Consider the following 224,523-nt stretch of genomic DNA (forward strand, 5'->3'; position numbering starts at 1 on the left):
CAGACCTGAAAAGCCAGCAAGCTCATGATGAAACCCATGCCCAAATAAAGCAGGATTTGCAGCAAAGCATTGGTGCGACGTTGCTCTGCCAGCAATTTATCCAGCTGACGAGCGTCTTGTTGACGCGGTCTTTGCAGGTACTCGTGCAACAAGCGTGGCAACTGGGGCAGCAGCTTGGCGTAATGCGGTGCTTGGTCTTTCAACTGCTCCAGCAATTTCTTGGGGCCAATCTGGTCCAGCATCCATTTTTCCAAGAAGGGCTTGGCTGTGCTCCACAAGTCTAATTCGGGGTCGAGCTGGCGACCCAGGCCCTCGATGTTGAGCAGAGTTTTTTGCAGCAAGACCAGCTGAGGCTGAATCTCGACCTGGAAACGGCGAGAAGTCTGGAACAAGCGCATCAATACCATGCCCAGTGAGATTTCTTTGAGTGGGCGATCGAAATACGGTTCGCACACCGCACGGATGGCCGACTCCAACTCATCCACACGGGTGTCTGCGGGCACCCAGCCCGATTCGATGTGCAGCTCGGCCACGCGTTTGTAATCGCGGCGGAAAAATGCCGTGAAGTTTTGCGCCAGATACTCTTTGTCGTATTCGGTGAGCGTGCCCACGATGCCGAAGTCCAAGGAGATGTAGCGGCCAAACGTCTCGGGTGCCAAGCTGACCTGGATGTTGCCCGGGTGCATATCGGCATGGAAAAAACCGTCGCGGAACACCTGGGTAAAAAACAAGGTCACGCCATCGCGGGCCAGCTTGGGAATGTCCACACCAGCGGCACGCAGGCGCTCCACATGACTGATGGGCACACCGTTCATGCGCTCCATCACGATCACCTCGGGCTGACAGAAGTCCCAGATCATCTCAGGGATCAGCACCAGATCAAGGCCCTGCATGTTGCGACGCAGCTGGGCCGCATTGGCGGCTTCGCGCACCAAATCGAGCTCATCGTTCAGGTATTTGTCGAATTCGGCCACCACTTCGCGGGGCTTGAGCCGTTTGCCGTCCGCGCTCAGGTTTTCAACCCAGCCGGCCATCATGCGCATCAGGCTCAGGTCTTTTTGAATCACCGGCAGCATGCCGGGACGCAACACCTTCACCGCCACTTCGCGAAGTTCGCCCGACTTGCTGCGCAAGGTGGCAAAGTGGACCTGCGCAATGGAGGCGCTGGCCACGGGCTGACGTTCAAAGCTTTCAAAAACTTCGTCCACCGGTTTATGAAATGCACGTTCAATGGTGGCCACAGCGATGTCGGAGCTGAAAGGCGGCACGCGATCCTGCAACTTCGCCAGCTCTTCAGCGATGTCCAAAGGCAACAAATCACGCCGGGTAGAAAGCACCTGACCGAACTTCACAAAGATGGGCCCCAGCCGCTCCAGCGCCTCGCGCAAACGCTCGGCACGGGGAGACCTCAGGTCACGGCCCAGCGACAGAATCCGGGCCAACAGTCGAATCCAGGGTTTTCGAAAACTGGAGAGCACCAGCTCATCCAGGCCGTAGCGCAGGACGATGAAGACAATGAACGCGCCGCGACCGATGCGGCTCATGCTGCAGCACCGACTGACGTGCCCGGGGCGCGCTGGGCGACAAAACCGCGCAGCGCTTGCATGGCTTTGCGTGCAGCCTGCGCAAGGGTATGGGCTGCAGCATCTCCCACCAAACGGGCCAGGTCTTCTTCGGCGTCCCAGCGCACATGGTCGATCAACCAGTTGACTTCAGCCGCCAGTTGCACATCGCCCTCGATGCGAACTTTGGGTTTGTCACCCCGCGCCAGGGCCGAGGCCAAAGAGACAGGCGACTCCTCGGTCACAGACAAGCGCAAATCAAAGCCGTCAAAACGACCCCGCTCCAACAAACCCGCCGGGGTGGGCGTGATCTGAAGCTGGATACGGTCCCAGACCAGCTCGATGCGCTGGCCTTTTTGCCGAGCCAAGCGGGCCATGGCCTCAGGTTCGCTCATCAATACGTGGTTGAGGAAAAGTACGAGACGGTTGACCGACTCATCAACCACCCAAGCCGGGGGTTGAAAATTCGCAGCCATTTGGCTGACCATATCGGGAAGAGCCTGAGTGGCCCATGAAAAAGGGGACTGTGTTGCCATAGTCCCCGATTATTCCCGAAAGCGGAGCCCCATTCGGGGCCAGGCTTTATTGGAGTGCTTGCACGCCAGCGACCAACCAGCCGCCGCCTTGTTTGGATTTGGTCATGTTCCAGACTTCACGGAATGAGCTGGGGCCTGCGGACGCGTCTTCGCGGATCATGCCGTTGAACTCGACGCTGGCCAAATAAACATCGGCCTGCTCTTCAATACCCAGCAACTGGGCTTCCAGCATGACCACTTCGGTCTTGTTGGGCTGGCCGGGGAACTGGCTTTCACGTTCGGCCAACTGGCTGCGGATCTCGGACACCATGGTGTCGGTCATCATGGAACGCAGCATGGCAATGTCCGAGCGGTCCCAGGCGTCTTGCAAAGTCACAAAATTGCGCTTGGCTGCCGTGACGAAACTGTCCACGTCAAATCCGGCGGGAATACCCCAAGCTTGATTGCCACTCAGGGCTGAGCCAATCATGGAGCCGGTGCTGGCCTCGACAGCCGAGCTCTCAAAGCGGGTGTTTTGGCCTTCCCAAGGACGAGCCGAAGCGTCGTTGCCCACTTTTTCTGGGTTGTACTGCTTGAATGATGCAGGCTGATCAGCCGAGGTACCCGCACCTTGATAAGCGAAACCGCCTTGGTTGCCCGATACCGCATTGCGCCGTGAGCGCATGAACATGCCAATCGCGGCCATCACAGCCACACCGATCAACAACGCCATCAGGACGTTGCCAAAGGCACCGCCCATCCCCAAGGAATGGGCCAGCCAAGCCAGGCCGAGGCCTGCGGCCAAGCCACCCAGCATGGCACCCCAAGGCTTCTTGGGCGCAGCGGGGGCGGGTGCAGCAGCCGGCTTGGCGGCGTTGGCAGTTGCGGCATTTTGGGCAGGTGCAGCGGGCGTTTGAGGCGCTGCATCACGTTTGGTGACCTGATTCGATTGCTGGCCAATGGACTTGCCACCCCCCATGCGGCGGGCGGCTTCGGCATTGAGGCTACCCAGGGCCAATACGCCTGCGAGCATCAGTGTCATCAACTTGTTCATGGTGTCTCCAACTTCGGTCCAAAAATTGATCAAATGAGCATCAACATTTGATACCCATGTGTAAGGCTACCACCCCGGCCGACAAATTGTGAAAATCGACATGGCCAAATCCGCTGCTTTTCATAAGGGTTTTCAGCTCATCCTGGCTGGGGTGCATCCGGATGGATTCGGCCAGATAACGGTAACTGTCGGCATCACCCGCCACCAGCTTGCCCATGTGCGGCAAGATCTTGAAGCTGTACCAGTCGTAGACCTTCTCCAGCGGCTTGGCCACTTTGGAAAACTCCAGCACCAGCAATTTGCCACCGGGCTTGAGCACGCGGCACATCTCCTTGAGTGCCACATCTTTGTGCGTCATGTTGCGCAAGCCAAAGGCCACGCTGACCACGTTGAAGTGCTTGTCGGGGAACGGTAACTTCTCGGCATCGCACACCAGCGTGGGCAGCGCAAGCCCCAGGTCAACCAGGCGGTCGCGTCCGGTGGAGAGCATGGCTTCGTTGATGTCGGTGTGGACCACACGCCCGGTGGCCCCCACTTTTTTGGCAAACGCCATCGACAAGTCGCCTGTGCCGCCCGCGATGTCCAGCACCTGATCGCCCTCTTTGAGGTTGGCCACCTGCACGGTGTAGGCCTTCCACACGCGGTGCAAGCCCATCGACATCAGGTCGTTCATCACGTCGTATTTGGACGCGACAGAGTCAAACACGCCGCGGACGTGCTGGGCTTTTTCTTTTTCGTCGACGGTCTTGAAACCGAAATGGGTGGTGCTCATGGCAACTCTTTCAACCTGAAATTCAATGGCTATGACCGCAGCTGCTGCCCGCTTTTTCGAACATGGGCGCATCACGACTGACCCCCGCAGCTTGCAGGCGGTCTTCATATTGTTGCCACAGCGCGTCTTGCTGAGAGCCCAAAAAATACAGGTATTCCCAAGTAAAAAGTCCCGACTCATGGCCGTCTGAAAAAGTGGGTTTGACCGCGTAATTGCCCACGGGCTCGATCTCAGCAATCGACACGTTGCGTTTGCCCGTTTGCAGCACTTCCTGGCCCGGGCCGTGGCCCTGTACCTCGGCCGATGGCGAGTACACGCGCATCAACTCGAACGGGATGCGGAACTGCGCCCCGTCAGAAAAGCCGATTTCCAGCACCTTGCTCTGACCATGCACCGTCAATGACTCGGGTGTGGGGGTTTCTTTTTTCAATCCGGCCATGTTCTGCTTTCAGCGGTTAAACCAACACACGTTCAATGCCACCGGCATTGGCAGCGCTCACGTACTCAGGCATCCAGTTCTCACCCAGGATGTGCTTGGCCATCTCGACCACGATGTAGTCGGCTTCAAGAAGGCCATTTTTCATGTCATCGCCAAAGCGCGACAAACCTTGCAGGCAGCTGGGGCAACTGGTCAGGATCTTGACGTTGGCTTGCGGGGCCAGGGCACCGCTCGAACGCAAAGCGGCTTCGCCCTTGAGCAACTCCTCTTCTTTGCGGAAACGAACCTGGGTCGAGATGTCGGGGCGCGTCACGCCCAGCGTGCCCGACTCGCCACAGCAACGCTTGCTTTCGATCACGTTGTCACCCATCAAGGCCTTGACGGTTTTCATGGGCTCTTGCTGCTTCATGGGGCTGTGGCAAGGGTCGTGGTACAGATAAGCACCGCCCGCATCCAGCTTCATGCCTTTTTCGAGCAGGAACTCATGGATGTCGATGATGCGGCAGCCAGGGAAAATCTTGTCAAACTCGTAACCCTGCAGCTGGTCGTAGCAGGTGCCGCAGCTGACCACCACCGTCTTGATGTCCAAGTAGTTGAGCGTGTTCGCCACCCGGTGGAACAGCACGCGGTTGTCGGTGATGATTTTTTCGGCCTTGTCGAACTGGCCCGAGCCTTTTTGCGGGTAGCCGCAGCACAGGTAGCCCGGTGGCAACACGGTCTGCACGCCCACATGCCAGAGCATGGCCTGGGTGGCCAAACCCACCTGGCTGAACAGGCGCTCGGAGCCACAGCCCGGGAAGTAAAACACCGCCTCGGATTCCGAAGAAGTGGCTTTCGGGTCGCGGATGATCGGCACGTAATCGTTGTCTTCGATGTCGAGCAAAGCACGCGCTGTTTTCTTGGGCAAGTTGCCCGGCATCTTTTTGTTGATGAAGTGGATCACCTGCTCTTTGATGGGCGCGGTGCCCACCGATGCAGGTGGCGCACTGGTTTGCTTGCGGGCCACGCCCTTGAGCAAACCGGCCACAAAGCGCTGCGCACGCATGCCGACACCCACCATGGCGGCTCGCGCCAGCTTGATGGTTTCGGGGTTGGTCGCGTTGAGCATGAACATGGCCGCGGCATTGCCAGGACGGAAGCTCTTTTGCCCCATCTTGCGCAACAGGTTGCGCATGTTCATCGACACTTCGCCAAAGTCGATGTTCACCGGGCAAGGCGTCAGGCACTTGTGGCAAACGGTGCAGTGGTCGGCCACGTCTTCAAACTCTTGCCAGTGCTTGATGGAAATGCCCCGGCGGGTTTGCTCCTCGTACAGGAAAGCCTCGACCAGCAACGAGGTCGCCAGAATTTTGTTGCGTGGGCTGTACAGCAAATTGGCACGTGGCACATGCGTGGCGCACACGGGCTTGCACTTGCCGCAACGCAAGCAGTCTTTCACGCTGGCGGCAATTTCGCCAATGTCCGACTGCTGCATGATCAGCGACTCATGGCCCATCAGGCCAAAGCTGGGGGTGTAGGCGTGCGTCAAATCGGCCGCGTGCACATCGTCACCCAGTCCGGTCAGGGCCGCGCCGCGGAGCAGCTTGCCTTTGTTGAAGCGGCCTTGCGGGTCCACCTTGGCCTTGTAAGCGGTGAAGTTGGCCAACTCGGCGTCGGTCAAAAACTCCAGTTTGGTGATGCCAATGCCGTGTTCGCCCGAAATCACGCCATCCAGGCTGCGGGCCAGCACCATGATGCGGGCCACTGCTTCGTGGGCGGTTTGCAACATCTCGTAGTTGTCACTGTTGACCGGGATGTTGGTGTGCACATTGCCGTCACCGGCATGCATGTGCAGCGCCACCCATACCCGGCCCTTGAGCACGCGCTGGTGGATGGCATTGACTTCGGTCAGGATCGGCAAAAAGGCCGAGCCGGAAAAGATGTTCTGGAAAGCTGGGCGGATTTGCGTCTTCCAGCTGGCCCGCAAAGTGTGGTCTTGCAACTGGGGGAACAAGGCATCCACTTGCGTCAGCCAGCCTTGCCACTGCGCTTGCACCTCGCGCACCACCGCCAAGGCTTGCGCCACGCGGTCTTCCAAGAGCTCGGCCGAAGCGATCTCGTTGGCGTCGTCTTGCTTTCCCAAAGGCAAGTTGCCACGCTCCAAAAAGGCTTCGAGTTCACGGCAAAAGTGCAGCTTGTTGCGCAAGCTCAATTCGATGTTGATTCGCTCGATGCCGTCGGTGTACTCGGCCATACGAGGCAGCGGGATCACCACGTCTTCGTTGACCTTGAAGGCATTGGTGTGGCGCGAGATGGCGGCCGTTTTCTTGCGGTCTAGCCAGAACTTCTTGCGAGCCTCGGGGCTGATGGCGATGAAGCCTTCGCCGCTGCGCGAATTCGCAATGCGCACGATCTCAGACGTGGCCTTGGCCACATCGTCGGCGTTGTCGCCAGCGATGTCCCCGATCAGCACCATCTTGGGAAAGCCACCGCGCTTGGACTTGGTGGAATACCCCACCGCCCGCAAATAGCGGTCGTCCAGGTGCTCCAGGCCTGCCATCACGGTGCCCGTGCGCTTTTGCTCGGCAAACATGAAGTCTTTGATCTCGACGATGCTCGGCACAGCCTCGCGGGCGTGACCAAAGAACTCCATGCACACGGTGCGGGTGTGTGTGGGCATGCGGTGCACGACCCAGCGGGCGCTGGTGATCAGGCCGTCGCAGCCTTCTTTTTGCACGCCGGGCAGCCCGCTCAAGAACTTGTCGGTCACGTCTTTGCCCAGACCTTCTTTGCGGAATGTCTTGCCCGGGATCACCAAGGTTTCGGTGCGGATCGGGGTTTTGCCATCGGCCTTGAAATAGCGCAGCTCAAAAGTGGCCACTTCGGCGTCGTGGATCTTGCCCATGTTGTGGTCCATGCGCACCACGTCCAGCCATTCCGCATCGGGGGTGACCATGCGCCAGCTGGCCAGGTTGTCGAGCGCCGTACCCCAAAGCACCGCTTTTTTGCCACCCGCGTTCATGGCGATGTTGCCGCCAATGCAGCTGGCTTCGGCCGAAGTTGGGTCCACCGCAAAGACAAAACCGCCGCGCTCGGCCGCATCGGCCACGCGCTGGGTGACCACACCGGCTTCGGTATAAATGGTCGGAATTGGGTGGGCGATACCGGGCAGGTCGATCATCTCGACCTCGGTCATGGCTTCGAGCTTTTCGGTGTTGATGACCGCGCTCTTCCAGGTCAGCGGGATCGCGCCACCGGTATAACCTGTGCCGCCGCCCCGAGGGACGATGGTCAGGCCCAGGTCGATACAGCCTTTGACCAGTCCGGCCATCTCGGTCTCGGAGTCGGGGGTCAGCACCACAAAGGGGTATTCCACGCGCCAGTCGGTCGCGTCGGTCACGTGGCTCACCCGCGAGAGGCCGTCGAACTTGATGTTGTCCTTGGCCGTCAGGCGCCCCAAGGTCTTTTGCACTTGGCTGCGCAGCTTGGCCATTCGCACGAAACGTTCGCTGAATTGCGTCACCGCCTGCGTGGCCAAATCCAGCAACTGGCCCACCAAAGCATCGCGAGAGGCATCTGCCTCGGGGGTGCGGCGCTTTTGCACCTCACCCAAGCGGTGCTGCAAGGCCTCGACCAGCAGTTTGCGGCGGCCGGGGTTGTCCAGCAGATCGTCTTGCAAATAAGGGTTGCGCTCGACCACCCAAATGTCACCCAGCACCTCGTACAACATGCGAGCCGAACGGCCTGTGCCACGCTCTTGACGCAGTTGGTTGAGCAATCCCCAGGCAGGCTCCCCCAGCAAACGCACCACGATTTCGCGGTCAGAAAAGCTCGTGTAGTTGTAGGGAATCTCGCGCAGGCGAGGCGCATCGGCATCGGCTTGCATCAAATGTTGGAGCGTGGTGGGTGCATTCATAGGGATGGGCGCGGTCAAATGCGTTCTAAAAACGCGGTCAGCCAGACCTGGACGGGGCGTCAAACCGGCTGGGGGTGAATGTTACCGCAGTGCAACAAACACACGCCGAACAGAGGGACACCAGTCGCCCAAGGCTCTGGGCGTCATGGAAACCCCGGGTTGTCACAAATTGGTCATGCTATTTAAATACTTTGGCCATGAACCAGTGCCACACTCGCGCTGGGATTTGCTTACTTTTTAAGCAAGACACTCATTTCTTCAGGAATTGCCATGAAACTCAAACTGACTCTTTCCGCTTTGGCCTTGAGCTTGGCCAGCCTTTCTGCCCAAGCCCAAACCGAAATCCAGTGGTGGCACTCCATGGGCGGCGCCTTGGGCGAGTGGGTCAACGACCTGGCCAAGGACTTCAACGCCAGCCAAAAGGACTACAAAATCGTACCCACCTTCAAAGGCAGCTACGACGAATCCATGACCGCAGCGATTGCCGCTTACCGAGCAGGCAACGCGCCGCACATCCTGCAGGTGTTTGAAGTGGGCACCGCCACCATGATGGCCAGCAAGGGTGCCATCGTGCCAGTGGGCAAGGTCATGACCGATGCCGGCCTGAAATTCGACCAAAACGCCTATGTGCCCGCCGTGGCCGGTTACTACACCGCGCCCAACGGCCAGATGCTGAGCTTCCCGTTCAACAGCTCCACCCCTGTTTTTCATTACAACAAGGACGCCTTCAAGGCCGCGGGCCTGGACCCCAACACGCCGCCCACCACCTGGCCTGAGGTGGCGCTGGCTGCTGCCAAGCTCAAGGCCAGCGGCCACAAGTGCCCCTTCACCACCAGCTGGATCAGCTGGACGCAGCTGGAAAGCTTCTCGGCCTGGCACAACACCGAATTTGCCACCAAGGGCAACGGCATGCGCGGCATGGACGCACGTCTGAGCTTCAACACCCCCTTGCATGTGCGCCACATCGACAACCTGGCCAACATGGCCAAGCAGGGCCTGTTTGTCTACAAAGGCCGCGGTAACGCAGCTGACGCCACCTTTGTCTCAGGCGAATGCGCCATGGCCACCGGCTCATCTGCGCTGTATGGCAGCGTGGTGCGCAACGGCAAATTTGGCTACGGCATCGGCACCCTGCCTTATTACCCTGACGTGAACGGCGCACCGCAAAACACCGTGATCGGCGGTGCCAGCCTGTGGGTGATGAGCGGCAAGAAAGCGCCTGAATACAAAGGTGTGGCCCAGTTCTTTGCTCACCTGTCCAAGGCCGATGTGGCCGCGGCCAGCCACCAGCGCACGGGCTACCTGCCGGTCACCACGGCCTCTTTCGAGTTGACCGAGAAGGCCGGTTTCTACAAAAAGAACCCCGGCACCGACGTTTCGGTGACGCAGATGATCCGCAAAACCACCGACAAGTCGCGTGGCGTGCGTCTGGGTAACTTTGTGCAAATCCGCACCATCATTGACGAGGAACTCGAAGGCGTGTGGAGCGGTAAAAAGGGCACCAAGGAAGCCCTGGACATGGCCATCAAACGCGGCAACGAACAACTCGAACGCTTCGAAAAAGCCAACAAGTGATGCAACGCTGATGCCCCATGCGCCCACCGGGGCGGTGGGCATGGCGCAAAAGCAGAGGCAGCGCCTCTGCTTTTGCGCATTTTGGGCGGATACTTTTGCATGGGCGTTTTTAACGCCGCCATTCTGATCTGACACTTCACACGCAGGCCTTGCAAAGCATTTATGGAAAAACGCGTCCGTTTCAAATCCCGCTGGCTACCGTGGCTGCTGATTGCGCCGCAGCTGAGCATCGTTTTGGTTTTCTTTTTCTGGCCTGCCGGGCAAGCGCTTTACCAAAGCGTGGTGCAAGAAGATGCCTTTGGCGCATCCCGGGAATTTGTGGGCATGGAGAACTTCTCCCGACTCTGGCACGACAGCGGCTATCTGGAATCGTTTAAAACCACCGCCGTGTTTTCACTTTTAGTGGCCGTGGTGGGCTTGTCGGTGTCGTTGCTGCTGGCCGTGATGGCGGACCGCGTCGGGCGTGGCGCGGGCCTGTACAAAACGCTGTTGATCTGGCCCTATGCGGTGGCCCCGGTCGTGGCTGGCGTGTTGTGGCTGTTCATGTTTGCCTCGCCCATGGGCGTGGTGGGCTATGCGCTGCGGTCCATCGGCATCGAGTGGAACCACCTGCTCAACCCCAACCACGCCATGGCACTCATCGTGATGGCTGCGGTCTGGAAGCAAATTTCCTATAACTTTCTGTTTTTTCTGGCGGGTTTGCAATCCATTCCCAAATCACTCATCGAAGCGGCGGCCATTGACGGGGCCAGCCCCTGGCGACGCTTCTGGACCATCGTGTTCCCGCTTTTGTCGCCCACCACCTTCTTTTTGCTGGTGATCAACATCGTTTACGCCTTCTTTGACACCTTTGCCATCGTGGATGCCACCACTCACGGCGGGCCGGGCAAGGACACGGCCATACTGGTTTACAAGGTGTATTACGACGGCTTCAAGGCCATGGACATGGGCAGCTCGGCGGCGCAGTCGGTGGTGCTGATGGTGATCGTGGTGGCCCTCACCGTCTTGCAGTTCAAATTTGTCGAGAAGAAAGTTCAATACTGACATGATCGAACGACGCCCCGGCCTGCAGATCCTGCGGCATATCATCTTGCTCATTGGCGTGGCCATAGTGGCCTTCCCGCTGTACCTGACTTTTGTCGGCTCGACCCAAACCGCCCAACAAATCAACCAGAGCGTGCCCATGTCGCTGCTGCCGGGTGGCCACTTTTGGGAGACTTACCGCCTAACCCTGTTTGGCGGCCCCAACTCACAAGGCAGCCCGCTGCCCGCCATGTGGCCCATGATGCAGATCAGCCTGGTCAGCGCCCTGGGCATTGCGATTGGCAAGATCGCCATCTCGCTGCTGTCGGCCTTTGCCATCGTGTATTTCCGCTTTCCGCTGCGCAATCTGGTGTTCTGGATGATCTTTGTCACCCTGATGTTGCCGGTCGAGGTGCGCATCAGCCCCACTTACGAGGTGGTGGCGGGTCTTGGCATGCTCAACAGCTTTGCTGGGCTCACGGTGCCACTGATCGCCTCGGCCACAGCCACTTTTTTATTCAGGCAATTTTTTCTGACCATTCCAGACGAGCTGGTTGAGGCCGCCCGCATGGACGGGGCCGGGCCAATGCGCTTTTTCAAGGATGTGCTGCTGCCCCTGTCGGCCACCAACATCGCGGCGCTGTTTGTCATCCAGTTCATTTATGGCTGGAACCAATACCTGTGGCCACTGCTGGTGACCACCAGCGAAGACATGTACCCAGTGGTGCTGGGCATCAAGCGCCTGATTTCGGGCGAGTCATGGACCGAATGGAACGTGGTCATGGCCGCCGCCATCCTGGCCATGCTGCCACCGGCACTGGTCGTGGTGCTGATGCAAAAATGGTTCGTCAAAGGCCTGGTTGACACGGAAAAGTAATTACACCGGGGACAGACCAATGCGAAGCGTTGCTCTGTCCCCGTCAAATTAAAAACCCGGGGACAGACCAATGCGAAGCGTTGCTCTGTCCCCGTCTGAATAAACCGAGGGACAGACCACTGCGAAGCGTTGCTCTGTCCCCGTCAAATTAGTAAAAAAATCATGGCTTCCATCACCCTCTCCCACATCCTCAAAACCTATGGCACTGGGGCCAAGGCCAACACCGTTATCCACGACCTGAGCGCCAACATCAGCGACGGTGAATTTGTGGTCATCGTCGGGCCTTCGGGCTGTGGCAAATCCACCTTGCTGCGCATGGTGGCGGGCCTCGAAGACATCTCGGGCGGCACCATCTCGATCGGCTCTCGCGTGGTCAATGATCTGGAACCCGCTGAGCGCGACATTGCCATGGTGTTCCAGAACTACGCGCTTTACCCGCACATGAGCGTGTTCGACAACATGGCCTATGGCCTGAAGATCGCCAAACGACCGATCGAAGAAATCAAGGCCCGTGTGGACAAGGCCGCCGGCATTCTGGAACTCTCGCACCTGCTGCAGCGCAAGCCCCGCGAGCTGTCAGGAGGTCAGCGCCAGCGCGTGGCCATGGGCCGAGCCATCGTGCGCCAGCCGCAGGTATTTTTGTTTGACGAGCCGCTGTCCAACCTCGACGCCAAACTGCGTGCGCAGACCCGGCTGGAGATTCAAAAACTGCACCGCGAATTGGGCATCACCAGCCTGTTCGTCACGCACGACCAGGTCGAAGCCATGACACTGGCCCAGCGCATGATCGTGATGAACGGCGGTCACATGGAGCAATTTGGCACGCCCGAGGAGGTCTACAACCGACCCGCCAGCACCTTTGTGGCCAGCTTCATCGGCTCGCCGCCCATGAACTTGCTACGGCACGCCCCGGGCACCGCCGAAAATCGCATTTTGGGCATTCGGCCCGAGCACCTGGACATCACACCCGTTCAAAACGTCGGCGGATGGTCATTGACCGCCGACACGGTGGAACTGCTCGGTGCAGAGCGCCTGGTGCACGCCCGTTTGGGTGATGAAACCCTCACCTTGCGACTGGACGAATCGGTTGCGCCACCGCAACCAGGCCAAAGCTTTTGGGCCACGCCCCGCGCCGACCGGGTGCACTGGTTTGACGCCCAGACCCAAAAACGCATCGCCTGAACTGCCCATGACACACTGGCCCTACCCGCGCTGGATCGCCCACCGAGGCGCTGGCAAACTCGCTCCCGAAAACACCCTGGCCGCGTTTGAACTGGGCGCAACACACGGCTTTCGCATGTTCGAATGCGACGCCAAGCTCAGCGCCGACGGTGTGGTCTTCCTGATGCACGATGCCACACTGGAACGCACCACCAACGGCCAAGGCATTGGGGGCGAACAAAGCTGGCAAGCGCTGTCGCAGCTTGATGCGGGCAGCTGGCATTCGCGCCGCTATGCGGGCGAACCTTTGCCCACGCTTGAAGCGCTGGCCGGGTTTTGCCTGGCCCATGGCCACCACCTGAACATCGAGATCAAACCCACCCCGGGCACCGAAGCAGCCACAGGCGAAGCCGTGGCCCGTCTGGCTACCAGGCTCTGGCAAGGGGCCAAAGTGCCGCCGCTTTTGACCTCGTTCCAACCCGAGGCCTTGGCCACGGCCAAAGCGGTCGCCCCCCTGCTGCCAAGAGGCTTGCTGGTAGACACGCTGTGGCACGGCTGGTTTGAGAAAGCCCTTGAGCTGGACTGCGTGGCCGTGGTCGCCAACTACGCCCTGTGGGACACCGTCACCGTGGCCCAAGTGCACGGCGCAGGCCTGCGCTGCCTGAGCTACACCGTCAATGACCTCGATGCCGCCCAGCACCTGCTGACCCTGGGCACCGACGGCATCATCACCGACCGGGTGGATCTGTTCAGTCCGGCTTGATGCCTCTCAAAATGACCTGCAGGATATGACTGCGGTGTTTTGAGAGCAACGATCGCTTTAACGAACTGCTGACAAGGGGTTTATGAGCGTGTCCAGCCACGCAGCATCCACCACTCGGCAGTTGCTGTCACCAACACCAGCGCCATGTAGGTGCTCATTTTTCCATCGTTGCCTTGCAGCACCAGCCCTGCAACCAGCACCAGAACGCCCACCACAGCATGAACCAGCATGCGGCGCTTGACGGGTGTGCCGCCGACACCCATCACCCAACGCCCAGCCCAAGGCATCAGCAGCGCCATGGCCAGCGCTGGCAACACAAAATTGAACAAATGCAGGGTCAATTGCCAGACGGTCATGGGTCTTGAACGGTTGATGAACAGAGTGAGTGGGCGCGAAGTGCGCCGGCAATTGTGCACCCAAAGCACCCTCGTGTTGGATGTCTAACCGTCGCCACGAGGGGGTTTCTATAATCGGCGCATGGCAGTTTGGACTCTGGGCTTGAATCACACCACTGCGCCGCTGGATCTGCGCGGCCGGTTTGCCTTCGCCTTGGACCAACTGGCCCCCACTTTGCAGGGTTTGCGGGCCAATATGGCCTTGAACCTGGACCAAACACCCGAAGCGGCGATTTTGTCTACCTGCAACCGCACCGAAATTTATTGCGCCGCCGACCACCCGGCCACCGCCGACACCTTGCGCTGGTTGGCCCAGGCCGGTGGTGTCTCGACACAAGAACTCCAATCACACACTTACTTGCTCGAAGGCAACGAGGCCGCCCGGCACGCTTTTCGGGTGGCCAGCGGGCTGGACTCGATGGTCTTGGGTGAAGCGCAAATTTTGGGCCAGCTCAAAGACGCGGTGCGCGCTGCCGAACAGGCCGGTGCCTTGGGCAGCACGCTCAACCAGTTGTTCCAGCGCAGCTTTGCCGTGGCCAAAGAGGTGCGCACAGCCACCGAAATCGGGGCTCACTCGATCAGCATGGCCGCCGCCTCGGTGCGCTTGGCCAGCCAGCTGTTTGAAGACCTCAAAGACATCAAGGTGCTGTTTGTGGGCGCGGGCGAGATGATCGAGCTGGTGGTGACCCACTTTGCCGCCAAACAGCCAAAAGCCATGGCGATTGCCAACCGCAGCCTGGAGCGCGGCGAAAAACTCGCCAGCCGCTTTGGTGCCGAAGTCATGCGCTTGGCCGACCTGCCCGACCGTTTGCACGAATTTGATGCCGTCATCAGTTGCACCGCCAGCACCCTGCCCTTGATCGGCTTGGGCGCTGTCGAGCGGGCATTGAAAAAACGCAAGCACCGCCCCATGTTCATGGTCGACTTGGCGGTGCCACGCGACATCGAGCCCGAAGTCAAGGCGCTGGAGGACGTTTACCTCTACACCGTGGACGATCTGGCCAGCGTGGTCCAAGCGGGTCAGGCGCAACGCCAAGCCGCTGTTGCCGAGGCCGAAGTCATCATTGACGCGGGTGTACAAAGCTTCAGCCACTGGCTGGGACAACGCGATTTGGTGCCCCTGATCCAGCAATTACAGACCCAGGCCGATGCTTGGCGCGAGGCCGAACTGGCCCGCGCCCGAAAACTGCTAGCCAAAGGTGACGAGCCCGAGGCGGTGCTGGACGCCCTTGCCAAAGGCCTGACCCAAAAGATGCTGCACGGCGCTTTGGCCGAACTGCGCAGCGCCGACCCCGCCCACCGCGAGCTGACCATGCAGACGGTGCAGCGGCTGTTTTTGCGTCAAGAGCGTTAGCGGCTGGCACTGATCGCCCATCCGTGATCTGCCCCCGGCTCCACGAAAACACCCCCTTTTTTGTAGGAGCCAGCCTGCTGGCGATGGAGCCTGATGGTCGCCCGACCATCGCTTGCAGGCAAGCTCCTACAAAACGCGTCCTATTCAAGTCACCGTCCCATGAAACCCTTTCTCATCCAACAACTCGAACGCTACGCCTTGCGCCTGACCGAGCTGGACTTTTTGTTGTCCCGCGAAGACATCATGGCCGACATGGCGCAGTTCCTGAAGCTCTCGCGTGAACACGCCGAGGTCAATGCCGTAGCGACCCGATTTGCCCGATTTCAGCAATGCAACGCCGACCTGGCTGCCGCACAAGCCATGCTGGCCGACGCCGAGCTGCGTGAGATGGCCGAAGAAGAAGTCAGCAGCGCTGTGGCCGAGCTGCAAACACTCGAGGCCGATTTGCAGCGCATGCTGCTGCCCAAAGACCCCGACGACGCTCGCCCAGCTTTTGTCGAAATCCGCGCCGGCACCGGGGGCGACGAGTCGGCCCTTTTCGCCGGCGACTTGCTGCGCATGTACTCGCGCTTTGCCGAGAGCCAAGGCTGGCGGTGCGAGATCGTTTCGGAATCGGTGAGTGAATTGGGCGGCTACAAAGAAGTGGTGGTCCGCATCGAAGGCGACAACGTTTATGGCGCACTCAAATTCGAGTCGGGCGGTCACCGCGTGCAGCGCGTGCCCGCCACCGAAACACAAGGCCGCATCCACACCAGCGCCTGCACCGTGGCGGTCTTGGCCGAGCCGGACGAAGCCGAAGCCATCAAGATCAACCCCTCGGATTTGCGCATTGACACCTACCGCGCCAGCGGTGCGGGCGGGCAGCACATCAACAAAACCGACTCGGCGGTGCGCATCACCCACTTGCCCACCGGCATCGTGGCCGAGTGCCAAGATGGTCGCAGCCAGCACAGCAACAAGGCCCAGGCCCTGAAAGTGCTCACCGCTCGCATTCAAGAAAAAGACCGCGCCGAACGCGCCGCAAAAGACGCCGCCGAGCGCAAAAGCCTGATTGGCAGCGGCGACCGCTCAGACCGCATCCGCACTTACAACTTCCCGCAAGGCCGCCTGACCGACCACCGCATCAACCTGACCTTGTACAAGCTGCTGAGCATCATGGAAGGCGATTTGCAAGACGTGGTTCACGCCTTGCAAAGCTACGAAGCGGCCGAGCAACTGGCCGCGCTGGAAATCGGGGCAACCGCTTAATGAACGCCGCCCCCCTCACCTTGGCCCAATGCCTGAGCCAGGCCCATGCACAGGGCATGGCCCGAGTCGACGCACAGGTGCTGCTGCTGCACAGCGTGGGCCGACCACTGCATGACCGTGCCTGGCTGCTGGCCCACGACCGCGACAGCCTGACGTCCATACAGCAAGCCACATGGCAAGACGCGCTCCAGCGCCGCCAGGGCGGCGAGCCGGTGGCCTACATCACCGGGCGAAAAGATTTTTTTGGATTGACCTTGGCTGTGGATGCCCGAGTGCTGGACCCGCGCCCCGACACCGAAACCCTGGTGGAATGGGCCTTGGCCACCCTGCCTGCACACCATGCACCGAACACCACCAGCTGGCGCATTCTCGACTTGGGCACCGGCAGCGGCGCGGTGGCTTTGGCCCTGCAACATGCACGCCCCGATGCACAGGTGTGGGCGGTGGACGCCAGTGAAGACGCTTTGGCCGTGGCCAGCGCCAATGCACAACGTCTGAATTTACCGGTGCAATTTGTGCGCAGCCACTGGATGGATGCGGTGGCAGGCCCGTTTGAGTTGATCGTCTCCAACCCCCCTTATGTGGCCGAGCATGACCCGCACCTGGCGGCCCTGACCCACGAGCCCTTGCAAGCCCTGACCAGCGGTGCCGATGGGCTCGATGACATTCGCCAGATCATTGGCCAAGCCCCCAGCCGATTGACCCCGGGCGGCTGGCTTTTGCTGGAACATGGATGGGATCAGGCCCAAGCCGTGCAGCAACTGCTGCGCGAGGCAGGGTTTGGACTGGTCCGGTCACACCAGGATCTGTCGGGTGTTGACCGTTGCACAGGTGGGTGCTTTGAATCAGAGAGATAATCCACACCATCCGAAATCGGCACCATTTGGAGCAAAGACCATGAGCGACACCCAACAACGCATCGACGAACTCGTCAAAGGCAACGACATCACCCTGTTCATGAAGGGCAGCGCCAGCTTCCCCATGTGCGGTTTTTCTGGCCGTGCCATTCAGATCCTGAAGGCCGTTGGCGTCGATACCAAGACCGTCAAGACAGTCAACGTACTGGACGATGCAGAGATTCGCCAGGGCATCAAGGAATACAGTAACTGGCCCACCATTCCCCAGCTCTACGTCAAGGGCGAGTTTATTGGCGGCTCGGACATCATGATGGAAATGTACGAATCGGGCGAATTGCAACAGGTGATCAACGGCCAAGCCTGATTAGCCTGGCGGGCACACACCCTTGGTCTCAAGGGTCTGAATTTAAAGCCCCGAAGCCATGAAAAAAGCCAGTCAATTGACTGGCTTTTTGCTTTCTACCGAGTTCAGCTCAACGGAACTTCGATTGTGGAATGACTTTCACATCGCCGTCCAGAGAACCGATGTAACCCGCAATCGCTTTCAATTCGGTATTGGAGAACTGCTTGGCGATGCCACCCATCACGCCATTGTTGCGACCCCAAGTGGCTTGGTTTTCCACTTTGTAAGATTTGAGGGCCACGAACAAGAAGTCTTTGTGCTGGCCGGCAATCTTAGGGTAGCTCGGGTCAATGGGCTTGGAGAAGTTGTCGCCGTGGCAAGAGACGCAAGCGCCCTTTTGCAGCAAAGCAGCCACTTTGGCATCGGGGGTCTTGGGCGCTGTGGCCACAGGCTCGGTTTTGCCGTGTTGCTCGTAATAAGCGGACAGGTCAGCGATGTCTTGATCGCTCAGGCTATTCGCAATGCCGCGCATGGTGGGGTGCTTGCGCTCCCCTTTTTTGTAGGCGGTAAGGGCCGAAGCGATGTATTTTGCATTTTGGCCGGAGATCATCGGCACGCGATAAACCTCAGGGAAACTGGCTTGGTAGCCCTTGATGCCGTGGCAGCCGATGCACATGGCAATCTTCTGTTCAGCGGCTTTGGCATCGCCCTTGATCTCTTGGGCATGGGCGGAAATAGCGGTCACTGAGGCGACAGCCAAGGCAAACATTGAGGTCAGGAGCTGGTTCATTTTGCTTACACAATCCAAATGATTGATAAAAATCAACTGCGGATTATATCGGGCTGGCCCTCATAATCCTGACAAGCTTCTTTCCTGTTTTTGAGAACTCTCCGATCATGAAATTCCAAGGTACCGAAAACTACGTCGCCACTCAGGACCTGATGCTGGCCGTGAACGCTGCCATCACACTCAAGCGGCCTTTGCTGGTCAAGGGTGAACCAGGCACCGGCAAGACCATGCTGGCCGAAGAAGTAGCCCAAGCCTTGGGCCTGCCGCTGCTGCAGTGGCACATCAAATCCACCACCAAAGCACAGCAAGGCTTGTACGAATACGACGCCGTCAGCCGACTGCGCGACAGCCAGCTGGGTGAGGCAAAGGTCAAGGACATCGAGAACTACATCATCAAGGGCGTGCTGTGGCAGGCCTTCACCTCGGAAACCCCGGTGGCCATCTTGATCGATGAAATCGACAAAGCCGACATCGAATTCCCCAACGACCTGTTGCGTGAAATCGACCGCATGGAGTTTTACTGCTATGAAACACGCCAACTGATCAAGGCCAAAACCCGCCCGTTGGTTTTCATCACCTCGAACAACGAAAAAGAACTGCCCGACGCCTTTTTGCGCCGCTGCTTCTTTCACTACATCAAGTTCCCCGAAGCGGACACCATGCGCCAAATTGTGGCGGTGCACTTCCCCACGCTCAAGCAAGACCTGCTGGCCTTGGCGCTCAAGACGTTTTATGACGTCCGCAACCTGCCAGGCCTGAAGAAAAAGCCCTCGACCAGCGAGCTGTTGGACTGGCTCAAGCTGTTGGTGGCCGAAGACATCCCCCTCGAAGCCCTGCAAAGCGCGGACCAAAAAGTGTCTGTCCCACCGCTGGTGGGTGCCCTGCTGAAAAACGAGCAAGACGTGACTTTGTTTGAAAAGCTGGTGTTCATGAACCAGCGCAACCGCTGAGCTGCCGCCATGACTACACCCAACCCCTTGCTCGAAGGCCTGTCTGACGCTGTCGGCTTCGTTGGCGGTGCCTTGGCTGGCTATTGGGCCGGCAAGTTGCTCGGCTGGAACATTTTCAGCGCAGGCTATGACAACGCCAGCATCGGCGGCATTTTGCTGGTCGGCCTGGGCGGCGGCGCTGGCTTACACCTGGCGCGCTTTTGGCGCGGTAAACAAAAATCCAAAGATTCCGACACACCGTCATGAGCGCCTGGATCACCCCCACAACCCTGAGCGGTCAGCATGTGGCACTGGTGCCTCTGGCTGCCACACACCACGACGATCTGGTGGAGGCCGTGTGCGATGGTGAACTCTGGCAGCTTTGGTACACCGCCATTCCCACCCCCGAGGGCATGGCCGCCGAAATCACACGCCGACTTGACTTGCAAACCAAAGGCAGCATGTGTCCGTTTGCCGTGATCGAGCCGGCATCTGGCCGCGCCGTCGGCATGACCACTTACATGAACATCGATGCGACCCACCGCCGCGTCGAAATCGGCTCGACCTGGTACCGCCAAAGCGTGCAACGCAGCCCGCTGAACACCGAGGCCAAACGCCTGTTGCTGACCCATGCATTTGAGCAACTGGGCTGCATCGCGGTGGAGTTGCGCACGCATTACTTCAACCAGCAAAGCCGACGTGCCATCGAGCGCTTGGGCGCCAAGCTCGACGGCGTGCTGCGCAGCCACCAAATCAACCCGCACCCCATGGCGGCAGGCAGCCTGCGCGACACCTGCGTGTACAGCATCATCGCCAGCGAGTGGCCGTCGGTGAAGGCGCATCTGGACTTTCAATTGAGCCGCAACGGCCTCGAGGGCAAACGGCCATGCTGATCGATTTTTTCTACACTCTGCGTGCAGCCAAGTTACCGGTTTCGGTGCGCGAGTACCTGACCCTGCTGGAAGCCTTGCAAGCCAATGTGGTCGGCCCGGCATCTGAGGCCTGCAGCATCGACGATTTTTACCACCTGGCCCGAACGGTCATGGTCAAAGACGAAAAGCATTTCGACAAGTTTGACAAAGCTTTTGGCGCCTACTTCAAGGGCGTGGAGATGCTGACCGACTTCACCAAAGAAGTGCCGCTCGACTGGCTCGAAAAAATCCTGCAAAAAGAACTCACGCCCGAACAAAAAGCGGCCATCGAGAAGATGGGCTGGGACGAGTTGATGGAGACGCTAAAAAAACGCCTCGAAGAACAAAAAGAACGCCACGAAGGCGGCAACAAGTGGATCGGAAAAGGCGGCACCTCTCCCTTTGGCAACGGTGGACACAACCCGCAGGGCATCCGCATCGGCGGCAAAGGTGGCAACAAGAGTGCTGTCAAGGTGTGGGAACAACGGGCCTACAAGGACTACGACGACCAGCAAGAGCTGGGCACGCGCAACATCAAAGTGGCTCTGCGCCGCTTGCGCCGTTTCGCCCGCGAAGGTTCACACGACGAGCTGGACTTGGACGGCACCATACGCAAGACCGCAGCCAATGCCGGTTACCTCGACATCATGATGCGGCCGGAGCGCCATAACAACGTGAAGGTGCTGCTGCTCATGGATGTGGGCGGCACCATGGACGACCACATTGCCCGCGTCGAAGAAATGTTTTCGGCCGTCAAGGCCGAGTTCAAGCACCTTGATTTTTATTACTTCCACAACTGCGTCTATGACTTCATGTGGAAGAACAACAAGCGCCGCTATGCAGAGAAGTTTCCAACCTGGGACATCCTGCGCAAATACAACAAAGACTACAAGCTGATCTTCATCGGGGACGCCACCATGAGCCCTTATGAGATTTTGCAAAAAGGCGGCAGCGTCGAATACAACAACGAAGAGGCCGGGGCCGAGTGGCTGCAACGCCTGACGCACACCTTCCCCAAGTTCGCCTGGATCAACCCCGAGCCACAAGGCGTCTGGCAGTACCGCCAAAGCATTTCGATCATTCAGCAGCTCATGAGCAACCGCATGTATCCACTGACCCTCAAGGGGTTGGAAGATGCGATGCGGATGCTCAGCAAGTGAGTCTTTGGCTGCAAGGCGGCCCTGTAAAATACTGCGCATTGCCACCGTAGTTCAATGGATAGAACTCTCCCCTCCTAAGGGAGTGATACAGGTTCGATTCCTGTCGGGGGCACCAAACTTAAAACGTCTGCACTGCCCTGCCGGTCGTTCACCCCCTGATCGGCCCTGCCGCCACCAAACGCTGAATGGCTCGTTGCAATGGGGCTGCCCGAGCTGTTTGCCCCACAGAGTTCACGCTGTAACGATGTCCCGATGGCAGCAGGTGCAACTGAACGCCCAGCATTTCAATCTGCTCAAGGCTTTCAAGTTCGTTCACATTGGATTGCATCTGCGACGGATCAATCAAGGTCACGGTGCCTTGGCCAATGACTTCAATGGCAGCGCCCCGCTCGATCACCAAAGCGGTATCTTCGTCGATACCGACCCCCAGCAAAAACGGTTCAGGTGAAAGGACTGGTGCAGTGACTGGTAGGCCGGGGTGTCCCACAAGGCATCCATAAGTTTGGACTGATCTCCACCGCTCATGAAAATGCCATTGGCTTGCAAGTTCGCGTCGGTACACGTGCAGGCATTGCCCAGGGAACTTCACAGCGCTGTGTGCGTTGGCCCCTTCAAAATGCCACTTTTTCAGCTTCGAGATAGGCCAAGCTGATGTACTTGCCGATGTTGCCTTCATAGCCCTGCATGGTCTTGGCACGCAAGGTCACACGCGGGTCTTTCAAGACGGCCAGTTTGGCCTCGGCTTCTGACTGACCGTCTTCGACCGCCTTCAGGCAAGGCGCCCATATGCCCGCCAAGAAATCACCATAAGTCTGGAGCAGGTCTTTACCGGGCTGGCCATGGCCCGGCACCCAGATCTGTTCGCCCGCTGCCGCCATCAGCGCTTTGTAGTATTTGAAGGTGCCAGGGTATGAGCCTTCGTCCATGTTGGCAATGCGGTTGGTCATGGCGATATCGCCCACTGCGGTGAGCTTGTCCTGCACTACTTCCACGCACAAATCAGAAGGGGTGTGCGCCGTGCCGTAATGGTGCATGCGCAAGCTCACGTCGCCAAACTGAATCACCTGGCCGTGCTGAACTGGCGTGTTGGGCAAGACCACCTCGGTGCCCAAGGTGGACTGGTTGGTCCAGCGCTCCATCAGACTGCGCCAAAGATTGCCCTCTGCCCCCTTGAGTTTTTCCATGGTGCTGGGCAATGCATAAATGGGCAGCTTGTCGCCGTAGGTTTTGACAAAAGCGTGGTTACCCAGCCAATGGTCGCCGTGGTAATGACTATTGAACACAGCCACCACAGGCTTGTCGGTCACCTTGCGGATCATGCGGATGGCCATTTGGCCGATTTGCAAAGAGGCACCTGAGTCGATCACCACCACACCAGCCGAGGTCACGACAAAAATCACATTGGCCATCATGCCACGGTTTTCAGGGGTGGGAAACCCATCGGTAGAGTAGATCAGCCAGACGTGCGCCGACAATTGTTTGGCAGGAATGTCTGCCACGGGCGGTCCTTCAATGAACTCCTGCGTTTGTTGTGCCAGCAAACGGGCCTCAGGCCACAAAGCGGCACTGCCCAATACGGCACTGCCCAATATCAAATGTCTTCTTTTCATTGGGATCCCCTCACGCAAAAACACAGTGCCTTTCGGCACTGTGTTTGTCCATCACGCAGCGTAGCCTTTGTTTGGCAAAGCGCCCATGATTTTTGGGGCATTGAGCTTGCGCGGCTTGACCCGGCCACCTTGAGCCTTGAGCCAGGTCTCCACCACATCCCAGACTTGTTTGTTGCCCTGGGTGCGGGCTTCTTCGGCCACAGGGGCCCAACCCGCGACCTTGTACTTTTTACCGGCATCAATGAGTTGACCTTTCAGACGCAAATCGCCGATGCGATTGCCCATGGTACCCACCGGGTTACAGCTGTATGACAAACCGCCCACGCGCACCATGTCACCACCTTGTTGGTAATAAGGATCGGGGTTAAACAAGTTGTCGGCTACGTCTTCTAGGACGGTCTTGATGGTCTCGCCCGTCATCTCGGTCACCGTGGCATACGAGTAAGTGGTGGCGGTCATGTCGAGCAACCATTCGCGTGTGATGGCCTGACCTGGCAACAGCGTGGTGCCCCAGCGGAAGCCAGGAGAGAAAGCAATTTCGGCACCTTGCACATCTAACAACGCATCGACCAGCAACTGGTCGCCAGTGCCATTGAAGTTGCCACGGCGGTACAACATGCCATCGGTTACAGCCAGCTTTTCAGACAGTTTGGACTCGTAGGGTGCACGGATCTTGGTGATCAAAGCGTCCATCTCGGGATCGGCCGGCAGCATGTTGGAGAACACAGGCAACAACTTGTAGCGGAAGTCACTGACCTTTTTGTCTTTGACATCAAAGTCGAGCACACCCAGAAACTTGCCATTAGAGCCCGCATTGGTGACCAACGTCTTGCCGCCTTTGTTGGCGATGATCGAGGCCACAGGCATGCCATCGTGCGTGTGACCGCCCATGATGGCATCGATGCCGCTCACGCGGCTGGCCATCTTCAAGTCCACGTCCATGCCGTTGTGGCTGATGACGACAACGACCTGAGCACCTTTGCCACGGGCTTCGTTGACCATCTTTTGCATGTTCTCGTCCTGGATGCCGAACTCCCAGTCGGCCACCATGTAACGCGGGTTCGCAATCGGGGTGTAGGGAAACGCCTGGCCGATGATGGCGCAAGGCACGCCATTGATTTCGCGGATCACATAAGGCTTGAAAACCGGATCGCCAAAGTCATTGGTCTTGACGTTCTGCGCCACAAAATCGACCTTGCCAGCGAAGTCTTTCTCAACGATTTCTTTCACGCGCTCCATGCCCAAGGTGAATTCCCAGTGCCCTGTCATCACGTCGACGCCCAGCAATTTACAGGCATCGACCATGTCCTGACCGTTGGTCCACAGGCTGGTGCCCGAGCCCTGCCAAGTGTCGCCACCGTCGAGCAACAAAGCGCCGGGACGGCTGGCCTTCATGCGTTTGACCAACGTGGCCAAGTGCGCAAAACCGCCGACTTTGCCGTAACGTTTGGCGGCTTTTTCGTAATCAAGGAACGTCAAGGCATGCGCCTCGGCGGTGCCCGGACGGATCTTGGCCACTTGCAACAAATACTCACCCACCAAATGCGGCAAATTGCCCTGCATGGAGCCAATGCCCATGTTGATGCTGGGCTCGCGGAAATAAATCGGCTTGAGCTGCGCATGGCAATCGGTCATGTGCAAAAACGACACATTGCCGAACTTCGGAATGTCGTACAGGCCGTTGGAAGCCGTGGCCGCACTGGCTTCGGCAAAAGAGCCCATGCTCATGCCGGCCATTGTGCCGGCACCCATGACTTGGATAAATTCGCGTTTGGAGAGATTCATATTTGCAATCACTGATATATACGGGGCTAAAAAACCCGGGCAAGCCGGGTTTTCGAGGGCTTACTGGTTAACGGGCGATTTGGGATCAAGCAACAAGCCAACGATGTGGCGCACTTGGGTCTCGTTCAAGATGCCCATGTGGCCAGCGCGTGGCATGTTGGAGCAGGCGTTGTAAGCCTTGGCGTTCCAGATCTTGCCCCAGGTGTATTCGACGATGGCTTTGCTGGCAGGATCGTTCGGATTGGACACGCCACGGATCTTTCCGTAGTTGTACAAGCTCGGACCAATCGTGCCGTAGGAAATCTCTTTGTTGTCTATTTGGTGGCAGTTGTAGCAATTGCCACCATTGACCGTATCGGCCGTATCGCTCCAAGTCAAGCCTCGGCCACTTTGGGCAATTTTTTCACCCTCTTTCCAGTCGCCAATGAATTGCCCATCCGATGGCCACTTGATGGCTTTGAAGTTGGCTTCTTCGATGGCCTTGGCCGTTTTTTCATCCAGCGGCTTGCCAGCCACATCGGCGTCGCTGCAAGCGCGATTGGTTTCGTCAGTGGCGGTGATGCGCTCTACTTTGACAGCACCTTCGTCACGGAAAGAAGTCTTGACAATTTTGTCGGTCAAAGCGTTCAGTTCGGCAAGTGATGGGCCGGATGCGCAGCCTGCAGCCACCAAAGCGGCCGCCAAGCTGGCCAATACAAGTTGGGTCTTTTTGTTCATGTGGTTCTCCTGGTCAGGTCAGCGTTTGATGGCCGGTGCGATCGAGACAGCACCCTTGGCATTCACGCCCAAATAGGTGGCCAAAGCGACAGTGGCGTCACTGGCAAAACCGGGATAAGGGAAGCGTTGCTGGCGGTAGCAATCGTTCAGGCGCAATTGCATGCTCCACATCTGGCCATTCGACACGCGGTAGGCAGGCCAGGCAGCAAAACCAACGCCGTCACCGGGGTTCTTGCTCAGAATCGGCAAGTCTTGCAAGCGAATGCGTTTGCCCTCTTCGCCGTGGCAAGACGCGCAAGAAAAATCATGGGGGCCGCCACGTTGAAAGAACAGACGCTTGCCCACTTCGTAGAACGTTTGTTCTTGCTGGTGTGACTGAGAGAGGTTGAACTTCAAGCCCTTGGATTCGGCAGCGATCCAAGTGGCCAAAGCGGTAACGTTGGCCATTTCGCCACGCCCAAAAGCAGTCTTGGAAATTTCAGCGGCATTGAAGCCTTGCAAAGTTTCCATGCAGGTGACAAGACGGGATTCCAGGTCTTGCATGCGTTGGGTGTCAGCAAAATAACGAGGCAAGGCGACAAAAGCACCTTTCACCACCCCTGGCCCTTGACCCAGATCGCACTTTTCGAGCGAGGCATTTTTGGGTCCACGCGCCATTTTCCAGAGGTCTTCGCCTTTGGCTTCAAAAAGTTCAGCTGGGTTGCCGTCTTGCAACATGGCGCGGTATTCATCAATGCCTTGGCTGGCCGTTTTTTGGGCCATTGCCGGCGCTAAAGACAGGGCCAAGGCCGCTGCCATCGAAAGGGTTGCTGCTTTTTTCATTGTCACCTCTTTGGTTTGATCAAACGCAAAAAGGGTGAAGTGCTGACTTCACCCTTTTCCAACTCAACAGAAGATCACGACACCGTGGCTTCGTCGGTGCGGCTCTCGCCCTTGTTGTCTTTCCAAGTCACTGCAATTTTGTCACCGGCCTTAGCGCCTTTGACAGCGAATTGCAGAAACGGGTTTTTGGACACTGCAGGACCCCATTCAGCGGCCAGCACTTGCTTGCCGTTGAGGTTGGCTGTGACTTCCTGGATGTACCAGGCGGGCACGGTTTTGCCAGCCGCGTCTTTGCGCTGACCGGATTCCATCTCGTGGCTCATCAGCACACGGACAGTTGCTTTGTCGCCCGAGGCTTGGGCACGAATGCGCATTGGATCTGCCATTTTTTTCTCCTAAATCTTTCAATGAATCAATGTGAGGTCGAATGTTTGCAGGGCTTAACCGCCGCAACCACCCAAGGTGACCTTGACTTCTTTTTTGGCCCACAAGGCTTTGCCGTCGTTCATGATGGCCACAGCGTAGACATCGGAAGACTGGCCCATTTTTGCGCGGGTCGTGAAATTGGTTTCCACGGCATCGGACACATGGAACATGGCCACGAGGGCTGCTGGGTTCTTCTCGACCAAAATCAGCATGTGCTTGACACCTGGCAGCGCTGTGCTGGCACCCAAAGGCACCACTGCACCGTTTTCGGCGATGTCCGGACCGGTGATGGTCACGTCTTTGCTCTCAGCCAAACTGGAAGCACCAGCGGCTTTGGCGGCGTCTTGCACCGACTTCGCGTCGAATGCGGCTTTGTTGAATGCAGCGTGGGCAAACTGAGGGAAGCCAGCAGTGGCCAAGAGGCCCGCCACAACAGCGGTTTGCTTGAGTGTCTCACGACGGTTTTGCATCTGATATCTCCTTGATGATTGAGTGATGCTATTGAAACAGGTTCAGCAGTACAACGGGTAAAGCCCGTATTACTTGCTGGCCCCCTTGGAAATCCATTCGGCAATTTTCTTGGCGTCAGCCTCAGGCAGCGATTGTGGCGGCATCGGTATTTGTCCGTAAACGCCAACACCCCCGGCCTTGATTTTGCCTGTCAAATAGTCTACTTTTCCGGCATTTTTCTTGGCAACTTCATTGAAGCCAGGTCCGACGATCTTCTTGTCGACGCCATGACATGCAGTGCAGCTGTACTTGTTCAAAAGTGCAATCGCCGCTTTAGCTTCGTTGTTTTCTGGCTTGGCTGCTGCAACAGGGGCAACTGCGGCCACGGGTGTACCGGCCTTGGGTTCAGGCTTGGTCGTGTCTGCGCCGCGCTGAGCACCCACGATTCGGTTTTGCTCGAGCAAGTTGCCATGGGCATTGCGTGCAAAGTCGGGCAAGAAAGAAGCCACTTTGGGTTCTGGCGTGCAGTCTTTCATGCAAACTTTATTGGCTGTGTCAGGTTTTTTAACGCCTGCAAACTCGTTGCCTGGCCACATCGCATGCTGGGTTTGCATGCCATTGCGGTTGGGCATGCGGGCTTGCACTTCGGCGATGTTCTTGTCTGACAGCACGTAGTTGTCAGGCACGATATTGGCCAAGTTCAGCAAAAACGCCGTCACAGCATAGACCTCTTCAGTGGTCAAGCTCTTGGGGCTGGTCCAAGGCATGGCTCGGTTGATGTAATCCCACACGGTCGAGACTGTCGCCACTTTCATGATCGTGGTCCGACCGGGGTAGTCCGAACGGTTCAAGTTGGCCACGCGCCCATTCTTGATGTCCTCAGCCGTGGTGCCGCCAATCAAAGGGCTGAACACTTCACCAGACTCACCAAACACACCATGGCAGTGAGCACACTTGCCCTCCCACACATCTTGGCCTTTGGCGACTGAACCCGAACCCGCAGGCAAGCCCTTGAAATCGGGACGCACATCGATGTCCCATTTGGCTACTTCTTTGGGCGTGGCATCACGGCCCACACCGGGAAACTTTGAACTCTGGGCAGAGGCCATACCAGCCACTGCCAGTAAGGCCACCGTCAAAACGGCATTACGAAACCTGGACATTTTTCACCTCACCGTTTTCCTGAACCAACCACGACTGGATGGCATTGTTGTGATAAATCGAACGCGTACCTCGCACACCGCGCAACTGCTGGTAGGTGGGCTGCACATGTCCTGTGTCGTCTTGCGCACGGCTTTGGATGATGGCGGGCTTACCGTCCCACACCCAGTCGAGGTTGAAACGTGACAAGGCTTTGGACAAGACCGGTGTTTCCAGTCGAGCCTGGCGCCAATTGCGACCACCGTCGGTAGACACGTCCACGCGTTTAATCTTGCCTTTGCCTGACCAAGCCAGGCCAGTGATGTTGTAAAAACCTTTGTCCAGCAACACCTGGCCACCCGATGGCGTAGTCACCACGCTTTTGACTTCCTGAATGTTGGTGTACTGGCGATGCATGCCTCCGGGTTGCAAATCGATGTAGTGAATCGCTTCGTCCTTGGCGGCATAGGGCTTGTCGCCCACTTCGACGCGGCGCAGGTACTTGACCCAGCTCACGCCCTGCACACCGGGCACCACCAAACGCAGGGGATAACCGTTTTCGGGGCGAAGCATTTCACCGTTCTGACCATAGGCCACGATGACTTCACCCGAAGTGATCAAGCTCATCGGAATGGTGCGGGTCATGGACGAACCATCACCGCCTTCAGCCAACACAAACTTGCCGTTTTTCAGGTCAGCACCCGCCAACTCCAGCAAAGTGATCAAGGGCACGCCAGTGAACTCGCTGCACGACAACATGCCGTGTGTGTATTGCACGGTGGGCACGGCCACGTTGCCCCACTCGGTCGCGCTGTTGGCGCCACACTCAATGAAGTGGAAACGCGAGACCGAAGGCAAACGCATGATCTCGTCCATGGTGAAAACCATGTTCTTTTTGACCATGCCGTTGATCATGAAACGGTGCTTGGAGGGATCGATGTCCCACCAGCCTTGGTGGTGCCGCTCGAAGTGCAAACCACTTGGCGTGACGATGCCAAACAATGACTGCAGCGGCGCGAACGACACCGAAGCCTGAGTGGTCTGTGTGAGGCCGGGGCTTTGGCGGCGCTGCAAGTTCGCTTCGAACTTGGAGGGCTTGCCGTACCCTTCGACCGCCACACCTTGACCCAAGCCCACTGCGTGCTCGGGCAAGGTCAAGATGTTGGGATCGCCGCCCTCGACGGGCACTGGGTTGCCTTGGGCCATGGCCATGGGGGCCGCGGCACCTGCAGCCGCAGCTGCAAAGGCGTTGCGAATGAAATCACGGCGGCCTTTTTTGCCTTCGGCAAAAACCTCCTTGACGCCACTTTGGGTCAGGAAGTTTTCAGGTGCTTTTTGCACTCTTCCTGAATGGATGCTGTCTTCTTTCACACAAACTCCTCGTTTTGAGTTTTCAATTTACTGCCGCATCAATGGCCACCTGTGTGCACACAGCACGGCAAACCACCACAGCAGATTCGTCTGCAATCCGATAAAACATCTGAGCCCCTTGACGACGTTTGCCCAAAATACCCGCCCTGTACATGATGTTCAGATGCTGCGACATATTGGGTTGAGCCACGTCAATGTGGTCCAGCAATTGCCCTACGTTTTTTTCCCCTTGGCACAGCTCGCTGATGATGCGTAAACGAATGGGGGTTGACAGTACGGCAAACAACTCAGCCGCCTTATCAAACACTTCATCCATTTCTTCGCTCATGCGTGCTTTGCTGTTAGGTTCGTATATTCGGATGTGCGAATATATACGATAAACGATGAATCTGATTCAGGGATTACACCAACACACCTCTGATCAAAAAAATCTCTGATCAGAGGGTTGCCATCATCAATAGCTGTAGTTCATGAGAAATTGATAATTGGTTTGTGCATGCGAAATGCTCACACCAGAACCCGAGGTAACAGACACATTCGGTGCGTGTGATACCGCTGCATCCAAGCCCAACTTATCGGTGATCCGATAGCTCATACCCGCAGTAAAGTGCTTTTTCACAATTGCAGGAAACAGTGGGTTAACGTAATTGTCTGGTATCGGATTGCTAGATTGGTTGAAGCCTGCACGCAAGACAAGAACTTCACTCGTTTTGTAAGACCCACCCAAAGACACCACGGTTTGATCTTTCCAGTTTTGAGGCATTGAAAAGTCAACCTGTCCGCCCATACCTGCACTGATGTAAGTCATATTGAAACTTTTCATCACATCGTGCCATCTAATTCTCTTGATATCTGCGACCAATGTCAAAGCAGAATTGGCTTTGAAGGCCAAGCCCAAGGCTGTGCTGCTAGGCATTTGAAAATCACGAACGATGATTTGTCCTTGGTCCATGAATCCACCTGCAGCGCTCATGCTTGCACCAGTAGAATTTGTTTTCATATCACCCACATTGGTTTTTAGGTGGTGCGTGATGCCCAGAGACAAATTAGGGCTAGCTTGGTAAACAGCACCCAACTTGCCAGTCCAGCCGGTAGATGTTGCTGCACCTGAAAAATCACTGTTGTTCGAAAAATCAATTCGTGCCCATGACGCCGCAGCAAGCTGCGGAAGAGCACTGCCCAAATTCCCAGATGGCATACCCGTAACCATACCCCCTAACTGCTGCCCACTTGCTGCCATCTTCATGTCAAGTCCCGACCATGTGTAGTCCAGAGAACCACCGACACTCAATTGCTCGTTGACTTTGAAAGACAACGGAAAAATCACACGACCTGCACCCAATTCAGAGCGCACACCACTGCCAGACCCCATAGCCAAGAAACTGTCAGCTCCGTATTCAGTCCCCATGCCACCTTGTCCAAAAATACCAACACCCCATGTCATCTGATCGCTCTTACGAACCCAGCCCAAAGCTGGCATGACGTAAGAAGTTCCACTGGATGAAGCTACAGGCATTCCTTGCACACTTGATTTAACGTTAGGCCCCAATATCCCCATAGCCACATCAAGACGGGAACCAACCACCCCCAATTGCAATGTTGCAGGATTGTTCATCATGCCGGCCGTACCGTTGTAATAAGCTGTAGATGCTCCGCCCTGTGCTAGCGACTCAGGGCCATAGCCCTCCATCAACATGCCATTGGTAGCCCAAGCTGCCGAACCCGTTGCCAAAACAGCGGCTAACACGGTGGCGCGCAAAGTGTTGATTTTTTTCATTGTTGTCTCCAGTTTTTGTCAGATCAAAACTCACCCTTGCTGCCGCGTTCCATCATTTCCCAAATGGTGTCGCGAACAGCTTTGGCTTCTTCTTTGAGGGGCGATGGCAGCTTGCGGCCCATCTTGACCATCATGTCCATGTTGAGTGTGTACAGCCACAGGCCGTCTTCTTTTTCAACCATGGACACACGGCAAGGCAAGTAAGCGGCCATGTGTGGGCTGAAATCGACCATGCGGCGTGCTGTCGCAGGCGAACAGAACGAGTAGACGGTCAGCAGTTTTTCTTTTTTGCCCGAACGTGCTTCGAGCTCTTTTGACAAAGGCAAAGTGCCCACATCGCGCATATTGCGCTCTGTCGCCACTTGTTTGAGGACTTGCTCGACCTCTTGGGCGGTCACGCCCTGCTTGACTTTGCGCTCCCAGGTGGTGGCCACAGCGATGTCGCCTTCTCCGTCAACCCAACGATCCCACATGCGACTGGCTTCTGCGCCCGCACCAGACTCCAACTTACCGAGGGTGCTGATGGTGCCGCAACCGGTCAACCAGATCGAGCTGGCCAAAACGGCCCATTTCATCCATGTGAAAGCTTTGCGCATTGATGTTCTCCTGAAGTCTTGCAATGAAGGGTGCCAAGCAGGCACACCATGTGCCTTGCTGGGTTGATATCGATCATCCTTGACGCAGAAGAAAACGGGTATTGGCAGATACCCTATACCCTATGGGGTAAGGTATTTGTCAGCTCAAATCAATTAGAGCTCTTAATGCCTCACTTGAACTTGTAGTGGTTTCGATTGAGTACCGCAGCGACCGAATTGACCTCTTCAGGGAACATGCCCAAATTCAATTCGGTGTTGCATTGCTCGACCATGCCTCGCAGCAACGCGGTACTGTTGATGCGGCCCTGGGGTTTATAGATGGCACTGCCATCACCCCCGACTTTGCCCACATGGCAAGCCACGCAATGGTTGTCAGCGATTAATTTTTCGCCCAACTTGTAATCCGCATCTTTGAAGATCGCGGGTTGTGCCTGGACACAGACCGTAAAGAAGGAAGCAGTGCAGGCCAGCAGCAAAGACGTGTGCAATTTCATGTTTTCTCCCATTAAAAAAGCCGCTCAAAGGATAACCTTTGAGCGGCAAGAAAAAAGCCACGAGTACCAATCGAGCTTTCTAAACAATCATGACTTTTGACCCGTTGAGCGGGAGGTTGAATTTACTTGGCACCCGCCAAGATCCAGGCAGCCAAAGTTTGCGCATCGGCATCGCTCAAAGCGGCTTGTGCGGGCATGGGAATTGGGCCCCATTTTCCTGAACCACCCGCCTTGATGTTCTTGGCCAAAGTGGCGACAGCGTCTTTTTGACCAGCATATTTTTTAGCGACGTCTTGGTAAGCAGGGCCAACCAGTTTTTTGTCGACCGCATGGCAGGCCATGCAAGCGTTTTTCTTGGCCATGTCCATGTTGGCAAAAGCGGGGGCAGACAACAAGGCCGACACGGCGGCAACGGCAAAAATTAATTTCATGAGAGCTCCTGAAAGAATAAATATAACTGGCGGCTAATTTAACCGAAATCGAAGCCCCTTTGGACACTTCGAGCTCATTCGCTCATCAGGGATTTCACTGAGGCAGCAAAAATAAAACGCCGATATCGACCACCAGAATCACTCGAACGATGGTTGTTCGGGTTTGACCATCAATTTACCGGCAGCAACCCAGGCATCAAAGCCGCCCGCAATCGAACTCACATTCAAGTAGCCCATGCTTTGCATGGTTTGCGCAGCAAGCGCGGCACGACCACTGGTTTTGCAATACAACACCACCTTCAGGTCGCGGCTCGACAAAGCGGGCGTGCCGCTGAGCTTGAACTCCAGTAAGCCCCGTGGCACCAACACAGCGCCCGGCAAATGGCCCGCCGCAAATTCATCGGCTTCGCGCACATCGATCAACACATCCGCTTGCTGGATGGCCGCCTCGGCTTCTTGCAGGGCAATTTCGCGGATGTCAGTTTTGGCTTGCGACACCAAGTCATGGGCTGTTTTCATGTCGGTCTTCTCCAGTTCGAAATCTGATAAATCAAGGGGCTAAATGGGCATTGAGGACTTGCAGGCTTTGCACCGACATGGCACCGGTCAAAGCATCCAGTTGCAATTGCGTGAGCAGCAAGTCAGCCTGTGCACGCAACCACGCCAGCTCGGCCTGGGCCGCATCGTTTTCGGCTTGCAGCAGTTCCAGCGTGGTGCGGTCGCCCACTTGCCGACCCAAACGGGTGGCATCGAGCCGAGCCGCACTGGCTTGCCACGATGCCTTCATGGCCGCCAAACGGGCAGGCCCGGTTTGCAAGGCCAGCCACACCGAACGGGCTTGCTGTTGCGCTTGTTGCAGAGCCAAGTCGTATTCGGCTGAGGCTTTGTCTGCCGCGCTCACCGCCTCTTGCAATTTGCCGCTGCGCCAGCCGCCTGTGTACAAAGGCACATTCAGGCTCAGGCCGAGCATCTGCTGGGTTTGGGTGTTGGAAGATGGGCCAAAATCGCCCTCCCCGCTCAGGCGGTCCCGCCCTGCAGAGGCCACAAAATCGAGCGTGATACCGCCGCTGCGCTCGTGCTTTTTAAGCTCTTGCAAGGCCACATCCCACTGGGCTTTTTGCAACAACACGCCTGTGTTGGCTTGGCGCACCTGCTCTTGAACCTGCGCCAAAGCGGGGACGGCAGTCAATGTCCATTCGGTTTTGGGCGCATGGAGATTCAGGGCATCGACGCTCAAGCGGGTGGATTCGGCCAGCACGCTGCGGGCCATTAGTACATCGCTTTCGGCGGCGAGCAACTGTGCTTGCAGGCCCGTGGCACGGGCCATGGCTTCGTGCGTATCGGTCACAGGAAAATCGCCCAGTGCAAAACGGTCTTTGACTTCGGTCAGCGAACGGCTGACGGCGGCATGCTGGTTTTTCAGCACCTGTTGCTGGCGCTCCGCCACCAGCAAGTTGAAATACCTTTGCGCAGTGAGCTGCATGAACTGCTGCTGCGCCCAATCGGCACGCAGTTCGGCCACGCTAGCAGCTTTTTGCAACTGAGCTTGCTGCGCCTGGCGCTCAGGGCTGTACAGCGCTTGCTTGGCTTGCAAAGACCAACGTGTTGAGGTGGCAGCACTGGCCGCGGTGGCAAAGCTGCCAGGCATGGCCGGCTGCCCGCCCACAGCAAACTGTGCCCCCTGCGTGCTGGTATCTGCCGACATGGCCCCCACACTGGCACTGCCCATCAGCACCGGACGCCAAAGGGCTTTGGCCTGCGCTTCATAGGCTTGCACAGATGAGCGCGTAGCCTGAACCACCTGCATCTGCGGGTCGTGCTGACGCGCCTGGTCCCAGGTTTGCAGCAAATCCAAAGCTTGCACAGAAGGGCTGGCCAGCAAGGCCGCCAGCACCCAGCCGCTCAGTGGCCGGGGTTTGAATAAGGGCGCGCTCATGTCGTGTGTACCGTCAAATCAGCTGCCAGCCTCAACACCCAGTTTGCGCAAGATGGACTCCATCAAGCACCACTTGGTCAGTGCGCTTTGCAGCAGGTTAGCGCCCACAAAAGCGGTGAAAGCCAGCCACCACGCGCTCACAAAAATGGGGCTGCCCTGCACGCCCAAAGCCAAAGACAGCAAGATGAAGGTCCCTGCGACCAACCGAACGATTTGCCAAGATTTCATGATTCAAACTCCTGTTGATGAAAAAACTCAGGCCTCGTACTTTTTCCGGTACGCGACGTAATACAAAGTCGGGATGACAACCAGCGTCAGCACCGTAGACACAAAGATGCCAAAAATCAGCGAAATAGCCAAGCCGTTGAAGATGGGGTCATCCACAATGAAAAAGGCCCCGATCATGGCCGCCAGGCCCGTGAGCATGATGGGCTGGGCGCGGGTGATGGCCGATTGCACGATGGCCCGCTTGAAATCCATGCCGGTTTGCACTTGCAAGTTGATGAAGTCCACCAACAAAATCGAGTTGCGCACGATGATGCCCGCCAGCGCGATCATGCCGATCATGCTGGTGGCTGTGTACTGCGCATTCAGCAGAGCGTGGCCCGGCATCACACCAATGATGGTCAAGGGAATAGGCGCCATGATGATCAGCGGCGTGAGGTACGACCCAAACTGTGCCACCACCAACAAATAGATCAGGATCAGACCAACGCCATAGGCTGCGCCCATGTCACGAAACGTCTCGTATGTAATCTGCCATTCGCCGTCCCACTTGATGCCGTAACCGCGCCAGGCATCGTCAGGCTGACTGATGAAATATTCTTCGACCCGCGCACCGTCGGGCCCCTGGATTTTGGCCACATCGCCGCGCATCTTGAACAAGCCGTACAAGGGGCTGTCCACCTTGCCCGCCATGTCGGCGTTGACAAAATTAACGGGCAGCATGTCCTTGTGAATGATGGGCTGCTCACGCAAGGTGTCGCTGACGGTGACCAACTCGCGCATCGCCACCACTTTGCCCGTGGCGGTTTTAACGCCCAGTTGCAACAAAGCATCCAGATCGCCATGCAGTTGCTCGGGCAACTGAATCAAGGCGGGCACCGGGTATTTGCTGCCGTCATGCAGGTAAGTGACCGATTCGCCAGCCAAACCGGCACGCAAAGTGGTCACGATGGCTTGTTGCGACACACCCAGCACAGCGGCCTTGCGGCGGTCCACCAGCAAAACCTTGCGCGGTGCATCGGCGATCGAGCTGTCGTCGATGTCCACCACGCCTTCGGTCTTTTCAAAGACCGAACGCACCGATTTGGCCACCTGACGGCGTCCCTCGGCATCAGGACCATAAATTTCAGCCACGATGGGCGACATCACAGGCGGGCCCGGCGGCACTTCGACCACCTTGACATTGGCACCGTGTTTACGGCCAATCTCTTGCAAGGCCGGACGCACACGAGTGGCGATGACATGGCTCTTGTCGCTGCGCTCGGACTTGCGCACCAAGTTGACTTGGATGTCACCCAGTTCACTGCCAGCACGCAGGTAATACTGACGCACCAAACCATTGAAATTGATGGGCGAAGCCGTACCCACGTAAGCCTGGTAGTGAGTGACCTCGGGCACCGTGGCCAAAAGGCCACCCAACTCACGCATCACGGCTGCGGTTTTCTCAAGAGGCGTGCCTGCAGGCATGTCCACCACAACCTGAAACTCCGACTTGTCGTCAAAAGGCAGCATCTTGAGCATGACCAAACCCGTCGCAGGCAGCACCAAAGACAAGGCAATCAAACCGGCAATGCCCAAGCCCAGCAACTTGCGGTTTTGACCGCCTTTTTGCGTGTCCAGCAATGGCTTGAAAATCTTTTCAAACAGGGGTTCGAGCTTGGCGCTCAGGCCAGTGTGACCGCCCCCTGAGGCGTTCTCGCCGTGTGCGTGGTCAGACGGCTTCATCCACATGCCCGACAACCAAGGCGTGATGACAAACGCAATGGCCAGCGACAGCAGCATGCCCAAGCTGGCATTGATCGGGATCGGGCTCATGTAGGGGCCCATCAGGCCACTGACAAAAGCCATAGGCAACAAAGCAGCGATCACCGTGAAGGTGGCCAAGATGGTGGGGCCACCGACTTCGTCCACCGCACCAGGAATGATTTCGCGAATGCTCTTGCCCGGATAAAGCTGCTGGTGGCGATGGATGTTCTCAACCACCACGATCGCGTCGTCGACCAAAATGCCAATGGAAAAAATCAAGGCAAACAGCGACACGCGGTTGAGCGTAAAGCCCCAGGCCCAAGACGCGAACAAGGTCGCTGTCAGCGTCAAAATCACGGCCACACCGACGATGGCGGCTTCGCGGCGACCCAGCGCCATGAACACCAAGGCCACCACAGACGCCGTGGCGAACAGCAGTTTTTGGATCAACTTTTTCGCTTTGTCGTTGGCGGTCTCGCCGTAATTACGGGTCTCCACTACGACAACGTCGTCAGGGATCACTGTGTCCCGCAGTTTCTCGACACGGGTTTTCACGCCATTCGCCACATCGATGGCGTTTTCACCCGATTTTTTGGTGATCGACAGCGTCACGGCCGCAAATTCCTCACCGCCATTTTTGACGTTGTTGCCGTGCCAAACGTATCGCTCCGCGGGCATCGGGCCATCTTTCACAGTGGCCACATCTTTCAGGAACACTGGCTTGCCCTGCACCACCTGCACCACCAAATCGGCCACTTCACTGGCCTGCGTCAAATGGGGTCCAGCCTCGATGGCCACGCTTTGGTTACCACCCAACAATTCACCCACGGGCAAGCCCAAGTTGGCAGATTGCAGGGCCATGCGCACATCGTGCACAGTGACACCAGAGCCATTCATGCGCTGCGGGTCGATTTGCACCAGCGCCGCGCGGTGCGGACCACCGAGGGTGACCACATCCCGGGTGCCTGGCACGCGCTTGATATCGGCCTCGATGCTGTGCGCCACACGCTCCAACTCAAAAGCGCTGACCTCTGGCGTACGGCCATGCAAGGTGAGTGACACGATCGGCACGTCGTCGATGCCCTTGGGCTTGATCAGGGGTTCGGGCAGGCCCAGGTTACGAGGCAACCAATCGGCGTTTTCGCGGATTGTGTCGTGCAACTTGACCAGCGCCTCGGTGCGCGGCACGCCCACCTTGAACTGCACTGTCATGACGGCCACGCCAGGGCGAGAGACCGAATAAACATGCTCAACACCGGCAATCTTGGACAGCACCTGCTCTGCCGGAATCGCCACCATTTGCTCCACATCGCGCACCGAGGCGCCGGGAAAGGGCGCGATCACATTGGCCATGGTCACATTGATTTGCGGCTCTTCCTCGCGGGGCGTCACCATCACGGCAAACACACCCAGCAAAAATGCCACCAGCGCCAAGAGAGGCGTGATCTGTGCGCTTTGGAAAGCTGCCGAGATGCGACCCGACACACCCATTTTTTGCTCGCTCATGGGGTCACTTTCCGGTTTTTTGGCCGAGGGTGGCGGGCTCTGTCACGACGTTCTCACCATCGCTCACACCCGCCAAAATTTCAACAGTCTGGCCTGCTGTGCGGCCCAAGCGAACCTGCCGCAAACGCGGCTTGCCTTGGGCATCTATCACGTATACGCCGGTCATCTCGGCACGGCGCACGATGGCGGTCAGAGGCAAAAACACACGCCCCTCTCGGGCTTCACCCGAGGTGTTGGCAGCAGGCACCCAGACTCGGGCAAACATGCCGGGCACCAAGCCCTCAGTGCCTGCAGGCAAAGCCACACGCAGCTGCGCAGTGTGTGTCACGGGGTCCACGGCGGGCAGCAACTGCACGCTGGCTGCGACCGCACTTTTGTGGCCAGCAATGTCATATCGCACCGCCTTCAACTGGGCACGCACGCCATCGATCATTGACTGTGGCACGGCCGCGCTCACGCGCAAAGCCGAAGGATCGTGCAAGGTCACCAGTGGACGGCCTGGCATGGCCATGTCACCCAAGGTAACGGTCACATCGGACACCACACCATTGAACGGGGCACGCACGCTGAAAAACCCGGTCTGGGTTTGGGCTGCTCGGGTTTGCGCTTGCTGAGCTTGCACCTGGGCCTGGGCAGCTTCGAACTGGGCTTGGGTGCGATCAAGTGCGCCCTGGCTGATGTATTGCTTTTGAAATAGTTGCTTCTGACGGTCGAGCTCTTTGCTGACCGCGCGCAAGTTAGCCTGTGCGGCTTCGAGTTGGGCGGTGCTGCCCACCACGTTTTGCTGGGCTGCACTGGCATCGATGCGCAGCAGTTCCTGCCCAGCACGCACCTGTTCACCGGCCTTGACGTTCAATATGACGATGGCCCCAGCCACTTGGCTCGACAAAGTCGCCTGGCGCACCGCCTCGACCACAGCGTCAAGGCTCAGCTCTTGCGTACTTGATGCGCTGGCTTTGGCCGCCACGCTTTTGACCCCTGCTGTGTCGTCTGCGGCCCAAACGGGGGCCGTTGGCAAGCCTGAGAATGCCATGGCCGCAGCCAAAATCAAGCGTCTGTTCATCGGTGCATCTCCATCAAACCGTTGTATTTACAAATTTAGTTGTTTGCGTACATACGCAATGATACAATCAAATTCGATAGCCGGTCAAACATTTTGCGACAGACGGCATCCCTAGAATGTGTAGTGGAGCACCCATGAAAGATTTGCCGGCCAAAGCACTTGAACAGATTGCAGCCTATTTCCAGGCGCTGTCGGAGCCCACACGTCTGCAAATTCTTAACCTGCTGCGCGACACCGAGCACAACGTGGGCGAATTGGCCCAGTTGTCGGGTTATTCGGCTGCCAACGTCTCACGCCACTTGTCTTATCTGGCGCAACACGGCATCGTGGCACGCGAAAGCCGAGGCACGAGCGTGTTTTACAAAGTGACCGACCCTTCGATTTACGCCTTGTGCGACCTGGTCTGCACCAACATTGCCCGGCAGTACCAACAGACATCCAGTGACCGGGCTTTGTTCAACTGAAACGCCGCGGACATCGCAAAAAGCTATCATGATGCCGCATTGGCCCTACCCTCTGTTCAGGGGCCCATCAGGAGACCTGCATGAGTCGCATCGTGAACGCTGAAAAAAAGAAAAACCTGTGTGCCCGCCTGGCCCGAATTGAAGGTCAGCTGCGCGGTTTGCAAAAGCTGATCGAGGCCGATGCGGATTGCGAAAAAATTGCCCAGCAAATGGCTGCAGCCCGCAAAGCGCTCGACAAATCCTTTTTCTCCATGGTCGGTTGCATGATCGAACAAGGCGACCAGTCACCCGAGCATGTGGCGGAAATGCTGACCAAATTCGCCTGAGACCCCGCGCTTCTGAATGTCTCAGGACTTCAGCAGCAGCCCATCGGCATCGAGCACACGCACCTGAATCGGGATGCCCTGACCCACACTTTGGGTGACCGTGCAAAAGCCCTCGAACTGGCCCAGCACACGCTCCAGCTGCTCCAGCTTGGCGGCGCTCACCCCCAAGTGCAAAGTGGCTACCATCTCCAGCACGCGCATGCGGCCTTCGGCATTTCGGCCCACCTGGGCTTGCACTTGGCAGCGAAGAGGTTCGGGTTCTTGCTTGAATTTGCGCAGGGCAAACAGCAGCGAATCGCTCAGGCAATTGCCCACCGACGCACACAACAACTGCACGGGCGAGGGGCCTTGGCCTGTCCCCAAAGGCGCGGGCTCGTCGCTGGTCAATACGGGCATGCTGTCGTCAAAGCGAATGTCAAAACGGTAATCTTGTTGTTGGGTCAATGTGACCGTGATCAGTTTTTCGGTCATGGCTCAGGCGTGCCCTGCTTGCAGGTCATCCCACGCCTTGACGGCTTCAGCCGCGTACATCAAGGCGGGGCCGCCGCCCATGTAGACGCACACAGCCAGCATTTCTTCGAGCTCGGCCCGGGTGGCCCCCAGCTTGATCAAGGCTTTGACGTGAAACCCGATGCAACCCGAGCAGCGCTGTGTGACCCCAATGGCCAGCGCCATCAGCTCTTTGTGCTTGGTGCTGAGCGCGCCCTCGGTCATGGCCGCCTGAGCCAGCTGGCCAAAGGCCTTCATGACATCCGGCTGGCTTTTGCGAAACGGAACCAGGCATTCGTTGATGTCTTGCATCAGGCCGGGATGGTCAAAAGTGCTCATGGGCTTCACCTTTCATGTCGTGGCTACAAACTGAACGCCGTAAAGGCAAGCTTTTGCGCGTGCCCCAAGGCTTATATATAAGTATCAGTCTATATCTACAGGGTGCACCTGGACTTGCCTTAGATCAAGGCATTCACAGGAACAGCTCGCCCTTGACCAGCCCAGATGATGGGCTGGGTTTTCGCACTCAGGGCTTGCTTGGAGCCAGAGAATCTTGCGGCTTGACCATGGGCCAGCCCCGCTTGGCCCACTCGCTCATGCCGCCATTCACATAGCGAATGTTGGTGAAGCCCTGGTCTTTCAAAGCCTCGGTCACGGCCCGCGAACGATTTTGGGTATTGCAGATGAGCAAGACCGGCTGATCGGCTCGTTTAGGGATTTCGGCCACACGTTGCGCCACCTGACTCATGGGCAGCAAGACCACGCCTTGCGCCACGCCCGTGGCGTGCTCTTGCGGCTCGCGAATGTCGATCATCAACACCTTGCCCGCCTCATGCTCGGCACGGGCTTGCTCCAGCGATACATTCGGCAGCGCCGCTTCGGGGCCGCAAGCTTGCAGGGCGAGCGCGGCGGCCATCAGAAATACGAGGGGGAAAAATCGAGACAGCATGATGGCAACATTCCAAAAAGTTTATAAGTCACGGCAAATATACTCAATTGATGACAAACCTGACTCAACCTTCTGAAAACACTTTTAAATGAGCACTTTTCAAAATCCTCGACACACATGGAATCAACGCTTTGCGGCCGCGCACTATGTATTTGGCGAAGCACCCAATGCGTATTTGCAAACTCAAGCTGCCCACTTGGTAACGGGCACCGCGCTGGCCGTGGCCGATGGCGAAGGCCGCAACGGCGTTTGGCTAGCCCAGCAAGGCTTGCAAGTTGATGCGTTTGATTTTTCCGAAAATGCGATTCGCAAGGCGAAGGCCATGGCCAGCGGCCGACATGTGAACGTGAATTTTGTCTGCAGCGACTGGCAGTCATTTGACTGGAAGCCCGCTCATTACGACAACGTCGTGGGCATCTTTTTCCAATTCGCAACGGCCGAGGAGCGGACCCAGTTGTTCGCCCGCTTGGACGCGAGCCTTAAGCCTGGCGGCACCTTGATCATTCAGGGCTACACCCCGAGTCAACTGAACTACAACACGGGCGGCCCCGGCAAGCTGGACCATCTGTACGACGAAGCCCTGATGCAGGATGCTTTTGGGCACCTGGAAATTCTGGACCTTCGCACCTACGACGCCGAAATCACTGAGGGCACAGGACACAAAGGCATGTCAGGTCTGCTGGGATTAACAGCCCGCAAAGCCATTGACTGAGCTGAGAGCTAAGCCTGCTTTTGCTTAGCGTCTTCAAGACTTTGGGCGTTTACAAGTTGCTTCAAACTGATGCTTTGAAGATCCTGCATCATTTTCTGATTCAGTTGCAGCCACAAACGATCGCTGACCGAAGAAGCCTCACCAACTTGCAAGAAGGCATCCATTGGTTCCATGGCCAACACGATATCGGCAACACTGATCTGCTCAGCCTCCATGGCCAAGCTGTAACCACCACCAGGGCCAATGGTGCTATCCACCAGATGAGATTGACGAAGCTTGCTGAAAATTTGCTCTAACCGTGTCTTGGTGATGTTGTGACGGGACTGAATGGCAACCAAAGACACAGGGCCTTCGCATTCACGAAGCGCTACCTCAACCAAGGCTGTCACAGCCAGTTGGCTGCGCTTGCTCATTCGCATAAAAAACCTTTTACCCCTTGAGCCGTTAAGCCTTGTGAATCCTCAAGCTGCGCGAACGGTAACGAAGCGCTGAGCTGCCACAGCTTCATTTCGCACGACATCAGTAAACCCCCGACTGTCTGCACATGAATGATGCCTTTGTGTCTGCTGCATTGGTGAACATGAAAAAAAGGGGGCTCCGGTGAAAGAGCCCCCCAATCAGGGTATGAGTACCAAACACACCCCATAACTCAAACTATATAAGAGTTTACTTAATTAATTTTGGCTCACTTCATTTAGCGTACCGCGTCGCCATCAAATCCAAGCTGACGGGCTTGATCTTGCTGGCGTGTCCAGCGCAACCAAACGCTTCGAAACGTGCTTTGACAATGCCTGCTGCGGCTTTTTTGGCCGCAGTCAGCGCTTTGCGCGGATCAAACTCCGAAGCTTGTTGAGCGAACAACTGGCGCATGGCCCCCGTCATGGCCAAACGAATATCGGTGTCGATGTTGACCTTGCGCACACCACTTTGGATGCCGCGCACAATCTCTTCAACGGGCACGCCATAAGTTTCTTTGATATCGCCACCGTATTGGCGAATGATTTGCAACCACTCTTGTGGCACGCTGGAGCTGCCATGCATCACCAAGTGGGTGTCAGGAATTGCTGCATGGATGGCGGCAATGCGGTCCATGGCCAGGATGTCACCTGTTGGCGGACGGGTGAATTTATAAGCACCATGGCTTGTACCGATGGCAATGGCCAAAGCATCCACACCGGTTTTCGCCACAAAGTCTTTGGCTTGGATCGGGTCGGTCAGCATCTGCTCATGGCTGAGTTTGCCCTCAGCCCCCACGCCATCTTCTTCACCGGCTTCGCCCGTCTCCAACGAACCCAAGCAGCCCAGCTCGCCTTCAACCGACACCCCCACGGCATGCGCCATGTCGCACACTTTTTGGGTCACCTCCACGTTGTACGCATAGCTTGCCGGGGTTTTGGCATCGGCCATGAGTGAGCCGTCCATCATCACGCTGGAAAAACCCGAACGGATGGACTGTTGGCACTGTGCGGGCGTCGCACCGTGATCTTGGTGCAACACCACGGGTATGTCGGGGTGTGTCTCGATCGCAGCCAGCACCAGATGCCGCAAGTACGCCTCGCCCGCGTACTTTCGAGCCCCGGCAGAAGCTTGCAAGATGACCGGGCTGTCGGTGGCCTGTGCGGCCTCCATGATGGCCTGGACCTGCTCCAGGTTGTTGACGTTAAATGCGGGGATGCCGTAGCCAAATTCGGCTGCGTGATCGAGGACTTGACGCAATGAAACCAATGCCATAAGGGTGTTCCTGAAAAAATAAATGTCGAAGAATGATGTTCAATCTGCCGCAGCGCGCTTGGCCAAGATCTCAAATGCGGGCAAGGTCTTGCCTTCGAGGATTTCGAGGAACGCGCCGCCACCTGTCGAGATGTAGCCCACCTGCTTTTCAATGCCATATTTGGCAATCGCCGCCAAGGTGTCACCACCGCCTGCGNGGCAAGGTCTTGCCTTCGAGGATTTCGAGGAACGCGCCGCCACCTGTCGAGATGTAGCCCACCTGCTTTTCAATGCCATATTTGGCAATCGCCGCCAAGGTGTCACCACCGCCTGCGATGCTGAACGCGCTGGACTCGGCAATCGCCTGCGCAATCACCTTGGTGCCGTTTTCAAAGGCCGCAAACTCAAACACGCCCACCGGCCCGTTCCACACAATCGTGCCCGCCTGCTTGAGCTGCGCCGCCAGCTTGGCCGCCGTCTCGGGGCCGATGTCCAAAATCAGGTCGTCATCAGCCACCTCGGTGGCTTTTTTCACCGTGGCCACCGCATCCGCCGCAAAGGTCTTGGCCACCACCACATCGGTTGGGATCGGCACTTCGGCCCCACGGGCTTTCATGGCCTCGATCACCGCCTTGGCTTCGTCCACCAAGTCGGCTTCGGCCAAGCTCTTGCCGATCTTCAGACCCGCCGCCAGCATGAAGGTGTTGGCAATGCCGCCACCCACAATCAGTTGGTCCACGTTTTGCGACAGGCTTTTGAGGATGGTCAGCTTGGTGCTGACTTTGCTGCCCGCCACAATGGCCGCCAGCGGGCGCTTCGGCTTGGCCAGGGCTTTGCCGATGGCGTCGATTTCGGCGGCCAACAAGGGGCCAGCGCAAGCGATGGGCGCAAACTGCGCAATGCCGTAGGTGGTGCCTTCGGCGCGGTGGGCCGCCACAATGGCCGCCAGCGGGCGCTTCGGCTTGGCCAGGGCTTTGCCGATGGCGTCGATTTCGGCGGCCAACAAGGGGCCAGCGCAAGCGATGGGCGCAAACTGCGCAATGCCGTAGGTGGTGCCTTCGGCGCGGTGGGCGGTGCCAAAAGCGTCGTTCACGTAGATGTCGCACAGCGCGGCCATCTTGCGGGCCAGCGCTTCGTTGTTTTTCTTCTCGCCCTTGTTAACGCGGCAGTTCTCGAGCAGCACGACCTGGCCGGGGGCCACCGTCACGCCATCGACCCAATCGGCCACCAGCGGCACATCACGGCCAAGCAACTGAGCCAGACGCTTGGCCACCGGGGCCAACGAGTCTTCGGGCTTGAACTCGCCTTCGGTAGGGCGACCCAAGTGGCTGGTCACCATGACGGCCGCACCAGCGGCCAGCGCCATCTGGATGCAGGGCACGCTGGCCCGCACACGCGTGTCTTCGGTGATGCTGCCGTCGTCGGCCTGCGGCACGTTCAGGTCGGCACGGATGAAAACGCGACGGTTTTCAGCAAAGCCGCTTTTTACGACATCGGATAAACGCAAGACTTTCATCGCGCACCCCCAGCAGCACCAGACACCACACGGGCCATCTCAAGGCACTTGTTTGAATAACCCCATTCGTTGTCATACCAAGCCATCAGCTTCACAAAGGTGCTGTCGAGTGCCATACCGGCTTCGGCATCGAAAACGGAGGTACATACCTCGCCCCGAAAATCAGTGGACACCACTTTGGCTTCGGTGTAACCCAATACGCGCTGAAGCGCGCCCTGACTTTGGGCCTTCATCTCTGCGCAAATCTCGGCGTAAGTGGCCGGTGTAGCCAACTCCACCGTCAAATCAACCAGCGACACATCGCTGGTAGGCACACGCACCGACACGCCCGTCAGCTTGCCCTTGATCTCAGGAATCACCACCCCAACAGCCTTGGCCGCACCAGTACTACTGGGGATGATATTTTCCAAGATACCGCGACCACCCCGCCAGTCCTTGTTGCTCGGGCCATCAACCGTTTTTTGGGTGGCGGTGGCAGCGTGCACGGTGGTCATTAATCCCCGCTTGATGCCCCATTTGTCGTTCAAAACTTTGGCCAAAGGGGCCAATGCGTTGGTGGTGCAACTGGCATTGCTGACGATGGTTTGACCGGCATAGGTCGCATGGTTCACACCGAACACAAACATAGGCGTGTCGTCTTTAGACGGAGCCGAAATGACCACCTTCTTAGCCCCTGCAGCCAGGTGCTTGCCCGCACCTTCTTTGTCTAAAAAGAGGCCAGTAGCTTCTATTACAACCTCAGCCCCCACTTCGCTCCATTGAAGGTGGGCAGGATCACGCTCTTGCGTCAGGCGAATTTTGTGACCGTTGACAATCAGGGTACTGCCCTCAACAGACACCGTGCCTTCAAAGCGACCGTGCACGCTGTCGTACTGCAACATATATGCCAAATACTCAGGCTCAAGCAGGTCGTTGATGGCAACGATCTCGACATCTTGAAAATTTTGCACCGCAGCGCGAAACACCATGCGGCCGATACGGCCAAAGCCATTGATGCCAATTTTTATAGTCATGTCAGTCACTTTCATTTTGAAAACATTGCATTTAAGAAGTCTGCGCACCACGGCTATCACGGGTGCAGCGAGAAAAAAATCACAGCAGTGCAGAAAAATCGTCGATCACACGATCAGGGGCGCAAGCGTGTACCGACTCGCCCATGTTGTAACCATAGGGCAGAAGCCAAACCGGCACGCCCGCATTGCGTGCGGTGGCTGCATCAATCGAAGAGTCACCAACAAACAAGGCTTGCGAGGCCTTCAAGTCCCAGCGACTCAAACAGTCGACCACGCTGGTGGGATCAGGTTTTTTCACCGGAAAGCTGTCACCACTGACCACCACATCAAAGGCCTCTAGCAGCCCGTGTACACGGAGCACCGTATCGGTGTAGCGGCCTTCCTTGTTGGTAACCACGGCCAGCTTGCAACCGCGTGCACGCAAAACCGCCAAAACTTCACGCACATTCGGGTACAGGTGGCTTCGTGTGCCGCAACGGGCCTGGTAGTAGCGGTCAAAAATTGGCAGTGCTTGCTTGAGGTCTGGGCCTGTGCGCACCGATGCCACAGGAGTGTGGGTGACACTGGCCAAGGCCTGAATCAAAAGTTCTTTAGTGCCATGGCCAATCCAGTCGTTCACTTGCTGCTGCGAGACCTTGGGCCAATCAAAGTAGCACAAGGTGTCGTTTACCGCATCGGCAATTTCTGGGGCAGTTTCGACCAAGGTGCCGTCGAGGTCAAAAAAATAGGCTTGCTTGTCTGCAGTCATGTGTGCCGCCTTCAATTGTCCGAAGGCACGATGTGTGCGGGCAAAGGGACCGTCTGTCGATGGGTGTGGCGGTGTACCAAGGTGCGCACCGCCTCGCAGACGCGCTCAGTGGTGATGCCAAAGTGGGCATACAAAGCCGGGGCCGGGGCCGATTCGCCGAAGCTGGCAATGCCAATCACCATGCCAGTTCGTCCAACGTATTTACGCCAAAAATCAGGGTGAGCAGCTTCGACAGCGACTGTGGGCAAGCCCAGCGGCAAGACCATTTCTTGATAGGCTTGAGTTTGGCGATCAAACACATTGGTACAAGGCATTGACACCACACGGGAGGCTAATCCTTGCAAAGCCAGTTCTGCCTGGGCCTTCATGGCCAAAGAGGTTTCTGATCCGGTAGCCACGATGATGGCTTGCGCCCCCGGCATGTCCGACAAGATGTAACCGCCCTGACGCACCTTATCGGCATCAGCTACATTGCTCAGCAATTGAGGCAGATTCTGGCGTGACAACGCCAGGACGCTCGGACCATCACAGCGCTCCACCGCACAGGCCCAAGCCACTGCAGTCTCCAGTCCGTCAGCGGGTCGCCACACGTCCAGCCCGGGAATGATGCGCAAGCTCGGCACATGCTCCACGCTTTGATGGGTCGGACCATCTTCACCCAAACCAATCGAGTCGTGCGTAAAAACATGGATCACGCGTTTCTTCATCAAGGCGGCCATGCGGATGGCGTTGCGCGAATAGTCTGAGAACGTGAGGAAGGTTCCTCCATAGGGGATGTACCCGCCATGCAACGCCATCCCGTTCATCATGGCGGCCATGCCAAACTCGCGAACACCATAAGACAGGTGGTTGCCCCAAGTGTCTCGACCAGCCTTGATGCAGGTTTTGAAATTTGTCAAATTGGAGCCTGTGAGATCGGCACTGCCGCCGAAAAATTCAGGCAACAATGGGGCTAGCAAGTCCAGCGCATTTTGGCTGGCCTTGCGTGTGGCCACCGCGTCGGGTCTGGCCACAATCGCAGCAAAAGCATTTTGTAAGCCTTGTGCGTAAGCAGCGCTCAAATCGCCTTGCATGCGTCGCATGTATTCGGCCGCTTCTTGTGGGTAAAGTACTTTATAGCTGGCAAACAGGTGGTCCCATTGCGTCTGTGCACGTACCCCACGCGCTGTCGCATCCCAAGATTGCTTCACATCCATCGGAATCTCAAATGGGGCATAAGGCCAGTTCAAGGCTTCACGAGTCGCACTCACTTCAGCTGAGCCCAATGCTGCACCATGTACATCGTGTGTACCCGCCTTGTTCGGGGAACCTTGACCAATCACGGTTTGGCAACAAATTAAGGTGGGTTTCCCATCGACGCTACCAGCTTGTGCCTTAGCCGCCTCGATCGCGGCGTTCACAGCTTGCGAGTCATGCCCATCGACCTTAGCGATGACGTTCCAGCCGTAGGCTTCAAAGCGCTTGGGCGTGTCGTCGGTGAACCAGCCTTGCACATGGCCATCGATCGAGATGCCGTTGTCGTCGTACAGCGCCACCAGCTTGGACAGGCGCAGGGTGCCCGCCAGCGAGCACGCTTCGTGGCTGATGCCTTCCATCAGGCAACCATCGCCCAGGAACACGTAGGTCATATGGTCCACGATGTCAAAACGCCGACCATCCTCTTCGCGGTTGAATTCTTGCGCCAACAATTTTTCAGCCATGGCCATACCGACGGCGTTGGTGATGCCCTGACCCAAGGGGCCGGTGGTCGTTTCCACGCCGGGCGTGATGTCGACCTCTGGATGCCCAGGTGTCTTGCTGTGGAGCTGGCGGAACTTTTTCAACTCCTCTATGGGTAAGTCGTAACCCGTGAGGTGCAGCAAGGCGTATATCAACATGGAGCCGTGGCCGTTGGACAGCACAAAACGATCGCGGTCAGGCCATTGCGGATTGAGTGGGTTGTGCTTGAGGTGGCGGTTCCATAGCACTTCGGCTATGTCTGCCATGCCCATCGGGGCACCGGGGTGACCGGATTTGGCGGCTTCGACCGCATCAACGGCCAGCATGCGTATGGCGTTGGCCATGCGACTGGCCATCTCGGGGGTGGGGTGTGCAGGGGTGATCATCTGTGTGACTCCGTTCTGATCAAGCCTGGCCCAGCGCCCGTTTGCGGCGCTCCATCATGCGCCAAACAAAGGGCGTAAAGATGAGCTGCATGGCAATCTCCATCTTGCCTCCGGGAACCACAATGGTGTTGGCACGGCTCATCCAGGAATCGTTGATCATGTTGAGCAAGTAGGGGAAGTCAATGCCCTTGGGGTTGGCAAAGCGGATCACCACCATGCTCTCGTCGGCTGACGGGATGTCACGCGAAATGAAGGGGTTGGACGTATCCACCATGGGCACCCGCTGAAAGTTGACATGCGTGTGCGCGAACTGCGGCACGATGTAGTTCACATAATCGGGCATGCGGCGCAAGATGGTGTCGGTCACAGCCTCAGTGCTGTAACCGCGCTGGTGCTTGTCGCGCCAGAGTTTCTGAATCCACTCCAGGTTGATGACCGGCACCACGCCCACGCGCAAGTCGGGGTATTGGGCAATGTTGTGCTCCGGGGTGACCACTGCGCCATGCAGGCCTTCGTAGAACAGCATGTCCGTGTCGGCAGGCAAGGTCTCCCATGGCGTAAATGTGCCAGGCTCCTGCTGATAGGGAGCGGCCTCTTCGGCGTTGTGCAGGTATTTACGCGATTGACCTTGGCCTGTCTCGCCATACGAACGAAACAGGCTTTCGATGTCGCCAAAGAGGTTGTTGTCCGAGCCAAAATGGCTGAAATTCTTGTTGCCTTCTTTTTCAGCCTGGGCTTGGCGAACCTTCATTTCCTTTCGGTCAAAGCGGTGAAAGCTGTCGCCTTCAATGATGGCTGCATGAACACCTTCTCGCCGGAAAATATTGGAAAAGGTGCGCGTCACCGTCGAGGTGCCCGCGCCAGATGAGCCGGTGATGGCGATGATGGGGTGGCGTTCAGACATGAAAGTCTCCTTGTAGTTTTGTCAATCTTGGTGAAGTCAGGCCAACACGCTCAGTCGCGGAACAGGCTGCGCTCGGCAAACAGTGGTGCAAAGCTGTCTTGCTGGGTCGGTTCAGCGTGGTAACGCTCAATGCGTTCAACCTCGTTTTTAGAGCCAAACACCAGGCCAATGCGCTGGTGCAAGCTGGTGGGCTGCACACTCAACATGGGCACCTGACCCGTGCTGGCACGGCCCCCAGCCTGCTCCATGATGAAGCCGACCGGGTTGGCCTCGTACAGCAGGCGCAGACGACCGGGCTTGCTCGGGTCTTTGGTGTCGCGCGGGTACATGAATACGCCGCCGCGCATCAAGATGCGGTGGGCTTCCGCCACCATGGAGGCGATCCAGCGCATGTTGAAGTCCTTGCCACGCGGGCCGGTTTTGCCGGCCAGGCACTCGTCCACATAGCGCTTGACCGGAGCTTCCCAAAAGCGGCTGTTGGAGGCGTTGATGGCGAACTCCTGGGTGTCTTCGGGCACGCGCAATTCCGGGTGAGTCAGCATGAACTCCCCCATCACCGGGTCGAGTGTGAAACCGGCCACGCCATTGCCCACGCTCAGCACCAGCATGGTGGTGGGGCCGTACAAGGCATAACCGGCGGCAATCTGGCAGGTCCCTGGTTGGAAGAAATCGGCCTCGGTCAAAGGTCCACCCTCAGCGGTGGCGTCGGGCGCACGCAGCACGCTGAAGATGCTGCCCACCGACACATTCACGTCGATGTTGCTGGAGCCATCCAACGGGTCAAACACCAGCAGGTATTTGCCCCGAGGGTGTTGCGGTGGAATGTCGTAGGGCAAGTCCATCTCTTCAGAAGCCATGCCGGCCAAGTGACCACCCCACTCGTTCATGCGGATGAACAACTCGTTGCTCACCACGTCCAGCTTTTTCTGGGTCTCGCCTTGCACATTGATGCTGCCACCGGCGTCTGCTGCGTGGTTGCCGTACATGTCGGCCAAAGCGCCATAGGCCACCGATTTGGCAATGGCTTTGCAGGCCATGGCTACATCCAAAATCAGGGCATTGAAGTCACCACTGGCATCGGGAAAACGACGACGCTCTTCGATCAGGTACTGTGTCAAGGTGGGCGTGGTGCGGGGGCTCAAGGACATGGGGTCAACACTCTCTGAAGTTTTAAGAATTCGGGAAATCGGAATCTGACTCAAGCCACAGCGGCTTGCTTGAGGGCTTGCATCACCCCCCTGTAGCCCCCATCAGCATCGGGCGCACCGAACACGGCGCTGCCTGCCACGCAGGTGTCGGCTCCGGCCGCCACGATCTGCGCGATGTTGTCGGTCTTCACGCCGCCATCCACCTCCAGCAAGATGGGCTGGCCACCCCGGGCCACATGGGTGTTGATGCGCTGGCGGGCCGCTTGCAACTTGGGCAAAGTCGAGGGGATGAATTTCTGGCCACCAAAACCGGGGTTCACGCTCATGAGCAAGACCACGTCCAGGCGGTCCATTACATGGTCCATCCACTCCAGCGGCGTGGCCGGGTTGAACACCAGGCCCGCTTTGCAGCCGTGGTCGCGGATCATTTGCAAGGTGCGGTCCACATGGCGGCTGGCTTCCGGGTGAAAGGTGATGATGTTGGCCCCGGCCTTGGCAAACAAAGGCACCAAGGCATCGACCGGCTCGACCATCAAATGCACATCGATCGGAATCTGGACATGTGGGCGGATCGCCTCGCACACCAGCGGGCCAATGGTCAGGTTGGGCACGTAATGGTTGTCCATCACGTCAAAGTGCACCCAGTCTGCGCCTGCGGCTTCAATGGCGCGAACCTCTTCGCCCAAACGGGCAAAGTCGGCGGACAAGATGGAGGGAGCAATGCGGACGGGGTTCATGCTTGGGCCTTGAAAGCGTTGTGGTGCCATTCACTCAACTGCGCCAAGCCCACGCCCTGCAGGCTGGGGCAGATGCGCAATGCGCCTTTGAAATCGTGCTCGGCGGTGAAGTCGTTGGGGGTGATGACCGTGGACAGACCTGCGGCCATAGCGGCGCGCAGGCCGTTCTCGGAATCCTCAAACGCCAGGCAGTGCTCGGGGGCCAAACCCAAGCGCGAGAGGGTTTGCTGGTAGACCATCGGGTCGGGTTTTTTTCGCGGCGCGGTCGAGGCATCTTCGATCACCGAAAAATTCAGCCGCCAGTCCGGGCCGATGGCTTGGCGCAGCAAGGCTGCGATGTTCACGGGCGAGGTGGTGGTGGCAATGGCTAGGCGCATCCCGGCCGCACTGGCGGCCGACAGCAGCGCCAGCACCCCCGGGCGCATGTGCACCGCACCGTCTTGAACGGCTTGCTCATATGAGGCGGTCTTGATCTCATGCAGTCGGTCAATGGTTTCCTGCATGCCCGCGCCCGTGATGTCCTTGGGCTGGGTCTCCAGCGTTTGCCAATACGCCTTGATGCGCTCTTTGCCACCCGACACCGCCAACAAGCGGGTGTACAGCGGCACATCCCAGCGCCAGTCCATCCCCATCTCGGCGAAAGCGTGGTTGAACGCTGCCAAATGGGCCATTTCGGTGTCGGCCAATGTGCCGTCTACGTCAAAGATCAATGCTTGCAGCATGGTGTGAAGGCCTTCGGAATGAGGAAGGTCTCCACTTTAAGAAAGTCAGCAGCTCAGGACAATTCAATATTGGCAACTGATTAATTAAGCAAATGCTTAACTCGGCAGCCTATCAACAGCAATACAGTGCATTAACTGCTCGATCAAGCCACACTCGGCTCAGTCCAAGTGGCTAACAAGCAGCCGATATAAAAAAGCCCCCAAAAGGCAAAAAGGCGACGATCACCCGCATCAAAAGCAGCACACTTGTGACCTTGGCCGGTGATACCAGCGCAAAGCAAGCCATACGGGCTTCAGAGTGCATCGACTGGAATTTTCAGGTAACGCTGGCCATTGTCTTCGGGCGGTGGCATTTGACCGGCACGCATGTTCACCTGCACCGAAGGCAAGATCAGCACGGGCATGGACAAAGTGGCATCGCGCTTTTCGCGCATGGCCACAAACTCGGCCTCACTCACGCCTTGGTGCACATGCACATTGGCCTTTTTCTGCTCGGCCACGGTGGTCACGCATTGGGGCTGGCGGGTCTCCGGCGGGTAGTCATGGCACAAGTACAGCTCGGTGCTGTCGGGCAAGCTGAGCACTTTCTGGATCGACTGGAACAACACGCTGGCACTGCCCCCAGGAAAGTCGCAGCGCGCCGTACCGTAGTCGGGCATGAACAAGGTGTCGCCCACAAAGGCCACCTGCCGCGAAGGATCGACACTGGCATCTGTGACCACATAGGTCATGCACGCCGGGGTGTGGCCGGGAGTGTGCAGGGCCTGCGCCTGCAAAGCGCCAATCTGAAATGTTTCGCCGTCGCCCAGCAAACGATCGAACTGACTGCCGTCGCGGGCGAATTCGGTGCCCGCATTGAAGAGCTTGCCAAAAACGTTTTGCACGGTAGTGATGTGCGAGCCAATGGCCAATTGGCCACCCAGCTGCTTTTGCAAATAGGGCGCGGCCGACAAATGGTCGGCGTGCACATGCGTCTCCAAGATCCATTGCACACGCAGGTCAAGCGCCTTCACGCGCGCCACCAACTGATCGGCGCTGGCGGTTTGGGTGCGGCCCGACTTGGGGTCGTAGTCAAGCACGCTGTCGATCAAGGCGCACTGCCGGGTGCTCAGGTCGGCCAGGATGTGGCTGAAGGTGAACGTGGCCGGATCAAAAAGCGATTCGATGTGCATAGAAACTGAACTCAGGGCAGATTTGGTAAGAGGGCATCCATCGGTTTGACAGCCTTCATGGACGCTATTCACGCTTTTCACGTGTTTAACTGTACCGCTACCAATTGGCCTCGGACATGACTTGACTCAACAAGGGCTGCGTTCAATGCTTGGCCGGTCCAGCCGCTTTGGCTGCTGCGTCAAAGCCGCCTTTGGCTTTCCACTCCTCCATGCCGCCTTGCAAAATTCGCACGTTGTCCCAGCCCGCCACGCGTAGCGCAAAACCGGCTTGTGCCGACAGCGACCCGGTGTTGCAGTAAATCAGCACCGGCTTGTTTTTGGGAATGGTGTTGCGCTTGGCCAGCACCTGACGCCAGTCCATGTTGACCGCGCCAGGGATGTGTCCCTTGGCAAATTGCGCCGAATCACGCGCATCGATCAACATCATTTTGGGCCACTCGTCTTTGGGAATTTGCTCGGCAAAAATCACACCGCCGCCGTAGTCCACAAACTCCAGATACGCCTCCATCTCGTCGGTAACAATCGCTTTGTTGTCGGCGCAAGCAGCGGTGGTCAGCAGCAAGCTGCAAGCAGTGGCGGCCACAAGGCACAGCGTTCGGACAGTCATGTCATCTCCAATTCGTCGGTTAATATCAGCAGCGATGAATATTGTCGTCGAATGAAGGTACGACTTCCAAAAAAAGCTTCGGCGACTCATGTTCAGAGACAAACACTTCTTCGCCGTTTACCTCACTCTGGCCTTGCACGCGGCCGTGTGGTTGCTGGTCAGCGACTACCGTTTCAAATACGTCAGCCCGGCTGATGCGCCCAAAGTCTCTGAAAAAGTCGTCTTGCTGGAACTCATTCCAGCACCGCGTCAGGACTTGCCCGAACCCGCTCCCCCAGTTAGCAAGCCCACTGCCGCCCTTCAGCCCCGAACAGACGCAGTTTTGGCGATGCCTTCGGCTGCATCTTTGTCTACCGCCTCGCCGGACAGCCTTCGTGCAAGCATGGCAGCACCTGCGCCGCCCACGGCCGAAGATTGGGCTTTTGCCGCCAACTACACCAACAAAAACAGCAAGGGCTACCGTTACAACTGGGGGCAGCAAGTGCGCAGCATGATGGGCACCGCCGTAGAAGGCCCCGATCAAGGCATGGTGCGCTTTCGCATCGAAATCGCGCCAGACGGCAGCTTGATGCAGGTTCAAACTCTGTGGACCACCTCGGCTATGGCGGAACAACTGGCCCGCCAAGCCATCAAAAACATGCCCCCGCTACCGCCCACCCCGACCGGCAAGTCTTTGGTGTTTGAGAAAACCATTTCCTTTTCGCCCTTTGCCAACGACGGCCCCCCTCTTTACAAAGACGACTGCCTGCCCGACCCACCCGTTTTTCGCAATCCGTTTGCTTGGGATGGCCGATCGCCCCAAGTGGTGGCTGCGCCCACCCCGGCGGCCAAACTTGACCCACAAGCGATGGAAGAGTGCCTGCGGCAATTGCCCAAAGAAAGCATCGAAGCCGAAAGTGCTCGCGACCAGCGTCTGATGGACCGATGGGGCTCCAGCCAAACAGGCCGTTGATCTTCTCGCTCCCATACCCAAGAATTCCAAGGCCTTGCTTGGCCACGCTTGAAACCCAGGTCAGTTGAAAGTCAGCGGCAGTTGTTGTGCAACTTCCATTTCGCCTCATGGCCCATGGCTTTGGCGAAATCAGGCACCTTGCAGCGCGCGATCTCGGCCGGATCCGCTGCTGAGGGCAAGCCTGGTTCGGTGGTGCCGGGCTGCGCGGCAGGCTCAGCGCGGCTCTTTTCATGGGATACCGCCAGAACCACAACCAAGGCCAGCAGCACCAAGGGCAAGACATGGCCAAGCCCCAAACGCTCTGAAGACGGAGGCATGTATTCGCAAGCCCCACCCGGGCACAAGCGGGCCTGTTCGGCATTGAATCGGTTGTAAATCCAGCAGCCGATACAGATGCCGAAAGCGCTCTCAAAGAACAAGAGCATCAGACACAAACCACACACCAGCAAGTTGATCGGGCCCACAGCGCCCTGCACCACCACCAGAAAAAACATGGTCAACGCCAGCAACAAACCAATGACCCAAGCAAAGCGCTTTTGGGGAGCGCCCGTCCATTCGGGCTGCTGGCGTCGCACCAGCCATTGACCTATCACCAAACTCGGTGCGTAAGCCGGGTTAACGAACAATCGCACCAAAAAATCGAACAAGAAAGCCAGCACAAACACACGCGTGGGCGCGAAATTACCCATCAGCCAAGCGTTCATGAAAGATGCCATGGCAAAGAAAAACAAGAGACCTGCACCCGCACGGACCGCCCGCTCATTGAGCACGGGCACCGCGTATTCAGGCTTGACCTGACCAAAAACAAACCACTGGAATGACATGCCAAGAACCCTTTTCAGAAGACTGAATTGAGATTGTCGCCTGCACTGCTTCAGAGGCTTCAGCGCGTCAACTTGAAAAACAAACTGGCCAGCCTTTCTGGCAGTTGCTGTAAGCGGTCCACCAGAGTGCAATGGTCGCCAAAAACATGGCGCACGCTAGCCTCATGCGCGGGGTGCAACTGGATGCACCACACAAAGACACCTTGCGATTGCAAGCTGTGCACCACTTGGCGGGCATCGTGCATGAGGTAGTTGGGGTCGGAGACGTCCACGTCCGACGGTTCTCCGTCGGTCAGCACAAGCAAAATCTTCTTGGCGCTTGGGCGTTGCACCAAGGTGCGCGCCGCATGCCGGATAGCCACGCCCATGCGAGTGGAATATGCGGGCTCCAAAGCGGCCAGTCGCGCCTTGACGGGGGCGGCCCAGCTTTCTTCAAAGCCTTTGATGTGCATGTAGCGCACATCATGGCGGGTGTTGGAGTGGAACCCGCCAATGGCCAGAGCGTCGCCTAGCTGGTGCAAAGCCCACGCCAACAGGGCCACCGACTCTTGGCTGATTTGCAAAACGGTTTGATCAGCACCTGGCGCTTTTTCGTTCAGCGAAGCCGACAAATCCATCACCAGTTGCACACTCACATCACGCTCAACAGGTTTGATGTGCTGCTCCAAGCGGTAGCTCGGGGTGTGGCCCGTTTTCAGGTCGATGTGCGCAGCCAAGGCCACATCCAAGTCCAACTCACTGCCATTTTCCAAATGCCGCTCGCGGGTACGGCCTTGAGGTTTGAGTTGATCGAGCAAACGTTGCAGACGTTTAGACAGTCCGGCATGACGCAGTAGCAATTGGTCAATGTCTGACGCATGGCCCTGTGGGTGCAGGTATTCAAACACTCTCACCCAGTCGGGGCGCTCACTGCCGGCCAAATAATCCCACTCGGGGTAGAGCTGCGGCGGCAAGCTGTGCAGCTCTTCATCCGCCAGACGTGTGGGGCTGGGCGCGGTGTCTTCTTCGTCACCGTCTTCAATGAATTGCCAAAGGTGGCGGTTGTCGTCACGCCAGTCCACTTGCGTGTGTTCGAAATGCACCTGCGCTTGGGCATCACTGGGGCGGCGTGTGCGGGCCACAAACTGAAGCGCCAACTGTGCCACTTGGGCCGTGCTCACCTGGCCCGTGACAACGCCCTGCTCGGTATTCGTGCCATGCCCTTTCCCATCCACCAAGGCCATGAAGCGCTCGCGCCATTCACGCAGCTGCGTGTCTTGCACCACAAAGTTGTCATTTAGCACACTGCGGCTCCACACGCTAAGGCGGTGCAGCACACAGGCATGCGTGGCCTCGTTGCAATCGCTCTCTTGCACGGGTGGGTACAGGGCCAACAGGCTGTTTCGCAGACCAGGCCAAGTGCGCATCAATAGCCAATCGATGCGCGTGTCTTCAAACCATTCAACCGCTAGCCTCTGCATCGGGCTCCAGTTGTCGGCAATGCAGGGCGTGGACCAACGGATGTGCCCGGCCATGTGCATGAGCATAAGGCGGTAACGGTCTAAGGCGCTCACGCCATGGTGCTCATCCAGTACATCAGGCAAACCCATGGCATAGCTGGGCCCTTTGTCGGTCGATTCCAGCAACAAACAAGGCAAGACCGACACACTCTGCACCCCATGCTCTGCACTCATCTGTGCAGTGGGCAAGGGAAGCACATGAGCTTCCAATTGCCACATGGCTTGCAAGCTCAGGCTGAGCGTGCGCTCGGCATCACGCAGCAAAGTGCCGTGGCGTTCACGCTGCAACACCGCAAAGCTGTCGGGGCTGCGCAAGGCAAAGTAGTCTTCTTGTTGGGGTGGGTGATGCGCATACGCACGCGCCCCAAAATCCACCCACGCTTGCCAGCCTGCCAAGGACAAGGTTTGAAGCAGTCGCGGAGCTTGAAGCAGCAACTCAGACAAACCCGCGCTGGGCAAGGTGGCTTGTCGGCCATGGATAGAGCCGGTGGTGCGATCCATGAAATGACCGACCGTCTGCAAATACGCTTGCAACACAGACAAACCACCCAAGCGCTGGGCCACAGGCCCGAGGCTGGTGAGCAAGTGAGCCATCGCGGCACTGTTGGGCGACTTGTGCATGCGCAGCAACAAGGCCATGACAGCCTCTAAGGCCTGTTCCGCAGCGCTCTCGCCCAAAGCTTCCACCACTTCAGGCCAATAGGTCAGCCATGCCAGCACGGGAGCCGCACCACGGCCGAGTTTGCCCAGCTGACGACCACCCTGCCAAAAGGCTTGCAAAGAGGCAGGGCTCAGACGCGCAATGGATTCGTGTGCGCAGGCTTCAAACACCGGGCGCACGGCGGGCAAAGCACAGTCCAGGGCTTGCCAGCCCGCCAACACTTGGGGGTCATGTGCCCAAGGCGCGTTGGAGTTGGGGTTGGGGTCAGCCCCAACAGGCATCGATGGCATGGTCCAGGCTTTGTCTGATGTCCAAGTCATCGGTGATGGGGCGCACCATGGCCATGCGGCAAGCGTCGCGTGGTGCAACGCCTTGGCGCATCAACTGTGCCGCATACACCAGCAAGCGGGTGGACACGCCTTCACTCAGGCCGTGGCCCTTGAGTGCACGCGCCGCTCCAGCGATACGCACCAGCTGCGTGGCTGTGGCTGTGTCGATGCCCGTTTCACTCGCCACGATTTGGGTTTCCAACTCGGGCAAGGGGTAATCAAAATCAAAAGCCACAAAGCGTTGTTTGGTCGAAGGCTTTAAATCCTTCATCGCGCTTTGGTAGCCGGGGTTGTACGAGATGACCAATTGAAAGTCTGGGTGGGCTTGCACAACCTCCGCTTTTTTGTCGATAGGCAAACTACGGCGGTGGTCGGTCAGTGCATGAATGACCACTGTGGTGTCTTGCCGCGCCTCTACCACTTCGTCCAAATAACAGATGGCCCCGGTGCGGGCCGCTTGTGTCAGCGGCCCGTCCACCCACCGCGTGCCCTGGCTGTCGAGCAAATAGCGGCCCACCAAATCGGAGGCCGTCATGTCCTCGTTGCAAGCCACCGTGATCAGTGGCTTGCCCAAGCGCCAAGCCATGTGCTCCACAAAGCGCGATTTACCGCAGCCCGTGGGGCCCTTGACCATGACGGGCAAACGCGCTGCATAAGCGGCTTCGTACAGAGCCAACTCATCGCCTTGCGGGTGATACAGGGGTTCGCTGGTCATAGGGGTTCCTGTTTTTGGACGTGAGGCTCGGCTTACTTGTGTGCCGACAACTTGTCACGCCAGCCTGGGAAGAGCTTGTCAGCGTCGCCGGGGAATGAAGCGAACGCACGGGCGAATTCTTTGTGTTCTTTGGCGAACTCGATCGGATCAGCACCCGACTTCCAGCACTCATACGATTGACGCAGAGAAATCGCGCCAGCAGCTGGGCTGTCGATATGGCCGTAGGAGCCGCCACCAGACGTGTTGATCACGTTGCCGTGGCCCAAGTTTTGGAAGAAGCCTGGCAGCCGCAGCGCGTTCATGCCGCCAGAGATGATGGGAGTGGTGGGCTTCATGCCGTACCACTTCTGAAAGTAGACCGGGCCTTGGCACTCGTCCCGCTCGATCATGTAGGCGATCATGCGGTCGTCGTTTTCGCCTTCCATCTTGCCGTAACCCATGGTGCCAACGTGGATGCCCGAGGCCCCCTGCAAGCGCGAAATCTTGGCCAGCACAAAGGCGGTGTAACCGCGCTTGGCACTGGGGCTGGTGACCATACCGTGGCCTGCGCGATGGTAGTGCAGGTATTGGTTCGGGTATTGACGGCGTGCGGTGGTGATCATGCCGGGGCCGCCCACAAAGCCATCCACCAGGAAAGCTACTTTGTCAGCGTCAGGGCCAAAGGCTTCCAAGATGAAATCGGCGCGAGCGCACATCTCATAGTGGTCGTCGGCGGTGATGTTGGCCGAGAACAATTTAGCTTGGCCGGTTTCGTCCATGGCGCGCTTCATGGCATCGACCACCAGCGGGATGGTTTTCTTCATGGGTGCAAACACCTGGTTGCCTTGTGGCTCATCGTTTTTGATGAAGTCACCACCCAGCCAGAATTGGTAAGCGGCTTGCGCAAAGGGCTCGGGGCGCAGGCCCAACTTGGGCTTGATGATGGTGCCGGCAATGTAGCCACCGTCTTTGATGGGGCGGCCCAAGATGCGCCACATGTCCGAGATGTCTTTGCTCGGGCCATCGAACAACTGGATGGCGCGCTCGGGGAAATAAATGTCGTGGATCTTGGCGTGCTGGATATCGCCCATGCCCTGATTGTTGCCAATGACCAAAGTCAGGATCGAGACCATCATCATGCGGCCATCGGTCACATTGCGGTCAAACAAATCCATCGGGTAGGCGATGCGCATGTCCTCAGTGGCTTCGTCGATGTAGTACACCAAGGCGTCGAGGCCTTTGGTGAAGTCGTCGGTGGTGGACACTTCCACGTTGGTGCCCGTGGAGGACTCAGCGGCAAAGTGCGCCGCCGCCTCCAGGTAGCCATAACCGGCTTTGGGCTTCATTTTGTAGGCCACCAGAATGTGGCGACCGCCTTTGATGAGGTCCTCTTCTTTGAGGCTCAGGTCGGCATATCGTGCGCTTTGGTCCATTTTCAGTCTCCAGTCAAATTTGTGGGTTGGGGCAATGACTGGACTTTAAAAATCTTCTGCAATAACGTAAATTCAATATTAATCGCAACTAAATTAAGCAAAGACTGAATGAAGAACGCCACCTTCCGCCAACTTCGCGTGTTCAACGAGGTGGCCCGTCACCTGAGCTTTGTGCGTGCGGCCGAAAACCTGCACCTCACCCCACCGGCCGTGACCATGCAGGTCAAAGAACTCGAAGGCCATGTAGGCATGCCCCTGTTTGAGCGACGCGGCAAGCAAGTGAGCCTGACCACCACCGGCGAATACATGCTGGTCTATGCACGAAAAATTCTGGCCACCGTGAAAGACGCTGAAGACGCTGCAGCTCGATTACAGCGGGCCGAAACAGGCGTCCTGACCATCGGTTTTGTCAGCACCGCCAAGTATTTTTTGATGCGCTTGCTTGCCGAATTTCGCACACTGCACCCAGGAGTGGACATTCAAATCTCGATCGGCAACCGTGACCAACTGGTCGGCATGCTGCAAAACAGCGAAGTCGACATCGCCGTGATGGGCCGCCCTCCCAAAGAGCTGAAGACCCGCGCAGAGCCTTTTGCAGCCCACCCGCATGTCTTTGTCGCAGCCGTGGACCACCCTCTGGCTCATCGCGACCACCTGCGCGTGGAAGACCTGCGACCCTTCGACTTCATCGTGCGCGAAAAAGGCGCAGGCACCCGCGCCGCAATGGAAAATTTTTTTGAAGACACACACGTCGAGCCGCGCATGAAAATCGAACTGCACAGCAACGAAATCATCAAGCAAGCTGTGATGGCGGGACTGGGCCTGGGCTTTTTGTCGCTGCACACCATTGGCCTGGAGCTCGAGCACAACCTGATCCGGATGCTCGATGTGGAAGGCGCACCCGTGGTGCGTTCATGGAACGTGGTGCACACCCAATCCAAAATGCTCTCACCTGCAGCGGAATCGTTTCGCTACTTCATGCTTGAGCAAGGCGAAAAACAATTGGCCGATCAATTTGGGCGATTCCTGCCCTTTTGACCGGCCAATTGAGCGTGTCATTGATTGAAAGGCTTACTTTTTGCCTTTGAGCTTGACGATGCCCATCATGTCCATGACCATTTTTTCGTAGAACGGCTCGGACGTGCCTTTTTGCATTTTGCGCATGAAGTACTTTTCAAACGCCACTTTGGCCAAGTGAACCCACTTGCCTTCTGCAAACCAGCTCACATTGCGTGGCGGGATCTGCGGCAAGGCCACGAAAGCAGCACCCGTGTCGCCAAAGTCAGCAAGGCACACGGTATTCCAAGTGGCTTTGTGCGTCGGTTCTTTCCCGTCCAGCATCTCGCGAATGTTGTGCGCCGTGGCCGTGACCATCGACTCGATCATGAAACCCGTTTTGGGGGTCCCCACCGGAATGGGGGTCGCTTCCACAGGCGGGATCGCCACACACACACCCACACTGAAAATGTTGGTGAACTTGGGGTTGCGCTGGTGTTCATCAATCGTGATGAAGCCGCGAGGGTTGGTCAGGCCCTCGATGCCGAAAACAGCATCGACACCCTTGAAGGCGGGCAACATCATCGAGTGTTTGAAGGGTAAAACATGCTCTTTCTTGGGCTGCCCGTTGTCGTCATGCTCAGTGACAAACATTTGGCCATCTTCGATCTTGGTGGTCTTAGCATTGCAAATCCACTTGATGTGACGATCTCGCATGGCCGACTCGAGCAAGCCTTTTGAATCGCCAACCCCACCCAAACCCAGGTGGCCAATGTAAGGCTCTGAAGTGACATAGGTCATAGGCACCTTGTCGCGAATTTTGCGGCGACGCAGATCGGTATCCATGATCATGGCGTATTCATAAGCAGGACCAAAACACGACGCGCCTTGCACCGCGCCAACCACGATGGGGCCTGGATCGGCAGTGAATCTGTCCCAGTTGAGTTTGGCTTTTTCAGCGTGCGACACATGGCATATGGACTGCGAATAGCCGTCTGGCCCCATGCCTGGGATTTCATCAAAAGCCAATTTTGGACCCGTGGCAATGACCAAATAGTCGTAATCCACCACTGAGCCATCAAGCAATTCAACTTGGTTACGCTCGGGATGCACGCGCTTGGCGCTTTGCGTGATGGCTTCAATCCCTTTGCGATTGAGCGCAGGTTGGATCTCCATCTCGATGTCTTTGCGCTTTCGCCAATCCACGGCCACCCAAGGATTGGAAGGCACAAAGTGAAACTTGGACGAATCGCTGATGACCGTCACCCGGTCTTCAGCCCGCGCCTGCTCTTTCATTTCAAATGCCATGGGCATGCCACCAATGCCTGCGCCAATAATCACGATGTGGGCCATTTATCTGTCTCCTTTGTGTTGTGTTGGACAGGATGATCCATCACATCGCCAAAACGAAATTGACATAGATCAAATCAATATTTACGCGCTTTTTTAGAATTCGGCACAGCCCAAAGGCTTGGGCTTTTTTTTTACTGTTGACGGAGACACCACATGAAACACATCGCTGCCTGGATTCTGGGCATAAGCCTCTCAAGCGTGGCCTTTGGCCAAGCCGCCACCATCGCGGTCGGCACCTCTTTGAACATCATCGACACCCAAAAATCGGTGACCGTGAACACCGTCAAAGGCCCGATCGCCATCACTCGCACCATGACAGCTTGCGCCAAAAACGCCGGCAACCTGCAACCCCTGGTGCCTGTGCCTGGCGTGCACCCGGTTGGCGAGATTGAAATCCTTGAAGCCCTGAGCGACCGCAATGCCCTGGTGGTCGATATGCGCGACACCAATGACCGTGTCAAAGGCACCATTCCCGGCTCGATCGGCATTCCTTACACAGAAGTCGCTGCCCGCATGAACGAGTTGGGCTGCAAGAAAAACGGCAGCCAGTGGAGCTGCGAATCGGCCAAAAAAGTTTACGCTTTTTGCAACGGCCCAGTCTGCCCACAAAGCCCCATGGCCATCAAAGCGATGACGCGCGATGGCTTTCCAGCTGACAAAATTTATTACTACCGTGGTGGCATGCTGGACTGGGACGCACTGGGCCTGACCAGCGTCAAAGACGAGTTTTAAGCCACTCCATGGTGCTGAAGCGTTAGCGCATTAACAGGGCTTCGTTGGTGATTTCATAGCGTCTGCCTTGTTTGTCGCAAGGCTTCAGGGCACCGTCGCGCACCAACGCGCTGATTTCGCGACTCACGGTTTCGAGTTTGATGTCGAGCATGGCGCCCATATCGTCGCGTGCAAAAAACGAAGTGATATCGGGCTGATCGGGATCACGCATCTTCAGGGCCAGGGCGGCCACGCGTTGGCGGGCCGAGCCGAAATTCAAGTCGGCCAGCCAGTCATCGGCATCTTTCAGGGCTTGCTGCCACTTTTGCATCAGGCGCTTGTGCAGGCGCGGCGAATTGGCAGACAAGTGGTGCAAGACCGCCAACGGGATTCGACAGACCTGCGCTTCAACCAGGGCGATGGCTTCACTGTCATAACGTGCATTGGCCAGCGCTTCCAGGCCGATCACATCCCCCGGGCGCAGCACGCGCACGATGCGCTCACGCCCGTCGGCGGTGGCCCGCACCAGCTTGACCATGCCTTTGCGCAGCGTGAACACGCCCAAGGCGGATTCGCCTTCGGTATAGAGAGCGTCGTCGGCAGCAAACACCATGTCGTCAATGGGTGTGTGGATTTCGCCAAAGTCTTGCTCGTTCAAGTCGGCAAACAGCACCATGTCTCGGATACCACAGTTGCGGCAGTCCGAGGTGCCTTTCCAGGCCGAGTCAATCTTGATGGGAATCATCTTTTGAATCTAGCACGTCCGCCGTGCGTTCCGCTGACGCAACGACATAACTTAAAGGGCTTTGCGCCCTTGGACGATGCGCTCTTCGAGGTACGGGCCGTAAAAGTCGGGCAAATAGGCCCCCTCCATGCGCTCGGCCACCTCGTTGCCCCCAGGTCCAAAAAACAGCAAGGTGGGCGTGATGGAGACTTTCCACTGGCGGGTGAGCTGATCGTGGGTGGTGAGCTTGCCCGCAAAGTCGAGCACGGGCTGGTTCTGACGCATGTCCACCTGAACGATGACGGTGCCCGTTTTCTGCATGGGCGAGAGGTGGCTTTGCCGGGCTTGACGGCAAAACACACACCCCTCCAAACTGACCATGACGATCAGAGGCTGTTTGTTTTTAAGGGCACGGGCCAATTCGTCGGGCAGCGACTGGGCTGCGGGCAAGGTGGCGGCACCACCAGACTGAGCCAGCGCGGGTGTTGCGCAAAGTGATACCCCCACCCGTAAAAGCCAGTCACGACGATGCCAAACAGGAGGTTGAAAGAGGCTGACAGGGTGGTTCATGGCTTGCAGAACGTGGACAATAGCGGGTTTTGCGCAGGCGGAAAAGGCTCTGCCATTCCGTTGCTTTTGAATATAAGAAACCAATGAATTATTGGAGAAATCCGTGAATCTCGCAAGCTTGCTCGAAACCTGGGGAGACTCGACTGTACTGGCGATGGCGGGTGCCTTGGTCGGTTTCATCTTTGGCCTGGCCGCCCAGCGCACCCGGTTTTGCGCCCGCGCGGCTGTGATCGAATGCTGCGACGGCCAGCCGGGTGATCGATTCAGCGTTTGGTGGCTGGCCTTTGGGGCTTGCTTGGTGGGCGTGCAGGCCCTGGTTCTGGCGGGCTGGCTCAAACCATCGGATTCGCGTTACATAGCCCCGCTCGGCAGCATTTCTGGAGCTGTTTTGGGCGGCTTGTTTTTTGGTGCGGGCATGATCCTCACGCGCGGCTGCGCCAGCCGTTTGCTGATCTTGTCGGCGAACGGCAATTTACGCGCCCTGCTCTCGGGCTTGGTGTTTGCGGTCACGGTTCAGGCCAGCATTGCCGGTTGGCTGGCCCCGGCCCGCCAAGCCATGGCTGCTTGGTGGCCCGTTAACGGCGGGCCTTCGCGCGACTTGCTGCAACTCTCGAGCATCGGCCCATCGGGTGGAATGGTGTTGGCCTTGCTGGCTTTGGCTACCGGTTTTTACTTTTTCTTCAAGACCCACCAACGCCGCTGGGGCCTGGCGCTGGGCGCGATCATCGCAGGTCTGAGCATTGCTTTGGGCTGGGGTCTGACCCAAGCCATCGCACTGCAATCTTTCGAAGCGGTTCAAATCCAGAGTCTGAGTTTCAGCAGCGGATCAGCTGAGATGCTGATGCGCGCTCTGTCCACCAGCACTTCACCCAGCGCAGGCTTTGACGCGGGCTTGCTGCCTGCAACGTTCTTGGGCTCTTTGCTGGGCGCACTGGCTGGGGGCGACTTCAAGCTCGAAGGATTCAAAACCGAGAACAAGCTGGGCCATTACCTGCTCGGAGCCGTGCTCATGGGTTTTGGTGCTGTGCTGGCCGGAGGGTGCACCGTGGGCGCGGGCATGACCGGGGGCTCACTGTTCTCGCTCACGGCTTGGCTGACCCTGATCGCTATTTGGCTGGGTGCAGGCATGGCCTGGCGCATCAACCGCCGCATGGGCTGGCCGATCTGAGTCTTGCTTGTCTTGATGCGCGTCAATTGCGAACGACCGGTTAAGGCGTACATTTCACATCAGCAACGACTGATATGAATGGAGCAACCCATGTCAATGGCGCAATGGTTAGAGGGTTACGGACAAGGCAGCGTGCTGGCCGCGGGCGGTGGTCTGATTGGTTTGTCCTTTGGATTTTTGGCTCAGCGCTCACGTTTTTGCCTGCGTGCAGCAGTCATTGAGTTTTGGCACCGCCGCTTTGGCGATAAGTTGTCGGTGTGGCTGCTGGCCTTTGCCTCGGCGGTGATTGGTGTGCAGCTCATGGTTTTGATGGGCTGGCTGGACACGGGCAGTGCACGGCAGATTTCGGCCAAAGGCAGCATCTCGGGCGCCATGATCGGGGGCTTGCTGTTTGGCGTGGGCATGGTCATGACGCGCGGCTGCGCCAGCCGTTTGTTGGTGCTATCTGCCAACGGCAATTTGCGTGCCCTGCTTTCGGGGCTGATCTTTGCCGTGACCGCGCAGGCCGCTTTGGCGGGCGCACTGTCGCCCTTGCGAACCCACATCAGCAGTTGGTGGACTGTTGACGGCGGTGCGCCACGAGACCTGCTGGCCCTGACGGGCATGGACCATTGGGCAGGTTTGTTCATGGGCGGCATCTGGCTGGCGGCGGCCTTGTTTTTTGCATTGCGCAGCCCGCAACGCAACAAATGGATGTGGTTGGGCGGTATTGGCACCGGCTTGTCGGTGGCGGCAGCCTGGGGCTTCAGCCAATGGGTGGCTGCCGAGTCGTTTGAGCCCGTGCAAATTCAGGGCCTGACTTTCAGCGGCCCCTCCGCCGAGTGGTTGATGCGGGTGTTGCATTGGCCCGCACCGGCCATCGGTTTTGACTTTGGTCTGATGCCCGGGGTCTTCATCGGTTCCTTGATCGGCGCACTGATCGGCAAAGACTGGAAGCTGGAGGGGTTTTCTGACGGCTACAGCATGCGCCGCTACATCGGCGGCGCCGTCTTGATGGGCTTTGGCTCGATGCTGGCAGGTGGCTGCGCCGTAGGCGCTGGCGTGACGGGCGGGGCTATTTTTGCCCTGACCGCCTGGTTAAGCCTGGTGGGCATGTGGGTGGGCGCAGGCCTGACCGACCGTTGGCTCGATGGTGGGGCTTCTGCCAAACCGACGTCATTGCCCGCCGAAGGTTTCAAGAGACCTTGATGAGGCGAGGCTTGGCGCAGACCCCGCGCCCTTCGCCGATTGCGGGAAATGAGAAGTGCTCAGCGAGGCACCATCGCCACAACGGGTGACGCGCATTCAAGCAGATGTGGGCCCGTCAGAGCGCTTATTTGCCACTCAGGTATTCGGCCACGGCGGCCATTTCAAGCGGCGACATTTTGCTGGCAATGGCGTGCATGACGGCATTGTCATTGGTGCGTTCGCGCAGGTTGAACTGCTTGAGCTGGGTTTCGGTGTAGCCCGAATACTGTCCTGCCAAACGCGGCAAAGCGGCCGTACCCTTGGCCTCGGCACCGTGACAGCTCGCACAAGCGGCCAAGCCACTGTATTTGTTGCCGTTGTGGAATATGTATTTACCCACAGCAGCCAGCCCGGCATCTTTGGGCGGTTCGACCTCGATGGTTTTCTTTTCAAAGAACTGGCCCAGCGCCACCATTTCATCGGGTGTCAGCTTGGCCACCATGTCGGCCATGGCTGTGCTTTTGCGTTTGCCGGTCTTGAAGTTTTCCAGCTGCTTGGCTGTGTATTCCCAGTGCTGGCCTGCCAAGCGCGGAAACACCTCACTGGACGATTCGCCCTCAGCGCCATGACAGACAAAACAAACACCGCCCACGATTTTTTTGGCACGGGCTTCGTCAGCCTGCGCCATGGCCGAGGATGAAAGCCAAGCTGCACACAACCATAAGACAGCAGAAGCCAAACGACTGGGAGTAAAACGAATGTCCATGATCCACCTCGACATCGAACGCATCAAAATGCAAAACCAAAAAAAACCATAAAAAAAACGCCGCCAGTCTCGTGACTGCGGCGCTTCTTCAAGGCCTCATCAAGCCAGCGTATCGGCCCAAATGTTGCGCGCCCAAGCCAAGGCGTAGCGGCCTTCCAGCTCGTTGGCGGCACTCGACACCCCACCAGAACCGGGCACGGCCAGCATGGTCTTTTTGTCGGCGTCGTATTTGTGCACGCTGGAAACGTGAACGACGTCTTCCGAGCTGACAAAGCTGTAGCAGGTGTTGTTGTAGATGGGCATCGGATTGACTTCTTTGCCCATCAACAAGGCGATGACCGCCGCGGCGCAGGTCTTGCCGTGCTGGTTGGCCATGTGGCCCGACTTGGGCATACCCGGCGCAATCTGAATCGAGTCGCCCAGAACGTGCACATTTTTGGCAGCCTTGGACTCAAAGGTCAGGAAATCCACTTCGCACCAGCGCTTATTGGCTGTGGCCAAGCCGGCATTGACGGCAATGTCGCCGGCACGCATGCTGGGAATCACGTTCAACACATTGGCCTTGATGTCGTCGTTAAACTCGAACTTCAAGGTGTTGGTAGCCGCATCGACATCGGTCACGTTGTGTTTGCCACGGTATTCGACGATGCCTTTGTAACGCTCGGCCCAGGCCTTTTTGAACAACGGGCCTTTAGAGGTCACGTCGTCGTTAGCGTCCAGAATCAGCACCTTGCTCTTGGGCTTGGCCTTGGTGAAGTACTCGGCCACTTGGCAAGCACGTTCATAAGGGCCGGGAGGGCAGCGGTAAGGAGCCAGCGGAATCGACATGGCAAAGACGCCGCCGTCGGGCATGGCTTCGAGTTGCTTGCGCAGCGTGACGGTTTGGGCACCCGCTTTCCAAGCGTGCATGACCTTGTCTTTGGCACCCGCCTTGTTCATGCCAGGCAATGTTTCCCACATAAAGTCGACACCTGGCGAAACGATCAAGCGGTCATAAGTCAGCTCGGTGCCACCTGCCAATTTGACGATGCGTTTGTCGGCGTCGATGCTGTTGACACGGTCTTTGACGATCGTGACACCGTGGCGCTTGGTCAGGTTGTCATAGGGCGTGGTGATCTCGGCAATGGTTTTGCTGCCGCCGATCACCAAGTTGGACATGGGGCACGAAATGAAGGACTCATTGGGCTCGACCAAGGTGACCTGGATCTTGTGTTCAGACCACAGGCGCAGGTATTTGGCTGCCGTCGCCCCCGAGTAGCCCCCACCAATGACCACCACTTTAGGGCCGCTGCCGCCACCCACGGTGGCACAACCAGAAACCAGGCCCATAGCACCCAAAGCGGAGCCGGTCTGCAAAAAATGACGACGTTGCATGGCGGTTTTCCTTATTTCTTTTGTGCAGCAAAGTAGCTGGCGATGGCAACGATTTGCTCGTCGGAATAGCCCTTGGACAGCTGGTGCATGATGGTGGCGGGCTTGCGGCCAGCTTTGAAGTCGAGCATTTTCTTGACCATGTCATCTTTGTTGCCCCCGGCCAAGGACTCCATGCCGGGCTGAGCACGGCCATCGGTACCGTGGCAAGCGGCGCAAGAAGCGGCCCAGCTGCGCACATGCAGCGGATCGACCTGGGCTTGTGCCAGGCCAGACAGGGCAAGCAAAGCAGCCGCTGTCAAAGCGTGTTGAATCTTCATGGTTTTCCTCGAAAAAGACAGACAGGACGAATGGACGTCTCAGCGCCCATCAGGGACGCAAATAGACAAATTTCTCGTTGGCCTGCAACTTGGCCACTTCAGCGACGCCCGAAGGCACCACCTTGGTTTCCATCAACAATTTATTCGGAGAAATTTTTCGGCTCACCAAGGTGTTGTTGCACACCCGAAACTCAACGCCTTTGCTGGCGAGATCACTGACGCTACCAGCGAATGGCTGGTCCATCTGGTTGGTGGCACCGTCCAACAAAAAGTCGATGCCCAAGCCATGGGTGACCACCACGATCTTGACCGTCGGGTCGGCGGCCAGGTGATTGCGGATGTTGCCGATGGCACGCGAAGCCTGCGGAATTCCTTCGCTCAAGTGATAAACCACTTTGATATCGGCCCAGGACAGGGTGAAGGCCAACAGGCCAGTGATCAAAAACAGGGAACGCTTCATTAGTAACTCCTTATGGATGGATGGTAGCGTGATCGGCAGGGCTGGTGGGCCCGTGAAAACCCGGCCCGAAACTGACGCCGTTCTTTCAATCAACTTCACTGGCGATCTGCACGCACACCGCGCGGCACAGCGTGACCACACGGTCGTTGACAATGCGGTAGTAAATTTGTACGCCATCGCGGCGCTTGCCCAGTACGCCCGCCTGGTACAGCGTATTCAGGTGCTGCGACATGTTGGGCTGGGTGGTGTCGATTTCGCTTAGCAATTCACCTACATTTTTTTCACCATTGCACAAGGCACTGATGATGCGCAGGCGCATGGGGGCAGACATGACACGAAAGACCTCGGCGGCTTTTTCAAACACCTCTTCCGATTCGGTCAGGACGTTGTCTTCTGGGGGGGCTTTTTTGGCCATATTTTCTGTTTCCATTGTTGCTCGAATGGCTGCACGATTGTCCAACAAAAAGAGCGTGCAACCGCCCTCAAAAGGACAGGGGACTGCCGCATTGTGGCCAATTTCTAGCCAAGGTCGAACCATTGATTTGTAGTTTGCTTATACAAAGAACAAGATATAGCCGCACTGATGCCGCCACCCTGCGGTAAAACACCGCGTCAAAGCCTGTTCAAAGTGGCGGCCAGGCCCCTGTTCTTGTCTAATATCGGCTCATGACTGCACACCATCCACTGAGACAACGTTTGTTCCTGATTTTGGAACTCAAGGGCCACAAAGACAAAAAGGCCGCTTGGTTATTTTCATGGGTGCTGACCTTGATGGTGCTCTTCAATGTCGCGGCCGTCATGCTTGAATCCGTTCCAGCAATTCAAGCTCAATACGGCGGCATCTTGACGGTGTTCGACATGGCGTCGGTGCTGTTTTTCAGTGTGGAATACCTGCTGCGGATCTGGACGGCCGCAGAAAAAAACAAACACGCTCAGCACACTGTGGTACGCCGACGGCTGCGTTACATGCTCAGTTTTCACGGCTTGGTTGATTTGCTCGCAGTCTTGCCCTTCTTTTTGCAATCCTTGTTGCCCGGTCTTGATTTGCGCTTTTTGCGTGTCATCCGGATCATGCGCATCTTGAAGTTGTCGCATTACTCCACCGCACTAGAAGACCTGATTGCCTCCATCTATGCAGAAAGAGACGCCTTCATCTCGGCGCTTTACCTGCTGGCCCTGTCGATCCTCATTACCTCATGCCTGATGCACTACGCCGAGCACGCCTTGCAACCTGACAAATTCGGCACGATTCCCGATGCGATGTGGTGGTCCATCGTCACCATCACCACCGTGGGGTATGGCGATGCAACGCCCATCTCGGTCTGGGGCAAAGTGATTGGGGCTTTCACGGCACTGTCCGGGGTTTTCACGGTGGCGCTGTTGACCGGCATCGTGGCATCGGCATTTGGAACTCGCGTGCGGACACAGGAAATCGAATTCACCACCGAGGTCGAAGAAATCCTCAAAGACGGTCACCTGAGTGCCAAAGAGCGACGAACCATTGAACACTTGCGCCAAGAATTCAGCCTCACAGAAGACCATGCCCGGGCCATCGTCCGGCAGATCATCGAAGAACAATCCCTGTACGAGAAGAAGTCCGTTTAAGCCAACGCGAAAGGGGTATCACGCCCCCGTCCGTTCATGCTTTCAGGATTTCGTTTGCCGCAACGTCCGGCTGAGCAGGATCACGGGGATCAAACCCACCAGCACCAGCGCCAACGAGGGCAAAGCTGCTTCTCCCAGGCGCTCATCCCGCGCCAATTGGTAGGCCACCACGGCCAGCGTGTCGCTGTTGAAAGGCCTCAACACCATGGTGGCGGGCAGCTCTTTCATCACGTCCACAAACACCAACAGCATGGCGGCCAGGGTGGTGCGTTTCAGCAAGGGCGCGTGCACACGGCGCATCAGGCCCCAACCGGTCACGCCCAGCATGCGGGCGGAATCGTCCAGGCTGGCCGGAATGCGGGCATAGCCGCTTTGCACCGACTGCAGCGCCACCGCGCAAAAGCGCACGAGATAGGCCCAGACCAGCCCCAAAGAAGTGGCCGTGATCCATGCGCCAGCCGACGATGCGGGCCAAGTCTGCTGAATCCAGCCCACGGGCAAAAGCAAGCCCACCACCACCACCGCGCCAGGAATGGCATAACCCAAACCCACCAACTGAATGGCCCCTTGGCTGATGCGGTCTGCGCGGGTGCGCACACTGAAGGCCAAAGCGAGCGCCACGCCCACGGCCAACAATGCGGTCACCGCGCCCAGACGCAAACTGGTCAGCGCCCATTGAGCAAAGCGCTCCCAAGGCAGTTCGGAGGTCTCCCCCGCCATGGCCCGCAACATGATGAAAACCGGCAAAACAAAACCCAGCATCACGGGCAAGCTGCAAACGGCCCAAGCCATGACCCGGGAAGCACCCTGCAACGCAACGGGTTGCGCCTCGGCAGAGCCCTGACGCGAGCCGCGCCCTTGGTTGAAACGCATGCGCTTTTGTGCACGCTGCTCCAGCTGAAGCAAGACCACCACCACGGCCAACAGCACGGTGGCCAATTGCGCCGCCGCAATGCGGTTGTCCATGGACAACCAGGCTTTGTAAATGCCGGCCGTGAAAGTCTGGATACCGAAATAGCTGGACACCCCAAAATCAGCCAGCGTTTCCATCAGCGCCAGCGCCACCCCAGCGGCCACTGCCGGGCGGGCCAACGGCAGGGCAATTTCGCGAATGCGGCGTGACAGCGGTGCGCCCAGCAGTCGGGCCGCTTCCATCAAGCCCGAAGCCCGCTCGACCAAGGCCGTGCGGGCCAGCAAATACACATACGGGTAAAGCGACAAGGTGAACACCAGCGCCGCGCCCCAAACGCTTCGCACATCGGGCCACAGCCGACCTTGTAAACCCAGCGCTTCGCGCAAGGCCACCTGCAGTGGCCCGCTGAACTGCAAAAAGTCGGTGTAGGCATAGGCCACCACATAAGCGGGCATGGCCAAAGGCAAAAGCAGCAGCCATTCAAAAGCGCCCCGCCCCGGAAAATCGAACAAGGTGACCAGCGCCGCCGTGGCCAGCCCGAGCACCGTCACGCCTACAGCCACCATCAGGCACAAACCTAGTGTGGTCAGCGCGTAATCGGGCAGCACGGTGCGACCCATTTCCAGCAAGATATCGGCGCTTGGCCCGCTCCATTGCAGCCACGAACCCAGCACGGCCAACACCGGTAAGGCCAAAGCCAATGCCAGCAAGGCGTAAAACAAAGAAGGGAGCCCCGATAAACGGCGGGCCAGGGTGTTTAGCATCAAGAAAGCGGGTTCAACAAGGTCATGGCTTATTGTAGGAGCCCGCCTGATGGAGATCAGCCCTCGGCCAAGAGAGGCCGACCCAACCTGCCTACAATTCAACCCATGTTTTTAGAATTGCGCCAACTGGACATTCAATACCCCGGCAACCCTACGCCCGCCGTGAGAGGGGTCAACCTGGGCTTGCATGCTGGCGACATTGGCGTATTGATCGGGCCATCTGGCTGCGGCAAAACCACGCTGCTGCGTGCGGTGGCCGGACTGGAGCCGGTCTCGGGCGGAAAAATATTGCTGTCTGACCGCGTGGTCAGCGAACCCGGTCACACCGAACCGGCCGAGCGCCGTCGCATTGGCATGGTATTTCAGGACTACGCGCTGTTTCCCCATATGGATGTGGGCCGCAACGTGGGCTTTGGACTGGCGCACCTGCCCAAAGCCGAACGCCAAAAGCGCGTGACCGAAGTACTGACCCTGGTTGGCCTGGAAGGGGCAGACAAACGCTACCCACACGAGCTGTCGGGTGGCCAACAGCAACGCGTGGCACTGGCCCGGGCTTTGGCCCCCCAACCCGACTTGCTGCTGCTGGACGAGCCTTTTTCCAACCTCGACATTGACCTGCGCGAACGCCTCGCACACGAGGTGCGCAACATCCTGAAAGCCGCCAAAGCCACCGCCCTGTTGGTGACGCACGACCAGCTCGAAGCCTTTGCAATTGGCGACGTGATTGGCGTGATGAACGAGGGCATCCTCCACCAGTGGGACGATGCCTACAGCCTGTACCACCGCCCCGCCACCCGTTTTGTCGCCGACTTCATCGGCCACGGTGTTTTCACCCCCGCGACGCTGCGCGAAGTGAATGGCCAAGTGATGGTGGACACACCGGTGGGCACATTGACCGATGTGGCCGAATGCCCCTTGCCATGCGCCTTTGAGGGCGGCCAATGTGACGTATTGCTGCGGGCCGACGACATCGTGCACGACGACCATGCCCCGGTGAAGGCCGAAATCATCCGCAAGGCCTTTCGCGGATCTGAATTTTTATACACCCTGCGGCTGCCCAGTGGCGACCTGCTGATGGCCCACGTCCCCAGCCACCACGATCACAAACTGGGTGAATGGATCGGCATACGCGCCGAGGTGGACCACGTCGTCACCTTCAACCGCGCCTGCCCGGTTTACAACCGCGAACTCTGTCAAATGCCTTGCGCCAAGGCAGAGGCCTGCGAACACACCGACCCGCAATACCAGCCGGTCAAGTTCGTTTCACAAAGTGCTTGATCGCTTTGTTTAGACCGGAAGATGTGGCCGGATAGGCACCACCACCATCACCTGACGCAGTAGTAATAGAGTTCGTTCGCACGAACTTCGATTTCCGGACGAATCGGTGAAGGGTTGGGCAAATCGGGCGCTAAGACCATTTGGTTTGCCAGAGCCCAAACACGCCCGACCGTTTTGACTCCTTGGTTCCAGTCTCCCAGATTGGAAACGAATTCGTATTCTTCTGCCGTCGGCAGTCGCGTCTGAATGCTGCGGCAGGTCCGCTCTGCTGCTGTCGCACTGCTGGTGTGACTGATCGGCACACCCGGTGCACCAATCAGCTCAAGCGTGCGATTGCCCATCTTGACTTTGGATGGGAATTGCGTGTGCTGAAACTCCGCAAACAACTGACCGCTGATGGCCTGCATGACTTGATCGGGTCGGCCCCTGGCTTGATAGTTATATGTCCGCCCCGAGATGACCTGGATATGCAAAGTCACCAACAGATCACCCTTGCAAGTCGGCGCATAAGAGTAAGTACCCCACGCCATGGCATTGAGTTTTCCCAGCATCCCTGTGTCCAGATAACCTTGTCGTTTTTCATCGCGCAAATCGCGGGCCAATGCGTAAATGGGGGCCGGATTGAAGAAGGTGATGTTGCGATTGCGTGGCTGCAGTTGGGTGTACTGGGCATCCAAGGAGGCTTTGAGACTGCCTTCGAGCAACACATCCATTCCCTTGCCCGCAGTGGCTCGCTCACGATTGAGTTGGGTGTTGCGGTCTAGTGCGTTGAGCAAATCAAGCAACTGTGCAGGGTCTGCGCCGGCATTGAGCAAATGGATGAGTTGCTGACTCAGGTTTTTGTGATTTTCTTGCGCCGTACTTGCATAAGCATCTTGGAACTGGCACAAGTCCTGCCCCTTGATGAAGGGCACGGTTTGCCAGACTGCGATGGGGCTGTAGTGGTCAGCCCAAGCAGGAAGGCAACACGCAAGCCATAACAAACCGATGAATTTCATGTGTGGGCTCAATGGAAGATTCGAATTTAAATGCTAACTGATATTACGTTTCAGGCTTTGTTTTAAATCACTCAGACGGTTGATGCAATCTGTCGATGACGCTCCCTAAAACTGAATGCTGCCGCAGGTCAATGCACCCGTTTACAAAATTCACAATGCGGCCCATGATCACCCTTTGTTTTTAATACCAAATAGTTCACGGAGGCGCCATGCTGGACAAACTCGGCAACCCGCAAAAGTTAGGGGCGATCGACGATGCGCCTGTGGTGCACTGGGTCCAGCAACTGCTGGAACAGGCGGTCACCCTCAAAGCCTCGGACTTGCACTTTGAACCGTATGAACACCATTACCGGGTCCGCATGCGCATCGACGGCGAATTGCGCGAAATTGCAACACCGCCCATGGCACTGAAAGACCGACTGTCCTCACGCATCAAGGTGCTCTCGCGGTTGGACATTGCCGAAAAACGCCTGCCTCAAGACGGTCGCATGAAGCTGCAATTGGCCAACGGCCGCGCACTGGACTTGCGTGTCAGCACCTTACCCACCTTGTTTGGCGAAAAGCTGGTAATCCGGGTGCTCGACTCCGCTCAGGCCCAACTTGACTTGAACCAACTGGGTTACGAGAGTGAAGACTTGGCTCGCCTGGTGGAAGCGATTCACCGCCCCCACGGCATGGTGCTGGTGACCGGGCCCACGGGCTCGGGCAAAACGCAATCGCTTTATGCCTGTCTGAACCGACTCAACACGCCCGAAGTGAACATCGCCACGGTGGAAGACCCTTGCGAAATTCAGCTGCAAGGCATCAACCAAGTGAATGTGCAAGACAAGCCTGGCCTGACATTTGCCATCGCTTTGCGTGCTTTTTTGCGACAGGACCCGGATGTCTTGATGGTCGGCGAGGTGCGCGACCTGGAGACGGCCAACATCGCCATCCAGGCGGCCCAGACAGGCCATCTGGTGTTGTCCACCTTGCACACCAACGACGCGCCCAGCACCTTGGTGCGCTTGCGCAACATGGGCGCAGCCTCATACAACATTGCGGCCAGCGTGACCCTGATCACGGCCCAGCGCCTGGTGCGCTGTCTGTGCCCACTTTGCAAAGAACGCGTGTCCCTGCCTGCGCAGGTGTTGCTGCAAGCAGGTCTGCCCGCCGATTTGCTGCTCGGCGATGCCGTTGAAACCTTCAAGCCTGTGGGTTGCGCACATTGCCACAAAGGGTTTGCGGGGCGCACCGGCATTTTTCAGGTCATGCCCGTGAGTGCAGACATGCAGGCCCTGATTTTGGGCGATGCGGGGAACCAGGAAATGACCCAACTGGCGCAGCGTGAGGGGGTCGCGTCATTGCGTCTGGCAGGTCTGCGAAAAGTACTCAAAGGCATCACCTCGCTCGACGAGGTTTTGGCCAACACGCGGTACGGTGCATGAGCCAACACGACACATCAACCCCGACCTCGACCCCGGTTTTTGCATGGCAGGGTCAAGATGCCCAAGGCCGCCCCGCTCAAGGACGCCTGAATGCACTCACAGCCGGTCTGGCCCGCGCCCAATTGCGCAGACAAGGCGTGCAGTCGGTGCGGCTGCAGCGTTTGTGGTGGGACAGACCGCCCCGCGTGCGCCCTGGCGACCTGTCGCTCATGACCCGGCAGTTGGCAGCACTGCTGCGGGCGGGGGTTCCCCTTTTGCAGTCGTTGGACATGTTGTCGCGCAGCCTGACGTCTGTGGCGCTTTTGAACATCGTGCAACAAGTGCACAACGACGTGGCGTCTGGCTCGGCTTTGCATGAGGCCTTGGCCAGGCATCCGGCCCATTTCACAAGGCTTTACACCAGCATGGTTCAAGCGGGCGAGTCGGCAGGCATTCTGGACACCATGATGGAGCGCCTGGCGCACACACTCGAGAAAAACGAGGCCTTGCGCTCGCGCGTGCGTTCAGCGCTGGTGTACCCCACGGCGGTGATGGGGGTGGCCATCTCCGTGCTGGTGCTGATCTTGGTGTTTGTGGTGCCCGTGTTCGAAGACGTGTTCAAGTCGTTCGGGGCCGAATTGCCCTGGGCCACACAAATGGTGGTGGCACTGAGCGACGGCTTGAGCGCATCTGGCCCTGTGGCCGTTGTGGTCGCGTTGCTGTGCATCTGGTTTTGGCAGCGCCCGCAAGCGGGTCAAGCCAGGTTCAAAGCAGCCAAAGACCGCTGGTTGCTCAAATTGCCCATTTTGGGGCCGCTGATGGGCACGGCGGTGGTGGCACGATGGGCGCAAACCTTGTCAGCCTTGGTGTCGGCAGGCGTTCCCTTGGCAGAAGCATTGGGGCCAGTGGCCCAAGCCTGCGACCACAGCGTGTATGAAGGTGTGACATTGCAATTGCAAAGGCAGGTGACACAAGGCAGCCGGTTGAGTGAAGGCATGGCCCAATGCGGCCGTTTTCCGCCCATGATCGTGCAGCTGTGCGCCACGGGCGAAGAGACCGGGGCCATGGACCAGTTGCTCGCACGCGCGGGTGGCCTGATGGAAACCGAGCTGGATGACCGGGTCAACGGCCTGTCCAGTTTGCTCGAACCCTTGATCATTGTCGTCCTAGGCGGTCTGATTGGCGGTATTCTTGTGGCCATGTATCTGCCTATTTTTCGCTTGGGTCAGGTGTTCTGAAATGGCCATTGATTTACCTTTTTGGAGTGCAGCAGCCGTGCTGGGCTTGGTGGTGGGCAGCTTCCTGAATGTGGTCATTTACCGACTGCCCCTCATGCTGGAGGCGCAATGGGCTGAGGCCATTCGTGAACAAGGCCCTGACAGCCACACGACTTTGCAGACACCCAAGTCTTTCAACATCGCCGTGCCCAGATCGCATTGCCCCCACTGCGGGCATGAGCTGTCATGGTCCGAAAACATCCCGGTGCTCAGTTACCTGGTGCTCAAGGGTCGTTGCAGCCAATGCCACTCGGCAATAGGCTGGCGCTACCCGGTCATTGAACTGTTGACCAGTGTTTTATTTGTCTGGAGCTTTTCCCGATACGGCATGAGCGGCGCCGCTTTGGCCTGGGCGGGTTTTGCAGCCGCTTTGCTGACCTTGGCGGCCATTGACGCCGACACCACCTTGCTGCCCGATGCCATCACCCAACCGTTGGTGTGGGCTGGTTTGTTGGCGGCCAGCCTGGGGCTGAGCGATGTCAGTTTGTCCACGGCCTTGTGGGGGGCCGTGGCGGGTTACCTGTTTTTGTGGTCGGTTTATTGGCTCTTTAAGCTGATAACTGGCAAAGAGGGCATGGGCCAGGGTGACTTCAAACTGCTGGCTGGGCTGGGCGCCTGGCTGGGCTGGCCCGCATTGCTGTCGCTGGTGCTGATAGCCTCCATCACAGGTGCCATCGTGGGTATCTGGCTGCGGGTGCGCCAGCGCCTGCCCGAAGACGGCTATATTCCGTTTGGACCTTTTTTGGCCTTGGCAGGTTTGTGGGTCATGGCTTTTGGTCACCTGCCGGGCTTGGCTGTTTAAACATGAAAACTCCGCGTATTTGGCGCATCGGCCTGACTGGTGGCATCGGCAGCGGCAAAAGCACCGTGGCCGCCATGTTGGCAGCCCGTGGTGCCGCAGTGATCGACGCTGACGCGATTTCACGCAGTGTGACGGCCCCGGGCGGACGGGCTATCGCTTCCATTGTTCAAGTCTTCGGACCCCAAATGATCGATGCCCATGGCGCCATGGATCGGCAAGCCATGCGTGATCAGATTTTCAAATCTGCCGATGCCAAAAAACAGCTTGAAGCCATTATTCACCCGCTGGTGAGCCAGATCACCACAGAGCAAGCACAGACTGCCTTGCAAAACGGCCAGCGCTGTTTGGTGTTTGACGTTCCCCTGCTGGTTGAATCGGGCGAACGCTGGCGCAAGCAAGTAGACCGGGTGATGGTGGTGGACTGCGATGCCGCCACACAAAGCCAACGGGTCATGGCCCGCAGTGGGCTGGCAGCCGAAGAAATCGACCGCATCATCGCCCTCCAAACCTCACGCCCACAACGCTTGGCCTGTGCCGATATGGTGGTCTTCAACCAAGGCCTGAATCTGGCTCAATTAGAGGCGCAAGTGGCTCTGCTGGCGGCTGACTTCGGGCTATGATGGCGGCACTGGAAAACGCCGCGTGATACTGTACGAATACCCCTTCAACGAACGCATCCGCACTTACCTGCGCCTGCAACAATTGTTCAACCGCTTGGGCCAATTAATGGCCCGCACGGAGGCGCTTGATCACCACTTTGCGCTGACCACTTTATTCGAAATCACCGAAGTGGCCTCGCGCTCAGAGTTGAAGTCTGATGTGCTGAAAGACCTCGAACGCCAAAAGCAGCTGTACAACGGCTACCGTGGCAATCCGGCCATCTCCGAAAAAGCCCTTGATGGACTGATTGCCCAACTGGATGACCACTTTGAAGCGCTCAACCAGGTCAGCGGCAAAATTGGCCAAAGCCTGAACGACAACGATTTCCTGATGGCTTTGCGCAGCCGCGCTGTCATCCCTGGCGGCACTTGCGAGTTTGATTTACCCGCCTATTTTGCTTGGCAACACCACGATGCGCCAAGCCGTTCCAGCGATTTGGCGCAATGGGTTGCGCCGTTCGGCCCCTTGGCCCAATCTGTCCAGTTGCTGCTGAAAATGTTGCGCGAATCCGGCAGCAGTCAAAAAGTCATGGCCACGGCAGGACAACTGCAGCAAAACCTGCCGCAGGGACGCACGTTTCAGCTGTTGCGGCTCAAAATTGACCCCTCATTGGGCATCACCCCTGAAATCAGTTGCAACCGTTTGCTGGTGGTGATCCGCATGCTGCAACAGCAAAGCGATGGCAAGTTACTGGCCACCTCCGAGGACGTGCCTTTTGAGATGTCTTTGTGCGCATGAGCAACTCGAGCACGCCTCAAGACTTCGCACCGCGCAAGGTACGCTGCCCCGCCTGTGCTGGCCTGAGCCTTTACAGCAGCACCAACCCCTATCGCCCGTTTTGCAGCGCCCGCTGCAAGGGTGTTGACTTGGGGGCTTGGGCCAGTGAAGAGTTCAAACTGCCCGACGAAACGCCGCCCGACGAGCCCTTTGGCGATCCGCGTTTGCAATAAACCAGCAACACGCCCGCGCCCAGCGAAATTCAGCTGTGCGTGGCACCGCTGAACTCACGCTCTTCGGCCAACCAGCCCAGTACCGGCACCGTACCCGGCAGCACCGGCACCACGCGCACCGGCAAACTCTGCCAGGCATGCGACTGGCCTTCGCGCATTTGCAGCTCGCCTTGCCAATGCCAGACTTTGCAAAAATGCAGCCGCACCAAGGCGTGCGGGTAATCGACCATCTGGGTTTTCCAGGCTTGCGTCTCGCCGATGGTGATGCCCAACTCTTCTTGCAACTCTCGGCGCAGGGCTTGTTCGACCGATTCACCGGCTTCCAGCTTGCCGCCAGGAAACTCCCAATAGCCTGCGTAGACCTTGCCATCAGGGCGCGAGGTCAGTAAAAACTGGCCATCGGTTTGCATCAACACGCCAACCGCCACATCGACCACCGCACGTTCGGTCTGGTCTGTTCCCACGAATTCGCGAGCGCGTTCCCCGTCGGCCACCAACAAGCCGGTGCTCATGCCTGATCCGATTGGCGACCCATCATGTCGCGTGCAAACTGGTAAGCCACACGGCCACTGCGCGAACCGCGCTCCAAGGCCCACAACAAAGCATTGGGTCGGGCCGCATCGATTTGCGCAGTTGTGGCACCCAAGGCGCAGAGCCACTGACCCGCAATGGTCAGGTACTCGTCTTGCGAGAAGGGGTAGAAACTGATCCACAAACCAAAGCGCTCGGACAGCGAGATTTTCTCTTCCACGCCTTCGCCCGGATGCACTTCGCCGTCGTCGGTGTGTTTGTAGGTGAGGTTCTCGCTCATGTACTCGGGCAGCAAATGGCGTCGGTTGCTGGTGGCGTACACCAACACATTAGGGGTCGATGCCGCCACAGTGCCGTCGAGGATGGATTTGAGCGCCTTGTAGCCCGGCTCACCATCTTCGAAACTCAGGTCGTCGCAATACACAATGAACTTTTCATCGCGTCCGGCCACCACCTCGATGATGTCGGGCAGATCGATCAGGTCTTCCTTGTCCACCTCGATCAGGCGCAAACCTTGGGGTGCATAGGTATTCAGACAGGCCTTGATGAGCGACGATTTACCAGTGCCGCGTGCGCCCGTCAGCAGCACGTTGTTGGCCGGGCGGCCCCGCACAAACTGCTCAGTATTGCGTTGCAGCTTTTCCTTTTGATCGTCGATTTCCTTCAGATCAGCCAGCGTCATGGCGGCCACATGGCGCACCGGCTCCAGCACGCCATGGCCGGACGAGCGCTTGCGGTAACGCCAGGCAATGGCCTGCGTCCAATCAGGGGCGGACAAGGGCTGAGGCAAAACCGACTCGATGCGGTCCACCAACTGGCTGACTTTGGCCAGCAGTTGGTCCAATGCAGATGGGGCGACTGAGTTCATGAACGGTAATCCGCGTTGATGGTGACGTATTCGTGGCTCAAGTCGCAGGTCCACACCGTGTCGCTGGCTGTGCCTCGGCCCAGGCCCACACGCACAGTGATCTCGCTGCCCTTCATAACGCGTTGACCGTCTTCTTCGCGGTATTCGGCACGGCGCCCGCCTTGCGACACCACATGCACATCGTCCAGGTGTAACTCGATCAAACCTTGGTCTAGATCGGTGATACCCGCATAGCCCACCGCTGCCAGAATGCGGCCCAGATTCGGGTCACTGGCGAAGAACGCGGTTTTGACCAAGGGCGAATGCGCGATGGCGTACGCCACCTGACGGCACTCTTCGCCCGTGCTACCCCCCTCGACTTGGACTGTGATGAACTTGGTGGCACCTTCGCCATCGCGCACGATGGCATGCGCCAGCTGGCGTGCCACTTGCATCAAGCCCTGCACCAAGGCCTGGCCGTCAGCACTGTCCAGCGAAGTGATGAGCGCGTTACCTGCCTTGTGCGTGGCGATCAGCATGAACGAGTCGTTGGTAGAGGTGTCGCCATCGATCGTGATGCGGTTGAACGAACCATCGGCCAATTGTTTGGCCAGTGGGGCCAACAAAGCAGGATCGATGCAGGCATCTGTGGCCACAAAGCCCAGCATGGTGGCCATGTTGGGGCGAATCATGCCTGCACCTTTGCTGATGCCGGTGATGCTGACCGTCTGGCCGCCCACTTTCACCTGCGTGCTGGCTGCTTTGGGCAGGGTGTCGGTGGTCATGATGCCTTCAGCCGCCTTGGCCCAGTGCGCGGCTTGCGCGTCGGCCAAAGCAGCGGGCAAGCCCGCCACAATGCGGTCCACCGGCAAAGGCTCCATGATCACGCCGGTCGAAAACGGCAAGATTTGCACAGGCGTGCATTGCAGCAACTTGGCCAGCGCGTCACAGGTCTGGCGGGCATGGGCCAAACCCGGTGCGCCGGTACCCGCGTTGGCGTTGCCGGTGTTGATGACCAAGGCCCGCACGTCGCTGCCCACGGCCAAGTGCTCACGGCACACTTGAACGGGCGCAGCACAAAAGCGGTTGCTGGTGAACACGCCCGCCACACTGGCACCTGGCTCCAACAAAAAAACGGTCAAGTCTTTGCGGTTGGCTTTGCGCACGCCGGCTTCGGCAATGCCAATGCGAACGCCCGCAATCGGGCTCAATTGGGCGGGGTCCAATGGTGGCAAATTCACAGGCATGGCGATCCTTCAGGAAAACAGAAAATAATTTTTCGGACGCACACAAACGAAACGGGCCGAAGCCCGTCTCATCCGCGCAGCAAACTCAGGCGAGTTTGCCGTGGCATTGCTTGAACTTCTTGCCGCTGCCACAAGGGCAAGGCTCGTTGCGTCCGACAGGGCCAAAGGCTTGCTGCAAACCCGCCAGATCAACGGCCACGGTTTGCGGCTCACCCGACTCGTCGGGAGCGCTGTAGGTCACGTTGCTGATGTGCTCGGCACGCTCCTCAATGTCTTGAGCCGCCTGTTCGATCTGGTCGCCCGAATCAATGCGCACCGTCATCAAGGTGCGGGTGACTTCGTTTTTGACCGCATCGAGCAACTGACCAAACAACTCAAACGCTTCGCGCTTGTATTCCTGCTTGGGTTGCTTTTGCGCATAACCACGCAAGTGGATACCTTGGCGCAGATAGTCCAGTGCGCTCAGGTGCTCGCGCCAGTGCGTGTCGATGCTTTGCAGCAAGACCATGCGTTCAAACGAGACGAAGTTCTCAGCACCCACGCTGTCGAGCTTGGCCTGGAAATGGGAGTTGGCCGTGGCCACCACCATCTCCAGAATTTCTTCGTCAGTGATGGCATTGGAGGCCTGGACCTTCTCGCGCAAGTTGACCTGCAACAACCACTCGTCGGCCAACGCTTTCTCAAGGCTGGCCAAGTCCCATTGCTCCTCCACCGACTCGGCAGGCACATATTGGCGCACCAAGTCGACAAAGCAGCCTTCACGCAATGAAGCGATCTGGCTGTGCAGGTCTGCGGCATCCAGAATGTCATTGCGCTGCTGGTAGATCACTTTGCGCTGGTCGTTGGACACATCGTCGTATTCCAGCAATTGCTTGCGGATGTCGAAGTTACGCGACTCCACTTTGCGCTGCGCGCTTTCAATGCTGCGCGTGACGATGCCCGCCTCGATGGCCTCGCCTTCAGGCATTTTCAAACGGTCCATGATGGCGCGCACGCGATCACCCGCAAAAATGCGCATCAGTGGATCGTCCAGGCTCAAGTAGAAACGTGAAGAACCGGGATCGCCCTGGCGACCCGAACGGCCACGCAATTGGTTGTCAATGCGGCGCGACTCATGGCGCTCGGTGGCGATGATGCGCAGACCACCCAAAGCCTTGACTTGTTCGTGCACCATTTTCCATTGCTCGCGCAGCTCTGCCACGCGAATGTGGCGGGCCTCTTCAGACAAACTTTCGCCGGTCTCAGCAGCCTGGATGTCTTTTTCGATGTTGCCACCCAGTACGATGTCGGTGCCACGACCGGCCATATTGGTCGCGATCGTGATCATGCCGGGGCGGCCTGCCTGGGCCACGATGTCGGCCTCGCGGGCGTGCTGCTTGGCATTAAGCACCTGGTGCGGCAACTTCTCTTTCGTCAGCAGCTGGGCAATCAACTCAGAGTTTTCGATCGAGGTGGTGCCCACCAGCACAGGCTGACCGCGCTCGTGGCATTCGCGAATATCGGTAATCGCGGCGTTGTACCGCTCTTGTGATGTCTTGTACACACGGTCGAGTTGGTCTTCACGCTGGCTTTTGCGGTGCGGCGGAATGACCACCGTCTCCAGGCCATAAATTTCCTGAAACTCATACGCTTCGGTATCGGCCGTTCCGGTCATGCCACCGATCTTGTTGTACAGGCGGAAATAGTTTTGGAAGGTGATGGAGGCCAGCGTCTGGTTTTCGGCCTGGATTTGCACGCCTTCTTTGGCTTCCACCGCTTGATGCAAACCATCGCTCCAGCGCCGACCGGTCATCAAGCGGCCCGTGAATTCGTCCACGATGACGATTTCGCCTTCTTGCACCACATAGTGCTGATCGCGGTGGTACAGGTGTTGTCCACGCAAAGCAGCGTTCAAGTGGTGCATCAAGGTGATGTTGGCCGGGTCGTAAAGGCTCGCGCCTTCAGGGATCAAACCCATTTGGGCCAACACCGCTTCTGCTTTTTCGTGACCTTGCTCGGTCAGGAAAATCTGGTGCGATTTTTCATCCAAGGTGAAGTCACCGGGAGTGATGATGCCTTCGCCCGTGCGAGGGTCGGCTTCGCCTTCCTGGCGGGTGAGCAAAGGCACAACCTGCTTCATTGACAAGTAGGTCGCGGTGTGGTCTTCAGCCTGGCCGCTGATGATCAAGGGCGTTCGTGCCTCATCGATCAGGATTGAGTCGACCTCATCGATGATGGCGTAGTTCAGAGGGCGCTGCACGCGGTCATGGGCTTCATAGACCATGTTGTCGCGCAAGTAGTCAAAACCGTATTCGTTGTTGGTGCCGTAAGTGATGTCCGAGTTGTAGGCGGCTTGCTTTTCTTCGCGCGACATCTGGGCGAGGTTGATACCGACCGACAAACCCAAAAAGTTGAACAGCTTGCCCATCCAACGCGCATCGCGGCTGGCCAGGTAGTCGTTCACGGTGACCACATGCACGCCTTTGCCTGCCAATGCGTTCAGGTAAGCGGGCAATGTGGAGGTCAGGGTTTTGCCCTCGCCCGTGCGCATTTCGGCAATTTTGCCGTTGTGCAAGGCAATGCCACCAGACATCTGCACATCGAAGTGCCGCATCTTCATGACGCGTTTGGAGCCTTCACGCACCACGGCAAAAGCTTCGGGCAGCAAAGCATCGAGCGTTTCGCCAGCGGCAAAGCGATCACGAAACGCCTGGGTTTTGCCACGCAGTTCGTCGTCACTCAAAGACTCCAGTCCGGCTTCCAGTGCGTTGATGCGCTCCACTGTTTTGCGGTATTGCTTGAGCAGGCGGTCGTTGCGGCTGCCGAAAATTTTAGTGAGGAATGGGATGGCCATGTCTACAAGATCCACCTTCAGCCAAGGCTGAGAGACAGACCGTCTATCCTGTCAAGTTAAAGGGTTCAGAGAAAACCGGGCCAGCGAAGTCATATCCCACTTGCCCCAGCGGGCCACCACAGGCGCCAGCTTAACCTGCTGATTTTAGCCTCTGGGACTGCCTCTTTTGGTGCTGGCTTTTAGGGGCAGGCTTTCGGCTTGACAAGCTGCCGGATAATGAGCGGCTTCAGCTTCATCCATGCAAAGACGCCACCAAGCCATTCCCCTGCAACAAGCCGCGCAAGAATCACCTACTTTTGCGCGGTTGGCTGGATTGGTGCGCGATTCCTCAGCCCGCTTGCAAGCCATTCGCACTTTGCTGCCAGCCCCCTTGCGAGCCAGTGTTCAGGCGGGACCGATTGAAGACGGATGCTGGTGCCTGTTGGTCAGCTCCAACGCTGTGGCTGCCAAACTGCGCCAACTGGTCCCGTCCCTTCAAGCCCATTTGAACCAGAAGGGCCTGCAGGTCAGCAGCATTCGCATCAAAGTGCAAAACCGCACGATGTGATCCGCCAAGGCGGTTGACTCAAGCCGCTGGTTATTTGAAAAAAAAAGGCCCTGATCTTGGATCAGGGCCTTTTCAGGTTTCTGGTGCCGCTTGTCGGATTCGAACTGACGACCTACCGCTTACAAGGCGGGTGCTCTACCAACTGAGCTAAAGCGGCACGGGCTGAATTCTAACTTGCTACAAGCCCATCTTCGCGGTCGCAGCTGTTAATTTTTTCACTTAATCCGTTTAAGGGCCGGACGAGCAGGACTTGTGCTGGGCGGTGTGGGGTCACCCTCCTCCACCGCGTTGGCATCATTAAGGCCCAAGGGCGTCAATGGGGTCAATGGGGTCAAGGACGCAGCTGAATCGTCGCTGACAGGAAACGCCATGCCTTGGCCATTCTCACGGGCATAGATCGCCATGACGCGATGGATCGGGACCATGATGTCGCGAGACTTTCCGCCAAATCGCGCTTTGAATTCGATGAACTCATTGCCTAACTTGAGCGAACTGGTGGCGTCCATGCTGACATTCAGCACAATCTCGCCCCCTTGAACATATTCGCGCGGCACCTGCACGGAGTTGTCCACCTTGACGGCCACATAAGGTGTGAAGCCGTTTTCGGAGCACCACTCGTACAAAGCCCGAATCAAATAGGGGCGTGTTGACGGCAATTCAGTGTCACTGATCATCGTAGGCTCCACCCGAACTTACTTGCGCATGACCTTTTCGGACGGCGTCAATGCCTCAATGTAGGCAGGGCGCGAAAAGATGCGCTCAGCATACTTGAGCAAAGGTGCCGCATTTTTGCTGAGCTCGATGCCGTAGTAATCCAGACGCCAAAGCAACGGCGCGATCGCCACGTCAAGCATGGAGAAGTTGTCACCCAGCATGAACTTGTTCTTCAAGAACACCGGCGCCAATTGGGTCAAGCGATCGCGAATGTGCGAGCGCGCTTTTTCCAGGGCTTTGTCGTTGCCTTTGAGGGCGCGGTTCTCCAGCGTCAACACATGAGCAAACAGCTCTTTCTCAAAGTTGAGCAAGAACAAGCGCACACGGGCACGGTCAACCGGGTCACCGGGCATCAGTTGAGGGTGCGGAAAACGCTCATCGATGTACTCGTTGATGATGTTTGATTCGTAGAGGATCAAATCACGCTCGACCAAAATCGGGACTTGGCCGTACGGATTCATCACATTGATGTCTTCGGGCTTGTTGTAGAGGTCCACGTCACGGATTTCGAAATCCATGCCTTTTTCGAACAGCACAAAGCGGCAACGATGGGAAAAAGGGCAAGTGGTTCCGGAATAAAGCACCATCATGGCAAAGGCTCCTCAAAAAATCAAAAAGAGTGGAAGGCCCAAAGACCTGCCACTCCACAAGACCCAGCAATGCTGCCGGGTGAAAAATCAATTACTTGATGTCTTTCCAATACGCGGCATTCAGACGCCAGGCGATAAAGGTGAAGAATGACAAGAAAATCAGAACCCAGACGCCTATGCGAACTCGGGTGTTCTGGGCTGGCTCTGCCATCCACTGCATGTAACCCACCAGATCACCAATGGCTTGGTCGTACTGCAAAGGCGTCATGGTGCCGGGCTTGACTTGCTTCCAGCCTTTGAAGATTTGGACCGTGTGGCCGTGTTCTTCTTTGTCTTCGTACACAGGCTCACGCTCACCCTGCAATTCCCACAAAGGATTGGGCATACCCACGTTGGGATAGGCCAAGTTGTTCCAACCTGTCAACTTGGTATCGTCGCGGTGGTAGCTGCGCAGGTAGGTGTACAGGTAATCAGCGCCCGTACCACCGTGACCTGCACGCGAACGTGCCATCAAGGTCAGATCAGGCGGGTTCTTGCCGAACCACTCTTTGGCCTGAACAGGATCAATCGCAGCCTTCATGGTGTCGCCAACCTTGGTGGTCGCAAACAACAGGTTGTCTTTGATCTGTTGCTCAGTCAAACCGATGTCTTTCAAACGGTTGTAACGCATGAACGCAGCGGAGTGGCAGTTCAGACAGTAGTTAACGAACAGTTTTGCGCCATGTTGCAAAGCAGCCAAATCGTTTGTCTTGTTAGGTGCTTTGTCCCAAGCGATGGCATTGCCGCCAGAAGCTTGGGCGCCAGACAGCAAGCCCAGGGCCATCACAAAGCCCAACGCGAGTTTCTTGATGTTTTTCATGTTCTTGAATCTCCGTGATCTCAGTGAGGCGTGAAGGTCACGCGGTCAGGAACCTGCTTGGGCGTACCCAGCTTGCTCCACCAAGGCATCAACAGGAAGAAGCCAAAATAGAACAGGGAACCGACTTGGGAAACGCGCTCACCGATAGGCGATGGCGGCTGCACACCCAAATAGCCCAAGATCAGGAAGTTGATCACAAACACGGCATACAAATACTTGTGCCAGTCAGGACGGTAGCGGATCGACTTGACCGGGCTGTTGTCGAGCCATGGCAAGAAGAACAGGATGATGACAGCGCCACCCATGACGACCACACCCCAGAATTTGGCATCAATGGCCATCATCAAGGCAGAGATCACCACGGCCGCACCAATCACGGCACCCTTGAGCAACTGGGGCAACTTACCCTTCGCCACAGCCAATACAGCGCCGATCACCACGCAGGCGATCAAGGCGTACATCATCTCACTGGTGATGGCACGCAGCATCGAGTAAAAGGGCGTGAAGTACCAGACAGGTGCAATGTGCAAAGGTGTGGTCAACGGATCAGCAGGGATGAAGTTGTTGTATTCGAGGAAGTAACCACCCAATTCAGGTGCAAAAAACACGATCGCCGTGAACACCATCAAAAAGACGCTGACACCCATGATGTCGTGCACAGAGTAATAAGGGTGGAATGGAATACCGTCCAAAGGGTGCCCTTGAGCATCTTTGGGGGCGTTCGGGCCCTTGATTTCAACGCCATCGGGGTTGTTGGAGCCGACTTCGTGCAAAGCAATGATGTGTGCCACAACCAGGCCCAACAAAACCAAGGGCACGGCAATCACGTGGAAGCTGAAGAAACGGTTCAACGTGGCATCGCCCACCACAAAGTCGCCGCGGATCAGCAGGGCCAGATCAGGACCGATGAACGGAATGGCCGAGAACAAGTTCACGATCACTTGAGCGCCCCAATAGGACATCTGACCCCATGGCAAGAGATAACCCATAAAGGCTTCTGCCATCAGGCACAAGAAAATCGCACAACCGAAGATCCAGACCAGCTCGCGCGGTTTGCGGTAGCTGCCGTACATCAGGCCACGAAACATGTGCAGATACACGACCACAAAAAACGCAGATGCGCCTGTGGAGTGCATGTAACGGATCAACCAGCCCCAAGGCACATCGCGCATGATGTATTCAACCGAGGCGAATGCCACAGCCGCATCAGGCTTGTAATGCATGACCAAGAAAATACCGGTGACGATCTGAATCACCAGCACAAGCAAAGCCAGCGAGCCAAAGAAGTACCAGAAGTTGAAGTTCTTAGGTGCGTAATACTCAGACAGATGCTCTTTGTAAAGCTTGGAAGCCGGGAAGCGGTTGTCAACCCAGTTAAGGAGCTTTTCGCCAGCGGGGGCGTTGGGGGAAATTTCTTTGAATTCAGCCATGTCGTTCTCCATCAGGCCTTCTTGTCTTCACCAATGATCAATTTGGTGTCGGACAGGTACATGTGCGGAGGCACTTCGAGGTTATCCGGTGCAGGCTTGTTCTTGAAAACGCGGCCAGCCAAATCGAATGTTGAGCCATGGCAAGCACACAAGAAACCACCCGTCCAGTCATCAGGGAGCGAGGGCTGAGGGCCCGTCGCGAACTTATCCCCTGGCGAGCAACCCAAGTGGGTACAAATACCCACCGCTACCATGATTTCGGGCTTGATGGAGCGGTGGCCATTTTTGGCGTATTCGGGGGTCGGATAGGCCGTGCGATTGGAGGCTGGATCGGCCAGTTGGCCCTCGATTTTCTTGAGAGATTCAAGCTGTTCGGGCGAACGCTTCATGATCCATACGGGCTTGCCGCGCCATTCGACGGTTAGCTTTTCGCCTGGATTCAAAGCGGAAATATCCACTTCTACGGCCGCGCCCGCCGCTTTGGCGCGTTCGGAAGGTTGAAAGCTGCTGACGAAGGGGGTGGCCACAAAGCCAGCGCCTACGGCACCTGCGCAACCGGAGGCAATCAGCCAGGTCCGTTTGCTGCTGTCGACTGGGGTGTCACTCATGGGAATCCTCTAGCGAGTCGTTATCAGGGTCAACCCGAGATTGTAGCGGAGTGAAACAGACAAATGACTTACAACCCTTATCACCTTGCTTGTCATGCTGCACAATAGCCCTCTCTTCATTATTTCAGAGGTTTTTTAAATGACTTTTTCTCAAGAATTCAAAACTTTCGTGGTCAAGGGCAATGTCATGGACCTTGCTGTGGGTGTGATTATTGGCGGCGCATTCGGAAAAATCGTGGACTCGGCTGTCAGCGACCTGATCATGCCCTTGGTCAGCAAGCTCTTTGGCGGCCTTGATTTCTCAAATTACTACGTTGCATTGGCGGGTCAAACGGCTGGCTTGACCCTGCTCGAAGCCAAAAAACTGGGGTCTGTATTTGCTTACGGTAACTTCATCACGGTGGCGCTGAATTTCGTCATCTTGGCCTTGATCATCTTTTTAATGATCCGTCAAATGAACCGCATGAGCACTGCCAAAGCGGACTCTGCAGCCCCAGAAGCGGCCCCCATCACGCCTGAGGACGTGATGTTGTTGCGTGAAATCCGCGACAGCCTGAAAACCAAAGGCTAAGGTCCCCGGTGGTCAGTGCTCGCCACTGACCATCTGGCGTGCCATGCGGATGGCCTGGATCATGCTGCTGGCATCGGCCACGCCTTTGCCTGCCAGGTCCATAGCCGTACCGTGGTCCGGGCTGGTTCTCACCAGCGGCAGCCCCAGGGTCACGTTCACTCCCTGCTCCACCCCCATGTATTTCACCGGGATCAAGCCCTGATCGTGGTACATCGCAATGACCACATCAAATTCACGCCGGCCATCGGACTGCTTGCGGGCCCGCATGAAAACAGTGTCAGGGGCATAAGGGCCATGCACATCCATCCCATGCTGCCTGGCTGCGGCGAGACAGGGCTGCAGAATGTCGATTTCTTCGCGCCCAAACAAACCTCCCTCGCCTGCATGCGGATTGACACCCGCCACAGCCATCCGAGGCCTGCGGCCCAATATTTTCGACAAAGACGCATCGGTGATGGCAAGGGTTTGCAAGACACGCTCGAACGTGATGGCGTCCAAGGCATCGCGCAGCGACACATGGATGCTCACCAGCACCGTGCGCAGCTCGTTGTTGGCCAGCATCATGCGCACCGGCATCTGCTCGATAGTCACCCCCGCATGCCGGGCCGCTTCGGCTTGCAACAACTCGGTGTGTCCAGGGTATTGGTTGTAAGGCGCACCAGCGGCGTGCAAGGCTTCTTTGTGCAAAGGTGCAGTGACCAGCCCGGCCAACTCGCCCCGCAATGCAGCCCGTGTAGCCCACAAGACGGCTTCACCCGCCAATTGCCCGGCACGGCCATCGATGCACCCCCAAGGCAATACAGGAGACACCGGCACCACCTGCAAAACAGGCAAACACCGGAGCGGAACATTCAGGGCCTCGTTCGGGGCTTGAATTTCGACCACCGGAAAGGTCTGTACCGCCTGCACCAAAGCCATGGCGCGGCGCATCAAGCCCACATCGCCCGCCACAAAACAACCTTGAGTCGACTCAGGCGCAAGGCACCACGCACGGGCAATGATTTCAGGCCCAATACCGCAAGGGTCGCCCGGCGTGAGGGCGATGGCTTGCTGGATCAAGGGCGTCGGCGGAGCGGATTCAAAAGTCATGCGTGCGCACCTCAAGCCGGGTTGTCGATGTCAATGAAACGGTGTTGTATGTCCAGGTCTTGCGCCACGAGAGCAGCCACAGCGGGGGCTCCGTAACGCTCACTCGCATGGTGCCCACAAGCCAGAAAGGCCACGCCGGTTTCTCTGGCCAGATGGGCTTGGGGCTCTGATATTTCGCCCGTGATGAAGACATCCACACCTTGAGCAATGGCGGCTTCAAAGTAGCCTTGCGCTCCACCCGTGCACCAACCCACTCGGCGAACGGGGCGATTGCTGTCACCCGCGCAAATCACCGAGCGTCCGAGAACAGCGGCCACATGGTCGGCCAAGGCCTGAGGGCTGGCCCATGTCTTGACACCAGTGCCCACAAAGCCCAAATCCTGCTCGCCAAATCGACCATCGGCTTGCAGGCCTAAAACACGGGCCAGCTGAGCGTTATTGCCCAATTCGGGGTGCGCATCCAGCGGCAGGTGGTAAGCAAACAAATGAATGCCATGGGTCAATAACAAGCGCAGCCGTTCACGCATCCAGCCAGTGACACGCCCGTCCTGGCCTTTCCAAAAAAGGCCATGGTGCACAAAAATGGCATCGGCATCGGCTTCAATCGCCGCTTCGATCAGGGCCCGACTGGCAGTGACACCACTGACCAGCAATTTCACCTCGCGGTCACCTTCGACCTGCAAGCCATTGGGGCCGTAATCGCGGAACTTATCGGGTTGGAGCAGGGCATCAAAGGCCTGGCCCAGGGTTTTGGCATTGGTCATCGGCTGCGCTTTCAGGACGGGATGGGTATTGTGGCGCAAGGCTTGTATGGTTTGGGCCACCAAGAGCGGCCCTTGTAACTGGGCGAATGCCGCGAATCAAGGACAATTGGGCCCATGAAACGTTATTGGCTCCTCTTTTCGCAATGGGTGACGGTCTTGTTGGCGGTCTGGTTTGTGGTGGCCACACTCCAGCCCGAATGGTTGCGCAGTGCGCAGCGCTCGACCGACGGGATGACTTTGCTACAGGCTCCCGCAGGTTCACCGCTGAGCCGTCCGGTGGGCAGCCTGAGCGCGCCCGCCCGCCAAGCGTCGCCAGCGGTGGTCAGCATCAACACCAGCAAAGCCAGCTCACAAAGCCCCCAGAGCCAAGACCCTTGGTTTAAATTTTTCTATGGTGAGCAGGAAGAACAAAATCCAGCCGGGCTGGGCAGTGGCGTCATTGTCAGCCCCGAAGGCCACATCCTGACCAACAACCATGTCATTGAGGATGCGGACGACATCGAAGTCGTGCTGGCCGATGGCCGCCGTGCTGCGGCCAAAGTCATCGGCACCGACCCTGACACCGATCTGGCACTGCTGAAAATCACGCTCGAAAAATTGCCCGTGATTGTGCTGGGACAAACCCAAAACCTACAGGTAGGCGATGTGGTGCTGGCCATTGGCAACCCCTTTGGCGTGGGCCAAACCGTGACATCGGGCATCGTCAGCGCCTTGGGCCGCAGCCAGCTGGGCATCAACACGTTCGAAAACTTCATACAAACCGATGCCGCCATCAACCCCGGCAACTCGGGCGGTGCATTGGTGGATGTGAATGGCCACCTGATGGGCATCAACACGGCCATTTATTCCCGTTCTGGCGGCAGCATGGGCATTGGCTTTGCCATCCCGATCTCTACGGCCAAGCAAGTCATGCAAGATTTACTGAAAAATGGCAAAGTCATCCGGGGCTGGATCGGGGTCGAGCCGCAAGACATGTCCGCCGAATTGGTCGAAAGCTTTCAACTCCCCAAGTCTGGCCAGGTCCTGCCTTCGGGGGTTGTTATCACGGGCGTGCTGAAAAACGGGCCCGCCGCCAATGCCGGCATTCGCCCCGGTGACGTGATCGTCAAGGTGGCTGGGCAGCCTGTGAGCAATGTGGCCGAGTTGTTGGTTCAGGTGGCCAGCTTGAAGCCTGGTGAACCTGCCGAGGTGAAGGTTTGGCGTCGCCAAGGCGAAGTCAATTTGCGCTTGACCCCGGCCGAACGGCCTGCAGCCAACAAAGTGCGCAAATAAATTCCCGACGCGATAATGACTTCCTGCTTCATGCAAAAGAGGCCTGTCGGCCTCTTTTGTTTTGGTAAATCCGATGCCGTCAAGAGGCGACTTCAGGATCTTGCGGCGGCTGCGTGTGTTTGATGAAAATTTGTGCGGCCCAGATGCCCAGCTCATACAACAAGCACATCGGGATGGCCAAGGCCAATTGCGACACCACATCGGGCGGGGTGACCACGGCTGCAATCACAAAAGCCAACACCACAAAATAACCCCGGAAATCCTTGAGTTTTTGCACGCTGACCACACCCATGCGGGCCAACACAACGACGGCAACAGGCACCTCAAAAGCCAATCCGAAGGCCAAGAACATGGACAACACAAAACTCAAATAAGCCTCAATGTCAGGCGCGGCCGTGATGCTTTTGGGGGCAAAGCTCTGGATGAAGCTGAACACCTGGCCGAAGACAAAGAAGTAACAAAACGCCACCCCAGTGAAAAACAACAAAGTGCTGGAGACCACCAAAGGCATGACCAATTTCTTCTCATGGCTGTAAAGACCTGGCGCAATGAACGCCCAGACTTGGTAAAGCACCACGGGCAAAGCGATCAAAAACGCGGCCATCAGCAAAATCTTGAGCGGCACCATGAACGGAGAGATGACCGAGGTGGCGATCAAGGTGGCGCCTTTGGGCAAATGCACCACCAAAGGTGCTGCCAAAATATCGTACAAATTGCCGGGGCCAGGGTATATGGCCAGCGCAGCAGCTGCCACCGCCACAGCGGCCACGGCCCAGATCAGGCGGTCGCGCAACTCGATCAGGTGCGCCACAAAAGGTTGCTCAGAACCTTTGAGTTCGTCGTCGGACTGGGAAGGGGTTTCGGACATTGGGGGAGTCGGTTGGACGTTGCGCACCCAAGGTGCGCAAGCGTCACACAGAATTGAGGGGCTTGGGCCGGTAACGGGCTACGCGTGCGGCACCCGAAAGCGCTTTGGTTCGGACCCCGGATCGGGCTTTGTACCACTGAGGCATCGCACCCCGCTTGAGACGCCAATTCTTATCAGGCCGCACGTAATAAGGCGGTGGGGGCTCAATGGCGGGCAGATCACTGTTCAGCCCGGCCGTGGTGTCGGCCCAGTCTTTTTCAAAATCAGAGGCCGTGGTTTGAACGGTTTGCTCGACTTCGCGAGCCGCCGTTTCCATGGTCTCTTTCATCTTTTTAAGCTCTTCCAGGTCCATGGACCGGTTCACCTCGGCCTTGACATCGGCGACGTAACGCTGGGCCTTGCCCAGTAAAGTGCCCATGGTGCGGGCCACTTTGGGCAGTTTTTCGGGGCCGATGACGATCAACGCCACCACCCCGATGAGCGCCATTTTCGAAAAGCTTAAGTCCAGCACAGTGCAGCGTTCGGTCGTTCAAGTATCAAGACTTGGTCTTGGCTTCGACGTCGATGGTGGTCTTTTCGGCTTGGGCCGAAGAAGTCACTTGACCCGCCACTGGCGACTCGGCTTCAGGCTTGGTGCCGCCCTCTTTCATGCCGTCTTTAAAGCCTTTGACGGCACCACCCAAGTCAGAGCCCATGTTTTTGAGCTTTTTGGTGCCAAACACCATGACCACGATCAACAGCACGATCAGCCAGTGCCAAATGGAAAAGGAACCCATGAATATCTCCTAACGTAGTTGCAAGATTCTAAGGGGTGATACCCCCCAAAACCGATCTGCCTTGCTTGAACAAGGAATTGAGGTGCGCCCGCTTGTTGACAAGCCCGCTTTAGCCCTTGAGCCAGGGGCGCGGACCGCCCATGACGTGCATGTGCAGGTGATGCACTTCCTGCCCGCCTTCGGCGCCGTTATTGACCACGATGCGGAAACCGCCCTCGGGGTAAGGCGTGCAACCCGCTTGCAGGGCCAGTTTGGGAGCCAAGGTCATCATGTGGCCCATCAAACCAGCATGCTCCGGGGCCAACTGGGCCATCGACGGGATGTGCAGCTTGGGAATGATCAGGAAATGGACAGGCGCCCAAGGGGCGATGTCGTGGAAAGCGAACACATGTTCGTCTTCGTACACTTTGCGCGACGGGATTTGACCCGCGATGATTTTGCAAAAAATACAGTTGGCGTCGGTCATGGCTTGATCGTTGTCTAAAGTCAAAATTCAGTCGGTCACTGGGCGCTGCCCATTCAAACGCACCATGCCCAGCACGATGCGGTACAAAAACCAGATGGAAATACCCACCCAGGCCAGCCAGCCCGGCAACACAAAGAAGAACCAAAGCGGGAACGTCACCAAATACAACACAGCCGCCCAAATCACGGTGCGGATGCGGTAACTGAAATGTGTGGCCTCCCAGCCTGCGGCGTCGCCTTTTTTAACCAGGTCGATGATCAGAGCCACCACCAGCAAGGCCGGGCCCATTTGCGCGCCAGGCACCACGGCACTCACCGCCACGATCAGGTGCAGGATGTAGCTGACCCAGCTGATGGTGCGGGTGCTGTCGTCCAGCGGCTGCTCATGGGGAAGCGGTTGGTTCACGGCTTATTCTCCGAGCCGCTCGCGCTCTTGCACCTTGCGCAGGGCTTTTTCCTCCAGCCCGCTCAGGCCTTCGCGGCGGGCTAGCTCATTGACCACATCAGCGGGTGTCAGGCCATAGTGCGCCAGCGCGATCATGCTGTGGAACCACAAATCGGCCACTTCATAGACCAGCTTGCTGGCATCACCGCCATGGTCCACATCCTTGGCGGCCATGACGGTTTCAGTGGCTTCTTCGCCAATCTTCTTCAAAAAGGCGTCGGGTCCTTTGTGCAGCAGTCGGGCTACGTAGCTTTTTTCAGGATCGCCGCCGTTGACCGCCTTACGGCTTTCGATGATGGCGGCCAGACGCGCCAACGTGTCTTCTGAAGACTGCGCCAACGTGTCTTCTGACGACGGGGATGGGGAATCGGTCAAGCTCATGGCAATCACTTGTAAATGGTTTCAGGGTCTTTCAAGACCGGGTCAGTAGCCTGCCAAGCGTCGGCTTGCAGGCTCTGGAAAAAGCAGCTGTGGCGGCCCGTGTGGCAGGCAATGCCAGGCTCGTGCCCCAACTGGGTGACTTTGAGCAACACCACATCGTTGTCGCAGTCGAGGCGAATGTCATGCACCGTCTGCACATGGCCGGACTCTTCGCCCTTGAACCACAGTTTGTTGCGCGAGCGGCTGAAGTACACAGCCCGCTTCAGCTCGGCCGTCTTTTGCAGCGCCTCGCGGTTCATCCACGCAAACATCAGCACATCGCCGCTGTGGTTTTCCTGAGCGATGACCGGCACCAGACCTTTGTCATCCCATTTGATTTTGTCGAGCCAATTCATGTTCACAACCTGACCTGAATGCCACGTTCCCGCATCCGCTCTTTGGCTTGCTGCACCGTGTATTCACCATAGTGAAAGATGCTGGCGGCCAGCACCGCATCCGCGCCGCCGATGCTCACGCCGTCGGCCAAGTGGTCGAGGTTGCCCACACCGCCTGATGCGATCACGGGCACGCTCACGGCGTCGCTCACGGCGCGGGTCAGCGGCAAGTCAAAGCCGCTTTTGGTGCCGTCACGGTCCATGCTGGTCAGCAAGATTTCGCCTGCGCCGTATTCGGCCATTTGCGTGGCCCAGGCCACCGCGTCTAGGCCCACGTTTTTACGGCCACCGTGGCTGTACACGTCCCAGCCCGGGCCCATGGGCAAACCATTCGTGCCGATGCGTTGCTCGTCTTCGGCGCTGCGGCGCTTGGCGTCGATGGCGACCACGATACACTGCGCCCCGTATTTGGCCGAGGCTTCGCGGATGACTTGGGGGTTGGCAATCGCGGCCGAGTTGAAGCTGGTCTTGTCGGCCCCGGCGTTGAGCAAGCGGCGCACGTCTTCCACCGTGCGCACACCGCCACCCACCGTGAGCGGGATGAAAACCTGGCTGGCCACGGCTTCGATGATGTGCAGGATCACGTCACGGCCGTCGCTGGTCGCGGTGATGTCGAGGAAAGTCAGCTCGTCTGCACCCTGCTCGTTGTAACGGGCCGCGATTTCGACCGGGTCTCCGGCATCGCGCAGTTCGACAAAGTTAACGCCTTTGACCACGCGACCGCCGGTCACGTCGAGGCAAGGAATGATGCGTTTGGCCAGCATGGGGGTCTCTTTTCAAATCTCAGTGGGCCAGCGCTTGCAAGCGCTGCCAGCCTTCCCATCGCCCGCCCGCAGACAAGGTAATGGGTTCATAAACCTGCGCGGCTTCAACGCACAACATGTGCCGCCAGCCCTCATCGGGCATGTCAGCCAAGCGCTTGCAGAGGTCTTGCGCGGGGTTCCAGACCACCGTGTTGGCCCAGCTGGGGCTTTGGCTGATGCGCAAGGTCTGGTTGAGCGTCAAGGCTTGTGCGGACGTTTTGGCATCGGCCTCGTAAACGCGGTCAAATTCGGCCACAAAACGCAGCGCATCAGCGGCTAACGCATGGGTGTCGCTGAGCGAATCCCATTCGGGCTGTCCACCCAGGCCATGCAATGTTGCAACGGTCACGTCAGGCACTGCCAAGTAAGTGTGCAATGCGCCCGAAAACGCCAACGGTTGAGTGTCGGTGTTGTGCACCCTCAGCGTCAGCTGCACTTCGGCAGAGCTCAAGTCGATTTGCAATTGCAGCTCAAACGCTTGCGGCCACCAGGCGAGGGTCTGGGCGTTGTCGCTCAAGCGCAGCGTGAGCCGCGCATGGTCTGCACGCAAGTCGGGCGCGTCAGCCTGCCAAGCCACGTTTCGTGCAAAACCGTGTTTAGGCAGCCGATCGGCCATGGGGCCGCGCTGGTTGAACTGCGGAAAGCACACAGGCACACCGCCTCGAATGGCGGCTTGGCCGTCCATCACGCTTTGAGGACTGAGGTAAAGCTGTTCTTGCCCGCCCGACACCCAGGACAGCACATGCGCGCCGTGCAGCGCGACCACCAAGCGGTCGCCCGTGGGCAAGGCCAACTCGCAAGCCGGCAGGCCTGCGAACACGGTGTCGCGACAAGTGGCCTGCCCGGTCATCTGGAATTTCCTGTGGATTTCAACCGTTGAGTTCGTCGGCGCGTTGTTGCGCCAGCGCAAAGTCGAGGTCGCCCGAATACACAGCGCGGCCGCAGATCACGCCTTCCACGCCTTCGCCTTCCACCGCGCACAGCTGCTCAATGTCGGCCATGTTGGACAGGCCGCCCGATGCGATAACGGGGATGGTGAGGGCCTGCGCCAGCTTGACGGTGGCGTCGATGTTGATGCCGCTGAGCATGCCATCACGGCCGATGTCCGTGTAGATGATGGACTCGACGCCCCAGTCTTCGAACTTTTTGGCCAAGTCCACGACTTCATGACCCGTGAGCTTGCTCCAGCCGTCTGTGGCGACTTTGCCATCCTTGGCGTCCAAACCCACAATGATATGGCCGCCAAAGGCAGTGCAGGCGTCTTTCAAAAAACCGGGGTTCTTGACGGCGGCGGTGCCGATGATGACGTAGCGCAGGCCGCTGTCGATGTATTTTTCGATCGTGTCCAGATCACGGATGCCGCCGCCCAGTTGCACCGGAATGTCATCGCCCACCGCCTTGAGGATGGATTTGATGGCCCCAAAATTTTGCGGCTTGCCGGCAAACGCGCCATTCAGATCGACCAGATGCAAGCGACGTGCGCCTTTTTCGAGCCAAGTGCGGGCCATGGCAGCAGGGTCTTCACCGAAGGTCGTGGCTTGGTCCATATCGCCCTGTTTGAGGCGAACGCAATGGCCGTCTTTGAGGTCAATGGCGGGGATCAGAATCATGGCAAATTAAAAGCAGGTGGAAGGAAAACGGCAGTAAAACCACTCAAGGCTGCCAGTGGAGGAAATTGCGGAACAAGGCCAACCCTTGGTTTGCGCTTTTTTCGGGGTGAAACTGGGTTGCGAAAATATTGTCACGGGCAATCGCACAAGCAAAACGACCGCCGTAATCGGTTTCGGCCGCACTGTGCGCAGGGTTGACCACCTGGGCATAGAAGCTGTGCACAAAATAATACCAGCTGCCATCGTCAATGCCCTGCCAAAGAGCGTGCGCGGGCTGGGCTTGCCCCACCTGGTTCCAGCCCATTTGTGGCACTTTGTAGCGGGTGCCGTCGGGTTGAATTTGCCCCGCCAAATCGAACTTAACCACCTTGCCTGGGATCAGGCCCAAGCCCGGCGTGTCGCCCTCGTTGCTGTGATCGAGCAGCATCTGCATGCCGACACACACGCCAAACAGCGGTTTGCTGACGGCCGCTTCGAGCACGGCGTCCATCAGGCCCGATTCGCGCAGCTCACGCATGCAGTCGGGCATGGCGCCCTGCCCTGGCAAAACCACACGGTGCGCATCGCGTACGACCTGTGGGTTGGAGGTCACGGTGACTTCGGCATGGTCGACGCTGGACGCGGCATGGATCACCGCTTGCGCCACAGAGCGCAAATTGCCCATGCCGTAATCGACGACGGCGACGCGGTTGACGCTCATGTCAGAGGCTGCCTTTGGTGGAGGGAATCACACCGGCCGAGCGCGGATCGAGTTCGAGCGCTGCACGCACAGCGCGGGCAAAGGCCTTGAAAATCGTCTCGCACTGATGGTGCGCGTTCACGCCCTTGAGGTTGTCGATGTGCAAGGTGCAGAGGGCGTGGTTCACAAAGCCCTGGAAAAACTCGTACACCAGCTGCGTATCCAAGGCGCCCAGCGAGCCGGACGTGAACTTCACATCCATGTGCAGGCCGGGGCGACCTGAAAAATCCACCACCACTCGGCTCAAGGCTTCGTCCAACGGCACGTATGAATGGCCGTAACGGCGAATGCCTTTTTTGTCGCCCATGGCCTGAGAAAACGCCTGGCCCAAGGTGATGCCGATGTCTTCTACGGTGTGGTGACCATCGATGTGCAAGTCGCCTTCGCAGCTGATGTCCAGATCGATCAGGCCGTGGCGCGCAATTTGGTCGAGCATGTGGTCCAGAAAACCGATGCCTGTGGCCAGCTTGGCCTGGCCGGTGCCATCCAGGTTGATGGCGACGCGGATGTTCGTCTCGGCCGTCTTGCGGGTCACGTTGGCTGTGCGGTCAGCGCTGCTGTTCATAAGGAGGCTTTCAAAGCGGCAAGGAGTTGGTCGTTTTCTGCGGCGGTGCCCACCGTCAGGCGCAGGCAATTGGCCAGCAGTGGGTGCATTTTAGAAACGTTCTTGATCAGCACACCGTGCGCCTTCAGACCTTCAAAGGTTTTGGCCGCATCGGGCACGCGGGCCAAAATCATATTGGCTTCGCTTGGGAACGGCGACACGCCGGGCAATGCAGCCAATTCACGCTGCAAACGGGCACGCTGTTCGCGCAGGTCTTTGGCCTGTGCGGCAAACACCTCGGCGTGCTCCAAGGCAAACAAGGCGCACTCGCAATTGAGCACACTGATGTTGTAGGGCGGGCGGACTTTGTCGACCTCGGCCACCAAGGCTTTGGGGCCCACCATGTAACCCAAACGCACACCGGCCAAACCGAACTTGCTGAGCGTGCGCATCAAAAGCACATGCGAGTGGCCCGTGATGCGGTCGATGTAGCTTCGGCTGGCAAAGGGCTGGTAAGCCTCGTCCATGACAACCAGCCCACCTTGGGCACCTTGCGCGAGCACGATCTTTTCGATCACATCGTCGTTCCACAAATTGCCCGTGGGGTTGTTGGGGTAAGCCAAGTAAACGATGGAAGGCTTGTGCTCGGCAATGGCGGCCAGCATGGCAGTTTCATCGAGTTCAAAATCGGCCGTGAGCGGCACACCGTGAAAGGCCAGGCCTTGCAGCTGGGCGCTCATGGCGTACATCACAAAGCCTGGCAGCGGGGCGAGGATGGCAGCGCCAGGGACGTCGCAAGCCAGCGCCAACAGCGAAATCAGCTCGTCCGAGCCGTTGCCCAACATGATGTCGAAGCCCTCGGGCATGCTCGCGTGCTGGGCCAGTGCATGGCGCAAATCGTTCACACGGCCATCGGGGTAGCGGTTCAGCGACAAGGCACCCAGCCGCTCGCCCAAAGCCTTTTGCAAATCTGCGGGCAATCTGTGCGGGTTTTCCATCGCGTCGAGCTTGACCATGCCCACCGAATCCTGGATGGCGTAGGCGTGCATGGACTGCACGTCTTGGCGAATGCGTTGCATCAATTTGGGGCTGACGTTGCTCATTTCATCTCTCGCATCGGGGGCACAGGGTTCAAACGCAACTCGGCGGCGCGGGCATGGGCTTGCAGGCCTTCGCCGTAAGCCAGTTCGGCGGCAATGCGGCCCAAGGGCTGGGCACCGGCTTCGCTAACCTCAATCAGGCTGGAGCGTTTCTGGAAGTCATAAACACCCAAAGGCGAAGAGAACCGCGCCGTTCCGCTGGTGGGCAACACGTGATTGGGGCCTGCGCAGTAGTCGCCCAAACTTTCGCTGGTGAACGCGCCCAAAAAGATCGCGCCTGCATGGCGCAGCAAAGGCTCCCAACGGTGGGGCTCACTGCTCGACACCTCCAAGTGTTCGGGCGCGATGCGGTTGCTGATGGCGCAGGCTTCTTCCATGCTGCGCGTGAGGATCAGCGCGCCTCGGTCGTTCAGGCTCTTGGCGATGATCTCTCGGCGCGGCATGGTGGGCAGCAGGCGGTCGATGGCGGCTTGCACCTCAGCGATGTAAGCCGCATCAGGGCACAGCAAAATGCTTTGCGCCAGCTCGTCGTGCTCGGCCTGGCTGAACAGGTCCATCGCCACCCATTCGGCGGGCGTGGTGCCGTCGGCCAACACCAAAATTTCACTCGGACCCGCAATCATGTCGATGCCCACGGTGCCAAACACGCGCTTTTTGGCGCTGGCCACATAGGCATTGCCCGGGCCGGTGATTTTGTCCACCTTGGGGATGGTGGCGGTGCCATAGGCCAGCGCCGCAACAGCCTGTGCACCGCCCACGGTGAAGGCGCGGCTCACACCGGCCACACAGGCAGCGGCCAGCACCAGCGGGTTGCGCACACCAGCGGGCGTGGGCACCACCATGATGATCTCTTGCACACCCGCCACATGCGCAGGGATGGCGTTCATCAACACCGAAGAGGGGTAAGCCGCTTTGCCACCGGGCACATAAATGCCCACGCGGTCGAGCGGCGTGACTTTTTGGCCCAGCAAGGTGCCGTCTTCATCGCGGTAGCTCCAGCTTTCGCCCGAAGCTTTCTTTTGTGCCTCGTGGTACTTGCGCACACGGGCCGCAGCGGCCTGCAAGGCTTCGCGCTGTGCAGCGGGCAGGCTGTCGAGCGCCGCTTGCAACTCGGCTTGGGTGATCTCCAGCGCCTTCACATCAGCCGCTTGCAGGCCGTCAAATCGCTGGGTGTAATCGAGCACGGCCGCATCGCCACGCTTTTGCACATCGGCCAGAATGTCGGCCACACGCTGCTCAATGGCGGCGTCGGTGTCTGCAGACCAATGCAGGCGGGCAGCAAAGGCCGCTTCAAAACCGGCATCAGCCGTGTTCAGTTGCAAGGGTTTGGCGAGCAGGCCCATAGCGTTCATGTCTTTCAGTCTTTTTTCACAGCGCCCGCAAAGGCGTCGATGATGGCCCGGATCGGCGCTTGCTTGAGCTTGAGTGCGGCTTGGTTAACCACCAAGCGCGAGCTGATGTCCATGATGCGTTCGACCTCGACCAGGTGGTTGGCCTTGAGCGTGTTGCCCGTCGACACCAGATCGACAATCGCATCGGCCAAGCCAGTCAACGGGGCCAACTCCATGCTGCCATAGAGTTTGATCAGGTCAACGTGCACACCCTTGGTGGCAAAAAAGTCACGGGCAATCGCGGTGTATTTGGTGGCCACTTTCAGGCGAGAGCCGGTGCGCACGGCACTGGCGTAGTCGTAGTCAGCACGCACGGCCACGCTCATGCGGCACTTGGCAATGTTCAGGTCCAGCGGCTGGTACAAGCCTTGACCGCCGTGCTCGATCAGGGTGTCGAGACCGGTCACACCCAAATCGGCACCACCGTACTCCACATAGGTGGGCACATCGCTGGCTCGCACCAGCACCACGCGCACATTGGCCTGGTTGGTGGGCAAAATCAGCTTGCGTGATTTTTCGGGGTCTTCGAGCACCTCGATGCCAGCGGCCAGCAGCAGCGGCAAGGTTTCGTCAAAGATGCGTCCTTTGGACAGGGCCAGCGTGATCATTTCACTCTTTCGATGTCGGCCCCCAGGCCGCGCAGTTTCAGTTCCATGCGGTCATAGCCGCGGTCCAGGTGGTAAATGCGGTCGACAATGGTTTCGCCTTCGGCCACCAAACCAGCAATCACCAGGCTGGCAGAGGCCCGCAAGTCAGTGGCCATGACGATGGCACCCGACAATTTATCCACCCCTTCGATCACCGAGACCTTGCCATCGATCTGGATATGAGCACCCAAGCGCACCAACTCGTTGACGTGCATGAAGCGGTTTTCAAAGATGGTTTCGGTCACTTTGCTCGTGCCTTGCGAGATGCAGTTGAGCGCCATGAACTGGGCCTGCATGTCGGTCGGGAAGCCCGGGTATTCGGTGGTGCGAAAGCTCTGAGCCTTCAGTCGGCCATCGGCCTTGACGCGGATAAAGCCTTCGCCCACTTCGATGGTGGCACCGGCGTCGCGCAGTTTTTCGATGACCACTTCGAGGTGGTCGGCACGGCCGTGGCGCAAGACCACATCACCGCCCGTGGCAGCGACAGCGCACAAAAACGTGCCCGCCTCGATGCGGTCAGCCACCACTTGGTGCTGGCAGCCATGCAAACGCTCAACCCCTTGGATGCGAATGCGGCGTGTGCCATGGCCTTCGATCTTGGCGCCCATCTTGATGAGCATCTCGGCCAGATCGCCAATTTCAGGCTCTTGTGCGGCGTTTTCAAGCACGGTCTCGCCTTCGGCCAAAGTCGCCGCCATCATGAAATTTTCAGTGCCGGTCACGGTGACCATGTCGGTGGTGATGTGCGCGCCCTTCAGGCGCGTGCGGCCTGCAGGCAAACTGGCCAGCATGTACCCATGGTCCACCGTGATCTCGGCCCCCATGGCCTGCAGGCCCTTGATGTGCTGGTCCACCGGACGCGAACCGATGGCGCAACCGCCAGGGAGCGACACCTTGGCATGGCCAAAACGGGCCAGCAAAGGCCCCAATGCCAGCACCGAAGCGCGCATGGTTTTGACCAATTCGTAAGGCGCTTCGGGGTTGTTCAGGCCACCCGCATCCAGTGTGACGCGACCGTCTTCGTGATGCTCGGCCGTCACGCCCATGTTGCGGATCAGCTTGAGCATGGTCGAAACGTCTTGCAGGCGCGGCACATTGGCCAACGTCACAGGCTCGGCGCACAACAAGGCGGCGCACAGCTCGGGCAAGGCCGCGTTTTTGGCACCCGCCACATCCAGCGTGCCTTGCAGGCGCTTGCCGCCGCGAATTTTCAGTTTGTCCATGGATCAGCTCAGTGTGCGTTTTAGCGAGGGCTCAAGTGGTGAGAAGCGATCAGTTCGCTTGCGCGGCCCACTCGGCGGGCGTGTAGGTCTTCATCGACAAAGCATGCACTTCGTCGGTGTGCATTTTTTGGCCCAGCGTTGCGTACACGCGTTGGTGGCGGGCAATGGGGCGCATACCGGCAAAGGCTTCAGACACCACCACGGCGCTCCAATGTCGGCCATCGCCCTCCACGCTGAGGTGGGTGCAAGTGAGGCCTGCGGCGATGATGGCTTGAAGTTGCTCTGCGTTCATGGGGGTTCAGCTCCGGATTTTGTAGCCGGTGCGCAAAAGGTGAAGGGTCAGGCTGCTGATGAGCACCAAGGCAGTGCCCACCACGGCCAGACTGGTCCAGGGTGAAACGTCGCTTTGGCCAAAAAAGCCATAACGAAAACCGTCAATCATGTAGAAAAACGGGTTCAAGTGGCTGATTTTTTGCCAAAACGGCGGCAAAGAATGAATGGAATAAAACACGCCCGACAAAAAGGTCATGGGCATGATGACGAAGTTCTGGAAGGCCGCCATCTGGTCAAACTTTTCAGCCCACAGACCGGCGATCACACCCAAAGCGCCCATCATGGCCGCACCCATCAAGGCGAAAGTCAAAATCCACAGCAGATTGACAAAGTGGATGTTGACCATCCAGCCGGTGATGACAAAGACACCCAGGCCCACGGCCAAACCACGCACCACCGACGAGCCCACATAGGCTACAAACCAGCTGCGGTGCGACAAAGGCGTGAGCAGCAAAAACACCAGACTGCCCATGATCTTGCTCTGCACCAAACTTGACGAACTGTTGGCGAAGGCGTTTTGCAACACGCCCATCATGATCAGGCCCGGCAGCAAAAAAGAGGTGTAAGGCACTTGGTCGTACACCTTGACGTGGTCTTCCAGCACATGGCCGAAGATCAGCATGTAGAGCACCGAGGTCAGCACGGGCGCGGCCACAGTTTGGAAAGCCACTTTCCAGAAACGCAACACTTCTTTGTATAAAAGGGTTTGCCAGCCGAGCATGAATCCGCCATGCACCGCCACCTCAAGCAGCTCACCACCGGAAACGGGAGATTCAGGGGATGGCTTTGCGGTGCTCATGCAGCAACCCCTTTGCGGTTCATGACTTCCAAAAACACGTCTTCCAGGTCGGCCTGTCGGATCTCGACGTCTTCGACCACCAAACCCGCCGTTCGCAGGGTGGCCAAGTGGTTTTCAATCTCGACCGCGTTGTGCACCGGCAATTGCACGATGCGGCCCGTCACGCGGGCCATGGCCGCCACCGCCGGTGGCAAGTCGCCATCGAGTTTGAAGCGCAGCACCTGGCTGGTGGCCGAGCGCAGCAAATCCGAGGTGCGCTCCAGCGCCAGCAACTGACCACGCTTGAGCATGGCGATGCGTCCGCACAAGGCCTCGGCCTCTTCAAGGTAATGGGTGGTCAGCAAGACGGTGTGGCCTTGCTTGTTGAGTTTGGCGATGAACTGCCACAGCGTTTGACGCAGCTCGACATCGACCCCGGCGGTCGGCTCGTCGAGCACGATCACACGTGGTTTATGCACCAAGGCTTGCGCCACCAGCACACGGCGCTTCATGCCACCCGAGAGTTGGCGCATATTGGAGCCCGCTTTGTCGGCCAGGCCCAGGCTGTCCAGCAGCTCGTCGATCCAGGCGTCGTTGTTCTTGACACCGAAATAGCCCGACTGAATGCGCAAAGACTCACGAACTGTGAAAAAAGGGTCAAACACCAGCTCTTGCGGCACCACGCCCAGCAAGCGCCGCGCTGTGGCGTAGTCGGCTTGTACATCGTGGCCATGGACCAGCACTTTGCCTTGGCTTGCACGGGTCAAGCCTGCCAAGGTGCTGATCAAAGTGGTTTTGCCTGCGCCGTTGGGACCGAGCAGGCCAAAGAACTCGCCCTCCTGAACGTCAAAGCTGACCTGGTCGAGCGCTTGGAACGCAGCTGCACCCGCCTGTTTGGCTGCGTAGGTTTTAGAGACGGATTGGAATGAGAGCGCGGGCATGGAAGGGCTGTATTTTAAGTGCTGGCCTACTGCCCCCAGAGCAATAGTGGGGGATCGGGGCAAAAAGACCCCAAAACCGGCTATTCAGACCTGCACAAGCAAGTCCAGCACACCGTACAAACTGGCCAATTCGCGCAGACGGGACGTCATTCCCCTGATCTGCAATGAACCGTCGTGCGCCAAGACCACACGGCGCAAGCCCAGCAAAACGGCCAAAACCGAAGAGTCAAACGCGACCAACTCAGAGGCGTCCACTTCAACGTCGGGCTTCGCATCCAGAGGCAATCGCGCCACCCACTCGGCCAAACAAGCGTCCGCTTGGTCATGCAACAAGGTCTGAGGCAAAGTCAATGCGCTGATCATGTTCGACTGACTCAGGAAGCTTTGGCGTTGGTTTTGTTACGCGCGGCCAAGCTGGCGATCAGCGCATCGATACCACCGGCATTGATTTCTTTGGTGAATTGGGTGCGGTAATTTTCGACCAACCAGACACCGAGAACATTCAGGTCAAAGATCATCCAGCCATCACCTTCACCGGGCGTTTTTTCAAGGCGATAGTCCAACTGGATCGGGTCACCTTTGCCTCTCACTTCGGTGTTGACCACCAGATTTTTGTCTTCTTGGCCAGCACGCAAAGGCTTGACCACCACGACCTGGTCACTGACCTGACTGAGCGCTCCGGAATAGGTGCGCACCAACAAAACCTTGAATTCATCTTGCAGGCGTTTTTGCTGTTCTGGCGTGGCTTTTCGCCAGGCTGGCCCTGTGGCCAATGCGGTCATGCGGCGAAAATTCACATGCGGCATCAGTTGGCTGTCGACCAGTTGCATGATTTTGCCGATGTCGCCATTTCGCAAAGCCTTGTCGGCCTTGATGGTGTTCAAGGTGTCGTTGGTAATGCGTTTGATGAAGGCCTCAGCGGCTTCGTCTGCAGCCCAAGCGGGCATCCCGGCGCAGCACAGCGCCAAAACACCGACGGTGGTCAAAAGATGGCGGCGATTCACAGGCAATACGGACATGTTTTTCATCAGCTAACTATACGGTCAAGAGGCAGGACTCTTGTAACAACTGTAACGAGAGGCAGGCCGTCCCGCCATGGACGCAGTTCAGGGCGCCTCTGACTCAGAGTAGTCAAAAACCGGCGGTGGATTGCCGTCGTGAATGTCATTGATCCGTTTTTGCAGATACCCATCCCGAACAAATGTGTAAGGGTCCAAGGCGGCTGCCTTGATGACATCAACAGTCTGAAGCAAATCAGCACGCACATCCAATGCACCCGTCACGGAAAGAACGTTGCGGGTCGCGGCATCGTTGAATTTCTGCACGAGATTGCCCTTCATGTCGAGCGGCATGGCAAACGTGTCTCGCAAAGTCGAGGGCCCAAACAGAGGCAACACCACATATGGCCCGGGCTTGACGCCCCAATAACCCAAGGTCTGACCAAAGTCCTCTTTGCGTTTCTCAAGTCGCATTTCTGTGGCCACATCCAGCACGCCACCCAAACCCAAAAATGTATTCACGCTGATGCGCATGAGCGTTTCAACGGTGGCTTGGCCCTTCAATTGCATAGCGCTATTGGCCATGGTCCACACATCGCCCAGATTACCCAAAAAATTGTGAATGCCGGTACGCACCGGGCTGGGCAACACAGCGGTATAGGCCTTCGCTGCAGGCTTGAGGGCCAGGTTGTCCAGCGCGTCATTGAAGTTGTAAACACTTCGGTTCATTGACTCCCAAGGGTCGCGCACGTCCGCATGCTGAACACTGGCACAGCCCTGCAAGGCCAACACCATGAAGCCAGCGCACAGCAGTAAAATTTTTCGCATGGAGTGGCTCATGGTTTTTGACTTTCTGCTGCCGGTTTTTCGGCTTGGCTAAACAAGAATTGGCTGATCAAATTTTCCAGAATGACCGCTGACTGGGTCGATCCAATTCGGTCACCGGCTACCAGATTTTTTTCATCTGCACCGGGCGACACATCCAGATATTGCTCGCCCAGCAGGCCACTGGTGAGGATTTTCAGGGCGCTGTCCTTGGGAAACGTGTGTTCCGACTGCAAAGCCAAAGTGACCTTGGCCTGAAACGACTCACCATCAAATTCGATTTTTTTGACACGGCCAACCACCACACCGGCGCTCTTGACGGCGGCGCCCGACTTGAGGCCACCAATGTTGTCAAATTTGGCGCTGACATCGTAGCTGGCATTGAAGTTCAAGGTCAGCAGGTTGGCGGCCTTGAGTGCCAGAAACAGCACGGCCACGGCACCCAACAAAACAAACAAACCAACCCACACATCATTTTTTGAACGTTGCATGCCGTCCTCCTCAAATACTGAACATCATCGCGGTCAGGATGAAATCCAGTCCCAACACCGACAAGGAAGAAACCACCACGCTGCGCGTGGTGGCACTGGCCACACCCTCGGGCGTGGGCTTGGCCACATACCCCTGGAGCAAGGCAATGAAAGTCACAGCAACGGCAAACACCACACTTTTGACGATGCCGTTGCCCACGTCTTTGAAGACATCAACGCCGCCTTGCATCTGGCTCCAGAACGACCCCGAATCGACGCCAATCAGCAGCACGCCCACCACATAGCCACCCAGGATACCGACTGCGCTGAACACGGCCGCTAACAGGGGCAAGGCAATGATGCCGCCCCAAAAGCGCGGCGCCAGGATGCGCTGAATGGGGTCCACGGCCATCATTTCCAAGGCCGTGAGTTGTTCGCCCGCACGCATCAGACCGATCTCGGCCGTGAGTGAGGCCCCTGCGCGACCAGCATAAAGCAAGGCCGCCACCACAGGCCCAAGTTCGCGCACCAGGCTCAGGGCGACCAACAAGCCCAGCGCCTCGGCGGAGCCATAGCGTTGCAAGGTGTAGTAGCCCTGCAAACTCAACACAAAGCCCACAAACAAGCCCGACACGGTGATGATGGCCAGCGAATAATTGCCCAAAAAATGCACTTGGTCACGCACCAGGCCAAAGCGCTTAAGGGCTGCGCCCGACATGCCCAACAATTTAAAGAACAGGCGAGCACCAAAGCCCCAATCCGTCAGCATCTGGCGGGTGGATGCGCCCAATGCGCCCAACACAGCGGTGATCATGCAGCCCTCCGGTCGTAGTCTTGCGCTGTCGAGGGGGCCGGGTAATGGAAAGGCACGGGGCCGTCGCTGAGCGCATGCACAAACTGGTGGATCAAGGGGTCAGTGCTGACGCGCAACTCAGCGGGCGTGCCTTGCGCTGCCACGCCGCCATTGGCCAAAATGACCACATGGTCAGCGATCTCAAAGGTCTCGGTCACATCGTGCGACACGACCACGCTGGTGATGCCCAAGCTGTCGTTCAAGCGGCGAATCAGGCGTGCTGCCGTGCCCAGCGAAATAGGATCGAGTCCGGCAAAGGGCTCGTCGTACATGATGAGATCGGGATCGAGTGCAATGGCGCGAGCCAAGGCCACACGGCGGCTCATGCCACCGGAAATTTCTGAGGGTTTCAGGTCACGTGCACCCCGCAAGCCCACCGCATCCAGCTTCATGAGCACGATGTCGCGGATCAGATCCTCAGACAAACGGGTGTGCTCTCGCAAGGGGAAGGCCACGTTGTCGAACACACTCATGTCGGTGAACAAAGCGCCAAACTGGAACAGCATGCCCATGCGGCGACGGGCTGCATACAACGCGGTCTGGCGCATGGTGGTGATGTCGTCGCCATCAAACAGCATCTGGCCTTGGCTGGCGCGAATCTGACCACCTATCAGCCTCAGCACGGTTGTTTTACCCCCACCGGACACCCCCATCAAAGCCGTGACTTGGCCACGAGGCACGTTGAAGCTCAGGTTCTTCAAGATGACTCGGTCGCCGTACCCAAAGCTCAGGTCGCGCAATTCAACAAGGTGTGGTGCAGATGTGGTGTTCATGAAAAACAAGAGCCGGATTGTCCGGCTCTTGTGATGTTATGGCCCCAAGGTCAACGCTTTGTAAACCTTGGTGTTCTAGGGATTTTACCTAGAACCGGTCAGCCTTAGCGCGGCAGGTCGCTTTTGCCCATCAAAAACTCATCCACCGAACGTGCGGCCTGACGACCTTCGCGAATGGCCCAGACCACCAACGATTGCCCACGGCGCATGTCGCCCGCAGCAAACACCTTGTCCACATTGGTGGCATAGCCGCCTGTGAAGTCGGTGCTGGCCTTGGCGTTGCCACGGGCATCTTTGTCTACGCCAAAGGCTTCGAGCACGGTCGCGACCGGGTTCACAAAGCCCATGGCCAACAAGACCAAGTCGGCTTTGTATTCTTTTTCAGAGCCTGGAATCTCGACCATCTTGCCGTCTTTGAACTCAACGTGCACCGTCTTCAAACCCGTGACCTTGCCTTTTTCGCCAATGAATTCCTTGGTCGACACCGCAAATTCGCGGGTGCAGCCTTCATCGTGCGAAGAAGAAGTGCGCAGCTTCATGGGCCAGTAAGGCCAGGTGAGCGGGCGGTTTTCTTCTTTGGGTGGCTCAGGCATCACCTCGAACTGCGTGACGCTGACGGCACCGTGGCGGTTGGATGTGCCCACGCAATCCGAGCCGGTGTCACCGCCACCGATCACGATGACGTTTTTGCCATCGGCACGCAACTGACCTTTGAGCTTGTCGCCCGCATTCACCTTGTTTTGCTGGGGCAAAAACTCCATCGCAAAGTGGATGCCGTCCAGATCGCGACCGGGCACAGGCAAGTCACGCGACTGCTCGGAACCGCCAGTCAGCAACACCGCGTCAAAGTCTTTCTTGAGCTGCTCTGCCGAGATGGTTTCCTTGGCCCAGTTGGTGACCTTGGAGTCTTTGGGCCAACTGCCGACCAGCACGCTGGTGCGGATGGTCACGCCTTCGGCTTCGAGCTGTTTAACACGGCGGTCGATGTGCGTCTTTTCCATCTTGAAGTCGGGGATACCGTAGCGCAGCAAGCCGCCCACACGGTCGTTCTTTTCGAACAAGGTCACATCGTGACCTGCACGGGCCAGCTGCTGTGCAGCAGCGAGGCCAGCGGGGCCCGCACCAATCACAGCCACTTTTTTACCGGTCTTGACTTTGGCAGGACGAGGTGTGACCCAGCCCTCGGCCCAAGCGCGGTCGATGATGGCGTGCTCGATCGACTTGATGCCCACGGCATCGTCGTTCACATTGACCACACAAGCCGCCTCGCAAGGTGCAGGGCAGATACGGCCCGTGAACTCGGGGAAGTTGTTGGTGCTGTGCAGCACTTCGATCGCGTTTTTCCAGTCGCCTTCAAACACCAGATTGTTGAAGTCTGGAATGATGTTGTTGACCGGGCAACCGTTGTTGCAAAACGGCGTGCCGCAATCCATGCAACGCGCAGCCTGTTTCTTGGCTTGCTCGTCGGTCAAACCGATCACGAACTCACCGTAGTTCTTCAAGCGCTCGGCGACGGGTTTGTAACCTTCTTCGATGCGCTCGAATTCCATGAAGCCTGTGATTTTTCCCATGATGCTATTCCTTCAATCTTGACGTTCGGCTCAGGCGGCCACAGGCTGGGTGGCCTTGGCGGCTTTGCGGGCATTGATTTCGCCGAGAGCACGCTTGTATTCGTTCGGGAAGACCTTGACAAACTTGGCGCGGGCCGTGGCCCAGTTGTCTAACAACTCGCGGGCACGCTGGCTGCCGGTCCACTTGTGGTGGTCTTCCAGCAGTTTCTTCAGCTGCGTTTCGTCGGTCTGGTCACGGTGCCACACATTGCGGTCAATTTGCGCTTCCTGCTCGGCAGTGGTCAGCACCTTTTCCATGCTGACCATGGCGGTGTTGCAACGCGAAGCAAATTGGCCGTCTTCGTCATACACGTACGCCAAACCACCGCTCATGCCTGCACCAAAGTTGCGACCTGTCTTGCCCAGCACCGCCACGGTGCCGCCAGTCATGTATTCGCAACCATGGTCGCCAGTGCCTTCGACCACGGCCGTGGCACCCGACAAACGCACGGCGAAACGCTCGCCGCCCACACCCGCAAAGAAAGCTTCACCACTGGTAGCGCCGTACATGACGGTGTTGCCCACGATGATGTTTTGCGATGCCACGCCACGGAACTCCAAACTTGGGCGCACCACCACGCGGCCGCCCGACAGGCCTTTGCCGGTGTAGTCGTTGGCTTCACCGATCAAATACAAGGTGATGCCTTTGGCCAGGAACGCACCAAAGGATTGACCGCCTGTGCCTTCCAGCTGGATGCGCAGGGTGTCGTCTGGCAGACCCTCGGGGTGCACCTTGGTCACGGCACCGGACAACATGGCACCGACGGAACGGTTCACGTTGCGGGTGACTTCCATGAACTGGACTTTTTCGCCCTTGTCGATGGCTGCGCGGCTCTTGGCGATCAACACGTTGTCGAGGGCCTTTTCAAGACCGTGGTCCTGAGTGGACACATGGCGCACTGCCACATCGGCAGGCACTTGTGGCACAGCCAGCAGACGGCTGAAGTCCAAGCCTTTGGCTTTCCAGTGTTCAACGCCTGTTTTCATGTCGAGCAGGTCGGCACGACCCACCAGATCGTCGAACTTGGCGATGCCCAACTGGGCCATGATCTGACGCGCTTCTTCAGCGATGAAGAAGAAGTAGTTCACGACGTGCTCGGGCTTGCCCGAGAATTTTTTGCGCAACTCGGGATCTTGTGTGGCCACGCCCACCGGGCAGGTGTTCAGGTGGCACTTGCGCATCATGATGCAGCCCTCAACCACCAGCGGCGCAGTGGCAAAGCCGAACTCGTCGGCGCCCAGCAAAGCACCGATGGCCACGTCACGACCGGTTTTCATCTGACCGTCAGCTTGCACACGAATGCGACCGCGCAAACCGTTAAGCACCAAGGTCTGCTGGGTTTCGGCCAAGCCGATTTCCCAAGGTGAGCCCGCATGCTTGACCGACGACCAAGGCGATGCGCCCGTGCCGCCGTCGTGACCCGCGATCACGAGGTGGTCGCTCTTGCACTTGGCCACACCGGCAGCGATGGTGCCAACGCCGATTTCAGACACCAGCTTGACGCTGATGTCGCTGTGTGGTGCCACGTTCTTGAGGTCGTGGATCAGCTGGGCCAAGTCCTCGATCGAGTAAATGTCATGGTGGGGCGGTGGCGAGATCAAACCGACGCCGGGCACAGAATGACGCAACTTGCCGATGTAATCGGACACCTTGCCACCAGGCAACTGACCGCCTTCACCGGGCTTGGCGCCCTGAGCCATCTTGATCTGGATCTGGTCAGCGCTGGACAGGTATTCGGCCGTGACGCCAAACCGGCCCGAGGCCACCTGCTTGATGCGTGAACGCAAAGAATCGCCATCGCGCAAGGGCAAGTCGACTTCGACGTTTTCGGCACCGATCACGCTCTTCAAGGAATCACCCTGCTTGATCGGGATGCCCTTGAGCTCATTGCGATAACGTGCCGAGTCTTCACCGCCTTCACCGGTGTTGCTCTTACCGCCAATGCGGTTCATGGCCACAGCCAGAGTAGCGTGCGCTTCGGTAGAAATCGAACCCAAAGACATCGCACCCGTGGCGAAGCGCTTGACGATCTCTGCCGCAGGCTCGACCTGCTCGAGCGGGATGGCTTTGGACGGATCGATCTTGAACTCGAACAAACCGCGCAAGGTCATGTGGCGCTTGCTCTGGTCGTTGATGATCTGGGCGTATTCCTTGTAGGTGCTGAAGTTGTTGGCACGGGTGGAGTGCTGCAACTTGGCAATCGCGTCAGGCGTCCACATGTGCTCTTCGCCACGGGCGCGCCAAGCGTATTCGCCGCCTGCATCCAGCATGGTGGCCAGCAACGGGTCATCACCGAACGCAGCTGTGTGCATGCGGATGGCTTCTTCGGCGATTTCGAACACGCCGATGCCGCCCACTCGGCTGGCCGTGCCGGTGAAGTACTTGTTGATGGTTTCGCTGTTGATGCCGATGGCTTCAAACAGCTGCGCACCGCAATACGACATGTAGGTGCTCACGCCCATCTTGGACATGATCTTGGACAAGCCCTTGCCAATCGCCTTGACGTAGTTGTAGATGGCCTTTTCGGCCGACAAGTCACCGGACAATTCCTTGTGCATGGCCGCCAAGGTTTCCATGGCGAGGTAAGGGTGCACGGCTTCGGCACCGTAACCGGCCAACACGGCGAAGTGGTGCACTTCGCGGGCGGTACCGGTTTCAACCACCAAGCCTGCGGTGGTGCGCAGACCTTCACTCACCAAATGCTGGTGAATGGCCGACAGCGCCAGCAAGGCTGGCACAGCCACCTGGGTGGCGTTCACACCGCGGTCGCTGATGATCAGAATGTTGTGGCCGCCCTTGATGGCGTCCACGGCTTCAGCGCACAAAGAAGCCAGCTTGGCTTCAACGCCTTCATGCCCCCACGACACAGGGTAAGTGATGTCCAGCGTGGCGCTCTTGAACTTGCCCTTGGTGGCTTGCTCGATGTTGCGCAACTTAGCCATGTCAGCAAAGTCCAGCACCGGCTGGCTGACTTCGAGGCGCATGGGCGGGTTGACCTGGTTGATGTCCAACAGGTTGGGCTTGGGGCCAATAAAGGACACCAGCGACATCACGATCGCTTCACGAATCGGGTCAATCGGCGGGTTGGTCACTTGCGCGAACAACTGCTTGAAGTAGTTGTACAGCGGCTTGTTCTTGTCGGACAAGACGGCCAGCGGGCTGTCATTGCCCATGGAGCCCAGGGCTTCTTCACCCGCTTGGGCCATGGGGGCCAGCAAGAACTTGATGTCTTCTTGCGTGGTGCCAAAGGCTTGTTGCAAGTCCAGCAATTGCACAGCAGAAGCCGCCGCCACAGGGGCTGCGGCCACATCGTCCAGCTTGACGCGCAGGTTTTCGATCCACTGCTTGTACGGTTTGCTGCTGGCCAAGCTCGACTTGAGCTCTTCGTCGTCAATCATGCGACCTTGTTCCAGATCGATCAGGAACATCTTGCCGGGCTGCAGACGCCACTTGCGCACGATCTTGCTTTCGGGGATCGGCAACACGCCGGTTTCCGAACCCATGATGACCATGTCGTCGTCGGTGATGATGTAGCGCGATGGACGCAAGCCGTTGCGGTCCAGTGTGGCGCCGATCTGACGGCCATCGGTGAACACGATCGATGCAGGACCGTCCCATGGCTCCAGCATGGCGGCGTGGTATTCATAGAAGGCCTTGCGGCGCTCGTCCATGGTGGTGTGCTGCTCCCATGGCTCTGGGATCATCATCATCACAGCCTGGCTGATGGGGTAGCCCGCCATGGTCAGCAATTCCAGGCAGTTGTCAAAAGTGGCGGTATCAGACTGACCAGCGAAGCTGATGGGATACAGCTTTTGCAGGTCGCCAGCCAACACGGGCGAGGACATCACGCCTTCGCGGGCCTTCATCCAGTTGTAGTTGCCCTTGACGGTGTTGATCTCGCCGTTGTGCGCCACATAACGGTAAGGGTGCGCCAATGGCCACTCGGGGAAAGTGTTGGTCGAGAAGCGCTGGTGCACCAAACCCAAGGCCGAGACGCAACGCTCGTCTTGCAAGTCGAGGTAATAGGTGCCCACTTGGTCAGCCAGCAGCAAGCCCTTGTACACCGCAGTGCGGCTGGACATGCTGGGGATGTAGTACTCGTTGCTGTGCGTCAGATTCAAGGCCTGGATGGCCGCGCTGGCGGTTTTGCGAATCACATACAACTTGCGCTCAAGGGCATCTTGCACGATCACATCGGCGCCACGGCCGATGAAGATCTGGCGCATGACTGGCTCTTTTTCGCGCACACGAGGCGACATGGGCATCTCGCGGTTGACCGGCACATCGCGCCAGCCCAACACCACTTGTCCCTCGGCCTTGACAGCGCGTTCAAGCTCTTGTTCGCATGCCATGCGCGAGGCGTGTTCTTTGGGCAAAAACACCATGCCCACGCCGTATTCACCGAAAGGCGGCAGCGCAATGCCCTGCTTGGCCATTTCGTCGCGGTAAAGCGCATCGGGCAGCTGAATCAAGATACCGGCACCATCGCCCATGAGCGCATCGGCACCCACAGCACCCCGGTGGTCCAGGTTTTGCAAAATCAAGAGCGCTTGCGTGACGATGGCATGGGTCTTGTGACCCTTGATGTGAGCCACAAAGCCCACACCGCATGCATCGTGCTCATTGGCCGGGTCATAGAGACCGGTGGATTGGAAATGTTCTTTTTCGGATGCCGTGGTCATGGCGCGCTCCTAAGGGTTTTTACGCAGACTGAAGAGTGTAGTGCACTGCAGCATCCATGCCAAGAAAATTAATTGGGGTCAGATCCCAATTATTTCAAGGTTAACCAAGACGGCCAATCAATTGGGGACAGGTTAAATTCACTGTCTTTTTAAAAGGTCGACCGGCCTTGCCCGGCACCAGGCGGCGCGTCGTGGATTGCTGCAACTCACTCACAAATTCGTCCGAACCCAACGCCCAACCCGATAAGGCACTGCGGCTCAGCTTGTCTTTGTCCGACAAGGCCAAACCCGCCTGAACCAGCTCGGCATAAGCGGCCTCGCGTGCAAACGGCGTGTTGCCCAAGCCCCAAAACAGGGCGTGCGGGGTCACCCATGGGGCACTCGCCTGACCAATACAGTGCCTGTGGCTGGACCACTTGAAGTCCGCCGATTGCGCCACCATGCCCGCACGAACGGGGTTCAGGTCTATGTAGACCATGCAAGCCAAAAGATAGCGCTCACTCTCAATCAAATTGCTGCGGTAACGGCCCTCCCACAATGTGCCGGTACGTTGATGGCGCAGATTGAAGTAGCGCACATAGGCCCGACCCACCGCCTGCATCATTTTTGGCAAACCCTCATCCGTTTCGGGTGTGACCAACAAATGAAAGTGGTTGTCCATGATCACCCAGGCATGAATGGCCACCTTGAAAGCCTGTGCGTGTTCTTGCCAAAGGGCCAGCAAACGCTCACGATCGGCATCGTCGCGCACGATGGGCTGACGGTCATTGCCGCGCTGGATGACATGGTGCGGGTAAGCGGCAACGGTGAGGCGGGGTTGGCGGGCCATATTGGAGTTCACTGAAAGAGAGGCCAGTTTAATTGGGATCTGACCCCGATTAAACCTATCACCACCATTACTCGCGGAAAAAAGACGCCCGATACATTGCATCGGGCGTCTTTTTGCAGAAAAAACTGAAGTCTCTTCAAGCTTTAGGCGTCAACCTAAATCAAGAGGGCAACTTGAATAAATTCACCAATATGTGCATTCACAAGTTGTTTGGTTACCTTGTTTTGTGCAGCGCACTTTTTCACCGGGTTTGCATGACTGTGCAAATGCAATTGATAAACCTGAAATCAATGCCAAGCCCAATGCGAATTTTGTAATGAGTTTCACAGTTATCCTTTCTAGAAATGACCGCCAATTGAACGGTTTGGGTATTTTATCCCGTGGTTTTATGTCCGTCAACAAAGAATTATCGCGGGCATGGCAAAGCCCTCACCAAAACATGCTGGCAACGAAGACCTTAAGGCTTTGGGGTTGGTCATTAAAAATTTGCGGCTTGAATCGGGCATTTCACAAGAAGCACTGGCACACAATGCCGAGCTTGACCGCTCTTACATGGGCGGCGTGGAACGCGGAGAACATAATCTGACTTTGATGGGCCTCAAAAAAATAGCTGAGGCTCTCCATGTCAAACCTTCGCAACTGCTCAGTTCAGCTGGACTGTAGACGGGTAGCGCAAAAAAGCTAACCCATCAATGCCAAACTCCTTGAGCAGCGCCAGCAGGCGCTCGCCCGAGGCGCGTTTTTTCTGACCGGTGTATTTGGCCAAAATCAGTTCATTCTTCATGCTGTGCTCCCAGCCCACCAGTTCGGTCACGGTGACTTGATAGCCTTGTGACTCCAGGTACAGGCAGCGCAGCACGTTGGTGAGTTGGCTGCCCACTTCGCGTGTGTGCAAGGGGTGCCGCCACAACTCAGCCAAGGGCGTGCGCTGCAAATTCAACGCCTTGTTGTGGTTCAGCGCCCGGGCCAATTCAGCCTGACAGCAAGGCACCAGCACCATGTATTTGGCCTTCTTTAGCAGGCCAAAGGCAATGGCATCGTCGGTGGCGGTGTCGCAGGCGTGCAGCGCGGTGACCACGTCGATTTGCGGTGGCAGCGCGCTGCTTTGGGCCGATTCGGCCACACTCAGGTTGAGAAACTGCATCCGCTCAAACAGCAGACGCTGGGCCAAGGCTTTGGACGATTCGACCAATTCGCTGCGCGTCTCGATGCCATAAATCGTGCCTTGGCCCAAGGCTTTGAAAAACAAGTCGTAAACGATGAAACCCAAATACGACTTGCCTGCACCGTGGTCGGCCAGTGTCGGGCCAGCCTCGCTGGCGGGCAGTTCGAGCAGCAGCTTTTCGATGAACTGGAACAGGTGGTAGACCTGTTTGAGCTTGCGACGCGAATCCTGGTTGAGCTTGCCATCGCGCGTGAGGATGTGCAGTTGCTTGAGCAATTCGACCGACTGGCCGGGGCGCACTTCGGGGGGCAATGCGGCAGGGCTGGCGGAGGGCGTCTTGGGAGCGCGTGTGGGAGTTTTCATGGTGTGGGACCGACAGCCAGCTTTTTCCAGCCCTCGGCACCCAGCTTTTCCAGGGTCGCCATATTGGTCTCGTAAATCATTTCGGCTTCAGGAAAAGCCTCCACCGCCCGGTCGATGCTTTCCTCACGCAGCAAATGCAGCGTGGGGTAGGGCGAGCGGTTGGTGAAATTGCCAATGTCATCCGGCTCGGTGTCGGCAAACTGGAACTGCGGGTGAAAACTCGCCACCTGAAATTCGCCCTCCATGTCCAGCTCTTGCAGCACCGCATCGGCTTCGTCCAGAAAATCGTTGAACTCCAGAAAATCCTGCAGCATCTGCGGCACGATCAAGAGCACGGTCTCACGCTCTTCGGCGGGCATGGCGGCCAGCGCCTGCAACTGCTCGATCAACTCGTCACGCAAACCTTCAAGGCCTTTGGCCTCGCTCACCACATAGTGGATTTGGCCCTTCACATGCGGGGCTTTGGCAAATGGGCACAGGTTCAGGCCTATCACGGCGCGTTCGAGCCAGCGAACGGTGTCGGCGATTTCGGGGGTGTTCATATCGGTCATGGGCGAGATTGTGCCTGCATCGTTTGTCGCTCCAGCTCTCGCCCAGCCGCCCAAGCCAAGGCCGCGCCGACCACACAGCACCCCACGGTGACCAGCGGCGTGAGCTGCCAGCCGCCTGCAGTTGCGGCCACGCTGGCCACCACGGGCGGCCCGACAAACTGGCCCAAGGCCGACAGTTGCTGCACCCAGCCCACGGTGGTGGCCACTTGCTGTTCACCCGGGGCCAGGCGCACAGCCAGACTGAACAAGGTACCCGGCACCAACCCGCCCACACCCGAAAACAGCAGCACTCCGGCAAAACGCAGCCAAGGGAGGCCTTCGGTGAACGAGGCAAAGGCCACCGTGCTGCCCAGCGCCATCGCACCAAAGCCCAGCCACAGCGTAGCGCGAGCTGCCCAACCGCTTTGCAGCAAACGGCCCGAGGCCATGTTGCCCACGATGTTAACCGCTGCCGCCAAGGCTGTGAGCACGCCCAGCACAGCCCCGCTCACACCCGCTGCGGCATAGATCGAGGGCAAAAACCCAACCACCGCCAACCACTGGCCCGAATACATGGCAAAAGTGAGTGCCACCAACCAGGGGCCGCGCGTGCTCAATGTGCGGTGCAAGCGGGCGCATGCGCCCTGCCCCGCCGTGACCAGCGCCGCGCTGGGATCGGCAGGGACGCTGCGCCACAGCCACACGGCCATGGCCAGCGACACGGCGGAAAACCACCACCACCATGCGCTCCAACCCCAGGCCGGAATGAACAGCGGCCCCGCCAACAAAGCCAGCGCGGTGCCCGTGGGCATGTACGCGCCCCACACCCCCAACATGCCGGACAGCTGCGCAGGCGGCACCAAGCGGCGGATCAAGGCGGGGGCAGGCAAAGCGACCAGCAAAAAGCCCAGGCCTTCGATGGCCCGCAGCGCCAGCAAAGAGGTGACCGAGGTGGCCAAACCGCCCAAACCACTGGCCAGCGCCAGCAGGCACAGGCCGCGCACCATGCTGCGTTTGAGGCCCATGCCGTCGGCCCACAAACCCATGAACACGGCCAGACTCAAACCCGCCAACTGAACGATGGACAAGAGGAAACCGGACTGCACCAGCGTCAGGCCCAGCTCAGCCTGCAGCGCGGGCAAAGCAGGTGGGAGTTTGCCGACCTGCAAGGCCGCCACGCCCCCGGCCAGCACGACCAGCCAGGCGGCGCGGTCAGAACATCGGGCAGTCATCACAAGCCTTGACTGCTCGCACATTCGCGAGCAAGGGCTCGCTCCCACAAAGACCGCTCAATAGGCTCACAGCAGCTTGCGCCCGGTCAGGCGTTCGTGTTCGCGCAGGGCAAAGCGGTCGGTCATGCCCGCAATGTAATCGGCCACGCTGCGGTGCAGATCGGCGCTGGCCGCAAAGTCGCTGGGCATTTCGCTGGGCTGGCGCACATAGGCCTCAAACAATTCGCGCACGGCTTGCTGGGCCTGGCCGGTGGTTTGCATCACTTGCGGATGGCGATACAGACTGGCAAACAAAAACTTCTTCAACTCGCCCGTGCGGGCTTTCATCTGCGGACTGAAGCCCACCAAAGGTCCGGCCAAGCGGGCTTCGTCTGCGCTTTGCACCCCTGCCAGCGCCACGGCCTGGCGGGTGGTGTCGATCACGTCATACACCTGGTCGCTCAGCATGCGACGGATGGTCTCGTACAAAAGCCGGCGGGGCTTGTGCGCCAGCGCCGGGTGTTCGCACACTGCCTGCTGGTGGTAATGCGCAAACAACTCGACCTGCAGCAATTGCTCGATGCTGATCAGGCCCGAGCGCACGCCGTCGTCGATGTCGTGCGCGTTGTACGCAATCGCGTCGGCCAAATTGCACAACTGCGCTTCCAAGCTGGGCTGGGTGCGATCGATGAAGCGGCGCCCCACCCCGCCCGGCTCGGCCAGCTCCAGTTGCTCGGCGTTGGCTCGCGAGCAATGTTTGAGCACGCCTTCGCGGGTTTCAAAACTCAGGTTCAGGCCATCAAACGCGGGGTATCGCTCTTCCAGTTGGTCCACCACGCGCAGGCTTTGCAGGTTGTGCTCAAAGCCGCCGTGCTCGGCCATGCACGCGTTCAGCGCATCTTGCCCAGCATGGCCAAACGGCGTGTGGCCCAGGTCGTGCGCCAGCGCCACGGCCTCCACCAAATCTTCGTGGAGCCCCAGCGCGCGGGCAATCGAACGGCCCAGCTGCGCCACCTCCAGCGAATGCGTCAAGCGCGTGCGGAACAAATCGCCTTCGTGGTTCAAGAACACCTGCGTCTTGTAAACCAAGCGCCGAAACGCGGTGGAATGCACGATGCGGTCGCGGTCTCTTTGGTAGGCATTGCGCGTGGGCGCGGCAGGCTCGGGGTGGCGTCGGCCTCGGCTTTGCGCTGGGTCGCAAGCCAGCGCCGACAACAGGCCGCCTGCTTGGCCCGGCAGTTCAGCCATTTCACTCAGTGGCATGGCAAGGCTTTAGGCGCAGCACGCGTTGATCACGTCGCGCACCAAGGCGTCGGGTGCGCCGCAGACGGCGGCGTGGCCGGGGCCGTCGATCACCACAAACTGGATGTCGCCGCCCACGGCTTTTTTATCGAGGCGCATGTGTTCGATGTAATGCCCCGCGTTGTCACTGGCATCGATGACCGGGCCACGCACGGGCAATCCGGCGCGTTCGATCAAGGCACGCAAACGCGCGACAAAAGCGGCATCGACTTGGCCCAAACGGTGTGACAACTCGGCCGCCATGACCATGCCACAGCCCACGGCCTCGCCGTGCAGCCAAACACCAAAGCCCAGACCGGCTTCGATGGCGTGGCCAAAGGTGTGGCCAAAGTTCAAGATGGCCCGCAGGCCCGCTTCGCGTTCGTCTTGCCCGACCACCCAGGCCTTGATCTCGCAGCTGCGTTTGACCGCATGGGCCAGCGCTTGCGGCTCTTGCGCGATGAGGGCGTCGATGTTCGCCTCGATCCAGTCCAAAAACGCCATGTCGGCAATCGGGCCGTATTTGATGACTTCGGCCAAGCCCGCGCTCAGCTCGCGTGGCGGCAAGGTTTGCAAGCTGTTCAGGTCACAGACCACACGCACCGGCTGGTAAAAAGCGCCGATCATGTTTTTGCCCAGCGGGTGGTTGATGGCGGTTTTGCCGCCCACCGACGAGTCGACCTGCGACAAAAGCGTGGTCGGCACCTGCACAAAAGGCACGCCACGCATGTAGCTGGCAGCCGCAAAGCCAGTCATGTCGCCGATCACGCCACCGCCCAAGGCAAACAACACGGTCTTGCGGTCGCAGCCTTTGGACAGCAGTGCGTCAAAAATCAGGTTCAAGGTCTGCCAGTCTTTGTGGGCCTCGCCATCGGGCAAGACCACGGTGTGCACCTGCTTGTAGTGTGCAGCGATGGCCTTGCGCAAAGCGGCTTCGTACAACGGGGCAATGGTCTCGTTGGTCACGATCATGGCCGTCTGCGCTTTGGGCAGCCCGGCCCAAGTGCCTGGGCGGCCCATCAGGCCTTGGCCAATGTGGATGTCGTAACTGCGGTCGTCCAGCGAAATGGTGACCTGTTCAAGGGTGGGGGTGTGCTCTGACATAGCCCCCAAGTGTAGGGGCTTTGGCCTGTGGTTCAGGCGCTGGCCGCGGGTTGGTTGGGGGCTGGCTTTGGCGCGGGCAAATGGCCTGCCAACTCCAGCTGCATGACGATCATGTTGACCAGCGTGGCCACCGAAGGGCGTCCGGTTTCGATGACAAAGTGGGCAGCATCGCGGTACAGCGGGTCTCGCGCTTCAAACAAAGTCCGCAAACGGCTGAGCGGGTCATCCACCTGCAACAAAGGCCGCGCAGTGTCGTGGCGCACACGGCGAAACACGTCTTCAGGCGTGGACCGCAGGTAAATCACATGGCCGCGCTCGCGCAAATGGCGGCGGTTGGCTTCGCGCAAGACAGAACCGCCCCCGGTGGCGATCACGCCCTTATGGGTTTGGGTCAGATCGTCAAGCACCTGTTGCTCGACGTCGCGGAAGCTGTCTTCACCTTCGCGGGCAAAGAATTCCCGGATCGAGCAGCCCAGACGGTGCTCGATCACATGGTCGGAATCGACAAAGGGCAGCCCCAGACGGCGTGCCAGCTGCCGGCCAATGGTGGTTTTGCCCGAGCCTGGAAGGCCCACGAAAATGATGCTCAAGGAAGTCTCACACTGGAAATATCGGCTTGACCACACAAAAAAATGGCCAGCGCTTCAGAGCCTGCAAGTGTATTCGACCGGCTTGACCCGCATGGCCCTTTAGGCAAAGGTCAGAGGGAACCCTGCTTCAGGGTGGCAGTGCGGCAGGGCCATCGGCCACCACCCGAGGCGTCAGGAAAATCAACAACTCGCTTTTGCGTCGGGTCTGATCGCGGTTTTTAAACAGCCAGCCCAAGCCAGGCACATCGCCCAAACCGGGGACTTTGGCTTCGTCGCTGCGGTTGGTTTCTTCGTAAATGCCGCCCAGCACCACGGTGCCACCGTCTTCCACCCGCACCTGGGTCTTCACATGCTTGGTGTTGATGGCATAACCCGCCGGCGTGAGTTGCCCGACGCTGTCGCGGTTCACGTCCACATCCAGCACAACAGAACCATCGGGGGTGATTTGGGGCGTCACCTCGAGCTTGAGGTTGGCCTTTCTGAAAGAAATGGCGGTCACGCCAGTGCCCACGGCGATTTGATAAGGCAGCTCGGTGCCCTGCTCGATCAAGGCCTTGGTCTGGTCGGCTGTGACCACGCGGGGCCGCGACACCACCTTGCCCAAACCTGCTGCCTCCAAAGCCGAAATTTCCACATTGATGAACCGATCGGCGGCGGCGTTGAACAGCGATACGGCAAAAGTGGCCGGGTTGTTGAGCGTTTGTCCGGCCAATCCTGCAGGCAGGTTGACCTGATTGCCAGCCACTGTGCCGGCCGCTGCGGGCTGGTTGTTGGCCCCCAGGGCCAGGGTGTTGGACCGGCCTTGCACCTTCATGGGGATCGCCAGACCTGCCCCCAGCCGCACCCCGAGCGATTGGCCAAACTGGTCATCGGCTTCAACGATGCGGGCCTCGATCAGGACCTGCCGCACCGGAACATCCAACTGAGCCAGCACTTTTTCAATATCCAGCAAACGAACGGGCAGGTCTGAAATGAAAATCTGGTTGGTCCGAGGCTCGGCCAATACACTGCCGCGAGCACTCAACCAACGCCCCCCGCTGCTGCCTGCTGCGCCGCCTTGCAAACGCTGCGCCACTTCGGTGGCGCGGGCATATTGCAAACGCAAGGACAGCATTTGCAAAGGGCTCACAGCGTCCAGTGCAGCTTGGGCGTCGAGTTGTTTTTTTTCACGCAAGGCCCATTCGCCTTGTGGTGCCACCCACAAAACACGGCCCTCCTGACGCGAAATCAGGCCTTTGGACTGCAACACAATGCCCAGGGCTTGCTGCCACGGCACATCGTTTAAACGCACGCTCACGGGCCCACTCACGCTGTCGGTCGGCACCACATTCAGGCCCGAAAAATCAGCAAAAACCTGCAACAGCGCTTTGATGTCGATATTCTGAAAGTTCAGGCTGATCGGCTTGCCGCCCGGCACAAAACCAGGCACAAGCCCGGGGACCACCGAAGTCATACCGACCACCGACGACGGCTGCGGCGCAAGCGCTTCGGGCGTTTGCGCCAATGACGACAGCGCAACACCGAAGGCGCCACAACTCAGGCACCCCCACAGGCCCCAACCTAAGCACCCACGAGCGCCAGATTTTTTGAAGGTCATCATCGCTTGATCCTGTCTTTTGTTTCGTCACGCCGTTCGTCCCAACCGAGCACCAACATAGGCCCCCGCGCCAAGCGCAAGCTCACACCGGCATCGGTGATAGCAGCGACGCGGTGCCCTTCTTGCGTGACACGTTGGCCCTGAGTCACTCGAGCCCAATGCGGCCCTGCCGACAAAATCGCCTGTCGATCCTCGCCTTGTTGCCAAAGCCCGATCAAACGCACACGCGCCAATGGCCACTGACGAGGGTCTTCGGGCACTGCATTCGCGTCTTCAATCGCGGCCCCTGATACCCCCGCAACACCCGATCCGCTTGCGTCGCTGTGATCGGCCGAAGCCGCCAAGCGCACAACCGCGCCATCAGCCAGGGGCCCTGAACCCCTGGCCTGCGCAAACAAGACCGGTTCAAGGTGGCCAGACTGGCGGTGTGCCGCCATGACGGAGGCGACCCATGTCCCCTCTGGCGGCATCAGCGAGTGCACGCCCACGGCACCTGGGCGGGTCCAGACGCGCAGCAACGCTTCGATCTGGACCTCTGCCGGGTTGGCCGTCGCCGCCACGCTGATTCGGTCGATGGAACACACGGGTCCAGCTTGCGTCAAGGTAGACCACACGCTCGACCAATCCTCAAAACGGCCCACCAAACGCACCGCCACCGCTTGGCTGGGCAAACGCCCGCCAGCCGCATCGGCCGGGGTAGGCGGCAATGGGCGCAAAGACAGCAGGCGCAATCCGTGCCCCGTCAATGCTTGTTGCAAATCGTCCCAGATTTGCGCTTGCCGAGCCTCACCCGGCAAGCTCGCCAGCATGCTCTGCTGGTCGGGCGACAAAGCCTTCGCAGGTGGGCCCGACAAACCCGCAGGCACGGCGGCCAGCTGTTGGTGTAAATGCGCTACCGCCTGCGCGACGCGTGAATGGTCCTCACTGACCTGCAACTGAGCCACCCAAACACCCCATAAGCCCAAAACCAAACCAGACAGCGCAAACCCCCATCGGCGCAAAAAGCGTTCAGCCAAGCGTTGCCAGTGGGGCCAGTTCAAGGCATCCCTTGACAACCCGTGTGCCAACGGGAGTTGAACACCATCGACTGAATCCGGGTTCATGGCTTCGGTCCCGATGCGCGTGAAAGCGGGGCGCTTGAAACCCCCTGCACTGCGGGTAAATGGGTTTGCCAGACAAAGTCCACGCTGGCATGGGGCCCGGTGGTGATGCTCACCAACCCCAAGGGATGATCGAGCTGGTCGGTCAGCCGTTGCTGGGCATCGGTCATCGCAGCCACATCGGCGGTCGTGCCATGCAATTCGATTTTTTCAGCATCTGACTGCAAGCGGCCCAATTGCAAACCGCTGCGCCCTGCTTCCATTTGCAACAGGTCGTGCAGCGATGCCCAAGCCTGCTGATGCTGCGCGATCTGCCTCAGCTGCACCAGCTGCGCAGCTTGCAAGCGCAGTTGAGTTTGGCCCTGCAAGGCTTCTTTGGCCTGCTGATGGCGCGTGGCCAAGCTCGTTTGCAGGAGACTTTGCGTTTGCTGCAGACGCAGCGTCTGAATGTCTTGCCATTGCAACCACCCCCAAGCCACAGCGCCACCCAACAACAAGCCCGCCAGGCTGCTCCACCAACGGTGGAACACCTTTTGTTGCCGAGCCAAAGTGGGGTAATGCAGCAAGTTCAGTGCGCGCATCACTGCCAGGCTTTCAGTGCAAGACCCGACGCGACCAAACGGGCCCCTGTCGGCGAGCTCAAAACTTGCCCGATGGCCTCTTCCATCGCCGCGTCTGAATCCATGAGCGCACTCGCCGGAATGGCGCTGCTCTGAATTCTCAGTCGAAATTGCCAATCTTGAGGGGCTTGGGTCAACAAACTGGACACGCCGCCCTGCAATGCGCGAACGCCACGCCATGCAGCTTGGGCTTCAGATTCGACGGCGGCCAAGCGCCAGCCTGCCGCACGCGTGCAGTTTTTAAACTCAAGCATGTGCGCCTGTGCGCAACCGATCCAGTGAACTCGCTGCACCAGTCCCTTGGTCAACGGCTCGGGTGCAAAGTCAAAACTCACCTCATCGGGTGCCAACTGGAGCGCCTGAGACACCTCCAGCTGCACCTCATAAGGCCAATCTTGTTCGGGCAACTGCGCCGGGAAATGAATGATGCCCTCTTGCAAATGGGCGGCAGGAAAAGCCATGTTCAAACGATGCATGAATCCGCCACGCAAACGCCCGTTTTGGCGCAAGGCATGGCTCAACCAAGCCAGATCCAGCAAACCTGAGTGGGCGGGTGCCTGCAATGACAAGGTGGTGTGGACCCTGGCCAGCTCATGGTTTTGTCGGGCCAGACCCACCAGGGCCCATGCCACTCCCTGCGGGGCCAAACCCCATGCTTGATGAACCGATCGGGAAGTCAATCGCTGCCACCACTGCGCCAATGCCTGCATGCCAAGCCTCCTGGGAAGTGGCCGGAATGGCCTTCCAAGAGAGGTTTTGTAACATGAATCAGCTTTGGTGACAATTTTTCTAAAACCAATTAATTCATTTTTATTTTCAAACTTCCTAGCGCTGTGCCCAGGATTTTTATAATGGCGAGCAGCCCGCACCTTGTTGGCTGCCCCAACAGCCCACCTATGCCCTACAAAGACACCGCCTCTCCAGAAAAGCAACCTCGCAAAGAGCAGGCCCCAGCGCCAAACGCTCTGTCATGGCTTGTCAAATTGGCTGCGTGGGCCATGGGCCTGGCGGCCGCTGGGTTGGTGTCCATCCTGATGGTGGTGGGTGTGGCCATGGTCATCGCTTACCCCAACTTGCCCGACATTTCAGACTTGGCCGATTACAAGCCGAAGCTGCCTTTGCGTGTCTTCACAGAAGACGGCCAACTGATGGGCGAGTTTGGTGAAGAGCGCCGCAACCTCACGCCCTTCAAGGACATCCCTCAGGTGATGAAAGACGCGGTCCTGTCCATCGAGGACAACCGCTTCTACCAGCACGGCGGCGTGGACTACCTGGGCATTTTGCGTGCAGGTGTGGCCAACATTGGCCGCGTGAAAAGCCAGGGCGCATCGACCATCACCATGCAGGTGGCCCGCAATGTGTACCTGTCATCCGAGAAAACTTACACCCGCAAAATTTATGAAATTTTGCTGACCTACAAGCTCGAACACATGTTGACCAAGGACCAGATCCTTGAGATCTACATGAACCAGATTTTCTTGGGCAACCGGGCCTATGGTTTTGCATCGGCGTGCGAAATTTATTTTGGCAAACCGCTCAAAGAGATCACCATCGCTGAAGCCGCCATGCTGGCGGGCTTGCCCAAAGCCCCATCGGCCTACAACCCGATCAGCAACCCCAAACGCGCCCGCTCGCGCCAGCTGTACATCATCGAACGGATGGAAGACAGCAAGTACATCTCTGCGGCCGAAGCCAAAGCGGCCAAAGCCGAGCCGCTCAAGCTGCGGTCTGCTGCGGACAAAAAAATCCTTCATGCCGAATATTTGGCCGAAACTGTGCGGCAAATGGTTTTTGCCCAATATGGTCAAGAAACCTACACACGCGGCCTGAACGTCTACACCACCGTCCAATCGGCCGAGCAAATAGCCGCTTACAGAGCGCTGCGCCAAGGCATCATGGATTTTGAACGCCGCCAAATTTACCGCGGCCCCGAAAAATTCATCGACCTGCCCGCCGACCCCAAAAAGATGGAAGACGCGATCGATGACGCGCTAGAAGACCATCCCGACAACGGTGATGTGCTGTCGGCAGTGGTGCTAGAAGCCTCTCCACGCAAAGTGGTGGTGGTTCGCCAAAACGGCGAACAGATCAGCATCACAGGCGATGGCCTCAAACCCGTGCAATCCGGGCTGTCTGACAAGACCCCACCGGCCAAACAGGTGCGCAAAGGCGCTTTGATCCGCGTCACTCAAACCACCAAAGGTGCATGGGAAATCACCCAACTGCCCGAAGTCGAAGGTGCTTTGGTGGCACTCACGCCGCGGAGCGGCGCCATCCGCGCCTTGGTCGGGGGCTTTGATTTTGGCAAAAACAAATTCAACCACGTCACTCAGGCCTGGCGTCAACCGGGCTCCAGCTTCAAACCCTTTATTTACTCCGCGGCACTGGAAAAAGGCTTCACCCCAGCCACCGTGGTCAACGATGCGCCCTTGTTTTTCGACAGTGGCGTGACAGGCGGGCAGCCTTGGGAGCCCAAGAACTACGACGGCAAATTTGATGGCCCGATGAGCCTGCGCACCGGTTTGGCGAAATCGAAAAACATGGTCTCGATTCGGGTATTGCAAGCGGTCGGCGCACGCCCTGCCCAAGAATGGATCACCCGTTTTGGTTTCGACGAAGACAAGCACCCGGCTTATTTGACGATGGCGCTGGGCGCGGGTTCGGTCACACCGATGCAAATGGCCACGGGCTACTCGGTGTTCGCCAACGGCGGCCATCGGGTTCAGCCGCACCTGATTACACGCATCACCGATTTCAAAGACCGGGTGCTGGTAGACAGCCCTGCCGCCGTGCAAATGGATGAAGCATCCTCGGCCATTCCCGCACGCAATGCATTTGTCATGACCAGTTTGTTGCAAGAAGTGACACGCTCAGGCACTGCCGCTCGCGCTCAGGCCACACTCAAACGCCCTGATATTTATGGCAAAACCGGCACGACCAACGACGCGATGGACGCGTGGTTTGCGGGCTACCAACCCAATCTGGCCGCGGTGGTGTGGATCGGGTACGACACCCCGCGCAAGCTGGGTGACCGCGAAACGGGTGGCGGCTTGAGCTTGCCTGTCTGGATCAATTTCATGGAAACGGCTTTGCGCAATATCCCGGTTTCAGAGCCCGCCGTTCCCGAGGGTCTGGTGAACGTCGGTGGCGACTGGATGTACGAGGAATACGCCAAAGGCGGAGCGATCAGCACATTGGGCACCGGTGGAGATGGCTCGAGCCAAAGTCGCAATGCCACACCACCTGCCGAAGAACGCAACCGGATTCTGGATTTATTCAGAAACTGAAGGCTGGCAACGCCCAACCGGATGCACGAGGCCAGCGCCTTGTGCATGGCCCCCTGCTCAGGGCTTGAAGAACAGGCTTTGACCGGCTTGTTCTGACGCGTAACGCGACAGGCTTTCCCAAAACTCACCCTGACCCTTGGTGTCCATCCAATGGGCACCGTCAAACTTGTAATGGAAACCACCGCAACGGGCTGCCAACCACACCTCGTGCAGGGGCTTTTGAAGGTTGATCACGATCTGGCTGCGGTTAGGAAAGGTGAGAGTGACCATGCCCCCGGTGCGCTGGTTGTCGATATCGGCGTCGGTGTCGTCGTTCAGGCGATCGCTGCTGATCTCCACGCCCGCGAGCAGACGTTCAGCTTGGTCCAGAAATTCAAGGTCGGTCATTACAATCGCTGCATGTTGAAGGTATTGAAGATTCTAGTCATGGCGCATGCCCTTGCAGGTGGTGCGGCGATGTTGACCGCTTGCGGTCAAAAAGGGGCCTTGGTTTTGCCCAGCACCCCGGAGTCTGCCGGTCGCGCGCCCCTGCATCAAACCTTGAAGCTCTGGCCTGCGACAGCGCCCTCCAGCGCCCCGACCACAAGCCCCGTTACCGCCCCCGAAGCAACCACTGCCGCACCCCAATGAACGCCATTGTCACCCCCACAAACTTGCCCGGCCAACCCCACATCGCCTACCTGGGCGATCAACTCATGGTGGAAGGCGTTCGCCTGTCCGATCTGGCCCGCGAACATGGCACGCCGCTTTTTGTCTATTCGAAAGCGGCCATGCTGTCGGCGCTGACCGCCTACCAGCGCGGCTTTGCCGGACGCCAAGCCCAAATTTGCTACGCCATGAAAGCCAACTCCACCTTGGCCGTGTTGCAAGTCTTTGCGCAAGCCGGTTGCGGTTTTGACACCGTCTCGGGCGGCGAACTGGCCCGCGTGCTGGCCGCTGGTGCAGACCCGGCGAAAGTCATTTTTTCGGGCGTCGGCAAAACCCGCCATGAGATGAAGCAGGCCCTGCAAGTGGGCATCGGTTGCTTCAACGTCGAAAGCGAAGCCGAACTCGACGTGCTCAACGATGTGGCGCTCCAACTGGGCAAGCAAGCCCCGGTCAGCTTGCGCGTGAACCCCAATGTAGATGCCAAGACCCATCCCTACATTTCGACGGGTCTCAAAGGCAACAAATTCGGCATTGCGCACGAAGATGCCCTGCGCGCCTACCGCCATGCGGCCCACTTACCGGGCCTGAAAGTCGTGGGCATCGACTGCCACATCGGCTCACAAATCACCGAAACCACGCCTTACCTGGATGCCATGGACCGCGTGCTGGACTTGGTGGGCGAGATCGAAGCGGCAGGCATCCCGATCGCGCACATCGACTTTGGTGGTGGTCTGGGCATCAACTACAACGGCGACACTCCGCCTGAGGCCGATGCGCTGTGGGCACAGCTGCTGGCCAAGCTGGACGCCCGCGGCTACGGCCAGCGCCCCATCATGATCGAGCCAGGCCGCTCGCTGGTGGGCAACGCTGGCGTGTGCCTGACGGAAGTGCTGTACCTCAAACCCGGCGAGCAAAAAAACTTTTGCATCGTGGACGCTGCGATGAACGACTTGCCCCGCCCGGCGATGTACCAAGCCTTTCACCAGATCGTGCCGGTCACACCCCGCGCGGGCTCTGCCAACGCCGATGGCACGCTGTACGACATCGTGGGGCCGGTGTGCGAGAGTGGCGACTGGCTCGGCCGCGACCGTCAACTGCTGGTACAAGCCGGTGATACCTTGGCCGTGTTGTCGGCGGGTGCTTATTGCATGAGCATGGCCAGCAACTACAACACGCGCGGTCGCGCGGCTGAGATTTTGGTGGACGGCACGCAGGCCCACTTGATCCGTCAGCGCGAATCAGCGTTCGACACCTTTGCGCTGGAACAACTGGTTTGATCTGTGAGTGCCAGGGGGCGATGCCCCTGGCCCATCACCCCGGCTGAGCGGCCTGACGCCAGCGACGCCAGACGCGCCAAGCCAACAGCAAGGCCAGCACTGCGGCATACACCAGCACTTCGGCAAAATTGTTTTTGCCCGCTCGCATCCACCAAAAATGCAGCACCGCCAACAGGGCCACTGCATACACACTGCGGTGCAGCGCTCGCCAACGCAGCCCACCCAGCCAGCGAATGGCCCGATTGAATGAGGTCAAGGCCATGGCCGTCAGCAGCAACCAAGCGGCAAAGCCCACCAAAATGAAGGTGCGCTTGGGGATGTCGGCCAAGATGTCGGCCAAGTCCAGCCCCATGTCAAACCAGGCATAGCAAGCCAAGTGCAGCACCGCATATAAATAAGTGAGCAAGCCCAGCATTCGGCGAAAGCGCAGCCACTCTGGCCAGCCTGACATCACCCGCAAGGGCGTCACCGCCAGCACCACGCACAAACTGCGCAAAGTCCAATCGCCCGTCGCCCGGGTCAAATATTCGGTCGGATTGGCCCCTAACTGGTCTTGCAGCGTCAAAACGACCAAGCAGAAGAACGGCAGCAAGCCGATGAGCAACAGCGCCCACCAAGCGGCCGGATGGCGGAGGGCCGCTCTCATGCCTGCAACGCTTGCGCCCGAATAGGCATCAAAAAAACTTCTTCAAGTCCATGCCCGCGTAAAGCTGCCCCACTTGCGCTTCATAACCGTTGAACATCAGCGTTTTGCGTTTTTTGGCCAACAAACCATCTTCGCCAATGCGGCGCTCGGTGGCCTGGCTCCAGCGCGGGTGGTCCACGTTCGGGTTCACATTGGAATAAAAACCATATTCTTGCGGTGCGGCCTTTTCCCACGACGACACGGGCTGCTTGTCGGTGAAGCGGATTTTGACCAGGCTTTTGCCGCTCTTGAAGCCGTATTTCCAAGGCACCACCAAACGCAGCGGAGCTCCGTTTTGCTTGGGCATGACTTCGCCATACATGCCAAAAGCCAGCAAGGTCAAGGGATGCATGGCTTCGTCCATGCGCAGGGCTTCGACATAAGGCCAATCCAGCGCGCCACCGCGCACACCGGGCATGGTCTTGGGGTCAGACTGCGTGATGAACTCCACAAATTGAGCCCCCGGCTGGGGCTCCACCTTACGGATCAATTCGGCCAGCGAATAGCCAATCCAAGGGATCACCATCGACCAGCCTTCTACACAGCGCAGACGGTAAATGCGCTCTTCCATGGCGCTGAGCTTCATCAAGTCTTCCAAGCCATAGCGGCCCGGCTTTTTGACCAAGCCCTCGATCGCCACCGTCCATGGCTGGGTGACTAAGGTATGGGCACGCTTGGCGGGGTCGGATTTATCGGTGCCAAATTCGTAGAAGTTGTTGTAACTGGTGGCGTCTTTGTAGGCCGTGAGCTTGTCCATGGTCAGGGCACCGGGCACCGCCGAGGGCTTTGAAGCGAGAGCGGCCAACTGCCCTGCATGGGGCGTTTGTGCATGCGCCTCGCGTGCGCCCCAGGCTGTCAAAGCCAAGCCCGCAGAGCCTGCGGCCAGGTTGCGGATGAGGTCGCGCCGAGTCTGGTAGTTCGATTCGGAGGTGATTTCGCTCGCAATGGGGTGCCGAAAACCTGAATTGTCTGTCTGAATGATCATGGACGGTCCTATTAAAGGCTAGAGACAGCGTCGTATTCTGGACTTTTTCAGAAACCCTCGCCAAAGCAGCGTCTGCCGGGCAAGCCCACTGCTGGCAAGCGGTGATCACAAGGGACTAAGGCATAGCTCTGCCTACAAAAGGCACAGGCCAAAGCAAGCTCTGAGCGTGACAAGATCAGAGCGTGCCGTAGCTGTGCAAGCCGCTCAAGAACATGTTGACACCCAAAAACGCAAAGGTGGTGACGGCCAAGCCCATCAAGGCCCACCAAGCGGCCACCGTGCCGCGCAGGCCCTTCATCAGGCGCATGTGCAACCAGGCTGCGTAGTTGAGCCAGACGATCAAGGCCCAAGTTTCTTTCGGGTCCCAGCTCCAGTAACCGCCCCAGGCCTCGGCCGCCCACAGGGCACCCAGCACGGTGGCGATGGTGAAAAAGGCGAAGCCCACGGCGATGGATTTGTACATCACATCGTCCAAAATTTCAAAAGACGGCAAGCGCTCGGCAATGCGGCGACGGCCGAACAAAATACTGGCCACGATCAGGGCCGAAATGCCGAAATAGACCATCCAGTAGCCACTGCCGCCTTCGGTAGGAGACTTGCGGAACACCACCGGCTCAAAGCACAAGACAATCCCCAGCAACCACAGGGGCGCGAGCTTGTACCAACGGGTCTCGCCGGCGGTTTGCTTGATCAGGTAGGCAAAGGCCACCATCGCCGCCAGTGCAAAGGTGCCATAGCCAATGAAGTTCGCAGGCACATGCAGCTTCATCCACCAACTTTTGAGGGCGGGCACCAAGGGCTGGATGGCGTGTGCCTCTCGCACCAAGGTGTACCACAGCAAAAAGCCAACCGCTGCGCTGACCACCAGCATCACAAATGCGCCCAAAGCGCGGGTGCGGTAATGGTTTTCGTAATACAGGTAAAAGCCAGCCGTCATCCAGCAAAACATGACAAACACTTCGTACAGATTGCTGACCGGAATGTGGCCCACATCGGCACCGATCAAGTAGCTCTCGTACCAGCGCACCATGGTGCCGATCAAAGCCAATGCCACGGCCACCCAGGCCATGCGGCTACCCAAGGTTTCAAGGGTGTCGCCTTGACCGCGAATGAACATGCCCGCCCAATAAAACACGGTGCTGATGAAAAACACCATGCTCATCCACAAAATGGCAGATTGGCTGGACAGGAAATACTTCAGCCAGAACACCTGCTCGGCACGCGCCAAATCGCCCTGATAGGCGTTGATGGCGAACAAGGACAAGCCCGCCACCACCAGCATCAGCGTGCGCATAGGGCGCCAAAACCAGGCCAAGGCAACAGCCGCCGGCACACTGGCCACCAAGATGCCTTGCTCGTAAACGTCCATCGCCTGGCTGTAACGGCTGAAGGCAAACAGCATGCCCAGCAGCGCCAGCACGGCAAAGCCCCAGTCAAGGGTACTGCGGCGAGAGAAGTAACCGGGGTTCAAAGTCACAGTAGTCGTCATTGGTTTTTCTCGGGACGTCCCAGCAAACGGGCACTCAGTTGGTCAAATTCACGGTCCATGTCCATGGTTTTGCGATTGGACGACAGGGCCAAGGTGGCTTGCGAGCCACCCGCTTGGGGGGCCAGCCACACCCACAGGCGGCGCTCACGCACGTAGAGCATCGCAAAAACACCCAGGATCAGAAAAAAGCAGCCCAAATAGACCACATTTTTGCCTGGGGCTCTGGCCACCTGAAACACGCTGGCCTGGACCTGCTTGAAGTCTTTCAACAAGAACGTCATGGGCGCGGGGTAAAACGGCGCGTCGCTCAGCGCCAGCACCGACTGCGACATGAAGCCTTGCACCTTGTCAGCGGGCAACGGTTTGGCGGCCGCCTGCTCACGCGCCACAGCATCCAGCTCCAGCAGGGTGCCGTTCAGGATGCGCACAAACATCTCGCCTGCTCGGGCGCGTTCAGCCTCGGGTACGTTGACTTCCAGAAAATCGGCCAACGCTTGCAAGCCTGCCACTTTTTTGCCCTGCACCGACTCAAGCCCAGCAAACAAGCCCAAAGCGCGGGCGGCCGAACCGGCCAACTGCTGCGTCAATTCTGGCCGCTGCGGGTCGACCGCCTTGCGGGCATACCGTTGCACCGCACGCTCGCGCAAGCTGGCATCGGCCAAGGCCGAACGCAAGCGGAGGAATCCGTCCAGATTGCCGTCTTCATCGGCTGGCGGGCGCAAGTAGCGATAAGGCTCACTTGGTTTCTCACGCATGCCCAGCAAAAACACCGGCACGCCGTCGCCCGCGTCCACCGGCAGCATGTAGTTGTTGTATTCACGGGCCTGGCCTGCAGCGTCGCGCAGCTTGTAGCTCACGCTCGGGCCCACGTTGCGCAGTTCTTTCGTTTGGGTGGTTTTGTGGCCCGATCCCATGCGCTGGTCAATGGCGCTGCGCAAATCGACTTTGCGCACGTCCACGCCCTGCCCTTGTGCGCCGTTGCCCGACATGTTTTCCACGTTGATGACGCGCAGGCCGGTGAACTCGAGGCTCATTTTCTCGGGCCCATTGCTCAGCTCGGTGCTGCCACCGATCGTGCCGTTGACTTCAAAAGCCCGTGTGGCTGCAGCCATGGGCACGGCCTGCAGCTTGACGCTAGAGCCACCGTCGTCAAAGCTCGACTGGTAAATTTCGATGCCTTTGTAGCTGGCAGGGTGGTTGACTTCGACGCGGGCGTCTTTTTTCTCGCCCGTGGCTTTGTCGTGGATCACGATGTCGCTGGCAAACAGCTTGGGCATGCCAGTCGAGTAATACTCGACGATGAATTTCTTGAGTTCGATCGTAAAGGGCAGGTCTTGCAACAAGATGCCGCTGGATTGGCTCAAGATGGCAGTGCTCGAAGCCGTGTCTTCGGCCACCATCAGATTGCCTCGGAAAGCCGGGTTGCGCTCAGACAAGCGGTGCTGCGCGGGCACATCGGCGATCAAGCCGCCACCGCTGTAAACCGCTTTGCCGCCAAACCACATCTGGGCACGCACCATCAAATCGCCATCGAGCAAACCGCCCACGCACACCAACACAATGGCCGAGTGCGCCGCGATGTAACCGAGTTTGTTGGCCGCGCCCGCCTTGGCCGCCAGCATCCAGCCGGTGCCTTGCGGGGTCTCGCGCGATTGCAATTTCACCTTCCAGCCGCCGGTGGCCAGCAACTCCCCCAAGCGGTGAGCAGCCGCTTCGGGCGCGTCGTGCAGACTGCCCTCAGCCTTGTGATGAAAAGCCTTCAGGCTTTGCTCACGGATGTTTTCTTTGTACGTCTTGAGATCGGCCAGGATCTTGGGCGTGTTGCGCGCAATGCACAAGCTGGTGCTGAGCACCAAGAACGCCAAAATCAGCAAAAACCACCATGCGCTGTACACCGCATTCAGTTTCAGGGTGGCAAAAAATTCGGCCCAAAAAGGCCCGAACTGGTTGACGTAATTGGTGGCAGGTTCGTTTTGTTTGAGCACCGTGCCAATGACCGACGCAATGCAAATGATGGTCAGCAGCGAAATCGCGAACCGCATCGACGACAGGAGCTCCAGCACAGCTTGCCAGCGGGGCGAGTCACGTTCAGATTCAGGGCTGGAGGCTACAGACGTCATGGTGAAAAGGTGTCCACAGACAAACAAAAGCGGACCAAGGGCCCGCCACAAACAAAAAAGGCCGGAAATCCGACCTTGATTGTCACGTCACAGCCGGGGGCCTGATTGTGGCTCAGGCAGCTGATCACGGGCTGAAGACCCCATTGACTCAGGGGAATGCCTTGGGTAGTGGCGCGGGGTGGCAGCTCAACGCAAACCGGCGATGTAATCGGACACGGCCTTGATTTCACGGTCGTTCAGCTTGGCTGCGACCTGAGTCATCTGGACGCTGTTCTTGCGAATACCGTCACGGAATTGCACCAACTGGGCTGCGGTGTAGTCGGCGTGCTGGCCAGACATGCGGGGGTACTGGGCAGGCATGCCAGCGCCGTTAGGCGAGTGGCAGCTGGCGCAAGCGGCGATCTGGCGGTCTGGAATGCCACCACGGTAAATGCGCTCACCCAAGGCCACGGTGTCTTTTTCTTTGGCAAAACCGGGCTTGGCTTGCTTGGATGCGAGCCAGTAAGCGATGTTGCGCATGTCGTCGTCGCTCAAGCCAGCCACCATGCCGCTCATCACAGCGTTGGCGCGTTTGCCTGACTTGAATTCATGCAACTGCTTGATCAGATATTCGGGGTGTTGCTGCGACAGCTTGGGGTTGACCGGCGTGGTCGAATTGCCGTCAGCGGCGTGGCAAGCCACGCACATCGCAAATGCGGCTTCGCCCTTGGCCAAATCAGGCTTGGCAGCAGCCGGGGCCGCTGCGGGATTGGCCAAAGCAGAACCTGCCACAACGGCGGACAGGGTGACGGACATCAGGAAAGAGGCAAGAGACTTCATGGGCGTCGTCCAATAGTTGGAAGAATGGGGGCGCAAAACCCAAGGATTCTACAATGAGGTCTGCGTCAGTTTCCTGACGACCCAAGGTCCCCCTGATTTATGAGCTCCAGCCCCCGCGTTTCCACCCCCTCGCCCCAAGCCGCGCCCGCCACCCCACCGGCGGTCACGCCCATGGGCTGGATGCACACCGCCCGCTTTCTGACCACCGCCGCGCAGCTGCACCATTTGCCCGAGATGGACACCCCTGAAATCGCCTTTGTGGGTCGATCTAATGCGGGCAAGTCCACTTGCATCAACACCTTGACGCAGAAAAAACAGCTGGCTTTTGCGTCCAAAAAACCCGGCCGCACCCAGCACATCAATCTGTTTGCACTGGGCAAACAGGGCATCACTGACACGGTGTTGGCCGACTTGCCCGGCTACGGCTACGCCGCCGTGGCCAAAATGGACAAGCTGCGCTGGCAGCAGGTCATGGCCAACTATTTGGTCAGCCGCGAAAACCTGACCGGCATCGTCATGATGTGCGACCCGCGCCATGGCCTGACTGAGCTGGACGACATCCTGCTCGAAGTCATCCGCCCCCGGGTCGAAGAAGGCCTGAAGTTTTTGATCATCTTGACCAAAGCCGACAAGCTGACCCGCGCCGAACAGGCCAAGGCCTTGTCGATTGCGCGACTGCAAGCGGGCGGCGGCGAGGTGAAACTCTTCTCGGCCCTGAAAAAACAAGGCGTCGACGAGGTGGCCAAGTTGCTGTGGGACTGGACTCACCCCTCCGCGGGCACAGCGCCTTCGCCTTCGCCGACCGAGCCGCCCGAAGCAGAACCCGAAGCCCTGGACGAGTGAACTCCAGCTGCTGAGCTCACTGGATCACCGCCGCACAAGGAGTGATGCCGCGTGTTCCCGATGCACCCAGACATTCAAACCTGGCAGCAAGAACTGCCCCACGGCATCACCTTGAGCTGCCGTGCTTGCGGTGAAAAAGGCCGGCCAGTGCTGATGTTCCTGCACGGCTTTCCCGAAGCGGCTTGGGTTTGGGACACTTTGCTAATCCACTTTGCAAAACCCGCAAACGGCGGCTACCGCTGCGTGGCGCCCAATCTGCGCGGCTACGAACGCTCCAGCACCCCCGAAGATGTCAAGGCCTATCGGGCCAAGTATCTGGTGCAGGATATCGTGGCATTGATCGAGGCGGAGTCTGGCCAAACCCCACTGGCCGCGTTAGTGGCCCACGACTGGGGTGGCGCTGTGGCCTGGAGCCTGGCCAACCAGCACCCCGAGCAATTGGACCAACTGGTCATCATCAACTCGCCCCATCCCGGTCCTTTGCTCAAGGCCCTGCAAAGCCATCCGGCACAACAAGCGGCCAGCGCGTACATGAATTTTCTGGTCCAAGCCGATGCCGCAACTCAGTTGGCCACTAACGACTTTGAAGGCTTGTTTGCTTTTTTGACCGGCCAACACGCCACGGCTGCATCGGCCGCAGACGGCCTTCGCGCACCGACAGATCCGGATTGGCTCACGCCCGAAGTGAAAGCCCAATACCGCCAAGTCTGGCAGCATGGTTTGCAAGGCGGCCTCAATTACTACCGCGCTTCGCCCTTGCGGCCAGCCACCGCACAAGATCCGGCGGCTTCGGCTGTGCAGATTCCGCCTGAGGCGCTGCAGATTGACGTGCCCACGCTGGTGCTGTGGGCGCAAGACGATGTGGCATTGCTGCCCTGCCTGACCGAGGGACTTGACTCGCACATCCCCGACTTGAAGTTGGTGCCCATCGCGCAGGCCACGCACTGGGTGGTGCACGAACAAGTGGCGCGGGTGCGCTCAGAAATAGCGGCCTTTCTGAAGCCACAGCCCGAGTGAAACGTGGCGCTCAATAAAAGCCTGGATCGCCCTCGGGCCGCGTCTTGAAGCGCTTGTGCACCCAGTAATACTGCTCGGGCATGGTGCGCACCCAGTCGGCCAACAGCGCGTTCATGCGGGTGGTGTCTTGCACCAGATCGGCCGTGGGAAAGTTGTCCAGTGGCGCATGCACTTCGATGTCGTAGCCCGCTGGCGTCATGCGCGTGACCACCGGCACCACACGGGCTCCGGCCACCTTGGACAAGCGCGACAGCGAGGGCACTGTGGCTGCTTTTTCAACGCCCATGAAAGGCACAAAAATCGACTCAGTGCGCCCAAAATCCATGTCGGGCGACAGGTGCAAAGGCTCGCCTTTTTTGATGCCCGCCAAAATTTGGCGCATGCCCTGATGCCGAAAATAGGGTCGTACATTGCCTGACCGCTCACGCCCCTGGCGCACCCAAGCCTCGACCGCCGGACGCGACTGCCCCACAAAAATGAAAGCCACCGGCCCGGGCACATCCAGCGATACCGCCAGGCCGCCCGCATCCAGTCCGACAAAATGCGGGGCAAACATGACCAAGGGGCCTGGCGCTTGCAAAGCGGGCAAGTCGCCCACCCAGCGCAGGCGTTGCCGCACCAAGGCCTCGGGCGCGTGCCAAAGCCAGGCACGGTCCATCACCGACTGTCCAAACAAAATAAAGTGCCGAAAGGCCAAAGCCTCGCGTTCGGCGGCAGACAACTCAGGCAGGCACTTTTGCAAATTGACCAGCACAATCCGGCGGCGCTTGCCAGCCACATGCCAGAGCAACCACCCCAGCCCATAACCAGCAGCCCTGACCCAAGACAAAGGCAGGCGCGCAAAAAGGCGCAAAAAAGCGATCAGCAAATTCACCATGTGATTTCCGCTCAGGCCTGGGGCCGGGGATTCTTGTAACGGGCATAGCCCCAGATGTACTGAGAAGGGCATTGCAAGATCATGGCCTCCATGGCCTGATTGATCTGCACCACCGCAGTGTCCAGATCGTCTGACAGGGCGTGACCCAAGGCCTGGGTGTGCAAACGGTAGCCGCGCCCCCATGGCAAGCGCTCACCCCAGATCAACACCACCCGGGCACCGGTTTGCAAAGCCAGCCGGGTGGCCAGTGTCATGGTGTATGCCGACTGGCCAAAAAACGGGGCCCACTGCCCCATGCCCTCAGGCGGCACCTGGTCAGGCAGCAAACCCACCGCACGCCCCGAACGCAGCGCCTTGATCATGCTCCGAACGCCCGCCAAAGTAGTGGGCACCGCTTCCAGCCCAGTGCGCTGGCGAGCCAAAGTCATGACTTCGCCCAAACCGGCATGGCGGGCGGGACGGTACAGCACAGTCAAAGGGCCATGTTGCGCAGAAAACCGCAAGGCCAAGGCCTGGGCCGTGATCTCGAAGCAACCCATGTGCGGGGTCAAGAACAACACGCCTTGGCCGCTGGCATACGCCTCCACTGCGGCGCGGTCTTCGGCCCAAACCACAGGCGGCGTGCTGCCCAGCCACAAACGCGGCAGTTCTGCCGACATGCGTCCGGCTTGCCCCACGGCTTGCCAAACAGCGCCCCAGCCCAGACCGGCACGGCGCGCATTGTCCAAAAACCGACGTCTGTAATGCCCCGAAAAACACCAAGCCAGCCAGCCCCCCACGCTGCCAAGAGCGTGCAGGGCCCACAAGGGCCATCGGGAAAAGAAACGGAACCAACTGAGCATGGGGGGTGATTTTGCCCTGAACTGACAACGGCATCGACAAACCGGACAAGGCAGAGGGCGGCTACCTGTTTTTGTTCATTCCGCTACTGGTTCATGCCCCACCGCAGCAGCAAAGCGCGCCATAACATTCAAAGGTCCCAAAAACTTCAAACCTCGCTTTGTACGCCTCACTTGAAGAATTCAACATGAAAAACACCCACATCAATCAAGCCTATTTCAGCACCAGCCAAGCAGCCAAAGTGCTGGGCCTGTCGGTGGGCACCGTCCAGCGCATGGTGGAAAACGGCATCTTCAAAGCCTTTATCACTCAAGGGGGACACCGCCGAATTTTGTCCTCGTCTCTCAGTCAGTATTGCAAGCAGCATGGCTGCCAGACGTCAACAACCGAGGCCGTCAGCCCTTTAATTTGCGTTTTGCACGACAGCCAACACCAACCCGTTGCTTTGAGCAAATTGGGCCAATGGGAGCAGGTCAAGGTCATCACCCACCCTTTGGATCTGTTGGGCATTCACCAGACTGTGGGGGCTTTTTTCATCGATGCCCGGATTCCGTGGTTGCACACTTCGCCGCTTGATTTACAAGAAAAACTGATGCACACCGCCCACATCGTGGTCTACAACAGCAGAGAACTGCCGCCCAGCAGCCCTTTGCACTTGTCCCCAAAAATCAGCCTGTTTGAGGGCGACATCAGCAGCGACCTCGTTTTTGGCTACCTTTTGGGCACGGCGCACGCCCACGACGCAGATTCGGATGAGCCCAACACCCTCCGTGAAAACACCCCAATGGCGGCTTAGCACTTGAAATAAGTCCAAATGCCCTTATCATTAGCACTCGATGGAGTTGAGTGCTAACAAACACCCTTCTCCTCAGATTTCAGCAGCACCCTTTTCAGGTGCTTTTGTTTTTCAACCCTTGTTTCAAATCCAGGAGATTCCATGAAACTGCGTCCTTTGGGCGATCGCGTGATCGTCAAGCGTATCGAAAGCGAAACCAAAACAGCCTCGGGCATCGTGATCCCCGATTCGGCTGCTGAAAAGCCAGACCAAGGTGAAGTCTTGGCCGTCGGCCCTGGCAAAACCAACGACAAAGGCGATCTGAAAGCCTTGACCGTGAAAGTCGGCGACCGCGTATTGTTCGGCAAATACAGCGGCCAGACCGTCAAAGTCGACGGCGACGAACTGTTGGTCATGAAAGAAGAAGACCTGTTCGCGGTAGTTGAATAACTTGCGGGACAGTCCGAACGACGCGCGAAGCGCCCGTTCGCCCTGTCCTCAACCGATTAAATAATTTCAAGCATTAGGAGCTATCAAAATGGCAGCAAAAGACGTAATTTTCGGCGGCGAAGCCCGCGCACGCATGGTTGAAGGCGTGAACATTTTGGCCAACGCGGTCAAAGTGACTCTGGGCCCTAAGGGCCGTAACGTGGTTCTGGAGCGTTCTTTCGGCGCCCCTACCGTGACCAAAGACGGTGTGTCCGTGGCCAAGGAAATCGAACTCAAAGACAAGCTGCAAAACATGGGCGCGCAGATGGTCAAGGAAGTCGCCTCCAAGACGTCTGACAACGCTGGTGACGGCACAACGACTGCGACCGTGTTGGCTCAAGCCATCGTGCGCGAAGGCATGAAGTACGTGGCTGCAGGCATGAACCCCATGGACCTGAAGCGCGGCATCGACAAAGCGGTTGCTGCTTTGATCGAAGAGTTGAAGAAAGCCACCAAGGCCACCACAACGACCAAAGAAATCGCCCAAGTCGGCTCGATCTCTGCCAACAGCGACCACAGCATCGGTGACATCATCGCCAAAGCCATGGACAAAGTGGGCAAAGAAGGCGTGATCACTGTCGAAGACGGCAAGTCTTTGGACAACGAACTCGACATCGTTGAAGGCATGCAGTTCGACCGCGGCTACCTGTCGCCTTACTTCATCAACAACCCCGAAAAGCAAGCTGCTTTGCTGGACAACCCCTTCGTGCTGTTGTTCGACAAGAAGATCAGCAACATCCGCGATCTGCTGCCAACACTGGAAGCCGTTGCCAAAGCTGGCCGTCCTTTGTTGATCATTGCTGAAGAAGTCGAAGGCGAAGCCTTGGCGACTTTGGTGGTCAACACCATCCGCGGCATCTTGAAGGTCGTGGCTGTCAAGGCCCCTGGCTTTGGTGACCGTCGCAAAGCCATGTTGGAAGACATCGCCATCTTGACCGGCGGCAAAGTGATCGCTGAAGAAGTGGGCTTGACCCTCGAAAAAGTGACTTTGGCCGATCTGGGCCAAGCCAAGCGCATCGAAGTGGGCAAAGAAAACACCATCATCATCGACGGCGCTGGTGCAGCTATTGACATCGAAGCTCGCGTCAAACAAGTGCGCGTGCAAATCGAAGAAGCCACTTCTGACTACGACCGCGAAAAGCTGCAAGAGCGCGTGGCCAAGTTGGCTGGCGGTGTGGCCGTGATCAAGGTTGGCGCTGCCACCGAAGTCGAAATGAAAGAAAAGAAAGCCCGCGTTGAAGACGCCCTGCACGCTACCCGCGCTGCTGTGGAAGAAGGCATCGTGGCTGGCGGCGGCGTGGCATTGCTGCGTGCACGTCAAACCGCTGGCGTCATCAAAGGCGACAACGCTGACCAAGAAGCTGGTATCAAACTGGTGTTGAAAGCCATCGAAGCGCCTCTGCGCGAGATCGTGTACAACGCTGGCGGCGAGCCATCGGTGGTGGTGAACGCGGTGTTGGCCGGCAAAGGCAACTACGGCTTCAACGCCGCCAACGACACCTACGGCGACATGATCGAAATGGGCATTCTGGATCCCACCAAAGTGACACGCACTGCTTTGCAAAACGCAGCGTCTGTGGCCTCTTTGATGTTGACCACCGAGTGCATGATTTCCGAAGCGCCAAAAGAAGAGTCCGGCGCTGGCGGCATGCCTGACATGGGCGGCATGGGTGGTATGGGCGGCATGGGCATGTAAATGCCCGGCTGTCCGGACTGAGGGTTTGCGCCCTCACCCGGCCAAAACAAAGCCCCGCAAGGTGAACGCCTTGCGGGGCTTTTTTTATGCCGACGGGCTGAGTCCGTCATAAACGCCACTGATTCCTGCTTCAAAAGTCGCGTCCCAAAGTCAGTCGAACCGCTTCCAGCCCTTGATTAGGCTCTTTGTAGCCACCATTGCTGATGTGCATCAGGCCAATGCCCAACTTCGTCTTGGCGTTGAGGCGGTACATCACATCAAAAGTGGTTCGGAAGTTAAAACGCCCACTCAGTGAACGAACCCGGTCATCGCCTTTGATGACCGAATAAGAGGGGTAAATGAACAGCGTCATGTCAAAGCCTTTGACGTCGATGGTTTTACCAATGCCCGGACCAAACATGTCAGTGCCTTGTGCATTCAGCATGGCAGACGCGCCATATCGCAGGCCATAAAAGCGGGTCGGCTTGGACTGGTAAGACACATCGATGGCGCTTTTGTCTTTCGTCAGGGAAAGGTCCCATTCTTTGTTGTGTACATCGGTCATGTAAGAAACGCTCACGGTTTCTTTGTTGACTGAGGTGGGTTCTGGCACAGCGGCAAACCACGCTGATCCCAAGATAACGCCAATGGCTGCAGCACTGTTCAGCACATCCATCTCCTCTGTTGGTGTTTTCAATATTGATTATCGAAAACAGCCTCAACAGAACAGTTATCAAAGCCACTGAACTCAGGCCAACCTGAAAATCAGCGTACCTTGGTGCCAAACGTCAAAGGGCCGTTGCCTCGATCTGCACCACCCAGTAAGCGCCGTTTTCCTGCACCGCCTGAAAGCGCACCTTCTGGCCGACTTGCAAGACCTCGAGTTGGGCAGGCGTTTTCACCTGAAACACCATGCTCATGGGCGGCATGTCCAGATTCGGGATCTCACCGTGCTTGAGCGCCACCTTGCCAGCCGCCTTGTCCACGCGCCGCACTTCGGCCATGACCCAGGGCAAGGTCACTGCCGAATCGCTTACGCGCTGCACGCCCCCGCGCTGCGCCATGCGGCCTTGGCCCGGGTAGCGTTGAAAACTTTGGGTGCTGCCGTCTTTTTGCACCAGCAACACGTCGTAAGCGTCTTTGCGGCCTTTGTATTCGGGGCCATCCATGCCCGGGCTGCCAATGGGCATGCCCGGAACCGCCAAGCCCAAAGCGACAGGCCGCTCTTTGAGCAGGCGGTGGATGTCGGTGGCGGGCACATGGCCCTCGATGACGTAGCCGCCCACGGTGGCGGTGTGGCACGAGCCCAGTTTCTCGGGCATGCCCAGTCGCTTGCGGGCAGCGGTGTTGCCCACGTCGCGCACCTCCACTTTGAAACCACTGGCCTGCAGGTGCTCTACCCACAAGTGGCAACAGCCGCAGTTGGGGTCTTTCCAGACCTGCACCGTGTTGGCCTGCGCCAGCGCGGTGCGCTGAAAACCGGTGATGGTCAACAAGGCGGCGGCTGCCAGCCATTGGCGTCTTGAAAGGATGGTGAATTGCGAATTTGTCATTGCTTTACACCTTATTTGACGGTGATACGGCCGACCATGCCGGCTTCAAAATGGCCTGGAATCAGGCAGGCAAATTCAAAGCTGCCTGCGCGGTTGAAGGTCCAGACGATGGCCCCTTTCTGACCTGCGTTCACATGCGCCATATAGGGTTCGTCGTGTTCCATACCCGGGTGCTTTTTCATCATCTCTGCATGCGCTTTCAGCTCTGACGGCGTGCCGATCACGATCTCGTGCAGCGTCTTGCCCGCGTTCACTGCCACCAATCGCACGGTCTCGCCCAGCTTGATCTGGATCTCTTTGGGCGCGAAACGCATGTCGTCGGTCATGCGGATCTCAATGGTGCGTGTTGCTTTTTTCGGATCACCTGCGATGCCCCAGTCTTTTTGCTCGGCAGGTGCGGCTTCCTGGGCTTTGGCATGGTGGCCTTGATGGGCAGCAGGCGAATGCGCGTGGGCTGCGGGCATGGTCAGCAGGCCAGCGCTCAACAACAAAAAGGTCAGTGATTTGTTCATGGCGATTTCTGAAGAGTGAATGTGATTGTGAATGTGAAGACCCAAGCCCCGACTTGGCGAAGGTACTCAGGCGCGTGCTCAGTGGTGTTTGTGGCTTTCGGGTTTGCGTGCATTGGCAGCAGGCACCGCAGGTTGGGCAGATGCGGCGGCGGGCGCGGGTGCATCCGGCGCACGCGGCGTGTCCATCACCGGGCCCGTGTATTCATGCGCTTGCGTGCCCACCGGTTGTTTGTAATCGCCGGGGTCACTGTAATCACCGCGCTTTTGCTCTGCCCGCACTTTGAGCGTGGTGAACATGCCGCCCATCTCCACCGGGCCATAAGGGCCGGTGCCGGTCATCATGGGGAAAGTGTTGGCGGGCAACTCCATTTCCATCGCGCCCATATCGGCCATGCCGCGCTCACCCATGACCATGTAGTCGGGAATGAGTTTGCCGATTTTTTGGACCAGCCCCCGGTGGTCCACACCGATCATGGTGGGCACATCGTGGCCCATGGCCCCCATGGTGTGGTGGCTCTTGTGGCAGTGCATGGCCCAGTCGCCGGGCTCGTCAGCGACAAACTCCAGCTGCCGCATCTGGCCCACCGCCACGTCGGTGGTCACCTCGGGCCAGCGCGCCGTTTTGGGCACGGGGCCGCCGTCGGTGCCGGTCACCTCAAACTCAATGCCATGGATGTGTACCGGGTGGTTGGTCATGGTCAGGTTGCCCACACGCACGCGCACACGGTCGTGCAAGCGTGCCACCAGCGGGCTGATGCCCGGAAACACGCGGCTGTTCCAGCTCCAAATGTTCTGGTCCAGCATGGTGTTGACGTTGGGCGTTTTGGCACCCGGCGTCACATCAAACGCGTTGAGCAAAAAGGCGTAATCGCGGTCCACCTCGGCGATCAGCGGGTGCGGGCCTTTGGGGTGGGTGATCCACAGGCCCATCATGCCCATGGCCATTTGCGTCATCTCGTCAGCGTGCGGGTGGTACATGAAGGTGCCGGGGCGGCGCGCCACAAACTCGTAAACCCAGGTTTTGCCCACGGGAATCTGCCTTTGGTTCAAGCCTCCCACGCCGTCCATGCCGTTGGGCAGGCGCTGGCCGTGCCAGTGCACGGTGGTGTGCTCGGGCAATTTGTTGGTCACATAAATGCGCACCTTGTCGCCCTCAACCACCTCGATGGTCGGGCCGGGGCTTTGGCCGTTGTAACCCCACATGTTCACGACAAAGCCCGGTGCCATTTCGCGCACCACCGGCTCGGCCACCAGGTGGAACTCTTTCACGCCGTCCTTCATGCGAAAGGGCAAAGTCCAGCCGTTCAGGGTGACCACCGGCTTGTAGGGACGCCCTGCGCCCGTCACGCCCGGGGGGGTCCAAGGCGGCGCGGTGTTGGGGCGGGTCTGAATGACGGGCTCGGGCAAGGCGGCCAATGCGCTGCGGCTGACAGCGGTGGTGGCGACAGCAGCCCCTGCCACGGTACCGGCCACGCTGCCTGCGGCGGCCATGGCTTTGTGAAAAAAATCTCGGCGTTGCATGGTCAATGTCCTGCGGTGTTGGGGTTGGTGGGTTTGGTGGGGTTGGTGGATTGGGACGCGTCAGCGGCATCGGTGCCCGGCGCATAAGGCAAGCCAGCCAGCACAGCGGCCAGATCGGCCTGAGCCAACCAAGCCTGGCGCTGCGCTTGCAAGGCCGCGTCCACGCTGTCGATGCGGGTGCGGGCACCGGCCAGCAAGTCCCACGTGCTTTTGAGCATGCCGTTGTAACGCAGCCCGGTTTCTTGCAAGAGCTCGGTGTGCAAACGCAGCACTTCGGCCTGCGTGTTGTGCGCCGTCTGCCGGGCCACCTGCAAAGCGGTCACCGCCACTTGCACATCGGCCCGAATCTGCCGTGCCAGGCGATCGGCCTGTCGGCGCGCTTGCCAAGCGGCCTCCACCTCGTGGCCCCAGCGAAGGGTGCGCGGGTTCCATAAGGGCGCATCCTGGCCAGCCTGCCCGGACTGCGCGATCAGGGCTGCTTCGGCCGCTTGCAAGTCGGCTGCGTTCAGCCCCAGGCCCGCCATCAGGCGTTGGGCCTGCAGGTCGTCCAAAGCCCAGCGCAAATTCGCCCGGAGTGCCTGCGCCTGCAAGGCCGCCACATCGGCCAGCGGGCCAAGCGCTGGCACCTCAAGCGCACCCGATGTCGCCAGATCAGGCACTTGCTGCGGCATTTGCTGAGACATGTTCTCCGACGCTCTTTCCGGCAGCTGCTTGGGCAAGTGCAAGGGCAGCTGCTGCGCCATCGCTTGCACCGTCATACCAGCACCGACGCGTTGCCACAGCGCGTGACTTGTGCGCTCAGCTTGCAGCTGGGCTTTGTCCAAGCGTGTGCGGGCCTCCCACAGCGGCAGCTCTTCCTGGATTTGGCGTGCACGACTCCAGTTGCCCACCTGCGCCATGCGTTGGCCCAACTCGGCCCCGGCTTCTGCCACTGCCACAATGTCACGGCTGAGCGCGACCGACTGGCGGCTGACCACCGCATCGACCCACAACTTTTGCACTTGCCAGCGCAAAGCCGCCGCTTGCTGGCGCACTTGGGCCTGCTCTAAGGCACTCATGCCGGGTTTGAGCCACTTCGCCTCTTCTTGCAAGGCCAAACGGATGGCACGTGCCAGCGTCAGCTGACCGGCCTCAGAAGTTGCAGGCACATCCTGTGTCTGCGGCGTGTTGTTTTTCTCCCAGCGCAGCAAATCTGCATGGCCACGCGGAAACTGGCCCACCGCCTGGTTGGCATCCTGCCAACTCAACGGGGCATTGCCTTCACGACCCGATGACGGAGCAGCAAACGGGACAGCGGGCGGTGCCGTGTGCCCATGGCTGTGGGCAGGCTCACTGTGGGTTTGCGCCATGGCTTTGGGCCCCATGACCGTCAGCAAGGCAGCGAGCAGGGTTGATGCACCCTGCATGCGTTTGATAAACATCTTCATACCGATTTCCTGAACGAAACGAACACGGCACCTGCTTGCCTCAGTGGCAAGCAGACGCAACTGTGGCGTGAAACTCAGGAAATCGGGGGTTTGATGAGCGGCGAAATTGCCTGGCCTGCAGGTTGTCGTGTCTCACCGATGGGCAGTGGGTGAGACTGAAACACGGGCAACACCAGTGGCCACCAGGCCAAGCTGGCGCTTTGATGGCACACGCCACAGAGCTGACAAGTCGCATCATGGCAATCGGCTCGGGGATGGGCGTCATCACTCGCAGCCTGAGACGGTGCCATGCTTTCATGGCAGTCGTGGGCCGCCTGCGCCTCAAGCCCAGCCTGTGGCATGGCGCTGGCATGAACCTGTGTTGGCAGGTGATGCGCGCTGCTTTCTGGCATCGTCATCCAAGCCCCGGCCCACAGCCGCAAGGGCATCAGACAAAGCAGGAAACAAAGAAAAAAGCGGCGCATCTTTTGATCATAAGCGAACACCTGCCGCCCGTGCAGACCCAAGCCACAAGGCCTTGGTGCTGGCACCCCATGAACGCCTCGAATCCTCGATTCAAACAAAGGCGTGCAGTCGGCCGTGACGCGGCAAAGATAGGGCTAAAACAGGGCGGCGGGGGTATGCCCCCCGCGCTCAAGCACGCAAGCGCTGCAACAAAGCTGCCGTCGAAGCGTCCAGCCCCGTCGCGTCACCCGACACGATGCGGGCATGGATGTCTTTGGCCAGCACTTTGCCCAGCTCCACACCCCATTGGTCAAAACTGTTGATGCCCCAGACCGAGCCGCTGACGAACACGCGGTGTTCTTGCAGGGCAATCAATGCGCCCAAGCTGGCGGGGGTCAACTCATCAAGCAACAAAAACGTGCTGGGCCGGTTGCCCGTGAAGTGCTTGTGCCCGCCCTCGTCGTCCTTGCCTAACATCAGGGCCTGCGCCTGCGCGATCACATTGGCCAGCAACAATTCGTGGTGGTCTTTCAGGCTGTGCGTGGGCTTTTTCACGGCGATGAACTCCAGCGGCACCACGTCGGTGCCCTGGTGCAGCATCTGAAAATAAGCGTGCTGCCCGTTGGTGCCCGGCTCGCCCCACAACACCGGCGAAGTGCCATAAGGCAGCGCTTGGCCATTGCGGTCCACACGCTTGCCGTTGCTCTCCATCTCGAGCTGTTGCAAATACGCAGGCACGCGTCGCAAAGCGCTGTGGTAGGGCGCAATCGAGCGGCTGGTGTAGTTCAAAAAGTTGCGGTACCAAACATCCAGCAGGCCCAAACGCACAGGCAAATTGGCCTCTGGTGGTGCGGTCTGAAAGTGCTGGTCCATCGCATGTGCGCCCGCCAGCAGTTCTTTGAAGCCCTGAGCGCCGATGGCAATGGCTACTGGCAAGCCAATGGCCGACCACATGGAATAGCGACCGCCCACCCAATCCCAAAAGCCAAAGGTGGTGCTGATGCCGAACTCGGCTGCAGCCGCCACGTTGGTGGTGAGCGCGGCAAAGTGGCGGGCCACATCGTGGCCGCCTTGTGCCCGAAACCACTGCAAAGCCGAACGGGCGTTGGTCATGGTTTCGGTGGTGGTGAAGGTTTTCGATGCGATCAAGAACAGCGTGTTCTCAGCCTTCAAGCCCTTGAGCACAGCGGCCAGTTCATGTCCGTCCACATTCGAAACAAAGTGAAAGCGCTTGCCCGGCAGCACAAAGTCCTGCAGCGCCAGCACCGCCATTTGCGGCCCCAAGTCGGAGCCCCCAATGCCGATGTTCACCACATCGGTGATCTGAGCGTCGGCGCGAATTTGCTCAGCGTAAGCCAGCATGGGCTTCAGGGTGCCGTGCACCAGCTTCAAGGGCTCGGCCAATGGGCCAGCCAAAGAGCCCTCGGGTTGCCGCAGCAACCAATGCATCACAGGCCGGTCTTCGGTGTGGTTGATGTGCTCACCCCGAAACATGGCATCGCGGTGCGCGGTCAAACCGGTTTGGCGCGCCAGCTCTTGCAGCAGCGCTTCGGTGGCGGCATCCACATGGTTTTTAGACAAATCGGCGAACACATGGGCCGCTTGCTGGCTCAGGGTATCGGCACGTTGCGCATCGGCGGCAAAAGCGCTGCGCAAATCAAAGTCGGCAAAGTGGCCCGCGTGGGCCTGCAAGGCCTTCCAAGCCGGGGTTTGGTCACAACGCATGTTCAGGCCTTCTTCATCATGTCTTCCAACTTGACCGCATCGGCACAGAAGGCTCGGATGCCTTCGGCCAGCTTCTCGGTGGCCATCGCGTCTTCGTTCAGCGCCAGGCGGAACGAAGCTTCGTCATAAGCCATCGCGGGCAAGTCCATCGTTTTCGCGGCAGCGGCATCGAGTGCCAGGCCCAAAGGCGCATCGGTGGCGGCCAGCTGGGCCAACAGCTCAGGGCTGATGGTCAGCAAATCGCAACCGGCCAAAGCCGTGATCTGGCCCACGTTGCGAAACGACGCGCCCATGACTTCGGTGGCAATGCCGTGTTTCTTGTAATGGTTGAAGATGGCCCGCACCGACTGCACACCGGGGTCGTTCGCGCCCGACTTGGCAGCCTCGTCCCAAGCAGCGCCAGCGGTCTTTTTGTACCAGTCGTAAATGCGGCCCACAAAAGGCGAGATCAGCTGCACTTTGGCTTGGCCACAGGCCACGGCCTGGCAAAACGCGAACAACAGCGTCAGGTTGCAGCGGATGCCTTCGCGCTCCAGCTCGGCTGCGGCCTGAATGCCTTCCCAAGTCGAGGCGATCTTGATCAACACGCGCTCACGCCCAATGCCTTGCGCCTCGTAAAGCGCCATGATGCGGCGGGCCCGCGCCACGGTGGCGGCGGTGTCAAAGCTCAGGCGAGCGTCCACTTCGGTCGAGACACGGCCGGGAATGGTCTTCAATATTTCGCAGCCAAAACGCACCAGCAAATGGTCCATCACCACGTCCAGCGGCTGGCCACGGTGGGCCGCCACAGACTCGGTCAACAAGGGCGCATATTCGGGCTTTTGCACCGCCTTGAGGATCAGCGACGGGTTGGTCGTCGCGTCTTGCGGCTGAAACTGGGCCAATTGCTTGAAGTCACCGGTATCGGCCACCACGGTGGTGAATTGTTTGAGAGCGTCGAGTTGGTTCATGGCGTTGCGTACAAGTTGGCAAAAAGGGGGACAAACCTCCGTCAGGGTGATTGCTGCTGCAACAGCGGCATGCCTGCAGATGAAATATTTGTCGGGTATTTGAAAGCTGGCTTGAATTATCCGTGAAACAAAGTTACATTACAAATCAATTTTTCATGTAACTCAAGAACATCATGGCTTTTGATCTTGTTTTCTTTGGCGGCACGGGCGATCTGGTCTGGCGCAAACTCATGCCTGCCTTGTTTCAGGCCTTCCGACACGACACCCTGCCCGAAGGCGGTCGCATCATCGGCGTGGGCCGCGACGACCTGACGGACGAACAATACCGCCAGCAAATCCAGTCGCGCTTTGAACAGGTCGAAGGTGACAAGCGCCCCAACCCTGAAGAATTTGCCCGCTTTGCCAGCATGCTGTGCTACGTGCGCATGGACTTGTCCAAACCAGAGGCATACGCCATGCTGTCAGCCCGCTTGGCCGAACGCGAAACCGACAACGTGGTGATGTATTTGTCCACCGCGCCCAGCTTGTTCACCACGGTGTGCGAGCAACTGGCCGCCAACGGGCTGAACACGCCCAAGACCCGCATCGTGCTCGAAAAGCCGCTGGGCCACGACCTGGCCTCCAACCGCGCCATCAACGAAGCGGTGGGCAAGGTCTTCAAAGAGCAGCAGATCTTCCGCATCGACCACTATCTGGGCAAACCTGCGGTGCAAAACCTGTTTGCCATGCGCTTTGGCAACGCCCTGTTTGAACCCCTGTGGCGGCGCGAGCACATTGCCAACATCCAGATCACCATGTCCGAAGAGCTGGGCGTAGAAAAACGCGGTGGCTTTTACGAGACCACCGGCGCACTGCGCGACATGGTGCAAAACCATGCGCTGCAACTGCTGTGCGCGATCGCCATGGAGCCGCCCATCAACGCCCATGCCGACGCGATTCGCGACGAAAAACTCAAGGTGCTTCGCGCCCTGAAACGCTGGACACCCGAAACGCTCAGCCAGCATGTGATCCGGGGCCAATACAGCGCGGGCAACGTCTTTGGCCATGCTGTGGCCGGCTACCGCGAGGAGCCCGGCGTGAACCCCAGCAGCGGCACCGAGACCTTTGTGGCGCTGCGCACCGAGATCGCCAACTGGCGATGGGCGGGCGTGCCGTTTTATATCCGTACCGGCAAGCGCATGGCCTCACGCGAGGCGCACATCGAGATCAATTTCCGCCAGACGCCGCACGAGATTTTCAAGAGCCCAGTGGGACATGCCAACAAACTCGTCATCCACCTGCAACCCAAGGACGGGCTGGAGCTGCACCTGTTTGCGCAAGGCCAAAGCAAGCGCGGCGAAGGCAGCAGCGGTGCCACCCTGAGCCCGGTGCACCTGGATCTGGACTTTGACAAGCGCTTTGGCAGCCAGCGCGTGGGCGCTTACGAACGCCTGCTGCTCGACGTGCTCGATGGCCGCCTGAACCTGTTCGTGCGCAGCGACGAACAAGAAGAAGCTTGGCGCTGGGTCGAGCCGATCCTGCAACACTGGAAAAACGACACCATCGGCCCACGCCCTTACGCCGCAGGCACCTGGGGCCCGAGCGCATCGAGCGCGATGATTGCGCGCGACGGCTTTTGCTGGTCCGAAGAAATTTAAACCGAAAGACACACCATGCTCGAACGAATCAAGGCTTCTTTGCCCTCCCTGGCCCCGGCCGAGCAACGTGTGGGCAAGCTGGTGCTGGCCGATCCTCGGGCTTTTGCCAACTTGCCGGTCACCGAACTGGCCGATCGCTCGCATGTGAGCAAACCGACTGTGGTGCGCTTTTGCCGCAGCATGGGCTACGACGGCCTGTCGGACTTCAAACTCAAACTGGCCGGCAGCGTGAGCGAAGGCGTGCCCTTCATCCACCGCAGTGTGGACGTGGACGACAAAACCAGCGACATCGCGGTCAAGGTGATCGACAACACGGTGGCGGCGTTTTTGAAGTACCGCAACGACGCCAGCTCGTTTGCTTTAGAGCACGCTGCCCAAGCCCTGGCCGCGACCCAAAAGACCAACCGACGCATCGAGTTTTATGGCGTGGGCAACTCCGGCATCGTGGCGCAAGACGCACAGCACAAATTCTTTCGCCTGGGCGTGAATGCCATTGCCTACAGCGACGGCCACATGCAAGTCATGAGCGCCTCGATGCTCAAGCCGGGCGACTGCGCTGTGATCATCTCCAACTCGGGCCGCACCCGTGACCTGATGGACGCCTGCGACATCGCCAAAAAGCAAGGTGCGACCACCATTGTCATCACCGCCAGCGGCTCACCCTTGGCCAGTGCCGGGCACATCCACCTGACAGCCGACCACCCCGAGGGCTACGACAAATACAGCCCCATGGTCTCGCGTCTGTTGCACTTGCTGATCATCGACATTTTGGCCACCACAGTGGCCCTGCGCATTGGCGAAGAACTGCAACCCAATTTGCGCGACATGAAGAACAACCTGCGCAGCAAACGCTACACCTGACCGCAAAGGGCATGGACCCCCGATCAAGTCGGGGGTGACAAATTGGTCATACCCAGCACAAGCACTTGCCATACCCAGCACAAGCACTTGTCATACCCGGCTCGACCGGGTAACCATGCGCAGCGAAGGCGTTATGCCCAGCTGAGGCGTATTGCGGTGCCGCAGCCGCCGTGCACTGGGCTGCGCACACTGACTTGGGCACCGTGCTGGCTGGCGATTTCTTTCACGATGGCCAAACCCAAACCACTGCCCGACAAGCCCGAAGGCGCGGCGCGGTAAAAGCGCTCGAACACATGTGCTTGGTGCTCTGGCGCGATGCCCGGACCATCGTCTTCCACTTCAAACCAGTGCGCGCCCACCCGCACCGTGATCTGCGTGCCCGCAGGCCCGTGGTGAATGGCGTTGTCGATCAAATTGCTCAAGGCCTCGTGCAGCAACAAGTCCACGCCGTGCACCTCGCATTGGGCCACTTGCAACTCCAGCCCCAGGTCATCGCCCAATTGGTGGGCACGCATCAAATGCTCTTGCGTCACCCGCTTGGCCAGCGCCACCACATCCACGGTTTGGGGGCTGTGCATTTCGCGGGCGTGCTCGACACGGGTCATGGCCAGCAGTTGTTCGGTCAAGCGCACCGCGTCGTCGGTGGTTTGGCGTGCGGCCGACATCAAGGCTTGCGCCTGCTCAGGCTCGGCGTTGCGCTGCGCCAATGCCAGCTGGGTTTTCAGGGCGGTCAAGGGCGTGCGCAGTTGGTGCGCCGCGTTGTCCAAAAAACGTTTGCGAATATCGATCAGCCGTCCCAGTCGCTCCAGGTAGCTGTTGAGCGTGTCGATCAGCGGACGCAACTCGCGTGGCAAATCGGGCGGCTGAATGGGCGAAAAATCGTCATCTGCTTTGTGCGCCAGTTGTTGGCGAAACGCCTCCAGTGGCCGAATCCCGCGCTGCACGCCCAACACCACCAACAGCGCAGCGGCCAAGAGCAACAAACCTTGGCTGCCCAAGGTGTCCCACAAAATATGCTGAATGAGTTGTTGCCGCGCTTCCATGGTTTCGGCCACGGTGATCTTGATGAGCGCCTCGGCCGGCCCCGTCTCTTCCATGACGTGGGTCAGCTCGGCCAGACGCACGGGCTGGTTCAGGTACACGCCATCGTCAAACTGAACCAAGGCAAAGTACTTGACCGCCGATTTGTCACGCACAGGGGCGCTGGGCAGCGCGGCATCGCCGGCCAACCACTGTCCCCCGACCGAGGTGACCTTGTAAAACAGGCGCGAACCTGTGTGATTTTCAAACAGATAGCCAGCCGCTTTGAGCACATCCAATTGCAAGCGGCCATCGCGCCACTCCAGCTCTTCGGCCAAGGTGCGGGCCGCCAAGTACAAAGAACGGTCGTAGGCTTCGTTGGCCGCTTGCACCGCATTGCCATAGCCCACCCAGGCGTTCACCCCGATCAAGCCCATCAAAGGCCACAAGATCCAACTCAGCAAGCGCCTGCGCAAAGAGGCGACCGCTTTGAATCGGCTGGCAGGCATGGGGCTCTTGCTCAAACGGCCTGCCCCGCTGGCAGGGTCAGCATGTAGCCCATGCCGCGAAACGTGGTGATGGTGACTTCGGGCTGGCCTGCCGCGCTGGCCAGCGCCGACTCGAACTTTTTGCGCAAACGGTAAATCAGCACCTCCACCGCCTCCAGCCCGGTGGCCTCGTCGGCAAACACGTCGGCATGCAGTTGCTCTTTGCTCACCGTGCGCTGCGGCGACTCCAGCAGCACCCGCAGCGCAGCGGCTTCGCGCTTGGTCAAGGCCAAGGGCTGGCCATGGAGCTGAACGGCACCGCTGTCGACCTGCATCTCAAGCGGTCCGCAGCGCAGCACAGCAGGCTTGATGCGGCCATGGCGGCGCAGCAACACCTGCAAACGCGCCTCCAACTCGCTCAAATCAAAGGGTTTGGGCAAATAGTCGTCAGCCCCCATGTTCAAACCCAACACCCGGTCGGGCACGCTGGCACGGGCCGTCAAAATCAGCACCGGCACGGCATCGCCGCGCTCGCGCAGGGCTTGCAGCACGCTCAAGCCGTCGCGTCCGGGCAGCTGCAAATCGAGCAAAACCGCGTCAAAACCATGGCCCGGCTGCAAACACTGGTCGGCTTGCAGGCCATCGGTGGCAAAACTGACCGTCATGCCGCCTTGACGCAAAGCCGTGCCCAACCACAACGAAATGTCTGGCGTGTCTTCGACCAACAAGATCTGGGGCTTTAGGGTATTCACTGAACGAAATTGACAGGTGATTGACAGCTTGGGGCCGTGCCCAAGCTCAAAATGGTGGCTGTCTGCCAGCCTGATTGGCAGTGGTGCTTTGATTTTTACACAGGAGACTGAAATGCAAATGTCCAAACGCGACTTTCTGGCCCTCAGCGCTGCCGCAGGTGCGTCCATGGCCCTGCCCGCATGGGCTCAGGCCAAACCCCTGATTGCCAACATGAACATGTTTGTGCCCGCAGCACCTGGCGGCGGCTGGGACGGCACTGCCCGTGCCATGGAGCGTGCAGCCAAGGCCGCAGGCCTGGTGGGCAATATGCAATTTGAAAACGTCGGCGGCGCTGGCGGCATGGTCGGTCTGCCCCGTTTTGTGAACCAGCGCAAAGGCCAGGGCAACACCCTCATGGTCGGCGGCTCGGTCATGATCGGCGCAGGCATCGCCAACAAGAGCCCCGTCACCATCAAAGACGTCACAGCCATCGCCCGCCTGACCGAAGAAGCCGGCGTGATCGTGGTGCCTGCCAACGGCAAGATCAAGTCCTGGAAAGACTTGGAAGCGGCCATCAAGGCCAACCCCAAGGCCGTGTCGGTCGCAGGCGGCAGCGCTGGCGGCACCGACCACCTGATCTTGGGCATGCTCATCAAAGCCTTGGGCAAAAACCCCCGCGAAGCCGCCTATGTGGCGTTTGCCGGTGGTGGCCCCGCCAACGCGGCCATCCTGGGCGGCCAGGTCACCGCGGGCATTTCGGGCTGGTCTGAGTTCGAAGAGCAAATCAAAGCCGGCCGCATGATCCCATTGGCCGTGTCGGGCAAGCGCCGCATCCCGGGTGTCAGCGTGCCCACCCTGACCGAGTTGGGCGTCAACGTCACCGAATCCAACTGGCGCGGCGTGTTTGCGCCTCCCGGCATCTCGGCCGCTCAGCGCGAAGCCATGATCGACTTCGTCACCAAACTCAACGCATCGGCCCAGTGGCGTCAAGAACTGGAAACACGCAAATGGACCGACGCCTTCATGACCGAGCGCCCGTTTGAGCGTGACTTGGCCAAAGACATCGAAGAAAAAATCGTCTTGATGAAAGAGCTGGGTCTGGCATGACACCTTTTCATGTTGCCCTTTTGTTGGTCGCCCTGTGCGGGGTGGCCGCCTGGCAGGTCACGGTCATTCCTGAATCGTTGATGCAGATGACCGTGGGCCCTGTGCTGGCCCCGGGTGTGATCGTGGCCGCGCTCAGCGTGTTCGCCGTGCTTTATGGCATCAGCGCCTGGCGCGGCAGACAAGCTGACGAAAGCCAGGCTCCGGACCAATCGCCCCTGCCCGGCGCGAATGCCCGCGTGCTCAGCTTGCTGGGCGGCGGCGTGGCATTCATTGCGCTGGTGACACCACTGGGTTTTGTGATTCCCGGCACCTTGTGCGGCATGGGCGTTGCCCGTGCTTTCGATGCCCCACTGAACCTCAAGTCGGCCGGCATTTGCGCGGTCATTGCCAGCACGTTCTGGTTTGTCTTTGCCCAACTGTTGGGTGTGGGCTTGGGCCCTGCACTGCCTTGGTTGATTTGACGCGGGCCTGGCCCGCTTAACGCTGAGTTCTGAGCACTCAGCCTCGACGTTTCACGTTTTTCGATCGGATACCTCATGGAAGCTTTTAACGCTCTGATGGGTGGCTTTGCCAATGCCCTGCAACCCACCACCCTGATGTGGGGTTTCGTCGGTTGCTTTGTCGGCACTTTGGTGGGCGTGCTGCCTGGCATTGGCCCGGCCCTGACCATCGCCTTGCTGCTGCCCCTGACCTACCACGTGCCCGCCACCAGCATGTTCGTCATGTTCGCGGGCATTTATTACGGCGCGGCCTATGGCGGCTCCACCACCTCCATTTTGCTCAACACGCCAGGCGAATCATCGGCGGTGGTCACCGCACTCGAAGGCAACAAAATGGCCCGCAAAGGGCGTGCTGGCCAAGCACTGGCCACTGCGGCCATCGGCAGTTTTGTGGCCGGCACCATCGGCACGCTGGCCTTGACCTTTGTCGCCCCTTGGGTGGTTGAGGCCGCGCTGGCTTTTGGCCCGGCCGAATACTTCAGCCTCATGGTGGTGTCGGTCGTGGCAGTGTCGGCTGTACTGGGCAACTCTATGCTGCGAGGCCTGGTTACGTTGGGTCTGGGCCTGATGCTGGGCATGGTCGGCGTTGACTTGCAGACAGGTCAACCCCGCTTCACGTTTGGCCGCCCTGAGTTGCTCGACGGCATCGAAGTGACTGTTGCCGCGGTGGGACTGTTTGCAGTGGGCGAAGCCTTGTATCTGGCCTGGCAAGGGCGCGAATCCAAGACTGGCGAAGTCATGAAATTGACGGGCAGCCTGTGGATGAGCAAGAGTGACTGGTCACGCTCTTGGAAACCCTGGTTCCGAGGCGCCCTTTTTGGCTTCCCCATTGGGGCCATGCCCGCAGGCGGTGCCGAATTGCCCACCTTGCTGTCCTATTACACCGAGAAAAAACTCTCCAAGCACCCCGAAGAATTTGGCCACGGCGCGATCGAAGGCGTGGCGGGCCCCGAAGCCGCCAACAACGCTGCGGCAGCGGGTGTGCTGATGCCATTGCTCACCTTGGGCATCCCCACCTCGGCCACTGCGGCCATCATGCTGTCGGCCTTTGAAGGCTACGGCATCCAGACCGGCCCACAACTGTTCAGCCAACAAGGCAGCTTGGTGTGGACCCTGATCGCCAGCCTCTATATTGGCAACGTGATTTTGCTGGTGCTCAACCTGCCCCTGGTCAGCCTGTGGGTCAAGCTGCTCAAGATCCCACCGCCTTGGCTCTACGCCGGCATCATCGTGATCTCGACCGCAGGCGTTTATGGCGCAGGCAACTCGGTGTTCAACGTGGGCTTGCTGTTCGTGTTCGGCCTGCTGGGCTACATCATGCGGCGCTTTGACTTTCCGGCTGCGCCCCTGATCGTCGGCCTGATCCTCGCGCCACTGGGTGAACAGTCCATGCGGCAGGCCCTGACCATCAGCCAAGGCGAATGGTCTACGTTCTTCACCCGACCGCTGTCGGGCAGCTTGATGGCCATTGCCGCGCTGCTGCTGATCGGGCCCGCGCTTTGGCGACTGTTTCGCGCCAAGACGTCCTCTTGATCCGTAAAAACCCTCTTTGAAAACGTGCGCATTTTTGTTGTGATCAGTGGTTAAATTTTCACAAGGTCTGAGACATGAACGAACAAGATTCCGCCCTCATCCAACGCCGTGACTACCTCAAGTGGATGGGCGCGGCGGGCTTGGCGGCCACGGGGGTGTCTGGTCATGCGCAATCGGCCTGGCCCAACAAACCCATCCGCTGGATCGTGCCGTTCGCACCGGGCGGCACCTCCAGCATCGTGGCACGCACCATCGCGGCTGAGTTGACCAAACAAATGGGGGTTGCCTTCGTCATCGACAACAAAGGCGGCGGCGGCGGCGTGCCCGCCATGCAAGAAGTCATGCGCATGCCTGCTGATGGCTACACCATCGTCATGAGTCACATCGGTCTCATGGCGGTCAACCCCCTGATTTACCCCGACAGCGGCTACGACGTAAACAAAGATTTTGTGCCCGTCACCCTGCTGTCGCGCGTGCCCAGCTTGTTTGTGGTGCACAAAGACGTGCCCGCCACCGACATGAAGTCCTTGGTAGCCTATGTCAAGTCACGGCCCGGCCAGCTGAACTACGCTTCAGCAGGCAACGCCAGCGCGGGCCATTTGGCCATGGAAGCGCTCAAGCTGGCCACCGGCATGTTCATCACGCACATCCCCTACCGGGGCACCGGCCCAGCCCTCAACGACGTTCTGGCAGGCCGCATACAGTTGTTTTCGGCGGGCACACCTGCTTTGTTGCCCCACATCAAAAGCGGCACGCTGCGCTGCATTGCGGTGGGCACGCGCGAACGCATTTCGGTCTTGCCTGATGTGCCAACAGTGGCCGAGCTGGGCTACAAAGACTTTGAAACCGTGCAGTGGTACGGCATCACCGCACGCGCAGGCACACCACCCGAAATTTTGCTCAAACTGCAGCAAGAGTGCGCAAAAGCCATGAAATCACCCGACGTCATCGCCAAGTACGCGGCCGAAAGCGCCATTGCAGGCGGCGGCCCTGCCAGCGAATACGGGGCCTTTATTGCCCGCGAACAATCGCGCTGGAAAGAAGTGGTGATCAAAGCAGACATCAAACCGGGTTGATGCATACGCGCTGAATTTGCACTGAGTTCAAGTGCTTTTCTTCTTGCTGCGTCGACTTTGGATCATCGACACATTCATTTCGCCATCCAAAGTCGAGGCATAAAACCGCTCAATCATCTGCACCGAAGTTCTGGCATTGCGGGCCAAGGTCAACATATCAATGCCCTGCCCGTACAACAGACGGAACATGATGGAAGTGTGCCGCAAACAATAAAGCGTTCGGGGTCGGTTGTTGTCATCTGTTGTGGGCAAACCAGCCTCACGCATGACCCACTTGAACCAAAAACCGAGCACCGCCAGTGCGTAGTTCCGGTCTTTTTCGGCCGGCAAGAACACAAAATCATCTGGCTGCCCAAACCCCTGCGCTTTGGCGTGGCGCAACGCCGACTCGTACACATGGACCGCCGCTTGCATCGTCACCATCGGTTTGTCGTGCTTCTTGGTCTCGGGAAGATTCAAGCGCAAATAAACCGACTCACCCCGCACCACGGTGACGTGTTTGTGCTTCAGTTGCCGCAAGTCACCGGGCCTGAAAAAACTGTTCACCATGAAGCGGATGACCCAAAACATATCGGGGGCCAACAACATATTTCTGGGTGCAACCCAAAACCGATCCCGATGCCCATCTGACGATTTGAGCGGTGGGGCCTGCACACCCGATCGGGACATTTTCAGTGCCGTATGCGCCAACTTACGGTATTCCAGCAAAGACAACATCGATCGCGGCTTGGTGATCACCTTGATGCGCGGAAATTCAGGCACCTCTTTCAACAAGCCTTGACGAACCGCCAGCTTCAGCAACTTTCTGACCAGCACCAGATACTGAGAAACGGTGGTGGAGCTGAGCTGGTGTTGCGTCAAGCGCGACACAAAACCGTCCAGATCCACATGCGTCACTTGGGTGGGGGCAACGTATCTGAAAAACGGCAACACATGGGCTTCGAGTCTGTTTTTCTGAATTCCTACCGATGCGGCACTCAACTCGCCACGACCGACACGCTCCCACTCGGTGTCCAATAATTTCTCAGCGATGAAATTGAAGTTGTTTTTCTTCTCAAAGCTCCGCTGGTCTGTGGCAAAGGCCCCAATCGGATCAGCCTTGAGACTTTGACGCGGCTTGTCCAAGACGAGCGCGGGGGCTTGAGCCACGGCTTGCTGGCCGACCTCGATGCCGCCCTGGGTTTTGGCGCGCACACCCATCAAATCCCAACTTTTGACGGGCACCACATAAAAAGCCGGCTTGTTTTCGTGAAGAACAAGAAGAGGTGAGTTACCACATTCTCCAACCAAATTTAGCGTATCCGATAAAAATTCAGTTAAACCAACTAATTTGTTAACATTTGAAAAATTTATGATCATATAAGTTAGATTAAGACAGACTGACGTTCATGTCCGTATTGCACAGCACAGAGCGTCTCATTTCACCCTAGTTGCTCTGGCTGTTATGGCCGCTTCGGGCGCTGCTTTCGCTCAGTCTTCCGTGTCTTTGACAGGTAAGCTGCGTTTTGCTTACGGCACTGCCAAAACTGACGCTGGCGTCAAAACAACTGGTGTTGGCGTTACCGACGGTGACTGGAACATCGCTGCTGTGGAAGACTTGGGCGGTGGCTTGAAGGCCGGCGCTAACATGGCTCTGCGTTTGCGCGGCCGTGACGCTGCCACTGACGCCACTTCTACAGGCGTTGGCGCACGTCCACGTGACTCCAGCATGTACGTGACTGGCGATTTCGGTACCGTGACTGTTGGTGCCATTGAAGCCGGCAACGGCATCTTGGGCTTGGTCACTGCTGGCGGCCCAACTTACATCGGCTTGGATAACGGCGTGCAATTGGCCGGTGCTTCCAACGTTGACATCCTGCAATACACCAGCCCCGCCATGAACGGTTTCAGCTTCAAAGCGGCCACATTGGACGCAGTGGGCGGCGGCGGTTCACAAAACGGTGGTGCTTTGACCCTTTACGGCGCTAACTACGCCAACGGTCCTGTGTCTGCTGCTTTGGACGTGACCAAGTACGGTTCTTCCTTCGCTGCTGCTGCTAACAGCCGCACTCGCATCAGCGCCAACTACAACCTGGGCGTTGCCATTGTGGGCGCTGGTTACCAGAACGCTGACAACGGCGCTGCTGCTGCCAAGAAAGAAACCGCTATCAGCGTGTCTGCTCCTTTCGGCGCATTCAACGTTGGCGCTGTGTACGCTACCAGCAAGACCGATGGCACCGCGGGCAACAACACAGGTTACGACCTGGCTGTTCAGTACAACCTGAGCAAGCGCACTTACGTGGCATTGCAAGCTCAGTCCACTAAGACTGCTGGTGCCACTGCATCCGCTACCAACACACGCGTTCAGTTGGCTCACTCCTTCTAATCCCCCGCTGGCGCAAGCCAGCTGAGGTTTAAAAGACTCAAAAACCCACCGCGGCAACTCGGTGGGTTTTTTTATGGCTTGTCTGCGGTCAGGTGGGTTTTTGTCATTCAGCCGACATGTCGTTAGATGACAATCTGACCATTGTTTTGACATTTTTGTACCCCATGACCTTGCCTCATTTTTCTCGCCGCCAATGGCTGGCTTCGGCTGCGGTCGGCAGTTTTGTGCACGCACTGGGTGCGCAAGCGGCCACTTACCCTGATAAACCGGTGCGCATCGTGGTGCCATTTGCCGCAGGCGCGGGCACCGATGCCATGGGGCGTTTGTTGGCGCAGAAGTTGGGGGATTTGTGGGGTGCCAGCGTGGTGGTCGAGAACCGCACCGGTGCTTCGGGGGCGATTGGCACTCAGTATGTGGCGCAAAGTCCGGCTGACGGTCACACGCTTTTGCTGGTCGCGGCACCTTTTACCACCGTGCCTGCGGTGTTGCCCACTGCGGGTTATGACCCGGTGGCCAGTTTTGCGCCCATTGGCATGGTGGCCGAAGGGCCTTTGATGTGGGCTTGCAACAAGGATTTGCCTATCAACACGCTGGCCGAATTGGTGGCCTATGCCCAAACCCGACCTGGGCAGCTCAATTACGGCTCTGCGGGCGCAGGCGGTATCAATCACTTGGTGCTGGAACAGCTGAAGGCGAAAAAAGGGGTGTCGATCGTGCACATTCCTTACCGCGGCATCGCCCCCGCCACACTGGACATGATCGGCGGGCAAATCCACTTGCTCACAGGCACGATCCCGGCCTTGGCCCCTTTTGTGCGCGATGGCCGCATCAAGCCCCTGGCGGTGACCACCGCGCAGCGTCACCCGTCTTTACCGCAAGTGCACGGACTGGCCGAGCAAGGTTTGTCCGATTTGAGTGCCCTGAATTACTTTGGTTTGGTGGCGCCCAAAGGCACGCCCGCCGATGTGGTGGCGCGTTTGGGTCAGGCCATTGGCCGCATCACGGCCATGCCCGATGTGCAAGCGCGTTTCAAGGCCGACGCCCTGGAGCCAGCCCCGCAAGGTGTGGCGCACATGGACAGGTTCATTCGCAGTGATTTGGATGGCTGGAAGAAAGTGGTGCGCCAGCAAGGCATCCAGATGGAGGCCATTTAAGCGGCCATTGGTTTGGGTGAAAAACGCTTTAGCTTTTGCCTTTTGCCTTTTGCCTTTTGGCTTTTGCCTTTTGGCTATTGAAGTTAGGTGGTCGAAATTTGGTGGGTTTTAGTTTGGTGTCGGGTTTTCAGCTGCGCTGAACGGCGGTCGCCCAAGCGGCCAGTTTGGCCTCAGCCTGGTCTCGGCTCCATTGCGGCGCGAAAACACGTTCGGTGGCCAGCCGCTCGCGCAGCTCACCCGGTTCGATGAACACGCCTTGCTGTAGACCTGCCATCAAAGCCGCCCCCAGGGCGGTGGTTTCGGTGGTTTGAGGCCTGACCACGGGTAAGCCCATCAGGTCGGCTTGCATTTGCATGAGCAAGTTATTGCTGCAGGCACCGCCGTCCACGCGCAACGCCTTGACTTGCAGGTGCGGCAGGTGACTGGCGTCTTTTTGCATGGCTTGCAGCAGCACGGTGCTTTGCAGCGCGATGCTTTCGAGCGCAGCGCGGGCAATGTGGGCCACACCGCTGCCACGGGTCAAGCCCTGAATGCTGCCGCGTGCATGGGGCAGCCAATAGGGCGCACCCAAACCGGCAAATGCCGGCACAAGCACCACGCCATCGCTGTCGTTCACGCTCGCGGCCAGCGCTTCCACTTCACTGCTGTGCGTGATGGCTTTGAGGCCATCGCGCAGCCATTGCACCACCGCACCGCCCATGAATACGCTGCCTTCCAAGGCGTATTCGGGCGGGGCCTTGGTCTGCAGTTGGGCGGCACAGGTGGTCAAGAGTCCGTTGTGGCTTTGCAGTGCGCTGTGCCCGGTGTGCATGAGCATGAAGCAGCCCGTGCCATAGGTGTTTTTGACCTCGCCTGCTTGCAAGCAAGCTTGTCCCAGCAAGGCCGATTGTTGGTCGCCCGCCACACCGCCAATGACCGGCCCCAGCCCAGGCCCAAGCAAGCCGGTTTGCACCCGCCCAAAATCGGCCACAGAGGCATGCACCTCGGGCAACACGGCGCGAGGAATGTCGAACAAATCGAGCAACTCATCGTCCCATTGCCCGGTGTGGATGTTCAGCAGCAAGGTGCGACTGGCGTTGCTGATGTCGGTGCGGTGGCTTTGACCCCCCGTCAATTGCCAAATCAGCCAAGTGTCTACGGTGCCAAAAGCCAGTTCACCGGCTTGTGCTTGTGCACGGGCACCAGGAATGTGGTCGAGCAACCAGCGCAATTTGGTGGCCGAGAAATAGGCGTCGAGTCGCAAGCCGGTGCGCTGCTGAATGAGCGGCTCCACCCCTTGTTCGCGCCATTGCTGGCACAGCGCTTCGGTGCGCCGGTCTTGCCAGACGATGGCGTTGTGCAGTGGCACGCCGGTCTGGCGGTTCCACAGCAGTGTGGTTTCGCGCTGGTTGGTGATGCCCACGCCCCGGATATCGGCGGCCGTCAAGTTGCATTGGGCGAGCACCTTTTGCGCTGTGTCGCGTTGGCTGTGCCACAGACTCAAGGGGTCGTGTTCTACCCAGCCTGGTTGGGGGTAAATTTGCGGGAATTCTTGTTGCGCCGTGCCGACGATGTGGCCGTGGTCGTTGAAAACAATGGCCCGGGAGCTGGAGGTGCCCTGGTCGAGTGCGAGCAAATAAGTGGGCTGTGTCATGGCTTGTCAGTGGAGGTGTCCGAAGACATGTCTTTGGGGGGCGCCACGACGCAGCGAACAGCTTGATCGCGCAAGAGGCTCTCGAAATCAGGGGCAAGAGGCGCGTCGGTGAACAAGGTGTGCAGCACTTTGAGCGGTGCCATCTCAATCATGGCTGCACGGCCAAATTTGCTGTGGTCGGCCACCAGCCAGACCTGGCGAGATTGCTCGACGATGGCCCGCGCCACCATGACTTCGCGCATGTCGAAGTCGCGCAGGGTGCCATCGGCGTCGATGCCGCTGATGCCGATCAGGCCGATGTCCACCTTGAATTGGCGGATGAACGACAACGCCGCTTCTCCCACCACGCCCAAGTCTTCGTGGCGCACCGTGCCGCCGGCCATGAGCACTTCGCACTGGGGATTGGCCGTCAAGGTGCGGGCCACATGCAAATTGTTGGTGATCACCCGCAGATCAGCATGGTGCAGCAGTTCGCTGGCCACGGCTTCGACGGTGGTGCCAATGTTCATGAACAAGCTGGCACCCGGCGGGATGGCTGCCGCCACGGTGCGTGCAATGCGCTGCTTGGCCTCGGCATGGGTGCGCTGACGCTGGGTGTAAGTGGTGTTGCGGGTGCTGCTGTCAATGGCGCGCACGCCACCATGAAACCGTTCCATGGCCCCGGTTTCTGTCAGTCGCTGGATGTCACGGCGGATGGTTTGCAGTGTGGTGCCGAATTGGGCTGCCAAAGCCTCTGTTTTGAGGCTGCCATGCTCGCGCACATGGTGCAGCATGGCTTGTTGTCTGGGATTGAGTGCCATGGTCATGGCCCTGTTGTAACCGGTTTTTGATGTTGCAAAACTAGGGATTTCGAGCATATGTGATCATTTCCTTTTGTTATATAACCCTCAAAAGAAAATAAACGAACATAAATAATCATATTTAGCGCTCCATTATGTTTCGACCTGATCTTTCAGACTGGACCCAGGCACCCTGCGATGTGCTGGTGATCGGTGGCGGTGCCACCGGTCTGGGTGTGGCCGTGCAAGCGGCACTGGAGGGGCGACGCGTGGCGCTGGTCGAGGCGCGCGATTTTGCCTGTGGCACGTCGTCACGTTCGACCAAGTTGTTGCACGGCGGGGTGCGCTATTTGGCGCAGGGGCGTATCAAGCTGGTGCGCGAGGCTTTGCGTGAACGGGCCATTGTGTTGGGCCTGGCCCCCCATTTGGCGCAGCCCCTGCCTTTTGTGGTGCACGAGCGGCGCTGGCTGGCGTGGGCCATCACGGCTTTGGGGCTCAAGCTGTACCAGTGGCTGGCAGGCCGCTTGAGTTTGGGGGCCACCGAGTCCATCAGCCAGCGCAGCCTGCGTGACAGCGGAGTGGCATTGCCCGGCACGGTGGCCGGGGTGCGGTATTGGGATGGTCAATTTGAGGATGCGCGGCTGGCATTGGCCTTGGCCCGGACCGCACAGGCCGCAGGTGCCCGAGTGCGCAACCACACCCGTGTGGTTGCCCTGAAGCAGCACGACAAAGATTGGGAAGTGACGCTGCAAGATGCCCTGAATGGTCAGCAAATCACCTTGCGGGCGCATTGCGTGGTCAATGCCACTGGCGTTTGGGTCGATGGCTTGCGGCAGCTGGCTTTGTCTGCAGTGCCGCAGACAGCGGTGTCAAAGACATCGTCATCGCGTTCATCGGCACTGCAGGGCCTGGTCAAGCCGAGCCAAGGCGTGCATCTGGTGGTGGACCGTGCGCGTTTGCCGCTGAACGAGGCGGTGCTGGTGCCGCGAACCACCGATGGGCGTGTGCTGTTTGCTGTGCCATGGTTGGGGGCCACGGTGATCGGCACCACCGACACCCCGCGTGACGACGCCCCGCTGGAGCCGCGTCCCATGGCCGAGGAGTTGGCCTTTTTGTGGGGTGAGACAGCACGCGCCTTGGGCGTTCGCTTGCAGGCACACGATGTGAAGAGTGTCTGGGTGGGCTTGCGCCCTTTGGTGGACAACAGACATGGCCAGCAGGGGCAAACGGCGCAAATGTCACGCGAACACCTGATCGCCCGCGAAGCGCCTGGCTTTGTGACCGTGACCGGCGGCAAATGGACGACTTACCGCAGCATGGCGCAAGAGGTGTTGAGCACCTTGGTGGCCTCTGGCGATTTGCCGACGGCCCGGTGTGTGGCCCACACCGAAAGCCACACTTTGTTTGGTGCGCCTGCTGCCGGTGCGCTGCCCACCAGTTTGCGTGAAGCGCCAGGTGCGCATTTGCTGGGGTCTGAGGCGGCAAAGGTGTTGAATGTGCCCGGCAGCGATGAGTTGCTCGGCTTGGGTTTGACAGCGGCGATGGTCCGCTACTGTGCGCGCTCGGAGTGGGCTGTCACGGTCGAGGACATGCTGGCCAGGCGCTGGCGTGTGTTGTTTCTCGATGCCCGCTTGGCCGAGCAGATGGCCCCGCGCGTGGCCGAGTTGTTGCAGCAAGAAACGGGCATCGACCCGGCGTTGCCCGCGTTTTTGGCTTTGTGCCGGCAATACCAGCTGAGTCCGGCAGACTTGGCTGGTTTATGAATGTGATGGAGGTATTTTTGTGAGCACCGATACGATTTCCAATGTGCGCTACGGCATCATCGGCTGCGGCATGATGGGGCAAGAACATCTGCGCAACATCGCCCTGTTGCCCGGTGCCTCGGTGACCCGGATCTTTGAACCGGATGACGCGATGGCCGCTGCCAGTCTGGCGCTGGCACGCGGCAGCCAGCGTGCCGCGAGTCTGGCCGAGGTGGTCACTGCGCCCGATGTGGATTGTTTGCTGGTGGCCAGCCCCAATTTCAGGCACGCACAGCAGTTGGCCGAGATCGCCGCATTGCGCCCCTTGCCCGTCCTGCTCGAAAAGCCTGCTTGCACATCGCTCGATGAGTTGCGCGAGCTGGCCTTGTTGGGGCACGCTTATGCTGCGCCGATCTGGGTGGCGATGGAATACCGCTACATGCCGCCTGTGGCCCGCTTGACCGAAGAAGCACACAGCCAGCAAAACACCGGGCCGCTCGCCATGCTGTCCATTCGCGAGCACCGCTTTCCCTTCCTGGTCAAGGTAGGCGACTGGAACCGTTTTAACCGTTACACCGGGGGCACGCTGGTCGAAAAATGCTGCCACTTTTTTGACCTCATGCGGCATGTGCTGCGCAGCGAACCGGTGCGGGTGTATGCGTCCGCTTCGGTGGCGCACAACCACCTAGACGAGCGCTATGCCGATGGTGTGCCCGATATTTTGGACAACGCCTATGTGGTCGTGGACTTTGCCAACGGCCAGCGTGCTTTGCTGGAGTTGTGCATGTTCGCCGAGGGCGCGCGTTACCAGGAAGAAATTTCGGTATTGGGATCGCGTGGCAAGGCCGAGTGCTTTGTGCCGGGGCCAGGCCGTTTTTGGCCAGCCCATCTCGGCGAGCCGCCAGTGCCCAAAGTGGTGATCAGCCCCCGTGACCCCAAGGGTCCGCTCGAGCTGGATGTGCCGGTTGACCCTGTGGCCTTGGCCGCAGGAGACCACAACGGCTCCACGTTTTACCAGCACCAGCGCTTCAATGCGGTGGTGCGCGGCGTGGGCCAGGTCGAGGTCGGTTTGAAAGACGGCCTGGCCGCTGTGCTGATGGGTCTGGCCGCACAAGAGTCAGCACGCACGGGCCAAGCCATTGACCTGACTCAAGGCGCTTATGCGCTGGGTCAAATTTAAAGCGATGCCCGCTGTGCAGCTTGCATCAGCCCAGCACTTCGCGCACAAAATGCGCGGCCTTTTGCCAGTCGGCAGCGGTCATGGCGTGCCCGCCTGTTCGCTCGTGCCATTGCAATCGGCGAGGGTGCCCTTGCCAATGCGGACCCAGCACCTCAGCCATGTGCCGGGTGCCTTCGGGGTTGGCCCACAGGTCATCGCTGGCCTGGATCAGACACACGCCACGCGGCGCGATGTGTTCCAGCAAAAAGCGGGGGGCATCAATGGCCATCAGGTGGCCGCGCACAGGCGCTTGCTGGGTGTCCGGGCCCAGCCAGTGGGGGAATCGGCTCGCCAGTTGGCTCAGGCTTTCGGCGCTGGGCGGGGTGATGGTCAAAGACGCTGCGCCGGCGGTGCCACTGTTGTGAGCGATGACGGCGTCGATGCGGTCATCAAGGGCCGTGGCCAGCAAGGCGGCTTTGCCACCTCTGGAATGGCCTGCCACGGCGATGCCGGACATTCGGTCGTCGTCGATCTGCCGCAAGGCATCTACACAGCCTTGCAGGCCCCACGCCCAGACCGCCAGACACCCGCTGCTCAGGTGTGGCCAGTGTTCAAAGACCGGACCTTCGCGCTGCGCAGTGTCATTGTCAAAAGCCAGTTCGGTGCGGTTGAACCAGGCCAGCGCAGTGCCTTGTTGCAGCGTGGCCAAGACGGCGTCGTTGCCCAAAACATGTGGCCAGCAAGCATCGGGGCTGAGCAGCACCGGGCAGCGTTTGGTGTGGCGAGGCCAAATCAGCGTCAAGGTCCAGCTGATCCAGGCAGGCCTGCCCACACTGACACGCCACAACTCCAACTCGCGGTCGGTTTGCAAAAGCCGGTGCATGCGCTGCGTTTGCACAACCCCGTCATGCGGCACGAAGCCCCCAAACAGGGTCTCGAGAGCTGCGAGGTGTGGCGTCGCATGCGGCGACGGGAGAGTCGATTCATTCAGCATTCGTGTAAACGATAAGCGTGTTTCAGCGTCATTGAACTATATTCATTTCATCACTAAACGAGGAGTCAACCATGAAATCTGTTTTTATTCGTCCCCTGGCTTTGGCCGCAGGTTTGTCCGCTTTGGCGGGTTTTGCCCATGCAGGAGAGATCCGCGTCATGTGCTACCAGGACGGCGTGGAGTGCGAGGTCACGGCCGAGCTGGCCAAGCGCTTTGAGGCCCAAAATCCCGGCACCAAAGTGGTCATTGACACCGTGCCCTACAAAACCATTGTGGAGCAGTTGCCCGTGCAGTTGGCCGCAGGCCAAGGCCCTGACATTGCGCGTGTGACCGATCTGGGTGGCCTGTCCAAGTACTACATGGACATTTCTTCGCACCTCAAAAACCGCAAATACTGGGATGACAACTTTGGCGCCACCGCCCCTTGGCTGCGCCCCAGCGCAAGCGACAAAGGCATTTACGGCTTCATGTCGCAATTGACCATGACCGGCCCGTTCGTGAACAAGACCTTGTTTGAACAAGCCAAAGTGCCCATGCCCGGCGCCAAGGCCACTTGGGACGACTGGATGGAGGCCAGCCGCAAAGTGGCCAAGGCCACCCAACTCAAGGCCGCTGCGGCCTGGGACCGATCGGGCCACCGTTTTGCAGGCCCCGCTATCAGTTACGGCGCCAAAATTTTTGATGCACAGGGCAACCCCGTCATCGATGCCGGTTATAAAACCACGGTCAACAAATTTGTCGCGTGGCACAAAGACGGCGGCATGATGCGCGAAGTTTGGGCCGGCACAGGGGGTTCGACCTACGCGTCGTCGATCGATGAGTTCATCAACGGCAACGTGGCCATGGTGCTGGCCGGCAGCTGGCAAATTGGCAACCTGCAAAACAAAGTGGGCAGCAATTTTGACTGGGTCGCGGTGCCCAACCCTTGCGGTCCTGCCGCATGCTCGGGCATCCCCGGTGGCGCGGCTTGGGTGGCCTTGAAAACCAGCAAGTCACCCAAAGAAGTGGGTGCCTTCATGGACTTCATGGCGTCTGAGGCCGCCTATGCCGAGTTCAGTGCCCGCACCAACAACATTCCCGCACACGCTGGTCTGGCCAAAAAAGGCGTGGACTACGCCAGCGCCAAGCCTGCAGCCAAAGCCGCTTTGGGCGTGTTCAGTGCCGGTGTGGCGCAACTCGCACCAGTGGCCTATCAATTCCAAGGCTACAAGTTGAACCGCGCCATCATGTTGCCCACGGTCAGCCGTGTGACGCAGGCGATTGTGGGCGAGATGAGCACGGACGAGGCGGTCAACAAGATCAGCTCTGACATGCAAGACGCCGTCAAGCAAGCCCAGAAGTAAGTCTGGGCTGAGTTTGGCAACGCAGGTGTGGGCATGGAAATGCCCACACCGCTTCCCCATTGGTTTGCAGATCGCCCCGCTTTGACGGTGGGGTGAGGTTTTTTTCATGAGATTTCTCGCCTTCTTTTTCAATTTGCTGGAACCTTTTTTCAGGTTCGGGCAGCAGCGCTTGGGTCTGCAGCGGCTGGGGTGGCTGTTTGTCGCACCCAACCTGATCGTGTTTGGCTTGTTTTGCTTTTTGCCAATCCTGATCAACCTGATCTACGCGGTGACGGGCGGCGTGCAGTTGATGCCCTTGAGCCGTCCTTACACGGGGGCTGAGAATTTTCAGATTTTGTTTGAATGCGGCAGCTACCTCGACTTGTCGACTTGCCGCAAAGACGTCTTTTGGCGTGCGATTTTCAACACCGTGAAGTTCAGTTTCATCCAGGTGGGCTTGATGGTCTTGCTGGCCATGGTCACGGCGCTGGTGCTCAACCGCAAAATCTTAGGGCGGGGGTTTTGGCGTGGGGTGTTTTTCTACCCGGTCTTGCTGTCACCCGTGGTGGTGGCGTTGATCTGGAAATGGTTGCTGCAAAGCCAAGGCGCGTTCAATGCGGGCTTGGTGGCGCTAGAGATGTCGCCCGTGCAGTGGTTGACCGAATCGGGTTGGGCTTTTTTCTGGACCGTGTTCGTGTCAATCTGGGCGCACATGGGCTTTTACACCCTGATTTTGCTGGCCGGACTTCAGGCCATTCCGAAAGATTTGTACGAAGCCGCTGAGATGGACCGCGCCAGCCCTTGGCGCACCTTGACCCGCATCACTTTGCCTTTGTTGATGCCCAACCTGATCGTGGTGTTGGTGCTGGCCGCCATCCGCGCGGTGCAGGTTTTTGACGAGGTGTTTGTCTTGACCGGTGGCGGCCCGGGATCGGCCACCACGTTCATTGTCCAGTTCATTTACCAAACCGGATTCGCGGAGCAAATCCATTTGTACGGTTTGGCTGCGGCCGCTTCATTGGCGCTGGCGTTTTTCTTGATTGTGTTGACTTTGGCGCAGTTGCGTCTGACGCGGGCCAGCGAAGCTGGTCAGAAGGGGCGCTGAGATGGGCTGGATGAATTTTCTGTTGCGTACGCGAGGGCGTCAGCGTCTGGATTGGACCGACGTGCTCAGTTACACCTACCTGGTGGTGGGTTTGTTCACCATGTTCGCGCCGGTGGTCTGGCTGGTCATGTCCTCGTTCAAGACCGAGGCGGCCATTGGGCAATTTCCACCCACGTTCATGCCTTACACACAAAAAACAGTGGTGGTCGCGGGGCACGACAAACCCTTGCCGCTGTTTACCGTGACACTCGACGATGGCCGGAAACGCGAAATGGCCCAGGTTCAGCGCATGGGCATCATGGCCAGCATGGTGGACCCTGCGGCACCTGAAGATCGGGTGCAGGTCAACATCCGTCAACGCGAGCCGGTCAATACCTTGAAGTTCGCCTGGGGCAACTACACCGAGTTGTTTGGCAAGTTCACCTTTGGCACCTACCTGTGGAACAGTGTGTTCATCACGGTGGTGGCCACGGTGCTGACCTTGCTCTTCAACTCCATGGCCGCGTTTGCCTTGTCCAAATTCAAGTTTCGCGGGCAAAAGGGGGTGTTCCTCCTCATCATCGCCACGCTGATGATTCCGCCCACCATCATTTTGGTGCCGGTGTTTTTGGTCATCAACCATGTCGGCATGCTCAACAGTTTGTGGGGCGTGATCTTGCCGGCGGTGGCCACGCCCACCGGGGTCTTTTTGCTCCGACAGTACATGCTGACCATTCCGGACGAGCTGATCGAGGCGGCCCGCATGGACCACGCCAGTGAATGGCGCATTTATTGGCGCATCGTGTTGCCCTTGTCGGCACCCGCGCTGGCGGTGCTGGCTATTTTCTCGGTCATGTGGCGCTGGAACGATTTCTTGCTGCCCTTGATCGTGTTGTCCAAAAACGAGTTTTTTACTTTGCAACTCGCGCTCAACTCGTTCCAGGGCGAGCTCAACACCCAGTGGCACTACCTGTTGGCCATGACAGTCATCACCTTGTTGCCCGTCACCTTGGTGTTTGCTTTCCTTCAACGTTACATCACCACCGGCATTGCAGGTGCCGGGGTGAAGTGAGCGGTTTGTTTTTCTATTTTTGTCAGGTAGTCGATCGTGTCCACTCTTGAATTGCGTGCCCTTTATAAAAAGTTTGACCAAACCTCGGTGATCCACGGCGTGGATTTGCAGGTGGCCCACGGCGAGTTTGTGGTCTTTGTCGGCCCCTCCGGCTGCGGTAAATCTACGCTTTTGCGCATGATCGCCGGGCTGGATGCGCCCACCGATGGTGATTTGCTGATCGACGGTCAGCGTGTCAACGACGTTGGGGCCGCCGAGCGTGGCTGTGCCATGGTGTTCCAGTCGTACGCGCTGTATCCGCACATGACGGTGTATGACAACATGGCCTTTGGCCTTGAAAACGCCAAAGTGCCGCGTGCAGAAATTGAGCGCAAGGTGCATGAGGCGGCCAGTTTGCTCAGGCTGGATGCCTTGCTGCAGCGACGGCCGACCCAGCTGTCGGGCGGGCAGCGTCAGCGGGTGGCGATTGGCCGCGCCATTGTGCGCAACCCCAAGATTTTTCTGTTCGACGAACCGCTGTCCAACCTGGATGCCGAGTTGCGTGTGTCCATGCGCAGCGAGTTGCGTGAGCTGCATCAGCGCTTGGGCGCGACCATGGTTTACGTGACGCATGACCAGGTGGAGGCCATGACCATGGCCGACAAGATTGTGGTGTTGCGGGCCGGTCTTGTGGAGCAGGTGGGCACCCCGGTGTCCTTGTATGAAAAACCTTGCAACACTTTTGTGGCCGGTTTCATTGGCAGCCCGCGCATGAACTTCATGCCTGCGGCCTTGGTTCGCGCCTGCCCTGCTTTGTCGGCGTGGGTGCCAGCGCAGGCGCATCAAGTGGGCATCCGACCCGAGCATTGGCTGGCTTGTGGGCCAGGTGAGGGTTTGTCCATGACCGTGCGCCACGCCGAATACATGGGCGCCCAACGCTTGGTGCATGCCGAGCTGCAAGACCAGACCCGGGTGGAGCTGTTGGTCGATGGCGAGCACGCACTGTCGGCGGGGCAGACCATTCACATGCGTGTGGCCGAACACCATTTGCATGTCTTTGACGCACAAGACCAGCGCATTGAAAAGGCGGCTGTATGAAACCCGTGGCTACTTCTGGTTGGAAAGCCCAACCCGGCGCACCCGATGCCGATGCGTTCGCCCCGCTCACCCCGGGTGGTCAGCTGCGCTTGGTGTTTTTGTCAGACAGCCTGGCGCGTGTGAGCTGGCAACCGGCGCAAGATTACAAAGAACCTCGAACCTGGGCCATTGCCCCGGTTGCAGGTGAAGATGTCGCCTGGCAAGGCCGAGAGCGCGCCAGTTTGGCGGGTTTTGCGCGGCCCCAGCTGAAGGCGTCTGCGAACGGTCAAGGTCTGCAGACCGGCAAACTGGCGGTGCACTGGACAGGCGGCAACGGAGACCCCGTGCGTCTGGAATGGTCGCAGCCCGGCAGCGGCAAGGTTTTTCAGTCCGACCGTGTGACCAGTGCGTATTTGAGCGAGAAGCGCACAGGGCTGGTGCGCCACTGTGTGGTGCGCGATCCGCGCGAGCATTACTTTGGTCTGGGCGACAAGACCGGGCCGCTGAACTTGCATGGCCGGCGTTTGCGTTGTTTGGGCCAAGACTCGATCGGCTATGACCCGGAGCGTGGCGACCCTCTGTACAAGCATTGGCCCTTCTTGATGACCCGCACGGTCGACGGTTTGTGGGTCGGTATTTATTACGACACCTTGTCCGCTTGCACCTTCGATCTGGGCTGCGAGCACGACAACTACCACGGCTTGTTTCGCACCACCGAAATTGACGATGGCGATCTGGACTATTACCTGATGGTGGGTGAGACACCGGCACAGGTGGTGGCGCAATTTGTACAGCTGGTTGGCGGCACCTTGCTGCCACCGCGCTGGACTTTGGGCTTTGCCCAGACCGCCATGGGCTTGGCCGATTCGCCCAATGCACAGCAGTTGCTGGAGTCGTTTGTCGACGAGTGTCAGCAGCATGGCGTGCCGATCTCGTCTTTCCACTATGGCTCGGGTTATTCGAGTCGGGGCAAGCAACGCTATGTGTTCACCTGGAACACCAGCAAGTTCCCGGATCCTGAAAGGGTCAACGCCAAGTTCCATGCCGCCGGCATGAAGCTGGTGGCCAACCTCAAGCCCTGCTTGCTGGACGACCATCCGGCCTATGCCGAGTTGGCCAAGCAAGGCGCATTCATCGAGCACGAAGACACGCGCCAGCCTGTGGTCGAGCCTTATTGGGATGGCCAGGGTTCGCACCTGGACTTCACCCGCGCACAGGCCATTCAGTGGTGGCAGTCACAGCTCAAGGCGCAGATTTTGCAACGCGGCATTGACGTGGGTTGGAACGACAACAACGAATACGCCATTCAGGCCGAAGACGCCTTCAGCGCAGGCCTGGGGCAAACCATGCCCATGCACCGCAGCCGCCCTTTGCACGGGTTGCTGATGACGCGTGCCACCTTTGAGTCGCAGCAAGCCCATGCCCGCGAAACCGGGCAAGATGATTTGGTCTTCACCATCACCCGTGCGGGGCCACCAGGCCTGCAGCGCTATGCCCAAACCTGGTCTGGTGACAACACCACCAGCTGGGCCAGTTTGAAGTGGAACATCCGTACCGGCTTGCAAATGAGCCTGTCGGGCATGTTCAATATCGGGCATGACGTGGGTGGTTTTTACGGGCCGATCCCTGATCCTGAATTGTTCCTGCGCTGGGTGCAAGCGTGCAGCCTGAACCCGCGCATGGTGATGAATTCATGGAAAGAGGGCAATGTCAGCAATTTGCCCTGGATGCACCCGGAGGTCACCGAAGCGGTCACCCAGGCCATCCGATTGCGCTACCGGCTGTTGCCCTACATGTGGCAATGCTTTGAAGCGGCCAGCCAAAAGCACAAGCCCATCATTCGGCCCACGTTTTTCAACTTCCCGAACGATGCGCGTTGCCTGCAGGACTGTGACGATTTCATGTTGGGCGATGCCTTGCTGGTGGCGCCCGTCGTGGCGCAAGGCGACACGCAACGCCGGGTGTACTTGCCCCAGCTGCCGCCGGGCGAAAGCTGGTTTGATTTTTACACCCGCACCCCCTTGGCGGCGGGCACTGAACACGTCGTCAGTGCACCCTTGAACCGCCTGCCGCTGTTCGCCCGCTCTGGTGCGCAGATTCCTGTGGCGAATGCCTCAGCCGGGGCTTTGCCCAGGTTCGATGATCCTGTCTCGGAAACGCTGGCTTTCTGACACCCTTTAACTCGACCACCCAGGGCAAGGTGGTCGAGGCTGCATCTGAACTGCCCCCCATACAGCGTCTGTCGAATGTGACCGACCGCCCTAGCGCTTGCCTGTGCAAGGCCTTCCCTTTGCTTGAATACCTCTGACGCCATGTTTGTTTTTTTGCTCGAAAACTAGGGTAAACCCCCTTTTTTTGAGCCCAGCAAGTTGAGACACTCCATTTTCCAAAAACGTTTTTGGCTGGTTTTGAATCGGTTATTTTTCGGACGATACCGCCCGATATTGCACAAGGAGAATTGGATGAAACACATGAAACGTCCCGCCGCGCAGTTGCTGGTCGGATTCGGACTGTCGCTATTGGCAACGGCATCGGCCCATGCGCAATCGGTGTTGTTTTGGTCAACGCAGGCCACGCCGGTCAACGAGCAAAAAGATGTGCGCGAGGTGGTCCTGAAGAACAGCCCCGTGCCCGTTGAGTTCGTGACCAACAACGACGGTCCTTACTTCACCCGTCTGAACGCCGAATTGCAAGCGGGCAAAGGCAGCATTGGCTTGCTGGGCGCTTTGCACGGTGGTTTGTCGAGCAACACCAAAGACCTGCAAGATTTGAGCAAACTGGGTGCCACAGCCAAAGTCAGTCCGGCATTTGTCAAACTCGGCAAACTCGGCACGTCAGAGCAAAAGTATGTCCCCTGGATGCAGGCCACTTTTGTCATGGCGGCCAATAAAAAAGCCTTGCCTTATTTGCCCGCTGGCGCAGACATCAACAAATTGACCTATGACCAATTGGTGACATGGTCCAAAAATTTGGCTGAAAAAACCGGCGGCCCCAAGTTCGGCTTTCCGGCTGGCCCACAAGGCTTGAAGCACCGGTTCTTCCAAGGCTATCTCTACCCCTCTTACGCAGACTCCATGGTCACAGAATTCCGTTCTGCAGGAGCCGAGGCGGGTTGGAACATGTTCAAAGAACTCTGGAAATACACGCACGCATCGTCCACTGGCTTTAACCAGATGCAAGAGCCCCTGAAGAATGAGCAAGTCTGGGTGGCTTTTGACCACATTGCGCGCCTGGCCGATGCGTTCAATGCAAAGCCCAATGACTTCGTGGCTTTCCCTGCACCCAGCGGTCCAACAGGACGCGGCTTTATGCCGGTGTTGGCTGGATTGGCCATTCCCAAAACTGCGCCCGACAAAGCCGGGGCAGAAAAACTGGTGGCCTACCTCATGACACCCGAAGTGCAGTTGGCCACTTTGCGCGCCACCAACTTTTTCCCCACGGTGGACATCAAGATTCCGGCAGACATGCCTGCGTCGGTGCGCATCACCGCAGAAGCCATCAGCAAGCAAGCAGGTTCAGCAGATGCCAACCCAGGCCTCTTGCCTGTGGGCTTGGGCGCACTGGGGGGCAAGTTCAACCAGGTTTATGTAGACACCTTTGAGCGTGTGGTGTTGGCCGGACAACCGGTCAAAGCGGTTCTGGACGAACAAGCCGCCACCCTGCGCAAGCTCATGCAAGAAGCCAATGCGCCTTGCTGGGAACCCGACAAACCATCCGTGGGCGCTTGTCCTGTTAAGTGAGTTTCTCTAAATCCCCGTCATTCCCGCGAACGCGGGAATGACGAATCACGCGGGATGACGTTGGACAGTTGTGATTAACCCCTGAAGCATGAAAACATGAATCAACGTCTATTGCCCTATTGGCTGATTGCGCCTGCAACGCTTTTCACGGTGGCGCTGTTTGTCGTGCCGTTTTATGGCGTGGCCAGTCTGGCCTTTACCGGTTCCAACGGCGGGTTTTCGCTGGCGGCATTTCAACAAATGACTCAGCACTGGAAGTTTGGCGCTGCTCTCCAAAATACCTTGTGGTTGGCCGTGCTGGTGATTCCTTTGCAGTTGGTGTTGGCTCTGGCCATGGCCCAAATGCTGTGCCAGATACGCAAGGGCCGTGATTTGTTGCTGTATGTCTGGACGGTGCCCTTGGGTATTTCAGACTTGGCTGCCGGCATCATTTGGCTGGCCATTTTTGAGCAAACAGGGTTTCTCAATTCGGTGCTTGTCTCACTGGGTGCGGCCTCTGAGCCTTTAAATTTCTTGGCTTTTCAAAACACGGGCACTTTGTTGCTGGCCGTTGTCTTGGCTGAAGTCTGGCGCGCTACCGCGATTGTTTTGGTGATTCTGGTCTCCGGCATGGGACTGATCCCCAAAGAGTACGGCGAAGCGGCCGATGTATTCGGTGCCAGTGCCTGGCAAAAGTTCAGGCATGTGACGTTGCCCTTGCTCAAGCCCAGTCTGCAAACCGCCTTGATCTTGCGAACCATCCTGGCTTTTGAGGTGTTTGCGGTGGTGGCCGCTTTGTCGGGCACCAAGTTCCCGGTCTTGATGAGTGAGACCTACAACTGGCAATTCAATTTGCAAGATGGGCCTGTTGCGGCCGCCATGGCCATGGTCATTTTGGGCGTGTCCATCGTGTCCACCCTCATTTATCTGCGTGTCTTGCGCACGCCGCCAGGAGCCTCGACATGACCCGTTCAGTGCTGACGCTGGCGCAAAGACAGCGCCGTACCCGGATGATTTTGGTGACGGGGGCAACGCTGGTTTGCTTGTGGGTTGTTCTGCCCATTTATTTTTTGATCGCCAATGCCTTGTCGACGCCAGAGGCTGTCAATGCATTCCCCAAAAAGTGGTTGCCTGCCGTTGACATGGGCAGCATCCAATACTTGCTGGCCTACGAAGGCGTTTTGAAATCCTTGCTGAATTCTTTGGCGGTGGCTGTGATGACCATGGTGGGGGCCATCGCTTTGGGCGCACCAGCGGGCTACGCTTTGGCGCGCTATGAATTCAAGGGCAAGGGTGGTTTTCGCATGCTCATCATGTTGACGCGTGCGTTTCCGTTGCCACTGCTGGCTTTGCCATTGACGGTTTATTTCATTCGGCTGGGCATCGACGACTCATTGATGGGTTTGGCCTTGGTTCACACCATGCTGGCCTTGCCGTTCTCTGTGTTGATCACCTATTCCTTGTTCTCAGGCATTCCGGTTGAACTGGAAGAAGCCGCATGGGTTTTTGGCTGCAACAAACTGCAGGCCTTCACCCGTGTGGTGCTGCCTTTGGCCTTGCCCGGCATGGTGGCGTCGGCGGTTTTTGCTTTCATTATTTCCTGGAATGAGGTGTTCGCTGCTTCGGTCTTGACCGTGCAAAACAGAACACTCACGGCCCTCTTGCTGCAAAGTTTGGACTATGCGCCTTTGCATTTGAAGTTTGCGGGGGGTGCCCTGCTGGTCTTGCCGGCAGCTGTTTTCATGTTCCTGATTCGCAAACACATGTTTGCGATGTGGGGCATTTCCAATCGATGAAAAAAATGGCTCAGATTCAAATACAAAATATCGAAAAATCCTTTGGTGAGTTCCGTGCTCTCAAAGGCATTGATCTGCAAATTGCTGACCAAGAATTCTTGGTTTTACTGGGGGCATCGGGCTGCGGCAAATCGACTTTGCTGCGCATCATGGCCGGTTTGGAGACTGCGGATGGCGGTCACATTCATGTCGGCGAGAACCGCATTGACAATTTGGCACCCAGGGACCGCGGCCTGTCCATGGTGTTTCAAAACTACGCTGTATTTCCACACTTGACGGTTTTTGAAAACATCGCATTTGGTTTGCGCATGCAAAAAAAACCACAGGCCTGGGTTGAGAAAAAAGTCCAAGAAGTCGCCGAGTTGGTGCACCTGGAAGTGTTGCTGCACCGATATTCGGGACAGCTTTCTGGCGGACAGCGCCAACGTGTGGCCCTGGCGCGGGCATTGGCGGTCGAGCCCAAAGTCATCCTGATGGACGAACCGCTGTCCAACCTGGACGCTTTGCTTCGATTGGAAATGCGCGCCGAGCTCAAGACGATTTTGGCCAAGAGCCAAGCCAGCACTATTTATGTCACGCACGACCAAGTCGAAGCCATGAGTCTGGCCGATCGGATCGCCATCATGGACCAAGGCGTGATTGTTCAGTGCGACACGCCCATCGAGATTTACCGCAATCCGGCCACCACGTTTGTAGCGGGCTTTATTGGCAACCCGCCCATGAATTTTTTACCTGCGCAGGCTGTGCAGGATGGGGTTTATGAAGTGGCCGGCATGCGTTTGAGCGGACCCACTGGGCATGCAGCGCTCACGCTGGGTGTCAGGCCCGAAGATTTGCACCCGGCAGATGAGGGGCTGAAGTTGCAGGCTGATGTCATTGAGCCATTGGGTGCCCATACCTTGGTCACCGCATTGCAGGCGCAGGACGTCTTTCGGGCGGCTTTGCCATCCGACATGGCGCTGTCCCCCAAGCAGGTTTTGCACTTGCAACCTGATTTAACCCGCATTCGTTGGTATGACGCTGGCGGACGTTTGGTCATTGTTTGATAGAGAAGCCATGAACACCGAAGACATGCTGCAAGAAGCCGAGCGCATTTTGCGACTCAACGACAAGGGCCATTACACCGTTCCAACCCATGGCTTGTACCCTTTTCAATGGAACTGGGACTCGTGTTTGACGGCACTGGGGCAGTTCAGACTAAGCCCTGATCGCGCGTGGACCGAAGTCGAGACCTTGATGGCCCACCAGTGGCCAGATGGCATGGTGCCGCACATTGTTTTCCACGAACGCGATGAAGGCTACTTCCCCGGCCCGGACGTATGGCAGACCGGTCGCCCCACCCCCACGTCGGGCATCACCCAGCCGCCCGTTTTGGGCATGGTGCTGGAGCAACTCTTTTTGCGTGAAAACCCGGACCATCGGAGCGAATCGCGTTGCCGCAGCCTGGTACAGGCCGCTGCACGTTGGCATGACTGGTTTTACCGTTGTCGTGATCCTCAAGGCACAGGGGTTGTCGCGCTTTTGCACCCTTGGGAGTCGGGTCGTGACAATTCTTGCGATTGGGACGATGCCTTGGCCCAAGTGCCCACAGAGGGCATCTCACCTTACCAGCGCAAAGACATCACGCACGTCGATGCCAGTCAACGGCCCACCGCATTTGAATACGACCGCTATGTGGCCTTGCTGGAGTGCTTTCGCGCCCTCAAGTGGGACAACACGCGCTTGCACGATGCTTCCCCCTTTCAGGTGGTCGACCCCGGATTCAATGCGATCTTGATTCACTCTGAGTTGGCGCTGTCGCGCTTGGCCGAACGGCTGGGTGACAAAGCGCTGGCCCACAGACTGAGCGAGCGTGCGGCCCGATCCATTGAGGCCATGGACACTTTGTGGCATGCCGATTTGAAGCAGTATGCGTGTCTGAATCGCCGGACTGGCCAACGCGTCAACAGCGCCAGCGTGGGGGGCTTGTTGCCTTTGCTGGTGTTGCCGCAAGGGCACGAACACGTGGCCGACTTGAGTGGCCGATTGGCCGATTGGCTGGACAAAGCACCGTTTGGTGTTTGCAGCATGGACCCTTTGGACAAGCGTTTTGACGGCAAACGTTACTGGCGCGGGCCATCTTGGCTGATCGTCAACTTCTTGCTCATCACGGGCCTGCGCCAATGTGGACAGACCGAGTTGGCCCATCGTGTGGTGCAAGCGAGCCTTCAGTGCATTCAAAAAAGCGGCTGTTCCGAGTACTACCACCCCATGACAGGCGAGGCCTTGGGCGGCGGCACATTCACCTGGACCGCTGCAATGGTGATTGAATTCTTGAGCATGGACGATTCACAAGCACTGCTAAGCGCCTGACAGTTTCTGTGACTGGTTAATATCTGTTCCATGTCGATTGTTCACCTGGCTCAAGATCTTGGACTGTCGGTTTCGACCGTCTCCCGCGCCTTAAATGGCTATACCGATGTGGCTGAATCCACGCGACTCAGAGTCATGGAGCGTGCTCAGGCTCTGGGGTACAAACCGCATCCGGGTGCCAGAAGGCTCAAATCAGGCAAATCCGGTGCGATTGGCGTGGTGTTGCCGACATCGCAAGAAGGTGGCCAGTTCATTGACTCGATGTACTCCAGTTTGCTGGGCGGCACTTCCAGCGTTTTGGAGCCAGCGGGGTACAGCTTGATGGCCACGACTTCGGCCATCTCAACACCCGAACAAGAGCGCGGTGTTTACGAAAACTTCATTCGCAGTGGCTGGTTTGATGCCTTTGTCATTGTGCGAACCCGCTTGGTTGATCAGCGTGTCGGCTTGATGTTTGAACACGACAAACCCTTTGTGACCTATGGGCGCTGTGCCGACAGCACGGGCCACGCCTGGGTGGATACCGACAACGAAATGGCTTTTTTCATGGCGGCGCAACGCCAAATTGCCTTCGGTCATCAAAGAATTGCTTTGCTCAACGGGCCTGCCGAATACACCTTTGCCCAGTTGCGCCAGCAAGGCTATTTGAATGCCTTGAAACAGGCCAACTTAAAGGTGGATAAGCGCTTGATCGTGCACGGTCATTTGTCTGAAACAGGTGGTTTTTCCATGGCGCAACAGGTGTTGGCTTTAGAAGACCGTCCGACGGCCTTGTTGTGTGCCACCGATGCCATGGCCATCGGCGCTATGGCCGCATGCCGAGCCATTGGGCTGCGTGTGGGCTCGGATATCTCGATCATGGGCTATGGCAACAGCGACGCCGGACGCTACAGCAACCCACCGCTGTCGACCATTGAGCACCGTATTTTCGAGAATGGACAACATTTAGGCCAAGTCTTGCTTTCGGTGCTGGCGGGTGAATCGCCTGAGTCTCTGCACTATCTGGAGCCCGTTGTGTTGGTGCCTCGCTCGTCTGATGCACCGGTTGCCCACTGAGTCGAAAGGAGATGCTTGTCGTGAATTTTCAAAGTCGTCGTTTTTTAGAACAGCACATCGCTGACACCTTGCACTTTTACGAGCCAAGAGCGGTAGATCCCAAGGGCGGATTTTTTCATTACTTTCTGGACGACGGCACGGTCTACAACACCACGCACCGTCATTTGGTCAGCGCCACCCGCTTTGTGTTCAATGGCGCGATGGCCAAGCGCCACACCGGCCGCTCGGCCGTCGCCGATTGGGCACGTCATGGCATCGCCCATTTGGAGGCGTTTCGCCGGCCCGATGGTTTGTATGCCTGGACGGTCGACCATGGCCACATTGAAGACGCCACGGTCATGGCCTACGGACAAGCTTTTGTGCTGCTGGCACAAGCCCATGCTTTCAGCGTGGGATGTGCCACGCGCCAGGATGTGGAAGCCGCCTTTGCACGCATGAACGACGCGTTTTTCAGTGCCGCCGATGGCGCTTATGCCGACGAGATCACGCCCGACGGTCAGTTACTGGATTACCGCGGCCAAAACGCCAACATGCACATGTGCGAAGCTTGCCTGGCTGCGTACGAGTTCACGGGAGAAGTCAGGTACCTCGATCGGGCCGAAGTGTTGATTGAGCGCTTTGCTTTCGATCTCGCAGACACCGCAGGCGGCTTGGTCTGGGAGCACTATCGAGCTGATTGGTCAATCGATTGGGACTACAACAAAAACAATCCGGGCAATATTTTCAAACCTTGGGGATTTCAGACAGGACATCAAACAGAGTGGGCCAAATTGCTCATGATGGCCCATCAGCACCGCCCACAAAACGGTTGGGTCGATCGGGCGGTCCATTTGCAGCAAGAGGCCTACCGTCATGGCTGGGATGCGCAACACGGTGGGTTGATTTATGGTTTCGCGCCAGACCGATCGCCTTGTGATTCCGATAAATATTTTTGGGTCCAGGCAGAGTCATTCGCCAGCGCGTGGCGCTTGTGGCGACACACGGGTGAGGCTGAATTTTTGAAGCAATACCAAGCACTGTGGCAATGGAGTTGGTTGCACATGGTGGACCACCAACACGGTGCGTGGTTCCGTATCTTGGGTGCCGATGGCCGCAAGCTTGAAAACACCAAATCACCCGCAGGCAAGGTGGACTATCACACCATGGGGGCTTGCTGGGATGTGCTTGCGGTGGGCGGCTTGGACGACTGAGTCTTCAGCCGTCTGAACCTCACTGCTGCGGTATCCCCGCCTTTTGAATCACATCGCCCCAGCGCTTGATGTCGCTGTCCAGCAACTGCGCCAATTGCGCCGGCGTGCTGGCTTTGGCTTCGACGTTGAAGCCGGCCAGGCGCTGCACCATCTCGGGTTCTGACAGCACTTTGGCCACTTCGGCGCTCAGGCGATCGACCACGGCTTTGGGCGTTTTGGCGGGCGCTGCCAAGGCATTCCAGGATGACACGTTGAAGTTGCTCAGGCCCGGCAGCTCTCGCACCACCGGCACTTGCGGCTGGTCTTTAGGGCGGCTTGCGCCCATGACACCGAGCAAGCGCACGGCTTTGGCGCTGATCTGCGGTTTGAGCGGTCCCAGAATTTCCACCACCGCATCCACCTGGCCGCCCCGCAAGGCGTTGATCACCGCTGGCGTGCCGTTGTAGGGAATGATCTGGCTGATCAAATTGGCCTGCGACCTGAACAGTTCAGCCGCCAGGTGCTGGGTGCTGCCGATGTTGATGGTGCCCATGTTGAGCTTGCCCGGGTTGGCACGCCCGAAGCTGACCAACTCCGCCAGGGTTTTGTGTGGTGACGACTCTGGCACGACGATGGCAATGTCGAACAAGCCCAACAAAGAAACAGGCGCAAAGTCGCTGCGTGGATTGAAGGGCAGGGCCTTGAACAAACCAGCACTCACGGCCGTGCCGTTGGACATCAGCAGCAAAGTGTGGCCGTCGGCGGCGGCCTTGGCCACCAGTTCGCCCGCCACGATGCCGCCGGCGCCCGGGCGGTTGTCGATGATGACCGGCTGTCCTAAATTTTCAGACAATTTTTGGGCCACAGCGCGTGCCGTCAGATCGGCCACGCCGCCTGCACCAAAGGGCACCACGATTTTGAGCGGCTTGGAAGGGAACACCGATTGGGCGTGCGCCCAGCCAGCGGGCAATGTGCTCAGAGCCAAGGATTGAAGCAACTGGCGGCGGTTGAACATGACGATGCTTCCAGAATGAATAAATAAAAAAATGAATCAGAATTGACGGTTGCCTGCAAGCGCGATTGTCTTGCATCTGTGTTGAAAGGGCATTCATGGTTTTCACTGGGTCATGGGGCTGGAGCGCTCTAGGCGTGCTGTGCCTTGCTGTGTTGAGCGGATGCGCCAGCCAGGGCGTGAATGAAGAAAAATCGGACGTGGTGATTTCGATGCCTGCACAAGGCGGTCTGCATTTCCGCCCACAAGACAAAGCGAAATGGGAGGCTGTGTCTTTGCCCGGCAAGTTGCGCACCGCCTTCAAACTGGAAAAGCAGGGCCATCGCCACGCCCTGCAAGCCCATGCGCAATCGTCGGCCAGTTTGCTGCGACAGCGCGTCAAGGTGGCCCCCGAAAAGTTGGGGCGGCTGCAGTTTGAATGGCAAGTGGAAAACCTCATGGCCGAGGCCGACATGGCTGACCGTGACCGTGATGATTCACCGGTGCGTTTGATCTTGGCATTTGAAGGCGACCGCAGCCGCTTTTCGGCCAAAAACGCGATGCTCAGCGACCTGACCGAAGCGCTGACCGGCGAGCCCTTGCCCTATGCCACTTTGATGTACGTGTGGTCAAACCACCGTCCGGTAGATTCGGTCATCGTCAACCCGCGCACCGACCGTGTACGCAAAATAGTGGTGGAGTCAGGGCCGAAGCACGTGATGCAGTGGCGTCGCTACGAGCGCGATGTGAGGGCCGATTACGAAAAAGCTTTTGGCGAAGCCCCCGGCGCTTTGGTGGCCGTGGCCATCATGACCGACAGCGACAACACCCGCAGCAACGTGCGGGCCTGGTACGGCGACATCCGCTTTGATTGAGGTGCGCACCAGTCTTGTGCGCGACACCTGGTTTGGGGGAATTCCCTCTCCCTGATGCGGGCCTGAATGTTGCATATTATTCATCTCTGAATCTTTCATTCCAGGATCAAGGTGACTTTGATGAAAAATGCCGCAAGTTTGTCTGTCCGCACCACCACATTGGTGCTGTCTTTGGGTTTGGCTGGCTTGATGGGCGCTGCCGCCGTGCAGGCCAAGCCTTTCAAATGGTCCAGCGCCAGTGACATTCCCACACTCGACATCCACTCGCAAAACAACGCCTTGGGCAATGGCGTGCATGCGGCGATTTTTGACTCGCTGGTCTACTACAACAGCAACACCTTCAAGATCGAGCCCAAGCTGGCCAGCTCCTGGAAAGAAATCTCGGGCACCCAGTACCGCTTCAATTTGCGCAAGGGCGTGAAGTTCAGCGATGGTTCGGCCTTGACGGCCGACGATGTGGTTTTTTCTCTGGATCGCGCCCGCGCCAAGACCTCCAACTTCAACGTGTACACCCAAGGCTTTAGCCGCATCGTCAAGGTCGATGCCAACACAGTGGACATCATTTTGAGTGGCCCCAACCCGGTGCTGCTGAACCAGCTGACCGAGCTGCGCATCATGAGCAAAGCCTGGGCCGAAAAGAACAAGTCGGTAGAACCCAAAGATTCCAAGTCCAAAGACGAAAACTTTGCCCACCGCAACGCCATGGGCAGTGGCGCTTACATGGTCAAAGAATGGCAGCCCGATCAAAAGCTGGTGCTGGTCAAAAACCCCAACTGGTGGGGCTGGGCCGAGGTCCCCACCAACGTGACTGAGATCATTTACACCCCCATCAAGAACGAAGCCACACGCGCTGCGGCCTTGTTGTCCGGCGAAATTGATTTTGTGCTCGACCCCAGCCCGCAAGACCTGGGCCGCATGCGCAGCAACGCCAACCTGAAAGTGATCGACGGGGTGGAAAACCGCACCATCTTTTTGGGCATGGACCAAAACCGGGCCGAACTGCCTGGCTCCAACGTTAAGGGCAAAAACCCGCTCAAGGATGTGAAGGTGCGCAAAGCGCTTTACCAAGCGATCGACATCGAAACGATTCACCGCGTGACCATGCGTGGCTTGTCGCAAACCACGGGGGCGTTGGTGTCGCCCCAGGTCAATGGCTGGACAGAAGCCGTGCACAAGCGCTTTCCTTATTCGCAAGACGATGCCAAAAAGCTGCTGACCGAAGCGGGTTATCCGCAAGGTTTTGAAGTGGACTTTGCCTGCCCCAACAACCGTTACATCAACGACGAAGAAATTTGCCAGGCCATCACCGCCATGTGGGCCAAGGTGGGGGTGAAAGCCAAGCTGCGCACCATGCCATTGGTAACTTACTTCCCCATGATCCAGCGCTACGAAGCCAGCATTTACATGCTCGGCTGGGGTGTGCCCACCTTTGACGGTTTGTACAGCCTGCAATCCTTGGTGCGCACGGTGGGTGCGGGTGGCGATGGCAACTACAACGTAGGGCGCTACAGCAACCAGCGCATGGACTATGTGGTGGACCGCATCAAGACCGAGACCGATTTGCCCGTGCGCAACCGCCTGCTGACCGAAGGCCTGCAATTGCAAAACGACACCGTGGCGCACATCCCGCTGCACAACCAGGTCATCCCCTGGGCCATGAAGAAAAACGTCGACGTGGTGCACCGCGCTGACAACCGCCTCGATTGGACACTGATCAAGGTCAATTGATGCTGGCCTTTATTTTGCAGCGGCTGATTCAGGCCGTGGTCGTCATGGTCACGGTCGCTTTCATCGCGTTTTTGCTGTTCCAGTATGTCGGTGACCCGGTGGTGTTTTTGCTGGGGCAAGACGCCACACCCGATCAAATCAAGGAGTTGCGGCAAGGCTTGGGCCTTGATCAGCCTTTCTTTGTGCAGTTCTGGCACTTCTTGTCCAACGCAGTGCAAGGCGAGTTTGGACTCAGCTTGCGCCAAGGCGCCAAGGTCTCGCGCCTGATCGCCGAGCGCTTGCCCGCCACGCTAGAACTGGCGCTGGTGGCCGCCACCTTGGCATTGGCCATCGGGGTGCCCATGGGGGTTTATGCGGCGCTGCGCCGTGGCACCTGGATCAGCCAACTCATCATGACCGTGTCGTTGCTTGGGGTGTCGCTGCCCACCTTCCTGATTGGCATCTTGCTGATCTTGGTGTTTGCTGTGATGCTGGGCTGGTTCCCCAGCTTTGGCCGTGGCGAAGTGGTGCAAATGGGCTGGTGGTCGAGTGGCTTGATGACGGCCAAGGGCTGGCACCACATCGTGCTGCCCGCGGTCACGCTGGCGATTTTTCAGCTGACCTTGATCATGCGTTTGGTGCGCGCCGAGATGCTGGAGGTGCTGCGCACCGACTACATCAAATTTGCCCGCGCTCGGGGCTTGTCCAATCGTGCCATTCACTTTGGCCATGCGCTCAAAAACACCTTGGTGCCGGTGCTCACCATCACGGGCTTGCAGCTGGGTGGTTTGATCGCGTTTGCCATCATCACCGAGACGGTTTTTCAGTGGCCCGGCATGGGCCTGCTGTTCATTCAAGCGGTGACCTTTGCCGACATCCCGGTCATGGCGGCTTATTTGTGCCTGATTGCCCTGATCTTTGTGCTCATCAACCTGGTGGTTGATTTGCTTTATTTTGTGGTCGACCCGCGCCTGCGCGTGGGCAAGCCGGGGGGACACTGAACATGGGCGCTTCTTTGCAATCGGTTCTGGGGCGTGGCGCTGCGTTTGCGCGCATCGCCCAGTTCCACCCCGAGCTCACGGCTTTTCGGCGCGACCTGCATGCCCATCCTGAACTGGGCTTTGAAGAGGTCTACACCTCGGCCCGCGTGGCCGAAATGCTCAAGGTTTGCGGCGTGGACAGCATCCACACCGGCATCGGAAAAACCGGCGTGGTGGCTTTGGTGCACGGCCAAGGCCGCTCGGCCAGCAACCTGGGTCGCATGGTGGGCTTGCGTGCCGACATGGATGCCCTGCCCCTGACCGAGTTCAACGAGTGCACCTGGAAATCATCCACGCCCGGCCTGATGCACGGTTGTGGACACGACGGCCACACCGCCATGCTGATGGGGGCGGCACGCTATCTGGCCGAAACCCGCCGCTTTGATGGCACGGCCGTGCTGATTTTTCAACCCGGCGAAGAAGGCTATGCCGGTGCCCGCGCCATGATGCAAGACGGCTTGTTTGAGCGCTTTCCGTGCGAACAGGTCTACGCCCAACACAACTCGCCCGAAACCCCTTTGGGGGTGATTGGCATCACGCCCGGCCCCATGCAGGCGGCGGTCGACAGGATCGAGATCTTGATTCGCGGCAAAGGGGGCCACGGCGCTCGCCCGCACCAAGGCGTGGACCCGGTGCTGGTGGCGGGCCACATCATCACCGCTGCGCAAAGCGTGGTGTCGCGCAACCTTTCGGCATTTGACCAAGCGGTGGTCAGCATCTGCTCGATGCAAGGCGGCAACCCCGGTGCCATGAGCGTGATTCCCGGTGAGGTGACTTTGGTCGGCACGGTGCGCACCTACAGCGAAAGCGTGCAAGACCTGATCGAAGACCGCTTGCGTTCTTTGTGCACCGGCATTGCCCAGGGCTTTGGTGCCTCGGCCGAATTGACCTACGAGCGCGTGTACCCCGCCACGGTGAACACCTTGCCCGAAGCGCAATTTGCCTGCGATGTGGCTGCCAGCCTGGTGGGCGAAGACAAGGTCTGGCGCAACATGCTGCCCAGCATGGGCGGTGAAGATTTTTCTTTCATGCTGCAAGCCAAACCCGGTGCTTACATTCGCATAGGGCAAGGCTTGCCGCATGGCCCCGGCCCGCACCCGTTGCACAACAGCCGCTACGACTTCAACGACGAAATTTTGCCCTTAGGCGCTGCACTGCATGCCAGTTTGGTCGAGCAGGCCCTGCCTTTGGACAAAGCCATTCAGCCTTGACACCCGATCACATTCAACCCCAGGAGTCTTTCATGCGCACTTCCAAACTCTCTCGTTCTTTGATGGCCGCTGCCTTGGTGTCAGCCATGTCACTGGGCGTGGCACAAGCCGCCACTGTGCGCATTGCCAACCAGGGTGACGCCTTGTCGATGGACCCGCACTCGCTCAACGAATCGTTGCAGCTGAGCGTGACCAACAACGTGTACGAGTCGCTGGTGGGTGTGAGCAAAGACCTGACGTTTGAGCCGGGTCTGGCGGCTTCTTGGAAGCAAACTGCGCCCACCGTGTGGCGTTTCGAATTGCGCAAGAACGTGCGCTTTCATGACGACACGCCTTTCACCGCCGACGATGTGGTGTTCTCGCTGAACCGTGCCGCAGGCGAAGGCTCTGACATGCGCAGCAACACCAACGACATCAAGGAAGTGCGCAAGTTGGGCAGCCACACCATCGAGATCGAAACCAAGGCACCGTTTCCGATCCTGCCCAACGTCTTGTCGACCGTGTACATCATGAGCAAGAAGTGGTGTGAGGAAAACCAGGCCACCCGCCCGGTGGACCGTCGCAAGGGCATCGAAAACGCGGCCTCTTTCCGTGCCAACGGCACAGGCCCTTACCGTCTGCGTGAGCGTCAGCCCAACGTGCGCACCACCTTTGTGCGCAACGGCAACTACTGGGGCAAGATCGATGGCAACGTGGACGAAGTGATCTTTTCTGTCATCGCCAATGACCCGACCCGAGTGGCGGCGTTGCTGTCGGGCGAGATCGACATCATGGAACCCGTGCCCGTGCAAGACGTGCCCCGCATCAACGCGGGTGCCAACACCCGCGCCTTGGTCGGCCCTGAACTGCGCACCATCTTTTTGGGCATGGACCAAAAGCGCGATGAGTTGCTGTATTCCAGCGTGAAGGGCAAAAACCCCTTCAAGGACAAGCGCGTGCGCCAGGCTTTTTACCAGGCCATTGACATGGAAGGCATCAAGCGCACCGTGATGCGCGGTGCCTCCAACAACTCCGCCTTGATGGTGGGCCCCGGCATCAACGGCTACAACCCCGAGCTGAACAAGCGCCTCCCCTTTGACCCCGAAGCGTCTAAAAAATTGCTGGCCGAAGCCGGTTACGCCACAGGCTTTTCGGTGGACATGAACTGCCCCAACGACCGCTATGTGAACGACGGCCAGATCTGCGAAGCCGTGGCCGCCAATTTGGCACGTGTCGGCATCAAGATCAATCTGAAGGCCGAAACCAAGGGCACTTATTTCCCCAAAATCTTGCGCCGCGACACCAGCTTCTATTTGTTGGGCTGGACGCCCAGCACCTACGACGCGCACAACGCCCTGAATGCACTCATGCGTTGTGTGGACGACAAAGGCACAGGCCAGTTCAACCTGGGTGCTTATTGCAACCCCAAGGTCGATGAACTGACCGTCAAGATCCAAAGCGAGACCGATCAGACCAAGCGCAACGCCATGATCCGCGAAGTGTTCGAGCTGCACAGCGCCGACATCGGTCATCTGCCTTTGCACCAACAGGCTTTGGCGTGGGGCACCAGCAAAAAGGTCTCGCTGGTGCAACGCGGTGACAACTACATGCCTTTCAAGTCCATCACAGTCAAATAAGCCATGAACGCATTGCAGCGCTGGCTGAACAGCGACATCGGTTACAGCTTTCGCCAATCACCCACGGCGATGGTGGCGGCTGGCATCGCCTTTGTTTGCCTTTTTTGTTCGGTCTTTGCCGGCTGGGTCTCGCCCACCAACCCGTTTGATCTGGCCACCCTGGAGCTGAGCGACGCCCGCTTGCCGCCCGCATGGCTGGAGGGCGGCAGCAGCAAATTTTTGCTCGGCACCGATGACCAGGGGCGAGACATCTTGTCGGCACTCATCTACGGCTCGCGCATCTCACTGGTGGTGGGCATCGCTTCTGTGATTCTGTCGGTGGTAGTGGGTGTGGGCATGGGCTTGTTGGCGGGCTTTCGCGGTGGTTGGGTCGACGCTTTGCTGATGCGTCTTTGCGATGTGATGCTGTCGTTCCCCGCCATTTTGGTGGCCTTGTTGATCGCGGGCGTGGGGCGTGCCTTGTTTCCTGACGCGCACGAATCCTTGGCATTCGGCGTGCTGATCATCTCGATCTCTCTCACGGGCTGGGTGCAATACGCCCGCACCGTGCGCGGCACCACCCTGGTCGAGCGCAACAAGGAATACGTGCAGGCTGCCCGGGTGACGGGCGTGGCCCCATTGCGCATCATGTTCAAGCATGTGCTGCCCAACGTCATGGGCCCTGTCATGGTGCTGGCCACCATCCAGGTGGCCACGGCCATCATCACCGAGGCCACGTTGTCGTTTTTGGGCGTGGGTGCGCCGCCCACATCGCCCTCGCTGGGCACGCTGATTCGCGTGGGCAACGACTATTTGTTCTCGGGCGAATGGTGGATCACGATTTTTCCGGGGCTGATGCTGGTGCTGATCGCCCTGTCGGTCAATTTGCTGGGTGACTGGTTGCGCGACGCGCTGAACCCGAGATTGCGATGAGTCTTTTACAAGTCAAAAACCTGGTGGTGGAATTCCCCAGCCGCCACGGCACGCTGCGTGCGCTGGACGATATTTCTTTCGACATCGCACCCGGCGAAATCTTGGGGGTGGTGGGCGAATCGGGTGCCGGAAAGTCACTGACTGGGGCCGCCATCATTGGCCTGCTGGAGCCACCGGGCCGTGTGGCAAGCGGACAGATTTTGCTGGAAGGTCAACGCATAGACCACCTGAACGCCGACCAGATGCGCCACATTCGAGGCCGCAAGATCGGAGCCATTTTTCAGGACCCATTGACCTCGCTCAACCCGCTGTACACCATCGGTCGGCAGCTGACCGAGACGATCCTGGCCCACCTGCCAGTGACGCCCCAAGAGGCCCGCCAACGCGCTGTTCAGTTGCTCAAAGACACCGGCATTTCTGCCGCCGAAGAGCGCATCGACCACTACCCACACCAGTTTTCTGGCGGCATGCGTCAGCGCGTGGTGATCGCACTGGCCTTGGCCGCCGAGCCTCAGTTGATCGTGGCCGACGAGCCCACCACGGCGCTGGATGTGTCCATTCAGGCGCAGATCATCAGCTTGCTCAAAAAGGTCTGCAAAGACCGTGGCGCTGCGGTCATGCTGATCACGCACGACATGGGCGTGATCGCCGAAACCTGTGACCGTGTGGCCGTGTTGTACGCCGGGCGTGTGGCCGAAATCGGCCCGGTGCACCAAGTCATCAACCACCCGGCCCACCCTTACACCGCAGGCCTGATGGCCTCGATCCCCGACATGGACAGTGACCGTGAACGGCTCAACCAGATCGACGGGGCCATGCCGCGCCTGAACGCCATCCCGCAAGGCTGCGCCTTCAACCCACGCTGCCCCAAAGCCTTTGACCGCTGCCGCCAAGACCGGCCCGAGTTGGTCAACACCGGCGTCAACCGCGCCGCCTGCTGGCTGCACGACGGGAGCGCAGCATGAGCGGTACAAAACCTCAGCCACTCGTCGTCGCGCACGACCTGGCCAAAACCTTCGACGTGTCGGCGCCTTGGCTCAACCGTGTGATCGAGCGCAAACCACGCCAGATGCTCAACGCCGTAGACGGCGTGAGCTTCGAGATCGAACGCGGCAAAACACTGGCCTTGGTGGGCGAATCCGGCTGCGGCAAAAGCACCGTGGCCCGCTTGCTGGTGGGCTTGTACGAACCCACTCGCGGCGGCCTGACCTTCGACGGGCAAGACGCGCACGCGGCGTTCAAGTCGTCTGATTCTCAAAAAATGCGCCAGCGCATTCAGATGATTTTTCAAGACCCCTATGCCAGCCTGAACCCACGTTGGACAGTGGACAACATCATTGGCGAGCCGCTCAAAGAGCACGGCCTGATCAGCGATGCCAATGAGCTCAAGGCCCGCGTGGCCGAGTTGCTGCAGTCGGTAGGCTTGTCGCCGCTGGATATGGTCAAGTACCCGCACCAGTTTTCGGGTGGGCAACGCCAGCGCATCTCGATCGCCCGCGCTTTGGCCACCGCACCCGAGTTTTTGGTCTGTGACGAGCCGACCTCGGCGCTGGATGTGAGCGTGCAAGCGCAAGTGCTCAACATCATGAAAGACCTGCAACGCGAGCGGGGCCTGACGTATTTGTTCATCAGCCACAACCTGGCTGTGGTGCGCCATGTGAGCGACCAAGTGGGCGTGATGTATTTGGGCCGACTGGTTGAGCTGGCCGACAAGCACACCCTGTTTGGCAACCCGCAGCACCCATATACCAAGATGCTCTTGGACGCGATTCCCAAAATGCACGACACCGGCCGCGCCCGCACCCCCGTGCAAGGCGAAGTGCCCAACCCGCTGAACCCACCCAGCGGCTGCACTTTTCACCCCCGCTGCCCGCAGGCCACCGACATCTGCCGTGCCGAGCGCCCGCCACTGCGGGATTTCAAAGGCATCAAGATCGCTTGTCACGCGGTGATCTGATGCCACAGGGTTATTTAAAGATTGAAATATCCATCATTGTTCGAATAAAATCGAACAATGACGGAATTTTTAGACTTTAACTTCTCTTCGGCCGAAGAGATATCACTGGCCTTGGCGCAGCGATTGAAACGCTTGCGTATTCAAAAAGAGATTGCCCAAGCCGACATGGCCGAGCGCATGGGCGTGTCTCGCAGCACGCTCAACACGCTCGAAAACACGGGCAAAGCTTCGGTCATCGCCTGGATCAAACTGGTCCAGTGTCTCGGTCAAGAGGGGCAATTGCAGCCCTTGTTCAAACCCGTTGTCGCGTCCATTGCGGACATGGCGCAGCAACAAAAACCGGCTCGCCAGCGTGTCTCTCGCACGCGCCGCATTCGGAAGGCAACGCCGTGAAAAAAGTACAAGTCCGTTATGAAGGCTGGGGCGAAAACTGGCTTTTGGGCACGCTGGCCGACGATGGGCAGCATCTGCTTTTTGAGTATTCGGCTCAAGCCTTGGTCGAAGGACTTGATTTGTCGCCAAGGCATTTGCCGTTGCAAAAACAGGCCATGGGCAATTTCCCGAGGCATTTTTGGCGCTTGCCAGGCCTGTTTGCAGACTCCTTGCCCGATGGCTGGGGCATGCTGCTCATGGACAGGCTCTTCAGAAAACAAGGGCTTCGGCCAGAACAGTGTTCACCGCTGGACCGCTTGAGCTTCATCGGTCATCGTGGACTGGGCGCGCTCACGTATGAGCCTGATTCACAAGGTGATGTCATGCCCGAGGCGGTGGATCTTGTCGCCTTGGCTAACGAAACAGCGCTGGTTTTGCAAGGTGAGGACACTCAAACCCTTCAAAAACTGGCCATGCTGGGCGGCTCTCCGCAGGGGGCCAGGCCCAAAGTTTTGGTGTTCTACGATCCGGCGACGGCGCGTATCAGCACGACAGCCATGCCATCGGGGTCAGGCTGGTTGGTCAAATTCCAGGCCTTGGGTGAGCACAAAGAGGTGTGTGCCATCGAGGCGTTTTATGCGCAGCTGGCCAGCGCATGTGGTCTGGATGTGCCCACCACACGGGTGTTCGATTTGAGCCCACAACAAGCCGCACTGGGCATTGAACGCTTCGATCTGGCGCAGGGGTTGCGTGTCCCCATCCATTCACTGGCCGGTTTTCTGCACGCGGACTTCAGAATTCCGTCGGCAGTGGACTACACCACTTTTCTGCGCGCGACACGCATGATCACGCGCGATGAGCGCGAGGTGCAAAAAGCGTTTGAGCGTGCGGTCTTCAATGTGCTGTTTCACAACCGGGATGACCATGCCAAAAACCTGGCTTATCGCATGGATGCGCAACGACACTGGAAGATGGCCCCGTGTTTTGACCTCACGTACTGCGAAGGTCCCGGCGGGGTGCACCAGATGGATGTTTGCGGCGAAGGGCGGCACATTGAGCGCAGCCATTTGACACAACTGGCGCAGCAAGGCGGGCTTGATGCAAGGTGGGCAGCGCAAAGGCTGGATGCCATGCTCGAAGTGGTTGACCAGTGGCCTGCACTTGTCGAATCCTTTGACATCCGGCGAGCAACACGCCAGAAAATGCACCAGGTCATCATCCGTCAACGCGAGGCATTGGGAAAATAGGTTCATCTCACCAGAGATCGGCCTTCTGGCGTTGATTGATTGCTCTGGCTACATTGGCAGCCGTTTCGGGCACCGCTTTCGCTCAATCTTCGGTGTCTTTGACCGGTAAGTTTGGCTATGCATATACAGATGCAAAAACTGCAGCTGGCGTGAAAACAGCCGGTTTCCAAGCAACTGACGGCGACTTGGTTGCTGCAGCTGTTGAAGACTTGGGCGGTGGCTTGAAAGCCAATGCTTCTTTGGCTTTGAAACTGCGCGGTCGCGGTGCACAAGCTTCCGTTGTTGACGGTCGCGATGCAACCATCGGCTTGTCCGGCGCATTCGGCTCCATCACTGCTGGTGCCATCGAAGCTGGTAACGGCATCATGGGCTTGGGTCAAGCTGGTGCCCCCGTGATTGGTTTGGACGGCAAAGTGTTGGACGGTGCTGTTAACGTTGACATCGTGTCTTACACACTGCCAACATTGGCAACTGGTTTGACTTTGAAGGCTTCCGTGATCGACGGCGTGGGTGATGTTGCACGTACAAAAGGCAATATCTCTGTGTTTGCTGTTGGTTACACAGCTGGTGCATTGAACCTGTCGGCTGACTTCTCTGACTACAGCAAGTACGCTGATGCTGCTGCTGTTGGTGGTACCTACCTGCCTTCTGCTAGCCAAACTCTGACTGCTTACGCTGCTACAGACACGTTGCCTTCCGGCGCGACTGTTGTTGCAGCTGCAACTGCAGCCGTCAAAGCTGTTGACAACCGCACTCGCGTCAGCGCCAGCTACAACTTGGGCGTGGCAACTGTTGGCTTGGGTTACCAAGTCAAGTCCTATGTGACTGCTGCTAACAAAGACAACAAGCAAATGACATACGGCGTGAGCGCTCCTTTGGGTGCGTTCACTGTTGGTGCTGTGTACGCTTCCAGCAAGGATGACGGCGCTACTACCAAGACAACTGGCAATGAATTCGGCGTGAACTACGCTTTCAGTCAGCGCACAAGCTTGCAAGTTGCTCGTGCTTCTTGGAAGAAGACTGGCGCAGCTGCTGACACATTGCTGCGTGCTCGCTTGTTGCACTCCTTCTAATCCCACGCTGGCGTAAGCCAGCTGAGGTTTAAAAGACTAAAAACCCACCGTGGCAACACGGTGGGTTTTTTCTTGCCTGCTCGCTGTGCGTTGCAGTCAGCAAACAACGCACTCAAGGGAAAACACTGGTGCTGCACAGTGTTGGTGCAGCCGCTACGGTTCCTTAGTCCGATTTAATCGTCGGTTAGAGGCCTGTTCCGGGCAGGTCCGGGAGGCGGGGCTACCGTTGAGCCTTCGAGACAATGATGTTTGCAACTTCCCATCGCACGTTGGCGGTGCACGCCACTTCCGGCGCTTGCCAGCTTTAGAGCTCGGCACGCTTACCCATTGAACGCCCGGCTGTCTGGATGCAATCGGCACAGCAGACGGCTTTGTGCTGATCAGATAAAAAGTGTTTATAGATTTGAGGGCATGCCACCTTTATTGAGAGCATGCCAACTTTGCGTGCCGTTGTTTGCTGACTGCAACGCACAGCGAGCAGGCGTAAAAAAACCCCCCGTGTTGCCACGGTGGGTTTTTAGTCTTTTAAACCTCAGCTGGCTTGCGCCAGCGGGGGATTAGAAAGAGTGAGCCAACTGAACGCGTGTGTTGGTAGCAGTACCAGCAACACCAACAGTTTTGGTGGACTGAGTTTGCAACGCCACGTAAGTGCGCTTGCTCAGGTTGTACTGGGCAGACAAGTCGTAACCTGTGTTGTTGCCATCGACGCCGTCAGTCTTGCTGGTAGCGTACACAGCGCCAACGTTGAAGGCGCCAAATGGAGCAGACACGCTAACAGCGGTTTCATTTTTCTTGATACCAGCAGCGTTCTTGGCAGTCTGGTAACCAGCGCCCACAATGGCAACGCCCAGGTTGTAGTTAGCGCTCATGCGAGTACGGCTATCAGGAACGCCACCTGCAGTAATAGCAGCTTGCACCGCAGCAGTTGCTGCGGCAGACGTTCCTGTAGGTGCGTACATTGCAATGCCGTTAGCAACTGAGTAAGCGTTTGCACTGTAGTTGGTCAAGTCCAAAGCCAATGACAGTGGGCCATTTGCATAGTTGAAGCCAACCAATGTTGCATTAGCTTGCTTAGAAGCAGCTTCAGCACCGCCACCGCCAACAGCATCGATCATCATGGCAACAGCGGAGAAACCGCTCATAGTTGGAGTGCGGTAAGACAACAAATCAACGTTGGAAGCAGCGGCCAATTGAGCGCCGTTATCCAAGCCGATGTAAGTTGGGCCGCCAGCAGTGACCAAACCCAAGATGCCGTTGCCGGCTTCAATGGCACCAATAGTCACAGTACCGAAATCGCCAGTCACGTACATGCTCGAGTCACGTGGGCGTGCGCCATTGCCGTCAGTCAAAGCACCACCAGCCAAAGTGTCGTTGGCAGCGTCACGGCCGCGCAAGCGCAGAGCCATGTTAGCGCCGGCCTTCAAGCCACCGCCCAAGTCTTCCACAGCAGCGATGTTCCAGTCACCGTCGGTAACGCCGATACCAGTTGTTTTAGCGCCAGCAGCAGTTTTGGCTTCGCCGTAAGCAAAACGCAGCTTACCGGTCAAAGACACCGAAGATTGAGCGAAAGCGGTGCCCGAAACGGCTGCCAATGTAGCCAGAGCAATCAGAGTTTTTTTCATTGAGAGTTTCTCCAAAGTTTTAAAAAGAGCCTTGAATCCGCCAGGTGAAAACCACCTGTCTGAACGCTTAGCCAACCTCCAAATTCGGAAGGTTGTGTGTATTCGACCAGAGCTGCGCGTCTTTTCCAAGAATTTCAAAGAATAAAGGGCTTTTTCGTTGCATCCCTGCAACAAACCAAGAGTGACGGCCTTTATTTGAATCACTTTCACTCTATTTTTATCAATGAATTCAATAACTTCCAGCGACTGTCAAAAGTATCGGTTGAGAAATAACAGCCTTTGCATGAAGCCGCAAAGTAGCCAACACAATCCCACAGCGCACGGTTTGGGCGCTATTTGCTAAGCTAGCCCCTATGAACACCCACGCTTTGATACTGGCCGCTGACAGCGCTTTGCGCACTCTGTGGGCCGAACCTCGCGCCAGCCGCCCTACCCCAATGGCCGCCACCTCCGAGCTGGAGCTGACCGATGCCGAGCGCCGCGAGTCTGCCGCGCTGATGCGCGTGAACCATGTCGGCGAGGTATGCGCTCAGGCGCTTTACACCGGACAAACGCTAGCCTGTCAAAACCTAGACTTGCGGGCCCAGTTGGTCGAAGCGAGCCGCGAAGAAACCGATCACCTGGCATGGACGCAGCAGCGACTGACTGAGTTGAAGGGCCGCCCCTCGCTGCTCAACCCGCTTTGGTATGCCGGTGCCTTTGCCATTGGGTACGCCGCAGGCAAGCTGGGCGGCGACAAGGTGAGTCTGGGCTTTGTGGTCGAGACCGAGCGGCAGGTCGAAGCTCACCTGCAAAGTCACATGGATTTGCTGCCTGCTGCCGACAGCGCATCGCGTGCCATCGTGGTGCAAATGAAGGCCGACGAAATCGCCCACGCCCAAATGGCCATGAAGGCTGGGGCGGCTGAACTGCCCGGCCCGGTCAAATCAGTGATGGCGCTGGCGGCCAAAGTGATGACCACGGTGGCGCATCGGGTTTGACGGCCAAACTCTGGCGAACATCTTGAGTTGCGTCACGGTCACTCCAGCATCGCTGCTGGCCGGGAACGACCGTTTGCATTGTTACCCGTCAGGCCAGTAGATTTTGGGTGCGCAGTTTGAATCTTTCCACGGTCTGCGCCAGCATGCCCACATGGGCATGTGCTGCGTAAAGGGCCATGTGCAGGGTTTCGGCACGATCGATATATTCGTGCACCATCACATTGCGCAACTTACGCACGGCCAACCAATCATCGGCACCATCGATCAGCCCGAGCCTTTCAGCTCGGTCCAGATTCTCCAGCACTGCGCCAACGCCTTCCTCCATGGTTCTGAGCCATGCAGGCAGCAGCTTATCCCCCAGTAAATCTTGTAGCCGGCCGAAACGAGCCACAAAAGCGTCAACCCGCTCAGAAAAATCGATGTCTTCCAAGTGGCTCACCAAGCCTTCAGGACTGAAGGGTCTGCCAAATAGCCGCTGATCAGTTTGCTGCAAGTGGAGCAATTCAGCCTGTGCTGTTTTGAGCAGGCCAGACAAGCGTTGACGCTCGCCTGGGGAGAGTTTGTCTTTCAAGCTTTGTGAATTGGGGGTCATGTCAGCAAAACGCCTTCTGAAAGTGCCACCGTATCAACGGACAAAATATTCTGCGTTGCGTCCAATAAGCGGACATCCACTTTGCGTCCATCAAGCTGCCTCTGCAGTTGCGCAGCCAGCAATGAGGCTTCCCATAATGGGTTGTTGACTTTACCTTGAACTTGTATGTGCAAGTCGATGTCCCCCCCCTTTGCCGAGTCATCCAATCGAGAGCCAAACAAACGCACCACAGCCAAGTCGCCCCAGCGAAGCGCGACAGCCTGTTGAATGATGGCTCGTGATTGGGGGGAAAGTCTCATACTTTTGAGGATACTGGATTCAAGCCGCTTCCACCACCTCAAAGCTGGTGGTGATCTCTGCGGTTTTACCCAGCATGATGCTGGCCGAGCAGTATTTGTCGTGGCTCATGGCAATGGCCCGCTCAATCGCGCTGGCGGGCACGCCCTTGGCGGTGACGGTGAAGTGCATATTGATGCGGGTGAAGACTTTGGGGTCCACCTCGGCACGTTCGCTGCTGATTTTGACGCTGCAGCCGCGCACGTCATGGCGACCTCGCTTCAAGATGAGCACCACATCGTAAGCGGTACAACCGCCAGTACCTGCCAACAGCATTTCCATGGGGCGAGGTGCCAGGTTTTGTCCGCCGTTTTCAGGCTTGGCCGCATCGGGTGCGCCATCCATGGCCACCACGTGGCCCGAGCCGGTTTCAGCCAAAAAGCCCATGCCTGAGCGGGTGCCGGCAGCGCCGGTCCAGGTGACTGTGCATTCCATGTTCATTTCCTTGGTGAGTGGCATGACCTGTGAACCAGGTGATTTGTGAGCCTATGGTACCCAAGCGCAGTTGCTGAAATGGCCTGACTACGCGATTACCTAAGGGAAAATTTGCTGTACCGAGCGCGTAAATTTATCTTACCCAACTCACAACATTGTCCGGCCCGCCTCATAACTTTGTCCTGCCCGCCTCATAACTTTGTCCTGCCCGACTCATAACTTTGTCATACCCGGCTCATAACTTTGTCATACCCGGCTTGACCGGGTATCCATAACCGCCAAAGGCATAGACCCCCTTCGAGCCGGGGGTGACGGGTAGGGCTGCATAGACCCCCGGTCGAGCCGGGGGTGACGGGTGGGGCTGCATAGACCCCCGGTCGAGCCGGGGGTGAAGAGTGGGGCTGCATGACCCCCGATCAAATCGGTGCTGACTGATGCCACCAATCGCACTCAAACATTTGACGATTTTTTACATTTTGTGAGCCTGCGTATGCTGCATCGCAACAAAAACACCCGTACAATTACGAACAAGCGTGCTTTTTTGTACGCGCCAGTTGTCTCCTCCACCCTCTGAAAAGGTGGATTTGCCCCGATCCGCAAGGTTCGGGGCATTTTTTTGTCTTAAAAATCAATTTTTGAATACTTTAATAGCATTGATGGTTTAATTTCACATCTCTTGGCTTTGTTTGTCATACCTCAAAAATGACAGAAAGGGCGGATCATGCGTTTCCATTCTGCTGTGCTCCCAAACGTTATCCCCCACTTAAAACTGGGATGCCGTTCGTTACTGGCATGTTGTGCCGCCTGGGGTCTTGGGTTGCTGCCGCTAACGACTTGGGCTGAATACCAAGTCAACATCGTGGACAAAGCACCTGAATACCGCCAATTCGAGCGGGTAGAGATCACAGGCTCCAGCGTGGTCCATCCACGTGACCGCGAAGCATTGCCGGTGCGCGTCATTGACCGTAAAGAAATCGAACGTATGGGCGTTCAGTCGGTGCCCGAGCTGATTCAAAGCCTTTCATCGATGCATTCATACACCGAATCAGGCGGCACCAACATCAAGGGCGAGGGAGGCTACCGGTCGGCAGCCATTCATGGCTATGAAGCGGGCACATTGGTCTTGATCAACGGGCGCAGATCACCTTCTTTTGCCAAACAACGCCCTCAGGTGGACCGCACGGCTGTTGATTTGTCGATGGTTCCCCTGCGCGCCATTGACAGGGTCGAGATTTTGACCGACGGTGCCTCGTCCCTCTATGGCAGCGATGCGATTGCCGGAGTCGTGAACTTGATCACGCTGCAGCAAGCCCCCGGACTCAGCATGACTGCAGAAAAACTGACCACCCAAGGCGCTGGCGATGGCAACAGCGCTGGCATCAGTTGGGGCAAAGGCAAACTGGATCTGGATGGGTATGCTTTGTCCATGCATCTGGAAACGCAACAGCGTGACGCGGTGCGCATGCGTGACCGCGCTTACACAGACCTTCGCACACAGCTTTATGGGCACGACGCACAAGGCAACCCTGTGTATTTCGTGCCGCAAAACATGTTTCCACACAACGCGCCAGCGCAACTGCTGAGCAACAGCACCCATCCGTCGTTGTGCCCTGCCGGCTTTGATTACACCGTGACCCGCAGAGACACGAGTTGGCCTACGCCTTACCAGTGCCAGACCAGCCAGTTGCGAGACACTTACCTGTACCCGGCTTATGACAACACCACTTTGTGGATGGCGTTTGAAAAGCGCATCGATGCCACGCTGTCTGTTTTTTCCGAGATCGGTTATCAACAGCAGTTCAGTGACTATCGCCGCATCGTCAACGGACGCGCCATCCAAGGCAACACCCTTTACGATGCGGAAGATTTCAACCCGGGTTTTGCCAAAGAAAAACAATACAACCACAGGGCTGTGATCGGTGTTCGTGGTGAATGGAACAACTGGTATTTCACAGCGAGCCACACCCGCGCAGAAAACCACTTTGAAACGGTCAACCGGGGCGGTTTCACCCAAGGTTCAGACTGGGGAACCATCCTGACCACCGCAGAGCGCCAGCAAGACCCCGCCAGTTACTCTGATGCAACCTGGGCCAAAATAAAAGCTCGCTTTGCAAAGCCCACAAGCTCACAGGAATACCGCACGCGCTTGCAAGACACGCAGTTGCAAGCTTCGCGAACAGTGGGCGAAACCGCGTGGGGAGACATCAAACTTGGGACGGTGCTGTTCAATACCCAATCGCAACTGATCAATGAACTGGCGGTGAACCGTAAGGACTATCCTTTCAAGCGGGACAACAGTGGTGCGGCCCTGGAGCTGCAGCTGCCTTTGTGGGACCGACTTGAGTTCGTCTCAAGTTTGCGAGCCGAACAGTTCAGTGACTTTGGCAACGTCCTGACAGGTAAGCTGGGTGCCAAACTGGAAGTGGCCGACAACACCCATGTGCGCATCAGCACTGGCACCGGCTTCCGGGCCCCCACCCTTGCCCAAACCAGCGCCAGCAATTACAGCCGTTTCGCTTTGACCAGCAGCACCGATTACTACTCGGTCGGCAACCCAGATCTGAAACCTGAAAATTCAAGGCAATGGAGCTTGGGCATGCTGTATCAACCAACACCACAGTGGAGCTTGGGGTTGGACTATTGGGCACTGGATGTGCGCGATGTCTTTGGCACTTGGACCGACGATCAGATCTGGAACGACCCGACGCTAAAAGCGCTTTACTACACCAGCAATTACAACAGCGCAGGAAAAAACCGATACCTTTTCAAGCCGTTTAACCAGGGCATTATGAGCAAATCAGGTGTTGACTACCAAATGCGCTACCGCTGGCCTGTGAGCATGGGCCGGCTTTGGATCGGACTGGAAGGCACTTACAACATGAAGTCAAAGCGCAGCACTTACCCCGGCCAGACACCCATCTCCAATCTGGGCAATTACGATACTGCGACAGGCACGGTGGTGGCACGCAACATGCTGCGTCTGACGACGTCACTCGAATCCCGGGATTTCAGTGTCACGGCGCATGTCAACTACCACTCTGGCAACGATGAGCTCATGCCGGCCTTGATCGACTCACAAGGCAACTTTGTAGGCGACCAATTCACGCACCGCGTACCGGATCATTGGACCCTGGATGTCTCCGGGGTGTACCGGTGGACACCTGCCATCAGCATACGAGTGCATATTGCCAACCTAACCAACCGCACACCGCCCATTCGTTACAACAGCCCCTACCTTAGCTCGACGTTGTCTGACACGCGCTATGACAACTATTACGGCCGCACCCTGCGTATTGCCATGGACATCAAGTTCTAAAAAGATGGCCAGGCCCGCACGCTATGATCAAACCATCGCCCACCTCTTGCGCGGGCCTGTGACATAGCCGACATGACCACATCCAAACTCCGCCCTGCCGATTACCTGATCAAAATCCTCAACGCCCGCGTGTACGACGTGGCCACCGAGTCGGCCCTGGAACCCGCAAAGAACTTGTCTCGCCGCTTGGGCAACCAGGTGCTTTTGAAGCGCGAAGACCAGCAACCCGTGCACAGCTTCAAACTGCGCGGGGCTTACAACAAGATGGCGCACCTGACGCCCGAGCAGCTCAAGAAGGGCGTGATTTGCGCCTCGGCCGGCAACCACGCGCAGGGCGTGGCACTCAGCGCCAGCAAACTGGGCACCCGCGCCGTGATCGTCATGCCGACCACCACGCCGCAGGTCAAGGTCGACGCGGTCAAGAGTTTTGGGGGCGATGTGGTGTTGTATGGCGACAGCTATTCCGACGCCTACAACCACGCGCTGACTTTACAAAAGAAGCAGGGCCTGTCCTTTGTGCACCCCTTTGATGACCCGGATGTCATTGCCGGCCAAGGCACGATTGCCATGGAAATGCTGCGTCAACACCAAGGCCCACTCGATGCCGTGTTTGTGGCCATTGGCGGCGGCGGCTTGATCTCGGGCGTGGCCAACTACATCAAAGCAGTCCGCCCCGAGGTGAAGGTGATCGGCGTGCAAATGAACGATTCGAACGCGATGATGCAGTCTGTGGCAGCCAAAAAACGCGTGACCTTGCCCGATGTGGGCTTGTTCTCAGACGGCACCGCGGTCAAGTTGGTGGGCGAAGAAACCTTCCGCGTCGCACGCCATCTGGTGGACGAATACATGACCGTGGACACCGACGCCGTGTGTGCGGCCATCAAGGATGTGTTTGTGGACACCCGCTCGATCGTGGAGCCTGCAGGCGCGCTGGCCGTGGCCGCCATCAAGCAGTATGTGGCCACGCACAAGACCAAAGGCCAGACCTATGCCGCCATTTTGTGCGGTGCCAACATGAATTTTGACCGCCTGCGCTTTGTGGCCGAACGCGCCGACGTGGGCGAAGAAAAAGAAGCGCTTTTTGCGGTGACGATCCCCGAAGAGCGCGGCAGCTTCAAGCGCTTTTTGGAACTGATTGGCAGCCTGCCCGGCGGCCCGCGCAATGTGACCGAGTTCAACTACCGCATGAGCGATTCGAACAAAGCCCATGTGTTTTTGGGCCTGAGTACTTCGGCCAAGGGCGAGAGCACCAAGATCACCGCCAACTTCAACAAGCACAAGTTCACGGCCATCGACCTGACACACGACGAACTGGCTAAAGAGCACATCCGCCACATGGTGGGCGGGCACTCGGCCATGTCACAAGACGAGCGCCTGCTGCGCTTTGAGTTTCCTGAGCGTCCGGGCGCCTTGCTCAAATTTTTGAGCCTGATGCGTCCAGGCTGGAACATCAGCCTTTTCCACTACCGCAACCAGGGTGCCGACTACGGCCGGATTTTGGTCGGCCTGCAGGTGCCGCCCAAAGACGACAAAGCATTTGCCAAATTTCTGGAAGCATTGGGGTATCCGTATGCAGAAGAGACGAATAATCCGGTTTATCGCTTGTTTTTGCGCAACTGAAACCCAAAGGGTCCACCATGCCCGCATCCCTTGAAGGCCAACTCGTCGTCGCGATTTCATCGCGGGCTTTGTTCGACTTTGAAGAAGAAAACCGCCTGTTCGAGCAAGGCGATGACCGGGCTTACATGAAACTGCAGCTGGAGCGGCTAGAGGAGCCCGCCAAGCCCGGCGTGGCCTTTTCTTTGGTGCGCAAGCTGCTGGCCTTCAACGATGCCGATGCGCAGCGGGTAGAGGTGGTCATCTTGTCGCGCAACGACCCGGTTTCGGGCATGCGGGTGTTTCGTTCGGCGCAGCATTACGGCCTGCCCATTCAGCGCGGCAGTTTCACGCGGGGACAACCGCCTTGGCGCTATCTGAAGCCCCTGAATGCCAATTTGTTTTTGTCCACACATTTATCGGACGTGCGTGCGGCCTTGGGTGCGGGCGTGCCAGCCGCACAGGTGTACCCGCATTCGGCGCTGGCTTCTGAAGCACACCCCCACGAAGTGCGCATCGCTTTTGACGGTGATGCGGTGCTGTTTTCAGACGAGGCAGAGCGGGTATTTCAGGCCGAAGGCCTTTCGGCTTTTCAGGCCCACGAGCGCGACAAAGCGGGTCAACCCTTGCTAGCAGGGCCTTTCAAACCTTTGCTGGCCGCCTTGCACCGCTTGCAACAAGAAGGCACGCCCGCTATGCGCATTCGCACCGCCTTGGTCACCGCCCGCAGCGCCCCGGCACACGAACGCGCCATTCGCACGCTGATGGACTGGAACATTGAGGTGGACGAGGCCATGTTTTTGGGCGGTCTGCCCAAAGGCGAGTTCTTGCGCGAGTTCGAGCCCGATTTTTTCTTTGACGACCAAACCGGTCACATCGAATCGGCCGCACGGCATGTGCCATCCGGGCATGTGGCTTCTGGTGTATCGAACCCGGATTGAAAGAAAACCCTTCAACCTGCACGATGGCACCAGCATTCGTGAGCAGAGACTCGCTTTTGCAAGGCTTCAATCAGAAACGACGGTGGGTCGTTTGCTCTCGCGTCGGGCGATCCACACCGTGGCAGACAAAATGACGACTGCGCCCAACCAGGTGGACCGACTGGGCACATCGCCGAACACCAGCCAGCCCAACACCGAGGCCCAAACCAAGTCCAAAAAACGCAGCGACTGGGTGGCCGAAATGTCGGCCAAAGCGAACGCCCGCGTCAGGCAATAGTGGGCCAGTGTGCCCAGCATGCCCGTGGCCGCAAAGCCCAGCCATTGCAACGGCGTAGGCATTTGCCAATGGGGCAAAGCCATGGGCAGGCTGAGCACAGACACCGTAAGGGCTTGCCACAGCACGATGACGCCCGGTTTTTCGTAACGGGTCAGCGCTTTGGTGATCAAAAACGAGGCCGCAAACACGGGTGACGAAGCCAGCATGACCAGGTTGAACCAGCCACCATCGCCCGACATCTTGGGCAAAACCACCACCAACACCCCCGCAAAACCGACAATGGCTGCGATCCAGCGGTCTTTGCGCATGGGCTCACCCAAAAACCAGGCTGCTCCGATCATGATGAAAATCGGCCCAGTGAAACCGATGGCTGTCATGTCGGCCAAGGGGATTTGGGGCAAGGCGGTGAACCACAAAATCAGGCCCACGGTGTGCACCCCACCTCGCCAGAACTGCCCCGCCATATTGACTGGCATGTAGGTGCGCCAACCGTCCCGAAAAACCCAGGGCAGGATCACCAACAGCCCAAACAGGTAACGCAAGAATTGAGACTGGTAGACATCCAGATGCAGCGTCAGTTGGCGTGCGATGGTGTTGAGCATTGAGAACAACAAGCCGCCGCAAACCATCCAGACCATGCCGCGCACGGCCACCGGCCAGGCCGCAAAAGAGCGCCGACTGCGGTGGTGCGCAAGCAGCCACTGACGAGGAGGTGAGAAAAAGGCTTTGCGCGGTTTCATGCGCAATCGCCAAGATAAATAAGAGTCACCCTGCCATCTTAGGCAGAGTCATCGCCCAAGCGGGTCACTTGGGTTACGTGGCTTTGGGGAATTTAACCGGCGCTGTTTTGCAGCGCGGCAATGCGCTCTTCAATCGGCGGATGGGTGCTGAACAACTGGCCGATGCCGCCAGCAATGCCCATTGCAGCCATGCTCTTGGGCAGCTCGGCCGTATGCACACCACCCAAGCGAGCCAGTGCGTTGATCATGGGTTGCTTGCGGCCCATCAATTTGGCGGCACCCGCGTCGGCACGGAATTCGCGCTGACGGCTGAACCAGGCCACGATGATGGCGGCGACAAAACCCAACAAAATGTCCATGACGATGGTGGTCACAAAATAGCCAATGCCAGGGCCGCTGCTTTCTTCGTCGTTCTTGCGCAAGAAGCTGTCCACGCCGTAACCCACCACGCGCGAGATAAACACCACAAAGGTGTTCATCACGCCCTGGATGAGCGTCATGGTGACCATGTCGCCGTTGGCGATGTGCGCGATTTCGTGGCCAATGACGGCCTCGACTTCTTCGTGCGTCATGTTTTGCAGCAAGCCAGTAGACACCGCTACCAGCGCCGAGTCGCGAAAAGCGCCTGTGGCAAACGCATTCGGGTCGCCCTCAAAAATACCCACCTCCGGCATGCCGATGCCCGCCTTGTCGGCGAACTTGCGGACGGTTTCAACGATCCAGGCTTCGTCAGCATTGGCGGGCTGCTCGATCACTCGCACGCCCGAGGACATCTTGGCGATCCACTTGCTCATGAGCAAAGAAATGATGGCGCCACCAAAACCCATAATCAAGGCGTAACCGAGCAAGGCACCCAGATTCAGGCCGTTGGCGGTCAGGAAACGGTTGACCCCCAGCAAATTGGCAACGATGCCCAACACCACCACAACAGCCAGGTTGGTCAAGACAAACAAGAAAATTCGTTTCATGGAAGGTTCACTTTCAACCCGAAAGACGCGGGTACGTTGGTGGGAATGTTAGGGGCTTGCCAAGCAAAATCAAGCGAGGGGAAGGATTTCCTGATTGGCGTACGGTTTTTCTGCCCTCGCTTTGACGCGGTGCGGGCGAAACACACGGGTGTCTTCGTAGAAAGCCGGATCTTCGTTGGCCGCCCACCAACCGGGCACGCCTAAAACAGGCAAGGGGCTGAAAGGTTTGCGCGACAGTTTGTCGGCCGTCAGGTCTTGCGCCAGCCAGGCATCAATGTCGGCAGGGGCGAGCGATAAGGGCACACGCCACATGTGCACGGTGATGGATTTGTAGGGTTGGACCGCTTTTTCGAGCGCGGCATGGCCGAAAGCCCACAACCGGGTTTGAGGCCACTCGGCACGCAAGCCCACAAAAGCGTCCGCCCAGCGGTGCTCAGTCAAGGCGTCCCACAAGGCGTCTGAAGGCTGGATCAGCAACGCGTTTTCGTCGAACACCGTGGCGGCATCGCGCACCGGGCCACGCACCTGCCCTACCCCAGCGCGGGCAATTTCACGGGCCTGTAGCTGGTTCAAGCGCTTTTTAGCCAGCGGGAAATGCATCCAGCACAAGGCATTGAAGAAGTCGTGCAGACCCTCGCGGGTGGGCACCTGAGCCGTGGAAAAAATGTAGTCTTCGTAGGCCTGACCATCCGGCAAGTCGCGTTGCGGAACGAACCGCACTGGCGCACGGCCTGCCTGGTTCAAGGCCTGCGCTTGGGGGCTGCCCGCCACGATCTGGCGGGCAATGGGTTCGCCCACACCGCGCCAGTCATGCAACCACGGGGCGGACCAGTCGATATCTGGTACGCCCAGGGCCGATGTACTTTCGCAACGGCAACCGGGTCGATTCGGGTCGGACTTCAGACACCCACCAGACGCCACGGCAGACTTTCACCTGAACGCAGGGGTTTGAGTTCAGCCTCACCCAAGGCGAAGCTTTCGGCAGGTGTCCAGCTTTCGCGGCGCAGCGTGATGGTGCCGCTGTTGCGAGGCAGACCGTAAAAATCGGCCCCGTTGAAACTGGCAAAAGCCTCAAGCTGCGCCAAGGCCCCCGCATGGTCAAAGGCCTCGGCATACATCTCGATGGCGGCATGCGCGGTGTAGCAACCCGCACAGCCTGTGGCGTGTTCTTTCAGGTGCGCCGGATGCGGCGCGCTGTCGGTGCCCAAAAAGAAACGGGCGTTGCCACTGGTCGCCGCTTGCACCAGCGCCAGCCGATGCGTCTCGCGCTTGAGCACGGGCAGGCAGTAGTAATGAGGGCGAATGCCGCCCGTAAAAAGGGCGTTGCGGTTGTACAGCAGGTGGTGCGCGGTGATGGTGGCACCCAGATTCGCATCGCCTTCGGCCACGTATTGCGCAGCTTCTTTCGTGGTGATGTGTTCCATCACGATTTTGAGGCCCGGAAAATCGCGGCGCAGCGGCTTGAGCTGCTGCTCGATGAACACCGCTTCGCGGTCAAACAGGTCGATGTCTGGTGAAGTGACTTCGCCGTGCACCAAGAGCAGCATGCCTTCACGCTGCATGGCTTCGAGCACGGGGTAGATTTTGCGCAGGTCGGTCACGCCAGCGTCGCTGTTGGTGGTAGCACCCGCTGGATAGAGCTTGCAAGCCACGACACCTGCGGCCTTGGCGCGGGCGATTTCTGCCGGATTGAGGTTATCGGTCAGGTACAGCGTCATCAAGGGCTCAAAAGCCATGCCTTGGGGCACGGCAGCCTGAATGCGTGCCTTGTAAGCCAGCGCCTGCTCGGCAGTGGTCACGGGCGGTTTGAGGTTGGGCATGATGACCGCGCGGCCAAACTGGGCTGCGGTGTGCGGCACCACTACGTTCAATGCAGCGCCGTCGCGCACATGCAGGTGCCAGTCATCGGGGCGGGTAAGGGTGATTTCTTGAGTCATAAGCGTATTGTCTCAAACCGGCACCCCACGGGCCAAACCCAGACAAGGCTGTGGCCGTGGAAGCCCTAAAGCCCCTCAATGTCCCAGGATCTTGGACAAGAAGTCTTGTGCCCGGTCGGTTTGCGGCGAGTCAAAGAACTGTTGCGGCGGCGCTTGCTCGACCACCTGGCCTTGGTCCATGAAGATGACGCGGTCGGCCACGGCTTTGGCAAAACCCATTTCGTGCGTCACGCACAGCATGGTCATGCCTTGACTGGTCAGCTCAATCATCACGTCCAGCACTTCCTTGATCATTTCCGGATCGAGCGCCGAAGTGGGCTCATCGAACAGCATGATTTTGGGGGTCAGACACAGCGCCCGAGCAATCGCCACACGCTGCTGCTGGCCACCGGACAACTGCAGAGGGTATTTGTGGGCGTGTTCGACAATGCGCACGCGCTCAAGTTGAACCATGGCTTTTTCGATGGCTTCCTTGCGCGGCATCTTAGCCACCCAAGTGGGCGACAAGATCAGGTTTTCCAGCACAGTCAGGTGTGGAAAAAGGTTGAACTGCTGGAACACCATGCCGACTTCGCGGCGCACTTTGTCGATGCCCTTGAGGTCATCGCCCAACACCGTGCCGTCAACGGTCAGGGTGCCTTCTTGGTATTCCTCCAGTGCGTTGATACAGCGAATCAATGTGGACTTGCCCGAGCCGGATGGACCGCAAATGACGACTTTCTCGCCTTTGGCAAACTGCAAGTTCACATCGCGCAACACATGGTAGCCATTGCTGGCATACCACTTGTTAACGCCTTTGAACTCGATAAGGGGGGTAGCGTTGGAGGTCATGAGAGTCTTTCGTTCAGCGAACTTTGCTCACGGCCGTGCGGTCTTCAATCCACAGGCTGTAACGAGACATGGCAAAGCAAAATGCGAAATAAATGAAGGTGATGAAGAGGTAGGCTTCGATCTTGAAAGGACGCCAGTCGGCATCCGAGTTCAGTGCCAGGCCCAATGCGCCGGTGAGTTCGTACAAAGAGACGATGGTTACCAACGAGGTGTCTTTGAACAAGCCAATGAACGTGTTCATGATGGACGGCACCACGGTGGCCAAGGCCTGCGGCAACACAATCATGCGCTGGACTTGCCAGTAACTCAGGCCCAGTGTGGCAGCAGCTTCGGTCTGCCCCTTGGGCAAGGCTTGCAAGCCACCGCGAATCACCTCAGCCATGTAAGCGGCTGAGAACAGCGTGATGCCCACAACCACGCGCAGCAACACATCGATCTTGACGCCTTCCGGCATGAACAGCGGCAGCATGAACGAGGCCATGAACAACACCGTGATCAGAGGCACACCACGGATCAGCTCAACGTACAAGGTGCACAAAGTTCGGATGGCAGGCATGCTGGAGCGTCTGCCCAGCGCCACGAAAATGGCCAGCGGGAATGCCAACGTCATGGAGATCACGGTCAGCATGACCGTGAGCGGAAATCCGCCCCACTGGTCGGTGTCCACCGCGGTCAGGCCCCAAAAACCACCCTTCATCAGCACAAAATAGACTGTCAGCATGACGGCCCAGAGCAAGGGCAAGGCCTTGTTCCAAAACCTCGGCATGCAACTGAGCACCACCACGCCCAGCATCAAGGCGGTCGCGATCACAGGACGCCAGTGTTCGGCTTCTGGGTAGCGGCCCATCACGATGAGGCGGCCTTTTTCTGAAATCACGCCCCAGCAAGCCCCCACACCCCGCAACTCATTGCATGACTGCAGATTGGCATTGAAAACGGCATGCAAAACCGCCCAGTCCATGGACGCGACCAACACCCAAACGCCCAGCCCGAGCAAGCCCAACGACAGCAGACTGCTGCCTGCACTGGAAAACAGGTTGACCCGCAGCCAAGCCAGCGGCCCGGACCTGCTGCCCGGCATGGGCCGGGCATCGATTGATTTAAAAATTGTGCTCATGTCAACGCTCCTGGATGGCGGCACTGGCATTGAACCAGTTCATGAGAGCCGACGTGATGAGAGACAGGGTCAGGTACACCAACATCACAATGGACAGCGCCTCGATGGCGCGGCCTGTCTGATTGAGTGTGGTGTTGGCAATCGAGACCAACTCAGGGTAGCCGATGGCCACCGCCAAAGAGGAGTTTTTGGTCAGGTTCAGGTATTGGCTGGTCAAGGGCGGAATGATCACGCGCAAGGCCTGCGGCAACACCACCAGGCGCATCGACTGGCTTTTGGTCAAACCCAAAGACGCGGAAGCCTCGTGCTGCCCCAGTGAAACAGAGGCAATACCCGATCGCACCACCTCGGCAATGAACGAAGCCGTGTAGAACACCAGCCCGCACAGCAACGCCATGAATTCAGGACTGAACACACCGCCGTTTTCAATCTGGAAATCGCCCACTTTGGGCAGATTCCATTCAGAAGGCGCACCGCCTAACAGCCAACCGAGCACAGCCAACGCCAATGTGACCGCCATAGACACCCACAAAACCGGGCGTGTCTGACCGGTTTGGTCGAAATGCGCCTTGGCCTTGCGGCGGTAATAAATGGCAAAAACACCCCCCAGCGCAGCCCCCAGAAGGGCCAGCGTCTGCCCCATTTGCCACACAGGCCAAGGGAAGGAAACGCCGTTTTTGCTCAAGTAAAAATGGCCCAAGGTCCAGGCTTTGTCGAAATCAGGCAAGGCCTCCGTGAAGACCAGATACCAAATGAGCAGTTGCAGGTAAACGGGTACATTGCGGAAAAACTCGACAAAGCCGTAACAAATCTTGCGCACCAAAAAGTTGGCAGAAAAGCGACCAACCCCAACCAACACGCCCAAAAGCGTGGCCAGTGCAATGCCGATCAATGCCACCTTGAGGGTGTTGAGCATGCCAATCAGAAAGGCCACCAAATAGGTGCTGTTGGGCGCGTATTCAATCAGCGTTTCGCTGATGTCAAAGCCAAAGGGCTGAAACAAGAAGTCATACCCGCTTTGGATGCCGCGCAAACGCATGTTGGTCAGCGTGTTGCTGACCAGCAAACCGACCAGCGCCAGGACCGAAAGGATCGCGACGATCTGGTAAATGACCGAACGCCCTTCGCGGCTACGCCACGAGATGGATCGGTTTTTTTTCCCAGGCAATGGCCTGGCCTCGATCATGGAAAAATGGGACATGTGCTGGGCCTGAAGAAAACCACGGTTGCAAAAGATACGCCCCACGAAGGGGCGTATCCAGAGCCTTTACAGAAGGCTGAAAATCAACGCAGTGGAGATGCGTACATCAAACCGCCCTTGTTCCACTGGTTGTTCAGACCCCGGGGCAAGTTGATGGCAGTTTTAGGACCGACGTTGCGCTCGAACATTTCGCCGTAGTTACCGGTCGTCTTGATGGCACGGGCCAACCACTCCTTGTCCAGACCCAGGTGCTTGCCCAGGTCTTCGGTGGCACCCAACAAACGGCCCACTTGCGGGTTGTCGCTGCTCTTCATTTGTTCCACGTTGGCTTGGGTGATGCCGTACTCTTCGGCTTCGACCAGACCACTCAGAACCCACTTGTTGATGGCGAACCACTCGTCGTCACCACGGCGAACCATTGGGCCCAGTGGCTCTTTCGAGATCAAGTCCGACAGCACGACGTGTGCAGCAGGATCTTTGGCTTCCTTGGCACGCACCGAGGCCAGGCCGGATGCGTCGGTGGTGTACGCCTGGCAACGGCCAGAAAAGTAAGCACCGGTTGCGGCTTCGACTTTTTCAAACACCACAGGCTTCAGATTGAGCTTGTTGGCACGGGAGAAATCGGTCAGGTTTTTCTCGGTGGTGGTGCCGGATTGCACGCAAACGGTAGCGCCCTTGAGCTGCTTGGCGCTGGTGATTTTGCCCTTTGGCACCATGAAACCTTGGCCGTCGTAGTAGTTGGCACCAATGAAGTGCAGGCCCAAGGAACCGTCACGGTTCAGGGTGTTGGTGGTGTTGCGGGCCAAGACGTCCACTTCGCCAGATTGCAAAGCGGTGAAACGCTGTTGCGCTGTCAGGGGAACATATTTGACCTTGCTGGCATCGCTCAGCACAGCAGCAGCCAGGGCCCGGCAGTGGTCAACATCCAGGCCAGACCAGTTGCCACTGGAGTCGGCAGCAGAAAAACCCGCCAGACCTGTGTTGACACCGCAAACGATTTGTCCGCGCTGCTTGATCTGGTCAAGGGTTTTGCCAGCCATGGCCGATGTACCAGCCAACAGGCCTGCAGTAGCCAAAACGGCACCGATTACGGTTTGTGCATGTTTTTTCATGGTTAGTATCCTCTTTTTCAATATTGAGCAGCAAAACGCCACCGGTTAATTAAATGCCAAATCCAAGTCCGGATCGCCTAGGAGCTTCCCTAGGGCTTGCCTTGACCAGGGTGATCACTTCTGCTGCACCACAACGATGCACAGCGGCTGATCTACAGTTTTATTGAGCACAAAATGTGCCCGAAAGAAAACGTGAAAGGAATGTAGTCTGTTTATGGTCTTTCAAGCCTCCGTGAGTACCCTCGATTGTCATGCAAAAAATGCATGAATCAATGCGCTCAGCGGGACGAATGAACAGAGGCCGCTCTTTGCGTCAAATGCAGCCACAACTGCTGAGCCGCGCCCGGCTCCAAGTGTTTGGCATTCGGTTTTTCACGGTAAGCCCGGACCTCCATGGTCAGCGCAAGCGCGTTCCCTTCAGGCAAACCCACCTCGACCAATGCGCCCGCTTGGACTTCTTTTTTAACGGCACTGCGCGGTAAAAAAGCAATGCCATGCCCTTCCATGGCCATGACCTTCAGGCCTTCTGCCATGTCGGTTTCATAAACACGCTCAAAGTGAATGGGGGTTTTCGATTGCTTGAGTATCCAGTCGGTGATCCCCCCCAAATAAGCCCCCGGCGCATAACCCAAATAGGGCAAAGGCCACGCCACCGTGCCGGGCAAATTGAAAACAGCCAAGCCATCCGACCCCGCTTTGGCATAGGGCGCAATCACCTCTTGCCCCAAAACTACCATTTCGTAACGCTCGGCATCAAGTTGCAAGGGCTGCGAGGGATGGTGGTACGTGATCAAGAGGTCACAACCACCTTCGACCAAGCGCATGGCGGCATCGTGCACGTTCAGGGCGATCAAACGACTTTTGATCGGACCAAAACCTTCGCGCAAGCCCGCGACCCAAGATGGGAAAAAAGTAAACGCCAAGGTGTGCGGGACCGCGAACTCGATAAAGTCCTGTCCGGCCGAATTGTGGCCACGCAGCATGGCTCGGGTGTTCTGCAAAGACTGCAACACCTCGAGCGCCTGGGCGTACAAGGTCTCACCCGCTGGGGTGAGTTTGGTGGGGTAAGAGCTGCGGTCCACCAAATCAGCCCCTGCCCAAGCCTCCAGTGACTGGATACGCCGGGAAAAGGCGGGTTGCGTCACATGCCGCAACTGCGCTGAGCGGCTGAAACTGCGGGTTTCAGCCAAGCTCACAAAATCTTCAAGCCATTTGGTTTCCATGGGCGAAGATTATGGGGCCGCAACACGCCCCTGCAGGTCGGAGCTCAAGCCAGCGTCTTGCAATCCGTTCACTCTGCCGATTGTTGCAGTGCCCACATATTGGCATAGCGCCCTTGCAATGCCAGCAAAGTGGCGTGGTTGCCGCGCTCGATGATTTGCCCGGCATCCATCACCAGAATTTCGTGCGCATCGACCACGGTGGACAAACGGTGCGCGATCACCAAGGTGGTTTTGTTTTGCGCCACACTGGCCAGCTCGGCCTGAATGGCCCGTTCGTTGGCCGAGTCCAGCGCCGAAGTGGCTTCGTCAAACACCAAAATCGGCGGGTCTTTGAGCAAGGTGCGGGCGATGGCCACGCGCTGTTTCTCGCCGCCTGAGAGCTTCAGCCCACGCTCGCCCACCGAGGTTTTGTAGCCCTTGGGCGTAGACGCGATGAAGTCGTGGATGCGGGCAGCCCGCGCTGCGCTTTCGATGTCGGTCTGGCTCGCACCAGGGCGACCATAAGCGATGTTGTAGGCCACGCTGTCGTTGAACAAAACAGTGTCTTGCGGCACGATGCCAAGCGACTTGCGCACACTGGCCTGTGTGACCTGACGGATGTCTTGCCCCGCGATTCGGATGAAGCCTTGCTGCACGTCGTAAAAGCGGAACATCAATCGCGCCAATGTGGACTTGCCCGAACCCGAGGGGCCAACGACCGCCACAGTCTTGCCAGCCGGAATGGTGAAGCTGATGTCCTTGAGGATCGGGCGGTCGCTTTCGTAGGCAAAAGACACGCGGTCAAACACCACATCGGGCGCACCTTGCAAGGCCAGCACGGGCGCACCCGGCGCATCGGCCACTTCGCGTTCGCGGTCCATCAGCACAAACATCTTGTCCAGGTCGGTCAGGCTTTGCTTGATCTCACGGTAGAGCACGCCCAAGAAGTTGAGCGGGATGTAAAGCTGGATCATGAACGCGTTGATCATGACCAGATCGCCCAAAGTCATGCGCCCGGCCACCACGCCTTCGGTGGCACGCCACAGCATGGCCACCAAGGCAGCCGCAATGATCAGCTGCTGCCCGGTGTTGAGCACCGACAACGTCGTTTGTGCCTTGAGCCGGGCCACGCGCAAGCGCTCCAGGCTTTCGTCATAACGCCCAGCTTCAAACACCTCGTTGCCAAAGTATTTGACGGTTTCGTAATTCAAAAGCGAATCGATGGCCCGCGTGTGGGCTGCCGAGTCAAACTCGTTGGCTTGCTTGCGAAACTGGGTCCGCCACTCGGTGATGCGCACCGTGAAAAAGATGTACAAGGCCAGCGCCAGCAGCGTGATGACCGCGAACCAGGCATCGAATTTGACCGCCAAAATGGTCAACACCAAGCCCACCTCGATCAGCGTCGGGATGATGCTGTAGAGCGAATAGGAAATCAGTGATTCGATGCCACGCACGCCACGCTCGATATCGCGGGTCATGCCTCCGGTCTGCCGTGCCAAGTGAAAACGCAGACTCAAGGCGTGCAGGTGCTCGAAGGTTTGCAGGGCGATGCTGCGCGATGCACCTTGCGTGGCCTTGGCAAACACCAGCTCGCGCAACTCGGTGAAGGCCGAAGTCAGCAAGCGCAAAGCGCCATAGCCCACCAGCAAAGCCACGGGCACCACCAGCACCGCTTGCGGGTCGCCGGGTTTCAAGCTCATGGCATCGACCAACTCCTTGAGCAGCAGAGGCACGCTGACGTTGGCCAGCTTGGCACCGACCATCAGGCTCAAGGCGATGACCACCCGCCACTTGTATTGCCAAAGGTAAGGCAACAGACGCGACAGGGTTTGCCAATCGCCGCCCGCGGGTGGCTGGGGCACATGGCCTGAGACAGGCACAGGCTGGGGCGTGGCAGAAGAAGCAGGGGCAGCAGGTTCGCCGTGGTGGCGCATAAGGGACAATCCAGTTTTTAGTTCACCCGATTGTGCCCATGTCTGAAACCCTCCGCCCTCACACCGTGGCTTTGCCCACAGACCAGGAATTGGTGCTCAAGGTCATTCCCATGCCCGCCGACTGCAATGCCAGTGGCGACATTTTTGGCGGCTGGGTCATGGCCCAAGTCGACTTGGCCGGAGCCGTGCTGCCTGCAAGGCGCGTGCGGGGTCGCATGGTGACGGTGGCGGTGAACGAATTCATCTTCAAGCAACCGGTCAAAGTGGGCGACATTTTGTCGTTTTTTTCACGCATCGTGCGGGTGGGCCGCACATCGGTCACGGTGAAGGTCGAGGTGTTTGCCGAGCGGTTTCAGCTGCAAGGCCAGTACATCAAGGTGACCGAGGCCCATCTGACCTATGTGGCGGTGGACGAGCAAGGCCAACCACGGGCCGTACCGGCAGAATGAAACGCTGAGCCAAGTCGGCACCCAGCGTCAGTACCTTGCAAAGCCGTCCCGGCCTGCGTTCATTCAGACACAGATCATTGAAACAAAGCGCCAGCGGCGCGATCAGGACACGATGTAGGCGGCAGCGCCGGTGGACATCAAGGTGCCGTCCGGACCACAAAACTCCATGCGCGATGACCCCACCCGAGAGCCCACGCGCAGCGCATGGGCCGTGACGGTGAAATGCTCGCCAATGCCGGGGCGCAAATAGTCCACCCGCAAGTCAATCGTGCCCAGCTTGGCAAAACGCTCCAATCGCTTGGCGGGGGTCTCATCCATGTGCTTGGCGGCCAAGGCCGCCATCACGGCCGCACTGCCGATGGCATCCAGCACCGCACTGATGACACCGCCATGGATGCGGTTGTAGGCAAAGTGCCCCACCAACTCGGGCCGCATGTCGATGCGGGCCTCCACCCCTTCGGGTGTGACTTTCACCAGTTTGAGCCCCAGTGTCTTGTTGAAGACGATTTTTTCTTCGTAAATCTGGCGAAAGCCCTCGAGGTATTCGGGCTCAAAGACAACGGGTGAGTTTGTGCGATGGGGCATCTGATTTGCAGGTCGGTGGCTTTGGCGCTGCGCCCAAATTTAGAGCTTCGAAAAATCAGGCTTGCGCTTTTCCATGAAAGCCCCAAAGGCTTCTTTGGCGGCCGGCTCTTTCAGCATACGGCCAAAGCTTTTGCCTTCTTCGTCCATTTTTTGCAGCACCTCTTGCTGGTAGCCACCTTTCATCAAACGCTTGGTCTCAATGAGTGAGGACAAGGGTTTGGCAGCGAGCTTGCGTGCCTGTGCTTGGGCGTAGCCATTGACTTCGGTGGGCGGCACGACACGGTTGACCAGCCCGACTTCTTGGGCACCCTCGG

222 protein-coding genes, 2 tRNA genes and 1 pseudogene (2 of these 225 cut by a window edge) are annotated in these 224,523 nt (G+C 58.3%); 80 read left to right on the plus strand and 145 right to left on the minus strand.

From position 1 onward, the window contains the following. From ubiB to BN3544_RS06280, 6 genes are all read right to left on the minus strand, one after another. Positions 1–1,544: the 5' portion of a ubiquinone biosynthesis regulatory protein kinase UbiB gene (ubiB, locus tag BN3544_RS06255; RefSeq protein WP_019430104.1), read on the minus strand. The gene continues 22 nt to the left of window position 1, outside the view; 1,544 of the gene's 1,566 nt are visible here — the first part of the coding sequence; its start codon is at positions 1,542–1,544; its stop codon lies beyond the left edge, outside the window. Continuing rightward, positions 1,541–1,957, minus strand: coding sequence for a hypothetical protein (locus BN3544_RS06260; RefSeq protein WP_231733906.1), 417 nt, complete (start codon positions 1,955–1,957; stop codon positions 1,541–1,543). The genes ubiB and BN3544_RS06260 overlap by 4 nt, the downstream gene beginning before the upstream one ends. Before the next feature lie 187 nt (positions 1,958–2,144). Then, positions 2,145–3,131, minus strand: coding sequence for a Tim44 domain-containing protein (locus BN3544_RS06265; protein ID WP_019430106.1), 987 nt, complete (start codon positions 3,129–3,131; stop codon positions 2,145–2,147). A 40-nt stretch (positions 3,132–3,171) separates the two neighbouring features. Then, a complete protein-coding gene (gene ubiE / locus BN3544_RS06270) occupies positions 3,172–3,903 on the minus strand; it encodes a bifunctional demethylmenaquinone methyltransferase/2-methoxy-6-polyprenyl-1,4-benzoquinol methylase UbiE (RefSeq protein ID WP_019430107.1) in 732 nt (243 codons plus the stop codon). Positions 3,904–3,925: 22 nt separating this feature from the next. Then, positions 3,926–4,342, minus strand: a complete 417-nt coding sequence (locus BN3544_RS06275; protein ID WP_019430108.1) for a gamma-butyrobetaine hydroxylase family protein — start codon at positions 4,340–4,342, stop codon at positions 3,926–3,928. 16 nt (positions 4,343–4,358) lie between these two features. Then, positions 4,359–8,237: a DUF3683 domain-containing protein gene (locus tag BN3544_RS06280; protein WP_019430109.1), complete on the minus strand. Its 3,879-nt coding sequence runs from the start codon at positions 8,235–8,237 to the stop codon at positions 4,359–4,361. Positions 8,238–8,507: 270 nt separating this feature from the next. On the opposite strand from BN3544_RS06280, the gene ugpB reads away from it, so the two are divergent. From ugpB to ugpQ, 5 genes are all read left to right on the plus strand, one after another. Beyond that, positions 8,508–9,812, plus strand: coding sequence for a sn-glycerol-3-phosphate ABC transporter substrate-binding protein UgpB (gene ugpB / locus BN3544_RS06285; RefSeq protein WP_019430110.1), 1,305 nt, complete (start codon positions 8,508–8,510; stop codon positions 9,810–9,812). A gap of 162 nt (positions 9,813–9,974) precedes the next feature. Then, positions 9,975–10,856 (plus strand): sn-glycerol-3-phosphate ABC transporter permease UgpA, encoded by an 882-nt coding sequence (ugpA, locus tag BN3544_RS06290; protein WP_019430111.1) that lies wholly within the window; start codon positions 9,975–9,977, stop codon positions 10,854–10,856. Position 10,857: 1 nt separating this feature from the next. Beyond that, the gene (gene ugpE / locus BN3544_RS06295) at positions 10,858–11,712 is read left to right on the plus strand and encodes a sn-glycerol-3-phosphate ABC transporter permease UgpE (protein ID WP_019430112.1); all 855 of its coding nucleotides are present in this window, start codon (positions 10,858–10,860) and stop codon (positions 11,710–11,712) included. A 162-nt stretch (positions 11,713–11,874) separates the two neighbouring features. Continuing rightward, complete coding sequence (ugpC, locus tag BN3544_RS06300; RefSeq protein ID WP_019430113.1) at positions 11,875–12,894, plus strand: sn-glycerol-3-phosphate ABC transporter ATP-binding protein UgpC; 1,020 nt, start codon at positions 11,875–11,877, stop codon at positions 12,892–12,894. Between the two features lie 7 nt (positions 12,895–12,901). Continuing rightward, the gene (ugpQ, locus tag BN3544_RS06305) at positions 12,902–13,636 is read left to right on the plus strand and encodes a glycerophosphodiester phosphodiesterase (protein WP_036075152.1); all 735 of its coding nucleotides are present in this window, start codon (positions 12,902–12,904) and stop codon (positions 13,634–13,636) included. 80 nt (positions 13,637–13,716) lie between these two features. On the opposite strand, the gene BN3544_RS06310 is transcribed toward ugpQ, so the two are convergent. Next, positions 13,717–13,992 (minus strand): hypothetical protein, encoded by a 276-nt coding sequence (locus BN3544_RS06310; protein WP_019430115.1) that lies wholly within the window; start codon positions 13,990–13,992, stop codon positions 13,717–13,719. 121 nt (positions 13,993–14,113) lie between these two features. Here BN3544_RS06310 and hemA point away from each other — a divergent pair, with 121 nt between their 5' ends. From hemA to grxD, 4 genes are all read left to right on the plus strand, one after another. Further along, positions 14,114–15,385 (plus strand): glutamyl-tRNA reductase, encoded by a 1,272-nt coding sequence (hemA, locus tag BN3544_RS06315; protein ID WP_019430116.1) that lies wholly within the window; start codon positions 14,114–14,116, stop codon positions 15,383–15,385. 159 nt (positions 15,386–15,544) lie between these two features. Further along, a complete protein-coding gene (gene prfA / locus BN3544_RS06320) occupies positions 15,545–16,633 on the plus strand; it encodes a peptide chain release factor 1 (RefSeq protein ID WP_019430117.1) in 1,089 nt (362 codons plus the stop codon). Beyond that, positions 16,633–17,490 carry a peptide chain release factor N(5)-glutamine methyltransferase gene (prmC, locus tag BN3544_RS06325; protein ID WP_019430118.1) on the plus strand — a complete coding sequence of 286 codons (858 nt, stop codon included), beginning with the start codon at positions 16,633–16,635 and terminating at the stop codon, positions 17,488–17,490. The genes prfA and prmC overlap by 1 nt, the downstream gene beginning before the upstream one ends. 40 nt (positions 17,491–17,530) lie before the next feature. After that, positions 17,531–17,854 (plus strand): Grx4 family monothiol glutaredoxin, encoded by a 324-nt coding sequence (grxD, locus tag BN3544_RS06330; protein ID WP_019430119.1) that lies wholly within the window; start codon positions 17,531–17,533, stop codon positions 17,852–17,854. A gap of 109 nt (positions 17,855–17,963) precedes the next feature. Here grxD and BN3544_RS06335 read toward each other — a convergent pair whose 3' ends face one another. Beyond that, positions 17,964–18,623, minus strand: coding sequence for a c-type cytochrome (locus BN3544_RS06335; RefSeq protein WP_019430120.1), 660 nt, complete (start codon positions 18,621–18,623; stop codon positions 17,964–17,966). A 107-nt stretch (positions 18,624–18,730) separates the two neighbouring features. On the opposite strand from BN3544_RS06335, the gene BN3544_RS06340 reads away from it, so the two are divergent. The 5 genes from BN3544_RS06340 (at position 18,731) to BN3544_RS06360 (ending at position 21,738) form a co-directional block, all read left to right on the plus strand. After that, positions 18,731–19,573 (plus strand): AAA family ATPase, encoded by an 843-nt coding sequence (locus BN3544_RS06340; protein ID WP_019430121.1) that lies wholly within the window; start codon positions 18,731–18,733, stop codon positions 19,571–19,573. 9 nt (positions 19,574–19,582) lie between these two features. Further along, positions 19,583–19,819, plus strand: a complete 237-nt coding sequence (locus BN3544_RS06345) for a hypothetical protein (RefSeq protein ID WP_019430122.1) — start codon at positions 19,583–19,585, stop codon at positions 19,817–19,819. Further along, a complete protein-coding gene (locus BN3544_RS06350) occupies positions 19,816–20,445 on the plus strand; it encodes a GNAT family N-acetyltransferase (protein ID WP_019430123.1) in 630 nt (209 codons plus the stop codon). Before BN3544_RS06345 ends, BN3544_RS06350 begins: the two co-directional genes overlap by 4 nt. Then, entirely contained in the window at positions 20,439–21,623 is a 1,185-nt protein-coding gene (locus tag BN3544_RS06355) for a vWA domain-containing protein (protein ID WP_019430124.1), read from the plus strand. Before BN3544_RS06350 ends, BN3544_RS06355 begins: the two co-directional genes overlap by 7 nt. Before the next feature lie 40 nt (positions 21,624–21,663). Beyond that, positions 21,664–21,738, plus strand: a tRNA-Arg gene (locus BN3544_RS06360). 33 nt (positions 21,739–21,771) lie between these two features. Here BN3544_RS06360 and BN3544_RS06365 read toward each other — a convergent pair. The 19 genes from BN3544_RS06365 to BN3544_RS06455 form a co-directional block, all read right to left on the minus strand. Continuing rightward, positions 21,772–22,056: a type 1 glutamine amidotransferase family protein gene (locus BN3544_RS06365; RefSeq protein WP_019430125.1), complete on the minus strand. Its 285-nt coding sequence runs from the start codon at positions 22,054–22,056 to the stop codon at positions 21,772–21,774. Between the two features lie 178 nt (positions 22,057–22,234). Then, complete coding sequence (locus tag BN3544_RS06370) at positions 22,235–23,233, minus strand: MBL fold metallo-hydrolase (protein ID WP_036075131.1); 999 nt, start codon at positions 23,231–23,233, stop codon at positions 22,235–22,237. 51 nt (positions 23,234–23,284) lie between these two features. After that, positions 23,285–25,018 (minus strand): thiosulfohydrolase SoxB, encoded by a 1,734-nt coding sequence (soxB, locus tag BN3544_RS06375; protein ID WP_019430127.1) that lies wholly within the window; start codon positions 25,016–25,018, stop codon positions 23,285–23,287. A 60-nt stretch (positions 25,019–25,078) separates the two neighbouring features. After that, entirely contained in the window at positions 25,079–25,735 is a 657-nt protein-coding gene (soxX, locus tag BN3544_RS06380) for a sulfur oxidation c-type cytochrome SoxX (protein ID WP_019430128.1), read from the minus strand. 18 nt (positions 25,736–25,753) lie between these two features. Next, the gene (gene soxA / locus BN3544_RS06385) at positions 25,754–26,557 is read right to left on the minus strand and encodes a sulfur oxidation c-type cytochrome SoxA (protein WP_019430129.1); all 804 of its coding nucleotides are present in this window, start codon (positions 26,555–26,557) and stop codon (positions 25,754–25,756) included. A gap of 74 nt (positions 26,558–26,631) precedes the next feature. Next, the gene (soxZ, locus tag BN3544_RS06390) at positions 26,632–26,943 is read right to left on the minus strand and encodes a thiosulfate oxidation carrier complex protein SoxZ (protein ID WP_026036676.1); all 312 of its coding nucleotides are present in this window, start codon (positions 26,941–26,943) and stop codon (positions 26,632–26,634) included. 54 nt (positions 26,944–26,997) lie between these two features. After that, positions 26,998–27,453, minus strand: a complete 456-nt coding sequence (gene soxY / locus BN3544_RS06395; RefSeq protein WP_019430131.1) for a thiosulfate oxidation carrier protein SoxY — start codon at positions 27,451–27,453, stop codon at positions 26,998–27,000. A gap of 69 nt (positions 27,454–27,522) precedes the next feature. Then, positions 27,523–28,596 (minus strand): c-type cytochrome, encoded by a 1,074-nt coding sequence (locus BN3544_RS06400; RefSeq protein ID WP_026036677.1) that lies wholly within the window; start codon positions 28,594–28,596, stop codon positions 27,523–27,525. Further along, positions 28,580–29,944 carry a sulfite dehydrogenase gene (gene soxC, locus BN3544_RS06405; protein WP_231733907.1) on the minus strand — a complete coding sequence of 455 codons (1,365 nt, stop codon included), beginning with the start codon at positions 29,942–29,944 and terminating at the stop codon, positions 28,580–28,582. Before soxC ends, BN3544_RS06400 begins: the two co-directional genes overlap by 17 nt. 22 nt (positions 29,945–29,966) lie before the next feature. After that, entirely contained in the window at positions 29,967–30,272 is a 306-nt protein-coding gene (locus tag BN3544_RS06410; RefSeq protein WP_019430134.1) for an ArsR/SmtB family transcription factor, read from the minus strand. A 126-nt stretch (positions 30,273–30,398) separates the two neighbouring features. After that, positions 30,399–31,721, minus strand: a complete 1,323-nt coding sequence (locus BN3544_RS06415) for an OmpP1/FadL family transporter (RefSeq protein WP_019430135.1) — start codon at positions 31,719–31,721, stop codon at positions 30,399–30,401. A gap of 23 nt (positions 31,722–31,744) precedes the next feature. Then, positions 31,745–32,317: a DUF302 domain-containing protein gene (locus tag BN3544_RS06420; RefSeq protein ID WP_019430136.1), complete on the minus strand. Its 573-nt coding sequence runs from the start codon at positions 32,315–32,317 to the stop codon at positions 31,745–31,747. 170 nt (positions 32,318–32,487) lie between these two features. After that, the gene (locus BN3544_RS06425) at positions 32,488–32,811 is read right to left on the minus strand and encodes a hypothetical protein (protein WP_019430137.1); all 324 of its coding nucleotides are present in this window, start codon (positions 32,809–32,811) and stop codon (positions 32,488–32,490) included. Positions 32,812–32,933: 122 nt separating this feature from the next. Then, a complete protein-coding gene (locus BN3544_RS06430; protein ID WP_019430138.1) occupies positions 32,934–33,242 on the minus strand; it encodes a c-type cytochrome in 309 nt (102 codons plus the stop codon). Between the two features lie 138 nt (positions 33,243–33,380). Further along, positions 33,381–33,761: a rhodanese-like domain-containing protein gene (locus tag BN3544_RS06435; protein ID WP_019430139.1), complete on the minus strand. Its 381-nt coding sequence runs from the start codon at positions 33,759–33,761 to the stop codon at positions 33,381–33,383. Between the two features lie 31 nt (positions 33,762–33,792). Further along, on the minus strand, positions 33,793–35,178 hold the full coding sequence (locus BN3544_RS06440; protein WP_019430140.1) for a TolC family protein: 1,386 nt from the start codon (positions 35,176–35,178) through the stop codon (positions 33,793–33,795). A gap of 18 nt (positions 35,179–35,196) precedes the next feature. Then, the gene (locus BN3544_RS06445) at positions 35,197–35,406 is read right to left on the minus strand and encodes a YgaP family membrane protein (RefSeq protein ID WP_019430141.1); all 210 of its coding nucleotides are present in this window, start codon (positions 35,404–35,406) and stop codon (positions 35,197–35,199) included. Between the two features lie 27 nt (positions 35,407–35,433). Further along, entirely contained in the window at positions 35,434–38,655 is a 3,222-nt protein-coding gene (locus tag BN3544_RS06450; RefSeq protein ID WP_019430142.1) for an efflux RND transporter permease subunit, read from the minus strand. 4 nt (positions 38,656–38,659) lie between these two features. Continuing rightward, positions 38,660–39,718, minus strand: coding sequence for an efflux RND transporter periplasmic adaptor subunit (locus BN3544_RS06455; protein ID WP_019430143.1), 1,059 nt, complete (start codon positions 39,716–39,718; stop codon positions 38,660–38,662). A 134-nt stretch (positions 39,719–39,852) separates the two neighbouring features. On the opposite strand from BN3544_RS06455, the gene BN3544_RS06460 reads away from it, so the two are divergent. Together BN3544_RS06460 and BN3544_RS06465 are read left to right on the plus strand one after the other, a co-directional pair. Continuing rightward, positions 39,853–40,182: an ArsR/SmtB family transcription factor gene (locus BN3544_RS06460; protein ID WP_019430144.1), complete on the plus strand. Its 330-nt coding sequence runs from the start codon at positions 39,853–39,855 to the stop codon at positions 40,180–40,182. Between the two features lie 80 nt (positions 40,183–40,262). Next, on the plus strand, positions 40,263–40,508 hold the full coding sequence (locus tag BN3544_RS06465; RefSeq protein WP_019430145.1) for a metal-sensitive transcriptional regulator: 246 nt from the start codon (positions 40,263–40,265) through the stop codon (positions 40,506–40,508). A gap of 21 nt (positions 40,509–40,529) precedes the next feature. Here the strand turns inward: BN3544_RS06465 and BN3544_RS06470 are convergent, their stop codons facing one another. The 3 genes from BN3544_RS06470 to BN3544_RS06480 all read right to left on the minus strand — a co-directional run bounded on the left by BN3544_RS06470 (position 40,530) and on the right by BN3544_RS06480 (position 41,913). Next, entirely contained in the window at positions 40,530–40,979 is a 450-nt protein-coding gene (locus BN3544_RS06470) for an OsmC family protein (RefSeq protein WP_019430146.1), read from the minus strand. A 3-nt stretch (positions 40,980–40,982) separates the two neighbouring features. Further along, positions 40,983–41,336 (minus strand): carboxymuconolactone decarboxylase family protein, encoded by a 354-nt coding sequence (locus BN3544_RS06475; protein ID WP_019430147.1) that lies wholly within the window; start codon positions 41,334–41,336, stop codon positions 40,983–40,985. Between the two features lie 187 nt (positions 41,337–41,523). Then, on the minus strand, positions 41,524–41,913 hold the full coding sequence (locus BN3544_RS06480) for a rhodanese-like domain-containing protein (protein WP_019430148.1): 390 nt from the start codon (positions 41,911–41,913) through the stop codon (positions 41,524–41,526). Positions 41,914–42,034: 121 nt separating this feature from the next. Here BN3544_RS06480 and BN3544_RS06485 point away from each other — a divergent pair, with 121 nt between their 5' ends. Next, positions 42,035–42,658, plus strand: coding sequence for a class I SAM-dependent methyltransferase (locus BN3544_RS06485; protein WP_019430149.1), 624 nt, complete (start codon positions 42,035–42,037; stop codon positions 42,656–42,658). An 8-nt stretch (positions 42,659–42,666) separates the two neighbouring features. Here the strand turns inward: BN3544_RS06485 and BN3544_RS06490 are convergent, their stop codons facing one another. The 13 genes from BN3544_RS06490 to BN3544_RS06545 form a co-directional block, all read right to left on the minus strand. Continuing rightward, complete coding sequence (locus BN3544_RS06490; RefSeq protein WP_019430150.1) at positions 42,667–43,071, minus strand: RrF2 family transcriptional regulator; 405 nt, start codon at positions 43,069–43,071, stop codon at positions 42,667–42,669. Positions 43,072–43,348: 277 nt separating this feature from the next. Then, on the minus strand, positions 43,349–44,389 hold the full coding sequence (gene fba, locus BN3544_RS06495) for a class II fructose-bisphosphate aldolase (protein ID WP_019430151.1): 1,041 nt from the start codon (positions 44,387–44,389) through the stop codon (positions 43,349–43,351). A 39-nt stretch (positions 44,390–44,428) separates the two neighbouring features. Beyond that, the gene (pgk, locus tag BN3544_RS14085; protein ID WP_082688196.1) at positions 44,429–44,665 is read right to left on the minus strand and encodes a phosphoglycerate kinase; all 237 of its coding nucleotides are present in this window, start codon (positions 44,663–44,665) and stop codon (positions 44,429–44,431) included. After that, complete coding sequence (locus BN3544_RS06500; protein WP_059355984.1) at positions 44,571–45,884, minus strand: phosphoglycerate kinase; 1,314 nt, start codon at positions 45,882–45,884, stop codon at positions 44,571–44,573. Before BN3544_RS06500 ends, pgk begins: the two co-directional genes overlap by 95 nt. After that, positions 45,881–46,897 (minus strand): type I glyceraldehyde-3-phosphate dehydrogenase, encoded by a 1,017-nt coding sequence (gene gap, locus BN3544_RS06505; protein ID WP_026036608.1) that lies wholly within the window; start codon positions 46,895–46,897, stop codon positions 45,881–45,883. Before gap ends, BN3544_RS06500 begins: the two co-directional genes overlap by 4 nt. A 79-nt stretch (positions 46,898–46,976) precedes the next feature. Then, entirely contained in the window at positions 46,977–47,645 is a 669-nt protein-coding gene (locus BN3544_RS06510) for an HAD-IA family hydrolase (protein WP_019429720.1), read from the minus strand. 11 nt (positions 47,646–47,656) lie between these two features. Beyond that, positions 47,657–49,750, minus strand: coding sequence for a transketolase (tkt, locus tag BN3544_RS06515; protein WP_019429721.1), 2,094 nt, complete (start codon positions 49,748–49,750; stop codon positions 47,657–47,659). 19 nt (positions 49,751–49,769) lie between these two features. Then, the gene (locus tag BN3544_RS06520) at positions 49,770–50,654 is read right to left on the minus strand and encodes a phosphoribulokinase (protein ID WP_019429722.1); all 885 of its coding nucleotides are present in this window, start codon (positions 50,652–50,654) and stop codon (positions 49,770–49,772) included. Positions 50,655–50,704: 50 nt separating this feature from the next. After that, positions 50,705–51,802, minus strand: coding sequence for a class 1 fructose-bisphosphatase (locus tag BN3544_RS06525; RefSeq protein ID WP_019429723.1), 1,098 nt, complete (start codon positions 51,800–51,802; stop codon positions 50,705–50,707). 50 nt (positions 51,803–51,852) lie between these two features. Further along, a complete protein-coding gene (gene rpe / locus BN3544_RS06530; protein WP_019429724.1) occupies positions 51,853–52,539 on the minus strand; it encodes a ribulose-phosphate 3-epimerase in 687 nt (228 codons plus the stop codon). After that, positions 52,536–53,261, minus strand: coding sequence for an HAD-IA family hydrolase (locus BN3544_RS06535; protein ID WP_019429725.1), 726 nt, complete (start codon positions 53,259–53,261; stop codon positions 52,536–52,538). Before BN3544_RS06535 ends, rpe begins: the two co-directional genes overlap by 4 nt. A gap of 293 nt (positions 53,262–53,554) precedes the next feature. After that, positions 53,555–54,433, minus strand: coding sequence for an MBL fold metallo-hydrolase (locus BN3544_RS06540; RefSeq protein ID WP_019429727.1), 879 nt, complete (start codon positions 54,431–54,433; stop codon positions 53,555–53,557). Positions 54,434–54,575: 142 nt separating this feature from the next. Beyond that, on the minus strand, positions 54,576–55,040 hold the full coding sequence (locus BN3544_RS06545) for a rhodanese-like domain-containing protein (RefSeq protein ID WP_019429728.1): 465 nt from the start codon (positions 55,038–55,040) through the stop codon (positions 54,576–54,578). 88 nt (positions 55,041–55,128) lie between these two features. Here BN3544_RS06545 and BN3544_RS06550 point away from each other — a divergent pair, with 88 nt between their 5' ends. Then, positions 55,129–55,992 (plus strand): energy transducer TonB family protein, encoded by an 864-nt coding sequence (locus BN3544_RS06550; protein WP_019429729.1) that lies wholly within the window; start codon positions 55,129–55,131, stop codon positions 55,990–55,992. Between the two features lie 71 nt (positions 55,993–56,063). Here BN3544_RS06550 and BN3544_RS06555 read toward each other — a convergent pair whose 3' ends face one another. From BN3544_RS06555 to BN3544_RS06570, 4 genes are read right to left on the minus strand one after another with little or no spacing between them, the layout of a single operon-like run. Next, positions 56,064–56,816 carry a DUF4395 domain-containing protein gene (locus BN3544_RS06555; RefSeq protein ID WP_019429730.1) on the minus strand — a complete coding sequence of 251 codons (753 nt, stop codon included), beginning with the start codon at positions 56,814–56,816 and terminating at the stop codon, positions 56,064–56,066. A gap of 59 nt (positions 56,817–56,875) precedes the next feature. Then, positions 56,876–59,296 carry a nitric oxide reductase activation protein NorD gene (locus BN3544_RS06560; protein WP_231733908.1) on the minus strand — a complete coding sequence of 807 codons (2,421 nt, stop codon included), beginning with the start codon at positions 59,294–59,296 and terminating at the stop codon, positions 56,876–56,878. After that, positions 59,241–60,020: a CbbQ/NirQ/NorQ/GpvN family protein gene (locus BN3544_RS06565; protein ID WP_019429732.1), complete on the minus strand. Its 780-nt coding sequence runs from the start codon at positions 60,018–60,020 to the stop codon at positions 59,241–59,243. The genes BN3544_RS06560 and BN3544_RS06565 overlap by 56 nt, the downstream gene beginning before the upstream one ends. Before the next feature lie 32 nt (positions 60,021–60,052). Continuing rightward, positions 60,053–61,432, minus strand: coding sequence for a ribulose-bisphosphate carboxylase (locus BN3544_RS06570; protein ID WP_019429733.1), 1,380 nt, complete (start codon positions 61,430–61,432; stop codon positions 60,053–60,055). 108 nt (positions 61,433–61,540) lie between these two features. Here BN3544_RS06570 and BN3544_RS06575 point away from each other — a divergent pair, with 108 nt between their 5' ends. Then, a complete protein-coding gene (locus tag BN3544_RS06575) occupies positions 61,541–62,470 on the plus strand; it encodes a LysR family transcriptional regulator (RefSeq protein ID WP_019429734.1) in 930 nt (309 codons plus the stop codon). Positions 62,471–62,503: 33 nt separating this feature from the next. On the opposite strand, the gene BN3544_RS06580 is transcribed toward BN3544_RS06575, so the two are convergent. Continuing rightward, a complete protein-coding gene (locus tag BN3544_RS06580) occupies positions 62,504–63,781 on the minus strand; it encodes an NAD(P)/FAD-dependent oxidoreductase (protein ID WP_019429735.1) in 1,278 nt (425 codons plus the stop codon). A gap of 153 nt (positions 63,782–63,934) precedes the next feature. On the opposite strand from BN3544_RS06580, the gene BN3544_RS06585 reads away from it, so the two are divergent. Next, positions 63,935–64,513 (plus strand): rhodanese-like domain-containing protein, encoded by a 579-nt coding sequence (locus BN3544_RS06585; RefSeq protein ID WP_019429736.1) that lies wholly within the window; start codon positions 63,935–63,937, stop codon positions 64,511–64,513. Between the two features lie 22 nt (positions 64,514–64,535). On the opposite strand, the gene BN3544_RS06590 is transcribed toward BN3544_RS06585, so the two are convergent. Together BN3544_RS06590 and BN3544_RS06595 are read right to left on the minus strand one after the other, a co-directional pair. After that, positions 64,536–65,237 carry a Crp/Fnr family transcriptional regulator gene (locus tag BN3544_RS06590; protein WP_019429737.1) on the minus strand — a complete coding sequence of 234 codons (702 nt, stop codon included), beginning with the start codon at positions 65,235–65,237 and terminating at the stop codon, positions 64,536–64,538. A gap of 51 nt (positions 65,238–65,288) precedes the next feature. Further along, a complete protein-coding gene (locus tag BN3544_RS06595) occupies positions 65,289–65,786 on the minus strand; it encodes a thioredoxin fold domain-containing protein (protein WP_155820436.1) in 498 nt (165 codons plus the stop codon). A 103-nt stretch (positions 65,787–65,889) separates the two neighbouring features. Between BN3544_RS06595 and BN3544_RS06600 the strand changes: the two genes are divergently transcribed. Beyond that, on the plus strand, positions 65,890–66,954 hold the full coding sequence (locus tag BN3544_RS06600; RefSeq protein ID WP_231733909.1) for a YeeE/YedE family protein: 1,065 nt from the start codon (positions 65,890–65,892) through the stop codon (positions 66,952–66,954). A 90-nt stretch (positions 66,955–67,044) separates the two neighbouring features. Beyond that, on the plus strand, positions 67,045–68,142 hold the full coding sequence (locus BN3544_RS06605) for a YeeE/YedE family protein (RefSeq protein WP_197409905.1): 1,098 nt from the start codon (positions 67,045–67,047) through the stop codon (positions 68,140–68,142). A 124-nt stretch (positions 68,143–68,266) separates the two neighbouring features. Here the strand turns inward: BN3544_RS06605 and BN3544_RS06610 are convergent, their stop codons facing one another. From BN3544_RS06610 to BN3544_RS06630, 5 genes are all read right to left on the minus strand, one after another. Beyond that, entirely contained in the window at positions 68,267–68,887 is a 621-nt protein-coding gene (locus BN3544_RS06610) for a c-type cytochrome (RefSeq protein WP_036074966.1), read from the minus strand. Between the two features lie 99 nt (positions 68,888–68,986). Next, entirely contained in the window at positions 68,987–70,261 is a 1,275-nt protein-coding gene (locus BN3544_RS06615; protein WP_019429743.1) for an FCSD flavin-binding domain-containing protein, read from the minus strand. 11 nt (positions 70,262–70,272) lie between these two features. Further along, the gene (locus BN3544_RS06620; RefSeq protein WP_019429744.1) at positions 70,273–70,578 is read right to left on the minus strand and encodes a c-type cytochrome; all 306 of its coding nucleotides are present in this window, start codon (positions 70,576–70,578) and stop codon (positions 70,273–70,275) included. A 49-nt stretch (positions 70,579–70,627) separates the two neighbouring features. Further along, positions 70,628–71,038: a DsrE family protein gene (locus BN3544_RS06625; protein ID WP_019429745.1), complete on the minus strand. Its 411-nt coding sequence runs from the start codon at positions 71,036–71,038 to the stop codon at positions 70,628–70,630. Positions 71,039–71,123: 85 nt separating this feature from the next. Beyond that, positions 71,124–71,468 (minus strand): ArsR/SmtB family transcription factor, encoded by a 345-nt coding sequence (locus BN3544_RS06630; RefSeq protein ID WP_019429746.1) that lies wholly within the window; start codon positions 71,466–71,468, stop codon positions 71,124–71,126. A 236-nt stretch (positions 71,469–71,704) separates the two neighbouring features. On the opposite strand from BN3544_RS06630, the gene BN3544_RS06635 reads away from it, so the two are divergent. Further along, positions 71,705–72,643, plus strand: coding sequence for an ion transporter (locus tag BN3544_RS06635; protein WP_019429747.1), 939 nt, complete (start codon positions 71,705–71,707; stop codon positions 72,641–72,643). A gap of 42 nt (positions 72,644–72,685) precedes the next feature. Here BN3544_RS06635 and BN3544_RS06640 read toward each other — a convergent pair whose 3' ends face one another. Beyond that, entirely contained in the window at positions 72,686–74,320 is a 1,635-nt protein-coding gene (locus BN3544_RS06640; protein ID WP_019429748.1) for an ABC transporter permease, read from the minus strand. Positions 74,321–74,425: 105 nt separating this feature from the next. Here BN3544_RS06640 and BN3544_RS06645 point away from each other — a divergent pair, with 105 nt between their 5' ends. After that, the gene (locus BN3544_RS06645) at positions 74,426–75,598 is read left to right on the plus strand and encodes an ABC transporter ATP-binding protein (protein ID WP_019429749.1); all 1,173 of its coding nucleotides are present in this window, start codon (positions 74,426–74,428) and stop codon (positions 75,596–75,598) included. Between the two features lie 47 nt (positions 75,599–75,645). On the opposite strand, the gene BN3544_RS06650 is transcribed toward BN3544_RS06645, so the two are convergent. After that, positions 75,646–76,596, minus strand: coding sequence for a hypothetical protein (locus tag BN3544_RS06650; protein ID WP_019429750.1), 951 nt, complete (start codon positions 76,594–76,596; stop codon positions 75,646–75,648). A 248-nt stretch (positions 76,597–76,844) separates the two neighbouring features. Between BN3544_RS06650 and BN3544_RS06655 the strand changes: the two are divergent. The 6 genes and pseudogenes from BN3544_RS06655 to BN3544_RS06680 form a co-directional block, all read left to right on the plus strand. Beyond that, positions 76,845–78,023 (plus strand): annotated as a pseudogene (locus BN3544_RS06655) (GspE/PulE family protein); the annotation flags it as partial. Continuing rightward, on the plus strand, positions 78,020–79,240 hold the full coding sequence (locus tag BN3544_RS06660; protein ID WP_019429752.1) for a type II secretion system F family protein: 1,221 nt from the start codon (positions 78,020–78,022) through the stop codon (positions 79,238–79,240). The pseudogene BN3544_RS06655 and the gene BN3544_RS06660, both read left to right, overlap by 4 nt. A gap of 1 nt (position 79,241) precedes the next feature. Then, entirely contained in the window at positions 79,242–80,081 is an 840-nt protein-coding gene (locus BN3544_RS06665; protein ID WP_019429753.1) for a prepilin peptidase, read from the plus strand. Between the two features lie 2 nt (positions 80,082–80,083). Next, positions 80,084–80,701 carry a dephospho-CoA kinase gene (coaE, locus tag BN3544_RS06670; RefSeq protein WP_019429754.1) on the plus strand — a complete coding sequence of 206 codons (618 nt, stop codon included), beginning with the start codon at positions 80,084–80,086 and terminating at the stop codon, positions 80,699–80,701. Positions 80,702–80,723: 22 nt separating this feature from the next. Continuing rightward, positions 80,724–81,479, plus strand: coding sequence for a cell division protein ZapD (gene zapD, locus BN3544_RS06675; protein ID WP_019429755.1), 756 nt, complete (start codon positions 80,724–80,726; stop codon positions 81,477–81,479). Continuing rightward, complete coding sequence (locus BN3544_RS06680) at positions 81,476–81,691, plus strand: DNA gyrase inhibitor YacG (protein WP_019429756.1); 216 nt, start codon at positions 81,476–81,478, stop codon at positions 81,689–81,691. The genes zapD and BN3544_RS06680 overlap by 4 nt, the downstream gene beginning before the upstream one ends. Positions 81,692–81,720: 29 nt before the next feature. On the opposite strand, the gene BN3544_RS06685 is transcribed toward BN3544_RS06680, so the two are convergent. The 4 genes from BN3544_RS06685 to secA all read right to left on the minus strand — a co-directional run bounded on the left by BN3544_RS06685 (position 81,721) and on the right by secA (position 87,149). Further along, positions 81,721–82,203 carry an NUDIX domain-containing protein gene (locus tag BN3544_RS06685; protein ID WP_019429757.1) on the minus strand — a complete coding sequence of 161 codons (483 nt, stop codon included), beginning with the start codon at positions 82,201–82,203 and terminating at the stop codon, positions 81,721–81,723. After that, positions 82,200–83,090: an ATP-binding protein gene (locus BN3544_RS06690; protein ID WP_036074969.1), complete on the minus strand. Its 891-nt coding sequence runs from the start codon at positions 83,088–83,090 to the stop codon at positions 82,200–82,202. The genes BN3544_RS06685 and BN3544_RS06690 overlap by 4 nt, the downstream gene beginning before the upstream one ends. Next, complete coding sequence (gene argJ / locus BN3544_RS06695) at positions 83,087–84,316, minus strand: bifunctional glutamate N-acetyltransferase/amino-acid acetyltransferase ArgJ (protein ID WP_019429759.1); 1,230 nt, start codon at positions 84,314–84,316, stop codon at positions 83,087–83,089. Before argJ ends, BN3544_RS06690 begins: the two co-directional genes overlap by 4 nt. 85 nt (positions 84,317–84,401) lie before the next feature. Beyond that, complete coding sequence (gene secA / locus BN3544_RS06700) at positions 84,402–87,149, minus strand: preprotein translocase subunit SecA (RefSeq protein WP_019429760.1); 2,748 nt, start codon at positions 87,147–87,149, stop codon at positions 84,402–84,404. Between the two features lie 238 nt (positions 87,150–87,387). Here secA and BN3544_RS06705 point away from each other — a divergent pair, with 238 nt between their 5' ends. Next, positions 87,388–87,696, plus strand: a complete 309-nt coding sequence (locus BN3544_RS06705) for a DciA family protein (protein ID WP_019429761.1) — start codon at positions 87,388–87,390, stop codon at positions 87,694–87,696. A gap of 81 nt (positions 87,697–87,777) precedes the next feature. Here BN3544_RS06705 and BN3544_RS06710 read toward each other — a convergent pair. From BN3544_RS06710 to petA, 6 genes are all read right to left on the minus strand, one after another. Continuing rightward, positions 87,778–87,853 (minus strand) — tRNA-Thr (locus BN3544_RS06710). A 58-nt stretch (positions 87,854–87,911) separates the two neighbouring features. Next, positions 87,912–88,370 carry a ClpXP protease specificity-enhancing factor gene (locus BN3544_RS06715; RefSeq protein ID WP_019429762.1) on the minus strand — a complete coding sequence of 153 codons (459 nt, stop codon included), beginning with the start codon at positions 88,368–88,370 and terminating at the stop codon, positions 87,912–87,914. Between the two features lie 18 nt (positions 88,371–88,388). Continuing rightward, positions 88,389–89,000, minus strand: coding sequence for a glutathione S-transferase N-terminal domain-containing protein (locus tag BN3544_RS06720; protein ID WP_019429763.1), 612 nt, complete (start codon positions 88,998–89,000; stop codon positions 88,389–88,391). Between the two features lie 91 nt (positions 89,001–89,091). Beyond that, positions 89,092–89,859, minus strand: a complete 768-nt coding sequence (locus BN3544_RS06725) for a cytochrome c1 (protein ID WP_019429764.1) — start codon at positions 89,857–89,859, stop codon at positions 89,092–89,094. A 20-nt stretch (positions 89,860–89,879) separates the two neighbouring features. Continuing rightward, positions 89,880–91,289: a cytochrome b gene (locus BN3544_RS06730; RefSeq protein WP_026036615.1), complete on the minus strand. Its 1,410-nt coding sequence runs from the start codon at positions 91,287–91,289 to the stop codon at positions 89,880–89,882. Positions 91,290–91,300: 11 nt separating this feature from the next. Continuing rightward, a complete protein-coding gene (gene petA, locus BN3544_RS06735; RefSeq protein ID WP_019429766.1) occupies positions 91,301–91,897 on the minus strand; it encodes a ubiquinol-cytochrome c reductase iron-sulfur subunit in 597 nt (198 codons plus the stop codon). Positions 91,898–92,036: 139 nt separating this feature from the next. Here petA and mscL point away from each other — a divergent pair, with 139 nt between their 5' ends. Next, on the plus strand, positions 92,037–92,468 hold the full coding sequence (mscL, locus tag BN3544_RS06740) for a large conductance mechanosensitive channel protein MscL (protein WP_019429767.1): 432 nt from the start codon (positions 92,037–92,039) through the stop codon (positions 92,466–92,468). A 12-nt stretch (positions 92,469–92,480) separates the two neighbouring features. On the opposite strand, the gene pdxA is transcribed toward mscL, so the two are convergent. Together pdxA and BN3544_RS06750 are read right to left on the minus strand one after the other, a co-directional pair. Further along, complete coding sequence (gene pdxA / locus BN3544_RS06745; RefSeq protein ID WP_019429768.1) at positions 92,481–93,557, minus strand: 4-hydroxythreonine-4-phosphate dehydrogenase PdxA; 1,077 nt, start codon at positions 93,555–93,557, stop codon at positions 92,481–92,483. 11 nt (positions 93,558–93,568) lie between these two features. Beyond that, positions 93,569–94,321, minus strand: a complete 753-nt coding sequence (locus tag BN3544_RS06750) for a Nif3-like dinuclear metal center hexameric protein (protein WP_026036616.1) — start codon at positions 94,319–94,321, stop codon at positions 93,569–93,571. Between the two features lie 114 nt (positions 94,322–94,435). Between BN3544_RS06750 and BN3544_RS06755 the strand changes: the two genes are divergently transcribed. After that, entirely contained in the window at positions 94,436–95,593 is a 1,158-nt protein-coding gene (locus BN3544_RS06755) for a S1C family serine protease (RefSeq protein ID WP_019429770.1), read from the plus strand. A 79-nt stretch (positions 95,594–95,672) separates the two neighbouring features. Here the strand turns inward: BN3544_RS06755 and tatC are convergent, their stop codons facing one another. From tatC to BN3544_RS06895, 28 genes are all read right to left on the minus strand, one after another. After that, positions 95,673–96,461: a twin-arginine translocase subunit TatC gene (gene tatC / locus BN3544_RS06760; RefSeq protein WP_019429771.1), complete on the minus strand. Its 789-nt coding sequence runs from the start codon at positions 96,459–96,461 to the stop codon at positions 95,673–95,675. A gap of 43 nt (positions 96,462–96,504) precedes the next feature. After that, positions 96,505–96,972 (minus strand): Sec-independent protein translocase protein TatB, encoded by a 468-nt coding sequence (gene tatB, locus BN3544_RS06765; protein ID WP_026036617.1) that lies wholly within the window; start codon positions 96,970–96,972, stop codon positions 96,505–96,507. A gap of 25 nt (positions 96,973–96,997) precedes the next feature. After that, positions 96,998–97,237, minus strand: a complete 240-nt coding sequence (tatA, locus tag BN3544_RS06770) for a Sec-independent protein translocase subunit TatA (RefSeq protein ID WP_019429773.1) — start codon at positions 97,235–97,237, stop codon at positions 96,998–97,000. Positions 97,238–97,346: 109 nt separating this feature from the next. After that, a complete protein-coding gene (locus BN3544_RS06775) occupies positions 97,347–97,703 on the minus strand; it encodes a histidine triad nucleotide-binding protein (protein ID WP_019429774.1) in 357 nt (118 codons plus the stop codon). A 27-nt stretch (positions 97,704–97,730) separates the two neighbouring features. Further along, complete coding sequence (locus BN3544_RS06780; RefSeq protein WP_019429775.1) at positions 97,731–98,108, minus strand: DUF4870 family protein; 378 nt, start codon at positions 98,106–98,108, stop codon at positions 97,731–97,733. A 3-nt stretch (positions 98,109–98,111) separates the two neighbouring features. Beyond that, positions 98,112–98,528, minus strand: coding sequence for a phosphoribosyl-ATP diphosphatase (locus tag BN3544_RS06785; RefSeq protein ID WP_036075009.1), 417 nt, complete (start codon positions 98,526–98,528; stop codon positions 98,112–98,114). A 5-nt stretch (positions 98,529–98,533) separates the two neighbouring features. Next, a complete protein-coding gene (gene hisI / locus BN3544_RS06790) occupies positions 98,534–98,923 on the minus strand; it encodes a phosphoribosyl-AMP cyclohydrolase (RefSeq protein ID WP_019429777.1) in 390 nt (129 codons plus the stop codon). A 2-nt stretch (positions 98,924–98,925) separates the two neighbouring features. After that, positions 98,926–99,726, minus strand: a complete 801-nt coding sequence (gene hisF, locus BN3544_RS06795) for an imidazole glycerol phosphate synthase subunit HisF (RefSeq protein ID WP_019429778.1) — start codon at positions 99,724–99,726, stop codon at positions 98,926–98,928. Between the two features lie 19 nt (positions 99,727–99,745). Next, the gene (locus tag BN3544_RS06800) at positions 99,746–100,615 is read right to left on the minus strand and encodes a D-hexose-6-phosphate mutarotase (RefSeq protein ID WP_019429779.1); all 870 of its coding nucleotides are present in this window, start codon (positions 100,613–100,615) and stop codon (positions 99,746–99,748) included. Positions 100,616–100,634: 19 nt separating this feature from the next. Then, positions 100,635–101,375, minus strand: coding sequence for a 1-(5-phosphoribosyl)-5-[(5-phosphoribosylamino)methylideneamino]imidazole-4-carboxamide isomerase (gene hisA, locus BN3544_RS06805; protein ID WP_019429780.1), 741 nt, complete (start codon positions 101,373–101,375; stop codon positions 100,635–100,637). Positions 101,376–101,418: 43 nt separating this feature from the next. Continuing rightward, entirely contained in the window at positions 101,419–102,075 is a 657-nt protein-coding gene (hisH, locus tag BN3544_RS06810) for an imidazole glycerol phosphate synthase subunit HisH (RefSeq protein ID WP_019429781.1), read from the minus strand. Position 102,076: 1 nt separating this feature from the next. After that, positions 102,077–102,679, minus strand: coding sequence for an imidazoleglycerol-phosphate dehydratase HisB (gene hisB / locus BN3544_RS06815; protein ID WP_019429782.1), 603 nt, complete (start codon positions 102,677–102,679; stop codon positions 102,077–102,079). Further along, the gene (hisC, locus tag BN3544_RS06820; RefSeq protein ID WP_019429783.1) at positions 102,676–103,761 is read right to left on the minus strand and encodes a histidinol-phosphate transaminase; all 1,086 of its coding nucleotides are present in this window, start codon (positions 103,759–103,761) and stop codon (positions 102,676–102,678) included. Before hisC ends, hisB begins: the two co-directional genes overlap by 4 nt. After that, positions 103,758–105,101, minus strand: coding sequence for a histidinol dehydrogenase (hisD, locus tag BN3544_RS06825; RefSeq protein WP_026036619.1), 1,344 nt, complete (start codon positions 105,099–105,101; stop codon positions 103,758–103,760). Before hisD ends, hisC begins: the two co-directional genes overlap by 4 nt. Before the next feature lie 14 nt (positions 105,102–105,115). Beyond that, positions 105,116–105,757 (minus strand): ATP phosphoribosyltransferase, encoded by a 642-nt coding sequence (gene hisG / locus BN3544_RS06830; protein WP_019429785.1) that lies wholly within the window; start codon positions 105,755–105,757, stop codon positions 105,116–105,118. Beyond that, positions 105,754–107,019: a UDP-N-acetylglucosamine 1-carboxyvinyltransferase gene (gene murA, locus BN3544_RS06835; protein ID WP_019429786.1), complete on the minus strand. Its 1,266-nt coding sequence runs from the start codon at positions 107,017–107,019 to the stop codon at positions 105,754–105,756. Before murA ends, hisG begins: the two co-directional genes overlap by 4 nt. 49 nt (positions 107,020–107,068) lie before the next feature. Next, entirely contained in the window at positions 107,069–107,311 is a 243-nt protein-coding gene (locus BN3544_RS06840; protein ID WP_019429787.1) for a BolA family protein, read from the minus strand. Positions 107,312–107,317: 6 nt separating this feature from the next. Continuing rightward, entirely contained in the window at positions 107,318–108,073 is a 756-nt protein-coding gene (locus BN3544_RS06845) for an ABC transporter permease (RefSeq protein ID WP_026036620.1), read from the minus strand. Positions 108,074–108,147: 74 nt separating this feature from the next. After that, positions 108,148–109,071, minus strand: a complete 924-nt coding sequence (locus tag BN3544_RS06850) for an ABC transporter ATP-binding protein (RefSeq protein ID WP_019429789.1) — start codon at positions 109,069–109,071, stop codon at positions 108,148–108,150. 84 nt (positions 109,072–109,155) lie between these two features. After that, positions 109,156–109,434: an STAS domain-containing protein gene (locus tag BN3544_RS06855; protein ID WP_019429790.1), complete on the minus strand. Its 279-nt coding sequence runs from the start codon at positions 109,432–109,434 to the stop codon at positions 109,156–109,158. Positions 109,435–109,445: 11 nt separating this feature from the next. Then, positions 109,446–110,099, minus strand: coding sequence for an MlaC/ttg2D family ABC transporter substrate-binding protein (locus BN3544_RS06860; protein ID WP_019429791.1), 654 nt, complete (start codon positions 110,097–110,099; stop codon positions 109,446–109,448). A gap of 78 nt (positions 110,100–110,177) precedes the next feature. After that, positions 110,178–110,897 carry an MlaA family lipoprotein gene (locus BN3544_RS06865; protein ID WP_231733910.1) on the minus strand — a complete coding sequence of 240 codons (720 nt, stop codon included), beginning with the start codon at positions 110,895–110,897 and terminating at the stop codon, positions 110,178–110,180. Positions 110,898–110,905: 8 nt separating this feature from the next. Beyond that, a complete protein-coding gene (gene mlaD, locus BN3544_RS06870; protein WP_019429793.1) occupies positions 110,906–111,385 on the minus strand; it encodes an outer membrane lipid asymmetry maintenance protein MlaD in 480 nt (159 codons plus the stop codon). A 10-nt stretch (positions 111,386–111,395) separates the two neighbouring features. After that, a complete protein-coding gene (gene mlaE / locus BN3544_RS06875; protein WP_019429794.1) occupies positions 111,396–112,178 on the minus strand; it encodes a lipid asymmetry maintenance ABC transporter permease subunit MlaE in 783 nt (260 codons plus the stop codon). Beyond that, entirely contained in the window at positions 112,175–112,990 is an 816-nt protein-coding gene (locus BN3544_RS06880) for an ABC transporter ATP-binding protein (RefSeq protein WP_019429795.1), read from the minus strand. The genes mlaE and BN3544_RS06880 overlap by 4 nt, the downstream gene beginning before the upstream one ends. A 104-nt stretch (positions 112,991–113,094) precedes the next feature. After that, positions 113,095–114,561, minus strand: coding sequence for a glutamate synthase subunit beta (locus BN3544_RS06885; RefSeq protein WP_019429796.1), 1,467 nt, complete (start codon positions 114,559–114,561; stop codon positions 113,095–113,097). 30 nt (positions 114,562–114,591) lie between these two features. Beyond that, entirely contained in the window at positions 114,592–119,283 is a 4,692-nt protein-coding gene (locus tag BN3544_RS06890) for a glutamate synthase-related protein (RefSeq protein ID WP_019429797.1), read from the minus strand. 100 nt (positions 119,284–119,383) lie between these two features. Next, the gene (locus BN3544_RS06895; protein WP_019429798.1) at positions 119,384–120,112 is read right to left on the minus strand and encodes an REP-associated tyrosine transposase; all 729 of its coding nucleotides are present in this window, start codon (positions 120,110–120,112) and stop codon (positions 119,384–119,386) included. Positions 120,113–120,529: 417 nt separating this feature from the next. On the opposite strand from BN3544_RS06895, the gene BN3544_RS06900 reads away from it, so the two are divergent. After that, positions 120,530–120,775 (plus strand): helix-turn-helix domain-containing protein, encoded by a 246-nt coding sequence (locus tag BN3544_RS06900; RefSeq protein ID WP_019429799.1) that lies wholly within the window; start codon positions 120,530–120,532, stop codon positions 120,773–120,775. Here BN3544_RS06900 and BN3544_RS06905 read toward each other — a convergent pair. From BN3544_RS06905 to BN3544_RS06950, 10 genes are all read right to left on the minus strand, one after another. After that, positions 120,756–121,640 carry a class I SAM-dependent methyltransferase gene (locus tag BN3544_RS06905; RefSeq protein WP_019429800.1) on the minus strand — a complete coding sequence of 295 codons (885 nt, stop codon included), beginning with the start codon at positions 121,638–121,640 and terminating at the stop codon, positions 120,756–120,758. The genes BN3544_RS06900 and BN3544_RS06905 overlap by 20 nt on opposite strands. Continuing rightward, positions 121,637–122,191 carry a DUF1415 domain-containing protein gene (locus tag BN3544_RS06910; protein ID WP_019429801.1) on the minus strand — a complete coding sequence of 185 codons (555 nt, stop codon included), beginning with the start codon at positions 122,189–122,191 and terminating at the stop codon, positions 121,637–121,639. The genes BN3544_RS06905 and BN3544_RS06910 overlap by 4 nt, the downstream gene beginning before the upstream one ends. Beyond that, a complete protein-coding gene (locus BN3544_RS06915; protein WP_036075013.1) occupies positions 122,188–123,402 on the minus strand; it encodes an MFS transporter in 1,215 nt (404 codons plus the stop codon). The genes BN3544_RS06910 and BN3544_RS06915 overlap by 4 nt, the downstream gene beginning before the upstream one ends. A gap of 66 nt (positions 123,403–123,468) precedes the next feature. Next, complete coding sequence (locus BN3544_RS06920; protein ID WP_019429803.1) at positions 123,469–124,644, minus strand: deoxyguanosinetriphosphate triphosphohydrolase; 1,176 nt, start codon at positions 124,642–124,644, stop codon at positions 123,469–123,471. A gap of 9 nt (positions 124,645–124,653) precedes the next feature. Next, positions 124,654–125,766 carry a 3-dehydroquinate synthase gene (gene aroB / locus BN3544_RS06925; RefSeq protein WP_019429804.1) on the minus strand — a complete coding sequence of 371 codons (1,113 nt, stop codon included), beginning with the start codon at positions 125,764–125,766 and terminating at the stop codon, positions 124,654–124,656. A gap of 32 nt (positions 125,767–125,798) precedes the next feature. After that, a complete protein-coding gene (locus BN3544_RS06930) occupies positions 125,799–126,356 on the minus strand; it encodes a shikimate kinase (protein WP_019429805.1) in 558 nt (185 codons plus the stop codon). 127 nt (positions 126,357–126,483) lie between these two features. After that, the gene (locus tag BN3544_RS06935; RefSeq protein ID WP_231733911.1) at positions 126,484–127,953 is read right to left on the minus strand and encodes a type IV pilus secretin PilQ; all 1,470 of its coding nucleotides are present in this window, start codon (positions 127,951–127,953) and stop codon (positions 126,484–126,486) included. Further along, positions 127,953–128,993 (minus strand): GspMb/PilO family protein, encoded by a 1,041-nt coding sequence (locus BN3544_RS06940; protein ID WP_155820438.1) that lies wholly within the window; start codon positions 128,991–128,993, stop codon positions 127,953–127,955. The genes BN3544_RS06935 and BN3544_RS06940 overlap by 1 nt, the downstream gene beginning before the upstream one ends. Positions 128,994–129,052: 59 nt before the next feature. After that, complete coding sequence (locus BN3544_RS06945) at positions 129,053–129,634, minus strand: hypothetical protein (protein WP_019429808.1); 582 nt, start codon at positions 129,632–129,634, stop codon at positions 129,053–129,055. Next, positions 129,634–130,383, minus strand: coding sequence for a hypothetical protein (locus BN3544_RS06950; RefSeq protein WP_019429809.1), 750 nt, complete (start codon positions 130,381–130,383; stop codon positions 129,634–129,636). Before BN3544_RS06950 ends, BN3544_RS06945 begins: the two co-directional genes overlap by 1 nt. A 186-nt stretch (positions 130,384–130,569) precedes the next feature. Between BN3544_RS06950 and BN3544_RS06955 the strand changes: the two genes are divergently transcribed. Next, positions 130,570–132,960, plus strand: a complete 2,391-nt coding sequence (locus tag BN3544_RS06955) for a penicillin-binding protein 1A (RefSeq protein WP_050999095.1) — start codon at positions 130,570–130,572, stop codon at positions 132,958–132,960. Positions 132,961–133,017: 57 nt separating this feature from the next. Here the strand turns inward: BN3544_RS06955 and cyaY are convergent, their stop codons facing one another. Next, positions 133,018–133,347: an iron donor protein CyaY gene (cyaY, locus tag BN3544_RS06960; protein WP_019429811.1), complete on the minus strand. Its 330-nt coding sequence runs from the start codon at positions 133,345–133,347 to the stop codon at positions 133,018–133,020. 39 nt (positions 133,348–133,386) lie between these two features. Here cyaY and BN3544_RS14420 point away from each other — a divergent pair, with 39 nt between their 5' ends. Both BN3544_RS14420 and lysA read left to right on the plus strand, forming a co-directional pair. Beyond that, complete coding sequence (locus BN3544_RS14420) at positions 133,387–133,590, plus strand: LPS translocon maturation chaperone LptM (protein WP_019429812.1); 204 nt, start codon at positions 133,387–133,389, stop codon at positions 133,588–133,590. Further along, the gene (lysA, locus tag BN3544_RS06970) at positions 133,587–134,885 is read left to right on the plus strand and encodes a diaminopimelate decarboxylase (RefSeq protein ID WP_019429813.1); all 1,299 of its coding nucleotides are present in this window, start codon (positions 133,587–133,589) and stop codon (positions 134,883–134,885) included. Before BN3544_RS14420 ends, lysA begins: the two co-directional genes overlap by 4 nt. 34 nt (positions 134,886–134,919) lie before the next feature. Here the strand turns inward: lysA and BN3544_RS06975 are convergent, their stop codons facing one another. The 5 genes from BN3544_RS06975 to BN3544_RS06995 all read right to left on the minus strand — a co-directional run bounded on the left by BN3544_RS06975 (position 134,920) and on the right by BN3544_RS06995 (position 140,983). Then, the gene (locus BN3544_RS06975; RefSeq protein ID WP_019429814.1) at positions 134,920–135,531 is read right to left on the minus strand and encodes a protein-methionine-sulfoxide reductase heme-binding subunit MsrQ; all 612 of its coding nucleotides are present in this window, start codon (positions 135,529–135,531) and stop codon (positions 134,920–134,922) included. Between the two features lie 28 nt (positions 135,532–135,559). Next, entirely contained in the window at positions 135,560–136,555 is a 996-nt protein-coding gene (gene msrP / locus BN3544_RS06980; protein ID WP_019429815.1) for a protein-methionine-sulfoxide reductase catalytic subunit MsrP, read from the minus strand. Between the two features lie 175 nt (positions 136,556–136,730). After that, positions 136,731–138,044, minus strand: a complete 1,314-nt coding sequence (gene ccsB, locus BN3544_RS06985) for a c-type cytochrome biogenesis protein CcsB (protein ID WP_019429816.1) — start codon at positions 138,042–138,044, stop codon at positions 136,731–136,733. After that, a complete protein-coding gene (locus BN3544_RS06990) occupies positions 138,041–140,164 on the minus strand; it encodes a cytochrome c biogenesis protein ResB (RefSeq protein ID WP_019429817.1) in 2,124 nt (707 codons plus the stop codon). Before BN3544_RS06990 ends, ccsB begins: the two co-directional genes overlap by 4 nt. 186 nt (positions 140,165–140,350) lie before the next feature. Then, positions 140,351–140,983, minus strand: coding sequence for a c-type cytochrome (locus tag BN3544_RS06995; protein ID WP_019429818.1), 633 nt, complete (start codon positions 140,981–140,983; stop codon positions 140,351–140,353). A 171-nt stretch (positions 140,984–141,154) separates the two neighbouring features. Between BN3544_RS06995 and yihA the strand changes: the two genes are divergently transcribed. Together yihA and BN3544_RS07005 are read left to right on the plus strand one after the other, a co-directional pair. Next, positions 141,155–141,826 (plus strand): ribosome biogenesis GTP-binding protein YihA/YsxC, encoded by a 672-nt coding sequence (yihA, locus tag BN3544_RS07000; protein ID WP_155820458.1) that lies wholly within the window; start codon positions 141,155–141,157, stop codon positions 141,824–141,826. Between the two features lie 60 nt (positions 141,827–141,886). Then, complete coding sequence (locus BN3544_RS07005; RefSeq protein WP_019429820.1) at positions 141,887–142,843, plus strand: alpha/beta fold hydrolase; 957 nt, start codon at positions 141,887–141,889, stop codon at positions 142,841–142,843. A 10-nt stretch (positions 142,844–142,853) separates the two neighbouring features. On the opposite strand, the gene BN3544_RS07010 is transcribed toward BN3544_RS07005, so the two are convergent. Beyond that, positions 142,854–143,720 (minus strand): LpxL/LpxP family acyltransferase, encoded by an 867-nt coding sequence (locus BN3544_RS07010; RefSeq protein WP_019429821.1) that lies wholly within the window; start codon positions 143,718–143,720, stop codon positions 142,854–142,856. An 11-nt stretch (positions 143,721–143,731) separates the two neighbouring features. Continuing rightward, a complete protein-coding gene (locus tag BN3544_RS07015; RefSeq protein WP_019429822.1) occupies positions 143,732–144,562 on the minus strand; it encodes a lysophospholipid acyltransferase family protein in 831 nt (276 codons plus the stop codon). A 185-nt stretch (positions 144,563–144,747) separates the two neighbouring features. Between BN3544_RS07015 and BN3544_RS07020 the strand changes: the two genes are divergently transcribed. The 3 genes from BN3544_RS07020 (at position 144,748) to groL (ending at position 147,520) form a co-directional block, all read left to right on the plus strand. Next, complete coding sequence (locus BN3544_RS07020) at positions 144,748–145,356, plus strand: helix-turn-helix domain-containing protein (RefSeq protein WP_155820440.1); 609 nt, start codon at positions 144,748–144,750, stop codon at positions 145,354–145,356. A gap of 141 nt (positions 145,357–145,497) precedes the next feature. Then, positions 145,498–145,785: a co-chaperone GroES gene (gene groES / locus BN3544_RS07025; protein ID WP_019429824.1), complete on the plus strand. Its 288-nt coding sequence runs from the start codon at positions 145,498–145,500 to the stop codon at positions 145,783–145,785. 88 nt (positions 145,786–145,873) lie between these two features. Then, positions 145,874–147,520: a chaperonin GroEL gene (gene groL, locus BN3544_RS07030; protein WP_019429825.1), complete on the plus strand. Its 1,647-nt coding sequence runs from the start codon at positions 145,874–145,876 to the stop codon at positions 147,518–147,520. Positions 147,521–147,650: 130 nt separating this feature from the next. Here the strand turns inward: groL and BN3544_RS07035 are convergent, their stop codons facing one another. The 7 genes from BN3544_RS07035 to tal form a co-directional block, all read right to left on the minus strand. Beyond that, positions 147,651–148,196: an acyloxyacyl hydrolase gene (locus BN3544_RS07035; RefSeq protein ID WP_156417351.1), complete on the minus strand. Its 546-nt coding sequence runs from the start codon at positions 148,194–148,196 to the stop codon at positions 147,651–147,653. Positions 148,197–148,287: 91 nt separating this feature from the next. Beyond that, positions 148,288–149,052 carry a DUF411 domain-containing protein gene (locus tag BN3544_RS14545; RefSeq protein ID WP_019429827.1) on the minus strand — a complete coding sequence of 255 codons (765 nt, stop codon included), beginning with the start codon at positions 149,050–149,052 and terminating at the stop codon, positions 148,288–148,290. An 11-nt stretch (positions 149,053–149,063) separates the two neighbouring features. Next, positions 149,064–149,564 (minus strand): cupredoxin domain-containing protein, encoded by a 501-nt coding sequence (locus BN3544_RS07045; RefSeq protein WP_019429828.1) that lies wholly within the window; start codon positions 149,562–149,564, stop codon positions 149,064–149,066. A gap of 78 nt (positions 149,565–149,642) precedes the next feature. Then, positions 149,643–151,085: a multicopper oxidase family protein gene (locus tag BN3544_RS07050; RefSeq protein WP_019429829.1), complete on the minus strand. Its 1,443-nt coding sequence runs from the start codon at positions 151,083–151,085 to the stop codon at positions 149,643–149,645. Positions 151,086–151,087: 2 nt separating this feature from the next. Beyond that, positions 151,088–152,512, minus strand: a complete 1,425-nt coding sequence (locus BN3544_RS07055; protein ID WP_019429830.1) for a TolC family protein — start codon at positions 152,510–152,512, stop codon at positions 151,088–151,090. A 633-nt stretch (positions 152,513–153,145) separates the two neighbouring features. Continuing rightward, a complete protein-coding gene (pgi, locus tag BN3544_RS07065; protein ID WP_019429832.1) occupies positions 153,146–154,681 on the minus strand; it encodes a glucose-6-phosphate isomerase in 1,536 nt (511 codons plus the stop codon). Between the two features lie 2 nt (positions 154,682–154,683). Beyond that, positions 154,684–155,631, minus strand: coding sequence for a transaldolase (gene tal, locus BN3544_RS07070; RefSeq protein ID WP_019429833.1), 948 nt, complete (start codon positions 155,629–155,631; stop codon positions 154,684–154,686). Positions 155,632–155,804: 173 nt separating this feature from the next. Here tal and zwf point away from each other — a divergent pair, with 173 nt between their 5' ends. Both zwf and BN3544_RS07080 read left to right on the plus strand, forming a co-directional pair. Continuing rightward, entirely contained in the window at positions 155,805–157,268 is a 1,464-nt protein-coding gene (zwf, locus tag BN3544_RS07075) for a glucose-6-phosphate dehydrogenase (protein ID WP_019429834.1), read from the plus strand. 15 nt (positions 157,269–157,283) lie between these two features. Further along, positions 157,284–158,129: a MurR/RpiR family transcriptional regulator gene (locus tag BN3544_RS07080; protein ID WP_019429835.1), complete on the plus strand. Its 846-nt coding sequence runs from the start codon at positions 157,284–157,286 to the stop codon at positions 158,127–158,129. Between the two features lie 131 nt (positions 158,130–158,260). Here the strand turns inward: BN3544_RS07080 and BN3544_RS07085 are convergent, their stop codons facing one another. Next, complete coding sequence (locus BN3544_RS07085; RefSeq protein ID WP_019429836.1) at positions 158,261–159,658, minus strand: sensor histidine kinase; 1,398 nt, start codon at positions 159,656–159,658, stop codon at positions 158,261–158,263. 11 nt (positions 159,659–159,669) lie between these two features. Beyond that, on the minus strand, positions 159,670–160,389 hold the full coding sequence (locus tag BN3544_RS07090) for a response regulator transcription factor (RefSeq protein ID WP_036074976.1): 720 nt from the start codon (positions 160,387–160,389) through the stop codon (positions 159,670–159,672). A 112-nt stretch (positions 160,390–160,501) separates the two neighbouring features. Between BN3544_RS07090 and BN3544_RS07095 the strand changes: the two genes are divergently transcribed. The 4 genes from BN3544_RS07095 to BN3544_RS07110 all read left to right on the plus strand — a co-directional run bounded on the left by BN3544_RS07095 (position 160,502) and on the right by BN3544_RS07110 (position 164,585). Beyond that, positions 160,502–161,476: a tripartite tricarboxylate transporter substrate binding protein gene (locus BN3544_RS07095; protein WP_026036624.1), complete on the plus strand. Its 975-nt coding sequence runs from the start codon at positions 160,502–160,504 to the stop codon at positions 161,474–161,476. Continuing rightward, positions 161,473–161,937, plus strand: a complete 465-nt coding sequence (locus BN3544_RS07100) for a tripartite tricarboxylate transporter TctB family protein (RefSeq protein WP_019429839.1) — start codon at positions 161,473–161,475, stop codon at positions 161,935–161,937. The genes BN3544_RS07095 and BN3544_RS07100 overlap by 4 nt, the downstream gene beginning before the upstream one ends. A 75-nt stretch (positions 161,938–162,012) precedes the next feature. After that, complete coding sequence (locus BN3544_RS07105) at positions 162,013–163,509, plus strand: tripartite tricarboxylate transporter permease (protein ID WP_019429840.1); 1,497 nt, start codon at positions 162,013–162,015, stop codon at positions 163,507–163,509. Between the two features lie 74 nt (positions 163,510–163,583). Continuing rightward, the gene (locus BN3544_RS07110; RefSeq protein ID WP_019429841.1) at positions 163,584–164,585 is read left to right on the plus strand and encodes a Bug family tripartite tricarboxylate transporter substrate binding protein; all 1,002 of its coding nucleotides are present in this window, start codon (positions 163,584–163,586) and stop codon (positions 164,583–164,585) included. A 27-nt stretch (positions 164,586–164,612) separates the two neighbouring features. Here BN3544_RS07110 and BN3544_RS07115 read toward each other — a convergent pair whose 3' ends face one another. Beyond that, positions 164,613–165,809, minus strand: a complete 1,197-nt coding sequence (locus BN3544_RS07115) for a site-specific integrase (RefSeq protein WP_231733913.1) — start codon at positions 165,807–165,809, stop codon at positions 164,613–164,615. Between the two features lie 220 nt (positions 165,810–166,029). Between BN3544_RS07115 and BN3544_RS07120 the strand changes: the two genes are divergently transcribed. Further along, positions 166,030–166,950: a porin gene (locus tag BN3544_RS07120; RefSeq protein ID WP_059355985.1), complete on the plus strand. Its 921-nt coding sequence runs from the start codon at positions 166,030–166,032 to the stop codon at positions 166,948–166,950. A 116-nt stretch (positions 166,951–167,066) separates the two neighbouring features. Continuing rightward, positions 167,067–168,104 carry a Bug family tripartite tricarboxylate transporter substrate binding protein gene (locus BN3544_RS07125; protein ID WP_019429874.1) on the plus strand — a complete coding sequence of 346 codons (1,038 nt, stop codon included), beginning with the start codon at positions 167,067–167,069 and terminating at the stop codon, positions 168,102–168,104. 127 nt (positions 168,105–168,231) lie between these two features. On the opposite strand, the gene glpK is transcribed toward BN3544_RS07125, so the two are convergent. Then, complete coding sequence (glpK, locus tag BN3544_RS07130; protein WP_019429872.1) at positions 168,232–169,737, minus strand: glycerol kinase GlpK; 1,506 nt, start codon at positions 169,735–169,737, stop codon at positions 168,232–168,234. Continuing rightward, a complete protein-coding gene (locus BN3544_RS07135) occupies positions 169,734–170,537 on the minus strand; it encodes a DeoR/GlpR family DNA-binding transcription regulator (protein WP_036075032.1) in 804 nt (267 codons plus the stop codon). Before BN3544_RS07135 ends, glpK begins: the two co-directional genes overlap by 4 nt. Positions 170,538–170,671: 134 nt before the next feature. Between BN3544_RS07135 and BN3544_RS07140 the strand changes: the two genes are divergently transcribed. Continuing rightward, a complete protein-coding gene (locus tag BN3544_RS07140; protein ID WP_019429870.1) occupies positions 170,672–172,279 on the plus strand; it encodes a glycerol-3-phosphate dehydrogenase/oxidase in 1,608 nt (535 codons plus the stop codon). A gap of 19 nt (positions 172,280–172,298) precedes the next feature. Beyond that, positions 172,299–173,438: a Gfo/Idh/MocA family protein gene (locus tag BN3544_RS07145; RefSeq protein ID WP_019429869.1), complete on the plus strand. Its 1,140-nt coding sequence runs from the start codon at positions 172,299–172,301 to the stop codon at positions 173,436–173,438. A gap of 25 nt (positions 173,439–173,463) precedes the next feature. On the opposite strand, the gene BN3544_RS07150 is transcribed toward BN3544_RS07145, so the two are convergent. Then, entirely contained in the window at positions 173,464–174,300 is an 837-nt protein-coding gene (locus BN3544_RS07150) for an alpha/beta hydrolase family protein (protein ID WP_155820444.1), read from the minus strand. Between the two features lie 182 nt (positions 174,301–174,482). Here BN3544_RS07150 and BN3544_RS07155 point away from each other — a divergent pair, with 182 nt between their 5' ends. The 12 genes from BN3544_RS07155 to BN3544_RS07210 all read left to right on the plus strand — a co-directional run bounded on the left by BN3544_RS07155 (position 174,483) and on the right by BN3544_RS07210 (position 189,058). Then, positions 174,483–175,754: an ABC transporter substrate-binding protein gene (locus BN3544_RS07155; RefSeq protein ID WP_019429867.1), complete on the plus strand. Its 1,272-nt coding sequence runs from the start codon at positions 174,483–174,485 to the stop codon at positions 175,752–175,754. A 106-nt stretch (positions 175,755–175,860) separates the two neighbouring features. Then, on the plus strand, positions 175,861–176,838 hold the full coding sequence (locus tag BN3544_RS07160; RefSeq protein WP_019429866.1) for a carbohydrate ABC transporter permease: 978 nt from the start codon (positions 175,861–175,863) through the stop codon (positions 176,836–176,838). Between the two features lie 10 nt (positions 176,839–176,848). Continuing rightward, positions 176,849–177,889 carry a carbohydrate ABC transporter permease gene (locus BN3544_RS07165; RefSeq protein ID WP_197409906.1) on the plus strand — a complete coding sequence of 347 codons (1,041 nt, stop codon included), beginning with the start codon at positions 176,849–176,851 and terminating at the stop codon, positions 177,887–177,889. Positions 177,890–177,925: 36 nt separating this feature from the next. Further along, positions 177,926–178,966, plus strand: a complete 1,041-nt coding sequence (locus BN3544_RS07170) for an ABC transporter ATP-binding protein (RefSeq protein WP_036074980.1) — start codon at positions 177,926–177,928, stop codon at positions 178,964–178,966. Next, entirely contained in the window at positions 178,963–181,116 is a 2,154-nt protein-coding gene (locus BN3544_RS07175) for a glycoside hydrolase family 31 protein (RefSeq protein ID WP_019429863.1), read from the plus strand. The genes BN3544_RS07170 and BN3544_RS07175 overlap by 4 nt, the downstream gene beginning before the upstream one ends. A gap of 300 nt (positions 181,117–181,416) precedes the next feature. Next, on the plus strand, positions 181,417–182,685 hold the full coding sequence (locus tag BN3544_RS07180) for an ABC transporter substrate-binding protein (protein ID WP_036075025.1): 1,269 nt from the start codon (positions 181,417–181,419) through the stop codon (positions 182,683–182,685). Positions 182,686–182,781: 96 nt separating this feature from the next. Next, entirely contained in the window at positions 182,782–183,630 is an 849-nt protein-coding gene (locus tag BN3544_RS07185; protein WP_019429861.1) for a carbohydrate ABC transporter permease, read from the plus strand. Further along, the gene (locus BN3544_RS07190; protein ID WP_019429860.1) at positions 183,627–184,460 is read left to right on the plus strand and encodes a carbohydrate ABC transporter permease; all 834 of its coding nucleotides are present in this window, start codon (positions 183,627–183,629) and stop codon (positions 184,458–184,460) included. The genes BN3544_RS07185 and BN3544_RS07190 overlap by 4 nt, the downstream gene beginning before the upstream one ends. 5 nt (positions 184,461–184,465) lie before the next feature. Next, positions 184,466–185,506 carry an ABC transporter ATP-binding protein gene (locus tag BN3544_RS07195; protein WP_026036627.1) on the plus strand — a complete coding sequence of 347 codons (1,041 nt, stop codon included), beginning with the start codon at positions 184,466–184,468 and terminating at the stop codon, positions 185,504–185,506. Positions 185,507–185,516: 10 nt separating this feature from the next. Then, positions 185,517–186,812, plus strand: a complete 1,296-nt coding sequence (locus tag BN3544_RS07200) for an MGH1-like glycoside hydrolase domain-containing protein (RefSeq protein WP_019429858.1) — start codon at positions 185,517–185,519, stop codon at positions 186,810–186,812. Positions 186,813–186,842: 30 nt separating this feature from the next. Then, complete coding sequence (locus BN3544_RS07205; RefSeq protein WP_026036626.1) at positions 186,843–187,868, plus strand: LacI family DNA-binding transcriptional regulator; 1,026 nt, start codon at positions 186,843–186,845, stop codon at positions 187,866–187,868. Positions 187,869–187,879: 11 nt separating this feature from the next. Beyond that, the gene (locus BN3544_RS07210; RefSeq protein WP_019429856.1) at positions 187,880–189,058 is read left to right on the plus strand and encodes an AGE family epimerase/isomerase; all 1,179 of its coding nucleotides are present in this window, start codon (positions 187,880–187,882) and stop codon (positions 189,056–189,058) included. 19 nt (positions 189,059–189,077) lie between these two features. Here BN3544_RS07210 and BN3544_RS07215 read toward each other — a convergent pair whose 3' ends face one another. Next, positions 189,078–190,052, minus strand: coding sequence for a Bug family tripartite tricarboxylate transporter substrate binding protein (locus BN3544_RS07215; RefSeq protein WP_019429855.1), 975 nt, complete (start codon positions 190,050–190,052; stop codon positions 189,078–189,080). A gap of 95 nt (positions 190,053–190,147) precedes the next feature. On the opposite strand from BN3544_RS07215, the gene BN3544_RS07220 reads away from it, so the two are divergent. The 11 genes from BN3544_RS07220 (at position 190,148) to BN3544_RS07270 (ending at position 202,038) form a co-directional block, all read left to right on the plus strand. Beyond that, positions 190,148–190,903, plus strand: coding sequence for a DUF3047 domain-containing protein (locus BN3544_RS07220; protein ID WP_036074979.1), 756 nt, complete (start codon positions 190,148–190,150; stop codon positions 190,901–190,903). A gap of 120 nt (positions 190,904–191,023) precedes the next feature. Then, positions 191,024–192,631, plus strand: a complete 1,608-nt coding sequence (locus BN3544_RS07225; RefSeq protein ID WP_019429853.1) for an ABC transporter substrate-binding protein — start codon at positions 191,024–191,026, stop codon at positions 192,629–192,631. Continuing rightward, positions 192,631–193,611 (plus strand): ABC transporter permease, encoded by a 981-nt coding sequence (locus tag BN3544_RS07230; RefSeq protein ID WP_019429852.1) that lies wholly within the window; start codon positions 192,631–192,633, stop codon positions 193,609–193,611. Before BN3544_RS07225 ends, BN3544_RS07230 begins: the two co-directional genes overlap by 1 nt. A gap of 2 nt (positions 193,612–193,613) precedes the next feature. Beyond that, a complete protein-coding gene (locus tag BN3544_RS07235; RefSeq protein ID WP_019429851.1) occupies positions 193,614–194,861 on the plus strand; it encodes a M20 aminoacylase family protein in 1,248 nt (415 codons plus the stop codon). A gap of 62 nt (positions 194,862–194,923) precedes the next feature. Continuing rightward, the gene (locus BN3544_RS07240; RefSeq protein WP_019429850.1) at positions 194,924–196,477 is read left to right on the plus strand and encodes an ABC transporter substrate-binding protein; all 1,554 of its coding nucleotides are present in this window, start codon (positions 194,924–194,926) and stop codon (positions 196,475–196,477) included. Between the two features lie 3 nt (positions 196,478–196,480). Further along, the gene (locus tag BN3544_RS07245) at positions 196,481–197,389 is read left to right on the plus strand and encodes an ABC transporter permease (RefSeq protein ID WP_019429849.1); all 909 of its coding nucleotides are present in this window, start codon (positions 196,481–196,483) and stop codon (positions 197,387–197,389) included. Beyond that, positions 197,386–198,354 (plus strand): ABC transporter ATP-binding protein, encoded by a 969-nt coding sequence (locus BN3544_RS07250; RefSeq protein ID WP_019429848.1) that lies wholly within the window; start codon positions 197,386–197,388, stop codon positions 198,352–198,354. The genes BN3544_RS07245 and BN3544_RS07250 overlap by 4 nt, the downstream gene beginning before the upstream one ends. Beyond that, positions 198,351–199,346, plus strand: a complete 996-nt coding sequence (locus BN3544_RS07255) for an ABC transporter ATP-binding protein (protein WP_019429847.1) — start codon at positions 198,351–198,353, stop codon at positions 199,344–199,346. Before BN3544_RS07250 ends, BN3544_RS07255 begins: the two co-directional genes overlap by 4 nt. A 57-nt stretch (positions 199,347–199,403) precedes the next feature. Continuing rightward, positions 199,404–199,739, plus strand: a complete 336-nt coding sequence (locus BN3544_RS07260; protein WP_019429846.1) for a helix-turn-helix transcriptional regulator — start codon at positions 199,404–199,406, stop codon at positions 199,737–199,739. Beyond that, positions 199,736–200,965 (plus strand): type II toxin-antitoxin system HipA family toxin, encoded by a 1,230-nt coding sequence (locus BN3544_RS07265; protein WP_019429845.1) that lies wholly within the window; start codon positions 199,736–199,738, stop codon positions 200,963–200,965. Before BN3544_RS07260 ends, BN3544_RS07265 begins: the two co-directional genes overlap by 4 nt. Positions 200,966–201,018: 53 nt before the next feature. Beyond that, positions 201,019–202,038 carry a porin gene (locus tag BN3544_RS07270; RefSeq protein WP_019429844.1) on the plus strand — a complete coding sequence of 340 codons (1,020 nt, stop codon included), beginning with the start codon at positions 201,019–201,021 and terminating at the stop codon, positions 202,036–202,038. A 557-nt stretch (positions 202,039–202,595) separates the two neighbouring features. On the opposite strand, the gene BN3544_RS07275 is transcribed toward BN3544_RS07270, so the two are convergent. After that, positions 202,596–203,870, minus strand: coding sequence for a porin (locus tag BN3544_RS07275; RefSeq protein ID WP_231733915.1), 1,275 nt, complete (start codon positions 203,868–203,870; stop codon positions 202,596–202,598). Between the two features lie 143 nt (positions 203,871–204,013). Between BN3544_RS07275 and coq7 the strand changes: the two genes are divergently transcribed. Next, positions 204,014–204,640 (plus strand): 2-polyprenyl-3-methyl-6-methoxy-1,4-benzoquinone monooxygenase, encoded by a 627-nt coding sequence (coq7, locus tag BN3544_RS07280; RefSeq protein ID WP_019430757.1) that lies wholly within the window; start codon positions 204,014–204,016, stop codon positions 204,638–204,640. 88 nt (positions 204,641–204,728) lie between these two features. Here the strand turns inward: coq7 and BN3544_RS07285 are convergent, their stop codons facing one another. Genes BN3544_RS07285 through BN3544_RS07295 form a run of 3 tightly spaced genes read right to left on the minus strand, consistent with a single transcriptional unit; the run spans position 204,729 to position 206,003 of the window. Continuing rightward, positions 204,729–205,232, minus strand: coding sequence for a hypothetical protein (locus BN3544_RS07285; protein ID WP_019430758.1), 504 nt, complete (start codon positions 205,230–205,232; stop codon positions 204,729–204,731). Beyond that, on the minus strand, positions 205,229–205,531 hold the full coding sequence (locus BN3544_RS07290; RefSeq protein ID WP_019430759.1) for a hypothetical protein: 303 nt from the start codon (positions 205,529–205,531) through the stop codon (positions 205,229–205,231). Before BN3544_RS07290 ends, BN3544_RS07285 begins: the two co-directional genes overlap by 4 nt. Before the next feature lie 19 nt (positions 205,532–205,550). Next, a complete protein-coding gene (locus tag BN3544_RS07295) occupies positions 205,551–206,003 on the minus strand; it encodes an OsmC family protein (RefSeq protein ID WP_026036792.1) in 453 nt (150 codons plus the stop codon). Positions 206,004–206,985: 982 nt separating this feature from the next. Here BN3544_RS07295 and BN3544_RS07300 point away from each other — a divergent pair. The 3 genes from BN3544_RS07300 to BN3544_RS07310 all read left to right on the plus strand — a co-directional run bounded on the left by BN3544_RS07300 (position 206,986) and on the right by BN3544_RS07310 (position 211,856). After that, complete coding sequence (locus tag BN3544_RS07300) at positions 206,986–209,319, plus strand: TonB-dependent receptor domain-containing protein (RefSeq protein ID WP_369814598.1); 2,334 nt, start codon at positions 206,986–206,988, stop codon at positions 209,317–209,319. A 72-nt stretch (positions 209,320–209,391) separates the two neighbouring features. Next, positions 209,392–210,939 carry a threonine ammonia-lyase, biosynthetic gene (gene ilvA / locus BN3544_RS07305; protein ID WP_019430762.1) on the plus strand — a complete coding sequence of 516 codons (1,548 nt, stop codon included), beginning with the start codon at positions 209,392–209,394 and terminating at the stop codon, positions 210,937–210,939. Between the two features lie 17 nt (positions 210,940–210,956). Continuing rightward, positions 210,957–211,856 (plus strand): 5'-nucleotidase, encoded by a 900-nt coding sequence (locus BN3544_RS07310; protein ID WP_019430763.1) that lies wholly within the window; start codon positions 210,957–210,959, stop codon positions 211,854–211,856. 66 nt (positions 211,857–211,922) lie between these two features. On the opposite strand, the gene BN3544_RS07315 is transcribed toward BN3544_RS07310, so the two are convergent. The 10 genes from BN3544_RS07315 to BN3544_RS07360 form a co-directional block, all read right to left on the minus strand. Next, entirely contained in the window at positions 211,923–212,873 is a 951-nt protein-coding gene (locus BN3544_RS07315) for a DMT family transporter (protein ID WP_019430764.1), read from the minus strand. Positions 212,874–212,965: 92 nt separating this feature from the next. Beyond that, a complete protein-coding gene (htpX, locus tag BN3544_RS07320; RefSeq protein WP_019430765.1) occupies positions 212,966–213,841 on the minus strand; it encodes a protease HtpX in 876 nt (291 codons plus the stop codon). A 69-nt stretch (positions 213,842–213,910) separates the two neighbouring features. Continuing rightward, positions 213,911–214,639, minus strand: a complete 729-nt coding sequence (locus tag BN3544_RS07325) for a DUF3025 domain-containing protein (protein WP_231733916.1) — start codon at positions 214,637–214,639, stop codon at positions 213,911–213,913. 101 nt (positions 214,640–214,740) lie between these two features. Then, the gene (gene pyrC, locus BN3544_RS07330) at positions 214,741–215,778 is read right to left on the minus strand and encodes a dihydroorotase (RefSeq protein ID WP_019430767.1); all 1,038 of its coding nucleotides are present in this window, start codon (positions 215,776–215,778) and stop codon (positions 214,741–214,743) included. 75 nt (positions 215,779–215,853) lie between these two features. Further along, entirely contained in the window at positions 215,854–216,609 is a 756-nt protein-coding gene (locus BN3544_RS07335) for an amino acid ABC transporter ATP-binding protein (RefSeq protein WP_019430768.1), read from the minus strand. 13 nt (positions 216,610–216,622) lie between these two features. Further along, positions 216,623–217,726 carry an amino acid ABC transporter permease gene (locus BN3544_RS07340; protein WP_026036794.1) on the minus strand — a complete coding sequence of 368 codons (1,104 nt, stop codon included), beginning with the start codon at positions 217,724–217,726 and terminating at the stop codon, positions 216,623–216,625. A gap of 1 nt (position 217,727) precedes the next feature. After that, the gene (locus tag BN3544_RS07345) at positions 217,728–218,927 is read right to left on the minus strand and encodes an amino acid ABC transporter permease (RefSeq protein WP_231733917.1); all 1,200 of its coding nucleotides are present in this window, start codon (positions 218,925–218,927) and stop codon (positions 217,728–217,730) included. An 83-nt stretch (positions 218,928–219,010) separates the two neighbouring features. Then, positions 219,011–220,039 (minus strand): amino acid ABC transporter substrate-binding protein, encoded by a 1,029-nt coding sequence (locus BN3544_RS07350; protein WP_019430771.1) that lies wholly within the window; start codon positions 220,037–220,039, stop codon positions 219,011–219,013. A 278-nt stretch (positions 220,040–220,317) separates the two neighbouring features. Continuing rightward, positions 220,318–221,262: a LysR family transcriptional regulator gene (locus BN3544_RS07355; RefSeq protein ID WP_019430772.1), complete on the minus strand. Its 945-nt coding sequence runs from the start codon at positions 221,260–221,262 to the stop codon at positions 220,318–220,320. 68 nt (positions 221,263–221,330) lie between these two features. Then, on the minus strand, positions 221,331–223,175 hold the full coding sequence (locus tag BN3544_RS07360) for an ABCB family ABC transporter ATP-binding protein/permease (RefSeq protein WP_019430773.1): 1,845 nt from the start codon (positions 223,173–223,175) through the stop codon (positions 221,331–221,333). A 38-nt stretch (positions 223,176–223,213) separates the two neighbouring features. Here BN3544_RS07360 and BN3544_RS07365 point away from each other — a divergent pair, with 38 nt between their 5' ends. Beyond that, positions 223,214–223,624, plus strand: coding sequence for an acyl-CoA thioesterase (locus BN3544_RS07365; protein WP_019430774.1), 411 nt, complete (start codon positions 223,214–223,216; stop codon positions 223,622–223,624). A gap of 102 nt (positions 223,625–223,726) precedes the next feature. Here BN3544_RS07365 and BN3544_RS07370 read toward each other — a convergent pair whose 3' ends face one another. After that, the gene (locus BN3544_RS07370; RefSeq protein ID WP_019430775.1) at positions 223,727–224,209 is read right to left on the minus strand and encodes a thioesterase family protein; all 483 of its coding nucleotides are present in this window, start codon (positions 224,207–224,209) and stop codon (positions 223,727–223,729) included. Positions 224,210–224,248: 39 nt separating this feature from the next. Then, positions 224,249–224,523, minus strand: partial view of an enoyl-CoA hydratase gene (locus tag BN3544_RS07375; protein ID WP_019430776.1) — the 3' portion only. The gene runs 490 nt beyond the window's last position; only the last 275 of its 765 coding nucleotides appear in the window; its start codon lies beyond the right edge, outside the window; its stop codon occupies positions 224,249–224,251.

The organism is Limnohabitans sp. Rim47 (assembly GCF_001517545.1).
Taxonomy (GTDB): Bacteria; Pseudomonadota; Gammaproteobacteria; order Burkholderiales; family Burkholderiaceae_C; genus Limnohabitans_A.

What these genes read in the sequence shown, in the direction of transcription:
- BN3544_RS06260 (WP_231733906.1), bottom strand. Translation starts at nt 1,957, where the DNA reads ATGAGCGAACCTGAGGCCATGGCCCGCTTGGCTCGGCAAAAAGGCCAG.
- BN3544_RS06265 (WP_019430106.1), bottom strand. Translation starts at nt 3,131, where the DNA reads ATGAACAAGTTGATGACACTGATGCTCGCAGGCGTATTGGCCCTGGGT.
- ubiE (WP_019430107.1), bottom strand. Translation starts at nt 3,903, where the DNA reads ATGAGCACCACCCATTTCGGTTTCAAGACCGTCGACGAAAAAGAAAAA.
- BN3544_RS06275 (WP_019430108.1), bottom strand. Translation starts at nt 4,342, where the DNA reads ATGGCCGGATTGAAAAAAGAAACCCCCACACCCGAGTCATTGACGGTG.
- BN3544_RS06280 (WP_019430109.1), bottom strand. Translation starts at nt 8,237, where the DNA reads ATGAATGCACCCACCACGCTCCAACATTTGATGCAAGCCGATGCCGAT.
- ugpB (WP_019430110.1), top strand. Translation starts at nt 8,508, where the DNA reads ATGAAACTCAAACTGACTCTTTCCGCTTTGGCCTTGAGCTTGGCCAGC.
- ugpA (WP_019430111.1), top strand. Translation starts at nt 9,975, where the DNA reads ATGGAAAAACGCGTCCGTTTCAAATCCCGCTGGCTACCGTGGCTGCTG.
- ugpE (WP_019430112.1), top strand. Translation starts at nt 10,858, where the DNA reads ATGATCGAACGACGCCCCGGCCTGCAGATCCTGCGGCATATCATCTTG.
- ugpC (WP_019430113.1), top strand. Translation starts at nt 11,875, where the DNA reads ATGGCTTCCATCACCCTCTCCCACATCCTCAAAACCTATGGCACTGGG.
- ugpQ (WP_036075152.1), top strand. Translation starts at nt 12,902, where the DNA reads ATGACACACTGGCCCTACCCGCGCTGGATCGCCCACCGAGGCGCTGGC.
- BN3544_RS06310 (WP_019430115.1), bottom strand. Translation starts at nt 13,992, where the DNA reads ATGACCGTCTGGCAATTGACCCTGCATTTGTTCAATTTTGTGTTGCCA.
- hemA (WP_019430116.1), top strand. Translation starts at nt 14,114, where the DNA reads ATGGCAGTTTGGACTCTGGGCTTGAATCACACCACTGCGCCGCTGGAT.
- prfA (WP_019430117.1), top strand. Translation starts at nt 15,545, where the DNA reads ATGAAACCCTTTCTCATCCAACAACTCGAACGCTACGCCTTGCGCCTG.
- prmC (WP_019430118.1), top strand. Translation starts at nt 16,633, where the DNA reads ATGAACGCCGCCCCCCTCACCTTGGCCCAATGCCTGAGCCAGGCCCAT.
- grxD (WP_019430119.1), top strand. Translation starts at nt 17,531, where the DNA reads ATGAGCGACACCCAACAACGCATCGACGAACTCGTCAAAGGCAACGAC.
- BN3544_RS06335 (WP_019430120.1), bottom strand. Translation starts at nt 18,623, where the DNA reads ATGAACCAGCTCCTGACCTCAATGTTTGCCTTGGCTGTCGCCTCAGTG.
- BN3544_RS06340 (WP_019430121.1), top strand. Translation starts at nt 18,731, where the DNA reads ATGAAATTCCAAGGTACCGAAAACTACGTCGCCACTCAGGACCTGATG.
- BN3544_RS06345 (WP_019430122.1), top strand. Translation starts at nt 19,583, where the DNA reads ATGACTACACCCAACCCCTTGCTCGAAGGCCTGTCTGACGCTGTCGGC.
- BN3544_RS06350 (WP_019430123.1), top strand. Translation starts at nt 19,816, where the DNA reads ATGAGCGCCTGGATCACCCCCACAACCCTGAGCGGTCAGCATGTGGCA.
- BN3544_RS06355 (WP_019430124.1), top strand. Translation starts at nt 20,439, where the DNA reads ATGCTGATCGATTTTTTCTACACTCTGCGTGCAGCCAAGTTACCGGTT.
- BN3544_RS06370 (WP_036075131.1), bottom strand. Translation starts at nt 23,233, where the DNA reads ATGAAAAGAAGACATTTGATATTGGGCAGTGCCGTATTGGGCAGTGCC.
- soxB (WP_019430127.1), bottom strand. Translation starts at nt 25,018, where the DNA reads ATGAATCTCTCCAAACGCGAATTTATCCAAGTCATGGGTGCCGGCACA.
- soxX (WP_019430128.1), bottom strand. Translation starts at nt 25,735, where the DNA reads ATGAACAAAAAGACCCAACTTGTATTGGCCAGCTTGGCGGCCGCTTTG.
- soxA (WP_019430129.1), bottom strand. Translation starts at nt 26,557, where the DNA reads ATGAAAAAAGCAGCAACCCTTTCGATGGCAGCGGCCTTGGCCCTGTCT.
- soxZ (WP_026036676.1), bottom strand. Translation starts at nt 26,943, where the DNA reads ATGGCAGATCCAATGCGCATTCGTGCCCAAGCCTCGGGCGACAAAGCA.
- soxY (WP_019430131.1), bottom strand. Translation starts at nt 27,453, where the DNA reads ATGCAAAACCGTCGTGAGACACTCAAGCAAACCGCTGTTGTGGCGGGC.
- BN3544_RS06400 (WP_026036677.1), bottom strand. Translation starts at nt 28,596, where the DNA reads ATGTCCAGGTTTCGTAATGCCGTTTTGACGGTGGCCTTACTGGCAGTG.
- BN3544_RS06410 (WP_019430134.1), bottom strand. Translation starts at nt 30,272, where the DNA reads ATGAGCGAAGAAATGGATGAAGTGTTTGATAAGGCGGCTGAGTTGTTT.
- BN3544_RS06415 (WP_019430135.1), bottom strand. Translation starts at nt 31,721, where the DNA reads ATGAAAAAAATCAACACTTTGCGCGCCACCGTGTTAGCCGCTGTTTTG.
- BN3544_RS06420 (WP_019430136.1), bottom strand. Translation starts at nt 32,317, where the DNA reads ATGCGCAAAGCTTTCACATGGATGAAATGGGCCGTTTTGGCCAGCTCG.
- BN3544_RS06425 (WP_019430137.1), bottom strand. Translation starts at nt 32,811, where the DNA reads ATGAAATTGCACACGTCTTTGCTGCTGGCCTGCACTGCTTCCTTCTTT.
- BN3544_RS06430 (WP_019430138.1), bottom strand. Translation starts at nt 33,242, where the DNA reads ATGAAATTAATTTTTGCCGTTGCCGCCGTGTCGGCCTTGTTGTCTGCC.
- BN3544_RS06435 (WP_019430139.1), bottom strand. Translation starts at nt 33,761, where the DNA reads ATGAAAACAGCCCATGACTTGGTGTCGCAAGCCAAAACTGACATCCGC.
- BN3544_RS06440 (WP_019430140.1), bottom strand. Translation starts at nt 35,178, where the DNA reads ATGAGCGCGCCCTTATTCAAACCCCGGCCACTGAGCGGCTGGGTGCTG.
- BN3544_RS06445 (WP_019430141.1), bottom strand. Translation starts at nt 35,406, where the DNA reads ATGAAATCTTGGCAAATCGTTCGGTTGGTCGCAGGGACCTTCATCTTG.
- BN3544_RS06450 (WP_019430142.1), bottom strand. Translation starts at nt 38,655, where the DNA reads ATGAGCGAGCAAAAAATGGGTGTGTCGGGTCGCATCTCGGCAGCTTTC.
- BN3544_RS06455 (WP_019430143.1), bottom strand. Translation starts at nt 39,718, where the DNA reads ATGAACAGACGCTTGATTTTGGCTGCGGCCATGGCATTCTCAGGCTTG.
- BN3544_RS06460 (WP_019430144.1), top strand. Translation starts at nt 39,853, where the DNA reads ATGAAAGATTTGCCGGCCAAAGCACTTGAACAGATTGCAGCCTATTTC.
- BN3544_RS06465 (WP_019430145.1), top strand. Translation starts at nt 40,263, where the DNA reads ATGAGTCGCATCGTGAACGCTGAAAAAAAGAAAAACCTGTGTGCCCGC.
- BN3544_RS06470 (WP_019430146.1), bottom strand. Translation starts at nt 40,979, where the DNA reads ATGACCGAAAAACTGATCACGGTCACATTGACCCAACAACAAGATTAC.
- BN3544_RS06475 (WP_019430147.1), bottom strand. Translation starts at nt 41,336, where the DNA reads ATGAGCACTTTTGACCATCCCGGCCTGATGCAAGACATCAACGAATGC.
- BN3544_RS06480 (WP_019430148.1), bottom strand. Translation starts at nt 41,913, where the DNA reads ATGGCCGCCGCGCTCGCCCTGCAAGCTTGCGGCCCCGAAGCGGCGCTG.
- BN3544_RS06485 (WP_019430149.1), top strand. Translation starts at nt 42,035, where the DNA reads ATGAGCACTTTTCAAAATCCTCGACACACATGGAATCAACGCTTTGCG.
- BN3544_RS06490 (WP_019430150.1), bottom strand. Translation starts at nt 43,071, where the DNA reads ATGAGCAAGCGCAGCCAACTGGCTGTGACAGCCTTGGTTGAGGTAGCG.
- fba (WP_019430151.1), bottom strand. Translation starts at nt 44,389, where the DNA reads ATGGCATTGGTTTCATTGCGTCAAGTCCTCGATCACGCAGCCGAATTT.
- gap (WP_026036608.1), bottom strand. Translation starts at nt 46,897, where the DNA reads ATGACTATAAAAATTGGCATCAATGGCTTTGGCCGTATCGGCCGCATG.
- BN3544_RS06510 (WP_019429720.1), bottom strand. Translation starts at nt 47,645, where the DNA reads ATGACTGCAGACAAGCAAGCCTATTTTTTTGACCTCGACGGCACCTTG.
- tkt (WP_019429721.1), bottom strand. Translation starts at nt 49,750, where the DNA reads ATGATCACCCCTGCACACCCCACCCCCGAGATGGCCAGTCGCATGGCC.
- BN3544_RS06520 (WP_019429722.1), bottom strand. Translation starts at nt 50,654, where the DNA reads ATGTCTGAACGCCACCCCATCATCGCCATCACCGGCTCATCTGGCGCG.
- BN3544_RS06525 (WP_019429723.1), bottom strand. Translation starts at nt 51,802, where the DNA reads ATGTCCTTGAGCCCCCGCACCACGCCCACCTTGACACAGTACCTGATC.
- rpe (WP_019429724.1), bottom strand. Translation starts at nt 52,539, where the DNA reads ATGAACCCCGTCCGCATTGCTCCCTCCATCTTGTCCGCCGACTTTGCC.
- BN3544_RS06535 (WP_019429725.1), bottom strand. Translation starts at nt 53,261, where the DNA reads ATGCTGCAAGCATTGATCTTTGACGTAGACGGCACATTGGCCGACACC.
- BN3544_RS06540 (WP_019429727.1), bottom strand. Translation starts at nt 54,433, where the DNA reads ATGCACATCGAATCGCTTTTTGATCCGGCCACGTTCACCTTCAGCCAC.
- BN3544_RS06545 (WP_019429728.1), bottom strand. Translation starts at nt 55,040, where the DNA reads ATGACTGTCCGAACGCTGTGCCTTGTGGCCGCCACTGCTTGCAGCTTG.
- BN3544_RS06550 (WP_019429729.1), top strand. Translation starts at nt 55,129, where the DNA reads ATGTTCAGAGACAAACACTTCTTCGCCGTTTACCTCACTCTGGCCTTG.
- BN3544_RS06555 (WP_019429730.1), bottom strand. Translation starts at nt 56,816, where the DNA reads ATGTCATTCCAGTGGTTTGTTTTTGGTCAGGTCAAGCCTGAATACGCG.
- BN3544_RS06560 (WP_231733908.1), bottom strand. Translation starts at nt 59,296, where the DNA reads ATGACTTGGACATCAGACAAAGCCTGGACCATGCCATCGATGCCTGTT.
- BN3544_RS06565 (WP_019429732.1), bottom strand. Translation starts at nt 60,020, where the DNA reads ATGACCAGCGAACCCCTGTATCACCCGCAAGGCGATGAGTTGGCTCTG.
- BN3544_RS06570 (WP_019429733.1), bottom strand. Translation starts at nt 61,432, where the DNA reads ATGGACCAAAGCGCACGATATGCCGACCTGAGCCTCAAAGAAGAGGAC.
- BN3544_RS06575 (WP_019429734.1), top strand. Translation starts at nt 61,541, where the DNA reads ATGAAGAACGCCACCTTCCGCCAACTTCGCGTGTTCAACGAGGTGGCC.
- BN3544_RS06580 (WP_019429735.1), bottom strand. Translation starts at nt 63,781, where the DNA reads ATGGCCCACATCGTGATTATTGGCGCAGGCATTGGTGGCATGCCCATG.
- BN3544_RS06585 (WP_019429736.1), top strand. Translation starts at nt 63,935, where the DNA reads ATGAAACACATCGCTGCCTGGATTCTGGGCATAAGCCTCTCAAGCGTG.
- BN3544_RS06590 (WP_019429737.1), bottom strand. Translation starts at nt 65,237, where the DNA reads ATGATTCCCATCAAGATTGACTCGGCCTGGAAAGGCACCTCGGACTGC.
- BN3544_RS06595 (WP_155820436.1), bottom strand. Translation starts at nt 65,786, where the DNA reads ATGAACCACCCTGTCAGCCTCTTTCAACCTCCTGTTTGGCATCGTCGT.
- BN3544_RS06605 (WP_197409905.1), top strand. Translation starts at nt 67,045, where the DNA reads ATGTCAATGGCGCAATGGTTAGAGGGTTACGGACAAGGCAGCGTGCTG.
- BN3544_RS06610 (WP_036074966.1), bottom strand. Translation starts at nt 68,887, where the DNA reads ATGGACATTCGTTTTACTCCCAGTCGTTTGGCTTCTGCTGTCTTATGG.
- BN3544_RS06615 (WP_019429743.1), bottom strand. Translation starts at nt 70,261, where the DNA reads ATGCAACGTCGTCATTTTTTGCAGACCGGCTCCGCTTTGGGTGCTATG.
- BN3544_RS06620 (WP_019429744.1), bottom strand. Translation starts at nt 70,578, where the DNA reads ATGAAGATTCAACACGCTTTGACAGCGGCTGCTTTGCTTGCCCTGTCT.
- BN3544_RS06625 (WP_019429745.1), bottom strand. Translation starts at nt 71,038, where the DNA reads ATGAAGCGTTCCCTGTTTTTGATCACTGGCCTGTTGGCCTTCACCCTG.
- BN3544_RS06630 (WP_019429746.1), bottom strand. Translation starts at nt 71,468, where the DNA reads ATGGAAACAGAAAATATGGCCAAAAAAGCCCCCCCAGAAGACAACGTC.
- BN3544_RS06635 (WP_019429747.1), top strand. Translation starts at nt 71,705, where the DNA reads ATGACTGCACACCATCCACTGAGACAACGTTTGTTCCTGATTTTGGAA.
- BN3544_RS06640 (WP_019429748.1), bottom strand. Translation starts at nt 74,320, where the DNA reads ATGCTAAACACCCTGGCCCGCCGTTTATCGGGGCTCCCTTCTTTGTTT.
- BN3544_RS06645 (WP_019429749.1), top strand. Translation starts at nt 74,426, where the DNA reads ATGTTTTTAGAATTGCGCCAACTGGACATTCAATACCCCGGCAACCCT.
- BN3544_RS06650 (WP_019429750.1), bottom strand. Translation starts at nt 76,596, where the DNA reads ATGAAATTCATCGGTTTGTTATGGCTTGCGTGTTGCCTTCCTGCTTGG.
- BN3544_RS06660 (WP_019429752.1), top strand. Translation starts at nt 78,020, where the DNA reads ATGAGCCAACACGACACATCAACCCCGACCTCGACCCCGGTTTTTGCA.
- BN3544_RS06665 (WP_019429753.1), top strand. Translation starts at nt 79,242, where the DNA reads ATGGCCATTGATTTACCTTTTTGGAGTGCAGCAGCCGTGCTGGGCTTG.
- coaE (WP_019429754.1), top strand. Translation starts at nt 80,084, where the DNA reads ATGAAAACTCCGCGTATTTGGCGCATCGGCCTGACTGGTGGCATCGGC.
- BN3544_RS06680 (WP_019429756.1), top strand. Translation starts at nt 81,476, where the DNA reads ATGAGCAACTCGAGCACGCCTCAAGACTTCGCACCGCGCAAGGTACGC.
- BN3544_RS06685 (WP_019429757.1), bottom strand. Translation starts at nt 82,203, where the DNA reads ATGAGCACCGGCTTGTTGGTGGCCGACGGGGAACGCGCTCGCGAATTC.
- BN3544_RS06690 (WP_036074969.1), bottom strand. Translation starts at nt 83,090, where the DNA reads ATGAACTCAGTCGCCCCATCTGCATTGGACCAACTGCTGGCCAAAGTC.
- argJ (WP_019429759.1), bottom strand. Translation starts at nt 84,316, where the DNA reads ATGCCTGTGAATTTGCCACCATTGGACCCCGCCCAATTGAGCCCGATT.
- secA (WP_019429760.1), bottom strand. Translation starts at nt 87,149, where the DNA reads ATGGCCATCCCATTCCTCACTAAAATTTTCGGCAGCCGCAACGACCGC.
- BN3544_RS06705 (WP_019429761.1), top strand. Translation starts at nt 87,388, where the DNA reads ATGCAAAGACGCCACCAAGCCATTCCCCTGCAACAAGCCGCGCAAGAA.
- BN3544_RS06715 (WP_019429762.1), bottom strand. Translation starts at nt 88,370, where the DNA reads ATGATCAGTGACACTGAATTGCCGTCAACACGCCCCTATTTGATTCGG.
- BN3544_RS06720 (WP_019429763.1), bottom strand. Translation starts at nt 89,000, where the DNA reads ATGATGGTGCTTTATTCCGGAACCACTTGCCCTTTTTCCCATCGTTGC.
- BN3544_RS06725 (WP_019429764.1), bottom strand. Translation starts at nt 89,859, where the DNA reads ATGAAAAACATCAAGAAACTCGCGTTGGGCTTTGTGATGGCCCTGGGC.
- BN3544_RS06730 (WP_026036615.1), bottom strand. Translation starts at nt 91,289, where the DNA reads ATGGCTGAATTCAAAGAAATTTCCCCCAACGCCCCCGCTGGCGAAAAG.
- petA (WP_019429766.1), bottom strand. Translation starts at nt 91,897, where the DNA reads ATGAGTGACACCCCAGTCGACAGCAGCAAACGGACCTGGCTGATTGCC.
- mscL (WP_019429767.1), top strand. Translation starts at nt 92,037, where the DNA reads ATGACTTTTTCTCAAGAATTCAAAACTTTCGTGGTCAAGGGCAATGTC.
- pdxA (WP_019429768.1), bottom strand. Translation starts at nt 93,557, where the DNA reads ATGACTTTTGAATCCGCTCCGCCGACGCCCTTGATCCAGCAAGCCATC.
- BN3544_RS06750 (WP_026036616.1), bottom strand. Translation starts at nt 94,321, where the DNA reads ATGACCAATGCCAAAACCCTGGGCCAGGCCTTTGATGCCCTGCTCCAA.
- BN3544_RS06755 (WP_019429770.1), top strand. Translation starts at nt 94,436, where the DNA reads ATGAAACGTTATTGGCTCCTCTTTTCGCAATGGGTGACGGTCTTGTTG.
- tatC (WP_019429771.1), bottom strand. Translation starts at nt 96,461, where the DNA reads ATGTCCGAAACCCCTTCCCAGTCCGACGACGAACTCAAAGGTTCTGAG.
- tatA (WP_019429773.1), bottom strand. Translation starts at nt 97,237, where the DNA reads ATGGGTTCCTTTTCCATTTGGCACTGGCTGATCGTGCTGTTGATCGTG.
- BN3544_RS06775 (WP_019429774.1), bottom strand. Translation starts at nt 97,703, where the DNA reads ATGACCGACGCCAACTGTATTTTTTGCAAAATCATCGCGGGTCAAATC.
- BN3544_RS06785 (WP_036075009.1), bottom strand. Translation starts at nt 98,528, where the DNA reads ATGAGCTTGACCGATTCCCCATCCCCGTCGTCAGAAGACACGTTGGCG.
- hisI (WP_019429777.1), bottom strand. Translation starts at nt 98,923, where the DNA reads ATGAATTGGCTCGACAAAATCAAATGGGATGACAAAGGTCTGGTGCCG.
- hisF (WP_019429778.1), bottom strand. Translation starts at nt 99,726, where the DNA reads ATGCTGGCCAAACGCATCATTCCTTGCCTCGACGTGACCGGCGGTCGC.
- BN3544_RS06800 (WP_019429779.1), bottom strand. Translation starts at nt 100,615, where the DNA reads ATGACCGGGCAGGCCACTTGTCGCGACACCGTGTTCGCAGGCCTGCCG.
- hisA (WP_019429780.1), bottom strand. Translation starts at nt 101,375, where the DNA reads ATGATTCTGATCCCCGCCATTGACCTCAAAGACGGCCATTGCGTTCGC.
- hisH (WP_019429781.1), bottom strand. Translation starts at nt 102,075, where the DNA reads ATGAGCGTCAACCGCGTCGCCGTCGTCGATTACGGCATGGGCAATTTG.
- hisB (WP_019429782.1), bottom strand. Translation starts at nt 102,679, where the DNA reads ATGAACAGCAGCGCTGACCGCACAGCCAACGTGACCCGCAAGACGGCC.
- hisC (WP_019429783.1), bottom strand. Translation starts at nt 103,761, where the DNA reads ATGAGCAACGTCAGCCCCAAATTGATGCAACGCATTCGCCAAGACGTG.
- hisD (WP_026036619.1), bottom strand. Translation starts at nt 105,101, where the DNA reads ATGGGCCTGCTCGCCAAACCCTTGCAACTGAACACGGCTGATGCCGGT.
- hisG (WP_019429785.1), bottom strand. Translation starts at nt 105,757, where the DNA reads ATGATCACGCTGGCCCTGTCCAAAGGACGCATCTTTGACGAAACCTTG.
- murA (WP_019429786.1), bottom strand. Translation starts at nt 107,019, where the DNA reads ATGGACAAACTGAAAATTCGCGGCGGCAAGCGCCTGCAAGGCACGCTG.
- BN3544_RS06840 (WP_019429787.1), bottom strand. Translation starts at nt 107,311, where the DNA reads ATGAACGCAGAGCAACTTCAAGCCATCATCGCCGCAGGCCTCACTTGC.
- BN3544_RS06845 (WP_026036620.1), bottom strand. Translation starts at nt 108,073, where the DNA reads ATGCTCGGCTGGCAAACCCTTTTATACAAAGAAGTGTTGCGTTTCTGG.
- BN3544_RS06850 (WP_019429789.1), bottom strand. Translation starts at nt 109,071, where the DNA reads ATGCCCGCGCTCTCATTCCAATCCGTCTCTAAAACCTACGCAGCCAAA.
- BN3544_RS06855 (WP_019429790.1), bottom strand. Translation starts at nt 109,434, where the DNA reads ATGATCAGCGCATTGACTTTGCCTCAGACCTTGTTGCATGACCAAGCG.
- BN3544_RS06860 (WP_019429791.1), bottom strand. Translation starts at nt 110,099, where the DNA reads ATGAAAAACATGTCCGTATTGCCTGTGAATCGCCGCCATCTTTTGACC.
- BN3544_RS06865 (WP_231733910.1), bottom strand. Translation starts at nt 110,897, where the DNA reads ATGCGAAAAATTTTACTGCTGTGCGCTGGCTTCATGGTGTTGGCCTTG.
- mlaD (WP_019429793.1), bottom strand. Translation starts at nt 111,385, where the DNA reads ATGCAACGTTCAAAAAATGATGTGTGGGTTGGTTTGTTTGTTTTGTTG.
- mlaE (WP_019429794.1), bottom strand. Translation starts at nt 112,178, where the DNA reads ATGATCACCGCTGTGTTGGGCGCATTGGGCGCATCCACCCGCCAGATG.
- BN3544_RS06880 (WP_019429795.1), bottom strand. Translation starts at nt 112,990, where the DNA reads ATGAACACCACATCTGCACCACACCTTGTTGAATTGCGCGACCTGAGC.
- BN3544_RS06885 (WP_019429796.1), bottom strand. Translation starts at nt 114,561, where the DNA reads ATGGGAAAAATCACAGGCTTCATGGAATTCGAGCGCATCGAAGAAGGT.
- BN3544_RS06890 (WP_019429797.1), bottom strand. Translation starts at nt 119,283, where the DNA reads ATGACCACGGCATCCGAAAAAGAACATTTCCAATCCACCGGTCTCTAT.
- BN3544_RS06895 (WP_019429798.1), bottom strand. Translation starts at nt 120,112, where the DNA reads ATGGCCCGCCAACCCCGCCTCACCGTTGCCGCTTACCCGCACCATGTC.
- BN3544_RS06900 (WP_019429799.1), top strand. Translation starts at nt 120,530, where the DNA reads ATGGCAAAGCCCTCACCAAAACATGCTGGCAACGAAGACCTTAAGGCT.
- BN3544_RS06905 (WP_019429800.1), bottom strand. Translation starts at nt 121,640, where the DNA reads ATGAAAACTCCCACACGCGCTCCCAAGACGCCCTCCGCCAGCCCTGCC.
- BN3544_RS06910 (WP_019429801.1), bottom strand. Translation starts at nt 122,191, where the DNA reads ATGACCGATATGAACACCCCCGAAATCGCCGACACCGTTCGCTGGCTC.
- BN3544_RS06915 (WP_036075013.1), bottom strand. Translation starts at nt 123,402, where the DNA reads ATGACTGCCCGATGTTCTGACCGCGCCGCCTGGCTGGTCGTGCTGGCC.
- BN3544_RS06920 (WP_019429803.1), bottom strand. Translation starts at nt 124,644, where the DNA reads ATGCCACTGAGTGAAATGGCTGAACTGCCGGGCCAAGCAGGCGGCCTG.
- aroB (WP_019429804.1), bottom strand. Translation starts at nt 125,766, where the DNA reads ATGTCAGAGCACACCCCCACCCTTGAACAGGTCACCATTTCGCTGGAC.
- BN3544_RS06935 (WP_231733911.1), bottom strand. Translation starts at nt 127,953, where the DNA reads ATGACCTTCAAAAAATCTGGCGCTCGTGGGTGCTTAGGTTGGGGCCTG.
- BN3544_RS06945 (WP_019429808.1), bottom strand. Translation starts at nt 129,634, where the DNA reads ATGCGCGCACTGAACTTGCTGCATTACCCCACTTTGGCTCGGCAACAA.
- BN3544_RS06950 (WP_019429809.1), bottom strand. Translation starts at nt 130,383, where the DNA reads ATGCAGGCATTGGCGCAGTGGTGGCAGCGATTGACTTCCCGATCGGTT.
- BN3544_RS06955 (WP_050999095.1), top strand. Translation starts at nt 130,570, where the DNA reads ATGCCCTACAAAGACACCGCCTCTCCAGAAAAGCAACCTCGCAAAGAG.
- cyaY (WP_019429811.1), bottom strand. Translation starts at nt 133,347, where the DNA reads ATGACCGACCTTGAATTTCTGGACCAAGCTGAACGTCTGCTCGCGGGC.
- BN3544_RS14420 (WP_019429812.1), top strand. Translation starts at nt 133,387, where the DNA reads ATGGCGCATGCCCTTGCAGGTGGTGCGGCGATGTTGACCGCTTGCGGT.
- lysA (WP_019429813.1), top strand. Translation starts at nt 133,587, where the DNA reads ATGAACGCCATTGTCACCCCCACAAACTTGCCCGGCCAACCCCACATC.
- BN3544_RS06975 (WP_019429814.1), bottom strand. Translation starts at nt 135,531, where the DNA reads ATGAGAGCGGCCCTCCGCCATCCGGCCGCTTGGTGGGCGCTGTTGCTC.
- msrP (WP_019429815.1), bottom strand. Translation starts at nt 136,555, where the DNA reads ATGATCATTCAGACAGACAATTCAGGTTTTCGGCACCCCATTGCGAGC.
- ccsB (WP_019429816.1), bottom strand. Translation starts at nt 138,044, where the DNA reads ATGACGACTACTGTGACTTTGAACCCCGGTTACTTCTCTCGCCGCAGT.
- BN3544_RS06990 (WP_019429817.1), bottom strand. Translation starts at nt 140,164, where the DNA reads ATGACGTCTGTAGCCTCCAGCCCTGAATCTGAACGTGACTCGCCCCGC.
- BN3544_RS06995 (WP_019429818.1), bottom strand. Translation starts at nt 140,983, where the DNA reads ATGAAGTCTCTTGCCTCTTTCCTGATGTCCGTCACCCTGTCCGCCGTT.
- yihA (WP_155820458.1), top strand. Translation starts at nt 141,155, where the DNA reads ATGGGCTGGATGCACACCGCCCGCTTTCTGACCACCGCCGCGCAGCTG.
- BN3544_RS07005 (WP_019429820.1), top strand. Translation starts at nt 141,887, where the DNA reads ATGCACCCAGACATTCAAACCTGGCAGCAAGAACTGCCCCACGGCATC.
- BN3544_RS07010 (WP_019429821.1), bottom strand. Translation starts at nt 143,720, where the DNA reads ATGGTGAATTTGCTGATCGCTTTTTTGCGCCTTTTTGCGCGCCTGCCT.
- BN3544_RS07015 (WP_019429822.1), bottom strand. Translation starts at nt 144,562, where the DNA reads ATGCTCAGTTGGTTCCGTTTCTTTTCCCGATGGCCCTTGTGGGCCCTG.
- BN3544_RS07020 (WP_155820440.1), top strand. Translation starts at nt 144,748, where the DNA reads ATGAAAAACACCCACATCAATCAAGCCTATTTCAGCACCAGCCAAGCA.
- groES (WP_019429824.1), top strand. Translation starts at nt 145,498, where the DNA reads ATGAAACTGCGTCCTTTGGGCGATCGCGTGATCGTCAAGCGTATCGAA.
- groL (WP_019429825.1), top strand. Translation starts at nt 145,874, where the DNA reads ATGGCAGCAAAAGACGTAATTTTCGGCGGCGAAGCCCGCGCACGCATG.
- BN3544_RS14545 (WP_019429827.1), bottom strand. Translation starts at nt 149,052, where the DNA reads ATGACAAATTCGCAATTCACCATCCTTTCAAGACGCCAATGGCTGGCA.
- BN3544_RS07045 (WP_019429828.1), bottom strand. Translation starts at nt 149,564, where the DNA reads ATGAACAAATCACTGACCTTTTTGTTGTTGAGCGCTGGCCTGCTGACC.
- BN3544_RS07050 (WP_019429829.1), bottom strand. Translation starts at nt 151,085, where the DNA reads ATGCAACGCCGAGATTTTTTTCACAAAGCCATGGCCGCCGCAGGCAGC.
- BN3544_RS07055 (WP_019429830.1), bottom strand. Translation starts at nt 152,512, where the DNA reads ATGAAGATGTTTATCAAACGCATGCAGGGTGCATCAACCCTGCTCGCT.
- pgi (WP_019429832.1), bottom strand. Translation starts at nt 154,681, where the DNA reads ATGCGTTGTGACCAAACCCCGGCTTGGAAGGCCTTGCAGGCCCACGCG.
- tal (WP_019429833.1), bottom strand. Translation starts at nt 155,631, where the DNA reads ATGAACCAACTCGACGCTCTCAAACAATTCACCACCGTGGTGGCCGAT.
- zwf (WP_019429834.1), top strand. Translation starts at nt 155,805, where the DNA reads ATGGCTTTTGATCTTGTTTTCTTTGGCGGCACGGGCGATCTGGTCTGG.
- BN3544_RS07080 (WP_019429835.1), top strand. Translation starts at nt 157,284, where the DNA reads ATGCTCGAACGAATCAAGGCTTCTTTGCCCTCCCTGGCCCCGGCCGAG.
- BN3544_RS07085 (WP_019429836.1), bottom strand. Translation starts at nt 159,658, where the DNA reads ATGCCTGCCAGCCGATTCAAAGCGGTCGCCTCTTTGCGCAGGCGCTTG.
- BN3544_RS07095 (WP_026036624.1), top strand. Translation starts at nt 160,502, where the DNA reads ATGCAAATGTCCAAACGCGACTTTCTGGCCCTCAGCGCTGCCGCAGGT.
- BN3544_RS07100 (WP_019429839.1), top strand. Translation starts at nt 161,473, where the DNA reads ATGACACCTTTTCATGTTGCCCTTTTGTTGGTCGCCCTGTGCGGGGTG.
- BN3544_RS07105 (WP_019429840.1), top strand. Translation starts at nt 162,013, where the DNA reads ATGGAAGCTTTTAACGCTCTGATGGGTGGCTTTGCCAATGCCCTGCAA.
- BN3544_RS07110 (WP_019429841.1), top strand. Translation starts at nt 163,584, where the DNA reads ATGAACGAACAAGATTCCGCCCTCATCCAACGCCGTGACTACCTCAAG.
- BN3544_RS07120 (WP_059355985.1), top strand. Translation starts at nt 166,030, where the DNA reads ATGGCCGCTTCGGGCGCTGCTTTCGCTCAGTCTTCCGTGTCTTTGACA.
- BN3544_RS07125 (WP_019429874.1), top strand. Translation starts at nt 167,067, where the DNA reads ATGTCGTTAGATGACAATCTGACCATTGTTTTGACATTTTTGTACCCC.
- glpK (WP_019429872.1), bottom strand. Translation starts at nt 169,737, where the DNA reads ATGACACAGCCCACTTATTTGCTCGCACTCGACCAGGGCACCTCCAGC.
- BN3544_RS07135 (WP_036075032.1), bottom strand. Translation starts at nt 170,537, where the DNA reads ATGGCACTCAATCCCAGACAACAAGCCATGCTGCACCATGTGCGCGAG.
- BN3544_RS07140 (WP_019429870.1), top strand. Translation starts at nt 170,672, where the DNA reads ATGTTTCGACCTGATCTTTCAGACTGGACCCAGGCACCCTGCGATGTG.
- BN3544_RS07150 (WP_155820444.1), bottom strand. Translation starts at nt 174,300, where the DNA reads ATGCACCGGCTTTTGCAAACCGACCGCGAGTTGGAGTTGTGGCGTGTC.
- BN3544_RS07155 (WP_019429867.1), top strand. Translation starts at nt 174,483, where the DNA reads ATGAAATCTGTTTTTATTCGTCCCCTGGCTTTGGCCGCAGGTTTGTCC.
- BN3544_RS07160 (WP_019429866.1), top strand. Translation starts at nt 175,861, where the DNA reads ATGAGATTTCTCGCCTTCTTTTTCAATTTGCTGGAACCTTTTTTCAGG.
- BN3544_RS07165 (WP_197409906.1), top strand. Translation starts at nt 176,849, where the DNA reads ATGAATTTTCTGTTGCGTACGCGAGGGCGTCAGCGTCTGGATTGGACC.
- BN3544_RS07175 (WP_019429863.1), top strand. Translation starts at nt 178,963, where the DNA reads ATGAAACCCGTGGCTACTTCTGGTTGGAAAGCCCAACCCGGCGCACCC.
- BN3544_RS07180 (WP_036075025.1), top strand. Translation starts at nt 181,417, where the DNA reads ATGAAACGTCCCGCCGCGCAGTTGCTGGTCGGATTCGGACTGTCGCTA.
- BN3544_RS07185 (WP_019429861.1), top strand. Translation starts at nt 182,782, where the DNA reads ATGAATCAACGTCTATTGCCCTATTGGCTGATTGCGCCTGCAACGCTT.
- BN3544_RS07190 (WP_019429860.1), top strand. Translation starts at nt 183,627, where the DNA reads ATGACCCGTTCAGTGCTGACGCTGGCGCAAAGACAGCGCCGTACCCGG.
- BN3544_RS07195 (WP_026036627.1), top strand. Translation starts at nt 184,466, where the DNA reads ATGGCTCAGATTCAAATACAAAATATCGAAAAATCCTTTGGTGAGTTC.
- BN3544_RS07200 (WP_019429858.1), top strand. Translation starts at nt 185,517, where the DNA reads ATGAACACCGAAGACATGCTGCAAGAAGCCGAGCGCATTTTGCGACTC.
- BN3544_RS07205 (WP_026036626.1), top strand. Translation starts at nt 186,843, where the DNA reads ATGTCGATTGTTCACCTGGCTCAAGATCTTGGACTGTCGGTTTCGACC.
- BN3544_RS07210 (WP_019429856.1), top strand. Translation starts at nt 187,880, where the DNA reads ATGCTTGTCGTGAATTTTCAAAGTCGTCGTTTTTTAGAACAGCACATC.
- BN3544_RS07215 (WP_019429855.1), bottom strand. Translation starts at nt 190,052, where the DNA reads ATGTTCAACCGCCGCCAGTTGCTTCAATCCTTGGCTCTGAGCACATTG.
- BN3544_RS07220 (WP_036074979.1), top strand. Translation starts at nt 190,148, where the DNA reads ATGGTTTTCACTGGGTCATGGGGCTGGAGCGCTCTAGGCGTGCTGTGC.
- BN3544_RS07225 (WP_019429853.1), top strand. Translation starts at nt 191,024, where the DNA reads ATGAAAAATGCCGCAAGTTTGTCTGTCCGCACCACCACATTGGTGCTG.
- BN3544_RS07230 (WP_019429852.1), top strand. Translation starts at nt 192,631, where the DNA reads ATGCTGGCCTTTATTTTGCAGCGGCTGATTCAGGCCGTGGTCGTCATG.
- BN3544_RS07235 (WP_019429851.1), top strand. Translation starts at nt 193,614, where the DNA reads ATGGGCGCTTCTTTGCAATCGGTTCTGGGGCGTGGCGCTGCGTTTGCG.
- BN3544_RS07240 (WP_019429850.1), top strand. Translation starts at nt 194,924, where the DNA reads ATGGCCGCTGCCTTGGTGTCAGCCATGTCACTGGGCGTGGCACAAGCC.
- BN3544_RS07245 (WP_019429849.1), top strand. Translation starts at nt 196,481, where the DNA reads ATGAACGCATTGCAGCGCTGGCTGAACAGCGACATCGGTTACAGCTTT.
- BN3544_RS07250 (WP_019429848.1), top strand. Translation starts at nt 197,386, where the DNA reads ATGAGTCTTTTACAAGTCAAAAACCTGGTGGTGGAATTCCCCAGCCGC.
- BN3544_RS07255 (WP_019429847.1), top strand. Translation starts at nt 198,351, where the DNA reads ATGAGCGGTACAAAACCTCAGCCACTCGTCGTCGCGCACGACCTGGCC.
- BN3544_RS07260 (WP_019429846.1), top strand. Translation starts at nt 199,404, where the DNA reads ATGACGGAATTTTTAGACTTTAACTTCTCTTCGGCCGAAGAGATATCA.
- coq7 (WP_019430757.1), top strand. Translation starts at nt 204,014, where the DNA reads ATGAACACCCACGCTTTGATACTGGCCGCTGACAGCGCTTTGCGCACT.
- BN3544_RS07285 (WP_019430758.1), bottom strand. Translation starts at nt 205,232, where the DNA reads ATGACCCCCAATTCACAAAGCTTGAAAGACAAACTCTCCCCAGGCGAG.
- BN3544_RS07290 (WP_019430759.1), bottom strand. Translation starts at nt 205,531, where the DNA reads ATGAGACTTTCCCCCCAATCACGAGCCATCATTCAACAGGCTGTCGCG.
- BN3544_RS07295 (WP_026036792.1), bottom strand. Translation starts at nt 206,003, where the DNA reads ATGGAATGCACAGTCACCTGGACCGGCGCTGCCGGCACCCGCTCAGGC.
- BN3544_RS07300 (WP_369814598.1), top strand. Translation starts at nt 206,986, where the DNA reads ATGGGCGTTCAGTCGGTGCCCGAGCTGATTCAAAGCCTTTCATCGATG.
- ilvA (WP_019430762.1), top strand. Translation starts at nt 209,392, where the DNA reads ATGACCACATCCAAACTCCGCCCTGCCGATTACCTGATCAAAATCCTC.
- BN3544_RS07310 (WP_019430763.1), top strand. Translation starts at nt 210,957, where the DNA reads ATGCCCGCATCCCTTGAAGGCCAACTCGTCGTCGCGATTTCATCGCGG.
- BN3544_RS07315 (WP_019430764.1), bottom strand. Translation starts at nt 212,873, where the DNA reads ATGAAACCGCGCAAAGCCTTTTTCTCACCTCCTCGTCAGTGGCTGCTT.
- htpX (WP_019430765.1), bottom strand. Translation starts at nt 213,841, where the DNA reads ATGAAACGAATTTTCTTGTTTGTCTTGACCAACCTGGCTGTTGTGGTG.
- pyrC (WP_019430767.1), bottom strand. Translation starts at nt 215,778, where the DNA reads ATGACTCAAGAAATCACCCTTACCCGCCCCGATGACTGGCACCTGCAT.
- BN3544_RS07335 (WP_019430768.1), bottom strand. Translation starts at nt 216,609, where the DNA reads ATGACCTCCAACGCTACCCCCCTTATCGAGTTCAAAGGCGTTAACAAG.
- BN3544_RS07340 (WP_026036794.1), bottom strand. Translation starts at nt 217,726, where the DNA reads ATGAGCACAATTTTTAAATCAATCGATGCCCGGCCCATGCCGGGCAGC.
- BN3544_RS07345 (WP_231733917.1), bottom strand. Translation starts at nt 218,927, where the DNA reads ATGTCCCATTTTTCCATGATCGAGGCCAGGCCATTGCCTGGGAAAAAA.
- BN3544_RS07350 (WP_019430771.1), bottom strand. Translation starts at nt 220,039, where the DNA reads ATGAAAAAACATGCACAAACCGTAATCGGTGCCGTTTTGGCTACTGCA.
- BN3544_RS07355 (WP_019430772.1), bottom strand. Translation starts at nt 221,262, where the DNA reads ATGGAAACCAAATGGCTTGAAGATTTTGTGAGCTTGGCTGAAACCCGC.
- BN3544_RS07360 (WP_019430773.1), bottom strand. Translation starts at nt 223,175, where the DNA reads ATGCGCCACCACGGCGAACCTGCTGCCCCTGCTTCTTCTGCCACGCCC.
- BN3544_RS07365 (WP_019430774.1), top strand. Translation starts at nt 223,214, where the DNA reads ATGTCTGAAACCCTCCGCCCTCACACCGTGGCTTTGCCCACAGACCAG.
- BN3544_RS07370 (WP_019430775.1), bottom strand. Translation starts at nt 224,209, where the DNA reads ATGCCCCATCGCACAAACTCACCCGTTGTCTTTGAGCCCGAATACCTC.